Genomic DNA, 209,595 nt, shown 5'->3' on the forward strand with positions numbered 1-209,595 from the left:
ATATGGGAGAGTTGTACTGCAATTAATAAACTGGACCATAAAAAAAATATTGCCCGCGAAAACTTTAGGCTTGGCGTGGAGTCATCTCCTTATGCGCTAATACTATCTGATGCAAACGGAAAAATAATCCATGCCAATATACAAACAGAAAAGTTATACGGGTATACAAGGCAGGAACTTGCCGGCCAAAGCCTGCAAATAATAATTCCTAAAAAATTACACGACTCATATAATGAACGAAGACAATCTTTCTATGTTTCTAATAAGGTAGTAACCCTGGGTATTGAAGAAGATATTTTTGCGGTGCGAAAAGATGGCACAGAGTTTCCTATAGAGCTTATTCTTACCCCGGTTAAAACAGAGGAAGGATCGGTAGTAATGGCATCAGTTTCTGATATTTCGCTAAGAAAACAACAGGAAAAAATTATACGGGACCAGGTAATAGAACTACAGGTAAAAAACCAGGAGCTTGAACACGTTAATTACATAGCATCGCACGATTTACAGGAGCCCCTGCGCACGGTATCTAATTATATAACGTTGCTTGAAGAAGATTATCCTGACCAGATAAAGGGTGAAATTAAACAGCACCTTTATACCATGCAAGCTGCAACTAACAGAATGAGCCTGCTTATTCGTAGTTTTCTTGATTACGGCAAATTAGGACGGAACAGGAAACTTGGCCCAACTAATTGCAACGATATAGTAAATGATGTTGTTACCGATTTAAATAACCTTATTAAATGCAGTAAGGCAACTATTACCGTAGCAACAGAACTCCCTGTTTTATATGCTTATGAAACGGAATTAAGGCTATTGTTTCAAAACCTTATTAATAATGCCATCAAATTCAGAAAAAAAGACGCGACACCCCATATAACAATAGGTTGTAAAGAACTTAATGGTTTTTTTGAGTTTTATGTATCAGATAACGGCATTGGTATAAACTGCAAGGACAAAGATGTTATTTTCCATATATTTAAAAGGGTTAAAACCGAAGAAGAATATGAAGGCCATGGCATTGGACTGGCGAATTGTAAAAAAATTGCCGACATACATGGCGGAAAGATTTGGGTGGAACCCGGAGCCGAAAGTGGCAGTACTTTTAAATTTACCATACTAAACTTTAAAGCATGACTCCCATAAGTTGCATAATGCTTATTGACGACAATAAGATTGATAATTTTTTTCATGAACGCGTTATACGCAAAAACAATGCGGCTGAAATTATAATCACTAAAGAATCAGCCATAGAAGCCCTGGCCTACCTAAAGCAGGGCAATGAAGTTATACAACCCAACCTTATTATTTTAGATATAAATATGCCGGGCATGAATGGCTGGGAATTTTTAGCTGAATATAAAAAGATTGATCTTGATATAAAAAACATAATGGTCGTGGTAATGCTAAGTGTTTCCGAAGATCCTACTAACGAGGCCCTGGCATTAACTAAAGGCATATGGGCAACTTTTAAATCTAAGCCCGTAACAAAAGAAATGTTAGAAGGTCTTGATGTTCTGTATACAAATCATCTGGTACAGGATACTGAGGCTATTAATTCTCAAAATATTCAAAGGCATCAATAATATCAAGGTACACGCCATCAAAACCGGCGTTTATTATCTTATCTAAATACGAGTTGTTGTTTTTATAGATAATGCCTTGCCATTCGGTATTCCAGTACTGCACTTTGTAATTGCCCGGCCAGTCAGGGTTTAGGGCTTCCATCCACCCCGGTTTGGCATTGTTCCAAGAAGCATCCCAATAGTAGCGGTAATCCTCCGCCTCGCCAATAGACATATAGCAGATAACCACACGCTTGCCGCCATTGGCTTTGCTCTTAAGCTGGGCAATTTCAGCCGTTGTAAAGGCTTCATTTTCTAAAAACAGGTCTATTATCACTGCATCATAATTAGTGGCGCAAACGGCATTTATAAAGGCCTGTTTGGTAGCATAGCTATCGGGGTTAATAAGGTATAAAAAGTTTTTAGCCTGAGATAATGATGTTACTACTACATTATTTTCGTTGTGAGGGGGTGTGCCGGGTATAACGTTAAGTGCACGTTCTGTAGCTGCGTATGATACATATCCCGATGCTTCATTCTGTTGGTACGATGCAGCAATTTTAGCCGGTGTACTCACATAATCAGTCACTAAAATGGTATTCCCACTATTTTTAGAAACATTTAAAAACGATTTTAAGTAAGTTGTAGCATCTGCCGGGGTGGCCTGGTTGTCGTTATCATAACCAAATAACAGGTCTTCCTGCCCGTTGGCATCTATAGCGCTAAGATAAGCCGTGGCGGGTGTACCGTCTTCTTCGCCATTTGTAGTAACCAGCTCTATACCGTTTTGCGGAATGATAAAAAAGTCAGCATCGGCAGCTTTTGCCTTTTGGCTGATACCAATAACAAAATCGCGCATGTCCTGCTTAAAATCGCGGTCACCCACAGGGTCTGATGTGTTTGAGTCATTATCATCATTACTACTGCATGCCACTAAAAAAAGTAATGCAAAAGCTACTGCTGCGTTTTTCATAAAAGGGAGTTTGTATGATAACTTTAAATGTCACTCAATTATTACGTTGCTAATAAAAGCCTAATCATATTTTTAATTATTTTAGCTTATCTAACATGGCATTCTTTATGAGAACATTTATTATTGTTGCCCTTACAGCCTTATTACTTTATGGTTACAAAATTTTTAAATTCTTAAAGAACAATGTGAAAAAAATTGAGAAGGTTCCTTTTAAAGAGCAGCTGGAAATATTTAAGGCTATTGGTTTTAAAATAAATAAAGAAATACCTGAGGGCTATTTGCTTTCACTTCATGATACAACTGAATATGAAAACAATCCTTATAACTTATTGTACTTGGTTTTAGGGAGCTTTACTGAAGATGATAGTTATGCACCCATAACCAACAATTGCTGGCATTTTGATGCTGAGTGCATTAATGATCATGGAGATTATGCTACTATAATTGAAAACATAGGTAGGATTAGCAATGGCGAGCTCAACTTTAAAAATGTAAAAGATTATGTAGATATTGAGGAAATGCAGGCATGGGTATCTTTTGTACTTAACGATGATGCTTATAAGTGGAATTTTAAAGTTGACGACGATTGGGTAGATGGTGCCGTTTTTGAAAACCTGCAAAACCTGACTGAAAAATACCAAACCAAAGGCCGGTTCACAAATTATGGGCTGGGGCAGGATTGTATTATAGGTTATTTAACCAACAGCCAATTTGCCGAATTTAAACAACGCACCAATTTGGATATACAGTGGCTTGAGGGCTCTCAAATAAATTAACTTACTCTTTTATCATTGCCTTTTTTTACAGATGACGGACTGGCCATAATCAGCACCCCCTGTATAACCAGGTAGGTATAGTAGCCGTAACAAATAGTGGCATCGTTAGATTTTTGAATTGTGAAAATCAATAGCGCTAAAAAACTACTGAACAATAGTATTGCCGTGTATAAAACTGTCTTACGCTTTTTAAAAAGTCCGGCAATAAACTGTGTTAGTGCTACAAGCGTAAGTACAACAAGCAGGGCGAGAATAATAATTTCGTTGCCATCCACACTTTGGGAAAAGTAATATTCTATACCTTCCCAAACAATATTTACTGCGCTTAGTTTATCGTAACTAATGTGACTGTAACCATCCTCAACCATTTCATCTACAGATGCCTGTGAAATGATTTTCACAAAAGGCAGTGTTAGCGCTATGGCACCAAAAATTGTAATTATATACAGGTACTTTTTAAAAAAGGTTTTCATGTTACTTTACTAAAAACAATGCATTGCTAAACAACAGGTTACCACTTTCCCAAAATCCGCGGAACAGCGGGTTATCAACCATATAAATTACAGAACCCCTACCCTTTTGCTCAACTGCAAAAGTTACCGTATTGGGCAATTTCCTTTTTAGGCTACTGCCAATGAACCCAAAACTTTTAAACTTTGAAGGTACATAAGCCACATTTTGAGCACCTTTTAAAAGTTGGTAGCGCGACGATGATGTTTTCATACTAAAATAGCTATTGCCAAGCCCGTAGCTTAACGGATGGCTCCCATCAAGCACATTCTCTACAATAGCCCCGGAAACCGACATGGAGAGCTCGCGCCTTAACAAGCTTTCTGATGTGAAGTAACGGGCATCAAGGCTTTCTTTGTCATCCAGCTCTTTCTCTATGGCTTTACCTGCATCGCTGGCATAGCGGGTTAAGCTATAACTGGTGCGGTCTTCAAAAATATTTAAGGCACCACCCATAGCTATTACCTTACCACCGTTATTGATAAAAGTGTCCAGCTGCATTTTCTCGGTATCCGAAAACTCATAATACCCATCGGCCAGGATAATGGTGTTGAACTCGGTAAAATCTATCCTACTGAACTTATCGGCATCTATAATACTAACAGGGTAATCTATAATTTCGTCCATGTAAAACCAGGCCTGCCCAAAATCGGTAGCACTAACCGAACTACCCGATAGCAACAGCACTTTTGGGGCTTCAAGCAGCGGATAGGACTCGGCACCCAGATCGGCACCCGTTACGGCAAAACCACTCTCTATAACTTCGTAGTCGCGCTTGCCTTCCAGCATTACACTCATTGTCTGTTCAAATTGTGAAATATTAGGGTTATCACCCTTTAGTATTACCAAGTCGCCGGGGCTTACTTTAATACCCCTGTACAGCGATGGCTTGGTGGCCGACCGTACCCTTATCTTATTTTTATGCAGCAGCGAAAGTACCTTTACCGATGCCCTGCCATTCCACGGAACGTAGTAGGCATATACCCTTTCATACTCAAATTTGCCCTTATAGGTAATCTCTTTTTTTGTAGCTACCTGAATATCTCGTTTAACAGCGTAGCTCTCAACCCCAAAGGCATGCGGCAGTGCCCAAGCGGTAATATCATATGACAGGCTATCGCTTAAGCGCTGCACCGGCTCAAACAATACCTGTGTAAGTACTGCCTTAGGCTGGTTTACGCTAATTATAAGATCGTTAGTTTCCAGCGTAAAATCTTTATCCTTATCGGCCTGGTAGCTGTATCCAGAGAGTTTTTTAGACTCGTTAGCGTAAGCATACTGTATTTTATTGCGTGTAAGTAGTTTAGCAAGTTCTTCGGTTTTACCGCTGTTCTTAACTATATAGGTTTCATACTTACCCTTAGGATGTTCGCGGCTGTCTTTAAAATACGTCCTAAAGTTTTTAACCAGCTTGTCTTTTTGCCAGGCAGCTGTTTCAACAGCTGTTAGTACTGCGGAGGTGTGGTGCGTAATCCTGTCCTGTAGTGTTAGTATGCCCCCATTATCCATTTGCACGGCACGGCCAGCACCTATACCTCCCTGCTCATAGGTCATGCCCACCGCACCATTAAAGGTTGGGTAGGTATCGCCATAGCTTGGGTAAAACAAATCGAATACCTCTCGGGTGTAGTAACTCCACCCCTGTGCATCAAAATTTTTGGCAGTCATTTCGCCAATAGCGGTATGAAAATCCTTTTGCGATTGTGTAATATAATCGTGCATGGGCTCTGCCGGTGGTGGAAAAAAGTACGGCTCATTGTAGCCCATTTCGTGCACATCTACATGTACCATAGGCATCCACTCGTTATATACAAGCATTCGCTGTTGCGTTTCCTGCTGAATTTGCCATGCCCAGTCGCGGTTAAGGTCGTAACCGTAATGGTTTTGGCGGCCACCGGGCCAGGGCTCCATATGCTCCCTGTCAGATATTCCCGGGTGTGTCTCTTTACCGCTTACGGTTCGCAACCAGTTGCCATAACGTGAGTATCCGTCGGGGTTAAGGCAAGGGTCTATAATAACAATGGTATTCTGCAGCCACTCTTTAGTGGCGGCATTGTTAGGGTTAACAAGTTCAAAACCAACATTCATGGCACTTTCGGCAGCGGCGGGCTCGTTACCATGCACATTAAAACTAAGCCAAACTATGGCTTTATCGCTTGTTGCAGAAGGCTTAACATCCGACAATCCGGCCTGGTACAAATGGTTCTGGCGGATGTTTTCAATATCTTTTAAATTTTCGGGGGTAGAAATTATGTAGGTATTCAGGCCGCGGCCTTCGGTGGTTTGCCCGTACGGGCGATGCTGAATCCCTTGTGAGTTTTGGGTGAGATAGGCAAAATAGCTTTCAAGTTGATAGTAGTATGTTACCTGTTTACCGTAGGCGGGTAAAAATTCGACCGGGCTTTTAAGCTGTGCGTTTATTGTAAGGGTTAGCAACAGTACAAATGCCGAAAGTATTTTTTTCATGTTGTGCGGTTAAAAACCCAAATGTAAGGAAATTATGAATGTTACTGCACAGGTAAAGATGCGGGTTGTTGAATCTCAATGTCCAAAAGTGAAATATTAAGCCCAAAATTAATTAAAAACACTAAATTTTAATCGTACCTGAAGGTTATTTTAAGACGGTTTAAAACTTTATCTTTCCATCACAATTCTTATCTTTGCGTGCTTTAAAAAAATAGATACCAATGCGCATATCCTACAACTGGTTAAAACAATTCATTAAATTAGACTGGAAATCCGAAGAAACAGCCGCCCTGCTTACCGACCTTGGCCTTGAAGTTGAGGGAGTAGACAAATTTGAGTCGCTTAAAGGCGGGCTTGAGGGTGTTGTAGTGGGCCACGTGCTTACCTGCATTCAGCACCCTAATGCCGACAGGCTAAGGGTTACCACTGTAGACCTTGGAGACGGCACACCGGTACAAATTGTTTGCGGCGCGCCTAATGTAGCTGTGGGCCAAAAGGTTCCCGTAGCAACCATTGGCACAACATTATACGATAAAGAAGGAAATGCTTTCCAGATTAAAAAAGGCAAAATTCGCGGCGAAGAAAGCCACGGTATGATATGTGCTGAAGACGAATTGGGCATCGGCGAAAGCCATGACGGTATCATGATCTTAAAAGACGACCTTAAGCCGGGCACTCCTGCCTCTAAGGTATTTAATATTGTTAGCGATGAGGTGTTTGAAATTGGCCTTACCCCTAACCGCGCCGATGCTATGAGCCACCTTGGCGTAGCGCGCGACCTAAGGGCCGGGCTTACCCAAAAAAATGTACATACAGAGCTTATCACGCCCTCGGTTAGCAACTTTAGGGTAGATAAGCGTACCCTTAAAATAGATATTAAGGTTGAAGATAATAAGCTTGTTCCCCGCTATTGTGGTGTTACCATAAGTGGTGTTACGGTACAGCAATCGCCGGAATGGCTGCAAAACAGGCTGAAAGCTATTGGGCTTACCCCAAAAAATAATGTGGTTGACGTTACCAATTATGTACTGCATGAACTTGGGCAGCCACTGCACGCTTTTGATGCTGCTAAAATTAAAGGCCTTAAAGTATTGGTTAAAAATGCTACCGAAGGTACTAAATTTACCACCCTTGATGATATTGAGCGCACGCTAAGCAGTGAAGACATTGTTATTTGCGACGAAAATGGCCCTATGGCCATTGCCGGAGTTATGGGCGGTAAAAAATCAGGTGTTACAGAGGGTACATCGGCTATATTTTTAGAGAGTGCTTACTTTAATCCGGTAAGCATCCGTAAATCGGCTAAACGCCACGGGATAAGCAGTGATGCGTCATTTAGGTTTGAAAGGGGTATAGACCCAACCATTACGCAATATGCCCTTAAACGCGCTGCATTGCTTATACAGGAAACCGGTGGTGGCGAAATTACCTGCGACCTTGAGGATATTTACCCTAAAAAGATAGAAGACCATTCGGTTTTTCTAAATTTTGATAATGTTACCCGCGTTATAGGTCAGGAATTACCTAAGGAAACCATCAAAAAAATACTGGTATCGCTGGAGGTAAAAATCAGCACCATGTCAGAAAAAGGGCTTGGGCTTATTATACCATCCTACCGCGTAGATGTTGAGCGCGAAATTGATGTTATAGAAGAGATACTTCGTGTATACGGCTACAACAATATTAACTTTACACAAAAGCTTAACGCTTCAATCGCAAACGCATCGCGTACCGATGATCATAAGCTTCAAAACATTGTAGGCTCGCAGCTTACATCGCTTGGGTTTAACGAAATGATGGCCAACTCGCTTACAACTCCGGAATATATTAAGCTATCCGAAAACCTTAAGGAAGAATTTAATGTACTTATGCTTAACCCGTTAAGCAGCGACCTTTCTGCCATGAGGCAGTCGCTTTTGTTTAGTGCATTGGAGGCTGTTTCTTTCAACATTAACCGCCGCCGTGCCGACCTTAAGTTTTTTGAGTTTGGCAAGACATACCATAAAATGCCATCGGGTTACGAAGAGAAAAAACACCTAACCCTTACCGTTACCGGAAGCAGGACATCTGAAAGCTGGGCTCAGCAACAAAAAACAGCCGACTTTTTTATGTTTAAAGGCTATGTAACTAATATACTGGCAAGGCTCGGCTTTAGTAAAGTACAAACTCAGCCGCTTACCAATGATGTTTTTGCAGAGGGTATTGCCCTGGCAATTGGCAGCGATGTTATTGTTGAGTTTGGTACCATTAAGAAAACCATCCTTAAACATTTTGATATTAAACAGGAAGTTCTATTTGCCGATTTTAACTGGGGGGCTATTTCTAAACTGGTTACAGGTAAGATTAAGTATACTGATATCTCTAAATTCCCTGAAGTACGCCGCGACCTTGCCCTATTGGTAGACAATGGTGTTACGTTTGAAAGCATTTATGATATTGCACGTAACACCGAAAAGGTACTGCTTAAAGATATAAGCCTGTTTGACGTGTACGAAGGCAAAAACCTGCCGGAAGGTAAAAAATCATACGCTGTGAGCTTTATGTTGCAGGATAGCACCAAAACGCTTACCGATGAGCAAATAGACAAGATAATGACTAAAATAAGACAAAACCTGGAAACCCAAACGGGTGCCCAATTAAGGTAAAACCTGATTCTCTAAATATCAAATGCCCCGTACTTTTAGTATGGGGCATTTTATTTTGCCATAAATTACAAGAATTAAATCTAATTGAATTTATTCAATTCGCGTCCAATCTATTATAAACAAAAATGCCACCCATAAGGTGGCATTTTTGTATCATATAAAACTTAAAAATTACTATTTAAGTTTTGCTTTCATGGCTTTGTAATCGTCCATTCTTTCAAGCGCCTGGTACATACCCGCAAGTACCTGAATAACATACTGATCTTCCGGTTTTGCTTTATGTGCCTTTTCTAAGTAAGGAATAGCGTTGCTATATAAACCTTCCCTTTGTTTTTTAAGCACATCATAACGCTGATTGTCTTTTGCAGTGTTACCAAGCTTGTTCATTTCATCAACGATTTTTTTCTCGTTGCGAATGGCAAGTACACCCATATTAACAAGGGCATCAAAATAATCAGGCTTAAGTTCAATTGCTTTTTTGTAATATTTCTCAGCCTCTACAGGATCTGCTTCAGATGAAACTACACCAAGGTTAAAGAACAATACTGGGTCGTTAGGGCTTTTTTGGGCAGCCTCTTCAATAAGCCTTTTGTAGCTGGCCATATCCTTAGTTTTAAGGTAAAGCTCAGCTTCGGCAATAATAAGGCCGGTATCGTTAGGATTAGATTTCCTTGCGTTAGCCATAGCCTGTTTAGCTTTTTCAGTTTCACCTTTTTGGGCATAGATAAGCGCAATGTTTTTTACGATATCACCTTTTAACGAAGGCAACTTTTCAGCTTTAGGATTGATGTATTTTCCAGTTTTAACCGAAAGATCCATAGTTTGTTGGTTAGGGAACCCCTCAACCTCGTTGGTTTCTTTATTGGTTGCGGTATAGTTAGTACCTTCGCCTGTAAAACCTACCCTGTCAAGTTCAAGGTAATGTTTAAGGGCACTATCGTAATCCTGGCTGTTAAGCGCCATTGCCGCAGCATTGTAAAGGCTAACACCATCGGTTTTATCTACCTCGTAAGCAAGAGCATAGGCAGCTGATGCCTTTTTGTAATCTTTAGCCCTGTTAAAATCATTAGCTGCACTAACCACCATAGTTTTGATAGTAGGCAAAATTTGCGTTTGTATCTCCTCGGTGTGGTTCTTTTTACCAGCTTTTTCAAGCTCAATTACCTGATTATAATCTGCAATAGCAGCAGGTAACATTGACGGCGCTAACGACTGGTTCTTTTTAATTTCACCAACCGCGTATTGTGCTTTGTAAAAATAAAAATCAGCTTTTTGATCGTTAGAGGCAGCACCTATAAGCGGCTCTGCCTTATCCAGCAATGTTTTGTATTCTGCAGGATACGTTTGAGTTGCAGCACCTTTGTCGTTTAATTTTTTAAGTGCCTTTAGCTCATCTTTTTGTGCAAATGCGCTTATTGATACCAATAGCGACGCTGCAAGTGCATACTTAATGTTCATAAAATTATATTTATTCGTTTGTTTGTTCGTCTTCGTCAGTAAAATCAGCAGGGTCAATGTTAAGGTCATCAACATCAGTACCTTCCGGTACTATGATACCATTAACGCCATTTTCGGCATCAATATCACCTTCTGCAATAGCCTCTTCCACGGCTTCCTCTTCGCGCATAACCTTAGTTACGGCAGCAATAGAGTCGTTACCTTTAATATTAATAAGGCGTACACCCTGTGTAGCACGGCCCATAACCCTAAGGTCACTTACCGCCATACGAATAGTAAGGCCTGATTTATTAATGATCATAAGGTCATCAGCATCGGTAACACTGTTAATAGATACAAGGCTACCGGTTTTATCTGTAATATTTAGGGTTTTAACACCTTTACCACCACGGTTGGTGATCCTGTAGTCATCAAGGCTGCTTCGCTTGCCATATCCGTTTTCTGATACCACAAGAATTTCGCTGCTCATATCATTTACAGATACCATGCCAATAACTTCGTCTTTCTCGTCCTGAAGGGTAATACCACGAACACCCGATGCGCTACGGCCCATTGGGCGGGTCTTGCCTTCTTCAAAACGAACCAGCTTGCCCGATTTTACCGCTATAAGCACCTGGCTCTCGCCTGTGGTAAGTTTAGCTTCTAACAGCTCATCATCTTCACGGATGGTTATCGCGTTGATACCGTTAAGTCGCGGACGTGAGTATTGCTCCAGCAAGGTCTTTTTAACGATACCCTGTTTGGTAGCCATAATAACATAGTGGCTGTTTATGTACTCCTCATTCTTAAGATCCTGAGTACAGATAAACGCCTTAACCTTATCGTCATTCTCTATATTAATAAGGTTTTGAATAGCGCGGCCTTTGCTGGTTTTAGTACCTTCCGGAATTTCGTAAACCCTCATCCAGAAACATTTTCCTTTTTGGGTAAAGAACAGCATATAGTTATGATTTGTAGCCACGAACAGGTGCTCAAGGAAATCCTGGTCGCGTGTTGCCACGCCTTTTTGGCCTACACCACCCCTGTTTTGTGTTTTGTATTCAGAAAGCGGGGTACGCTTAATGTAACCTGCGTGTGATATGGTAATAACCACATTTTCATCGGCAATAAGGTCTTCTATACTAACATCGCCACCGGCATATTCTATTTGAGAACGACGGTCATCGCCATATTTATCGCGTATCTCTACAAGCTCTTCTTTAATAAGTGCCATCCTAAGTTCTTTGCTCTCTAATAAAGCTTTTAACTCAGCGATCAATTTCATTATCTCTTCATATTCTGCACGAAGCTTATCCTGCTCCAGGCCGGTAAGCTGCCTTAAACGCATCTCTACAATAGCACGCGCCTGAATTTCAGAAAGGTTAAACCTTTCAATCAATTTACCACGCGCTTCTTCGCCATCTTTCGATGCACGTATAAGCTGGATAACCTCATCAATATTATCAGATGCTATAATTAAACCCTCTAATATGTGCGCACGTTCTTCGGCTTTACGAAGTTCAAATTTAGTCCTCCTAACAACTACATCGTGCCTGTGCTCCACAAAGTAGTGAATCATGTCTTTCAGGTTAAGCATTTGCGGCCTGCCGTTTACAAGCGCAATATTGTTAACACTAAAAGAAGATTGTAACTGTGTATATTTATATAAGGTGTTAAGCACCACGTTAGGCACCGCATCGCGCTTAAGGATGTAAACGATACGCATACCGTTCCTGTCCGACTCATCGCGGATATTGGCAATACCCTCAATTTTTTTATCATTTACAAGGTCGGCAGTTTTCTTGATCATCTCTGCCTTATTAACCTGGTACGGAATTTCGGTAACGATAATGCATTCACGCCCGTCAACCTCTTCAAAGTTGATCTTAGCACGAACCACAATACGCCCACGGCCTGTTTTAAAAGCTTCGCGAACGCCTTCATAACCATATATTACACCACCCGTAGGAAAATCCGGTGCTTTAATATGGTGCATTAGCTCGTCTATCTCAATCTCATTATTATCTATGTAGGCAAGTGTACCATCAATAACCTCGGTAAGGTTGTGTGGCGGCATGTTAGTTGCCATACCTACTGCAATACCACTTGCACCGTTAATTAAAAGGTTAGGCACCCTGGTTGGCATAACCGTAGGTTCCTGTAGTGTATCATCAAAGTTTAACTGAAAGTCTACTGTTTCCTTATCAAGGTCGGCCATTATCTCTTCAGATATTTTACGCATCCTTGCCTCGGTATATCGCATTGCTGCCGGGCTGTCGCCGTCTATAGATCCAAAGTTACCCTGTCCGTCTACCAAAAGGTACCTAAGACTCCAGTCCTGGGCCATACGTACCATGGCATCATAAACAGATGTATCGCCATGCGGGTGGTACTTACCTAATACCTCCCCTACTATCCTTGCTGATTTTTTGTGGGCCCTGTTAGAAAGCACCCCCAGTTCGTACATACCAAAAAGTACCCTTCTATGCACGGGTTTCAAGCCATCCCTAACGTCCGGAAGCGCCCTGGAAACAATAACCGACATTGAATAGTCAATGTAAGCCGATTTCATTTGGTCTTCTATATTAATGGGAATTAACTTTTCTCCTTCTGCCATAAGTAGTTATATTAAAATTTATAGTTATTACAAAACGTGCCAATATACGCAATTTTATTACGATTTTAATCGTTTTAGCTTAGATTTTTAAACCATTTATCAACATTGCTACCTCCAATAAAAGTTCATAAACTAATATAAAAACGCTTTTATTATTCACTTATTTTTCGTCACTTAGCATGACAATACTTTTAAAGCGTATTGTCAGTACATTTAACTGGGTATGGTTTTTGTAAATTCTTAAACTAAATAGTTAAATTTACACTATTAAAGATAACATTATGGATGATAATTTTTCACCAAGGGTCAAGGATGTAATAACCTACAGCAAGGAAGAGGCTTTAAGGTTAGGGCATGACTTTATTGGTACAGAACACTTAATGTTGGGAATTTTAAGGGACGGTAATGGTAAGGCTATTTCTATCCTTAATAACATATCGGTAGATTTGGAGCATTTACGCAAAAAAGTTGAGATATTAAGCCCTGCAAACCCTAATGCTGAGCGTAACAATGAAAAGAAAAACCTTCATTTAACACGCCAGGCCGAAAGGGCACTTAGAACTACTTTCCTGGAAGCTAAAGTCTTTCAGAGCACCTCTATAAGCACGGCCCACCTATTGTTATGCATATTGCGCAATGAGAACGACCCTACCACAAAATTGCTCAACAAACTAAAAATTGATTACGAAACAGTTAAAGAACAATTTATCAGCATGACATCAAACGAAGAAGACTATATGGAAAATCTGCCAAAAGCAGAGTCCTATAACGACGATCCAGGACAGGATGACAGTTTGCGCGAAAGCACATTCAATAACCCTGCAGCAGGCAATAAGACCAATAAAAAATCTAAAACCCCGGTATTGGACAATTTTGGCCGCGACCTTACAGAACTTGCCGAAGAAGGCAAGCTTGACCCTGTAGTGGGCCGTGAAAAGGAAATTGAGCGTGTGTCTCAAATTCTTAGCCGCCGTAAAAAAAACAACCCCTTACTAATTGGTGAGCCGGGTGTGGGTAAATCGGCCATTGCCGAGGGCCTTGCACTGCGCATTATCCAAAAGAAAGTATCGCGTATACTTTTCAATAAACGTGTTGTAACCTTAGACCTTGCCAGCCTTGTTGCAGGCACTAAGTACCGCGGACAATTTGAAGAGCGTATGAAAGCAGTTATGAACGAACTTGAGAAAAATGATGATATTATCCTGTTTATAGATGAGATACATACTATTGTAGGTGCCGGTGGCGCTACGGGTTCTCTTGATGCGTCTAACATGTTTAAACCTGCTTTGGCAAGGGGCGAAATTCAATGCATCGGGGCTACTACATTAGATGAGTACCGCCAGTACATTGAGAAGGATGGCGCTCTTGAAAGGCGTTTCCAAAAAGTAATTGTAGAGCCTACCACGGTAGAAGAAACAATTACTATCCTAAACAACATCAAAAACAAATACGAAGATCACCACAATGTAATTTACACCCAGGAAGCTATTGAGGCCTGTGTAAAACTTACAAGCAGGTACATGAGCGAGCGCTTTTTACCGGACAAAGCTATTGATGCTTTAGATGAGGCAGGATCACGCGTTCACATTACAAACATTGATGTTCCTAAACAAATACTTGACCTCGAAAGGCAGCTTGAAGAGGTTCGTGAGCTTAAAAATACCGTTGTTAAAAAACAAAAGTATGAAGAGGCCGCTAAACTTAGAGACGACGAGAAACGTATAGAAAAAGACCTTGCTATTGCCCAGGAGCAGTGGGAGGAAGATTCTAAAAACAACCGTATTACTGTTACCGAAGATAATGTTGCCGATGTGGTAAGTATGATGACAGGCATTCCTGTTAATCGTATTGCACAGACAGAGAGCAACAAACTTGCTAAATTGCCGGAACTTATTCGTGGTAAAGTAATTGGCCAGGATGAGGCAGTTAACAAAATTGCCAAATCTATTCAGCGTAACCGTGCAGGGCTTAAAGACCCTAACAAACCAATTGGGTCGTTTGTATTCTTAGGCCAAACCGGTGTTGGTAAAACACAGTTGGCTAAAGTTATTGCAAAAGAGCTTTTTGACAGCGAAGATGCCCTTGTGCGTATAGACATGAGCGAGTACATGGAGAAATTCGCCATCTCTCGCCTTGTAGGTGCGCCTCCGGGATATGTAGGTTATGAAGAAGGTGGACAGCTTACCGAAAAAGTGAGAAGGAAACCATACTGTGTGGTGCTTCTTGATGAGATCGAGAAAGCTCACCCTGATGTTTTCAACATGCTTTTACAGGTACTTGATGACGGTTTCCTTACTGATAGCTTAGGCCGCAAGATCGACTTTAAGAACACTATCATAGTAATGACATCTAACGTTGGTGCAAGGCAGTTAAAAGACTTTGGCCAGGGTGTAGGTTTTGGTACATCTGCCAAAAAACTACAGGCAGATGAGCACAACAAAGGTGTTATTGAAGCCGCGCTTAAAAAAACCTTTGCACCAGAGTTCATTAACCGTATAGATGATATTATTGTGTTTAATGCCCTTGAAAAAGAGCACATAGACCTTATTATTGATATTGAGCTTGAAAAACTATATGCAAGGATAAAAGACCTTGGCTATAACATAGCACTTAGCGATAAAGCCAAAGATTTTATTGCCGAAAAAGGATTTGACAAACAGTATGGTGCAAGGCCACTTAAAAGGGCTATCCAGAAATATGTTGAAGATGTTTTGGCCGAAGAGATCATTACATCTAAAATATCAAGCGGTGATGAGATTTTCATGGATCTTGAAGAAAACGGTACAGAGCTTTCTGTTGCCATCAAGAAAGCAGAAAATCCTGCAAGCTAATTATAAAGTTTAATTCACCACAAAAATCCCCATTTCTAACGATCTGGGGATTTTTTTGTGGATTTATATTTGTTCTGATTTCGGGGTAACGCAAAGCGCGGTAACCAAATATAATTACTCTGTAATAAATAAGGGGTCACCTGGCTAATTATCATATTTATCCTCGCGCCCCCCCCTGCACTATACTGCCAATTAAGAATAAAAACATAGTTTGCTTCATTAGGCTTTATGCAACAACTTATGTGCGAAAATCAGCGCTCATAATCATATACCTATTCTACAATCTATTACCATCAAAATTAAACATAATCAAAAAACTATATCGATTTTTTGCGAATTAAAGCCCTACCTTTTACAACGAGTTTTCCTATATTTGCAGGCTTTGCTTTTATATTACAGGCTATTGCACTAATGTAAAATCAGGCAACCCAAACAAACACACATAACGTATTAATAATCAGCCTTTCGGGCTTTTTTTAGGACGAAAGGATATTTAAAAATTTAAAAAATGTCTGATACATCAAAAATCATTTACACGATAACTGATGAGGCCCCAATGCTGGCCACCCATTCACTTCTTCCCATTGTACAGGCTTTTGCCGCCCCTGCACGTATTGAAGTAGAAACAAGGGATATTTCGCTTGCCGGAAGGATCCTTGCTAATTTCCCTGAAAACCTTACTGCCGGCCAAAAAATTGGTGATGCCCTTACAGAGCTTGGCGAACTTGCCAACACTCCGGAGGCTAACATCATTAAATTGCCAAACATTTCGGCTTCTGTGCCTCAGCTTAAAGCTGCCATTAAAGAGCTACAGTCGCAGGGTTACAACATTCCTGATTTCCCGGAAGATGCAAAAACCGATGCCGAGAAAGATGCTAAAGCTAAATACAGCAAAGTGTTAGGTTCTGCCGTAAACCCGGTGCTTCGCGAAGGTAACTCAGACCGCCGTGCACCACGCGCTGTTAAAAACTACGCTAAGGCACACCCGCACTCTATGGGTAAATGGACAGCCGACTCTAAAACACACGTTGCCAGCATGAGCGAAGGTGATTTTTACGGAAGTGAAAAATCGGTTACGGTAAAAGATGCTACAGATGTTAAAATAGAGTTTACGGCTAAAGATGGTACTGTTACCGTTTTAAAAGCAAACACACCGCTTAAAGCAGGCGAAATAATTGACAGTTCTGCGCTTAACCTTAACAAACTAAAAGCGTTTGTTGCTAAAGAAATTGCAGACGCTAAAGATAAAGGTGTATTGTTCTCGGTTCACCTTAAGGCTACCATGATGAAGGTTTCTGACCCTATTATCTTTGGTGCTATTGTAGAGGTATTTTACAAAGATGTATTTGAAAAATACGCACAGCTTTTTGCCGATCTTGGTGTTGACACCCGTAACGGCCTTGGCGACGTTTACGCTAAAATTGCAGGCAAACCTGAGGAAGCTGAAGTAAAAGCGGCTATTGATGCAGTTTACACTACTGCTCCTGCCCTTGCTTATGTAAACTCTGATAACGGTATTACCAACCTGCATGTGCCAAGTGATGTTATTGTAGATGCTTCTATGCCGGCTATGATACGTACAAGCGGCCAAATGTGGAATGTTGATGGTAAAAGCCAGGATACTAAAGCTATTATACCGGACAGGAGTTACAGCGGAATTTATACTGCTACAATCGATTTTTGTAAAAAACACGGTGCCTTTAACCCTGCAACTATGGGTAGCGTACCAAACGTGGGCCTTATGGCTCAAAAAGCTGAGGAGTACGGTAGCCACGATAAAACATTCCAGGCTGCTGCCGATGGTGTTGTTAAAGTAATTGACAACAATAGCGGTACAGTATACATGGAGCAAACTGTAGAGAAAGGCGATATCTTCAGGATGTGCCAAACTAAAGATGCCCCTATACAGGACTGGGTTAAGCTTGCTGTTAACCGTGCCCGTTTATCGGATACTCCTGCTATTTTCTGGTTAGATGAAAAACGTGCCCACGATGTTCAGCTTATCGAAAAAGTAAAAACATACCTTAAAGACCACGATACTAACGGCCTTGATATACAAATTCTTGATCCTGTTGCTGCTACAAGCTATACTTTAGAGCGCATCATTAAAGGTGAAGATACCATATCGGTTACCGGAAATGTACTGCGTGACTATTTAACTGATTTATTCCCAATTCTTGAGCTTGGAACTTCAGCTAAAATGCTTTCTATCGTTCCGTTAATGAATGGTGGAGGATTGTTTGAAACCGGTGCTGGCGGATCAGCCCCTAAACACGTTCAGCAATTTGTAGAGGAAGGTTACCTTCGTTGGGATTCGCTTGGAGAGTTCCTTGCCCTTGGCGTTTCGTTAGAGCACCTTGGACAAACTTTAAACAACTCTAAGGCTTTGGTATTATCTGAAACTTTAGATGCTGCTAACGAGAAATTCCTTGAAAACGATAAATCTCCGGCACGTAAGGTAGGCGAGATTGATAACCGCGGTTCTCATTTTTACCTTGCACTATACTGGGCACAAGCTCTTGCTGCTCAGAATAAAGATGCAGAACTTAAAGCGAAATTTACTGAAATCGCTAAAGATCTTACCGAAAACGAAGCTAAAATTGATGCTGAGTTAATAGGTGCACAAGGCAAACCACAGGAAATTGGCGGTTACTACCACCCTGATTACGCACTTACAGATAAAGCCATGAGGCCAAGCGATACCTTTAACGCTATCCTTGCTAAACTGGTTTAATCAATTATAATTAGTTACAAATTCTTATAAAGCTATCCTGAAAAGGGTAGCTTTTTGTTTAATATTTAATTCGATAGGGCTTGACACAAATTTCACAAATTCGCACAAATCAAAAATAAGCTAACCCCTCCCCTTTTCACTAAGCAAAATCCTGTATTTGCGGCCAACGGGTACTATGCTTCCGTTAGAAAGCCTTACCTCCTGCCCCGCTGTATTTTGAGTATGCATAATATTAATAATGAATGATTTATGCACGCGTACAAAATTGGCATCAAGATCATTAGCTATGGCGCTAAGGGCACCGTAAACTACAACCGGCATTTGCCTGCCCATTAAATATACCTTAAGGTAATTGCCGTAACTTTCAATATAAATAACATCAGTAATAGGTACATTTATAGTGTCTTTAGCAGTCTTTAGTGACAGCATGGTTTTGTTAGGAGCTAAAACTTTGGCATCACAAAATATCTTAGCTTTCTCAACGGCTTTTGTAAAGGCGGGCAAGCCAATGGGCTTTACTAAATAATCAACAGCATCATACTTAAATGCATCTAATGCATAGTCAGAATAGGCCGTAGTAATAATGGTTGCAGGGCGAAAAGGCAGCTGCTCCATCAGCTCTATACCGGTGGTTATTGGCATATTAATATCCAGGAAAACGATATCAAACCGCCGCTGCTCTAAAAGCTGTATTGCCTCTTTACCATTAGAGGCACTGGCTATAAACTCCAGTCCCGGTGTGTTTTTTATATGCGACTGAATAACAAGGTACGCCGGAACCTCATCATCAACTATCAGGCATTTGTAGGTAGGTCCCATAGCTGTAATTTTAATTTATAATGCTCATTATCCTGTTCGCAGTCAATACTATATTTAATAGAAAGTACTTCCAGCCTTCGCATTAAGTTACTGATGCCTAAATTAGTGCCGTTTAGCTTAGAGCCTTCCGGCAGATAGCTGTTCTCTATCATAAAGCAAAACTTTTGAGGCGTAATTTCCCAGTCCATTTTTATGTAAGGTTCATCGGTTTCCGACGAGAATTTAACGGCATTCTCCACCAACGGCATCAATACCAAAGGCGGAATTACCCTGTCCTGATTGGGTGCTATAACAGCATGGTTAATAACGGTAAGCTTGCCACTTTTGTACTGGTAATATTCCATATACTTTTTTACAAAATCCATCTCGCTTATAAGCGAAACGCTCTCTTTCTTGGTAGCCTCTATCTGGTAGCGCAACAGTGTAGAAAGTTCTAATATACGTTCGGGTATACTTTCAGGCCGGGCGAGCGATTCGCCATACAAATTGTTCATGGCATTAAGCAAAAAGTGCGGGTTAAGCTGCTGCTTTAAAAAGTTGAGTTCATTTTCCGTCACGGCCAGTTTTCTGCTGGTGGTAATAATATTTTGTGTAATCCACAAATGAATAAAATAGAAACCGCTACCTACAATAGCAATAAAAAACTGCCTGAAAACCCTGGTAACACCTGCATGTTCTGGTTTATAAAAATTCGGGATATAGAAACCTAAAATGGTCATAACCATCCAGTACAAAAGGAAAAAAATAATAAAGTCGCCATATTTATTTTTATGCAATAAACCATTAACTAGCAGCAAATTACTACCTAATATAAGCAAATAATTAGGGTATACCGCATAAGAAATTTCCGCAACCCTATCTTCATTCGAAGGACCTTCAAAATGATCTATTAAAATAATAGTGCAAAAAATAAGTGTCAGGAAAAACAAATTCCTGAACCATATATTCTCATACCTAAAGTATCTTACCATACAAACAAAATTAGGGCATTATAGGTGTTGAAACCGTTATAACAACGCTTTTTATGCAAACGGCGTTTGTATAAAAAAGTATGCTTACCATAATTTAATACAATGGTTAAAGTTATAGTTAATACTTTTACTACAAATCATCAATTAACCCAATCAAAACAATGAACAGACGTTTTATTTTGTACTTTTTAATGGCACTCTTTTCGGCCGTGTCGGGTTTTGCCCAGCAAAAGTTTACACTTAGCGGCACCATTGCCGATGTAGGCAATAAAGAAACACTAATAGGTGCCAGCGTTTACATTAAAGAACTGGAAATGGCGGTATCTACCAATGCTTCAGGAGCGTATAGTATATCACTTCCCGCAGGCACTTACACCGTACAGGTTAGTTTTGTAAGCTATGGCACTACTGAAACCACCATTGTTCTTAATAAAAACACAAAAAAGAACTTTGAACTTAGCAACAGCTCGCAGGAATTGCAGGAGGTGGTTATCTCTCAAAACACAAGCAAGCGCGCCAATATTAAGAGTCCGGAAATGAGCGTTGCCAAGCTAACTGCAGAGGATATTAAGAAAATGCCTGCGGTATTAGGCGAGGTAGACGTAATAAAATCGCTCATGCAATTGCCTGGCGTTACCAATGCCGGCGAAGGTTCATCGGGCTTTAATGTGCGTGGTGGCGCGGCCGACCAAAACCTTATATTACTGGATGATGCCAACCTTTTTAGCTCATCGCACTTATTTGGGTTCTTTTCGGTTTTTAATTCAGACGCCATAAAAGACCTTAACCTCTATAAAGGCGGGGTACCGGCACGTTACGGCGGGAGGGTATCATCGGTACTGGATATTACCCAGCGCGAAGGCAGCCTTACCGATTTTCATGCCGTGGGTGGTATAGGGCTGATATCGAGCAGGCTGGTTGCCGAAGGGCCCATCAAAAAAGATAAAGGATCGTTTTTAGTGGGAGGAAGAAGTTCTTACGCCCACCTGTTCCTTAAACTGGCTGATAATGAGAACTCAGCTTATTTTTACGATCTTAATACAAGGGCCAATTACAAGCTTGGCGAAAATGACAAGGTATATTTTTCGGGTTACTTAGGGCGCGACGTTATTAAGATCGCCGAGAGCTTTAGCAATATCTACGGTAATACCGTAGCTAACATGGGCTGGAGCCATAAATTCAGTGACAATCTAAGTGGCAACATGGCAGCCATTTACAGCGATTACCTGTATGGTATGGAGCTCGATTTTATTGGCTTTAACTGGGAAAGTGGCATTAAAAGCTACACGTTTAAATATGATTTTAAACACAAGCTAACCGATAAGTTTAAGCTAACCTACGGTCTTAGTGGTATTTACTACAACTTTAATCCCGGTACTATAGAACCAAGCGACGCAGATTCCGGCATAAATGCCGATCAGCTTGACAGGAAATATGCCTTTGAAAGCGCCCTGTATTTAGATGCCGAACACGAACTTACCGATAAGTTTACCGTGAGCTACGGCCTGCGCTACAGCAGGTTTAACCGATTAGGATCGCAGGATGTTAACCTTTATGCTAATAATCAGGCAGTTGTTTTTAATGACGAACTTAAGATTTATGAAAAAGGTGTACCAATAAGTACCCAACATTACAGCGGTAGCGAAAGCATAGCAAAATTCGACAATTTAGAGCCCCGTGCGGCCGTTTCATACCAGTTAGGAGAAGACCAGTCGGTTAAGGCGAGTTACAACCGCATGGCGCAGTACCTGCACTTAATAAGCAACACGGCATCGGCAACGCCCCTTGATGTTTGGGCACCAAGTGACGACTTTATGAAGCCGCAGTTGCTGGACCAGTATGCAGCGGGGTACTTCCGCAACTTTAAAAATGACGCCTATACCCTTGAGACAGAGGTATTTTACAAGACCATGAAAAACAGGGTAGATTATATTGATGGCGCCGACCTGATAGCTAACGACGCTATAGAGCAGGTGGTACTTCCCGGCAAGGCAAGGGCTTACGGGCTTGAGGTACTGGTGCGTAAAAACAAGGGCAAACTAACCGGATGGATAGCTTATACCCTATCACGATCAGAGCAGCGAACCCCTGGCAGGAATGCAACCGAAACCGGTATTAACAACGGCGAATGGTACAAAACGGGTTATGATAAACTGCATAACCTCTCTGTAACAGGGTCTTATCAATATACTGATAAATGGTCGTTTAGCGGGATATTCTCGTTGCAGTCGGGTCGCCCGGTAACCAACCCTAACGGGCAATACCAGTATGGCGATATCATCGTACCAAGTTACAGCAACCGTAATGAGAACAGGCTGCCTGCCTACCACCATTTAGATGTTTCGGCAACGTATACTCCTAAGCCTGAGAAGAAAAAGGGCTGGCAGGGCGAGTGGGTCTTTAGCATTTACAACCTGTACAACAGGCAAAACGCTGCCTCTATTACCTTTGGGCAGAACGAAGATACCGGGGTTAACGAGGCTACAAGGCTGTCTATCTTTGGGGTGATCCCGAGTGTTACGTATAACTTTAAATTTTAGTACGCAATCATGAAAAACTTAAAATATATACTTCTGATTTTAAACATCTTACTACTAACTTCGTGTGAAGAAGTAGTTGATGTAGACCTTGATACTGCCCCGCCCCGCCTGGTTGTAGAGGCCTCTATAGACTGGGAAAAAGGCACATCGGGCACTAACCAAACTATTAAGTTAACTACTACTACAGGCTACTATGACACTGTAATACCGGTAGTTAACGGTGCAACAGTGTTTATAACCAATAGCGCCAATACGATATTTACCTTTACCGAAACGCCGGGCAGCGGGCAGTACGTTTGCGACAATTTTTACCCCGAACTGGGCGAAACTTATACCCTAACGGTAATCAGCGGCGGACAGACCTACACTGCTACCGAAACCATGATGCAATCGCCTGATATTACGTATACTACACAGGCTGAGGAAGGTGGTATTTTAGGCGATGAAATAGAAATTCGTTACTATTATAACGACATACCCGATGAAAGTAACTACTACCTTACACGTGCTACTGCCTCTGTAATACCCGTTCCTGAGTACGATCTTAACAGCGATGAGTTCTCTGAAAATAATGAAATGTTTGAGTTTTTTAGCGATGAAGACCTTAAGGCCGGCGACGTAGTAAACGTGAAACTATACGGAATATCAGAGCGTTACTACGAATTTATGAACATATTACTGGAAGCTGCAGGCGGTGGTGGCAACCCTTTTCAGGGGGTGCCTACCATGGCCCGTGGCAACCTTTTAAACCAGACTGACGAAAGCAATTATGCCTTGGGATATTTTAGGGTATGCCAGGTAACGAATTTGGATATTACGATTCAGTAAAAAATATTTAAAAATTGAACGATTGAAAAATTTAACAATTGCAATTCATGATTTTGAAATTTGGGGTTCAAATCTGAAATTTTAACACTGATATTTCACTTTTGGATTTTGAAATGGCCATTTCTGACCTCAAAAAAGGGGGATTTTATGTCAAAAAAGGCTAATATTTCACTTTTGGATATCGAGTTGTAAAATTAGATTTTTAGATCATCAGATTTTTAGAAATTTAATGATCGGGATTGCAAATTCGGAATTGATTTTTGAAATTTGGATTTTGAAATTTGGATTTTGGATTTTGGATTTTGTGATTTGGATTTTGGAATTTAAAAATTTGGATTTTGGAATTTTCACAAAAAGTACTGAAGCAACCACTTCAGTACTTTTTTGCTTTAAAGGGATTATCTTTGCAGCACCAAAATGTAACCAATGTCATCACACCACATCGTTAGAGACGACCAGGAACCTGCTTTAATAATTGCAAACGGCGCTGCGTGCAGTATGGAACTTATGGGTCAGCTGCTGGAATGGTCGCCACTGGTTATCGTGCTCGATAGTGCCATACAGCGCGTTATAGACCTCGGCATAAAGGTAGATGTGCTGTTGGGCGACTTTGACCGTGGTTTTGACCCTGAGTATTACCGCAGCCTGCAATACCCGCTGGAAATAGTGCACACGCCCGACCAGAATAAAACCGACCTGGAAAAGGCTTTTGACTATCTTATAGAACGTAAATTTCCCGCTGTAAACGTTATATGGGCCACCGGCCGCCGTGCCGATCATACCATTACCAACATTACCAACATAGTGCGCTTTAGTAAGCAGCTTAAAATTGTAATGTTAGATGATAACTCCAAGATATTTCAACTACCCAAAAAATACGAAAAGTGGTACCCTGCCGCCACCCCCATCTCGCTTATTCCTGTGGGCAAGGTTTCGGGTATAAACTCATCCAACCTAAAATACGAGCTTGATAACGATGAGCTTACCATAGGCTACCGCACCGGCAGCAGTAACGAGGTACTTACAGATGGCATGGTGGTTATAAAGCATAAAGAAGGCGACTTGTTGATGATGGAATGCTTTGATTAATTCTGTTTATTGGTTGATGGTTGCCGGACTGAATACCCCCAACGTATAATCTAAGAAATACCGGAATATCCCCGTCAACGTCTCCCCTCTCCTTCGGAGAGGGGTTGGGGGTGAGGACTATTCTGTTAGTAGTCCTACATCGTACTGGCAAAATATCAAATTCTCAATAGCAGGCTTCAAATTCTAAGCTAATACAGGCAAATCTATAAAAAATGGATTCCTAATTACAAATTCCCTATACTTTTACTGCATCAAATCATCTCTATAATGAAAAAGATACTTTACTCAATGCTATTGCTTGGCTGCAGCTATGTTCAGGCACAAACATTTAGCTGGGTTAAAACACCGCCCATAGATATAGAATTTAATACCGACTATATGGGCTATTGTAATGCCGTTGATGCGCAGGGAAATATATATTTTGCCGGGCTTAAAGACAACGCTGTACCGCTTAATGAGCTTTTGGGCAACGTATACTATCAAAAATACGACAGTAACGGCAATGAGTTGTTTAGCAAGGTAATAACAGGAGATGCATCGGCATATGCCATGACAATAGATGCTAATAATAACGTGATTGTGAGTTTTGGCTTTTATGATAGTATTACCATTGACGATCATACCGAGGTGGGCGACCCCCAGGAGGTTGCCGATATGCGTTTTTTGTTGGTTAAATTTGATGAAAACGGCACCATGTTATGGAGCCACAGGTTGCATACCGATGAAGAGTACCCGTACGTCTCAGACGCTCGCGGCCTTACCACCGATGCTAACGGCAGTATTTATGTGGCGTATGATAATTACAATAACAGCTATATATCAAAATACGCGCCCGATGGCGTTAAAGCCTCTACCATTGTGCAGCAAAATGTTGCAAGGGTAACATCGGTTAGTGTAGATACCGATGGTAACATATACGCAGCCGGCGCGTGTGCAAGTCCGCAGTCGGTTTTTGGCAACACGCCGGCCCAAATGATAAACGACTACAATATTTATGTGGTAAAATACTCCGCTGCCGGCCAAATGCAATGGTTAAAAAATAATTTAGATATTACCTGCCCGGATCCTAAAGTGGTGGCATACTCGCCAGATGAGGTGTATTTTTGCTCATACCTTTTTGGTACTTACCCGTTTGACGACATCGTTCCGGAAGGCCCGCTTACCTTTGGCGAAGACTTTTTTATTGCAAAGCTAAACGGGCAGGGCCAGTATCAATGGGTTCAGGAAGTACCCGGCGCTGGCGGTGCTGCAATGGGCAGGCGCAACACTTTAAGCCTTGACGCAAACGGCAACATTTACATGGCTGGCTATACAACAGGTACCGTGCAATGGACCAGCCAAATAACCACCACAGTAACCATTGCGGCGCGCGATGCGTTAGTGCTTAAATATAACCCACAAGGACAACTACTCGCAGCCATAACAGCCGGTGGCGAAGGCTACAACCGTGCCGATGCTGTTGCAATAAACGCCACAGGAGATGTTTACATGGCAGGTTTGGCAAACAGCACCGTAAATTTTGGCAACATTACTATTGAGGCCGGTACTTTTGATAACTACCCCTACTTGGCTAAAATTGCAGGAGAATCTTTAGGCGTTAGCAATCCTAAGGTTGTAGTGGCAGGGCTATACCCCAACCCTGCTAACGGCTATTTTTATATTAATGGATTAGAGGGCAGTACTAAAGGCAACATAACAAATACATTAGGCCAAAAAGTTGCCGACTTTAACGCTACTGCTAACGTACCTGTAAACATAGCCCACCTGCCACAGGGCACTTATTTTATACAAGCCGATGGCTTTGCTACAGCCAAGCTGATTAAAAATTAGACGTTCTTTACTTTTGTCCTGATAAAAAACCCCTTTAAGAAATTTCTTAAAGGGGTTTTTGTTAAGATTGCGTTGCAATATATTTATAGTACCTTAGAAGTGGAATTTAAGAATTTACAAAGTCGATAATGTCTTCGTTAAACCTGTTCTTATGGGTATAGAACAACCCGTGAGGCGCATCATCATACACATGGTATTTTGCATGCGGAACGCGTTTTACCGTTTCTTCAGATGAGGCATCAATAGGCACCGTTTCATCGGCCTTACCGTGAATTACAAGCAAGGGCACTTTAATGGCATCCACATCGTCCCTAAAATCGGTGGTAGACCACGCCTGCATGGCTTTTACTGTAGAATACCCTGCCGAACTTAATGCCAGCACGGCATCATGCTGCAACAGCTCTTCGCTTACCGGTTTGCTAAACAGGTGTACACCGTAGAATGTTTTTGCAAAACCGGCCAGGAATTTTGGCCTGTCGTCTTCAATTTGTTCTTTAATACCATCAAAAATTTCCTGTGGCAGCCCGGTTGGGTTGTCATCGGTTTTTAAAAGGAAAGGTGTAACGGCGCTTACAAGTACGGCTTTGGTAACGCGACCTGCGGTATTGTATTTAGAGAGGTAACGTGCAACCTCGCCCCCACCCATAGAAAAACCTACAAGGGTAACATTGGTAAGGTTAAGCTCTTCTAAAACAAGGCCTAAGTCCTGTGCAAAGGTATCATAGTCGTAACCCTCCCAAGGGCGTGATGAAAGGCCAAAGCCCCTTCTGTCGTAAGCTATTACGCGTATGTTATGTTTAGGGAACTCGTTTAGCTGGTATTCCCACATTTGATAGTTTAAAGGCCAGCCGTGTATAAGTACAACGGGTTTACCCCTGCCGATGTCCTGGTAAAATATATTTACTTCTTCTGAACTGCCGGAGAGGCTAACGGAGTTGGTGGTGATAAAAGGCATACTTGGTATTGTTTTGAATTAATAATTACATAAAATTACTAACCAAAAAAAAGAGCATACCAACGATTAAGAAATAATTGGCTGTTAATGAAAGGATAAAAGCAAAATTGAGGATTTACAGCGGGTTATGAATTGTGGGTTGTGGGTTATGAGTTTCGGGTTGGGAGTTGTGGGTTGGGAGTTGTGGGTTGGGAGTTCCAAGTCTCTGTTTGAAATTTGTTATTTGGAATTTGGAATTTGGAATTTGGAGCTTGTGATTTGAAATTCGTAATTCGTAATTTGAAATTCCCAATTCTAAACCACCCCCATTTTTTCCATAATAAAGGTGGCGCTTTTATTTTTACAGATGCCGTCGCGAAGTTTATAGTCAAAATACAATTCGTTGTCAATTATCTGAACTTCAAAACAGCGATTAACCAGTTTATCAGGGTATTGCAGGGCGGTTTCGCACACTTCAATATCGTGGGTGGCAATAGCACCCACAGCATTTAAGCCTACCATTTTTTTAATGACTTTAATGGTACCCATCTGCTTGTCGTCGCTGTTGGTTCCGCGCAGTATTTCATCAAGCAGCACAAAGGCAGTCCCGTTACCAAGCGCATCCATTATCTGGCGCAGGCGCTTAATTTCTGCAAAGAAATACGATTCAGAATCCGATAACGAATCTGACAATCGCATCGATACCAATACCGGCAAGGGGTGTACAACGGCTTCTGTAGCGCAAACAGGGGCACCTGCACCTGCAAGTACCATATTAATGCCCAAACTCCTTAAAAACGTACTTTTACCCGACATATTAGAGCCCGTAAGTATGGTAAACCCGGGGTTAAAAATAATATCATTACCCACCCTTACCTGCTTTTTAACAAGCGGGTGCGCCAGGTTTTTAAAGGCAATTGCTCCGTTACTATTAAGGGTTGGGAAGGTAAAATCAGGATTGTTGTAATAAAGGTTGCCCAGGCTGCCCAGCGCCTCGGCCTCGGCAATGGCATCCAGCCAAAGCGGTACGTTTTGGGCGTGTTGCTTCTTCCATTTTATAAGCGACCTATACACATGAAAATGAAACAAAAAGAACCCGTTTAACACCGCAGCCCCTAATATGTTGTTTACAATATCCATCTGGCCAAAAAGCTTTGCCAGCTTTTTTATGTGTAGGCTGGCTTTTTGGTCGTTGTAAAACAGGTTGGCTTTTAATGCTGCTAGTTTTTCACTTTCGAAACTTTCATTTTCAAGCTGCTCAATAATAAGGCTGTAACGGCGAATGATATCGTGAATCTCGGTGGTATCGCCTACTTCTTTTTTTATGATCTTTACATAGCCAAGTATAAAGATAAGGTTAAAGGCAATTAAGTAGCCTCCTACTGTTGTAAATGTATTGTCTCCGCTTATAAAATAGCCCAGCAAACATAGTACAATTACAACCGGCGATGCCACAGCGACAATTCCCGCTATTTTAGAAACATCCCCCGCTGCCCGTTGCAGCCAGTTAGTAAGCCTTTGGTATACGGCGGCACTGTCTTTATTATTGCGGCCCAGCGCCATAACCTCCTGCCTCCATTCGGGTTTGGCAGCCAGTTCTTTAATGGCATGCTGGTTTTTAAGTATTTCATCCTGGGGCGCTATATCATTTAGCATTGCTGCCAATTTTTGCTTGCCTTTGTAGGTTTCGGTACGGTTAAGGTTATGAAAGAGTGACCGCTGCCCAAAAACATCCAGATCGTGTGAATACGGGTGCTGAAAATTTACAAACTCCACGCCATCATCAAACGGAAGTGCTGTTCCGTTCAGGTAGGCTATTTCATTCTCATTTACTTTTACTAATGCTTCAGCACGCTCTTTTTGCTGCGATACTTTGGTATGCTTTTTCATAAGTACAGAAAATACAACAGCACAAATTGCCATACCCACAACAAATTGGCTGCTGTCATTGGCTGCAATGCTGTAATATCCTAAAATAAGGAAGATAACGGCCACAACCAGCCTTGCCATGCTTAACATATTGTATTTAGAGCGCTGCGCGGTAAGTTCCTGTAAGAAAATAGTTTTGCGGGTATTGTAAAATTCCATAGTTTTTGCTAAACGGCAAATATAGATAATAAAAAATCCCGCCGGGGCGGGATGGTGTTCTAATCTTCGTGAAAAACCAGCAAAGGCACTTTACTGTGGTACGCCATTTTTTTAGTAAGGCTACGGTGAAAAAGGCTCTCAAAAAAGCCTCTCTTGTGCGTGCGCATTACTAAAAGGTCGGCGTGCTGGTTCTCAATAAAATCCAGTATGGTTTGCTCTATATGGTCGCCATCAATATTAAAAAAGTCAATATCCTCGTCGCGGTAGTATATCTTCCACTCGTTAATACGCTCATCAATATCTTCTGGGTCATCGTCGTTTTTTATATACAGGCAGGAAAGCCTTGCTTTAAACTTAGTGGCAATATTTAACGCATTGCGAAGGGCATCATTATCTTTATCCCTGTACTGCGTGGTAAAGGCTATATTTTTTATGGGGCTGTACGTAGCTTCAGCAGGAATGCCCAATACAGGCACTTTTGCATTGGTAATAACCGATGCCGTGGTAGATCCTAAAAATGTTTCTTTAAGGCCGCTCGCTCCTTTAGTACCCATTACAACAAAATCTACCCCTTCCTCTTCACAAACCTTGTTAATGTTATACACCAGGTCGCCATACAACAGCACGTTACGCACCTTTATATGGCCCATGTTAAGCTCTTCGGCAATTTTATGCAGGCCGGGCAACTCTTCCCTAAAGCTTTCAAACTGGTGCATCTCTACAATATCAAAAATCTCAAGCGTGCTTTCCGGCAGGGGCTGCGACTCTACAATGGGCAGGTCGTATACGTGTAGTATAAGCAATTCAGAATCAAACTGATTGGCAAAGTTTAGCGCATATATAAAAGCATTGCGCGCGGTATCAGAAAAATCAGTTGGAAAAAGTATCTTTTTCATGTTGTGTACCATTGGTTGTTGTGTTAAAGATACTTAAAATCATGTATTTTTCCTACGTTTTATGTAATGCTTAACAGTATAATAATGAGTTTTCAGTCGCAGTCACAGTTAGCAGTTTGCTACCTGGCTATAAGTTTCAACAATTAATGCCTCTGAAAACTGCGACTGCGACTGAAAACTAAAACACTATCTTTGCAGCAACGAAAGGATTACAGAAAATGATTTCACAAGATACCATAGTAGCGCTTGCCACGGCTTCGGGTGCGGGTGCTATTGCCATATTACGAATTTCCGGCGCCGATGCCATTACCATTGCAGCAAGTGTGTTCCAGTCGGTTTCCGGTAAAGATATTACCCGTCAAAAATCGCACACCCTGCATTTAGGCCACATACAGGACGATACCAAAATATACGACCAGGTATTACTGTCGCTCTTTAAAGGGCCTAACTCATACACCGGCGAAAATACCGTAGAAATTTCCTGCCACGGATCGGTTTACATACAGCAGCAAATAATTCAGCTCCTGCTGAGAAAAGGCTGCCGTATGGCTAATGCGGGCGAATTTACCCTGCGTGCTTTCCTTAACGGAAAGTTAGATTTAAGCCAGGCGGAGGCTGTTGCCGATCTTATTGCCAGCGATAATGAGGCCAGTCACCAGATTGCTATGCAACAAATGCGTGGCGGCTTTAGTAACGAGATTGCCCGACTGCGTGAGGAATTACTAAACTTTGCATCGCTTATAGAGCTGGAACTTGATTTTGCCGAAGAAGATGTGGAGTTTGCCGACCGTACCCAGTTTTTTGAACTGCTGTCGCGTATTGAGTTTGTGCTTAAGCGCCTTATAGATTCTTTTGCGGTAGGTAACGTGATTAAAAACGGTATACCCGTGGCTATTGTGGGCGAACCCAATGTGGGTAAATCTACATTGCTAAATGCCCTTTTAAACGAAGAACGCGCCATTGTTAGTGATATTGCCGGTACTACCCGCGATACTATAGAAGATGAGCTGGTTATAAGCGGTATAGGCTTCAGGTTTATAGATACTGCCGGTATTCGCGAAACAGAAGATGTTGTTGAGAGCATTGGCATCCGCAAAACGTTTGAAAAAATAGAACAGGCACAGGTGGTGGTGTATTTGTTTGATGCCTCGCAGTTTGCTGTTGAAGGATCGGGCATTAGGGTTGAGATCGAGAAGATCAAAAACCAGTTTCCGCTTAAACCGCTGTTGATTATTGGCAACAAAGCCGATAAGCTTACCGATGCTCAAAAAGCTCAGGCGGTTAATGATATTCCGCAGCTGCTGTTAGTATCTGCCAAAGAAAATAGTGGTGTAGAAGACCTTAAGGAAAAACTGCTGTCTTTTGTAAACACCGGTGCCCTGCGCAATAACGAAACTATTGTTACCAATACCCGCCATTACGACTCGCTTATTAAAGCGTTGGAAGAAATACAAAAGGTACAGTTTGGCATGCGCTCCGGCATCTCAGCCGATTTGTTAGCTATTGATATCCGCCAGGCTTTGTACCATTTTGGGGAAATCACGGGCAGCGTTAGTAACGACGAATTGCTGGGTAATATCTTTGCTAACTTCTGTATCGGTAAATAGAGGGCACAAAACATCACAAGATAAAACAAAGAAACCCAATTAAAATGTTATAAAATAGCACTTTAACTGGGTTTCTCTTTTCTGTTTATTTAGCTTTATTTACAGTGACTAGTCCTAAAATAGGTTGACTATTTTAGGACTAGTCATTCATTAAATCCTATATTAGCTTACGCTAAAAGATCGTTTATGCCAAAGGCTGTTAAAACTTTTGCATACTCAGAGGCTACGGCGTTGTTAGCCGCCTCAACAATTTTTCCTGTGGCAGGGTCAACAACCGTCCTCAATGGCCTTTGCCCTTTAGGTAAATTAATCAGTTTTACTACCGCATCTGCAACATCCTGCGGGTCTGGTTTTACTGTTTCAAATATTTGGCCTATAGCCGCAAACATTTTATTTGGAACATCTTCTATAGCTTTATAACCGTCTATAACCGATGTGTCAGAACCCGTCTGGATTTTCTGCGACATTTCGGTAGGAAAGGCACCCGGCTGAACAATGGTTACATCAACCCCCAGCGGGCGCACTTCATAATGCAACCCCTCGCTTAAACCTTCCAGGGCAAACTTTGAAGCACCATACACTACCGAGAACGGGGCTGAGAACCTGCCCCACCCGCTCGATACATTAATAATTAAACCTTCCGACTGTTTACGCATAAACGGCAACACCAGTTTCATTAGTCGCCAGGGGGCAAAAACATTAATATCAAACATGCGCTGCACATCATCGGTAGTAGAACTTTCTGCCACCCCAAATACCGCTGCACCTGCGTTATTTACTAACACATCTATTGCTCCCTCTTTCGCTATGATCGTGTCAATAGCATTTTTTACACTCGTTTCATCAGTTAACGATACTTCTAAAACGGTTATGTTTTCTACCTGGGCCAGGGCTTTTGCTTTATCGGCATTTTTCCCCTCCGTATCTCTCATGGTAGCATAAACTTTGTGGCCCAAAGCCGCGATACTATTGGCTGTTAGCCATCCAAACCCACTATTTGTTCCTGTAATTAATACAACTTTTTTGCTCATATCATTGTTCTTTAAATAATAATACAAAGGTTAGCATCTAAAATAAGAAAATATTTACCAAATGGTAAAAAGTAAATTACCGGATGTTTTTTCTAATCCTGCTTAGCGATTGTTGCGTAATGCCCAGATACGAAGCGATGTGCGAAAGCGGGATGCGATTAACAAGGCCGGGAAAATGCTCAATAAACGATAAGTAACGCGTGGTGGCATCTTCTGAAACCAGCGGGCTCCTTCTTTCTATTGTTTTAAGCAGGCAATTTTTTAAAATCAGTCCGGTAATTGCATCCCAGCCAACAATGGTATTACCTATATCATCCCAATCTTTCTTAGAAAAAACAAGCAATTTACAGTCGGTAACTGCCTGTATGTATTCAGATGCCACTACCTGTGCCTCAAACTTTTGCTGGTCTGAAACAAAATTGTTCTCATCAATAAAATGATGGGTAATTTCCTGTCCTTTATTATTGTAATAGCAAAAACGAACAACACCTTCAAGAAGAAATCCTACCTGCCTGGGTATCTTTCCGGCTTCCGAAAAATATTCATCCTTATGGAGTTCGATAGTTTTTGCCTTGCTCATAATAAGGTCCGTCTGTTGGGTATTCAGATTCCCAAACTGCAATATGTAGTCAATAAACGCTTTCATACCTGAAAGATACTATTTATTGAAAGCATTTTATTTACCATTTGGTAAATAATAATTTTGGGCTTTCATTTATATTAGATCAAAATAAAAGCCCAAAACCAGTACTTAGTTTTGGGCTTTTATCCACTTAATACGGTAGCTTTATTTTTATTTAGGCACACCGGAAAAAGGTTTTTTCTGTTTATCCTCTTTAGGAATTTTATTAACCGTAGCTGCTATTAGAAAAAATACTGCAATAACCGAAATTGCAAGAATCACGAAGGTATTAACTAATGGATTCATAATGTAAGAGATTTATAATCAAATATATGAAATACAAATCAAATTCACTATATCGTTTTAGTTAATTATAGTCTTTGGCTACTTAATACGATGGTTGGGGAAATCCTGCACCCTTTCGCAGCACACCTGTTCCATAACCTGTTGCAGTTGTATTTTTAGCATAGAAATGGCGTGGCTGCCGCCTTCTTTGCCTAAGGCAGCTACACTATACATAAACGTCCTGCCCAGAAAGCTAAAGTCTGCACCACAAGCCAATGTCCGTGCCACATCTACCCCGGAGCGGATACCGCTATCCATCATGATCTTTATTTGGTCTTTATACTTTTCTACTATAGGATGCATAGAACTTATGGCGCTTTGCCCGGCATCAAGCTGCCTGCCCCCGTGGTTGGAAACAATTACACCATCAAAACCAAGCCTAATGGCCATTTCTACATCTTCGTTACTCGCAACACCTTTTAAAACCAGCTTGCCCTTCCATATATCGCGTATGGGCGCTATACGCTCCTCGTTTACCCTGCCAGAAAAGGTACGGTTCATAAACTGCCCCAATTGCGCCATGTTTAAATCTTTAGGCATGTAAGGCTTAAGAGTTTCAAAAGCGGGTTGCCCATGCATAAGTGTTTTAATTGCCCACTCCGGCCTGCCAAGTATTTGCATGATATTTCTCAACGTCATCCTTGGTGGCATGGCAAGCCCGTTACGAATATCGCGTGGCCTAAAGCCGAACGTAGGTACATCGCACAAAACCACCAATACAGGGTATTGTGCCGCCTCTGCACGCTTTATAATGCTATCCCTAACTTCAGTTTCGGCAGGATGGTACAACTGGTACCAGGCATGGCCTTGGGTAATTTCGCTTATGCGCTCAATACTGGCGGTAGTAACGGTGCTTAATATAAACGGAATATTATGCTCGAATGCCGCCTTTGCCAAAATTTCCGGGGCATTGGGCCACATAAGCCCCTGCAAGCCAACAGGCGATATGCCAAACGGAGCATCATAGGTATGCCCAAACAACTCAGTCTTCATTTCCGACTTGGTATGTTTAGACAGATAATACGGCTTTAATTCAATATCCCGAATTTCGGCTGTATTCTTAATAAGGTTTACATCTTCATTGCACCCACCATCTAAATATTCAAAAGCAAACCGCGGTATCTTGCGCTTTGCCTGTTTTATAAGGTCTTCTACCGATGGATAGTTGCTATTGTATTTTAACTGCATTGTAAATTATTTAAACGTCGAAAAATAACGGCACGAGCTTTTTCATGCGGTAGTTTTCTTTAAGGAATTTAGAGGTAACCTGCTTGTCTGATATTACCATGGCCGCACCAAGCGCAGAACCCAGTGGAGATTGTGTAGACAATACTTTAAAATTACTAAAATGATGCGACATTAATTTCATAAACACATCATTATCGGTAAAGCCTCCATCTATATAAATAGTCTTGATCTCGCTGTTGCCGATGGCGTTGCTAATAGTATCTATCTGTAACTCCATGAGCTCTATCATTAGCTGATGGTATGCTTCTTCAAAGGTATCAAAAGGCTCCAACTCTGTTTCTTTAGGCAGGCGCTGTAACGATATGCCTTCAAATTTAAAGTATACTTTAGGCTTTTCTATAAGGCGCAGGTAAATATCCTGGTTAAAGGCAACGTTGCGGTGGTAGCCATAATCTTTTTTATAATATTCGGTAAGTTTTTCTACCTGAAGGCGGTACTCATTACCCATAAAAAAACGTGATGCCTTTACCCTTTTGCCATCAATTCGCAGATAGTTAAGGCAGTTGTTTTCTATATCTTCGGTACTTAAACTTTCTGAATTGTACGGGTTAAGTGCAATGCTCCACGTACCCGTACTAAGCAACAGGAAAGGTTTTTTCTTGCTCAAAATATAAGGCAGCAATGCCGAGGAACTGTCGTGTATGCCCACACCTATTTTTATTTTCCTGTCTTTGTACGTTGTATTAATACTCGCCGATGTAGGTACAATAGGCGGTAATATCTTGTCTATGCCCTCGGCATGCACCCAACTGTGATAATCTTCGGCATCATAGTCCCATAAGTTGGTATGGCAGCCTATGCTGGTGTATTCACTAACAGGTATCCCTGTAAATAAATAACTAAGGTACTGCGGCAAATGCAGGCTGTATTTAATGCGTGAAAAAATTTCGGGCTTGGTATATTTTAACCAATACAATTGCATGCCTGAATTTAGCATACCCGATTGTGGCGATGCCGTTTGGGCTGCAATAGTAAGTGAGTCGCCGTATCGTTTATAAAATTCATCGGTAACAAAATCCGGTATGTCCTTAGTATAATTATACAGAGGTGTAAGTGCCTTGCCTTTATAATCTAAATGCACCAGGCTGGCACCGTAAGATGAAAAGTTAAGTGTTTTAACATCATACTCCTGATTATCAAGAACGCCGTCAAAAGTATTTTTCATCCACTCGCGCAATGCCTCCAGGTCTTCGGTTTCAAAGCCATCTTCATCCACAGTAAGCGGGAGGTTTACATATTCCCTATGTACCTCATTATAATCGTCATCAAAAAGAAAAAACTTTTTGTTGGTCTTACCTATATCAAATACGGCATTCACTTTAATCATAGCTTATAGTCCTGTAGCTTTAGATGTTGTACCACGCTCTTTTATAAGTTCTTCGCGCACCAAAAGTTTCCTGTAGGCCGCAAGCGGATCTATAACGCCACCTGCGCTTAGCCTCGCCGCTTTTAGTATGGCCCTCACATCGGTACGATACGCATCCTGAAGTATCTCCTGGCATTGCACCACATCGTTTTCCTGCTGTGCAATCCTCAACGCTTTCTGGTCTACCAGCAGCGCCTGTGTATAGGCAATCAGGATAGCCTCCAACGACTGTATAAGGTCTTCTAAAGGGTCTTTAGTGTTATGGCTTGCATCTATCATCCACGCAAGGTCCGGGTTGTTATGGTTGTTCTCCATACCGTAAACCAGCTCATTAAAGATAAGGAACAAAGCATACGGTTTTATAGCGCCCACAGTAACATCGTCATCGCCATATTTACTGTCGTTAAAGTGGAAGCCTCCCAGCTTGCCCTTCATCATCAGCGTAGCTACAATTTGCTCTATATTAGTGTTAGGCAGGTGATGCCCAAGGTCTACCAATGTATAAGCCCTCTCACCACAAGCATTTGCCAGCATGAACGATGTGCCCCAGTCCTGGATAACCGTGCTGTAAAAAGCAGGTTCGTAAGGCTTGTATTCTATAAACAGTTTCCAATCCTGTGGCATGCCGGCGTAGATAGATTTAAGGCTGTTCTCGGTATGGCGCAACGCGGTTTGAAAGTTACGCTGCCCGGGGAAGTTAGCCCCATCAGCCAGCCATACGGTAAGGCTTTTAGAGCCTAACTGCTCGCCTATTTTTATAACATCAAGGTTATGCTGAATGGCATATTCCCTTGACGCATCTACATGGCTGCTTAGTGAGCCAAATTTATAACTCTCTGTAGCGCCGGGCTGGTCCTGAAAGGTATTGGAGTTCATGGCATCAAAAATAATCCCGTGCCCCTGTGCTACTTCTTTAATCGTTTTATAATCCTGTGGGATATCCCACGGAATGTGCAACGATACCGCCCCAGCGGACTGCGTAAGGGCATGCAGCAGGCCTATATCGTCAAGCTTTTGCTCTAACGATGCCGGTTCGCCACCATAAGAAAATCGCCCGAAACGGGTTCCCCCTGCGCCTAATGCCCAGCTGGGTATGGCAACCTGAAAATCGGCCACTTTTTTAATAACCTCATCAAGGCTTATACTATTGCGGCTTAATTTAGTATCCAAAAGGTTTAACTCTTCCTGATATGAATTATCCTGTGTTTTATTTAAATCAGCAATATGCTGTGCGGTAATCTTCATAGTGTTTAATTTAAAGCTTGTTAACGTACAAAGGCATTGGCCATGCCGCCATCTACATTAATAGTGTTTCCGGTACTTTTGTTGAGTATTGCAACACAGGCAAAAACGCCGTTTGCAATATCATCCGGGTAAATAATTTCGTTAAGCAGGTTGCGCTTGGCATAATGCTTAGGCAACTCCTCTACCGTTATACCATAGGCTTTGGCGCGGCCTTCGGCCCACTCGCCTTCCCATATTTTACTGCCCACAATAACACCATCAGGGTTTACTGTGTTAACACGTATCTTATCGGTGGCAAGTTCTGCGGCAAGCAGTCGCGTCATGTGCTGTTGGGCTGCTTTTGCAGTACCATAGCCCACATTGTTAGGCCCTGCTACAAGACCGTTCTTACTGGCAATATTTACAATATCGCCGCCAAGGCCCTGTTTTCTCATAATAGCAACTCCCTGCTGCGCCATAAGGAACTGCCCTTTTACCAATACGTTTTGAAGGATGTCCCAGTCTTTTAACGTGGTATCTTCTAACGATTTAGAAATAGCAAGCCCGGCTGAATGTACAATAATATCTACACCGCCAAAAGCAAGCGAAGCTTTTTTATAAGCCTCTGCAATAGCATTGGCATCGGTAACATCGCACACTACGGTTTCGGCCTGGTCTTTTTTATAGGTTTTAAGTGCTGTATCCAAAGCTTCTGCACTCAGGTCGGTAAGTACTACAACGGCACCTTCGGCAACCAGTTTATCGGCAATAGCCTTACCAATACCGCCACCGGCACCGGTAACAATGGCTACCTTGCGCGAAAGTGGTTTTTCGGCCGGCATACGTTGCAATTTAGCCTCTTCAAGCAGCCAGTATTCTATATCAAAAGCTTCCTGCCTTGGTAACGATGTATACGATGTTATCGCCTCGGCACCGCGCATTACATTAATGGCGTTTATGTAAAACTCACTGGCAACGCGGGTGGTTTGCTTATCTTTTGCAAAACTGAACATACCCACACCCGGATAAATAATGATAACCGGATTAGGGTCTCTCATAGCTGGGCTGTTAGGGTGCTTACAGTTTTCATAATACTGCTTGTATTCTTCGCGGTACTGTGCAAAAGCCGGTTTCAGTTTTTCCAGAATTGCAGCAGTATCGTCTATATTTTCATCCACAGGTAAATTTAAAACCAGTGGCTGTATCTTGGTGCGTAAAAAGTGATCCGGGCACGAAGTCCCCATTGGGGCAAGTCGCTCCAGGTCGTTACTATTAATGTATTCCATTACCACATCGCTGTCGGTAAAATGGCCAATCATCCTGTTTTCGCTTGATGCAAGCCCACGTAACAAAGGCATTATGGCCGCAGCTTTTTCAAGGCGCTGTTCGTGCGGAAGCCCCTCAATCTTAGCCCCGCCAAAAACACTGCCTTTCTGGGCAATTTTTTTAGCAATATATTTAGAAGCCATCTCTATAACCTCTAAACTGTTGATGTAGCATTCGTATGATGTATCGCCCCAGGTAAACAAGCCGTGGCTACCTAATATAATACCCCTTATGCCGGGATTATCGGCAAGGCATTTTTCCAGCTGAAGGCCCAAATCAAACCCCGGACGCTGCCATGGCACCCAACCCATAGTATCGCCCCAAATTTCTTTAGTTACCTGTTCGCTGTCTTTAGCGGCAGCAACGGCAATAAGTGCATCGGGGTGCAGGTGGTCTATATGTTTAAAGGGTAGTAATCCGTGTAGTGGCGTATCTATAGAGGGTGCTTTACTGTTAAGGTCGTAAATACAATGGTCAAAAAGGCCTACCATGCGGTCTTCATCAGCAAGGCCGCCGTATACATTTTTAAGGTCGCGCAGCCTGCCGGTGTAGAGGCCTGCAATGCCGCTGCGGGTAAGGGTGCCAATATCGCCCCCAGATCCTTTTACCCACATTACCTCAACCTCTTCATTAGTAAGAGGGTCTTTTTCTATTGTTTTGCAGGATGTGTTGCCACCTCCATAATTTGTTATCCTAAGATCGGCACCTAAAATATTTGAACGGTACAGGAACAAGGCCACCTGGTCATCGCCAAGCTGTGCCGCTTTTTGCTCATCCCACAAATAATCTACATATTGAAAGGTCTTTTCCATTATATATTACAATGATTTGATTGAATTTATATTTATTACTCATCCAAAAGTACCTCTATTGCATTAGTAAGGTATCCTGTACTGTACAGCCTGAGACTAATATTTTTGATGCAATTTGGTAAACAATCTATTTTAATTGAGGCATGCCTTTAAGGCAGATAAAAGACCTCTTTAAGCGGCGTGCTTACCGGCGAATTATCTGCGTTGCTTTGCATGATGTCCTTCATATACGCCCACCATTTTTGCATGACCGGATGCGAGGGCAAGTCATCAAATTTTGACCGGTCGCTTATAAGCAGTGTGCCAAACAACGCATTTGTAGATTCATCTAAAAAAATAGAATAATCACTTACACCTGTTTGCTTCAGCAAGTTTTCAAGCTCCGGCCACAACTCATCATGGCGTTTTTTATATTCGGCTTCAAAGCCTTTATGCAATTGCATTTTAAATGCTAATCGTTTCATTTTTCTCTTGATTAATGTTTGAATTTTCAGAGTATATAATGTCTGACAACTGTCAACCGGCAACCAACAACTAATAACGGCAACCTATTTCAACGAGTTACCGTAACCTACCACTAATACCGATAGTAGAATTGCAAGTATACCCAATGAAATTGTTGCAACGGTTTTACTGTTTACACCTTTCCATTCTTTTAAGATAACACCCCAAAGATTGGCTATAAAAATTATAAAGGCCATGTGAAGTATCCACGAGCTTGGGCCGTTACCCATGCGGCTCTCTCCCATTCCGTAAAAAAAGAATTGTAAAAACCAGGTAGTACCTGCCAGAGCACAAAAAATTATATTGGATAGCACAGGCACGTTAGGCTTGGTATAATCGCTTAGTGTTTTATTTTTTATAGCGAGGAATAAGCAGCCTATTAAATTGCTTAGGAGTCCGCCCCAAAGCACCACCACATAGGTTACATTATTTTGAAACAGGAATTCTCCCTGACCTGGGTTAGCAGCCTTCCAAACTTCGTTAGCGATATCAGCCATTGGCTTGCCCGCTTCCAGCCCAAAGTTAAAACAGGCGCTCAGTACGCCGGAAATGATTGAAACAGTTAGCCCTAAGGCGAATTTATATTCGGTTTTAACCACAACCCCGTGCGGATCTGTACCTGCTGCACTTAACTGCCTTTCCTTCATTACTCCGGCCTTACCACATATAGCAATACCTATTACGCATATCAATAAGCCCAGTAATACCATTTGGCCCCATGCAGAAGATACAATGGCTCCTATACCGTCTTTACCCGCCTGCGGATAAAATTCGTAATAAACCGAGGGTAGCAACGAGCCAAAAACCATACATAGGCCGAGTATAACACTACTGCCAAGAGCAACACCGAGATAGCGTACCCCAAGGCCATAGGTAAAGCCACCTACGCCCCATAGCAGGCCGAATATAAATGCCAGCGTAATTACGGCCGAATCAGCCCCGGCTATGATGCTCCAGAAATCAGGAATAGTTAGCCATGCCGCTAACGGGGGAACGATAAGCCATGAAAAAATACCTCCTATAAGCCAGTAGGTTTCCCATGCCCAGCCTTTTACTTTTTTAAACGGAATATAAAAACTTCCGGAAGCAAAGCCCCCGATGAAGTGAAAAATAACACCAAAGATAGCGCCCATAAAAATATGTTCTTTACTAATTATACCTTGTACAGGTAACACTTGTTAAAAGTGTGAAAATAGCTATATTAAAAACAAGCACCGTCATGTAGTGTCATGTAAAATTATAGTATCAAAAAATTTAATTAATTATAATTTCACTTAGTGCAATTTTATAAAACTTATATCTAAATAATCTTATTTAAGCTTGTAAACCTCGCTACCCGCAAGCAACAGGCAACCCAGGCCATAATCTTCAAAATCGGGCTCTTTGGATACCGATAGCGGCATACCATCTTTAGGCTCTTTACCGGTACCCTGCACCCAACCTAAAAAGCCATTGGGCTGTACACAATCTTGAGTAATCCCGCTCCATGCTTTAAGCAGTACGGGCAGGTAGGTTTTACGGTCTATAATCCCGTTATTAATACCATAAGCCATACCGTAAACAAATAGTGCACTACCCGTCATTTCTTTGCCTCCAAAATGATCCGGGTCATGCAGGCTTGCATTCCACAAGCCATCGGTACGCTGGATAGCAGGTAAAGCCGAAAGCAAATCCTTATAATCCTGTAGGTATTCGGCATAATGCGGGTTGGATTTCGGGGTTATATCCAGCGTGCGAACCAGCGCGGCAACTACCCAGCCATCGCCACGGCTCCAATAGCAATCTTCTCCGTTAGGTTCTTTATAGGGAGGCACAAAATCTTTATCCCTCCACCAAAGTTTATCTGCAGCGTTGTACAACCCGTTGCCGCCATGTTTGTTTTTGGTAAATGCATACATTTCATAATTGCGTTCATAGTATTTAGGGTCGTTATACAGCCTGCCCAGTTTAGCATAAACCGGCATGCACATTTGCAACGCATCAATCCAGTCCCAGTCGTCTACCTTAGATGTTGCCATCATCCTGTCTATTGACTCTTTAATATCCTTAACTCTTTCCGGATGTTTTTTACCGTCTATTTCATACAGGTCGATGTAGGTTTGGCCAGCACAATGATTATCAGCATGCCTTGTTTCTACACCGCTGCGAAGCCCCCATTTATGCCTTTCGCCCCATAATACGGCATAATCGTAATATTCTTTTTTAGGCTCTACAGCATATAGCGCCATTAAGCCTTCATAGTACACGGCCCTTGTCCACAAATTGCTCGAACGCTCCTTGCCCCCACCAAAGGTTGGCGCACCCGGATCGGGCCATTTGTTTACAAAATAAGTATTGGCCCTGTGCATTACATCGAGCACGTCGGCTTTCGCCGGAATTTTTTGCCTGGTTTGTGCACAGCTTGTATTTACAAGCATGGTAACTATAATAAAGCTGAATAGTGATATGTACTTCATAATCAGTGGGAGTTTGTATTCTTATTTTTTAATATAATTTTTCAGTTTGCAGCTTGATGGCAATTGCTTTACACCTTGTACAACAATTTTCGCATTAAGTTTTGCACCTTCCCTGTTGGTGTGGGTATGATCTGTAGGAAAATAATTCTTTACTGCATTAGCGCCGGCTTTTTGATAATTTTTTATAACCAGGTCGTTTAGCGGAATAAAATAAGCGCCTGTTTCAGTAGCGATATCTTTAGCCCATGCAGCATATTTGTCTTTTTTAATGGTACCGTCGGTTTCAAAAGTATTTCTTGGTACAGGCGAGCAAATAATTGCAGTCGCTCCCTTAGCTTTGGTTTCATTTACATATTTGCGCATGTACCAACCATAGCTGTAAACAGTCTCTTTTACTTTTCGGATGGGATTAAAGATCTCAGTGCTGTCGTTACCCATACCGGGAATGGTTCCCCTTGCGCGTGAGGTATCATCAAGCGGGCCGCCATCGTTATGGCCAAACTGCATTATAACGTAATCGCCTTTTTTTAGGGTAGATAGTATTTTATCCCAGCGCCCGTCGGTTAGGAACGTACGGCTGCTGCGGCCGCCAATAGCATGGTTTTGCACATTGATTTTAAGGGTATCAAAATGGGTATTCATAAAACTGCCCCAGCCCCACAATGAGTCTGATCCCATGCCCGTACCGTTCTTAACTGTAGAATCGCCAATGATGTATAAGGTTGGCTTATCTGCCTGACGTGTAAAAGAAAAGCATAACACCGAAAACAATATCAATAATGAGATAGGAAAAAATTTAGTCTTCATGCGCTATTTTTTTTTAATAGTAATGTTAGGCTTTTGCTGTTGTGGCATGGTTTCATCCATATAAAAACTGGTATGGGGTGGCTGGTTATATGCTACGTTTTGCCATGCGATGCTTAACCTGTATTGCGGGTTATGCATTAGGGTATACAGCCTGTGATCGGTAGGGATATTAGTAGTAAAAATGCGGAGTTCTTTGTTATCGGTTGTCCTGTAGATGACCTCTTCGCGCCAGTCGCCAAAAATATCTGCCGATAGCACGGGGTTCATTTTGGTACCGTTATTACTAACGCAGTCAAAATCTTTAGTATCAAGCAGTACCGTTGTACTTTCGGTGGTATAATCCCATTTGTCTATAACCGTACCGTTAAGTAGTTCACTAAGCAGGTCGCCATCCCAATAGATCCCAAAATTACATGAAGGTGCTTTTTCTGATATCCTGTTACCTTTGGCATCATACATGCCCGACATCCCTGCATTTAGCGCCCAGCACTCAGAACCCGGATACCTTGGGTCGATATTAAGCGCAAGCCCACGGCCGGGACCCTGGCCTTTATCCACTTTAGTTAATGATGGTTTTTTCCAGAGTACTTCGCCCGTTGCGCCATCCCTAAAATGCATCCCGGCATCATCAAAGCGTTCCTGTATATCAAATATTTCAATGCCGGGGTGTGTAGGATCAAGGTCGCCTACATGCAGTGCATCGCCGTGGCCAAAACCAGTGCTGTTTAAGCCAGTACCATTATCATCAATGGTCATGGCTCCATAAACAATTTCGTCTTTGCCATCATTATCTACATCGGTAATAGAAAGGTTGTGATTGCCCTGACCCCTGTATTTCCTGTTTTCTTCAGAGCTATCCGAATCAAACAGCCAGCGCAGGCTCAGTTTTTTATTTTTGAAATCCCAGGCTGCAATAGCCGTTCGGGTGTAATAGCCCCTGCACATAATTAGGCTTGGCGTTTTACCATCAAGGTAGGCAGCAGCCGCAAGGTAACGGTCGCTGCGGTTGCCATTGCCATCGCCCCAAACTTCTTTAAGTTGTTCTTCAGTTGGGTCATCTGTCCCTGAATAACGTGGCACAGCATACTTTACTGTGTGTACCTCGGCACCTGTTAGGCCATCAAAAACAGTAAGGTACTCGGGTCCCGATAATATATGCCCCGTAGCATTTCGGTAATCTTTAGAGGCATCGCCTATAATTTTGCCTTTACCATCTTTTGTGCCGTCGGCGGTTTTCATGGCGACTTCGGCTTTACCATCGCCATCAAGATCGTATACAATAAACTGTGTGTAATGCGCCCCTTCGCGAATGTTTTTACCCAGATTAATCGTCCACATTAAAGTACCATCTAATTTATACGCCTGAAATATGGGTTCATCGGTAGGGCCGTCGTGGCTGTTATCGTGCGCCTTGCCGGTTTGGTGCAGCACGATTTCATATTCACCATCGCCATCAAGGTCGGCAACGGATGCATCATTTGGCGAATATCCCTCAGGGGTTTGTAACGGAACAGACAGGTAAGGAAGCTGGCCTTTTTTTAACGTAAATGAGCCATTGGCTGGCAACTCTTTTTTACCGGATAGCGCCTTTACCGAATACGTGTTTACCTGGTTTTTATCGGCAGTAGTATCTAAAAAATTAGTGCCTTTTGTAAGGGGCTTAGTGTTAAGTTTTACTTCTTTTCCATTTGTTTTTCGGTAAACATTAAAGGCAGTGTTACTGTCTTCGCTACCCAGCAGCCTCCAGCTTACAAATATACCCGAGCTGCTTGTGGTGGCGGCAACACCCCTGTTTAAATACTCCATTTGGGGTTGTGCCATAAGGCCATTACTTGCTGTAATGCAAAACAATATAAAACTCAGCAAATACCGAAAACGATTTAGTAAATTAGGTAAAGTTTGTGCCATTATGGTATAATTTTTAGTTAGATGTAATCAATAAAACTGTTGTTAGTACAAACGCGTTATAAAGAAACGCCCCGTTTCCACGGAATAAAATCGTCCTGATTGAGCAAAACTGCCTTAGGTGTTATTTCTCCGCTTGCGACTTTTATACAATATTCCAGTATCTCCTCTCCCATTAGCTCAATGCTTTTTTGCCCTTCAATTACAGGGCCGCAATCAATATCTATAATATCGCTCATGCGTTTTGTCAGGCTGCTGTTGGTAGATACCTTAATTACAGGGCAAACAGGGTTGCCTGTTGGCGTGCCCAGTCCGGTTGTGAACAATATTAATGTTGCGCCACTTGCAGCTTTACCGGTTGTGGCTTCTACATCATTACCCGGCGTACACACCAGGTTGAGGCCCGGTTTTGTAGCAGGCTCGGTATAATCCAATACAGCTACTACGGGCGATGTACCAGCCTTTTTTGCAGCACCGGCACTTTTTATAGCATCGGTTATTAAACCGTCTTTTATATTACCCGGTGAGGGATTCATAGAAAAACTCGACCCGGCATTGGTTACGATCCTGTCGTAACTTTTCATAAGGTGGATGAATTTCTCTGCCGTGGGTTGGTCTACCGATCGGTCTATAAGTTCCTGTTCCACTCCGCAAAGCTCAGGGAATTCGGCAAGCAATACTTGTCCGCCTAATGCTACCAACAAATCAGCGCAGTAGCCCACCGACGGATTTGCCGAAATACCGCTAAAACCATCACTGCCACCACATTTTACCCCAAGTGATAACTTGTTCAGCGGAGCCGGTTGGCGTTCCAGCTTATTGATCTCAACAAGTCCTCCAAATGTTTGGCGAATGGCATCGGCAATTAACTGTTCTTCACTTTGCGATTGCTGCTGCTCAAAAACAAATAGTGGTTTATTAAAGTTAGGGTTGTGTGCTTTAAGGTCGTCCATAAAGTCCTGCACCTGTAAGTTCTGGCAGCCAAGGCTCAGCACAGTTACCCCACCCACATTAGGATGGTCGGCATAAGCAGCCAGTAACTTACTCAGTACGGCCGCGTCCTGGCGGATACCACCACAGCCCCCCTGATGGTTAAGGAATTTTATACCATCAACATTTTTAAACGGCCTGTTTTGTATATTTAAAGATGGCGCAAGGCTTATGTTCTCTAAGGTTTCGCCATTGTTGTGCGCTTCCAGCAATTGGTGCGTGTATTGCTTGTATTTATCGGTAACAGCATAACCTAACTCATTATGCATTGCCTCGCGGATAACATCAAGGTTCCTGTTCTCGCAAAAAACCGTGGGGATAAACAGCCAGTAATTGGCCGTACCTACCCTGCCATCGGCACGATGATAACCGTTAAATGTCCTGCCATCAAATTTAGAAACATCAGGCGCATGCCATTCAAAATCAACCTCTCGGTAAGCGTAAGGCTCTGCAGCATGTTTAAGGTTTTCAGTGCTCATCCGGTTACCGGCTTTTACCGGTTGTTGTATTTTACCCACCAGTACGCCATACATAAATACTTCGTCTCCGGGCTGCATATCCTGCATGTAAAATTTATGCTTTGCGGGAATGTTTTCCTGCAAAACATAGGTATGCCCTTCAAACAAAATAGTATCGCCTTTGGCTAAATTAGCCAGTGCAACAATTACATTATCTTTACTGTGGATTTTTAATACGCTGTGTGCCATTATATTTATTTAACCAACTCCAGCGCTGCAACGGTTTGCAGTGCGCCATTGGCAATTATATTTTGTAATTGTGTTTTTACGAAATTTGCAAATCCGGGTAATTGCGTTAAATCAGTACTCCAAAGCGATTCATTTTTAAGTACTTGCTCTGCAACAGCACGGGCATCATTATTTTGCCATAGCTCATAAAAATAAGCCGCTGCATCGTCTTTTATTTCATACCGCTCGCCATTCCTGTCGCCAAAGTATTTATCACTGTCCTTAACCGATTTCATATACAGCAGGTAGGCTGCAAAACCGGTACCCATATACTGAGGGACCGAACTATTAAGCTCATAATGACGGAGCAGCAACGGCACGTTACGCATATTCATTTTAGAAGTATATTGCGTAGTAATGCTTTGCCATTGGTGATTAATAAACGGATTGCAAAAACGCTCGAACGTATTTTTAACGAAAGCTGCCTTTACATTTTCATCTATTTTATACGGAATGGCATCGCTTATCTGTTTCATAAGCTTGCGGGTAAATGTGCCGTAGTGTTCATCGCCCACAGCTTCTCTTGTAAGGTTAAAACCGCTTAAAAATGCCGTACCACAGTTAAAGGTATGCGTACCGTTTAGTATGCGTAGCTTTAGTTCTTTGTATAATGTAATGTCCGGCTCAATTTTTACAGCATCATCAATTTTGTAGAATGACAGCACCTCCTTAACCTTTTCATTGCCTTCTATTGCCCACAGGCGAAACGGCTCGCTCATGGTAAGCAGGGCATCAGTATAACCCAATGATGTTTCTAACTCTTCTAAGTCGGCACTGGATGGCTTACCGGGAACAATCCTGTCTACAAGCGAATTGCAAAAGGTATTGCTGCTTGTAAGCCAGTTGATAAACGCACTGTCCAGTTTATTGAAATTAGCAAGTTGTAGCATTATGCCTTTAAGTTTATCACCGTTATCGGTAATAAGTTCAGTAGGCACTATTACCATACCACTATCGGCAGCACCATTAAATGCATTGTAGCGCTCATATAAAAAAGCCAGTAATTTACCGGGAAAGGATGATGGCACACCCTCTAAAACATTCTCTTCAACCAGTTGGATGCCAACCTCGGTAGTGTTAGAGAGAACAATATTCATGTCGGCATTATGGGCACATTCTAAAATTGTAGGCCAGTCAGACTTTGCAGTCAACACACGGCTTACCGATGCATTGATGATATCCTCCTTAATTTCCTGGCCATCGGCAAGACCTCTCACAGAAACGGTGTATAAGCCATCCTGTTGGGCAAACTCATCATTACTGCCATCGGTAGATTTTACAATTACTACCCTGCCGTTAAAAATACCCTGTTTATTGGCTTTGTCAATAAAATAATCGGGCAACCCGCGGAGCAATACCCCGGTACCAAATTGCAATACCTTTTCAGGTAACGCCAGTAATTTTTCATCGGGAATTTCAAGTCCCGGTTTTGCTTCTATATTTTTTAAGGTATGTTTAGATAACTGCATTTTTATTTTGTTTGTTTTAATAGCCATTTTGCAAATTCTTCTGCCGCTGCAAGATTTTGATAATCAGCAGGCATTTTTTTTCCGCCAACATATTCGTTGTAAATCCACGGATCGCCCAGGGCAAATACGGTTCCCTTACCGTACTTTGCAACAGCCATAAGGTTGTTCTCCCCGCTTTTAAGCACCGTTTTTGCCGGACTCGTAACATTTAACGAACTGTATTCTTTTACATACAATTTTTTAGGCGAACCAAATATCTCATGCCCGGCGGGAGTCATTACAGCACCCTGCTCAAAAATATCGTTTTGTACACGGTTGTGGCTGTCTTCATTAAAATGGACGCCAAATTTGTCTGACAGTTTATTGAAGTTTTTAAGCTCTGCATTGCCGGCATCGTTAGTTAGCAATACCAGTACACCACCCTGTTTTACCCAGGCAGCAATGCTTACAGCAGCCTCTTCATCCATAAAATTAGGCTTGGCTGTTTCTTTTTCGGTATCCGGATCTACAATAATATATACCGATGCATTTTTTAGGTTGGCAGCTGTAGGCTTACTTTCAAGCGAAGCTATCTTTGCCCCCTGCTTTTTAAATATATCACCTAAAACTGAATACCCTCCAAAAGTGTTATCCTCCCAGGTATAGTGCCAGCGGTAGTCTTTACCTTCAACATCTTTTTTCCATTCGTTATTGTAATAATAGTCCAGCATTACTGTTTTTTCTTTGCCTGCAACCTCTGTATCTAAAAGGTTTACTACAGGTATACATTGTGGCAGTATAAACATTCCGCAAACGGATGCCAGTACCTTTATCTTTTTTTGATAGCTAAACATATTTATTGTTTTATAGTATTAATCAGTCCTTTAAAAAATTTACCGGTGTAATGGTTACAGTACCTCCCAGTCCTGAAGGCTGTACCTCCCAATTTGAAGCATCAAAACTTTCGTATTTAATGTTTACAAAGTTTATTTCGTGGTATTTTCTCCACTCCAGTTTATTTTGATCCATGTAGCGAATACGGTTAGCCATAAGGTTGCGCACTTCAATTTCTATGGTGTTTTCGCCTTTTTTTAAATAGTTGCCGATGCTCAGCTTATACGGAACACTCCACACAAGGCCGGCATCTTTACCGTTTACCGTAACCCTGGCGCTTTCATATAACTGATCCAGCTGTAATACATAGTCATCGGCATTTTTACGCTCTACTTTAAATATAGTAGTATACGTAGCTGACCCAGAGAATAATTGTGTTGCTACATCATCGGTAAAATCGGTCCAGGGTTGTAGCGTTTTCATGGTTTTATCTGAAGGCACAACCGGCCCACCGTTATTAAAATGCAGTTTCCAGGCATTATTTAACACGATTGGATTTGCATCTTTATCGTGATAATTCCATTTATCTTTAGCATTACCTAACTCATTTAACGCTTTTACAAATATAGCCTCACCCGGCTCTAATTGCAGCTTTACGCTTATGTTATTTTTTTGTGCGGTAAAACTGCCCACACCCGTTTTACCCGTTTGCGGATCTAACAGTACCACGCTTTTTGCCGATGTATTTAAAGCAACAAGTCCGTCAATTTTATTTGGTGTATGGTTTACAATATAATAGTATGTGCCATTATCAATTTTACGCTTTATGAATTTTAAACCCCTGTCGGTTAATGTCTCACGGTTTATGTTGGCATAAGCCAATCCCTGCGAAATGGTATCGGTAATGATTATTTTGCCATTGCCCAAAACAGCCTCTTTAATGCCATTGTTTTTTTGCTGTACTGTTATTGATGCTATTAAATCCTTTAGCTTGTTGCGGTTGCTTTCCAGGTTATTAAATCCGGGAACGTCTTCCGGAAACTGCTGCATTACAATAGTACAACCACTTTTTGCCAGGCGGATAATATGCTCTAACGTAGCAACCGGCATGTATTTGGTTTTAGAAATTACCAGTACTTTATAAGCCGCGCCCTTATCTGTAACTTTTATCTGCCCGTCAACAACTTTAGCCTCTGTCAGCATTTTATCCGACGAATAATCCAAAGAATACCCAATGCTATTAAGCGTCTCGGTATTAGTGTAAAAATCTGTCGGGCACAGCCAGTTATCAATCTGGTGGATGCCAAAAGCCATATCCAGCCCTTTTGGGTTGGCCCATGTGTCATAAATTGGCCAGTATGCCAATACTTCGTTATCAGGCTCGCCGCTTTGCAATATGCTCTGGCAACGGGTTATGTACTCGTTTAAACCTTTTAAATGAGGCCACAAACTGTTTTGAGGCACAAAATTGGTTGACGCGTAAAACAGCCATCCGGGGAAAGCCGCATTAGCAGGCGTATAAGTTGTACCGTGATAGAACACGTGGTTAATACCGCTTAAAAAAACCTGCTCAACCTCCGGCTTGCACTGCCCCCACGATGTTTTAAAATGCTCTGTAAGCCACGTAAATGTTTCGTTAGAGGTAAGTTTTTTTCCGGTAACGTGCGCTGCAGACGATGCAAACTTCAGCACGGCAATATCCGGCTCTACGCTTTGCACATCGGTACTGGCCCTGCGTAAACCGGGAATGTAAAAGGTTGTACTGCCAAAGGTTTCCGATTCCGGGATATCAACCAATGCGTACAGGTCTAATAAATTTCCGGGCGAACCGTGTGCCTGGTTGGTGTTCATCGATTTTTTACCGTGCGCCCAGGCCGTAAATTTTGAGGTAAAATTCTCCAGCATTAAGGCGCTCATAGTTTCCCTGTAATCGCTTTTAACGCGGGCAATTTGCTCATTACCCTCTTTTGTAACCAGATCTTTAATATACAGCCTGAGGTCGTACCCCTTTCTTTTTTGGAATTCGGTAAAAAAATCAGGCGTCCAGTTGGCACCGTATACTTCGTAACTATCATTAAAAAAAGAACGTACGCCGTGGTTAGAATTTCCAAAGGCGGTATCAAACGCCTTAAAATAGTTGCCAAGTGCAGTGTCCGAAAAATGGTCTAACGTATACCCTTCGCCCCCTGCGGCTGCCCGCTTTACCTTTTGCCCGGTCTTGCCAACAAAAAGTGCATACAGTTGCCAGTTGCCGCCTTTAGGCGACCATTGTAACGTACCATCCTGCAATACCTTATCGGTTATTACGGTTGCTTTTCCATTTTCATCATAGGCTGTTACAGCGCTTAAAAATACCCCGGGAATGCCTTTTTGCTTTTCATCGTTCATCACGATCTTTTCCTGCAATGTTTCGCCAGCCTTTAATGAATAGGTTTCAACGACCATTTTAGTGGCAGCGTCCTGTGTGCTTACCTGCGGGCCGCCAATGGGCCAGCCCGTACCTACAGAGATATCTACCCCCATATTTAAACCAGCCGATGTTGCCACCGTATAATCCAGCACATTCATCCACTGCGGGGTGAGGTAATTTATGTATTTATCTTCATAACCTATTGCCCCATAAATAGGCACTACCTGCGTACCGCCAAAGCCTGCATTGCTTAAGTCTTGTAGCTGGGCTTTAATGCCGCTTTCGTCTACAGCGCTGCCCATCCACCACCACCGTGTCCATGGCTTAGCTGTTTGTGTAACAGGAGGCCATTGTTCCTGAGCCTGGGCAACGGGAGTTAAGCCTAAGGCAAAAACAATGGGTAATAGTTTTTTAATGATCATTATGCTTTATTTCTGTTCAGATTTTTGTCTGAATTTAATTTCCGTCGGGTTTAACTGCGCTTACAAAACCGCTTTGCGGCCAGTAAAATGTTGCAACAGGATTTGGCCTGGCCGGATTGTATTCTTTTACGTTCTTTCGGATGTATTTTGCCAGCGGCAGCTTTTGCTCACGAATACTACTTACTACACAACTTGCCAGCTCGTAAGCACCATAAGGATTAAAGTGGGTATTATCCTCCAAGGTTTTGGTTTGGTTAGGATAGGTATTGGCAGGATAATGCACAAATGCCTTTACCGACTGTTCTTTACCAAGGGTTTCATACAATGTTTTGCTCATGGCGCTCAGGTCTATCAATGCTACATTTTCTTCTTTGGCAGCTTGCCTCATACCCTCAGGATAATCTAAGAGCGTATTTACAATATGCCCCTGTTCATCAAAATTCCTGCGCTGTGTAGAGGTTACCAGCACCGGTATCATATCCCTTTTCCGGGCTTCGGCAATCCAATTTTTTAATGTTTCCTTAAACGTGGTAAACGCATCCAGGTGGTTGGGCCCGGGTTTTTGATCGTTATGCGTAAATTCTATAAAAAGGTAGTCGCCGGGTTTAGCCATGCTCCATATTTTTTCGAACCTGTTTTCGTTTTCAAAAGCCTTAAGGGTTTCGCCACTCTCGGCATAATTGGCCACAGCCACTTTAGATGGAATAAGGAATGCCGGGAACATTTGGCCCCACGACGCATACGGGTCTTCCGGCTGGTCTACCACGGTCGAATCGCCTGCCAAAAAAATAGTGGCTGCCGATTTATTCGGCGTAATTTCTATAGCACATATTTTAGGGAGCGAATCGTTAAACTCAAGCGTTAATACATTATCCCAATGCAGGTAGTTTTTTTCGCGAGGTTTTACGTGAACTTTATCAATTACGTTACCTTTACCGTCCCTGATAAGGCTATCCCTCACATGAACGGTAAATGTTCTTTCAACCGTTTCGCCTTGTTTTGTAGTTACCTGAGGTAGCATAAGCCTCCTGCATTCGGCACGTACACTTGTTGCCGATGTACCTTTTGTATCGCCTAACACTACTTTTACATCATAATTACCCTCCGGCAGTTTTACCGAAAAATAAAACGGACCCTTACCTGTAATGTAGTCACCCTTTAATGCCGAACTGTCATTTTCAACCGATTTTATTTTTGAGTCGAAATCGAATCCATAGCCGGTTTGGGAAGTGTATTTAGTTTCAGGCATTACCTGCGTATATCCTTTCTCTACCTTACCCGACCCGAAGTCAAACTTAAAAGACGTTTGCTGGGCCTCCGTAAAGAGCGAAAAAAGTAATGTTAGTATGATAAAAAAGTAATGCTTCATGGTCATTCCCTCCTTAGTCTTTATAGTATTGTATAGCGCTGTCGTTAATTTTTATCTTGCTGGCATTTACCAGGCTAATGATCTCAGCACCGGCCATAAGTACCGGCCCATAACCGTGTGCAGCATAATTGTTAACCGGGCGGTAATAATAAAATGCAGGGTCAAAGCCCATGCCTGTGCCTACGCACGTGCCTTCTACCTCGCCTTTAGCATTTACTTTAGTGCTAACCGCATTCCACCCTAAAAGTGCCATAGGGCTGTACGCCTGGGCATCAAGCCAGCCTTGGTTAATTCCGCGGGCTATGCAATAGGTGTATATTGCTGTAGCCGAAGTTTCAAGGTACGAATCGTTCCTGTCCAGCAACTGGTGCCAAAACCCGGTACCTGACTGATAGGAAGCCAGCCCCTTTGCATGTGCCTGAAACTGGGCCAGTACAAAAGGCCTGTCAGGATGGTTGGCAGGCAGCACATCTAACAATTCTACAGCAGTTAAAAATGCCCAGCCGTTTGCCCTTGCCCAATGAAATTGTGGGTGAGGGTCCATACCCTCTATCCAGCCGTGCATGTAAATGCCTTTTTGTGCATTAAACATACGCGGAACAAACTGTTTAAATTGCTTAACGGCATCATCAAGGTAGCTTTTATTGCCTGTAAGCTGGCTTAATTGTGCAAGTGCCGGGATGCCCATATACATATCGTCGAGCCAAAGCGAGTTTTTTAGCGGACGCAGCCTTGCCAGTGTACCATCGCTAAGGCGGTGCTCTTTATTGGTTATAAAATCGGCGTACACATCTATTGTGGGTTTAAGGTTAGCCTCGCTGGCATTACCCGTTTTAATAGCTTTTATCATTGCGGCACAAATTGCCCCGCAATCATCAAGGGCATGCGGCTCTATTGAACCGCGGAACGGATAGCTCTTATCGGTGATTTTACCATCGGCTAAAGCCTTTTTTACTGCCGGTATCCAGGTACCCATAAAGCTAAATCGATTGCGGACATAGTCGGAATACCGCTTATCCCCAGTGCTTTTGGCAACGCTTAACATGGCGCCATACGTAACACCCCATTCGTAGCTGTTAAGGCGGTAACTGCCTTGTTTTAGCTCCACAGAGTTATCCAGTTTTTTTGTATCTGTAAAAGTCTTCCCGTCTTTTTTATTGATCATTTCATACGGTGTTTCAGCATCCAGATAGGTAAATACACGGTCTAATACAGCTTTAACCTGTTCAGCTTTAGGAGCTTCGTAGGGCATTGGGTAATCCGGTTTTAAAAGGTGCAGCGGCGAGGTAACATCGTTACCTTTTTTATCGGTGTATTGTGCCGATGCAGTAAAGCTCCCCACACAAAGCAACGGTAATATGTAGTATATTTTCTTCATGATATTATAAGATATGTGTTTGTTTTTAGTGGTTAATCGGTTAAAATATTTTCAGATGGCATGATAAATTGTACGTCTTTAGCATTGCTTTCGGGCGAACCAAAATAAAAATGCAGCGTCCGCTTTTTTGTACCATGCAGCTTATTAAGCTCTCCTAACGGGCCAAGGGAAGCGGTATCAGTGTTGATGCCAAAAGCCAGTTTACCCGCTATTGGCGGGATTGCCTCCAAAAATGAAATGTCACCTTTAGGCAATTCCGGCTGCGGTACAGGCCCCGATAAAGCATAAAAGTCGAACAGGCGCACAAACAAATTTTCCTGCTCGGTACCCATTAAAAATTTGCCTTCGGCAGTATCTATTTCCATCCAGGTAATATCGCTGTAATAGCCTTTAAATTCAGGATACGTCCACGCGTAACCCGTTTGCGTTGTGTTCATAATGTTGCCCCAAACGTTGTGGGTAACGCCATCCATACGGTTCTTCCAAACCCTGTACTGGCCATTGCCCAGCCATTTTGCCGAAAATACATAACTTACAGGATAATTAAAGCTTACGCCGGAGTAGGCAAAGTCGCCTTCAGCCTGGTATTCATAGGCCAGTTCCAGCCAGCCGTTCGGTTTAAGTTTCCACAGCACCTTCTTCATATCGCCGGAATAAGTGCATTCTACAACCTGGTTGCTGCCTTCTTTATAGGTTTTGATGTTTTGTAACGCAGCAGTACCCGAAACCAACACCGGGCCATTGGTAAACGATATTTTCTTGCCTTTTTCGGTCACAACCAAAGCAAGCAGGCCATCTTTTTTGCTGATGGTTATCACAATTTCTTTAGCCATTAGCTCTATCGCAGTATCGGTTTCCTGAACCGCTACAGCCGATTCCTTTTCAGGTGTTTTTACAAGGGTAGCCACGAAGTCTTTATTGGATTTTATCTTCCATGTCCAGGTATATAGTTCCTTACCAAAAGGATCTATGGCACGTAATAAAAGCGCATCAGTATCTTTCCAGTTTTTAGGCAGATTAATTTTGATGTTGCCTTTTAGGGTGGGCTTAACATCGGGTGCTTTTATATCGCCTTTTTGGGATATTGTGTAGCCCAAAACGCTTTCACCCGGTTTGGCAAAGTTTACAAGCTCCCATTGTAGGGTACACTGGTTTATGTTGGTATAGTGATAACGATTCTCCACCGGTATGGTGCCTGTAAAATTATCCGGCAAAACTGCCATATCTATCTTAACCGGACTGTATATTTTTTTAATAGCGTTGTAGCAGCCCTCCTTTTCACGATGTGGCCCAAGTATACCATCCGGCGCGTTAATGCCATTGGTATCAATACGGCCGTTGTAATCGGTTCGTACAAGGCCTTCATCCAGTAATGCCCAGATAAACCCACCGGCGCCTTTTTTAGAGTTCCAGTGCAGATCCCAAAAATCGGCTAATGAGGCTGCCCCACCGCCATCGTCCTGGGCATGTAAAAACTCCGTAACCATGTAGATATTCTCGTCTTCAAGGATTTTTTTACTGCTGTAGTAGTTTTCATAGTGGTTACAATCTATACCGCCAAAAGCATTGCCCGGCTTGTGGTGCGCATGTATAACCGGCCTGCCCGAAAGGTCGTATTGGGCATAATCATCATCAAGGTCAAAATTATGGCCGCCCTCGTTACCATTGCTCCAGATTATTATAGAAGGATGGTTGCAATCGCGTATTACCATTTCTTTAACCAGCGGTGCTCCGGCTTTTGTACTGTAGGCTTTTTGCCATCCCGCAAGCTCGTCTAAAACATATAAGCCCAATGAATCACAATACTGTAAAAATGCTTTATCCGGCGGGTAATGCGAGCAGCGCACTGCATTCATGTTCATGCCTTTTATGATCTCTACATCCATCAGGTCGATCTTCGCATTGATTGTCCTGCCCGTTTCCGGCCACCAAACGTGGCGGTTTACGCCTTTCATTTTTACTTTAGTGCCGTTTACGTAGATGCCATCGCCTTTGCGTACTTCAATGGTCCTGAAACCAAAGCGGTCGTTAGTCTTATGAATATCCTTACCACTTTGCTTTAGCGTATAATGCACATGGTAAAGATTTGGGGTTTCGGCTGTCCAGAGCGCAGGTTTCTTAACCGAAATGTTTGCTTTTACAAGCGTATCGCCTGCTTTTAAAGGTACAGTGGCAGAGCCTACGGTTTTATTTGCTTTGTCTTTTAATTCAACCAATACTTCGCCCGTTTTCTGGATACCTTCAACATAAATATTGCTTTTAAAGCTGCCATCGGCTTTGGCATCTATAGATGTCCATGTTATATGCGTTTGTGGTGTAGCTTCAAGGTAAACCGGCCTGAATATTCCCCCAAAGATCCAGTAATCAGCTAAGCGCTCTGCGTTGTTAACAGATTGGTCGGCAGACATTTTAGATACCGTTACTTCAAGCTTATTTTCTTTACCAAACTGAACCTTATCGGTAATATCATATTTAAATCGGTAAAACGATCCCTGGTGTATGGCACCGGCTGATTTACCGTTGATCTTTACTTCGGTATCGGTCATGGAGCCTTCAAAAACGATCGATATTTTTTGCCCTTTCCATGAATCCGGCACCATGAAGGTGTGTTTGTAGAGCCCTTTTTCATCGGCAAAACGAAAATTTTTACCATACGTGGTGTAGTCCCTGCCGTAATTGTATGCCCCAAAACCCTGCTGCTCCCAATGGCCCGGTACTTGTATAGTTGACCATTTGCCCGCATTGCGTCCGCCGGTAACCCAAAAATCCCAGGCTACGGTGTTTTCATTATCGGTCCCTGAAAGGTACTTAACCTGTTTGGTTTGTGCCGTAACAGGTGTACCCAGGGTAATAATAAAAGCAAGGAGTAATAAAAAGCGCATATAATTGGTGTGCATAATCATGGTAATAAAAAAGCTAATCTAACAAGTTAATGGTAAAGGAGTATCCCGAAGTGTCCTGTACGGAATCGTTATCGTGAATTTTTTAGGATATAGCTATCCTGGCCGCAGGAGTGCAGCCGGGTATATTTAATGAGAGAACCTTAGTTTTTAAATTTCCATACTACTACGCCTGCGGTGCTAAGGGTAGGTTTGCCAATAAGCACTTCGGCGTCTTTTGGCAACGTAACTTCGTACGGCTTATCAGAGTAATTCATGGCTATGCCAAAGCCATCGCGGTACTCCACCGTAACGCCCGGCGGGTAATTCTGCACCGGGATATTCAACTGTTTGTACAGTTTGGTAAGCACGGCCTGCTCTAAATCGCCGGTGGTGCTATCGGCACCCACATAGGTTACCGTGCCTTTGCCTAAATTAGTATGTGTAACAGCAGCCTTGCCAGCGTAAAAATCGCCCTGATAGGTAGCCCAGGTTTTTGTGGCGCCTGTGGGCTTAAGCACATCGCCCCAGCTTGCCCAGGCAAATTGTGCGTTATCCATCTTTACGGTATCAGGCGCATAGGGCTTTAGGAGGTCGTAAAACTCGATCTCCGCACCAATAAGCGGATATATAGGCGCGGCATGGCGGGCTTCCCAAAGATGGCCCTGCTCATCCTGATGACCGGTTCGGCTGGATAGTATAAGATTACCGCCATTGCGGGCATACTTTTCTAATTTAGCTATCAAAGTGCGGCTCATTTGCTGGTAGGCAGGCACTACAATAACCGGGTATTTAGAAAAATCAACGCTGTCGCGGATGATATCTACCGGTGCACCAAAACCTTTAAGCGTTTTGTAGTATTTAAGTACGTGGGCTTCGGTATCCCAAAGGGTTGTCTGTTTATTCTGGTTGATGGCAACAGTATTATCAGGGTCGTACAAAATGGCTGTTTTACGCTTCAGGTAATCAGCCGGCATTTTGCCTGTTGCCTGGTTTTTTCGCAAAACTTTAATATCTTTTATAAATTGCTCAAATTCCAGTCCGCCACTGGTCGGCGTTACACCATCGGTACCTAAAATACCTGCATGGTATTGCTCATAACCATAAATAGGTGCGCGAAAACGGTAGGTACAGGTAAATTTACTGCCCCCTGCAAACACGTGCCACAGCCACAGGTTAACCGCACCCGGTAAAGGCTGCGAGTTAATACTGCCCCAGTTAACCTGCCCCGGCTGAAGCTCCATAACGCCATAAAGCGGCGAAAGCGGCCTGAAAAAATCGTTAGACATGGCAATGCGGCTGTACTCGCCAACGCGGTAGCCTTTAGGCCCAATGCCATTACTCTCACCATACACCATATAGCGTGTATAAGTAATAAAATCCAATTCTGAACTGTTGCCTATGTAACGTGCCTCGTAGTTAGGGATATAGTTTGATGTGATCCACTGTTTTGGGGTGGTATACTTACGGATTACCTTTGCCTGCTCATCAAGGAAATTGGCAGTTTCGGCATCGCAAAAACGGCTGTGGTCTAATTGCTGGTATAAGTTCATGCCCCACTGTGCGTGTTGCGGCAGGTTTATCTGGTTGAAGTCCGTATACGTGCCGCTCCAAAAATTAGTACCCCAGGCCTTGTTAAGCGCATCTATGGTTTTATATTTATTTTTAAGCCAAACCCTAAAACGGTTTTGGGCATCGTTGCCATAATCAACGTTAGAAGCCGGTTCGTTATCCAGCTGCCAGCCCATTATACGGCTGTCTTTGCCGTAATGTTTTGCTAATTCGGCTATCATTTTCATGGAATAGGTACGGTAAATTTCGCTGGAAAATGAGGCGTGCTGCCTGGACCCATGATCCATATAGGTGCCATCTTCGCGCTTTTTTAAAATTTCAGGGTATTTTCGCGTTAGCCATACGGGCGGCGTAGCGGTGCTTGTACACATAATTACTTTTAGCTTGTACTTAGCTGCCAGTGCTACAGCCCTGTCCAGCCAGGCGAAGTCATATCGGCCTTCTTCCGGCTCCAGCTGTGCCCAGGCAAACTCGGCAAAATGGGTAAACTCAAATCCCATATCGGCCATTTTTTTCATATCCCGTTCCCATTGCGACTCGTCCCAATGTTCGGGGTAATAATATGCGCCTACGGTGGTAAGCTCTTTTTCAGGGAAATAGTCGGCAGCTTTTTTTTGTGCCATGGCACTGAAAAATAAACCTGTTATAAATGCAAGACTGAGTATTTTTTTCATGTATGATACTTTTTTGTGAGGTACAGTAATTTAGTTTTTTAGCGATGATTTAAGTGTAAGTAAAACACTTTACAATTTTAAGCTTTTTAACGTCTTAAATTTCTTATCCTTTAAATTATTTACACGATGGATGCTAAAATCGGTTACATTTTTCAATTCAAACACCGTTACATCAGGCATGGTTTGAACGGTAATATCATAAAAATCAGCGCCTTTAACATCCTCTAATATAAAAGCAGGCCGCCAATCGGGGTTGTCAAATTCCATTGTAATATGGTGCATACTAATATTGCGCGCATGGCGAATGTAAAAGCCATAGGCGGGTATTTTCCCAAACTCCTGAGGGTCGGGGTACGAGGTTTCATGCTCCGGCACTATAACTTTAGATTGTTCCTGAGACCCGCCGCCCGTTATTTTAATATGGATGTTAGAAAACACGATATCCTCTACATCATGGCCGGGTATGCCCATGAGCATCGACCCGTATTGCGGATTTGAAGCCGTAATAATTACATTATCAATCAATACACGTTTAAAGCTGCCTACTTTTGCATCAGACGGGCCACGCATCCTCCTGCCAAGCCTGAAAAAGAACGGCGCGTTACGTATATCATCCATAACAATGTTAGATACTGTGATGTTCTCCAGCACGGACCCATCAACGGTTTCAAGCGCTAAGCCGCGGCAATGCTGAAAAGTACAATTGCTTATGGTAATGTTTCTGAAATCACCGTTAGATTCGGTTCCCAGTTTTATACGGCCGGTAACCACGCCTTTATCCGGCGCGGCTTTTTGTGTGGTTTTAAACGAGCCATCAAGAAAAGTGCCCTCATCATACCCATACACCGCGCAGTTGGTAATGGTAATATTTTCGGTACGCGCGGCATAGCCCAATGCGTAGGAAGCCTTTAGCACCAGTGCATCATCATTAGGGGAGTTAAGCGAACAATCGGAAACGTGCACATACCGGCAACAATCTATATCTATGGCATCGCGATTGGTATCGATCTTTAAGTTATTGATGGTCATGTTATCTACACCCGTAGCCAGGATAGCAAAATGCCCGCCCTGCAATACGGAAAAATCACGCAGTGTAACGTTGCGGCATTTTTTAAGGGCGATAGATTTATTGCCAAGCCCGGGTGTAGTCTTCCCCCATTTTTGCAGGCCTCTGCCGTAAATCAACCCCGGGCCTATAATGGAGATATTATTTAAGTCTTCGCCCCAAATAAGGCTGTTATGGAAATGGCTGTGCCCAAAATCCTGGTACTGTAATGAGTCGCCCCACACGTTGGGTTCAGGATCGTCGTATTTACCCTTTTGGTCGTCCATATTGGCAGCAATAAGGGTAGACCCCGCACTGAGGTAAAGCGTAATATTACTTTTAAGGCGGATGGAAAAACTAAGGTAGTTGCCTGCCGGAAAATATACCGTACCGCCACCTGCCATTGCTGCTGCATTGATAGCATTGTTTATGGCATCGGTATCTAAATGGATGCCATTGCCCATTGCTCCAAAGCTTTGCACATTAAATACAGCATCGTTATCAGGCCTGGCATAACCAAGCCAAGTACTTAACAGCATCAAATAAAATAGCACGATCTTCATGTATTATTTTGTTTTGGATAATTTCACGGCAGCTTTGTTCACGTCCCTGGCAATTGACGTTTTTTCTTTACCGTAAACCGATTTGATGTTGATATTTTTCGACTTGCTGCCCGATACTTCATAAACTGTAGCCTGATCATCAGTAGTTGTAAAGCCATCTATAGCAACATCTTTTACATTTTTAAGGATAAGGGCCGGGCCGCCGTCCACCGTGACCTTTATATTTTTAAGCCTGATATTTTCTGACTCTGTCAGTTCTGCACCTTTTTTGGCGTGTACTGTAATATTCTCAATATTAATGTTTTCGATATTTTTTTCGGGCAAACCATTAAAGAACATTGCCCTTCCGGCATTGCTGCACACCACATTTTTTATATAGATGTTCCTGAAAACGGGGGTGGTTTCATCTACCACAGGCAAAACGTCTTGTTTAGGTGTTTCGATACCCTGCTCTAAGGTTTCAACCGCCGACTTTCCGCCATAATACAGGTCAAAAAGCAATGGCTCGGTAGCGATATCAAACATGCTGATGTTGGAAATGTAAATATTCTCGACCACGCCTCCCCTGCCCCTTTTGCTTTTAAAGCGCAGGCCAACATCGGTACCTAAAAACTGGCAGTTGGATACCCAGATATTCCTCACCCCGCCCGACATTTCACTGCCCACTACAAATCCACCATGCCCCCTGAACACGGTACAGTTGTTCACAATTACATTCTCACAAGGGAAATTGCGTTTCCTGCCGTCTTCATCCTTGCCTGATTTGATGCAAATGCCGTCATCGCCCGCATCAAACGTGCTGTTAACGATAATGGCGTTTTTGCAGGACTCCAAATCGAGCGCATCGCCGTTTTGCGCATACGGCGGATTGCGTGCCATGATACTGTCTATAATGATATTCTCGCACATTAACGGGTGCAGGTTCCACGCCGGTGAATTTTGAAAGATAACGCCCTGTAACAGTACGTTTTTACAGTTTTGAAGGCTCACCATTACCGGCCGCAAAAAATCGCGTATGGATGCCCAGTCAGCATCGGTATTTAAGTTGCGCGGTACATTCATATCGCTTATCGAATCGCCATGGCGAAACTGTTTAGATGGCATCCAGTAGTCGGCGCGCTTAAACGTACCGCCCTTTGAGGTAGCCTCTTTCCAGAATTTATCCGATACCTTATCTTTCTTTAACGCCCTCCAGTACTGCCCGTTACCGTCTATAGCGCCTTTGCCCGTTATAGCAACGTTAGTTAAATCCTTGCCCCAGATAGGCGACTGGCAGCGGCGGGTATCCAGCCCTTCAAAAGAAGTATCTACTATGGTATACAGGTCTTTATCGGGCGAGAACAAGATGATGGCGTTGTCCTGCAAGTGCAGGTTAATGTTACTTTTGAGCACGATAGGCCCGGTAAACCATACTCCTGCGGGAACAATGAGCCTGCCACCTCCTTTTGCTGATAGTACCGCTATAGCTTTGGCAAAGGCATTAGTGTTTAATGTAACGCCATCGCCCACCCCACCAAAATCTTTGATGGAAACATCGTAATCAGGAAAAACGGGTGCAGATAGCACCGGCATCTCAAAAGGGAGGTTGTTGTATAAATATTCGTAACCGGTTTTTGCAGTTTTGTCCTGAGCGTAAAAATTTAAGTTGCAAAAAAGCGTGAAAACGAAAACCAAAAGTGAAATATTAGCCATATTTTTTCTATTTTTTGAGTTCAAGGCACCCCATGATAAATGGCCCGGTTGCCTTGGCATCGTTATCGCGAATGCGTTCAGTTACATAGTACTCAAAACTGCCGTCACGGTATGGTGTACCCCCTAAACCTGCTACAGCACAGCACTTTGTGAGCTTTAATGTGCCATCGGCATTTTCAACTATCAGGTTGTCCATCAGCCCGTTATAGGCTTTTTCGGCCACTTTTTTGTATTTGGTATCTATATATCCCTTATTTACCGCCTTTGCATATGAATACATAAACATAGACGACACCGAAGCCTCCAGGTAATTACCTGATTGTGAACCTTTATCGACAACCTGGTACCATAAGCCGGTTTTATCCTGGTAACGGGTAAGTGTCTCTGCTAATTCTCTGACCATACGTAGCAATTCAGGGCGTTTCGGGTGATTTTCAGGTATATAGTCCAATGTATCTACCAGTGCCATGTACCACCAGCCTATACTTCTGCCCCAAAAATTAGGCGACTGCCCTGTGGTTGGGTTGGCCCATTTTTGGGTCTTGCTTTCATCCCAGGCATGGTAATACAGGCCGGTTTTTGCATCATAAGTATGCTTAGCGCATATAAGAAACTGGTTTACAACATCATCCGTGAGTTCCGGTTTATTAAAGGTTACTGCATACTGCGCAAGAAATGGCGACCCCATGTACAGGCCATCCAGCCATATTTGATGCTGATAGATAAGCTTATGCCAAAAGCCGCCCTCCAGCGTGCGCGGGTGGTTGCGCATCTGCTCTACCAGCCTGTCCATCGCCAGTTTATACTTGTTATTACCGGTTTGCTTATACACATCAAAAAGTACCTTACCGGCGTTAACGTAGTCAATGTTATAGGTTTCAGGCTTATACAAATGGATCTCACCCTTATCGTTAATAACGGTATCAGTCCATTTGGTTACGTAATCCAGATATTTTTTATCGTTGGTAGCGTTCCACACCTTTAGCAACGCCAGGCAGCCAAGCCCTTGGGAATAACCAAAATACAGCCGGCTACCATGGTCTAACTGCCACGCCTGTGGAAAACGTTTCATCTCAGAATCAGCAAATTGTATAGCCGTCTTTTGAGCTTTTAAACCCGGAGTTACAAACAGCAATACGGCGAATATTAAAAAATATTTCCTCATAATACTCTAATTATTAAGGCATTGGTTTGAGGCCTTCCCAAACTACGTTCCACATACCATCTTTAGGGAAACCGGGATTTGTAACTGTGTTGCCGTCCCATCCGGCGCACATCATGGCCACTGCGGCAAGCAGCCCCCCATTACCCGGAAGGTACACCCGTAGCCGCTCATCCTGGTAGTTGTGCCCGTTTATTAAATAGGTATTGGTGCGTTTATCCATAAGCAGTGCGCCAACAGCTTTGTCGGGCTCGCCCATTCGCGCGGCGCTCATGGCTACCATTGGGTAATCCCAGCCCCAGGTTTCATCCCAGTTCCAGTTATCCCAAATCCAGTTCAGGGTATTTTTCATGACCTCCGGCTTTGCTAATCTGCTTTGCGGCAGTATGCCTAATGCCCCTAAAACAGCGGGATGGTCTGACGTAAAGCGGATATCAGTATAGGTATTCAGGGCATCTTCCGAAGCCAGATACAAACCATCTTTAGCGGCAAGCGGTGATAGTTTTTTAATAAGGTCGTCCCATTGCGGGTTACGTTTTTGCCCCATACGCTCCCTCCACTGTTGCGCCACCTGCATGGCATAGTGCCAATAGGATAGCTCAAAAGGTGGATTGATAGTCTCTGAAGCTTTAAGGGTTTCCTGTGCCGCGATGATACCTTTTAAAACATAACGATCCTTAACCTTATCATAATCAGCGAATGAGGCCATAAATTCGGCGGTTTGCTGCACGAGGAAGTTATACTTCTCCAAGACCTCTTTATTGGGCTTATTCCTGTAAATAAGCTCTGACATGTATATAAAATGGGGCTGTTGCCAAATGAGGAACGACCCCACACCCGATGGCGCTTCCTGTGCGGTAGGATCGGTCATTTTCATCCAACGAATGCCTTTAAACCCCTGCCTTTCTGCAATTTGCTTTGCTATTGGGTAGGCTGTAGTGTACCAGTCCATACTGCGTTCCAGCAAATCGGTACGGTTCCATAAGGCAAAATGGGCAGCATGCCACCAGTGCATTTCGAGATGGAATTTTCCGAACCAACTGTTATATGTAAGCCCCGTTTCCTGCGGTGGGTATTTACCAGCCGACTGTATTGCCATTAGGTATTGCGACAGTATAACGCGGCGTTCCAGCTCCTTGGCTCTTGCATCGGTACATTTTGAAAAATCTACAGCGGCACCTTTTTGCCAGAACATATTCCAATACGTTGATGTTGCAGCATAGGTTTCATGAATTTTAGTTGTAGTTACAGCAGGTGCTTTTTCAGTAAACGTACAGGTAAACGAGAATTGGTCGCCTTGTAGCGAAAGAATAAAGTAATGCGCCTCTTTTTGTTGCAAAACTGCTTTACCATCATATTTTACTGATACATAGTACACTGTAGTATCTAATGTTCGTTTGAATACAAATGAATGTTCATCCTGAGAAATGATTTCAGTTTTATGTTTTGAAGCTGAAGTCCAGTCAGTTGCATCATCGGTATGTTTACCTGTGGGATACGGAAAGCGAAAATTCACCTTTAACTGCTTTTTGGCGATAAGCCCTGATTTAATAGTGACTGCTAATTGGTCGAGCACAGGGTGTACAGCCGTTTTGACTGAAACCGCCTCATCTTCAATTGTATAGTTGCTTTCTATCAACCCATTCCACAGGTCAAGCTGTTGGTCTATATTAATGATCTCCTGTATATCTGCCGGTTTACCATTGCCCTTAAGTAGCTCAAGGCCAACATACCCCAAATGCAGCCTGTGAAGGTTTGCCCTGAAATAATCAGCCGCTTCCTGCTGCCTGCCCGGCTCCTTAAACTGAACGGCATATGGCTCTTCCTTATCTCTGAAGTTGTAGTTTTTTAAAGCTTCTTCGCGCTTAAAGCCCTTAGTATCAGGAAAACTATGCCATCCACATTGCGATTGTGTACCTAAAGGCACACCACTGGCATAAAGCGCTGGGAATGTTTGCAGCCCGGTGGCATCTACAGTATAGGCAAAATTACCGTTACCTACTGATAATGAGGATAGTTTATCAAACTGCCTTATGTGCGGATTGTTTCTTTTTACCAATGCCTGCCTGTCAATCTTAGCTGTAGTTTGCGCACTAATTGATAGCGAACAAAAGGCCAGCAAACAGAAAAACATTTTCTTTATATTCTTATTCATAACAGCCTGTTTTTAAACTATTCAGCTTTTATTTTAACATTTTTTAAAACCACATTGTTAATGGTTTTTACCTTTTCTTCAGCACCATTTTTAGATCTAATTGCCACATTTTCAAAGGTAAAATCCTTTAATTCGTACTTGTCGGATTCGGCAATATCAAAGCCAACCTTACAGTCCAGCTTTATGTTTTTCATGGTTATATTTTGCGCATAAGACATTAAAGGTTCTGTACGGCCTTTTAAATCAAAGAATTGCGTCCACGGTTTGATGCTGATCAGGCTTCCTGCATCTCCGGTAATATCTTCAACCAAAATGTATTCATACAGCTGTGGCGTATCAGGCCGTATTTTAAGGTGCAGTGTTTTTTCGGCCTCATGAAGTTTGCATCGCCTGAAGATAACATTGTAATTATGAATGGATTCGCTACCGCAGGTTAACGCGCTGTGGCAAAATCCGTACTCGTTATCCTCTATGATAATGTTGCGGTTTTCGCCATTATTTCCGTCATTATCGGCATATGGGCCTTTGCCGCCTTTTAGGGCAACGGCATCATCATTAACAGACATATAGCAGTTTTTAATGAGGAAATTGGTGCATACATCAATGTCCACAGCATCGGTGCTTGGGGCTTTTACAGGGGCTTTAGGCGAGGTAATGCGAAGGTTTAAAAGCTTAACATTATGGCATTTATAAAAATGGGTGGTCCAGAATGGAGAGTTCTTTAAGCTAATACCTGATATCTGAACATCCTTACTGTTTGACACATACACCAGCCGCGGGCGCATTTCATCTTTATTAGTACACTTGGGATTAAATTCCCTGCGCAGCCAAAAGGCTTTCCAGTAGCGCAACCCATTACCATCTATAGTACCTTTACCACTCATACTGAATCCGTTAACCCCATCGGCATTTACAAGTGCGGGGAAATATTGGCATGTTTCCCCCTCCATACGGGTAGTAATCACTGGGAAGTTACTAATATCATCGCTGCCTTTAAGCACTCCATCTTTTTCGATGTAAAGGTGCGTGCCCTGCTTAAAAAAGAGCGCTCCGCTAAGGTAAGTGCCTTTAGGTATGATGATTACGCCACCACCAGCCTGCGCCGCCTTGTCTATCACTGCCTGTATTTTAACTGTCTGAACCAGGGTACTATCGGTGCTAACCCCATGATCTGTGAGCTTATACTGTTTACCTAAGGTGTTTATGTTGGTGGTCTCTGTTTTCCTGAACCACTCCGGTATTGTTGTGCCATCAGGAAACGTATCCTGAGCGTTAACTACACTGGTAAACAGTAATATGACAAACAAAAACTTGTGGATATATAGTGATTGAAAGCGTTTCATAATGGCAGCTATTTAGGAGTATAGAATGTAAATTTATTCTCATACCAGCTAAAAACTGTCCTGCCTTGTCCTGAAATTTTGAATTAGTAACAATTTTATTCAATTATTACTATGAAATTGATAATATAATCAGAAATACTTAAATTATTATTGCTTTGTTTCAGGTAATACTGTATATGGCAGCGCTACATCCTTAGTTTTCAGGTAGATAAAGTCAAGACACACGCCTTGGTCTATCATGTAAATGGTTAGGGTGTGATTATCCTTTTTAGTTAAATTGACTGCTAATGAGGCTGTTGCCAAATTACTCAAAACATTCTGTTTCCAGGTTTCGCTCCTGTCAAATGTCTGGAAATTAACTATTTGCACGGGGTTATCGTCCCATTGCACGCCTATCTTGACCTTGTGCTTATTAGTTAGCGGATGCGTGGGCAACACCGCCACAATCAGCTCGGCAGTGCTTGTAACCGTCTCTGTAATAAAAACATACGATAGTTTTGGGTGTGTTTTGACATTTAAGGTGTCTAAAGGCAAGGCGTTTAAAGGTGTTGCCTGCATGAGTTCTCCACTATAGCCTAAGTTATTTATTTTAAACCACTTAAAGCCATTACCACCCTGCTTTTGGATATAATTTTTAGCATAGGCCACTGCAAAGCCGTTCTTTTCGTAAACGGAATTTTCAGGTTGGTTTTCGGTAGGATAACGGGCGATATTTATTTTTACAGGATAGGCTTTTTTGCCCAATTTTAACACTGATATTTCACTTTCGGACTTCGAGTTAGCGTATTTTTTCCAATCAATTTTAAACTCGATGCGCTCCTGCAAAAAATTGGTGGCGGAATTTAACGTCCCCTCTTTTTTTGACACCAAAATCCATTTTGGTAAATCGTGTAACTTCCATTTTACGATACCCTCTTTTTTTAAAAATACATCTATAAAATAGGTATCGTTAAAACCTGCATAAAATGTGGGCAACGCTCGGGGGGTACCATTACATCCCTCAATTTTAAAGCCGGCAACCTCTTTTGCATCATAATTGGCAAGTGTAATTTCTGGTTTATTAAAAACCGGCAGGTCGCGGGGGGCCAAACTCATCATGTGGTTCCATTTGCCGTTAGCAAGAACGCGGTTGTATTCATCGGTCAGTTTACCAATGCTGTCATAGGCTGTTAATGACATGTTTTTGTACGCTGCCGCTACAAGGCGTTCATCTTCATTATATTTAAGCGCTAAATCCCTATACAAGTGCTTATAATTCATAAACATAGCACCCTTTACAGGATACTGCACCAACTGAAAGTAAGCATCTTTATATTCTTGGGGCACTATGCGGTACACGCTATCAGCAGAAGCGCCTAACTTGGTATAATCGTTAATACGCGTATGTACCTCATCGCCAAAGGCAAATGGATTGTAAGCCGTTGTAGTAACCTTTGTGGTAGGTTCGGTCTGGCTCCAACCCATATATTCCGGTTTTCGCTCATAGGCCAGCGTGTAATACCGCTTTTTAATGGCCGTAATACCTTCCCCAAGCTCATTCCCAAAAATGCTACTGTAAAAATCAGCCGTGTGCTGCTGCACATAGTCCTCTTTTAAAAAGGGCGTAATATCATACGCCATATCTAAAAACAACTGGGTATCATACTCTCCCGGCTTAATATCGCCCACATTAACGATCCATATTTTGTTGGCATTGGTATGGTACGCCTTCAGCATCTCCTCGGCTATCAGCTCCGGCGGCGTGGTACACAGCCACAAATAATCGTGTGGCCTGCCCCAGTAGGATATGTGGTAGTACACCCCTGCCCCGCCCGGCCGCAGCTGCTCCTTCGCATTGCTCAACTGGCGAATATAACCGTAATTATCATCGGTCCATACCAGGGTAATATCTTCGGGCAACTGAATACCGTGTTCGTATAGTTGTAATACCTCTTTATACACGGTAAACACCTGCGGCACTTTAGCGGCAGGCATGCCCAGGTTGCGCTGCAGCATATCACGTTGGTCTTTAATTACATTAGCCAGTACGGCAGATGCCTCCTCAATGCCCGATACCCCCTCCATACCGCTATCGTGCACGCCGCGCATACCTATTGTGTAACTGGCCTCTAACCCTTTGGCTTCTTTAACCCGTTGCTCCCAATAGTCGGCAACGCGTTTTTTATTGCTCTTATAGTCAAATTTGCCAAAGCCCTCCTTCCATTCGTCTACATTGTTGCGCAGCATGGGTTCTGCGTGCGATGTACCCACAACTATATTGTACAGCTTAGCCATTTCAACATTGCCCGGATAGTAAAAAAACGCCTTGGTAGAAGGGTGCATGGCCGGCCAGATGGCATTGGCTTTTAGCCGAAGCAGCAGCTCAAAGATCTTAGCATAGGTTTTAGGGCCTATATCGGACGGATCTTTTTCAAAGGTTTTTGCCGCCCAGGGCTGCAGCCCCCAGTCTTCATCATTTAAAAATATACCGCGGTACTCAACCGTAGGCTGGTTAGAAAAATAGGGCTTTGACGGGATGTTGAGTGCCGACTGCTTTTTTACAGGTACATCTGCCCACCAGTACCAAGGGTTTACGCCTATTTTCTCCGAGAAGTTAAAAACTCCAAAAGCTGTTCCGCGTGCATCGGTACCGGCAATAATAAAGTTTTTATGACCATCCTTAACCGAAACACCCTGGTAAAAACTCTCCTTTTGGTTCAGGAACCTTTGCGGCACAACATCGGTTACATACGATCTTATGAATGCTGAATTAATGTTACCTATCAAAATAGCATCGCTACCAACCTGTTTGCTAAACGGCTTCACCGATGGCTTTGTGCCGGTAACCCGCTCTATATCCTCTGCCAGCAGATGTGCGGCGAGAGAATCTAACGCTGTGCCTTTATCATCATAAATAATGGCTACTGCCTTGGTGCCGTCAAAAATTGAAAAGGAAGCGTTGTCTTGCCCTTTACTCATGCAAAACCAAAACAGGGCCACTATAAGTATATATTTTTTCAACACTATTTATTTAATTATTAATTGGTTGTGAGGCATCTTTACAAATATATAATTACACTAACTGTTAAGCATCCTGTACCTACTTGGTTGGCTGTCCGGGCATCCCGTCTCTGCCTTGCTCAACATCAAAAAGTAAAGGCAGGACTATACTACTACCACCTCTTTCAAAAAAAATCAGGGTAATTTTATTCTAAAGTAAAAAATAAATTACGAAAACGTTATATTAAAAAGCCTTAGTGTTTACTGAACTTTCCTAATATTTTCTTAATTAAAAATCAACTAAAACGTTGTAAGCATCCTGCAAAAAAATTTAAATGGCAGGATAGTACAGGATATGTGGCTATAGGCAAAGAGTAATTTTACTGTGAAATATGAAAATTAAACAGCAAAAAATTATGTATTTATGAAAAAAACTACGATGCAATTATTTTTAAGATTTTTGGTAGTGCTTGTAGTGCTCTTACCTGCTGCTGCATTTGCACAAAGCAAGACTGTACAGGGAACCGTGCTTGATGCCACCAACACCCCCATACCCGGTGTAAGCGTGGTTATAAAAGGTACTGCTAAAAGTGCGGCTACAGATATTGATGGTAAATTTGCCATAGAGGCTAACCAGGGAGATGTTTTAGAAATATCTTATATAGGGATGAAAACCCAGCAAATTACCGTGACAGATAAGGCAGATTATTCGGTTACTTTAGCCGATGATGTTGCAGAATTGGAAGAAGTGGTAGTTGTAGGATACGGTCAACGAAAAAAATCTGACGTAACGGGCTCCATCGTGAGTGTTAGCGCTAAAGAACTAAAATCAAGGCCGGTAAATAACGCACTTGAGGCCATGCAGGGTAAAGCGGCGGGTGTAGATATTACATCAAGCCAGCGCCCGGGTACACTTGGAGCCATTACCATTCGTGGTGCGCGCTCACTTAGTGCCTCTAATACGCCACTGTATGTGGTAGATGGTATTCCGCTAATTAGCGGTGGTATAGAGAATATTAATCCGCTGGATATTGAGGCAATAGACATCCTTAAAGATGCATCATCTACAGCCATTTATGGTTCAAGGGGTGCTAATGGTGTTGTTATTGTTACCACTAAAAAAGGTAAGGCAGGCAGGTTTACCGTTAGCCTTAACTATGCTACTACGATAGAAAGACTGGTAGACCTTGCACCAAGCATGAACGCGTCTGACTATATAACTTTTAGGCGTTGGGCCAAGTATTACCAGGACCCTAACGTTTTCCCAAGGGGAGACCAGCCTAATTTGGATAACGATTATGCTATATTTTTAGGCTCGCAGGATCCTAACTCATGGGCTAACATAGAAAAAGGGTGGGAAACCGGAACGTGGGACGGAAGCAAAGTAAAATCGACCGACTGGACCGATTATGTTACCCAAACCGGTATTACTAACCAATACTCACTAAACGTGGGTGGCGGTACAGAAAAAGCAAGGGCTTTTGGATCTTTTGGTTACCTTGATAACAAAGGTACCGTTATAGGCCAGCAGTTTAAGCGTTACACATCTAAGGTAACTGTAGATCTTAAACCTACCGACTGGTTCTCTTTTGGAGGTAGTATGAACGGAAGCTATGGTGTTGTAAACTTTGGCCAGTCTACCGAAGGGCGTAACGGCCTTGTTAATACCAACGGCCTGTATGAATCGGCTAAAGCAGTATATTCATATGCGGTACCGTATGATGAAAATGGCGAAAGGATACTGTTTCCCGGTGGTGATGATGCTGTAAAAACAATTATAGATGAAAGGAAATACTCTAACGATGAGCGTTTAAACACCCGTATTTTTGGTAGTTTTTACTCTCAGATAGATTTTGGCGGATTCTCAAAATTCTTTGATGGCCTTAAGTACAGGGTAAACTTTGGCCCGGACCTTTCTTTCCAACGCAACGGCCTTTACCTTGATGCTAATTCGGTTGTACGTAGCGGCTCAAGTTATGCGTCATTGTATAAAGATCAAAGAATGTCGTACACCTTAGAGCATTTGTTATTTTATACCAAACAACTTGGTGAAAAACATAACCTTGACCTTACCGTAGGGCAAACCGAAACAAAATACCGTATTGAAACCAGCAATATGGCTGCGAACAACATACCATATGCTCCCAATTTATGGAATGCCCTTACGTCATCTAACGTAGCGCTTTCATCATTTGGCTCTAACCTTATAGAAAACCAGATACTTTCTTACTTAGGCAGGGTAAATTACAATTATAACGATCGTTATAATCTAACCATGTCGGGCCGTTTTGATGGTGCCTCGCAGTTGGCAGATGGTAACAGATGGGCATTCTTCCCAAGTGCGGCTGCAAGCTGGGTTATCAACAAAGAAAGTTTCCTTGCCGATACCCAATGGATAAACCAGTTAAAACTTCGCTTTGGTGTTGGTACAACGGGTAACTCTGCTATAGATGCTTATGCCACACAAGGGCCTGTAAGCTCTATTTATTATCCAACAGGCAGTACACTAATACCGGGTACCACACCCAGCAGCATACTGGCAAACCAGGAACTTAGCTGGGAAAAAACAACGCAATACAACCTTGCTACAGAATTTTCGTTTTTCAATTCAAGGGTAAGCGGTGCGTTAGATTTTTATAGCTCTAAAACAAAAGACCTTTTATTACAGCAGCAAATTACATCGGTAAACGGCTATCCTTTAACCTATGCTAACGTTGGGGCTACTAAAAGCAGCGGTGTAGAGCTTACCCTGAACACGGTAAATATTGAAACCGAAAAATTCAGGTGGTCTACCTCTTTTAATGGTCAATACCAAAAAAATGAGATAACCGCCCTTGCTAATGGTGTAGAAAAAGACCTTGTTAATAACTGGTATGTTGGCGAGCAATTAGGTGTTATTTATGGCTATAAATCAGATGGTTTATGGAAACCGGAAGATGCAGAACAAATGGCATTATTTAATGCTAACGGTAATAGCTTTGAAGCAGGACAGACCAAACCTGTAGATCTTAACGGCGATAATAAAATTGATGCCAATAATGACCGTACTGTAATAGGAAGCACCCAGCCTAAATTTGTAGTGGGGCTTACCAACAGCTTTAAAATTGGTAATTTTGACCTTGATATTTTCCTTTACGGAAGGCTGGGCTACAAATATAACACCGGTGGTGAGCATCAGGGTGGCCGTTTTAATCAGAGGGAAATTAACTATTATACCGAGAACAACCAAAACGCCGAATGGCAAAGGCCGGAATTTACTGCCGGAACTGCCGACCCGTATTATGAGGCTTTAGGTTACAAAGACGGATCGTTCCTTAAAATAAGGACCATATCTTTAGGCTATACATTCCCTAAAACATTAACCGACAAGTTGAAAATAAGTGGCCTTAGGATATATGTACAGGCGCTTAACCCCGGTACCATATACTCTAAAGTAGACTGGGTAGACCTGGATGTTAACGCCAGGTACTTTAACAGGGGCTTTACAACAGGTATTAACTTTGATCTATAATATTAAAAATTAGCTACAATGAAAATATATAATAAACGATTAATGTTTGTAAACCTTGCTGCGCTTATGCTGGCAATGGGTACATTACAATCCTGCCATGACGAATTTCTGGATGAAGAGCTAACTACCGCCAGGGGTAATGATTATTATGAAACCGAAGACGGCATAATATCCCTGTCTATAGGGGCTTACCAGCGTGTACTTGCACAGCCTTTTGGTAACGAACTGCAATATGTTACTACTAACTACGGTACCGATGAATTTACCATAGGTGGAGACGACTCTAACGGTACATGGAACAGGTACAATGCTAACCTGCAGTCTATAGTGCCGCTAACCAACTCTAATACCGTTGGTGCCGACTGGCAGTGGGATTACCTGTACATTGGTGTTAATATTTGTAACCGCATTATTATAAATGCTACCGAGATACAATCTACCAACCCCGCTGTAAAAGAGGTTGCGTTGGGCGAAGGCTACTTTTTCCGTGCGTTTAGTTACCTGCGACTTGTAAGCCAGTATGGTGGCGTGCCTATTAAGCTTACGGTAAGTACCGCGCCGGAGGTTGAATTTACCCGTGCCACACCTGCCCAGGTATACGACCAGATAATAGCCGACTTTAACCAGTCGCTTGCGTTGCTGCCCGATGGCGGCGGCCCATCTAAAGTTACTAAAGATGCTGCAAGGCATTACCTTGCAAAAGCACTCCTGTCACGCGCCAGCGAAATTAACGATTCATGGAACAGCGCTACTAAAGTGGCCGACCTTAACCAGGTTAAAACATTGTGCGACCAGGTAATTTCCAGCCACCCTTTGGCAACAAATTTTGGCGACCTGTGGAAATTTACAGCACCTAACGGTGCCAGCGAAACGCTACCGGAAATTATCCTTTCGGCACAATTTACAAACGACCTTGCATCTTCATCTGTCAACATTCACCACATGATGTTTACATCTAAATATGATGATTTACCGATGATGAAAAGGGATCTTACAGGTATGCGCCCGTACACCCGCCTTGCCCCTACGTATTTTACCTATGAGGCTTTTGATGTTGTTAACGATTCACGCCTTTGGAAAAGTTTCCGTACCAAGCACCGCCTAAACAACGCATCGGGTGATTATTACACCAATGGCGACTTAGGTATTATGTACATTATTAACGATAAGGATGACACCTCTTTTGCACAAAGAAAATACAACAATGTAATTACCTATGCAGCCACAGGAAAAACCATTCCAAGTGTGTACGTTGCACATTCTACAAGTGGCGAGTTACTTTTAGCCGAACCGCGTTTCCCATCATTATCAAAACATTATGATGCATCACGTATAGGTGTAAACGAAACCCGTGGTTTTAGAGATGTAACTCTTGCACGTTCGGCAGAAACTTACCTTATGGCAGCTGAAGCAGAGATAAGGCTGGCCTCAGTAGGCTCAGGATCATACGCAACTGCATTGACTTATATTAACGCCGTGCGTGAGCGCGCTGCCTATAAAGATGGTGAAATTCGTAGTGAGTATACCGATGGTGGCGCAGCCTATACCGCATCTACAGCGCCATTTAACGTTAACGAACGCTCGTACATGCCCGAAAACTCCTACTACGAGTCTACACATATATCGCCAACAACAGCTGCTACCGTGCTTACAGTTTCAGATCCCGGCAACCTGCCTGATGAAGATCTTGACATTATTGCAACTTTAGGTATATCAGGAGAATATAACAGGATGCTTTGCTTCCTGCTTAACGAGCGCACAAGGGAACTTTGCGGCGAGTACCACCGTTGGGAAGACCTTTCAAGGACTAAGACCTTAGAGAGCCGCGCAAGGGCTTATAACGCCTCTGCTGCGCCAAACATACAGGAACATCATAACCTGAGGCCAATACCGCAAACATTCCTTGACCTTATTTTTAGTAACGGAAGCCCGCTTACCCCAGAACAAAAACAGGCAATGCAAAATCCGGGTTACTAATAAAAGGATTTAAGATTTAAGATTTCCGAACATCGGACATCCGACCCCGGACTTTCGGCCTTAGACTTTAAGACTATCGACTAATAATTACTGTAAATACACAAGTTATCTCTGTATAGCTTGTGTATTTATTACTTTATACACCTGCCATAATTTAAACATCCATCAATGAAAAAATGCCTCATACCCCTTCTAATATGTTTTTTATCGCTGTCATGTCACCGCACTCCGGGTAGCAGCATATTAAAAACTACGCAGGTAAAAGTAACCGCGCCCTTTAGCATGCCGGCCATCACCATACCTGATTTTAGCAACGCCCCCAAATTTTTAATTACCGATTATGGTGCTGTTCCAAACGATAAAGTAAAGACAGGGAAAGCCATTTCCGATGCCATAAACAAAGCCACGGTAAGCGGCGGTATCGTGGTTATACCAAAGGGCGAATGGCTAACCGGCAAGGTACATTTAAAAAGCAATGTAAACCTACATTTAGAGCAAGGTGCCGTGCTTTCGTTTTCAGAAGACCCAAACGATTACCTGCCCGCCGTACACACCACCTGGGAGGGCATGGAGTGCTACAACTATTCTCCGCTGGTATATGCTTACAATTGTACCAATGTGGCCATAACGGGTAAAGGAGAGCTTAAAGCCAATATGGAAACCTGGCAAAAATGGTTCGCCCGCCCCACAGCACATATGAACAGCCTTAAATACCTATACGACCTGGCTGCAAAGGACATTCCTGTTGAAGAAAGGCAAATGGTAAACGATTCGGCACATTTGCGCCCGCAATTCATACAATTTAACCGTTGCCAAAATGTTTTAATGGAAGATGTATCCATCAGGAACAGCCCTTTCTGGACCGTTCACCCCTACCTTTCTAAAAACGTGGTCATCCGCAAAATAAATATTTATGCACACGGGCACAACAACGACGGGGTTGACCCCGAAATGAGCGAGAACGTACTTATAGAAGACTGTATTTTTGATCAGGGCGATGATGCCATCTCTATTAAATCGGGCCGCGACCATGATGCCTGGAGGCTGCATACCCCGGCTAAAAACATTATAATCCGTAACTGTTTGGTAAAGAATGGGCACCAGCTTGTGGCACTGGGCAGTGAACTATCGGGCGGGATAGAAAATGTTTTGATAGATAACTGCCGCGTGGTGGATGGTGCTAAATTAAACCACCTGCTGTTTATTAAAACCAACGAACGCAGGGGCGGTTTTGTAAAGAATATTTATATGCAGAATGTAGAATCGGGTAAAATCGATCTGGGAATATTAGGCATCGAAACCGATGTACTGTACCAATGGAAAGACCTTATGCCCACCTACAAACGCGTGCTTACGCCAATACAGGACATTTACCTGACTAACGTACACGCCACCGATGTTACGTTTATTTCCCGCATTTTAGGCGAAAAAGAACTCCCTATAAATAACGTGCTCCTTAAAAAAGTTACTGCCGATAAAGTGAGCGATAAAGACAACATACACGATAATCTAAAGAACTTTAAGAAAGAGCTTTAAACTGCAACCAAGACATATATAACCAAAAACACCACCCTGCTAAGGTGGTGTTTCTTTTTAAACCCAAATTTTAAACAAACCAAATACATTAATTAATAACCCAAAACATTAATTAAATAAACCCAAATTTTACTTTTTATATAAACACCCCAAGCGGGGATATTAATTTCATTACAAATCGGTTATAGGTGCATATTTAGGCACCAGCGATTTCATAACCGCCCATGCAATTATATAAGCCAGGGCACAAAAGGCGAACATTATAGTGTAACCGGTTTCTATATGGCCCAAGGCTTTATAATAGTCAAACAGGGCGCCACCGGTCTTGGTAACTATTACCCCGCCTATACCGCCTGCCATACCACCTATGCCTATAACACTGCCTATGGCTTTTTTAGGGAACATATCGCTCACGGTAGTAAATATATTGGCACTCCAAGCCTGGTGGGCGCTTGCCCCCACGCCTATTAGTATAACTGGTATCCAGAAACTAAAATCGCCAAGCGGCTGCGCAAGCAACACAATTAACGGGAAGAGCGCAATGGTTAGCATGGCCCGCATACGCCCATCATAAGGCGAATAGCCTTTATTAATGTAATAGATAGGGAACCAGCCTCCGCATATGCTTCCAAACATGGTCATGGTGTACAATACCGCCAGTGGCAGCTGTATCTCGGCCGATTCCATTCCGTATTGTGCATTAAGGTATTTAGGCAGCCAGAATAAAAAGAACCACCATACCCCATCGGTCATAAATTTGCCAAATACAAATGCCCAGGTTTGCCTGTAGCTCAATAGTTTAAACCACGATACTTTTACGGTTGCTTCTTCGTGTTTTGGCAATGCGGCATCTACCGTATCCTCCTTGTCGCTGTTAATATAATCCAGTTCTGGAGCTGAGAGCCATTTTTGCTTTTGCGGTTTTTCATAAAACATAAACCAGAACAACAGCCACACAAAACCGGCAGCGCCCACTAAAATAAATGCCATGCCCCAGCCCCATTTGGCAGCAATAAGCGGCACGGTAATAGGTGCCAGTATAGCGCCCACATTTGCACCCGAATTAAAAATGCCCGTAGCAAAAGCACGTTCTTTTTTAGGGAAGTATTCGGCTGTAGCCTTAATGGCAGCAGGAAAGTTACCGGCCTCACCAAAACCCAGCACTGCACGGCTTATCATAAACCCAAGTACCGACGGCACCGCTATAATGCCAAACGCGCTTAAAATACCCGAGGCTGCTTCGCCCACAGCAACCGATTCGGCATGCAAAATGGCACCAAGGCTCCATATTATAATGGCAATGGCGTAGCCCCATTTTGTGCCCAGCTTGTCTATGATCCTGCCTGCAAAAAGCATTGACAAGGCATATACAAACTGAAATATCGCCGTAATATTTGCATAATCGGTCTCGCTCCAGCTAAATTCTTCCGACAGTTTTGGTGCCAATAAACTAAGCACCTGCCTGTCAAGATAATTTATCGTGGTTGCCACAAATAAAAGCGCGCAAATAGTCCAGCGGTATTTACCTATAGGGTTTGCAAGAGTAGCGGTTTGGCTCATATATAGTATTTTAAAGTATGGTAAGGGTAATTATTCCCGTACCCGTTGTATCGTTTGTAACAGTTTGTGGGTAGTTGCCTCAAGGCCTTTAAAATCATTGTTTTTCATAAGGTCTTTAGTAATTAGCTTGCTGCCCATGCCCACAGCACAAACACCTGCATTCATCCATGCGGCTATGCTTTCGGCAACAGGTTCTACCCCACCCGTTGGCATAAATAACAGCTTAGGGAACACATCGCGTATGCTGCCCATAAACTTCGGCCCAAGCACATTACCGGGAAACAGCTTTATAAACTGTACACCGCTGTTCTCGGCAGCAATAATTTCGCTGGGGGTCATGCATCCGGGAACATAAAGCATATTGTTTTTATTGGCTATAGCCGAAATTTCCGGCACAAAACCCGGGCTTATTAAAAAGTCGGCGCCCGCAGCAATGTACTTGTTGGCATCACCAGCGGTTTTAAGGGTACCGATACCTAAGTACAGGCCGGCCATTTCGCTGTCGCGGATAGCAAGCATCGCCTTAAAATTGGCAAAAGCCTCGTCGCCACGGTTGGTATATTCCACAGCCCTTATTCCCGCCGCATACAATGCGCGGAGTACTTCTACACTCGTGCTTTCATCGGGGTTAAAATACAGCGGAAGCATCCCCTGCCCTTTTATACTATTGATTATATCAACTATTTTGTCACTCATTTTATATTGTATTTTTAAAGCCAACCGATACTAAATCGATTGAAATTTTTAAACCGCATGCCATTATTTCACGCCTGTTTTAATCCTGTTTTATTTTGAGCCTTACGGCTGTCTTTTCTTAGTTATATTTCGAAATACTGCTTTGCATTGCGGTAGCAGATGTCCGACACCATATTACCCACCCAGGCAACGTCCTGAGGAAGTTCGCCGCTATCCATTTCCTGACCCAAAAGGTTGCACAGCACCCTCCTGAAATACTCATGGCGCGGGAATGATAAAAAGCTGCGGGAGTCAGTCAGCATGCCCACAAAAGTGCTTAATAGCCCCATGTTACTCAACGCATTTATCTGCCTTATGATACCATCCTTCTGATCTAAAAACCACCACCCCGACCCGTATTGTACTTTACCGCGAAGTGAGCCATCGTTAAAATTGCCTACCATAGTTGCAAAAAGCTCGTTATCGGCAGGGTTAAGATTATATAAGATGGTTTTAGCCAATTTATCTTTGGTATCAAGCGCATCTAAAAATTTACTGAGCGTGGCCGCCTGCGGGTAATCGCCTATGCTGTCCCAGCCCGTATCGGGGCCTAAAAGGCGGTGCATACGAACGTTATTATTACGCAGTGCCCCAAGATGAAACTGCTGCACCCATTTGCGATTAGCATACTCCTCGCACAAAAACAGTAGCAATGCCGTTTTAAACTGCTCTGCCTCATTAGGCGAAATCGATTTGCCGCTGCGTTTCTTCTCAAAAACAGCGTTCACTTCACTATCTGTAAAAGCAGCAAACGGTAATTGGTTAAGGCCGTGGTCGCTAATGCGGCAGCCGTTTTCGTGAAAGAAATCCATGCGCTGCAAAAGAGCATCTTTCAGATCTTTAAACGTATTAATGGCAGTACCCGAAGCCTTTTCCAGCTGGGCAATGTAATCGTTATATGTATCGCTGTCTATCAATATGGCCTTATCGGGCCTGAAAGCGGTGCTGACTTTAGTTGTAAAACTGCCGGTGGCCAGTTGCTTGTGATGTTCTAATGTATCGGTAGGGTCTTCGGTAGTGCAAAGCATTTGCACGTTCATACGGCTCAGCAATCCCTGTGTGCTATAGTCCGGCTGTTGCAGTTTTTGGTTGATGGCCGAGTAAACCTCATGCGAATTGCCCTCATTAAGGTAATCATCAATGCCAAAATAACGCTTCAGTTCCAGCTGCGTCCAGTGAAAAAGCGGGTTGCGCAACGTATGCGGAACCGTTTTTGCCCATGCGGCAAACTTCTCCTCATCGGGTGCGTTGCCGGTAATATATTTCTCGTTGATACCATAGGTACGCATGGCGCGCCATTTATAATGATCGCCCGCTATCCAAACCTGGCTGATGTTTTCAAACACCCTGTTTTGGGCAATCTCGGCAGGCGGCAGATGGTTATGGTAATCAATTATGGGCTGTTTTTCGGCATAATTAAAATACAGCTCCTCTGCAAACTTGTTTTGTAGTAAAAATGTATCGGTTATAAAAGGCGCAACTGCCATAATAGTAATCGTTTAAGGTTTTCTTATCGCAGCTCGTTGGTAGCTACGGCATCCATATCGCCATAATCAAGGTTTTCGCCTGCCATACCCCATATAAAAGAGTAATTGCTTGTACCACAACCTGAATGTATGCTCCACTCCGGGCTTAATACCGCCTGGTGGCTTTGCATAAAAATGTGGCGGGTTTCGTCTGGCTGGCCCATAAAGTGGCTCACAGTTTGGCCTTCGGCAAGGTTAAAATAAAAATAAGCCTCCATCCTGCGGGTATGCGTGTGCGATGGCATAGTATTCCAAACATTGCCTTCATGCAGCTCTGTAAGGCCCATTTGCAGCTGGCAGGTAGGTACAATACTGTTTACGATAAGTTTATTAAGTGTACGGCGGTTAGCGGTTTTCTGGTCGCCAAGCTCTATAACCTCAGCATCTTCTTTACCTACTTTTTTATTAGGATATGCGTGGTGCGCCGGTGCCGAATTGATATAAAAATAAGGCTGTTCGCCATTCAGTCGTTCAAAAAGAACCTCTTTATTGCCTTTGCCCACATACAGGGCTTCTTTAGTGTCAAGTTCATATACAGTGCCATCAACAGTAACTTTACCCTTACCGCCTACGTTTACAATACCCAGCTCGCGGCGCTCTAAAAAATATTCGGCTTTAAGCTCGTCAATCGTTTCTAAAACAAGAGGCTTGTTTACAGGGAAAACACCGCCTACAATATAGCGGTCGTACATGGTGTAAACAAGGTTTATGGTATCTTCTTCAAAAAGTGTCGGGATATGAAAATGCTCCCTTAACTCTGCTGTAGTATAATGTTTTACATCTTTCGGGTGGTGTGCGTACCTGAATTCTGATTTGGTCATGTGTAGTGTATTATGATAAATTGTATTATTATTTTATTGTAACCTGCAACGGGTTTGCAATAACCTCAGCCTGCTTTTTAAGCATGGCATTCCAGTCGGCACTATTAGCGCCCTGCCCGCTCTTTTCCCATACAAAACCGGCATAATACGTAACTTTAGCTTCCGGTTTTAAAACCACTATAAGGTTGCTTTGGTCTTTTGTTTTGCTCTTATTTACAAAAGCATCTTTAATGGTATTTGGAGCTATAACAAGGCCTTCGCCCAGGTACGTACCGTCGATAGTTTCATGGTAAGCAAATATACCATCTTTTGTAAGTATTTCCGGCTTGCCTTCGTTTTGGTGCAGGGTTATGCCTGTTGCATAATTAGGTACTGATTTTTTAGCGGTGTGGCTTACCTCAAATTTTGAGAAATTAGACCCCAGATCTAACGATATACGCTTGGTTTCCTTTACCTCATACGGGCTAAAAGGCGCATAGGTAAGCTCGAATACCGTACGCAGCGGGCCTGTAGCAATAGTCTTGTAGCTTATAAAGTTTTTAGAAACCAAAAGACTGTCTTTTTCCCAAATGCCGCTACCACCCGTACCACGGCTTGCGCCCACGTGATAAGGATCGTAACCTTCGCCACGGTCTTTATGGTAAAACATCGGGTCGGTTAGATACCCCTTATACCATTTATTGATAACCGATTCTGATGTACGTTTTAACCAGATATCGATACCGCTGCTCAGGGTGCCGTTCTCCCGTTTTTGCTCGGTGCGCTGTTGGGCATCAGGGCCGTAGGTTCTAAAGGCCACTTTATCGTTCTCCCAGGTATAATCATCGGTACGCTCGGGTACAAAGCGCGAATAAGTTGTAATTTTGCTTTCCAACGCAGGCGTGCTTCCCGAATTTACAAGCATATACTTTGCAGTGCCGTTAGCTTTTACATTGGCTACAAACAGTAATTCATCATTTTTTTTATCGCCATCATAATCAATCCATTGCAATGGATCTAAAGCATTTGTCTCAGTATTTTTTATACGGATGTCAGCCTCTTTTTTTCCTTTAAGAAAACCGGCAATATCTTTATTGGTCAGGGCCACCACTTCGTTTCGGTTAAACCCCAGCTTATTTTTAACTGTAATGGTAATGCTTTCCTGCGCATGGAGGTTTGCCGTTAGTACCGATGCAAACATAAACGCCGTTACCAAAACAGGTGTTTTTAGTGTACTCATAAATAATTCTTTTCGTGTAACGGGATAATCAGCTTACTTTAAATAACCTTATCAATAGGATAAGTGTATACGTTGGTAATTTATTAAAAAAAATTGTTGTGCCCTAAATTATCACATTATATTACCCTCAAATTTAATTGTATGATAAGGTGCATACATCCTGTAGTATCCTGCTAAAAAAGGCTTTCAAAAATAAATCCTGCATTATAATTTTACTATATTTACCATTCTCATAAATTTTTTAAGCCATGACGCAATCGTTTGAACTAAAAATTAACGAAAACTCCCGCATCCCTAAGTATAAACAGATCATCGATTCCATCCTTATGGATCTGGCGAGGGGTAATATTAAGGTGGGCGAAAAAATTCCGTCAATTAACGAACTTAGCGAGATGTGTTACCTGTCGCGCGACACTGTAGAGAAAGCCTATAAGCAGCTGCGTGACCGCCAGATTATCGTGTCTGTTAAAGGCAAGGGGTATTACATTACCCGCATGGATAAGATAAATAAACTGAGTATCTTTTTCCTTGTTAACAAGCCAAGCACTTACAAAATGATGATCTATGATAGTTTTGTAAATGCTATTGGTGCCTACGGACAAGTAGAAATGTATGTATATCATTGCGATGAAACCCTGTTTATTAATGCGTTGGAGCGTAATATGGGTGCGCACGATTACTATATTATAATGCCCCATTTTAGGGACAACAACTCTAACCACGTTAGTTATACCGATAATATTATTAAGGTTATTGAGCAGATACCCAAGGATAAACTGATAATGCTGGACAATACAAAACCCGGTATTACCGGCGAGTACGGCACTATTTACCAGGATTTTAAAAATGATATATATGATGCTCTTAAAGAAGGCCTTGAAAAATTACGTAAGTACGATAAGGTAATTTTGGTATATCCAAGCAAATCGGCTAACCCTTACCCGCGCCGTATTGTTCATGGGTTTCAGCGTTTTTGTTCGGAATTTGATATTGATTTTGAGATACTTGATGAAATTTACGACGATATGGAGTTTCAGGGGCGCGACGTATACATTACCATACAGGAACGCGACCTTGTAAATTTAATGCGCCAGATACAGCGAAACAAGCTGCAACTGGGTACTGATATTGGTGTGATATCCTATAACGAAACCCCGCTTAAGGAGCTGTTGGGAATAACCGTAATCAGTACTGATTTTGTTGCTTTGGGCGAATCTGCCGCTTACATGGTGCTGAAAAACAAAAAGGAGAAGGTTAAAAACGTATTTAAATACATAGAGCGCAACTCGCTTTAATGTACCAGAAGCTTTTCTATAGATACTACGTTTCCGGTGCTGCCGTAATCATTTTTACGCTTGTCTGACCACTTGCTGTGCTGCCCCATAACGGTAACTTCTATAGTATAGCTGCCTTTCTTTAATACCGGACTTAAAAACCTAAGTCCGCTTTGGGCATACTTGCAATACATATCTATAATGGTAGTTACCACTACGCTGCCTTTACTGTCTTTTATAGTAACACCGGCATAACCGCCAATAGGCAATGCTGTGCCGTATAATGCAACCTGGCTGCCTTTAAAAGTATATGAAAGCTTAGCATTGGTTGCATTACTATTGGTTTCAGTTTTACTAATGGAGTTTAATCCCTGCTTCCATTGGCCTGTATACCGAATGGATTTATCTGAAGCTGTAACCGTTTTCCCCTCCAGCTTACTTCCTGAAACCATACCGGTTGCCGTGTTTATCTTCCAGCTTTCATAGTAGTTGGGGATTGATATAGCATCATCTGTAAATGTAAGCGGCTGCCACACATAAGTAGCTGCCGATGCCTGTAACGGAAACGACCAGCGGTCGCCCATAAACATATACGTGGTTTCTTTACTACCCGTAATTTGTAATACAAATGTAGTTTGCGAGTTCCATGTAAGTGAACTTTCCGGGGCAAAGAATCCCTTTGGCACCCACGGCCCGTTTAAGGATGTCGCCGTATAATAAACATTGTCGTTTCGTTCCCAGCTTGTAAGGTCGGATACCAGCCAGTAATATATACCGTTCCTCTTAAAAATGGCGGGAGACTCGCTGCCTTTCCATTTATTATCAACAACCTCTTCGGTTATACTGGTATAATCGTCGCTAAGTTTGTACATTAACCCGCCGTGTATTAGCAAGTAGCCCGCGCCATCGCTATCCTGAAAAGTGCCCATATCCCACTTACGGATAGGCGTGCCGTTAAACAGTACAGGCCCTTTAAATGCATACGGGCCGGCAATGGTTTTGGCCGTAGCATAGCCTATACAAGGGTCTTTATAACCAAGGGAATCGGTATGCATAAGCATTATATATTCGCCTGTTTTTGGGCATTTCATAACCTTTGCCCTTTCGCCCACGCGGTTAGGCCCAAGCCTGCCTTTTGATTGCACCCCAAGCGCAATGCCTTCGTCCTTCCAGTTATACAGGTCGACCGACGAATAGCAGCTAAACCCCGCAAAAGCATTGGATGTATCAGAGTGTTTTTCGCCAAACAAATAAAATTTATTGCCGTCTTTTACAATGTTGGCACCGTGAGCACTCACAATTTTTCCATTTTGGTCAAACCACGGCACCCCGGAATGTATGGCATCCTGGGCAAATAATCCTGTGCAGTAAAACAGCGTAATAAATAATGTATGTAGTATATTTTTCAAAACCTTTTTTTTCGTTAGCCTAAAACAAATATGTTTTGGCACAACGAATATATCCCACACGGGTTTAAATCGCGTCATGGGCTATCCTGTAGTAAAATAAAAAGATTTTGATTAAAAGGTTATAACTGCTTTACCATAATAAAGTCTTCCATTAAATAGCCATTGCCTATATTAATGTCTTCTTCACCGGCCTTCACAAATCCCGACTTTAAATAAAAGTTTACGGCTTGGTTATAGCGGTTAACGTTTAAGGCCAGCTTATCATTTCCGTTGGCTTTCGCCGAATTTTCTACAACCGTTATAAGCGCTTTACCCACACCCCTGCCCTGTGCCTCCGGCAGGATATATATTTTATGTAGCTTAGTGGTTTCGTAAGCGCTGTTAAGCTCGTAAGATGCAAAGCCTAAATATTCGCCACCATCTACAGCAAGTAAAAAATGATGCCCTTTAATAAGTAGCTGCTCAGTAATAGATTCATTACTGTACATCATATCCAGCATATACTCTGATTGCTCTGCCGATAGTATGTTTTTATAGGTGTTTTCCCAGGCCGGGACTGCTATGCTATATATCAAATCGTAGTCTTTTATTGACCCCTTTACAATTTCCATAAAAATAATTTTCCTAAAACACCTTTGTTTACAAGGCTTTAAATAAAGTGTAAAGGTAATAAAAAATTATTGGCACAGATATTGAATATTACATATCAAACAACAAAAACAAGTTTACTTAGTGTACTAAAATTACTTTCACCATGAAAACTAAAATATTAAATACAGCCCTTTTTGCCCTACTTAGCTTAGGCGAATTACTTGCACAGGATGTTACAAGCGTAAGGGCAAATAGTTCAGACATTAGCGATAACCTGGACCTTCAGGCTGTAGCTTCTATCTTTGGAGACTCCCGCGACCTTGAAGATTTTGAGCGCAGGCTTAACGACCCGGATATTCAAATATCTAACCTTGACCTTAACGGCGACAGCCGTGTAGATTACCTTAGGGTTATAGAGGTTACCGAAAATAACACCCACCTTATAATACTACAATCGGTGCTTGCCGCAGATACTTTTCAGGATGTAGCAACTATTGAAGTTGAAAGGGACAGGAACAACAATGTAAGTGTACAGGTTGTGGGTGATGTGTATATGTACGGGCCCAACTATATTTATGAGCCTGTATATGTAACAAGGCCTGCTTTGTTTAATGTGTTTTGGGTAAGCAGCTACCGCCCGTACTATTCACCGTGGTACTGGGGTTATTACCCTACTTACTACAACTACTGGGCTCCTTATCCGGTTTACAGGTACCGTAACAATGTGCACAACCACATAAATGTACACAATACTTATGTATATGTAAACAACAGGAGAAGTACCCGTGCAACATCGTTATATGCCAGCCACAGGGCTAATGCTTACGAAAGGCAATATCCTAACCGCAGCTTTGCAAACAGGAATACAGGTTACACCAACAGGCGTGAAATGGAGCAAAGCCGTACTGCTAACGCAGCTACAAGAACCGGCGGAACACGTGGTAATGCATCTGTAAGGTCTGCAAATACTGGCGGCAGAAGTACAAACACTGTAAGAAGCAACAATGGAGCGGGCCGTGCAGTGAATAATAGTGCCACACGCAGCGAAAGCACAAACATAAATACACGGTCGGCAAGCAATAATGCTACAACACGAGATAATGGTGCAGTAAGGAGTAACTCCTTAACAAGAACCGAAAGCCAGCCTGCAAGGGTTAATAACAATACAAGCACACGTAGCAATACTAATGCTACACCATCAAGAAGCTACTCGGCTCCGGAGGTGAGAAGCAACACCCCGTCAAGGGTTAATAGTTCGCCATCAGTTCGTAGTAACACAAATAGTGCCCCTGCTGTAAGAAATACACCGGTTTCAACACCGCAAAGGCAGAATGCACCATCGGTGGCTCCGCAAAGGCAAAGTGCCCCTGCAATGAGAAGCACACCGGCTGCTGCGCCACAAAGGCAAAGCGCACCGGCAAGGTCATCTGGCGGTAATGGTGGTGGCGGAAGAAGAGGTTAATAATTTTATATATACTTTTTAGGTTAGTTAGCAAACCGGCCTGCTTTTTTAAAGAAGCAGGCCGGTTTTGTTTTATACTATTCTTCGGGTTTTAATGGCGTGTACCCATTCGTCATGCCCGCATACGGTGCATTTACCGGTGGTAGGCTCAAGTTTTTGAGTATTGGCACAAAAGGTACATGCATACACACCAGTTTTTGCTATAATATTGCTTTTAAGATTGTATAACTGCGGGCGAATGGGCAATCCGAATTTAATATCGGCATCTTCGTAAAAATAAACGCTGATAGATCCGTTGGTTTCCATATAAGCGTTACGCACCTGCCCTAAATGCTCAATCGATTTTAAACGCAATTCGGTAAAAAATTCATCCTGCGCCAGGTCTTCTTTTTCAAAAGATTGTATCGAAAATTGCCCATCCTCAATAATACAGGTTACCTTACCTTCAATAAAATTTTCAAAACGTTTGCTCTTGCCCAGTAGCCAGGTAACAGCCCTGTACATAAACAATATTATTAAAAATACCAGTATGGCTGGTACAATGCCCACATCTTCATAAAACATAGGGTCGCCGGCAGCAGACCCTAACGATATTATTATAACCACCTCAAATATCGATAGCTGCTTTACCCCCCTTTTACCGGCAAATTTTAGGGTAAGCAGCACTACGGTAAACATTATTATGGTCCTGAAGGCAACCTCTAACAGGAACTCAAAAGGCAGATCGTTAAACAACAGCCTGTTCCACTCAAATATCTCTTTCATGTGTTTTTAAAGATTTATCTTATAAAGTTATACAAGCTAACACATTCGTTAACAAACATTAGCACAACTTTAATACAGCCTTAATGATGGTTGTAAACGGTGTGGCGTAATTTTATATAAATGAAATTTACTAACTATAAAAAATACAATTATGAGCAAGAGAGTAGCCATACTGGCAACCCACGGATTTGAAGAAAGCGAACTAAAATCGCCAAAGGAATATATTGAGCAACAAGGATGGACAGCCGAGATTGTAAGCCTTGAAAGCGGAAGCATTAAATCCTGGGCGGGGAAAGACTGGGGCCCTGAATATAAGGTAGATAAAACACTTAGTGAAGTTACATCGGGCGATTACCATGCACTTGTGCTTCCGGGTGGTGTTATCAACCCTGATAAATTAAGGGTTAATGAAGATGCCATTGCGTTTGTAAAATCCTTTTTTGATGAAAAGAAACCGGTTGCCGCCATTTGCCATGGCCCGTGGACGTTAATTAACGCAGGTGTTGTAGACGGCAGGGAAGTTACATCGTACCCGTCGGTTAAACAAGATCTTATTAATGCCGGTGCCAACTGGGTAGATAAAGAAGTTGTTGTAGATAACGGGCTTGTAACCAGCCGTACTCCTGATGACCTTCCTGCCTTTAACAAAAAACTTGTTGAAGAGATTAAAGAGGGCAAACACGAACTACAGCACAGCTAAAAATAATGTTTGTTAAGGTTAATTCCTAATTCAACGGAGGAGCTCTTACGCCATTGGTGTAAGAGCTTTCTTTATTATCTTTACGTTTATTAAAACCATACATAATAATGAAAAAATCTATCGTTATACTGCTGGCATTAATGTCGGCGCAACTGCACGCTCAATTAAAAGAAGTTGCTTACACCGAGGGGATCCAAAAGCTGAAAGGCTTTGCCGCAATACCCTCTAAAGCCCTAAAACAAAAGCCGGGTATACTTGTATTGCCTGCCTGGTTTGGCATTAACCAGCATGTTAAAGATGTGGCAACAGAGTTATCGTCTTTAGGCTATCATGCTTTTGTAGCTGATATTTACGGCGAAGGCAACTACCCCACTACCCCACAACAGGCGGGTGAAAGAGCAGGCTACTACAAAGGCCACCCCGAAGAATACCAAAAACGTATTAAAGCCGCCCTTGATGCTTTAATTAAAAGTGGTGCCGATGCTAACAACATTGTAGTTATAGGCTACTGTTTTGGCGGTACCGGTGCTCTTGAGGCTGCCCGTGCAGGTATGAACGTTAAAGGCGTTGTTACTTTTCATGGTGGGTTAGGCAAAGATGCATCGCGTACTAATAGCGAAATAAAACCTAAGGTATTGGTGTTGAATGGTGCAGATGACCCGCACGTGCCTCAAAAAGATATCGCCGCTTTTGAAAAAGAAATGCGCGACGGCCATGCCGACTGGCAGTTTATTAATTACGCTAATGCTGTGCATGCTTTTACCGAGAAAGAAGCCGGCAATGACAACTCTAAAGGAGCAGCTTATAATGAAAAAGCCGATAAACGCTCGTGGAAACATTTCCTTTTATTTTTAGATGAAGTTTTTGAAAAGAAATAATAGTATATTTATAACTTCTCTTTTAACCAAATACGATTAGATGAAAAAACTATTTATCGTTCCGTTAGCGTTCCTGGTATTTTCGTGCAGTTCTACAAAGAACAAGCAAAAGGACTATGCGAAGGCTGATGTTGCCAAGTACATGAAAACGATTACCGATGCCGACCTGAAAAAGCACCTTTACATTGTAGCATCAGATGAAATGGAAGGCCGTAATACGGGCGAACCCGGACAAAAAAAAGCGGGTAAATATCTTATTAGCCAATATGAGGCTAACGGAATATCATTCCCTAAAGCAGCTACAGACTGGTACCAAAAAGTACCCTCAGCATTTATGGCGCGAAACTTTAGCCCTAAATTAAACGACTCAGAAAATATATGGGCTTTTATAGAAGGTTCAGAAAAGCCAGATGAGATTCTTGTAATATCGGCACATTACGACCACGTGGGGATGAAAAACGGCGAGGTATACAATGGTGCCGATGATGACGGATCGGGTACGGTGGCACTTTTAGAAATTGCACAGGCATTTATGCAGGCTAAAAAAGATGGTTACGGCCCTAAACGTTCTATACTTTTCTTACACGTGACAGGTGAAGAACATGGACTTCACGGTTCACGTTATTATTCTGAAAATCCGTTGTATCCTATAGCAAACACCATTGCCGACCTTAATATTGATATGATAGGCCGCCGCGATGATGCCCATAAAGATAATGGCAATTATGTGTATGTAATAGGTTCTGACAGGCTTAGTACCGATTTGCATAACATAAATGAAGCTGCCAATAAAAAATACACCAACCTGGCGCTTGACTATACTTTTAACGACAGAAAAGACCCTAACCAGTTTTACTTTAGGAGTGACCATTACAACTTTGCTAAAAAAGGCATCCCAATTATATTTTACTTTAACGGCGTGCACGATGATTACCACCAAGCAAGTGATGAACCAAATAAAATTGAGTACGACCTGCTCGCAAAAAGGGCACAGCTTGCTTTTGTAACCGCCTGGGAACTCGCAAACCGTGAAAACCGACCCGTAGTAGACAAAGACGGTAAATAAATACAAATTGATAGTAAACAAAAACTCCGGCTTATGTGACCGGAGTTTTTTATTTTATGATTCTTTTATCTTTTTAGAAAAGCCATTGTTTACAAAGAGTACTAACTTGTTTTTACGTTTTTGTGTAAAAAACTCCCAGTTAATAATTACCCCTACTACACATATTGTCATTAATATACCAAGCAGCGATACATAAATAACATCATTTAACCCGTTTACATACGGAATTTCAGTCACAAAAAAGTAGAGTGATATAAAAAACACGATAACGGATAATATGAGAGAAAATAATTTCATGTGTCCTTTGCTTTAAATAAAAAGTAGCATCTAAGTAGTGTTAACGCAAATAGCGGGACTATATTTAATTATCCATTGGTTAAAACTACATTCCTGCCGTGGCAGTTTCTCCTACATTCTTATAATCAGGACAAAAGTAAAAATTTTAAGCGAATTTTAACTTTTATTTATAATAAATTTTAAGGTTTAACATATCCTTACAAAGCCTGCATCACCTCCTGCATGTTTAAATATGTACCGTCCCTGCCGGTAATACGGTACTCAAAACAATATTTCATAGAGCCCTCTAAAAAATCTTTATAATGCTTGGTGTCGCCTATAAGTTTTTCCTGAGTATCCATATCAGGTGCCGGTAAGGCCATGTCTTTATTGCAAACACCTTCGGCTACAAACTCATATACATCCTTTTCGTAGGTTTTTATAGTACCGGTAATACTAAAGTCAGGATTATCAATATTATTATAAATATCCATATCCAGCTTTATTCCATGTTCTTTGTACTCGGCTGTAACACTGTGCTCATTTTCCTTAAACTTAAAATGGCCGTCGGCTTTAAAAAAATCTTTAAAACCGTCGAAAATGCTTTTAATCTCTTCGCGCTTAAGTTCCTTTCTTTTATACTCATATTTTTTACGGTATTCATCATGTTCCGCCTGTATGTCTATCTTTATTTTTAAAAATCCTAAATCCATAGCTCTGTGTGTTTAAATATTATAGTTCGGCCACCTTTGGTTCAAAAAAATTCACATAAAAAAAGTTATCAGGGTCTACCCCGGCATCAATAAACAAAAGTTTAATATGCTGTACTCTTTCAAAATCTTCCTGTGCATGCAATTCCAAAAACTCAAGAAATTCGGTGAGGTTGCTAAACTTAAAACTAAGGTTAGTATTTAGCGAATATTCGGTAATGCTGTATTCTGCGGTGACAACATCAATGCCCGCAGTTTTAAAAGCCTCCCGGATAGTTTCAAAATTTTCGTCCATGGCGGTAGTTTTAAGCCTTTTAATAATTAAAATTTAAGCAGTAACCATTACTGCTTTACCTTTTAGTGAGGTACTACAAATTATTAATTATCTTTTATACAGGGTCTTAAAATACCTATAAAGTTTTACTTTTTCATTAAAGTATCTATGGTAACTTTCATGGCGGCAATAGTTTGCTCCTGTGCCTCTATAGTTTTTAAGAGGGCTTCTTTTTCGGTAGAATATAATGGAGATTGCGGCTCAGATATTTTGTTAGAATCTGATATGGCGGTATAGCCTTGGTTCTTTAAATACAAATCATGATTTATAAAATCGTCAAGGGAAATGTTATACTCTTCGCAAATTTTTTGCATAACCTCTACTTTAGGATGTGATATGCCACGCACATACGTTCCTATCACGCTCTTCTTCAGGCCAAATTTGGCACCAAATTCATCCTGCGATAAAAAATTGTTTTCACACAAGTATTTAATATTCAGACCTATATAATCTTTCATGACCACAAAAACCGTTTATATGAAGAATATTATTTGTTTTTACAATTATTTTTCTTACATTTATCTTTATAAATATACAGAAAATTATTGCAAAAATAACGATTTATGACAGTAAGTGATTTTTTGAAGGAAAGAAACAAGAAAATTTTGAACCGATACAACGAATTAAAGCAGCAAAAAATACCTTCTAAAAAAATATTGCAAAGTATAAGTAGGGAATTTAACGACTTATCTGTTTATACCATCGAGCAGATCATCTACAATAAAAATTACTCTAACAGCCCCCATAAAAAAGAATAGTTCCCTTTTACGTTTGTCCCCAAGAACATAAAGCTATTTGCAGGGAAACAAAAAAGCTTCGAACATAAGTCGAAGCTTTTTCTATTTATAATCACTAATAAATTATAATGTTTCGTTTTTTACTATCTGTACTTTGCCAGCTGGTACATCTCCGGTAGTATCTTTTAGCAAAAGCACTCCCAGTACATTTACCGGGATATCAATAGGCTCGTCAGAGTTTTTCATCTCCTCGCCTATATGATCGTAATCAGCAGGGTTAAGCACGAGCGAATCGCCCTTATCTATTCTTTTGGCAAAAAGGTAATCCCTTATGGCTGCCACCGAGATACTGTGGCCTATACTTACAAATTGAGACATAATTGTTTTGTTTATACAGCTAAGATAGCACCGTTAAAAATAAACTTTGAAAACTTTTTGTTAAATTAAATCTTACAATATAAGTACAAAACGGTAATAAACGGGCTTAAAATAGGCATTACTAATATAATGCCTATCTTTGCACAAAATATATGCAATGGCCACATTTCTTGATCTCGACCTGCCTAAATCGCTGCAAAAAGCCCTCGATGAGCTGGGGTTTGTAAATCCTACGCCCATACAGGAGCGTGCAATGCCGGTAATATTATCAGGCCGCGACATGATGGGTATTGCACAAACCGGTACCGGTAAAACTTTTGCCTACCTGTTACCCATTTTAAAACAATGGAAATTTGCCAAAACACACATACCCCGCGTGGTAATTGTAGTACCTACCCGCGAGCTCGTAGTACAAGTGGTTGAAGAGGTAGAAAAACTTACCAAATACATGAGTGTGCGAACGCTGGGTGTATACGGTGGTGTAAACATAAATACCCAAAAAACAAGGGTTTATGAAGGTGTTGATATTCTTGTGGGTACGCCCGGACGAATGATGGACCTTGCCCTTGATAACGTGGTGCGTTTTGACGAGGTACAAAAATTGGTTATAGATGAGTTTGATGAGATGCTTAACCTGGGCTTTAGGGTACAAGTAACCTCTATCTTATCGATGATGAAGATGAAGCGCCAAAACATCCTGTTCTCGGCTACAATGACCGAAGAGGTAGATGATATGCTTAACGACTTTTTTGATTTCCCAGAAGAGGTTTCGTTAGCTGCCAGTGGTACTCCGCTTGAAAAAATTACGCAGTTGGGTTACAACGTGCCTAACTTTTTAACCAAGATAAACCTTCTTAAGCATTTGCTTAAAGACGAAAGCCTGAGCCGTGTACTTGTTTTTGTGAACAACAAAAAAATAGCCGACCTGGTTATTAACCATCTTGAAGAAGAATTTGGTGAGCAGTTTGGGGTAATACACTCTAACAAATCACAAAACTACCGTTTGCAAACCATGGCATCGTTTCAGGCAGGAGAAATTAGGGGTATTGTTACCACCGATGTTATGGCGCGTGGTTTGGATATATCCGACATTACACACGTTATAAACATGGAGCTCGCCGAAGCGCCGGAGCAGTACATTCACCGTATTGGGCGTACAGGCCGTGCCGATAAGACCGGTATTGCCATTAGCTTTATCGCGCCTTTTGAAGGTGACATTATGGTTGAAGCCGAAGTTTTGATGGAAAAAGAACTTGAGATGCTGCTAATACCCGAAGAAGTGGTTATTGCCGAAAGGCTGCTTGAGTTTGAAAAAGACAGGAAGCAGGTAAAATTCCTGATGAAAAAGGTTAAAAAAGGCGAAGGCGCTTTTCATGAAAAGAAAGAAAAGAACAAAAAGGTTAACCTTGGTGGCCCGGGTAAAACCAAGCCCCGCAAAACCGCACCGCGTAACCGTGGTGTAGAGGCCAAACGTGCTGCAAAAAGAAAAAAAGGTAAATAAGATTTACTCTTATCATAAATACAAAAACCACCCAATTGGGTGGTTTTTTGTTGTATGTATGTTTTGATTATTTATTAGGCGTAAACACGAGGCAAACCGGTTGGCATAACTCTATTTTTTTGCCGGTATCGGTAAGGAGCCCGGTGCTTTTGTCTCTTTTAAATATAATAATGTTGTTACTGTTTTGATTGGCTACCAGTACGTAATTATCGTTAGGGTCTATAGTAAAATTACGCGGCCCTACGCCCTGTGTGCTTATTTGCTGTATAAGGTTTATTTTTCCGTTGGTATGTACCCTGAACGCTGAAATAGTGTTACCATCTGCCCTATTGGTTGCATACAAATATTTGCCATCTTTAGAGAAATGAATATCGGCAGAGCCATTTTTACCGCCAAATATTGCCGGTGCAACACTGGCTTCGTCAACCTTAACCAAAGTTTCATTCTCATAGCTAAAGGTTGTAAGTGTACCATCTAACTCCTGTAACAGGTATACAAAAATACCGTTAGGGTTAAATACCAAATGCCTTGGGCCACTACCGGGCTTAACATCTACTGATCCTTTTAATACAAGCGTTTTGGCACCACCTGCGGGGTTATAGGTGTACATAAATACCTTATCTAAACCCAGGTCGTTCACAAAAACATACTTATTATCCGGCGAAAAATATACCATGTGTACGTGGGCACTTTCCTGGCGGCTTTTATTCGTGCCACTGCCTGTGTGCTGTACCACTTGCTTGGCATCGCTAAGGCTGCCGTCGGGCTTCCTTTCAAAAACTGCAACAGACCCACCTGAATAATTGGCAACAATTACGTTTTTATCGTCGTTTATTATATAACATGGGTCGGCGCCTTTAGAGTCGGTTTTATTTAAAAGATCCAGTTTACCTATTGCAGGGGCATATTTAAAAGCGCTAACCGTACTTTTTTTACCGTCTTCGTTTACGCTGTAAACAAATTTTTTATCGGCAGATACTGTAAGGTAACTTGGGTTTATAACACCATCGGTATTACTTTTAAGCTTATATTCCAAGGTATTAACATTAAAATCGTACACATAAATACCTTTGCTCTGGCAGGCGTTTGTGTAAGTACCAACAATAAGGTTAAAATTATCCTGTGCTGCGGCGTTCATAAATACAAGTAATAGTAGTGCTTTCGCTAATTTCATGGTATGCAATTTAGTACTTACAAATGTAAAGTATTTAAACATTATGTGAAATTTATACCCTGTTTTTGCTGTATCATTTAGAATAAAAATGTGTATTTTTGACAAACTTTCAAACGAATGCAGTTTAAACACCCGGAAATTCTTTACTTTCTCTTCCTGCTGGTAATTCCTATACTGGTACATTTGTTTCAATTACGTCGTTTTCAAAAGCAATATTTCACTAACGTACGTTTTCTTAAAGAGCTTAGCATGCAAACGCGCAAAAGCTCTAAAATTAAAAAATGGCTGTTGCTGTGTACCCGATTGTTGCTGTTAGCCTGCGTAATTATAGCTTTTGCCCAGCCGTTTTTTAAAGCGAAGGATAATGAGAATAAGGGTAACGAAATGGTGATCCTCCTGGACAACTCTTTCTCTATGCAAGCTAAGGGCAGCCGTGGCGAACTGCTTAAACGTGCCGTTCAGGATTTGCTGGAAAACACGCCCGAAAATCAGCAATTTTCGCTTATTACTACTACCAATGCTTATTGGAATACCGATATAAAATCAATCCAGAAAGAGTTACAAAACTTAACGTATAGTGATGTTCCTTACAAGCCCGATTTCTTATTAACCAAGGCACAGGCTAAAAACCCAAACACCGGTAAAGATGTAGTTTTAATTACCGATGCCGTTAATCTTGATAGTAAAGATGTTAGCAAGTTTAGTACCGGCAGCCCTGTGTATGCTATAGTACCCGAAGCAGAGAACATCCGCAATATTGCTATAGACAGCGTGTACATATCGCAAACTATGGATAACTTTTACGAGATAAAGGTTGATATGCAGGCGTATGGCGAGTTTGAAGATGATGTGCCTATTGCGCTTTACAACGGCAAAAACCTCACAGCAAAAACGCTTGTAAAGTTTGATGGAGAAAAAAAGAGCAGCACCTTTACTATTCCTAAAAAAGATTTTCATGGTTATGTAGCGGTGACCGATAACAGCCTTGCCTACGATAATACGTACTACTTCAGTATTTCGAAACCACAAAAATCGAATGTATTAACCATCGGCGAAAGCCAGAAGAATGCATTTTTGACGAAGATATATACGGCTGACGAATTTAATTTTATAGATACCCCACTTAGCGGCCTTGATTATAACAGCCTCGAAAAACAAGATGCCATTATCTTAAATGAGCTAAAGGATATTCCGCAGTCGTTAATAACCACCCTTAAAGATTTTTATGCAAAAGGCGGTAATGTGGTTATCATTCCCGCTGCTGATTGTAGCCTGCAAAGCCTTAATACATTACTAAGCACTTTTGGCAATATGAGCTATAAGCCGCTTACCCAAACTGAAAGGCTTATTACCAAAATTGCTTTTAACCACCCACTATACCAAACGGTATTTGAGAAAAAGACCGATAATTTTCAGTACCCAAAAGTAAACGCCGCATTTACGCTTAGCGGCAATGCCATGCCGGTTCTAACTTATGACGACCAGACACCGTTTCTTGCATCGCTAACCAACAGGCTGGGTAATGTGTATGTTTTCTCGGCACCTGTAAATAAAACCAACAGCAACTTCCAGAATTCGCCGCTTATTGTGCCTACGTATTATAACATGGCACTAAGCAGTGGCAAGACAGGAATTAGTGCAATAACTATCGGTCAAAATCAAAGTTTGCTATTGGACGCTGTACTTTCTAAAGACGAAGTGCTTACCGTTAAAAACCAGGATGCTGACTTTATACCCATGCAGCAGGTGCTTAACAATAAGGTTAAGCTGTCTTTTGGCAATTACCCAGAGGCCGCCGGTAACTACAGCATTTTTAAAGGCGATGAAAACATAAAGAACATCAGCTTTAACCATGCCCGTACAGAAAGCAACCTTAACCAGCAAAACAAAGGTATACTTAGCAGCTTTACCAAAGTCGACTCAGTTGCTACGGTATACAACGATATAAAATCTGAACGTACTGCAAGCGAACTGTGGAAATGGTTTATCATTGGCACACTCGTTTTCTTATTACTCGAACTCTTTATCCAAAAATTTGTAAAATGAACCTGATATTTAAAAACGCCACCATTATTGATAAAAACAGCCCGTTTAACAACAAAGCTGCCGACATTGTAATTGAGGGCGGTATTATAAAACAAATTGGAACCAATATTGCCGCTATTGATGGCTTTGACGTTATAGAACTTGATAACCTGCACATCTCTCAGGGGTGGTTTGACAGCTCGGTTAGTCTTGGCGAACCCGGCTATGAAGACAGGGAAACCCTTGCTAACGGCCTTGATGTGGCTGCCCGCAATGGCTTTACCGATGTTGCCCTGCAACCTACCGGCTACCCTATTGCCGAGAAACAGGCCGATATTGCTTTTGTAGTGAACAGGTCGGCGCACACTGCCACTGCCCTGCACCCTATTGGGGCGCTTACAAAAGGCAGCGAAGGTAAAGACATGGCCGAACTTTTTGATATGAAAAATGCCGGGGCGGTTGCCTTTGGCGATTATAACAAATCGTTAAGCGATGCCAATATCCTTAAAATTGCGCTGCAATATGTTCAGGATTTTGACGGGTTGGTTATTGCGTATTCTCAGGATGATAAAATTAAAGGTAAAGGCGTTGTGCACGAAGGTGAAGTTAGTACCCGCCTGGGACTTAAAGGCATCCCTACACTTGCTGAAGAATTGCAAATTGCCCGCAATCTGTACCTTTTAGAGTACACAGGCGGTAAGCTACACATACCTACGATATCTACAGCCAGATCGGTACAGTTAATTCGTGAAGCAAAGGCTAAAGGGCTTAACGTTACCTGTAGTGTTGCCGTACATCATTTAATTTTTACCGATGAAGTGTTAGCCGACTTTGACAGCCGTTATAAAGTTGCCCCACCCTTACGCCCGGATACCGAAAGAAAAGCGCTTATAGAGGGTGTTTTAGATGGTACGATAGATATTATAACGTCTGACCATAACCCATTAGATATTGAACACAAAAAACTGGAGTTTGACCTTGCAAAAGATGGCACTATAGGTTTCGAGAGTGCTTTTGGCGCCCTAAATACCATACTGCCTTTAGATGTTATAATAGAGAAATTTACAGCCGGCAAAGCAATTTTTGGCATCGAAAATAAGGCTATTGCCGAAGGTTCTCAGGCAAGCTTCACACTATTTAATCCCGAAGGCCACTGGACATTCGGCAAAAGCGATATACTTTCAAAATCTAAGAATTCAGCATTTTTAGGCGCTGCATTAAAGGGCAAAGCGTACGGAATTTATAACCGCGGCAAGCTGATACTTAATAAATAATTTGCATTAGTTTACACATAATGAACGATACCATTGAAAAAGGCAAAACCATTGCCATTACCAGTTATATACTGGTTGTAGGCGCGCTTATTGCCATGTCTATGAATTCTGAAAATAAAAACCCTTATGCGTCTTTCCACATCAGGCAGGCACTGGGATTATCAATACTTTTTGTGGCTATAGGCTACACCCTTAGTGGTTTTTGGAACCCCATGATTGTGTACCCATTCTGGATATTCATGTCGGTGTTATGGGGTTACGGATTGTTTACAGCCATTAGTGGCCAAATGCGGCCAATACCTTTAGTTGGCGGATTGTTTCAAAAAGTATTTAAAAACCTGTAGCAGTAACTATGGAGTTATCATTATACCACCTTGTAAGGCAGCCTAAAATACAGCAGGAAAAAAATCCGTTATTACTATTACTTCACGGCTACGGCAGCAACGAGGAAGACCTTTTCTCGTTTGCAGCACAATTGCCCGACGAATACCTTATCGTTTCAGTACGTGCACCATATACGCTTCCGGGCTACGGCTTTGCTTGGTATGCCATAGATTTTGATGCCGATATGAACAAGTTTACCGATGATGTTCAGGCAGTACAGTCGCGCGATCTTATTGCGAAATTTATAGATGAAGTTGTTGCTGCCTACCCTGTAGATAAGGATAACGTAACGCTAATTGGCTTTAGCCAGGGCGCTATTTTGAGTTATGCTGTAGCATTAACCTATCCTGAAAAAATAAGCCGTGTGGCTGCCCTGAGCGGTTACCCGCACAATACCATTATTAGTGATGTAAATAGCGAAAAGCTGAACAAACTTCGCTTTTTTGTATCGCATGGCACTATAGACCAGGTTATCCCGGTAGAATGGGCACGCAAAGCACCTGAGTTTATAAAAGCGTTGAATTTAGATGTGGAGTATCACGAATATAATGCAGGCCACGGAGTAGCGCCACAAAACTTTTACGACCTACTTAACTGGTTAAATAAGTAAAAACTATCGGTTAGGGTTTTGCTTAATGTATACTTCGGTAGCGCCAAGGCCATATTTTTGATAGTCGGCATCTCTAAAGGTAATGCCTTCATAGCGGCCCAGCATAAAATCAAGCTCTGCTTTAAGCACCCCCTCGCCCACACCGTGTATAAAAACTACTTTAGGCATCCTATTTTTAATGGCAAACTCAATCTGGCGTTTAGCCGTTTCAGATTGCAGGGTTAAGATATCGTAGTTAGACATTCCCCTTTTGTTAGGCACCAGCTTTTCTATATGCAGGTCTATTTCCAGTACAAAGCCATCGCCTTTTACCTTCTTTTCTTTTACAAAACTGCGTTTTTTAGGCTCTTCTTTTTCCCTTAAAACCGAACCCAGGCTTTGGTTAGAAAAAAAAGAGGACAACTCGCGCGAATTGGTAATTTTAACCAGTTCGCTTTCATCAAACAGCAATTCAAAACCATCGGTGGTTTCTATGAGTACCTTATCCTTTTTATAGCCCTTTACACGGCCATTAAAAGAATCATCCAGTACTGTAACCTCATCGCCTGCCTTAAACTTCATTGTTATCGTTATTAGGGTCGCCCTTACTGGGTACTTTGCTCATAAGCTTCATTAAGCCCATCATAAAAATTACTATGGCAATAACCATTATAACCACATTGGGTTTGGCTAAAGATTGCTCGTAAAGCGCTACGAAAGCAGCGGCAAACATTAATACAATGTAAATGGTTTTCATGGGGGTAAAGGTACTAAATTGCAATAAAAAATCCTCTCATTAAAAATGAGAGGATCTGTATATAATTTTCACTGTTACATACCGCTTGCAGCGCCAACCCCTGCAACAATTGCAAATACAAAAACCAGGATATAAATAGCTATCATTATAATAGCAAGGATACCTAAAAATTTATAGTGCGATTTAAGGTTTTCCATTGCTGTTGTAAGGCGCTCTGTATTGTTAGTATTTAGCGCCTGTTTAGTACTTGATGCAAACCTGAAAAGATACAAAACCGGGAAAAAATAAAATAAGGCTATAACAATGTATACCCCACCTATTGTTGCGCCACCCAATGCTCCAAACATTCCGGCACCTCCGCCAAGAGATCCCATTGCGCTGCCTGCTGCGAACATAATAAGGCCAAATATTACCATTAAGCCAATAAAAATAAAGCCTAAGATGGATAAGAATGAAGCCCATTTAGCTGTTTCCCTTAAAAATGCCTGGGCAGGTAATGTAAACTGAAGTTCGAAATTGTCAAAAGCCGATTTGCTTTCAAGATCTGAGGAATAGTTTTCCATAAAATAATAATTGATTGGTTTATAATAAATGAATTGGTTTACTTTTCGAAATCTTTTAAAGTTGTGGTAATAATAGTTACACATTCAAGTAATTGCTCCTGTGTCATTACTAATGGCGGTGCAAAACGTATAATGTTACCATGTGTAGGCTTTGCAAGCAGCCCATTTTCACTTAGCGCCATACAAATATCCCAGGCAGTAGAGCTATCTTCGGTATCGTTGATTATAATAGCATTAAGCAATCCTTTACCACGCACAAGGCTTACAATATTGCTGTTAGCAATATATTTACTTAATTCCTGCCTGAATAGCTTACCAAGCTTTTCGGCATTATCAGCAAGGTGCTCATCTTCCACCACCTCAAGGGCAGCTATGGCAACAGCAGCGGCAATAGGATTGCCGCCAAAGGTAGAACCGTGCTGTCCGGGCTTGATAACATTCATAATAGCATCATTGGCGAGTACTGCCGAAACAGGGTATGCCCCACCCGAAAGTGCTTTGCCTAATATCAAAATATCAGGTTGTACGTTTTCATGATGTACGGCAAGGAGTTTGCCGGTACGTGCAATACCTGTTTGTACCTCATCGGCGATAAAAAGCACGTTGTGTGCTTCACAAAGCTGTTTGGCTTTTGCCAGATAGCCCTCTCCCGGAACGTATACCCCAGCTTCACCCTGGATAGGCTCTACAAGAAAACCGGCAATGTTGGTTTCTGATTTTAAAACATTCTCTAACGCGGCAATATCATCATAAGCTATCTTGATAAAACCCGATGTATAGGGGCCAAAATTTTTACGGGCACCTTCATCATTAGAAAAAGAAATTATTGTAGTGGTACGGCCGTGAAAATTATTTTCGCAAACAATTATCTTAGCTTCATTTTCGGCGATACCTTTGCGCTCATAAGCCCATTTTCGGCAAAGCTTAATGGCAGTCTCTACAGCCTCAGCGCCGGTATTCATAGGCAATACTTTATCAAAGCCAAAGTACTTGGTAACAAACTCTTCATACTTACCCAGCTTATCGTTATAAAAAGCGCGGGACGTTAAAGTAAGCGTTTGTGCCTGGCTAACAAGTGCATTAACAATTTTAGGATGGCAGTGCCCCTGGTTTACTGCCGAATACGCCGAAAGAAAGTCGTAATAACGTTTACCATCGGTATCCCAAACATAAACACCTTCTCCCCTGCATAGTACTACCGGCAGCGGGTGGTAGTTGTGCGCCCCGTATTTGTCTTCTAAAGCAATAGCATTTGCAGCCCCTGATTTTTCTAAAATCGACATTGTAATCTTAATTTTATTTTATAAACAGCAATTCCTGCTTATGGAGAGAAATCATCCTGATTTAAAGCTGCAAAATACTAAAAATAAAATTATTCTACATTTATTCTGTATTAAATACAAAAACCTCATTCTATAAAGAATAAGGTTTAACTTAAAAGCAAATGATGCTTCTATTTATTTTTCATCGGCACTTGGGCCATAACTGCCGGGTATAGGTATATCAAGCAATCGTAAATAAACACCTAATTGTGCCCTATGGTGCACTATTTGCGAGTAGGCCATGCGTATAACCCCATACCTGTTATAGGTGTTTATAATGTGGATGCCATTGCGTAGTACCCAATCTTCGGTAAGTATGTTGGCATCAGCTTCAGCTAAAGATTGTTTGCCGCTTTTAAGCGATGCCTCAAAAAAATCAAGCAGTTCGCCTGTGTTCTTTACATCCTGTGGCGTGTACGGATTGCGTTCAAAATCAAGTTCATTAGTTGTAAGTGCCGTAGCAACCCACCCGGGAAGCTCGGCAATGTGGGCTGCAAGCTGCTTAAGCGTCATACTTTTAGGGTGCGGCTGCCAGTCGAATTTTTCAGGTGGAACGCGGCTTAGCATTTTGCGGGTTGTTATAGCCTCGTTGTGCATTTCTTCCTGTAAAAGCGGGATAAGTTCTAATGTAATGGTTTCCATAATCGTGGTTTAATTTGTTACAGTACAAAGTAAGCCACGGTTTATGACAACCCTATGTCAGCAGGTTTTTAGAAAGCGAATATTTTTGCGAATAGGTATCTATAAGCAGGCAAACACGGTCTTTTAATTCTTCCGGTTCTATAATTTCAACCTTATCGGCAAACATCATGATCCAGCGTTCCATACCGGGATCGGTAAATTGGGTAAGAAATGTCATCTCAACCTTGTCGCCCATATTTTTTTCTGAAACAAAACCATGATAATGACGGTGTTCTTCCAGATACATAGTGATGGATTTAGAAACCCTGAGCACCACTTTTTTTACGTTAAAACTTTTCTTTTCCTGTTCTTTAAGCTCCTGAAATTCTTTTAACGATGCGCGTTCTTCCTGAGGTATATCGGTAAGCTGTATGTTTACAACACGGTCTATCCTAAACTGGCGGTAGGCATTCCTTAAATGACAGTAAGCAATGGTATACCAGTTTTCGTATTCATGAAAAACGCCTATAGGCTCCAACAGCCTCTCGCTGCTATCATCATTACCAAAAGCTTTATAAACCATTTTAACCACCTTTTTATCGGCAATAGCCTTTAAAAGAATGTCTAAAATATTTTGGGGTATAACTTTATTATGCTTTTTACCTGTTACCACTATTTGCTGGTCCAGGTTTTCCAACAGGTCTTTTTCAGTTCCCCTAAGCACTGCCTTAACCTTAAACATAGCACTATTAAAATGGCTTTGAAGGGCAGTATCGCTAAATTTTTGCATCAATTTTTCGGCTGTAATAAATGCTACGGCTTCATCGGGTGTAAACATTACAGGCGGAAGGCGATAACCTTCAACTAAAGAGTATCCTATACCTGCCTCACCATACAGTGGTACACCGGCTTCTTCCAGCGAACGGATATCGCGGTACACGGTGCGCAGGCTAATGCCAAACCTATCAGCCAAATCTTGTGCTTTAACTACTTTTTTAGACTGTAGTTGTATAAGTATAGCGGTTATCCTGTCGAAACGGTTCATGGTAGTAAAATTTGCAAATCAAATATAAGATTTACCCTAAAATAAAAAAGCCCTTTATCGCTAAAAGGCTTTTTAAAATATAATAATTAACTAACTCCGTATCCTGTAAGTTATGATTAGATCACTTCTTAAATTGCCATAACTTTTTGAAGACATAAAGTTAATGTAAAATATCTGAACATCAAAGTTTTAACATAAATTTATAGTGCTTCATTACGAAGCTTCAGCATTTCCAGCACCTTTAGCGTAGTGTTCCAGTTACGGGTTGTAGATTTTAACCCAAGTTTATTCTCTATAAACACATTAGTAAGCTTAGAATCGGCCGCACTTTGCGCTAATTTTAAATACAATACATTGCCTACTACTTTAAAAACATCGTCGCTGCGGTTGTATTTAAACATTTGATCAAGCCCGGCAGTTGTAGGCACACCGTTTAAAAATGCCACAAAATACTTCTTAATACCCGATCCTTCCGGCTCAGGCCCGGTGTACGGGTTGTTGTCTACAGCCTGTTTTATTTCAGCTTCATCCAGTATAAAAATCAAAACATCATAGCCATATTCTTTATACATAAGGTTTTGTATATCTTTAGATAGCTTTTCTTTACTGATCTCAGGATGTTCAAAAACCACATTGCCACTTTGTATGTAAGTTTCTACATTAAGATAACCTTCGGCCTGCATGAGCTTTTTAAGATTATCCATCTTGATCATGTTGTGTCCGCTCACATTAATACCACGGAAAAGCGCTAAATATACCGGCATAGATTTTTGATAAAGGATTAATTGCAAATTTATTTAAATTTTGTGAGCAATAGTTTATTTTTGCCGAATGGGAAGAAAGACAACAGAAAAGATAGTTTTTAATAATGTTGCCGTGCTGGATGCCGGCGCTAAAGGTGTATCTGTAGCCAAGGCTCCGGATGGTAAGGTAATTTTTATACCTAATGTAGTACCCGGGGATGTGGTAGATGTACAAACTTTTAAAAAGCGCAAGGCCTATTACGAAGGTAAGGCCGTGCATTTTCATGAATATTCTGCCGACAGGGTTATACCTCCCTGTCAGCATTTTGGGGCTTGTGGTGGTTGCAAATGGCAAAATATGGACTATGAAAAGCAGTTATACTATAAAAACCGCGAGGTATTTAACCACCTTAAGCGCATAGGTAAAGTAGAGCTGCCCGAGTTTGAGCCTATTAAAGGCAGCGACAAGCACTTTTTTTACCGTAATAAAATGGAATTTTCTTTCTCTAACGCACGTTGGATGACCGATAAGGAAGTGCAAAGCGGCGAAGATTTTGAGGGCAATAACCGTAATGCCCTGGGCTTCCACATACCACGTATGTGGGATAAAATATTAGATATCACCAAGTGTCACCTGCAGGAAGACCCAAGCAACGCTATACGCAACGCCGTTAGGGATTTTGCTAACGAGCATGGCCTGGAGTTCTTTAACCCACGAGAACACAGCGGGCTGTTGCGCACGCTAATGCTGCGCACAGCTTCTACAGGCGAGATCATGGTGCTTATTCAGTTTTTTGATGATAACAAAGAGCAAAGAGAGCAGTTACTGGATTACCTTGCATATACTTTCCCAAGTATCACGTCATTACAATACTGTGTTAACCAAAAGGCTAACGATACACTTTACGATCAGGAAATTATACTTTATAAAGGCCGCGACTATATTCTTGAAGAAATGGAAGGCCTTACATTTAGCATTAACGCAAAATCTTTTTACCAAACTAACAGCGATCAGGCATACCAACTGTATAGTATTACCCGTGATTTTGCCGGCCTGACCGGTAATGAGCTGGTGTATGACCTGTATACCGGTACTGGTACTATTGCACAGTTTGTATCGCGCAAAGCCCGCAAAGTTGTAGGTGTAGAGGCGGTTCCTGAGGCTATTTTTGATGCCAAAGAAAACGCTAAACGCAATAATATTACCAACTGCGAGTTTTTTGTTGGAGACATGAAAAATGTATTTAACGATGCATTTATTGCCCAGCATGGTATGCCCGATGTTATTATTACCGACCCACCGCGCGATGGCATGCATAAAGATGTTGTTGAGCAAATATTACGCATAGCTCCGGAGAAAGTGGTTTACGTAAGCTGTAATTCAGCAACACAGGCACGCGACCTTGCCCTTATGGACGAGGTATATAAAGTTATGCGAGTGCGACCGGTAGATATGTTTCCGCAAACGCACCACGTAGAAAATGTTGTACTTTTGGAAAAAAGATAAAAACCATACAGGTTACATTGCTATGAAAAGACTAATTGCTTCGGTTACAATAATGTTCGTGTTTGCCTGCTATTTGGTTAGCTGTGAAAAAGATGACCTTTGTGCCGATACCACCCCTACTACCCCTAACTTAATTATTGAGTTTTATAACAGCGATTCGCCCGATGACCTTACAACTGTAAATGGGCTTCAACTGTTTGTAGAGGGTAGCCAGGATACTATTCAGGCAGGTACCGTTAGCACTATTAAATTGCCATTGCGTGTAGATGCCACATCTACCAAATGGGGGCTAATTTATTACAGGCCCAACACAGGTACTGTAATACCTAACACGGATTATCTTGAGTTTAAATATACCACACGTACAGAGTATGTATCCCGTGCATGCGGCTATAAAACATTATTTACATTAGATGCTCCTAATGGCACACCTCCTAATCCTGTTCTTACCAATGGCACCGATAGCCCAACCTTATGGATAGATAATGTTGAAGTTCTTAATACTAATATAGAAAACGAAGATGATGTACATATCAAGATCTATTTTTAGCCTGTTATTACTGGCATCGTTTTCGGGGTTTTCGCAGGAGGCTGACAAAGAACTTAAACCTGCTGCTGTAACCGATACTGTGGCTAACCCGATAGTTAAAGACAAATACGGTATACGTGTGGGGGTAGACCTGCACCGCCTAAGCCGTTCTTTTTATGAAGATGGCTTTACAGGTATTGAGGTTGTAGGCGATTACAGGCTGTCCCGTAAGCTGTATGCTGCTGCTGAATTGGGTAATGTTGATTATAAGCAGGACGATGTGCAATTAAATTATACCACAAAAGGCAGCTATATAAAGTTAGGTGTTGATATCAATGCCTACGAAAACTGGCTCGACATGGAAAACATGATATACATAGGGTTTAGGTATGGCTTTTCTACATTTAGCCAGACACTTAATTCCTACAAGGTGTACCAAAATTCGTCTAATACGCTAACCGATGAAACTACCGGCAATTACTTTGACGAGGTAACAGTTACACCTAATGAAAAATATGGCAGCCTTAGCGCCCACTGGGTTGAGGTTGTAGGTGGTATTAAAGCCGAAATATTCAATAATTTTTTCATTGGTTTTAGTTTTAGGCTAAATAACCTTTTAAGCGATAAAAAGCCTGCTACGTTTGATAATCTTTATATACCCGGCTTTAACCGCACATATGATGGCAGCTTTGGTGTTGGGTTTAACTACACAGTGTCGTATGCCATACCTTTATATAAAAAAGAAAGGGCTAAAAAAATTGAAGAAAAACCTGCTAAAAAGAAGTAATACGTAACTTTACAGCTTTAAAAAAAAAATGCCGCAGTTTTCACTGCGGCATTTTTACGAAATTAAAAACCTGAATTTATTTAATCATTAATTTTTTAGTGGATTGTTTTTCGTTAGCGGTTACTGATACAAAGTATACGCCTGTTTTTAAAGCCGATACATCTAAGGTAGATTGTGCGCCATTAAGTGCAGCTGTAAACATTGTTTTACCTAAAATATCGGTTACGGTTACATTTCCTGCTTCAGCATTTTGAAGTAGTAATGTTACTCTTCCCGATGCAGGGTTAGGATATAGTACAAAACCATTTGCAGCTAAATCTTTAACTCCGGCGGTAGCCTGTACAGTTGTTGTAGCCGTGTTGGTATCTACAACAGGGTTAAAATCAAAATAAATACCCGCTTGCCCTGTCATTATATCGCCAATACCAACGGTAGTTTTAGGTTTAATTTTGAACGATACAAAGCCATGGCTTCCCGCTTCATCTGCATCTTCAAAAGGCAGGTTTATATCATCAAAAAAGAACTCAAGGCTGTTGCCCGCACGGTTGGCAACATAGTTATGGCTACCCCCTATTGCCTGAAATGTATCAAGATCAAGATTTTCATTTAGGTTAGTTGCTATCCTTACAAAAGAAGCGTTAGCATCACCCATGTTCTGAAAACGTATGGTGTAGTGCAAATATTCATCTGCCTGGTCTTCGGTAATAAAATCGCCTTCCCTAACACTAATGTCATTCGGGTCAAAAGAACTTACTACATAAGCATTAGATGCAAATGTGTTGTTGTAAGGAGTATTATCATTTAAAGGCGTAATTGTTGAATCAAAAGCAAGAACATCGCCGCTAACAGCCGTAGTACTTACCGTAAAGTTCACATAGATGTATTGTGTTTGGTACGGCTGAAGGTTAGTATAGCTAAACGTTAACTGATTGCCGTTTACCAAAGCGGTTGAAGATGCTCCCTCATAATTAAGTAAGCTATCATCAAAAGATAATGCTACATCGCCGGACGCTACAGTTGTGCTGCCCGTATTTTGATAAGCAATTACATAAGTAGCAGGGAAGCCTGGTACAAAAGAGGTAAACGGAAAAGTATACACCGCAACATCTACAGTAGGCTGCTGTTCTGTAAGGCAAAAGTTAACATCTTCTTCGTTACCCGGAAACGTAAAACTGTAGTTTTGAGGAGCAACTGCCGCTGTAAAAGGATAAGCCGGATTAGGATATACGGTTACCTCACCATCTGGTATGTTTAAAAAGCTGTAATTACCATCTTCATCGGTAGTTGTGTAGTAATAGTTGTTATCATGTACATAGTATACTGTTATGCCTGCTGCAACAAGATCGGTTTCACTACAACCATTATCATCACTGTCATATCGTATGTTTCCGGCAATAGTATTATCTGTAATACAAGGCGCAACTATAAGTGTAATCGGTTCTATAGAAACACAATCCTGTGCTGTTAACCTAACATAGATAGTTTGCTGATTTGGAGTTGTGTTGGTGTACACGTAATCCCATATTTGGTTAACCTCATTTTGGGCATCGGCTTCGGTCTCATAAAGTTCTATATCAATATTCTGATATTCAGGATATAAACTCCATAAATAACTTAGCTGCATCTCAAGAAAAAAGGTGGCAAACCCGTCAAAATCCTGATCGCACATGGTAATAGGTTCAAAATCAGCATCAGGCAATGATCCCGCTACAGTAATATCAAAGTTCCACTCATTGCTGCATGCACCACTTTGTACCGCATACAATGTTTGCGAAGACGAAATTACAGTACCTCCGGGAACTATAGTACCTGTACCATTTGGGCCTGTGTAAAATGTAATTGCAGGCCATGAAATTGTAGGCAGCACGAAACTTGTACATACTGTAACATCATTCCACGGGATAAATACCTGCGACCAATAAATGATAAAACTTGTAATATCATAATCGCCGGTTGCGGCGTTATCTACCCTAATGAAAATTTCCTCATTTGACGATATTACGTAGAGTGCTGATGGGTTTAATATTGCACTGGTACCTGCCTGGGCATCAGCTTCGTCATGATAATAGGTAACTATAAAATCGTTAGGCGATTGATTGCCTAAAACAATAGGGGTTTGAACGGTAAGGTCAAAAAACGGATCGTCGCCGCAGGAAGAAAGATCAGGTACATCATAGGCTGTTGCCTGGGCAAAGCTGTTAATGCAAAACATTGCAAACATTGCAATTAATAGTAGTTTCTTTTTCATAGCTAAAATGATTGGTGAAATTTAGCTATTAAACAATCAGTATTTAAAAAACCCTACCTGCATTTCAACACCGAATTATAAAATTCTTATATTATTTAATAAAATACCGATAGTATTTTTATCATATAAAGCTTAAAATCAAAATACTGTATAAATTATTTTAATTTAAGAATTTAGCGCTCATACAAAAGGTAAAAGCCACATGTATGTGGCTTTTGATTTAATTAAAAACAGTTTTATCCTTCCTGTTTTTTATTTTTATTCTTTTCGCGCCATGCATGGGTAATGGCTTTGTAATCTATCTTAAAAGCAGGATCTTGCTTTACAAGGCGGTGCTCCTCAAAAGCCTTTATCAAAAAGCCTTCGATCATATAATCCTCAGCTATAGCCGACGGATTATAAGTAGTTTTAAGATTGATGTTAAACAATTTAGCTACCCGGTTAGACCAAAAGGCTTTCCACCCGCTTTTATGTTCTTTAATAAGGTCGAATGTAGAAATTCCCGTTTGCCTGTATATCAGTTTAACCAATATTTGCCCCTCTTTTCGGGATAGTTTTTTAAGCTGGCCTTCAAATTCTTCCTGAAGGTATTTCTCTACAATTTTAGAGTATTTCTTTTTCTCTTTATCGGTTTTAAGCTTTGCCATATTATTGCTAAGCATGGTAAGCCTGTCGGCCGCTATTTTGGCATACGGGTACACTTTTAGCGTACGCCTGCGCAGTGCCGTTAGCATTAGCTTCTCTTCGGGCGTCAGGCTGTCTTTAACGTTAGATATCACAATTTCCTGCAATTGCATATTAAAGGCAATACTGTCTAATGCAATACTGTCTTTTTCAGATATCTGGGCTTTGGCTCCAAGGCTCAGTAAAAGGAAAAACGCAATGTAAAGCGTTGCTTTCATCTTCAAAAATTTATGTCAAAATTATGCAATTATACATAACTCTGTAATGTTATTTATATTTTAGCCGAAAATTATAATTATATGTCATCAAAAACCATACTAAAGGATACTTCACTTACCTTTTTAGAGGAATATTTAAATAACGCCGCTCCTACCGGATACGAGTCTTCTGGACAAAAAATATGGATGGAATATCTTAAACCTTATGTAGATACTTTTATTACCGATACCTACGGTACCGCAGTAGGCGTTATAAACCCCGATGCACCTTATAAAGTAGTTATTGAAGGCCATAGCGACGAGATTTCATGGTATGTAAACTATATTACTGATAACGGACTTGTTTATGTTATACGTAACGGCGGCAGCGACCACATGATAGCCCCATCTAAGCGTGTAAACATACACACCAAAAATGGTATTGTAAAAGGTGTATTTGGATGGCCGGCAATACATACCCGTAATCGCGGTAAAGAAGAGCCTGCTAAAATTGAAACTATTTTTATCGATTTAGGCTGCAACACTAAAGAAGAGGTTGAAAAACTGGGTGTACACGTGGGTTGCGTTATTACTTACCCCGATGAATTTATGGTGCTTAACGAGAACAAATTTGTGTGCCGCGCTATAGATAACCGTATTGGAGGATTTATGATAGCCGAGGTTGCCCGTTTGCTTAAAGAGAACGGCAAGAAACTGCCTTTTGGTTTGTACATTACCAACTCGGTACAGGAAGAAGTTGGCCTTCGCGGTGCTGAGATGATCACCCAGACCATTAAACCCAATGTAGCCATTGTTACCGATGTATGCCATGACAGCACTACACCAATGATAGAAAAGCGCATTGAGGGTGATACACAAATAGGCAAAGGCCCGGTTATTACCTATGCTCCTGCCGTACAAAACAATCTGCGTGAATTGATATTAGACACTGCCCATAAAAACGAGATACCTTTTCAGCGCCTGGCATCAAGCCGCGTAACGGGTACCGATACCGATGCTTTTGCTTATAGCAATGGTGGTGTGGCTTCGGCACTTATATCGCTTCCGCTGCGTTATATGCACACTACAGTAGAAATGGTACACCGCGAAGATGTAGAAAATGTTATTAAACTTATTTACGAAACGCTTTTAAATATAGAGAATGAAGAGACATTTTCTTATTTTAAATAGAAGTTGCAAAGTAGTTTAGTTACAACGCTTAAACTCCTGTAAATATTTAGTTTACGGGAGTTTTTTTTATTGAACAATCCCAGTAATAAGTGAGATTGGGATAAATCTTACTTAAATTCTTAAGATTTGCTTAAGAATGTTAATTATTCATATATAAAGCCTGATGCAAACCGTTACCTTTGATATAGATTTTACACCATGAAAAAGCTGATCTTACTACTATTAATAACCTTTACCAGCAACGCTTTTGCGCAAAACTGGCAGCTTAATTTTGACGATGCCAAAACACTTGCTGGTAAAGAAAATAAGAACATTATACTGGTATTCTCGGGTTCCGATTGGTGTGCGCCGTGCATAAAACTGGATAAAGCTATTTGGCAAAGTGAAGAATTTAAGTCGGAAGCCGCTACTAAATGGATATTAGTACGCGCCGATTTCCCTAAAAAGAAACAAAACGCGTTACCGGAAGAGCAACAAAAACAAAATGATGGTTTGGCCGAAAAGTACAACCGTGACGGCAATTTTCCGCTTGTGGTAGTATTGGATGCTAACGGAAAAGTTTTGGGCAAAACAGGCTATAAAAATGTATTACCTGCCGAGTATATAACATTGCTACATACATTCGAAAACAAATAGATGAAGGCTTTTTACATCATTGCTGTCACGTTGCTTTGTACCCTTGCGTTTGGGCAGGTTACGCATAAACGTAAACTCTCGTTGCTTGGCAGCCCGTTTGAGATTACTGTGGTTGCAAAAGATACCGTAGAGGGAAATGCTTATATAGATATGGGCCTGGCGGAGGTTAAGCGCATTGAAAATTTAATATCCGACTGGATCCCGACAACGCCAATATCAATCATCAACAAAAATGCAGGCGTAGCCCCTGTGGAAGTTACCGATGAACTAATAGGCCTTGTAGAACGCTCTACAAGGATATCTAAGGTTACCGATGGTGCTTTTGATATATCGTATGCCAGTATGGATAAGTTGTGGAAGTTTGACGGCACCATGAAAGAAATGCCATCGACGGAAGCCATAAAAAAATCGGTTGAGAAAATTGGCTACCAGAAAATAATACTTGATAAGGGTAAGAAAACCATATTTTTAAAAGACAAGGGCATGAAATTGGGTCTTGGCGGCATAGGCCAGGGATATATTGCCGATAGGGTTAAGGAGCTGCTGTATGCCAAAGGCTGTAAGGCGGGGCTGATAAATGTTTCGGGCGATATTATTGCCTGGGGCAAGCAGCCGGATGGCACACCGTGGAAGATAGGCATTGTAAACCCGCTTAACAAGAACAAAGTTTTTGCCATGTTCCCTCTATTGGATAGTGCTGTAGAAACATCAGGCAGTTATGAGAAATATGTAACGTTTAACGGCAAGCGCTATTCGCACATTATAGACCCGCGTACCGGTTACCCTGCAACGGGTGTTGTAAGTGTGTCGGTCTTTGCTAAAACTACCGAAGTTGCCGATGCTTTGGCTACAGGCATCTTTGTAATGGGCATAGATGCAGGCCTTAACCTGGTTAACCAAATGAATGGCATAAGCTGCATAATTGTAGATGATAAAGGTATCATACATACCTCTAAAAATATAGATATAGAACAATACAAACCATGAAAAACCTCCTTATACTAAGCCTTATTTTACTGGCGCTGCAATCGTGCAGTTCTGTAAAAGAATATCAAAAACAGCGTATTAACGACCCGGATATGAAGCTTACGGCGCGACCGGGCGAACGCTTTGAAACGAATTACCAGGTGTATCGTGAAGCTTCGGCGGGAGCTAATGGAGGCAAAACAGGAGGAGGCTGTGGCTGCAACTAATATGAAAAAAATATTTTTAATAGCAGCAGGTTTCTTTGGCTCACTTACGGCTTATGCTCAGGAGGTTGAGCAGGACAGTACCGGTGTGGGCTATAAAAAAAGGGTGCTGGAAAGTACCGAAGTAGATTTTTTAATGAGCTACTACAAGCAGGATGGTATACACTCGGCTGTTAGTGGTGGTAAGGGTATGGAAGAACTTACCGATATTACACCAACTATTGTAATTGCTATGCCGCTTAACGATGATGATGTACTTACGGTTGATGCAGGACTATCGGCCTATTCATCTGCTTCTTCGGGTAATATTAACCCGTTTGACAGCAATACGCCAAGCCCGTGGCAGGCAAGTTCGGGTGCATCGGCATCAGATCAGCTAACTGCTCTTGTAGTAAGCTATAGCCACAGTAGTGACGACAGGAACACTATCTGGAATGCACATGCTTCCGGCTCTACAGAATACGATTACTCATCTATAGGCTTTGGCGGTGGCTATACCCGATTGTTTAATGAGAAAAATTCAGAACTTAGTGCTTCTGCTAATGTATACCTTGATACCTGGCAGCCCATTTACCCTAAAGAGTTACAGGATTATACCGATAACGGCAACGATTTAAACGGCGGCATCTTTAACTATTTTGATGTTGAGGGCGATGGCGGAATTTACAACCCAACTGCTTTTAAATTTCATGATAAAAAGAACCGTAACTCGTACGCTCTTTCACTAAGCTACTCGCAGGTTGTGAATCAAAATTTGCAGTTCTCATTATTTTTAGATGTGTTGCAACAGCAGGGCCTGCTCTCTACTCCTTACCAAAGGGTGTATTTTGCCGATAAAGCAAATTACTACATTAATGAGTTTCAATTGGCTGATGACGTAGAGCGCCTGCCCGATACGCGATTTAAAGTACCTATTGGGGCACGCCTTAATTATTACATAAACGAGTGGCTGGTGTTACGAACCTATTACCGTTATTATACTGATAACTGGGGAATAACTGCACATACAGCTAATATAGAGCTACCTATAAAACTGAGCGAGAAGTTTACGGTATTCCCTATGTACAGGTATTACATGCAAACGGCTGCCGATTATTTTGCACCGTATGATGCACATTTATCTACCGAAAAGTATTACACGTCTGATTACGACCTTTCTAAATTTGATGCCCACCAATACGGTGCCGGTATTATTTATACCGATATTTTCACCAAAGCACATATCTGGACAATGGGTATAAAAACAATAGAGCTTAGATACAACCATTACAACAGAAGTGACGGCCTGGATGCCAACATTATATCTTTTGCCATTAAATTTGTTAAGATATAACGCCGTAACTATCTTAAACAAAAATCCCGTAAGCTAAACACTTACGGGATTTTTTTATCTATTTCATCTGTCAACCGTTAACTGTCAACCGATAACTTCTTAATTATACATTTTCTTCCTAAGTTCCTGTACTTTTTCATCGTCAAGGTACTCATCAAACGTCATGTGGCGGTCTATAACGCCATTTGGCGTAAGTTCTAACACGCGGGTTGCAACAGTTTGTGCAAACTCATGATCGTGCGTTGTAAACAACACAGAGCCTTTAAAGTTTTTAAGCGAGTTGTTAAATGCCGTAATACTTTCAAGGTCTAAGTGGTTGGTAGGCTCATCAAGCATCAATACGTTAGCACGCATCATCATCATGCGGCTAAGCATACAACGTACTTTTTCGCCTCCTGATAGTACCCTGCCTGTTTTAAGGGCTTCTTCGCCACTAAAGATCATTTTACCTAAGAAACCACGAAGGTACACCTCGTCACGTTCTTCTTCGGTTTTAGCCCACTGGCGTAACCAGTCAACTAAGGTTAAATCATTCTCAAAAAACGAATGGTTATCTCCCGGAAGGTAGGATTGTATGGTGGTAATGCCCCAATCAAAAGTACCGCCATCCGGCTCTTGATTGCCGTTTAATATTTCGTAAAAAGCAGATGAAGCACGGCTGTCTTTAGAGAAAACAACCACTTTATCACCTTTATTCATGTTAAGGTCAACATTTTTAAACAACAGCTCACCATCTATGGATGCGCTAAGGTCTTTAACATTAAGTATCTGGTCACCTGCCTCACGTTCCTGGTCAAAAATAATGGCCGGGTAACGTCGGCTTGACGGTTTAATATCGTCAACTTTAAGCTTTTCAAGCATTTTCTTACGGCTGGTAGCCTGCTTGGATTTAGCAACGTTAGCGCTAAATCGCATAATAAATTCCTGAAGCTCTTTCTTTTTCTCGTCGGCTTTTTTGTTCTGCTGGGCACGTTGCCTTGCAGCCAATTGGCTCGACTCATACCAGAAAGTATAGTTACCGGAGTACTGATTTATTTTACTAAAGTCGATATCTGAAATGTGAGTACATACCGCATCTAAAAAGTGACGGTCGTGGCTCACTACAATTACTGTATTATCATAATTTGCAAGGAAATTTTCTAACCAGTTTATGGTTTCAAAATCCAGGTCGTTGGTAGGCTCATCCATAATAAGCACATCCGGGTTGCCAAATAAAGCTTGTGCCAATAGCACCCTTACTTTAAGCTTACCATCTACATCGCCCATTAACGTATAATGAAAATCTTCTGTAATACCAAGGCTTGATAGCATTGCAGCAGCGTCAGAGTCGGCATTCCAGCCGTTCATCTCTTCAAATATTACCTGTAGCGCACCTACCCTGTCGGCATCTTTATCAGAAAAATCAGGTTTAAGATAAATATCATCCATCTCCTTTTTAACGGCAAAAAGTGTTTTATTACCCATCATAACGGTTTCTAAAACAGTATTTTCGTCAAACATATTGTGGTTCTGGTTCAGAACGCTCATACGCTTACCAGGCTCTAAATGTACGTGGCCCGATGTAGGGTCTATATCGCCTGCTATTATTTTAAGAAAAGTAGATTTTCCGGCGCCGTTAGCACCAATGATCCCGTAGCAGTTGCCCTGGGTAAAAGTGGTGTTTACTTCGTCAAACAATATTCTTTTACCAAACTGTACCGATAAATTTGAAACTGATAACATTGAAAAATTTTTTGCAAAAGTATAAAATTTAAAGCACTTTTACTGCTTCTTATAATAATAGCGCCTCTCTTGTTATTTTAACTGTATTTTAACAACATTAACAGTATAATAAAAATATTTTTGCGGTGCACACACACTAAATCACCTGAATGCCTAAAACTATACAAGCCGGAATGCTGGTACCGTTGCTGCTATTGCTATTTTCATGCGGCAGCAAGGAAGAAAGTTACACTGCCTACTTTGGCGGGCAGGTACAAAACCCGCGTACCCCCTACGTTTTGTTTACTAAAAACAATAAGGTTATAGATACCCTGCGTCTTGATAAAGACAACCGTTTTTTTATAAAATTTGACTCCCTTACCCCCGGCCTTTACAGCTTTAAGCACGATCCTGATTACCAGTATATTTATTTTGACAAGAATGACAGCCTAATGGTTACCATTAATACGGCTGATTTTGACCAGTCTATAGTATTTAGTGGCCGTGGTGAGCGCAAAAATAATTTTATGATGGACCTGTTTATACAGCAGGAAAACGACCGCCATAAATCCTATGATGTTTACAATTATGAGTACCGCGATTTTAAAAAGACGATAGATTCTTCTTTTAGCGTGCGCGATAATTTTTACAAACAAAGCAAGGAAGAAGTTAAGTGGAGCGAAGGTTTTGATTTTTATGCTAAATCACGCCTTATGCTTAACTACTATACCAAAAAGGAATATTACCCTTACATTCATGCCAGGAGGACCGGAGAAGACATAAAATCACAGTTGCCAAAAGATTATTATGCCCACCGTAAAACAATTAAGTTTGAAGACAACAGACTTACTGATTTCTCTCCGTTTTTACGCTACTTAACCGGTATGCTTAATAACATGGCTATTACCCGCAGCTTTAAAAAAGGCGATGTTCAGGAAAACTCGCTTAGGGATAATATTGCCAAGCTAAATATTGCCGACTCTATATTTAAAAAGCCTGCTATTAAAAATGAGGTACTTAACAATATTGCTTTCAGCTACTTACTGGAAGATCAAAACATTGTAAACAATAAAACCTTTTTAGACCGTTATATGCAATTATCTACCGATAATAGCGGCGATAACGAGATAAAAAAGATTGGTGAGTCTATCAAGAATCTTAATGAGGGCAGTAAGCTTCCGCAGATTGGGTTAGTAGATACCAACAACAAACCTTTTAATGTTAGCAATGATATTGATAAGGAAACAGTGATTTTCTTTTGGACGAGCTGTGCCCGTGCCCATCTTGAAAATGTATACCACAGGGTTGAAGAGCTTAAAAAACAGCATCCAGATGTTGAATTTATTGCAGTAAATGTTGATAACGATGCTGAGTGGAAGAAAACAATGGCCAGTTATAATTTTGCCGATGCACGCCAGCTACGCACTACCGATTTTGATGCACTGCGCCACAAATGGGTATTCACCAAAATTAACCGTACTATTATACTAAATGCTGACGGTACCATTAAAAATGGCTTTACCAATTTACTCGACGCGAAGTTTACCGAGCTTTTACGATAGTATTTATAAGCTAAGTGGATCAATACACTTATAAAACCTTTTGGTGTATTGGCTACTGCCCAATTCGCTTACCGTTACTGCCATTTCTTTGCCTGATGATGCATGGATGAACTTAGATTTCATACCATTCGCCTCGCAAACAATACCCACATGCCCAACCGAGTTTTTATCGCGATAGCCGTAAAAAACGAGTACATCGCCCACTTTAAATTCGGATGGTTTTAACGCCCTGCCCAGGTTTTTAAACCCTGATGAGCTTCTGGGAACATTGATATTAAAGTGTTTATAAACATAATTTACAAAGCCGGAGCAGTCGAAACCTTTTTTAGGATTGGCCTGCGCATAAATGTATGGGATGCCCATATGCTGCTTTGCAAATTGGATGATATTAAAACGCTTTGTGGTATCTGGTAAAGTGGTTTTAACAATGCTCGTTTCGGCCAGAGCTTTAGTTTTAACCTCGTGTTTATACGATAAAAAACCAACAGCTATTAACAGTAAAAGGGTGTATTGCAGTATCTTCATAGGTGCTAAATATAACAAAAGCCATGCCCGTGGTATCTTAAAATTTTAAGTTTAACGTTTAATGAAAGGTTTTTCCTAAATAAAAAACCCTCCGGGAAAAACCTTTCCGGAGGGTTTGCATTAAAATAGAAACTACATTTATTTAATGAAAATTTTATACGTTTTATTTCCTACTTTTACCAGGTAAAGCCCTGTTGCATAACCATTAAGGTCTACCCTGTTTTTACCCGGCTTAACATCCTGCTGCTGCACTAAAGCCCCGTGAGAATTAAATATCTCTAAATGGTTGTCAGCTTCAAGCTCAATATTTATAAAACTGCTGGCCGGGTTAGGATAAATAACCACTTTTTGCTTTTCAAAATCCTGCACGGCAGAAGTTTCCGGCATTTTAAACTGTATCCAGTTAAGGTTAAACGGCACGGCTGCCGCCTGAACCCTTATGCTATGATTGCCTTCGGTTAGAGTTATATTTTTAGATATTGTTTGCCAAACCTGCCACCCGCCGGTATTAGGCACGGCAACATTGCCCAGCGAAACGCCATCGGCAAGTACCTGTATTACACCTGTTCCCTGCGCACTCGCCACCCGGAAATCTATGGTATATTCTGCTGTAGCAGGAACATAAATACCATAATCCATCCAGTCGCCGGCATCAATCCAGCCTACACTCTCTCCGCCCCCGGCATCGGTTGTGGCTTCCTGCTGAACGCCAAGCATGTTGTAATAATCCTCCGCTTGGATAAGGGCCGGTATCGTAATGTAATCTATCTCAATTTCAGGAATCTGGCCGCAAACACTAACCTCATAAATAGAATACCCATAAGGCGTATTTCTCAGCACTCCTTCCATCCTTATGTACTGGTATTCGGCATTAATACCGTCAATAACATCAGTACGTTCGCCCGTTGCCATATTAGTAAGAGTTTCAATATCAGTCCACTCCAATCCGTCAACCGATCCTTTTAAGATGTAATCTTTGGCATTGGCGGTTTCCCATGCAATAGTTACCACGTTAACTTCAGTAACCACGCCCAAGTCTATTGTTAGCCATTGAGCATCGTTAAATTCGCTTTCCCAACGCGATCCGGCAACGCCATCTATAGCAAGCGCTGCATTACCTGTAGATGCCGTAGCCCCAATTATAGCAAGGGCATCGCAATCCACCGGCACAGGGATTTCCTCACCGCACACCTGCAATTCATAAATAGAATAGCCGTACTGTGTGTTCCTCAATACCCCATCCATCTTAATATAACGGTACTGGGCAGCAATATTATCAATAATATCGGTACGTTCTCCTGTAGCCATATTGGTAAGCGTTTCAATATCAACCCATGTAGTACCGTCAGCCGACCCGCGAAGCATATAATCTTTAGCGTTAGCCGTTTCCCAATCAATAGTAACAGCGTTAATATTAAACAATTCACCTAAGTCAACTGTAAGGCTTTGTGCATCGGTAGCGTCGCTTTCCCAGCGGCTTCCTGCATCGCCATCAACCGCAAGGGCAGCATCACCTGATGTTGCTGTAGCCGAAGCAATTGCAACTGCCTCGCACTCAAACGGCGGGACAACAATTATCTCTTCACCACACACCTGTATTTCGTAAATTGAATAGCCGTAGGGCGTATTCCTCAATATACCATCTATTTTAATGTAGCGGTACTGTGCATCAATCTCATCAATAATATCGGTACGCTCGCCGGTAGGCATATTGGTAAAAGACTCAATATCAACCCATGTGGTACCATCTACAGATCCTCTTAAAATATACTCTTTAGCATTCGCAGTTTCCCATTCGATAGTAACTCCGTTAATATCGGCAAGCGCACCAAGGTCGACCGTAATACTTTGAGGATCGGATGGTTCGCTCTCCCAGCGGCTGCCATCGTTACCATCTATAGCCAGGGCAGCAACACCGCTTGTGGTTGTAGCCGAAGCAATGGTAAGCGCCTCACATTCATATGGTGGAACTACAATTGGCGGACCGCAAACTTCTACCTCGTAAATAGAATATCCGTAAGGTGTATTCCTCACTACACAATTTATCTTTAGGTAACGGTACTGTGCATCAACATCTTCTATAACATCGGTACGCGGGCCTGTAGGCATATCAGTAAACGACTCAATATCAACCCAGGTTGTACCGTCAACCGATCCCTGTACTGTATAATCTTTAGCATTGGCAGTTTCCCAGTCTATGGAAATTGTATTCATATCGGCCAGCACACCATAATCTATAGTAAGCCATTGCGGGTCAGACGCATCACTTTCCCAGCGGGTTGCACCATTACCATCTATGGCAAGCGCCCCGTTACCCGATGATGTTGTAGCAAGCACTGGCACTACGGTATTACATACAACAGGTGGCGACAACTCATTATCACAAACATTAAATTCATAGATTGAATAGCCATAAGCGGTATTCCTGATAACTCCATCCATTTTTAAATAGCGGTATTGAGCACCAATATTCTCAATAGCATCAGTACGTTCTCCTGCCGGCATGTTAGTAAGTGTTTGTATATCAATCCATGTGGTACCATCTACAGATCCTCGCAGTACATAATCTTTAGCATTAGCGGTCTCCCAGTCAATAGTAACCGTACTAACGTTAGAGAGTACGCCGAGGTCTACCGTAAGGGATTGTGCATCAGTAAACTCGCTTTCCCAGCGCGTGCCGGAGATACCGTCTACTGCAAGGGCAGCATTGCCCGATGTAGCTGTTGCCGAGGCAATTGGCAATATATTACAATTGGGTGGCGGTTGATTTGTTGTTATAGTAGGATATCCTTTAATTGGATCGAGCGCATGTACCTGCCAAAACGATACGGCAAGTAAGGCAAATAAGTAAACTTTTTTCATAGTAAGGTTTGTTTGGTTAATAAAATGAAGGTTGAGTTAACACATTTATAAATTCGTATTTAGAGATATAATAATTTGAACTATCAATTATTTTCTGACTGAATTTATACGAATGTATTAAAAAGTGAGGTGCAAAAATTGAGGTGTGTAGTCATGTATAGGTAAAAACCATACGTTTTTACAGCAACTATAACGGTGTAGTAAATTATGTTGAGGTAAAATTGTAGCGGTAGTAAGGCTGCTTTTAATTATTTAAGTTGTGTCATCTAACATAGTATTAACGCAATACTTCAATTATCCTGCTTATCTTTAAGGGATAATACTTAAAGTAAATAATATGAAAGGCGGACTTATAGTTGAAGCAACAATTACCATAGATGCCCCGGTCAGTAAGGTTTGGCAGGCACTTACCTCTCCTGAGCTGATTGCAAAATACCTTTATGGAGCCAAAGTTACAACCGACTGGAAGGTGGGCAGCTCTATTACGTATGAAGGCGAATATAACGGCAAAACCTATAAGGATAAGGGTGTTATAGAAACTTTTGAACCCAACCATGTGTATGCATCTACCTATTGGAGCTCTATGAGTGGCAAGGAGGATAAGCCCGAAAACTATAACCTTGTTACTTATACCTTACTTGAAGCAGGCGATAAAACTACGGTTAACCTTACCCAAAACAACGTAGCTGATGCCGTTGAGCAAGAGCATCTTACAGCCAATTGGTATGCAACCCTGGCCGATCTTAAAGATGTGGCTGAGTCGCTATAATTATGAATTGAAAATTACAAAAAGCCCGTAACCATTACAGTTACGGGCTTTCATGTTATTGATCCTGAGATATTAAGTTAACTTATTTGTGATGTAGACCTTTACCGGCTCCAACAGTAATGCTTCTGAATCTTTCACAAATTTTGCAATATGTGGGGTTTGCCCGTGTGCGTCCAGTTCGGCGGGGCTACGCCATATTTCATGGAAAATGAACACGTTAGGCTCATCTGCGGCCTGATGCAGGTCATATTTTAGGCAGGCTTCCTCTGTGGTTGAGCCTTTTACAAGCTCTAACAGTACTTCTTTAAGCGCATCCTCCTTACCGGGATGGCTTTTTATAATGGCAGTTAAATTTACATTCATAATATCAGATTAAATTCCAAAAAAACAAAACACAAATTACAAACAATCAGACTATTAACCAAATTAATTTGTGATTCGTAATTTGTGATTCGTAATTCGTAATTCGTAATTCGTTTAAACAAGTTCTTTAATAAAAACGTTCTCTAAATGCTCCCTGTAAAGGTGCATATCACGCTGTATATCAGCATTTTTCTCAATATCATGAAAATGCATGCCCGGCAGCGGCTCCATACCTGTAAAGGCATTCATCCGGTGGAAACCAAACAACGGCCCCTCATCTACACTGTGCTGGTTAAAGAACTCCCCCGGCAGCGTAAATGCCTCTTTAGGAGCATTCCACGAGGTGGTAACCATGTATTTACGGCCGTGCATAGTACCACCGGTACCGTAATTTATGGCTGGATTAGAGCGGGTACGGCCGTCTGAATTATAGATACCCTTAGCATGGCCTTCGGTAAAAACAACATCAATGTACTTCTTAAAATCGTGCGGCAGCTGAAACCACCATATGGGTGTATGATATATCACAACGTCTGCCCAAACGTAGTTATCTACTTCTTGTACAGGATTATAGCCTGAAGCTATATTGGTAATACGCACTTCAAACTCATCAGTTCTGTTACTAAAAAATGTAAAAGTTTCGGCAGCAACGGTATCGTTAAACTTACCGCCGGAATGGCCAAACTCCTGGCCTCCATTTATTATAAATATCTTATTCATACGTTGTTATATTTTGATGGTACAAATTTACTACGCATTTAACTATTATAAAAATAAGATAAGTTATACCTTTGTATCATAATTATAATAGCTATGGTAAATTTAGAATGGTACCGAACCTTTAAGGCGGTATACAAAACGGGTACCCTTACAGGGGCAGCACAGCAGCTGTTTATATCGCAACCCGGTGTAAGCCTGCACCTTAGCTCGTTAGAGAGCTATACAGGTTACAAACTGTTTGACCGCAAGGGTCGCCGCATGGCACCTACCGAGCGCGGCAAAGTATTGTATAACTTTTTGATAGACAGCCTTGTAAAGCTTGAGGAAGCAGAGAAAAACTTTCAGCGGAGTACCGAAAAGAGCACCCCAACTATTAGTATAGGCATGTGTTTTGAGACCTTCCAAATCACTTTAGAGCCCTACATTGCCACCCTGCCGTTTAACGTGATCATTCAGTTTGGAGATTATCCGCAAATGGTTGATAATCTGGAGAAAGGGATTTTAGACCTCATTATAACCCCGCAAATGGTACCTGCCCCTACTGTTGAATATGAGGCTTTTAGCAAAGAAACTATTGTTGTGGTTGCGGGTAACACTACCGATGAAGGAACTTTTAATAAACTACTGGAATACAACAACATGGCTGATGTTGAGTTTTGGATGAAGCAGCAAAAATGGTACGGTACCACCGGCGATATGGAGCATCTGCGCCGCTTTTGGCAGCTAAACTTTGGCAAATACCCCGATTTTAGGCCTAACTACATAGTACCCAACCTAAACTCTATTGTGCGATGCCTGGGCAGCGGCATAGGCCTGGCCGTGATACCCGACTTTTTATGCAGAAAAGAACTTGATAATCAACAAATTAAATTGCTTTGGGAAGGCAACCCCACACTAACCAATACCCTGTATTTTGCCTGCCGAAAGCAAACCCTTTACGCCGATGAAATTAGCGTGATTAAAAAGATATTTAAAGAGGTAATGACTTAGTGAGTCATAAGTCATCACGTCCTAAAGTCGAAAAGTGGCTAAAAAAAGGCTTAATATTTCACTTTTGGATTTTGAAATGCTCATTTTTACCTCGAAAAATGGTCTAAATTGACGCAAAAAACGCTAATATTTCACTTTTGGATTTCGAGTTTGCGCTAATGCCCTTTCAACTTTAAATTTTAAAGATTTACCCAATTTTGTAATTCGTAATTTTTACAACATACGTTTCAATTTTACCATTTTCAACTTTCACATTTTTGACATCCGACTTTTCGACTTTATGACTTTATGACTTTTCGACTTTAGGACATGATGACTTTATGACTTTATGACTTTTTCACATATCAATAGTCACCAACTGAAAATTATCAGCGGTATCAATAACAAGGTCATGGCAGGGTATACGTATCCAATCGGCAATTTTTTTAAAAATACCGTTTTCATCCATCCAATCCTGCTTGCCAAGCTGCATGTGTACCAGCACATAGGTTTTAAACTTAGTAATTTTGTTTACATGGCGCCGCAATTCTTCAGATATGCCGGTGTCCTGCCTCTTGCTAATAATTTTGGCCTTACCCTGAGAAATCATATCAGCAGTTAATTTCCAGAAGTTTTTAGGGCTGTATTTGCCCTCCTTAAATTTTAGTTCCTTGCCGCCTGGCAGCTCCAGAACCACAAAATAATGTTCCATAGTAATTTTGTTGGTACTTAAATATACAACCATAAACACAATCGTTATTGTCTAATTATCAAATAATTAACTATAAATTTACCGAGTTAGGAAACACCACTTTACTTAGTCGATATATTTAAACACTTTGTCGATTAATCTATTCTTTACCACTGAGTAACAGCAGCATCAACAGTTAATTACTATATTGCTAATATTCTCCACTCTTAAATTATCCCCGGCTAAAACTACTACTGTTTTAGTGCGGGGTATTTTTTATATCCATAATTAATTCTCCCGACTGGATAAGTTATATGAATTATCACAATTTAAAAGGCTGTACTATTGTTGATTTCGCCTATATCATTTATATCTAACAGTTTACTCAAGATTTTACTATATTTGGAAACAACTTGTAACAGCCTCACTATGAAAAAAATTTACTTCCTTTTGCTTCTTTTTACGATCAGCATGAGTGCCCAACAGCCATTTGTAACTAAATGGTACACCTACGAGGGCGATCTTAGTATCACAATGCCCGTAGTAAACAATGCCGGCAATAACTAAACGATCGATTTTGGCGACGGCACCATCCTTACAAATCAAACGGGCCCTGTGTCGCATACCTATACTACCGTAGGCACCTTTACAGTTTCTATGTCAGGTATCTTTGGCCGGCTTGATGCTACCCTACTCGACATTGAACAGGATGCACCGCAGCTTATTTCGGTAGACCAGTGGGGCACTAACCAATGGACGAGTATGGAAAATGCCTTTGCAAATTGCGCTAACTTAGAGATCAATGCTACCGATGCTCCTAACCTTAGCCAGGCCACAAGCCTGAAAAGAATGTTTTACGATATAAATGATATCAACACATCGTTAAACAATTGGGATGTTTCTACCATTACAGATATGTCTTCTATGTTCTATTTTACATCCTACAGCCAGTCACTGGGTAATTGGGATGTATCTAATGTTACAGATATGTCTAATATGTTTAGCAGCTGCGGCTTTGGCGGGGCAGTTTTAGACCTTAATAACTGGGATGTATCTAACGTTACAAACATGTACCACATGTTTAGCCAGGTGTCTATAATAGAGCCTTTAAACAACTGGGACGTATCTAATGTAACCGATATGTCGTACATGTTTTACCAGGCAACAACTTTTGATCAGCCTTTAAATAATTGGGACGTTTCTAATGTTACCAATATGGCATACATGTTTTGCCAAACAAATTACAATCAGCCTCTAAACGATTGGGATGTATCTAACGTAACCGATATGTCGAATATGTTTTTTAATGTATTTTCATTTAATCAGCCATTAGACAATTGGGATGTATCTAACGTTACCAACATGAGAAGCATGTTTTATAATGCGAATGCTTTTAACCAGCCTTTAGACTCCTGGGATGTTAGCAATGTAACCAATATGACCATGATGTTTTTTCAGGCAGACTCCTTTAACCAACCGTTAAATAACTGGAATGTTTCTGCCCTTACAGAGATGACCATGATGTTTAGAAATGCCGACTTATTTAATCAGCCCCTAAATAACTGGGATGTATCTAACGTTACACAAATGGGCAGTTTTGTAGAATATGCCACAAGTTTTAACCAGGACCTTTCTGACTGGAATTTTAATCCTGATGTAGATTATTTTAACATGGGATATACCGCGCTTGATACCCAAAATTATGATGCCCTGCTTTTACGATTTGCACAATTAGGCCTGCAAAATAAAAGTATGGGCGCTTATGGTATAAGCTATTGCGACTCCGGTGTACGTGAGTACCTTATTAATGAGTTAGAATGGAATATTGCAGACGATACCTTAGGCGAAGAATGCGGAGGGAACACCATTACCGGTAATGTGTTATTTGATTCAGATGCAAACGGCTGCGATTCAGCCGATATTACCGCAAACAACTTTTTAGTGACTGCTAATAATGGAGAATTTACCTATTCTACTATTACCTCAAACGGCGAATATGATCTACATATCATGGAAGATACGTATAACGTTGGTTTACTAAATGTACCTTCCTACTATGCGGTAACGCCGCCATCGTCTGAGGTAAGCTTTACAGGTTTTGGCAATGAGCAGGAACTAAACTTTTGCCTTACGGCAAATCAGTCGGTAAACGATTTAAACATTACCCTGCTGCCCCTTAATGAGGCACGCCCGGGTTTTGAATCTAATTACAGGCTTATAGTACAAAATATAGGCACCCTGCCCACTAACGGCACCATAGCAGGATTATCTTATAACGAAACCATACAAACATTTGTTACTTCAAGCCAGGCACCATCAACTGCCACAACAAACGGGCTAAACTTTGATTTAGGCACCCTACAGCCGTTTGAAAGTCAAATAATAGACATTACCATGCAAACGTTTACTCCTCCTACCGTAAATGGTGGAGAAATAATAAATTTTGTTGCTGCAGTTACACCAAACACTGCCGACCTTACCCCCGATGATAATACCTTTATTTATGACCAGGATGTGGTAAACTCCTACGACCCTAACGACAAAACCGTACTACAGGGCAGCGATATATATATGGAGCAAACCGGTGGATATCTTGATTATATTATCAGGTTCCAGAATACGGGCAGCGCAAGCGCCATTACAGTAAGGATAGAAGACCTGCTGCATGAAAACCTGGACTGGGCAACTTTTCAGCCTATTACCGCAAGCCATGCTTACACCGTAGAGGTTACAGATGGCAATAAGGTAAAGTTCATCTTTAATAACATTAACCTGCCCCACGAGGCCGCAAATGAGCCTGCCAGCCATGGTTTTATTGCTTATAAAATAAAACCTGTGGGCAATATACAGGTGGGCGATATGATTACCGGGCAAGCCGGGATATTTTTTGATTACAACCTGCCTATCATAACCAACTCAGCCGATACCCAAGTGGTAGAAACTTTAGGGATAAACAAACGTAACTTACAAACCATAGCCTTATACCCCAACCCTGCACATTTAAAAGTTAATTTAGATATGCCTGACGGTATACAAGCCGAAGGAATCAAAATATTTAACCTGCAAGGAGTAGAAATACTCTCTCAGGGTCTTGTACAAAATGCTATTGATGTAAGCAACCTGAGCTCCGGCATCTATATCGTGAAGATACAAACCAACAAAGGTTTCTTTACCAACCGACTGATTAAAAAATAATTGATAATAACAAGCCCCATAGAATTGTATGGGGCTTTATTTTAAAAGGAAATTTACAAACCAAATGTTCCTTGGATAAACTATCGTTGTTTAGTGCGGAGTATTTTATATCTATCATAAAATCCGTGAGAATCGGCTTTTAAATCTGTGTCAACAGTGTTCCATTCTTCCACATCCACCATTTTTTACTATTTTTACAGTATTAACCCGCTGTAAAAGCCCGTAAAACATGAGTAAACCCCATTTAAGGTCGGTTAACGTAACCCGCTATATAACACCGCTTCGCGAGGGTGGCTCACTGCCCGCCCTGGCCGAAGCCGATGATAATTTTAACTATGTGCTTAAGTTTAAAGGGGCCGGCCACGGCACCAAAGCCCTTATTGCCGAGCTTTTAGGCGGCGAAATTGCCCGTGCACTTAACCTGCCCGTACCCGAGCTGGTGTATGCCAACCTGGACGAGGCTTTTGGCCGTACCGAAGCCGACGAAGAAATTCAGGACCTGCTGCAGCACAGCCAGGGGCTTAACCTTGCGCTGCATTTTTTATCGGGAGCCATAAATTTCGATCCTGTGGTTACCACGGTTGAGCCCAAACTGGCTTCGCAAATTGTATGGCTGGATGCCTTTATAACCAATGTAGACCGTACCTTTAAAAACACCAACATGCTGCTGTGGCACAAAGAGCTATGGCTTATAGACCACGGTGCGGCGTTATATTTTCACCACGCGTTTACCGATCCCGAAGGCCATGCCAAAACGCCCTTTGCCTTTATAAAGGAGCATGTGCTCCTACCCCAGGCATCGCTGCTTGAGGAGGTTGATGCCGAATTTAAGGCCCTACTAACCGAAGAAAAGATACGCGACATTGTGGGGCTGTTGCCAGATGAATGGCTGGTTTTTGAAGGCTACGATGAGTCGCCCGATTCGCCACAGGCCATAAAAGAAATTTATGTACAGTTCTTTTTAATACGTTTACAACATTCAGCAATATTTATAAAACAAGCCCAGGATGCAAGACAAGCACTTATATGAATATGCTGTAATTCGCGTGGTTCCAAGGGTAGAACGCGAAGAGTTTATAAACGCAGGCGTAATACTGTTTTGCAAGCGCAAGCGCTACGTTAAAGTTCTTTATACCGTAAACGAAGCACGGCTGTTAAGCCTTTGCCCCGGTATGGATGTGCAGCAGCTGGCACTTAATTTAGAGTCGTTTGAGCGTATTGCACGCGGCGCTAAAGATGGCGGCCCCATTGCACAGTTTGAAGCCGCAGAGCGCTTTAGGTGGCTTACAGCCATACGCAGCTCGGTAATACAAACGTCGCGGCCACACCCCGGTTTTAGCGACGATCTTGATACTACCGCCCAAAGGCTTTTTGAAACTGTTGTGCTGTAATTGTCCTGAAATACCCCTATGGTTGTCGCAAATGCACATTTAGTCTTATACTTATAGGAGGTATTTTTGTATAACAACATTTAAAACAACCTGTTATGGCATTAGTTAACCAGATATTTGTAAACCTTCCTGTGGCAGACTTAAACAGGTCGGTTGAGTTTTTTACCAAGATAGGCTTTACGTTCAACCCGCAATTTACTAATGATGATGCCACCTGCATGGTACTTAACGATACCATTTATGCCATGCTATTGGTACCAAAATTTTTTAAAGGTTTTATCGACAAAGAAATTGCCGATGCTAAAACCACAACATCTACAATACTGGCATTATCGGTAAACAGCCGTGATGAAGTAAACGAATTTACCGATAAAGCCCTTGCCGCAGGCGGCAGGCAGTATAAAGATGCCCAGGAATACCCCTTTATGTTCAGCCGCAATTTTGAAGATTTAGACGGCCACATGTGGGAGTTTTTCTATATGGATATGAGCGCCATGCCGCAGGAATAGTCTAAACAACAGGCAATAGGCAATAGGCAAATGAACGACATAAAAAAATCCATTTACATATGTAAACGGATTTTTTCATTCTGAGCACAGGCGTAGTTACTATGGCCCAACAGGGTTTGTAACCGTATCGGTAGTTTCAGATATTGTATCTGGTGTTGCAGGTGCTACAGTATCGTTTGTAGGATCTACCATATCGGTGCTGGTCGTATCAATTGAACCATCGCCCGCAGCGGCATCTTTGTCTTTACAGGAAGCCAGGCTTAGGCCCGCAACCATTAAAAATGCAAATAGTGTGGTTTTTAATGTGGCTTTCATAATGTATGTATTTAATTAATTTTAGTTTGAATAAAAAAGGGTAACATATAGCACGTTACCCTTCTTATATTTTAATGTCCTGGCTGTGCTTATGGAGCAACAGTATCATTTACCGGTGCAGTTACAGTATCTGTAGTAGTGCTAATAGTGTCGTTAGTAGCAGGCTCTACAGTTCCTGAGCTGATAGTATCGGTTGCAGATGCATCACCTTCAGTTTTGTTGCTTCCGCAAGATGCAAGTGTTAAACCGGCAGCAAGTACGGTAAGCATAAGGCTCTTTTTGATTAAATTTTTCATGGTTATTTGTTTTTTATCAGTTATTGAATGTTCAAAGATACTGCTACAACACAAAAAATTATCTTATAGTTTTACTAAATAAACCATAAAAAACACACAAAAAAGGCTGAAACGCAACTATTTAAGCAACATCTAACTATATTTACTCACTACCCGGGCTTGCCGGAGTAGTTTTTAGCGAGTCTTCCTGCATTTTTATAGCCGGGTCGCTGGTATTAATGTTGGCAGGCGAAATGTTCATATCGCTCGATGTCCTTATGTCATTTGGCGATGTAGTAACCGGCTGCACAGTGCCTGCATCTCCCGCGGTTTGCCCGCTCATGCACGATGTCATTATTACTGCCGCAATAACCGGCGTAACAACTAAACTTATCTTAGTGTATATAGTTTTCATAGCTATTTCTTTTTTAGATTACTATAAATGTACCACACAAAAACAGGCGGGTGTATTAAGGAAAGTATAAACTTTCACGAAGTGAAAAGTCATAAAGTCATAAAGTAGAAAGAGCTCACGGTTACTATAACCTATAAACCACAAGCGACTTTATGACTTTACAAACCTCGACCTTAAGACTTTACAGCTTTCGACCTGAAGACTTTATGAACTTTCTACTTTACGACCTCAAGACTTTCGACTTAGATCACCCTTTAAACCCACCATCGGCGTTAAGGCTGGCACCGGTAATGTAACTCGCTTCAGGGCCTGCAAGGTACGATACAAAAGAAGCAAGTTCATCGGTAGTACCGTAACGGCCTATTGCCATCTGGGTGCGTAAAAAGTCGGCAAACGGGCCGTTGTCAGGGTTAAGGTCGGTATTTACCGGGCCGGGCTGAATGTTATTCACGGTAATGCCAAGCGGTCCAAAATCGCGCGATAGTGCAGTTGTAAGGCCTTGTATGGCAGCCTTACTGGCTGCGTATACGCTACCACCCTCAAAAGGTACGCGGGTTGCATTAATGCTGCCTATGTTAATAATACGGCCCCCGCTTGTCATGTGTTTTGCAGCAGCTTTAATAGCTACAAATACGGCACGTACATTAACATTAAAGGTCCTATCAAAATCTTCTAACGTAGCCTGGTCTATAGGTGCAAAAGTCCCTATCCCGGCATTGTTAACCAATATATCTAAGGTACCCAGTTTGGCAACAGTAGTCTCTACGGCTGCTGTAACCGCTTCGGCATTGGCAGCATCTGCCTGTATGGCAACTGCTTTGCGGCCTGTAGCCTCAATTTCTTTTACAAGGGCTTCTGCCCGTTCTTTACCGTTTACATAAGTAAACGCTACGTTAGCGCCATCTGCTGCTAACCTTCTTACAATTCCTGCACCTATGCCGCGGCTACCGCCTGTTACTAATGCTGTTTTATTTACTAAGTTTGACATGATTAAAAAATTTAATGATTATTGTTATCTAATTTTTGCTATCAAAAACGTTGGGTTGTTTTACTTCGTTTTGATGTTACAAAGTTGCAACGATACCCCTCCCCGATTCATTGATATGTATCAGAAAAAACTATTGATGTACATCAACGGTTTTGTTGCAGAAGGAAAAGCAAAAATGAAACCTAATTATTAAATCGTTAATTATCAAAAAACTAAAAACAAGTCAGCTTTAAAACCGACTGTATATCGTTTACAATAAACGATGTATCGTAATTGCTCTAAGCATTTACGACTCAAAAAAAATAAATAAGTACAGTTATTTTTTAACCGAATGATTACGCACACGGCTAAGGGTTTCGGGAGAAACACCCAGGTAAGAAGCTATCATGTGTTGTGGCACACGGCTGGGAATATCAGGGTATGCCTTTATAAAGTCGTTGTATTTTTCTTCGGCGGTATAGCTATTGCCCATATAAACACGGTTTTGTAAACGCACAAAACTGCGTTCCAGCAGCATGCGCACAAAAGTATTGTAGGCCGGTATGGCCTCCAGCAGGTTTTCGTAATCGCCTTTTGCTATTAATACGATCTCGCTGTCCTCAAGCGCCTCTATATTAAACTGGGCAGGTGTATCGTTAAGGTAACTGTAGCGGTCGCCCGCCCACCAGTCTTCCGGCGAGAACTGAAAAATGTGCTCCTGCCCTTTATCGTCTACCCTATAAGTGCGCACCAACCCTTTAGATACAAAGGCATTATAGCGCCATACATCGCCCTCCTGCAAAAGATATTGTTTTCTTCGCAATTTTTTAAGGCGGCACACGGCCTTTACCATTTCGATCTCTTCATCGGTAACGGTAATTTTAGATTGCAGGTAGTTTATAAAATTGTCGAACATGAGGTAAAGGTACTAATTCTGCTGATTTTAGTGAAATATCACGCAAAACAAAAATTTACGATATATCGTTAATAATTAGCCTGCACAAAAATAACCACAATTGATTTTCAAACACTTAACCACAAGGCATATAGATTGCCTAATACAAAACAGCTTATTTAAATACAAAAAATCATTAGTTGTCTTAGTTCAATGCTTTTGATTAGCCAATGTACCAATTTTGTACTGTAATAATCAACTAAAATTATAAGGCCATGTCTCAAAAAATAAACATCCTATATATTGGCAGGCACGCCGAAATAATGGAAACCGTAGTTAGGCTCATTAACAAGAACGAAAACTGGATGGGTACCGGTGTAACCGAAGATGCCGATGCCATGCAGTTCTTTAGCAACCAGCATTTTGATATCGTGCTGCTGGGATGCGGCTTAAGCGAAGAAGACGAACTAAAGCTAAGGGCATTTTTTACCCTTACCAACCCTGCCAGTAAAGTAATACAGCATTATGGCGGTGGCAGCGGATTGTTATACAACGAGATTATTACCACACTTAACGGAGGCACCACAACGAGTTTCTTGTCTTAGTTCAATGTTCAAAAAATAAACCAGTTATACCTTTACACTATTAATTTTTACAAAAACAACAACCATGGAAAATAAAATTTTAGGCATACACCACATTACTGCAATTGCAGGCGATGCCAAACGCAACTTTAACTTTTATGCTAACATATTAGGTTTACGATTCATTAAAAAAACGGTGAATTTTGATGACCCGGGTACGTACCACTTTTACTTTGGCGACGAAGTAGGCAGCGCCGGTACCATACTAACGTTCTTCCCGTGGGGAGACGGTATACCACAAGGCCGCAGGGGCAGCGGAATGGCTACCGAAATAGGCTATTCTGTACCAAAAGGCAGCCTGGAGCTTTGGGTGGAGCGTTTTGAAAAATACAATGTAATTTATAATAAACCTGCCGAGAAATTCGGGGAGCGTTACCTTACCTTCCTTGATCCTGACGGACTTAAATTTGAGTTGATCGAATCGGCCACGCCCGATACCCGCAAACCGTGGGAAACTGACGAGGTTAAGGCCAACATTGCTACAAGGGGCTTTCATAACATTACCATTACCCTTAACAGCATAACCGGCACTGCCGCTGTACTTACCGATATTTTCGGCTATAAACTTGTTGCACAGGAAGGTAACCGCTACCGCTATGCTACCGATACGGTAGACCAGGCGGCTATAGTAGACCTTGTAGAACTTAAAGACGAAAAACGCGGCCACGTGGCTAACGGTACCGTGCACCACGTTGCCTTTAGGGTTAAAAATGATGAGATATTAATGTATTTCCGCCAAAAAGTGGCCGATGCAGGCCTTAGCATTACCCCGCAAATAGACCGTAACTACTTTCATAGCCTGTATTTTAGGGAACCGGGAGGTGTGCTTTTTGAAATCGCTACCGATAACCCCGGCTTTACCGTAGATGAAGCGCTGGAAGATCTTGGTAAAGGCCTTAAGCTGCCTGCCCAGTATGAATCGCGCCGTGAGGATATAGAAGCGCACTTAGTACCTATAAATTAATTATACCGTTCCCGGCCTTGTGCCGGGAATATATTTAAAACCCTAAAATTATGAACTTTACACCACTTAAATATATTTATAAGTCATCGGGTAACCCCAATGCTTATACCCTGCTACTGCTTCACGGCACTGGCGGCGATGAAGCCGACCTTATACCCCTTGCTGAGAATTTTGGCAAAAGCTATAACATACTCAGCCTTCGCGGTAATGTAGACGAGAATGGTATGCCGCGCTTTTTTAAACGCCTGGGCATGGGTATTTTTGATGAAGATGATTTGCGTTTCCGTACCGATGAAATGGTAACTTTTATTAAAGAACTGGCCGTTAAGGAAGGCTTTAATCCTGATACTATTATAGCACTGGGCTACTCTAACGGTGCCAACATTGCCGGTGCAATGCTGGTACAATACCCTGATTTTTTAGCAGGGGCCATACTGTACCGCCCTATGCAACCGTATAAAGTACTGCCTGCACAAGGCACACAAAAACAGGTACCGGTATTTTTTAGCGCCGGTAAAATGGATGTTACCGTTAGCCACAGCGCTACCGATGCTTATGTTGCCAATCTTGAAAAATTAGGCTTTGAGGTAGACTATCAAAAAATGCCTACGGGCCATAACCTTATCCAACAGGATGTTATACTATCTGCCGAATGGCTTAAAAAATTAGTAGCGGTTTAAACACCACAAAATTTTATCGATTTCGTAATTTGAGCTTTGTTTTTTCACAAATTTATTTGTAAATTAACACTCACAAAGTAAATCGATAATGTCCAATATAAATCAAATTATAGAAGAGCGCCCCGCCAGTATAGGAAACTTTTTGGTAGGGCGCCTTTTGCCGTTTAAAGACAGGCGTACCGTAGGTCCGTTTGCTTTTATAGACCATATGGGGCCCGCAGCCCTTAACGACCATGAAAACCTGGATGTAGGCCCCCACCCCCACATTGGCCTTTCTACTTTAACTTACTTGTTTGAAGGCAATATAATGCATAAAGACAGCCTGGGTACCGAAATGGAAATTGTTCCCGGGCAGGTAAACTGGATGACTTCCGGCAAGGGCATCGTACATTCTGAACGCACCCCCGAACGCCTTCGCCATTCTGACAAATACCTGCACGGCCTGCAAATATGGGTAGCACTGCCCAAGCACCTGGAACAGATGGATCCGTCCTTTGCACATATTACCGAAGACGAACTTCCTGTATGGCAGGATGGTAATGTAACCGTTAAGCTTATTGCCGGTGAGGCGTTTGGCAAAAAGTCGCCCGTGCCGGTGTATAGTCCGCTATACTTTATCGAGCTTAAAAGCACCGCAGAACAAAAAATGCAGATAGGCAAAGACCTGTATGGCGAAAGTGGCCTTTATATCTTAGAAGGCAGTATAGAAAATGATGGCACAACGTTTTTGCCCAAGCAATTACTGGTGGCTAAAGACAGTTCTATTTGCGAATTTACCATGCATGCCAATACTACCGTTTATATATTTGGCGGAGAAGCTTTTCCTGAGCCACGCCATATTTACTGGAATTTTGTTGCCACATCACCCGAGATGATCGAAGAAGCCAAACAGCGGTGGACAGAGCAACGTTTTCCTAAAATTGAGGGAGAAACAGGCTTTGTGCCGTTGCCGGAACAAAATTCAAACTTCAGAATAAAAGACAACCGAAAGACCGATGGAGATACAACATTTTAACGATGCCAAAAAAGGGCATTTCAGAGCCGTAGAGGACGATACCGAAGCAGGCATTATGACCTATGTTTGGGCCGGAGATGATAAATTTATTATAGAGCATACCGTGGGTAACCCAGAGTTTAAGGGCGTAGGCCTTAAAATGCTGGACCGTGCCGTGGCTTATGCCCGTGCACACGGCAAAAAGATAATTCCGCTTTGCTCCTTTGCTAAAAAGATGTTTGATCGCAGGCCCGAAATCCGGGACGTGCTTTCGCATTAGCCCACCACAAAACAAACCACACCAAAGACAACCAAATTATACTAATGAAAATCGCTAACCCTAAAACCATAGTGTTTATAACAGGGGCCTTTGTGTCGCACCGTTGCTGGGACCCCTGGATAGCTTTTTACGAAAGTAAGGGCTATACCTGTATTGCCCCGCCGTGGCCTTTTAAAGATGCTCCCGCTGCCGATTTACGCAACAGGCAGCCTAACGATAATGACCTGGCACGACTGCGCTTTAGCGAATTGCTTGATTACTATGTAACAGTTGTAAAGGAAATGCCCGAAAAGCCTATTGCTATTGGGCACTCACTTGGAGGGCTTATCACACAGCTATTGGTTAACCGCGACCTGGTACTGGCCGGTGTTGCCATACATTCGGTTCCGCCGCAGGGTGTTAGTTCGTTTAGCTGGTCGATGCTACGTTCAATATGGAAGCCTTTAGGTTATTTTAGTTCTAAAAACAAGACCCATTTAATGAGCCTTAATGAATGGAAGTACGCCTTTACCAACGGCATGGGCAATGAGGAGCAAACCATTGCCTACCATGACAATGCAATACCCGAAAGTAAACGCGTATTGCGCGATACCCTTACTAAAGTGGCTGCGGTAGATTTTAATAAAACCCATCCCCCACTACTGTTTATAGCCGGTAGCGACGATAATATTATACCCGAAACGCTAAATTATGCCAATTACCTTAAATACGACAAAAACCACTCGGTAACCGATTATAAAAGCTTTAATGGCAAAAACCACTTTGTATTAGGATTACCTTTCTGGCACGACGAAGCCGATTACATACTCTCATGGTTTGAGATACTACAGCATTAAAAAAAGGCTGTCTCAAAAAGTGTTTTACTTTTGAGACAGCCCTTTTATTTGCATATTGTTTATTGCAAATTGGCTGTTATTTCATCGAAGCCATATCAATAACAAAGCGGTACTTAACATCGCTTTTTTCCATACGGTCGTAGGCTTCATTAATATACTGCATATCAATAACCTCAACATCAGATACTATATTGTGTTCTGCACAGTAATCCAGCATTTCCTGGGTTTCGGCAATACCGCCAATAAGGCTGCCCATGATGCTGCGGCGTTTCCATATAAGGGTCATAGCCGGAGCTACCGATGGTTTTTCGGGCACACCCAATACTACCATAGTACCATTTTTAGCCAAAAGGTTAAGATAAGTGTCGTACTCATGTTGAGCCGAAATAGTATTCACAATAAAATCGAAACTATTGGTAAGCGAAGCCATAACTTCAGGATCTGTAGTTAATGCAAAATTGTGTGCGCCAAGTTTCCTTGCATCAGCCTCTTTAGATGGCGATGTACTAAGCATGGTAACCTCTGCACCAAACGATGCGGCAAATTTTACCGCCATGTGCCCAAGGCCACCTAAGCCAAGAACCGCTACTTTATGGCCTTTGCCTACCTTAAGGTGTCGTAGTGGCGAATAGGTAGTGATACCTGCACATAATAATGGTGCAACACCGGCAAGGTCTAATTTATCTGATATATGCAGTGCATATTTTTCATCTACAGTAATGCTCGTAGAATATCCGCCATACGTTGGTATATCGGTACCACGCTCAAAACTGTTATACGTACCCGTCATGCCCTGTTCGCAATATTGCTCCTCGCCTTCTTTACAGCTCTGGCACTCACGGCAGGAGTCTACAAAACAGCCCACACCCGCAAGTTCGCCCACTTTAAAAGCTGATACCTCACTACCTACCTTAACGATCCTGCCCACAATTTCGTGGCCGGGAACAACAGGGTAGTTAGCAGGTCCCCACTCGCTGCGGGCTGTATGGATGTCGCTGTGGCAAACACCGCTAAACAAAATTTCAATCTGTATTTGGTGTGCGCCAACATCTTTGCGCTCAAAATCAAATGGTTTTAATGGCGTTTCGGCATCGTATGCCGCAAAAGCTTTAACTTCTATCATAGTCGTGTAATTTTTGTTATGTGATTTTTGTTATGGTCTTTTAATGGTACGCAGTTTATCGGCAAGTTCGCGCCTGTAAGTAATGCCTATAGGTATGGGGTTGCGCTTAATGATAACGTGGTCTTTATTTATCTCATCTACCTTATCTAAAGCAATAATATACGATTTATGTGCCCGCATGAACAACTGCGACGGCAGGCATTTTTCTAAATCGTTAGTAGTTATGGTAGCAAGGTAATTACGTTTCTGGGTAAATATCTTTACATAGTTGCCATAGCTTTGGGCATATAAAATAGTGCTCACATCTATAGTAACTGTCTCACTGTCTACCTTTACTTTTATAGCTGTTGATGTTTCAGGCACCTTAACTACGGGCTCGGAAGGCCCAGCCAGCTCAAAATACCGGTTAATGGATTTTAAGAACCTTGGGTAAAAAATTGGCTTAAGGAGGTAATCTATAACGCCGTAATCATAACTCTCAAGGGCAAACTCGCTGTAGGCCGTAGTGAGTATGGTACGCGGTGGCTTAGCCAGTTTTTTAAGCATATCAAGCCCTGTAATTTCGGGCATATCAATATCCAGGAACATCAAGTCAACTTTATGGCCTTCAAGGTATTTAAGGGCTTCCACCCCGTTGTAGCCCTCAAAAACAAGCTCCAGCTGCGAGTTTTGCTTAATGTAGTTCGCCAGCACGTAGTGCGCGGCAGGCTCATCATCTACAATAATGCATTTTATGGTAACTTCCTGCTTCATTTCCTTTTAAGCTGAAGTTGCAGGTTAACCGTAAAAATGCTGCTCTCGGTAATATCTAGTTTGTAATTGCTGCCGTACTGTAACTTAAGCCTTTCGGTTGTATTTTTAATGCCTATTTTTGTAGAAACCACATCATTCTTTTTCTCCGGAACCGAATTCTTAACCACAAGGTCCAGCTTGCCGTCTTTAACCGAAAGATTCACATCTACAAAGCATTTTTCTATAGAACAGGTGCCATGCTTAAAGGCATTTTCTATAAAGCTGATTAGCAGCATGGGCGGTATTTTATAGGCAAACTCATCATCAACATCGGTAATGAACGATATGTTGCAACGGTAGCCCACACGCTCTTTTTCAAGCTGTATATAACTGCTTATAAAGTTAATCTCGTCTTCTACAGGTACGCATTTTTGCTCATGGCTCTCTAATTGGTAGCGCATTAGCTGCGATACGTGCATTATAAGATCGGGTGTGCGCTCCGGGTATTGCAGGCTTATACCGTAAAGGGTATTAAAGGTGTTGAATAAAAAGTGCGGGTTTAGCTGCTCTTTAAGCGAGTTTATCTGTGCCTGGTTGTACAGCAGTTTTTCGCTATCCAGGTTTTTGCGGTCACGGTAAAACTTAAATATAAGTATAATAGATAATATGCAAATAAGCGTTGCCAGCAGCGTTGCCGCCTGAAATACATAGCTTTGCTGTTCAGACGATTTGTAGAGAAAACAATTTTTGTAGATCCATAAATTGGCAACCTGGTACATTATTATAGAAAACACAAACAACAGTGCGGCAGTTGCCAATAAATACAGAGTTACCTTATGTTTTTTTAGCAGTATGGGCAGCAGCAAAAAGCGGTTGAGCTGCGCATGGGTGTAAAGCATTAAAAAGTAGGCACAGCCGCTCCAAATACCTTTCCACGACTTAATTAAAATCCAGTCGTTTAGGGTAAACAGTATAAACGAAAAGGCAAGGATCAAAACTTCCTGCCACCATTTGTTATCAATAATATTTTTTATAAACCGGCTCATTTGCATTATCTCTACACTGCAAAGTAACCACTTTTGACAGGATAATGGCAAAATTGCATGACGAATTTAATTCGTCATTTTAAACAACTGTTTAAACCTTTTCCGTTTGTAAATTTGCATCTCACATTACCCTTACTAATAAAACTTACTTACATGCACTTTAAACACGTATTGCTGCTGTTACTACTGTACTCCCTTAACGGAGCTGCACAAAACCTTTCTTTAAAGGAAGCTGTAGATACAGGAGTTGCAAATTATGGCCTGGTTACCGCCAAGGGCAAATATGCACAGGCAGCACAGGAAACCGTAAAACAAACCAGGCGCGATTACCTGCCTAACCTAAATCTTTCGGCTCAGCAGGACTACGGTACCGTAAACGGGCAAAACGGCCCGCTTTACGGCTTAGGTGGCTTAGGGGTTGCCTCATCGGGGCTACCATTGCCACAACAAAACTGGAATGCCGCTTTTGGCGCACTGTACCTTGCCAATATCAACTGGGATTTTTTCACTTTCGGGCGCATGAAACAGCGCATAACCCTGGCTAAAGCCGATGCTGAGCGTCAGCAAAAAGATTTTGAGCAGGAACAGTTTCAGCATAAAATACGCATTAGCGCTGCTTACCTTAACTTATTAGCCAGCCAGAGACTGGTTCGCTCACAGCAAAAAAACCTGGAGCGTAGTGAGGTAGTACTTAAAAACGCTGCCGTTCGTGTTATCAATGGCTTGCTGCCGGGGGTAGATTCTACCCTTGCTTCTGCCGAGGTATCCCGCGCAAAAATTGCCCTTAACCAGATAAGGGAACAGGTTAAGCTTCAAAACAACGAGCTGGTACGCCTAATGGGTGTTGAGCCAACCGATTTTGTTACCGATACCACGCTTATTGCCCGTGTGCCTAAAGGCATTATAAGCAGCGAAACTGTAAACGATAGCCTAAACCCCATCAGGCAGTTTTATAGGAGCCGTATTAACTACAGCAACCAGCAGTTAAAGCTTTTCCGCCGCGAATACTGGCCTACGTTTAACCTGTTTGGCGTGTTCCAGACGAGGGGGTCGGGCTTTAATTCGGACTACGCTTCCAACCAAAATTCGTACACCCAAAATTACTTTGACGGCATAGACCCTTCCCGCCAAAACTACCTTGTAGGTGTAGGCGTGGTGTGGAACCTTACCTCCATTGCCCGATCGAGCAAAAAAGTAAGTGCCCAAAAATTAATATCAGGCGGCTTGCAGGATGAGTATAAGGCGATAGACCTTCAGCTTAAAGCGCAGGACGATGCCGCTAACGCCCGTATGGATTTTGCCATGCAAAACTACAAGGAGGCACCGCGCCAGGTTAATGCAGCACAGCAGGCTTATCTGCAACGCACCACCCTTTATAACAACGGGCTTACCAATCTTGTAGATGTTACACAGGCACTGTACATACTAAACCGCGCCGAGACCGACCGCGATGTTATTTACACCAATGTATGGCAGGCCCTGCTTATGAAGGCAGCAGCTACAGGAGACTTTAACCTTTTTATCAACGAATTTTAATAAGCACTAACCCATGAATTTAATACGTTTTGCACTCCGCAAACCTATATCTATACTGGTACTTGTAGCAGGGCTGTTCTTTTTCGGGATAAGTGCCGTTAGGGATATTAAGGTAGATATTTTGCCTAAAATGAACCTGCCGGTAATTTACCTGGCCCACCCGTTTGCGGGCTACACGCCAGACCAGATGGAATCGTACTTTGCCAAGAACTACATTAACATCATGCTTTTTGCCAATGGTGTTAAATCTATAGAAACTAAAAATATACAGGGCCTTACCTTAATGAAGGTAAGCTACTACGAAGGCACCAACATGGCACAGGCTGCTGCCGAATTAAGTGCCCTATCTAACAGGATACAGGCCGCCTTCCCTCCCGGGTCGCAGCCGCCGTTCATCATCCGTTTTGATGCCTCATCGCTACCCGTAGGGCAATTGGTATTAAGCAGTAAGACCCGTAGCAATAACGAGCTTCAGGATCTTGCTAACGTGTACGTTAGGGCATCGTTTACCAATATTCCGGGGTTGCTGTCGCCTCCACCTTTCGGCGGAAGCCCAAGGACCATAGAGGTAAACGTAGACCCCTCGCAACTTAGCGCACATAACCTAACGCCCGACCAAGTGGTTGAAGCCATAAGGCTTAATAACCAAACGGCACCATCGGGTAACGTGCGTGTAGGCAATAAAAACTACCTTACCCCTACAAATAATACTATTAGAGAGGTTGCCGATTTTCAGAACATCCCATTATTTAAAGGATCGGTACAAAACCTTTCGCTTGGCGATATTGCAATTATTAAGGATGGCGCCGATACCAATAACGGGTATGCGCTGGTAAATGGTAAACGATCGGTTTATGTGAGTATTGCCAAAGCGGGCGATGCATCAACCTGGGATGTGGTTAAGAACCTAAAAGCCAACCTTCCCAAGATACAAAGCACATTACCCGAAGATGTAAAGATATCGTATGAGTTTGACCAGTCGGTTTACGTTATCAACTCTGTAAAAAGCCTAATAACCGAAGGTGTTATTGGTGCGGTACTAACCGGGCTAATGGTAATACTATTTTTGGGCGATAAGCGTGCTGCGCTTATTGTAATCCTTACCATCCCAATCTCAATCATATCAGGTGTATTGTTCCTTAAATTATTCGACCAGACCATTAACCTGATGTCGTTAAGCGGACTGGCACTTGCTATTGGTATCCTTGTAGATGAGAGTACGGTAACCATAGAGAACATTCACCAGCACCTCGACATGGGCAAGCCTAAGGCACTCGCCATTTGGGATGCCTGTAAAGAAATTGCCCTCCCTAAACTGCTTATCTTATTATGTATACTTGCCGTATTTGCCCCGGCATTTACCATGGTGGGCATACCGGGGGCGCTGTTCCTTCCGTTGGCAATGGCAATTGGTTTTAGTATGATTATATCGTTCCTGCTTTCGCAGACGTTTGTACCCGTAATGGCCAACTGGCTGATGAAAGAGGCCGGTCACGGCAAAGAGCACAACGTTACCATGCCTGCCGAAGACGTATACATTCAGCAACAGGACTATGCCGAAAGAGAAGATTATAATAATGACGGCAAAGTGGGCGGGTTTGAAAAATTTCGCCGTGGGTTCATGAAGTTGCAGGACAGGCTTATGCCTGCCCGTAAGCTTATTTCATTAGGCTATTTACTTGCCATTACCGCAATTGCAATAATAATGCTTGGCGTTATTGGGCAGGATGTCTTCCCTAAGGTAAACTCAAGCCAGTTCCAGCTGCGCCTGCGCCTGCCGGAAGGCACCCGTATGGAGCGCACCGAAGACGAAGCACTCAAAGTGCTTAAAGAACTCGAAAAAATGGTGGGTAAAGAGCACATAGCTATATCATCGGCCTATGTGGGTACGCACCCGTCGCTGTTCTCGGTATCGCCTATCTACCTGTTTATGGCAGGACCTCACGAAGGTGTTTTCCAGATAGCCCTTAAAGATTACCACAGGGATATGGACGATTTTAAAGACGAGCTAAGGCAACGTATTAAAAAAATAGCACCAAGCGTTAAAGTATCTTTTGAACCTATAGAGCTTACCGATAAGGTACTAAGCCAGGGATCGCCTACTCCTATAGAGATAAGGATTGCCGGTAAGAACAAGAAACTTAACGAGGAGTATGCCAATAAGATAATTGCCAAACTTAATACAATAGATTATTTTAGAGATGTGCAAATAGCACAGTCGCTACACTACCCTACGTTAGATATTACTATAGACAGGGTTAGGGCAGCACAACTGGGGGTTGATATGAACGATATTTCGCGTTCGCTTATTGCTGCAACCTCATCATCCCGTTATACCGATAAAAATACTTGGGTAGACGAAAAAATCGGCCTGTCGTACAACGTACAGGTACAGGTTCCGTTAGATAAAATGATGACAGAGCAGGATATTGCCAACATACCGTTGCTAAGAAATTCAACAAGGCCGGTGTTAGGCGATGTGGCTACCATAACGCATTCATCTACACGCGGGGAGAATGATAACCTTGGTGCCATGCCGTATATTTCTGTAACTGCCAATACCGACCATGTAGACCTTGGCACTGCTGCTAAAGATGTTAACAAAGCTATTGCCGATCTGGGCGAATTGCCGCGTGGTTTATTTGTAGAGCCTATTGGCCTTAGTAAAGTTTTAAGCGAAACCATGAGCAGCCTGCAATCGGGGTTATTAGTAGCGGTTATCGTTATCTTTTTAATGCTGTCGGCAAACTTCCAGTCGTTCAGGGTGTCATTGGTTATATTAACTACAGTGCCTGCGGTGGTACTGGGCGCATTGCTATTGCTGCTTGCCACAGGATCTACGCTTAACCTGCAATCATATATGGGTATTATCATGTCCGTCGGGGTATCTATTGCCAATGCCGTACTGCTTGTTACCAATGCCGAGCATTTGCGCCGCGAAAATGGTGGCGATGCCTTAAAAGCAGCCCGCGAGGCAGCATCATTGCGCCTCCGCCCTATTATAATGACCAGTGTTGCCATGATTGCCGGTATGCTGCCTATGGCTATAGGCCACGGCGAAAGCGGCGAGCAGGTATCGCCATTAGGCCGTGCCGTAATTGGCGGACTGCTGTTCTCTACCTTTGCCGTACTTGTAATACTACCTATTATATTTGCATGGGCACAGGGCAAGGCCACAACCCAGTCGGTTTCATTAGACCCCGAAGACACAGAAAGTAAACATTATATACCAACAACATCACACCAATAATATGAAGACTTACTATATACCCACCGCAGCGGCATTATTGCTCTTAACGCTTGCCAGCTGTGGTAAAAAAGAAGAAGCCCCCGTTGTTGAGGCCGAACCTGCAATTGAAACCTTTACCCTGCACAAGGAAAAACTGTCGAGCCAGATACGCCTTCCGGCAGAATTACAGGGCTTTCGCCAGACCGACATTTATGCCAAAGTAAGCAGCTATGTAAAAGAGCTTAAAGTTGATATAGGCAGCGAGGTTAAAGCCGGGCAGTTGCTGATTGTTTTAGAAGCGCCGGAGATAAGCTCACAACTGGCAGCTGCTGAGTCGCGCCTGCGTTCTCAGGAAGCTGTGTACACTGCAAGTAACAGCACCTATAACCGCCTTTTAGAAACCAGTAAAGTAGAAGGTACCATCTCTAAAAACGACCTTGATATTGCCCTGTCGCGCAAAAGCTCTGATTATGCACAGTTTCAGGCAGCAAAAGCGGCGTATAAAGAAGTACAGGTTAACCTTGGCTACCTGCAAATACGCGCCCCGTTTGATGGCGTTGTAAGTGCCCGTAACGTAAATACAGGCGCTTATGTAGGCCCTGCCGGTAAAGGGTCAGAACTGCCATTATTTACCATCCAGGATCAAAAGAAACTGCGCCTTGCGGTATCGGTACCCGAAATGTATACGGGCTATCTTAAGCAGGGCGATGAGATTAGCTTTAGTGTAAGGTCGTTCCCTAACGAAATCTTTAAGGCTAAGATACAGCGTATGTCGGGTGCGCTTGACCTGCGACTGCGTTCTGAACGTGTAGAGATGGATGTTATCAACGATAATAAAAAATTATTACCGGGCATGGTTGCCGAGGTTGTACTGGCATTAAACAGCAAAGACAGCACTTTTGTAGTGCCTAAAACCGCTGTGGTAAGTTCTGCCGAAGGCGCCTTTGTACTTTCCGTTAAGGATAATGTTACGCACCGCACCGAGATAAAAAAAGGCCGTGAAACCGGCGATAATGTAGAAGTGTTTAGCGATAGCTTAACCGTAAATGAGGTACTTGTAAAAGCTGCATCCGAAGAAATGAGGAACGGTACCCCTGTTAAAAAGTAAATTATTTGTCGTCAACATAATAATTTTAATTTGTTTGGTAGAGAGCCCCACGTTTAATAGCGTGGGGTTCTTGTTTTTTTATGTAACTACCCTGCAAATATAGCAATCGTCGCATTCCCCTCCCTTGGAGGGGTGGCTAAAAGCCGGAGTGGTTTAACCCTATGTTCTTTTGTCTTGAAACAAAAGAACCAAAAATTCAAGGCTCCAACTTCTTTTGCTACAAAATATATGTCTCGGCTAAATCATTTGAACTCGCTGGCGCTCAAACAGCAAATGATTCTTAACGCCTCAACGTATATTTTGCTTAACGCAACGAAGTTTAATGCCTTAGCTTCACTCAAATCTTCTTACTCTGGTATGAAAATAAATCAAAAAAAGGATCGCTAAACAAAACGATCCTTTTACTAACTCAAAGTAATAATAAACAATGTATAATAAGGTACATCAGCCCGCTCCTTAGGCACCCACCACGAAACGGGACCAACTACCTGTACTTATATAAATTTATAGCCTATACCAAACGTCCATATCTGTTTGTCGTTGGTATCATAACCATAATACGGCGTAATAAACATAATATGTTTATACTCTATAATAGGCGAAACCGCCAGCCTTGGTACAGCTTTTTTATCCAGCACAATGAGCGATGGAAATGCCCCCACTCCTACTTTAAAATTTTTGCTAAACCGATACTTAAGGCTTGGCCCGCCTACGTTTATACCAAAGGTGTCGCTCCCATAAGATACGGCAAGCATACCATCAAACCCTGCTTCATACTTTTTTTCTGCGGCCTGCTGCGGCACATCGGCCGGTTTTTCCTGGGCATGCAACGTTGCGGCACCCTGTAGTAAACACAGCAATGCCATCGTTTTAAAAATATTCATGCTATTTTTTTACAAGTAGTAATGATGGTGTATTATTAAGCCACGGGCTGCGCGACTCTACCAGTTTCTTCCAGCTGTCTACACTTATTACCATAAGATCCTGGCTTTGAAGGAACTCTTTTTCAAGTTTCTTTTGGTTAAGCAGCTGGATGTGGTTGGGCACCGTATGTTCTATGCTACGGATACTCTCTTTAATCTGAGGATTGTTTTTAACCGATCCATCGGCATCCAGAACCGTTACCTGAGAGCCTGCATTAACAATAAGCCTTTGTGCCAGATCTATCAAAAAGGCATCGCTTTCATCAAAAATGGTAACAAAAACCCTGTCGGTACTTTTAAAGCCTTTATCTACCAATATCCCTACCGGCGACTCGGTTTTAGAAAGTATGTGCTGTGTTTTATCATCAAAAGGCGAATTTTCAAACAGTTTTTCCTTCCCTGTAAACGTGTTTAAGAGGCTTTCCGGGTTAATGATACGGGTTGTAAATCCAAGTATCTTACCCAGCAATGTACCTTCAAAAATGGATTGCCCAATGTCTATAAGCACCAGGTCAAACTCTCCTTTGTTGGCAACCGTAGCAATATCACTGTCCATATCGGTAGTCGCTTTAAAAAGCGTGGTAACCTTCTGCCCTATATTTTCGGCTTCAGCCAAAACAGGCTTAAAGCTATCCTGCTCATATTCCTGCAAGTTAAACGTATGTATTTCGCTACTTGGCATAATATGCATGGCAGTTACCATGGCATTGGCCTTCATTTCGCCTACAAATGCATTAGCAAGTCGAAGCAGGGTTTTACCGCCCTCGGGACTATCAAAAGAAATAAGTACCTTATATACACTCGCCTGGCGAATTTCCGACGGGATATAGTTTTTCTTACGGTTAAAGATATAGCCTATCAGGTCGAGCGCAGGGCCCGTCATAAAGGTGGTGGCAAGCGCCATGATAACCATCATAGAGAAGATCTCTGTGCTCAATACACCAAGGTCGTACCCTATGTTTAGCACGATAAGTTCCATTAATCCCCTTGTATTCATAAGGGCACCAATAGTAAGGCTGTCGCGCCAGTTTTGGCCTACAAATTTGGCCGTAATGGCACTACCTAAAAATTTACCAACCACGGCCACGAGGATTATAAGTCCGCATACCTGCCATAAATACGGGTCGTCCAGCAAGCCTATCTGCGTGCGCAAGCCTGTAAACACAAAGAATAGCGGCAGCAGCATTACCTGCGAAACGTCTTCTACCTTCTCTATAAATATATTCCTGAATTTCATGCTCTCCGGCATAATGGCACCCGCCATAAATGCTCCAAACAGCGCGTGGATGCCTATAACCTCTGTAGTATATGCCGAGATTAAAAGCGTAAGGAAAAATATGGCCACAACCGGTTTGGTAACGTTTTCTTTGTGGCTAAACAATTCGCCAATACGTTTAAGGAACGGCTTAACTACCCAAAGCATAAGGAAAACATAGGCTATTGCTAATGCTATAATGTACAGCGAGCTTACAAATGAACCTGCCTTTACAATAGCAATTACCGCAGCAAGAATACACCAGGCAGTAATATCATCGGCGGCGGCACAGGTTATCACCAGCGCGCCAATGCGGGTGCGGTGCAAGCCACGCTCCTGAACAATACGCGCCAGTACCGGAAACGCCGTAATACTCATTGCAATACCTAAAAACAACGCAAAAGACGAAAACGCTACACCTGCCGGTGCAAACTGCTCATAAATATAAAATGCAAGCCCAAGGCCTAAGGTAAAGGGTATTATAATACTGGCATGGCTGATAATAACAGCATCTTTAGCCTTATTTTTAAGCACGTTAAGATCGAGTTCCATTCCTACCACATACATGAACAGGATAAGGCCTATCTGGCTTAATATCTGAAGGTTGCCTAACGACTCTTTTGGAAATAAAAGCCCTGAATATTCCGGGAAAAACGTACCTACTAATGATGGGCCTAACACAATACCGGCTATCATTTCGCCAATAACGGTTGGCTGCCCCAGTTTTTTGCATATCCAGCCAAAAAAGCGGGCTACAAATAGTATGGTGATTATCTGCACCAGTAAAAGTGCCAATGGATGCGTAAGATTATGGAAAAGCGAATCTAAAAAATCCTGCCATTGCCCCTTTCCGGATACTTCAGCTGATATCTGGCGGCCTTCTTCAAGCCCTTTGCCATTGGTAAGCACTACATATATTAATACTGAGAAAACTGCAATTATTATTATATAAAAAAGGCTATTCCTAAATTGTTTCATCATGATTGTGGCTTTTAAAATACGGCACAATATTACTGAGAAAATGATAAGGAAAAACAGTGCTATACCTTTAAATAAGACACGATGTAACGAAAGGGGACAATTATGTAATGAAACTTAAAATAGTGTTAAAGAATAACAAAACAGTGCTATTTTGTTGGGATCATCGCCTTCGTAAATACCTAAATCTTTACTTTTTTAATAAAATCATTACGATAAATTTCGCTTAGTGCGAAGGTGTAGTGCGTTCCATCGGGCAGGAGCCTGTCAGCCGTAATAATGTCGTGTGCATAAAACTGCACATGCTTAATGGCAATAATGGCCTTCTTATTAACGCGGCAAAAATCCTTCTCCGGGAGCATGTCCAACAGCTTCTCAAAAGAACAGTTTTTAGCGGTTATCTTGCTGCCATCATTTAAAAACAATATTTTATCCCGGCTGTCTATCTTAGAGGTAAACATGCAAAAAATGGAGTCGACATTAATAAGCGCTTTGCCTTTATCGGTATTGAGCTGTATTTGCTTTGGCGCTGCGGGCTCCGGTTTTGCCATACGGCCCGCCACTTTTTGCACTGCCTGTTGCAGCCTTTCCTGCTTTACGGGCTTTACCACATAATCTACCGCATCCCTATCAAAGGCATCAACCGCAAAATTTTTATAGGCTGTGGTAAAAATTATCGCTTTGCCTTTAAGTGCATCGGCAACCTGAAGGCCGTTCATTCCGGGCATTTCTATATCGGTAATCAATAGGTCGTACTCAAGGCCTGCCTGCTCCTGTAGCAGCAGTTGCGGGCTGTTAAATGCCTTTACCACTTCCAGTTCCGGCATTTGTTCGCACAGCATTTTAAGCAGCATTAGGCCGGGCAGCTCGTCATCAAGCAATAAGCATCTGATTTTTGTGTTCAAGCAGGTTTATTTTTAATTGTGCAACATAAATATCTTCTTCCACATAACGGTCCAGCTTAAAGCAGGACTTGTACAGTATTTTAAGGCGCTGCTCTAAAGTAGCCGCCCCAATACCGCTGTGGTCTTTTAAGAAGGCTGATTTAGGCGATACCTTATTAGTTACCGTTATGGTGAACATACCGTCTTTAAACTCGATAATAATTGATATAAACGCATCAGTACTTTGCAAATCGGCATGCTTAAAGGCGTTTTCTATCAAATCTATCGATATTAGCGGAGCAAGTATCTTTTGCTCATAAAGCGCATCCAACTCATCTATCTTCTTTTTAACGCTGATAGAAAATAACGGGCTAAGCTTAATTTTATTAATCTCGATAAGGTTCAGGGCAAATTCAATTTCCTCTTTAGGGCTTACAAAGCGGTTTTGGCTTTCGTATAATATATAATCCAGCACGTTGCTAAGCTTATCCATAGCAAAATACGTTTGGTACGCGTGCGATTGTATGGAGTTGAGTATATTTTTAAACAGGTGCGGATTTAACCGCGCCTCCAATGTTTGCAATTGCAGGGTGTTGGTTTTATTCTCCATCTCTACAAAGCGCATTTCGAGGTCTTTTTTAGTTTTTTCAGATTTTACCGTACGCACTATAAGCCACACCAAAACTATGGCAAGCAAGCCTATAATACAGAATAATAAAAGTATGTTTAAAGGTATTTGCATGCTATTGCTTTACGGGTTTATTGGCCTCATTCCAGGCATCCATACCGCCATCAAGCTCTACAATGTGCTCAAACCCTTTCGATTTTAAATGCTCAACCGCTTCGGCACTGCGCCCACCGGCTTTGCAGTACACATAAACCGTTTTACTTTTATCAAGGCTGTCTACCTGCTTGGCAAAGTCGGCATCATAGACATGCATATTTATGGCATCGGCAATATGTCCGCTTTTGTATTCTTTGGGTGTGCGTACATCAATAATCTGGCCTTTATCGGCAGCCATTTCTTTCTCAAAAGTTGATGGTGGCACAAGCTCCACACCCTTTTTATGCTGGCCCTGGCAGGATGTAAACGTTAGCGCAATAAATAATATGTATAGCAAATTTTTCATAATAGTAATTTTATGCAAAGGTAAGCATTACGCTTTACCTGCAAATTACGCCTTTTTAATGGTAAACACCTGGCTTATTACAGCAAGCTGGGCGGCAGTAAGTTTAGATGTTTTTTTAAGCTTGGCTGTAAAAGCGGCAACCTCAGCTTCAGATCCCGGACAGCCTATGTTCTCGCCTTTGGCATCAAACGAGTCGGCCAGTACATTGCCTTTCGCATCCAGTATTATCCAAAAAGGCAAACCGGCATCGCTGCCTTTATATTTTGCCAGCAGTACATCTGCGCCCGGATTTTCGAGTGCTTTATTTTTGGGCGATTCCTGTACGGTTAGCTGCGTACTTACATAATTATCATCGAATAATTTTTTGGTGCCGTCTGCCTGCATATTTTTTTCCATTTTTTTGCACCAGCCACACCACGAGGCGTGAAACATTACAAAAACATTCTTGTTTTCTTTTTTAGCCTGGGCAAAAGCCCTGTCCATAATAACGGTAGCACTTTCCTGTGCTATAGCATTGCTTACAGGCATTGCAAGCAAAAGGGTAATGATGAGTAATTTCAGTTTCATAGTAATAGGTGGTTAATGTGAGTTACGAAGTTACTAAAAATCTTACGTAATTGTACATTGCAAAACCAATACCAGATTAGAAACTTTAATAATATATTATAACTATTTTGTAATATTTAATAACTGAATATTTTTGGAATAAATTTAATTTTGGCCTACTTTTATATAACCAATTAAACCGATCTGCCTATATGAAAATGCACAGGGATATCCTTATAATTGAGGATGATGAAGATGACAGGGACATTTTACAGGAAATATTCAGGGATTTAGGGTATAAGAACAAAATACTCTTTTTTTCTGATAGTAGTGAGGCGCTTACCTACATTAGGAAACCGGAAGTTGAGCCTTTTATTATAATATCCGACATAAACATGCCTAAACTGGGCGGTTTTGAGCTTAGGGATATTATACTGGAAGAAGAGCTTTTAAGCGATAAAGACATTCCGTACATTTTTATATCTAACGCCCAGGACGAATATTCTGTTAAACAGGCCAACAAACTTGCCATACAGGGGTATATCCATAAAGGGACCGACTATAATAAGTACAAAGAAAAAATACGCAACCTTATAGATTACTGGAAAGAGAACATCAACACTTTTTCTTCACCTAAAAGGACACAATAAAACAAAAGCCCCAATATTGGGGCTTTTTCATTGTAATACGGTTTCTAACACTTAGCTTTGAGGCTCTACCACCGGGCCCTGCCATTGCATAATGCCCCCGGAAAGGTTGTAGGCTTTTTCAAAACCAAGCTGGTTCATTACATTACAGGCATTACCGCTGCGGGCCCCGCTCCTGCAATACACATAATAGGTTTTGCTTTTATCAAGTTCTTCAAGGGCATCAATAAAGCCCTGGCCTTTGTAAATGTCAATATTAATGGCTCCGGGAATAATACCCTCGTTCCATTCGTCTTCGGTGCGAACGTCCAGTATAACAGCGTTGCTGTCATTCTGTGCGTCTTCCCACCATTGCTCCTGAGATATATTCATAGTATTGGTTATAATTTAGGCAAAGGTATTATGCTTTTATGGAACAGCCAATAGCCTTAGTTTCTTTTACCGTTACCTCTTTGCCTTTTACAAGGGCATCTACGGCATTTTCTACATATTTTTGTTTTACGGCGGCTGCATCTTCATAATTATCGTCAATAGCGCCTATGTATTTTACTATGTTGCCTTTTGCCGTTTTTTGAAGCACATACACATGCGGTGTTTTAGTAGCGCCGTACTGAGGGAATATCTTCTGGCCCTCATCTAACAGGTACGGGAACGCGAATTTCTTATCCTTAGCCCTCTCCTGCATTTTTACAAAGCTATCGTCTTTTTGCTTTTCAGGGTTGTTGGGGTTAATGGCAATTACCGGGTAGCCCTGGCTTTTATATTTTTTATCGAGTGCAATTATCCTGTCTTCATACGCCTGTGCATACGGGCAATGGTTACAGGTAAACACCACGATAAATCCTTTGGCCGACTTAAAATCTTTGAGCGATACCTTGTTACCATCTACATTTTTAAGGCTGAAGTCGGTTGCAATATCGCCAACTTTATACCCTACGGGAATATCACTTTTAAAGGCGGTAAGTGCGCCTATGGCAATAAACATTGCCAGGAACTTTATTGTTTTCATACAAATTACATTATTTAAAATTACTGATCTCTTTTTCTAACTCATCATAAGTAAACGACCGCTCGTAAAATTTTCGCATATCCTTATTATAAATGAGTGTGGCAGGTATGGCGCCACTCCATGTACTGTCTACCTTAGGTATCCAGCTGTCGGCATCGGGGTCGCGCAACAGCAGCACCTGGCTTTTAATCTGTTTTTGGTTGATAAATGGCAGCAGTTTAGTTTCAACCATCTTGGCCATATCCAGGCTTACCAGAATAACTTTTACTTTATTTTCTTTATACTTAGCGTTGATCTTTTCAAAATTAGGCAGCTCCTCTACACACGGCACGCACCAGGTAGCCCAAAAGTTCACTACATAAGTGGTGTCGTTTTTCTGCTTGAGGTAATATTCCAGTCCGGAATACTCATACGCATTTACCGATACAGTATCGTTACTATATACTTTTAAAGGTTTTGGAGGTTGTATTATGGTAGTATCTACTATTGGTATTGCAGGTTCCTGTGTGGTAATCTCGGTGTTATCTGCTCTTTCTTTACAGCTTATTGCAAAGCTGCACAGCAACATAACTCCTGCTATTACCGGTATTTTTGGTGTAAAACGCATTGTTGTAAAAATTATAAACATCTAAAATTACTCCAGTATCAAAAGCACTTAATTTCTTTAACAAAAAATTAACAATCTTATTTACGTTTGTAACAATTACATATACTACATTTGTACATACAAATATTGTAGATACAAGTTTATTAATAACGCTATAATAAATGTAATGATTATGAAGATTGAAGAGGTACTTAAAAGCGAAAATTTAACTCTTGCCAAACAGGCAATCATGAACGTTATGTATACTCACAACGTAGTTGCCGAGAATACGCTGGAGGTTATGAAGGCATACGACCTGTCTCCCGAGCAGTTTAATGTACTGCGCATACTAAGGGGCCAAAAAGGAAAGCCAACCAATATGAGCGTTATACAGGAACGGATGATTGCAAAAACAAGCAACACTACCCGCCTTGTAGATAAGCTTTTGCTGAAAGGCTTAGTAAAGCGCGAAGTATGCCCCGACAACCGACGTAAGATGGAAATAACCGTTACCCAAAGAGGCCTTGACCTGCTTACTGAAATAGACCCTAAGGTGGAAGAGAACGAAACCCGTTTTGCCAACAACCTTACTCTCGCTGAACAGGAACAGCTTGTTTACCTACTGGAAAAATACAGAACATTATAATACTAAATACCATGTTAAATTATATTGACAGTCTTAAATGGCGCTATGCCGTTAAAAAATATGATACTACTAAAAAAGTATCTGCTGAGGATCTTGAAACTCTTAAAGAAGCCGTTCGACACAGCGTATCAGGCTTTGGTCTACAGCCTTACAAAATACTAATTGTAGAAACACAATCAGTTAAAGAGCAACTTACAGAAGCCGCCGGTGGCAACAATAAAAATGTTTTTGCCGATGCCTCCCACCTGTTTATATTTGCTAACGAGCAAAATGCCGGTGCTACGCATGTAGATAATTACTTAAATAACATTACCACACAACGCAACGTAGCTAAAGAAGCAGTAAGTGGTTTTGGAGATTATATTAACGGTTTTCTTAATGGGCTTACCGAAGAGCAACGTAATAATTGGGCCGCTAAACAGGCATATATTGCGCTTTCTACACTTATTAACAGCGCTGCACTTTTAAAAATTGATGCCACTCCTATGGAAGGTTTTGATGCCGCTAAAGTAAACCAGATACTTAACCTGGAAGAAAAAGGCCTAAATGCCGCAGTAATGGCTGCTATTGGCTACCGCCACGAAGAAGATGCTATGCAGCATGCAAAAAAAGTGCGCAAACCTAACGAAGAATTATTTATTACACTATAATTTTATAAACTCAAATTTTAATTTAAACAACAATGAAAAATTTCAAATCAATTGCAATTGCATTAGTAGTAGCACTAACAACTCTTACAGCTACTGCTCAGGACAAAAAAATCAACACTACTGCAAGCTCTATCAACTGGGTTGGTAAAAAAGTAACAGGCCAGCACTCTGGTACAGTTAACTTTAAAGATGGCGTTCTTAGCTTTAAAGGCAATAAACTTACAGGCGGTAATGTTACTATAGACATGAACTCTATCGCAGTAACCGACCTTAAAGCAGGCGAAGGTAAAGAGAAACTTGAAGGCCACTTAAAAGCTGCTGACTTCTTTGGTACTGATAAATATGCTACTTCTAAACTTGTATTTAAAACTGTTAAAGAAAAAAGCAAAAACGTTTATACTGTAACTGCCGATCTTACTATTAAAAACGTTACTAAGCCTGTAACTTTTGACCTTACTGTTGGTAAAAATGCTGCTTCAACTGCATTTAACATAGACAGGACTAAATTTGGTATCGAGTACAAATCAGGAAGTGTATTTGATGGTTTAGGCGATACTGCCATCAGCGACGAATTTGAAGTTTCTATCAAATTAGTATACTAATTAACGATTATCAGATATTTAGAATTTTAGATATTTAGATTAAAAAACGGGCTGTGGTAATCACAGCCCGTTTTGTATTTATAAAGCTTTGTAACCCCAAAGCTAAACTCTGTCACTTTGCAACTTTGTATCTTTGCAACTCCCTAAAAAAGCCCCTCAATAGAAAGGTAACGCTCTCCGGTATCGTAGTTAAATGTCAACACTACCGCATCATCAGGTATTTCGGCAAGTTTTTTATTTACTGCTGCTAATGATCCGCCGGTAGATATACCCGCCAGCAAACCCTCTTTTTTGGCAACGTTACGGGCAAATTCAAATGCATCATCTTTTGCCACCTGAATTACACCATCTATAACATCGCTGTTATAAATAGACGGCACAAAACCCGCACCAATACCCTGTATAGGGTGCAGCCCGGGGTTGCCACCGCTCAATACAGGCGATAATTCGGGCTCAACAGCAAATACCTTAAGACTGGGCCATTTTTGCTTTAAAACTTCTGCTACGCCCGTTATATGGCCTCCCGTACCCACACCGGTAATAACATAGTCGATACCGTCAGGAAAGTCGGCTATAATTTCCTGAGCCGTAGTCTTACGGTGAATATCCACATTAGCCGGGTTATCAAACTGGCGCGGCGACCAGGCGTTAGGTGTAGATGCCGTTAGCTCAGCAGCCTTTTCAATAGCACCTTTCATGCCTTTTTCGCGTGGTGTAAGCTCAAACTCCGCCCCGTAAATAGACATCAGTTTCCTGCGCTCAATACTCATACTCTCCGGCATTACCAGGATAAGTTTATAACCTTTAACCGCCGCAACGAGCGCCAGGCCAATACCCGTATTGCCCGATGTAGGCTCAACAATAACACTATCTTTAGTCAGCAGGCCTTTTGCTTCAGCATCTTCTATCATCGCTAAGGCAATCCTGTCTTTAATGCTGTTTCCGGGGTTATTGCGTTCCAGTTTTATCCACACATTTTTGCCGGGAAAAAGCTGGTTCAGTTTTACATGGGGCGTGTTGCCTATGGTTTCTAAAATACTATTTGCTTTCATATATCGAATTTGATTTTATATTACAAAATTTAGGGGCTCAGGAAATGCATCCCTGCTTTTTACCGATGCCACGCTCTTGTGGTACACCAGCGAGTTGGGTGGGATAGAATTGGTTATCCAAACATTACCCCCAATAACCGACTCATCGCCTATAACCGTTTTACCACCTAAAATGGTAGCGTTTGCATAAATGGTAACGCCATTGCCTATGGTGGGGTGGCGTTTTACCTCGGCATCGGCCTTGCTTACGCTGAGGGCACCCAGAGTTACACCCTGGTACATTTTTACGTCATCGCCAATAATTGATGTTTCACCAATAACAATACCGGTACCGTGGTCTATAAAAAAGCGGTTGCCAATGGTGGCACCGGGGTGAATATCAATTCCCGTTTTACCATGAACATACTCGCTAAGCAGCCGCGGAAGCATGGGCACGTGCTGTTTCCACAACTCATGGGCGGTCCTGTAAACGGCTATTGCAAAAAATCCGGGATAGGCCACCAGCACTTCGCTACGCGATTTTGCGGCAGGATCGTATTCAAAAATTGCCTTTAGATCATCTTCAAGTTTTTGATGAAGTATAAGAGCCTTATCTTTTAATAATAAGAGTAATGACTGTATTTCTATATCATCTAAACCAACAAGATTCAACAGCCCAGAAAGCACGCCTTCAAGCTCTTTTTCCTTTGTTAGAAAATAATCATAGTCATGGTATTGCGGCCCGATACAGAACATCCATTGAAAGAATTCTTCTATCCAGTATTCGGTCTTTGCCTTGTTGGGCAACAGGCCACTTTTTAAATAATTAGCAGTGTAAATAGGATGTTTCATGTAACTTAAAAAAATAAAAGCTCCCCGAAACCGAGAAGCTTTGCTTTATATTTATAACTAACCTAAACGGCAGCAGCAAGAGCCACTCATAACAAGGAACAACAGGTACATACTGAAAACATAGAAGTTAGGATCATTATTTATGTTTGACTTCTTACAAATGTAAGCAAAAAATTTACTACCCTACAAATTTAGTAGATTAATATTTATATGCAACAGGGTTACATCTTAAATTTCAGGTAAAATAAGATACACTTATACTACTTAAACTTCAAAATGGTATCGAATCACTTATACATATGAGAGAGTAACTGTAACAGAAAAATCTTCCAATTAAATATACATACATTAACAAAAACTTTACATGAAACACTATAATATACTGGAAAACAATATTTAATTTTACTATGATAGATATTTACTATCATTATTTCCGAAACCGTTTTTTGTTAATATTTTGTTAAGAACAATTTAAACAAACGTTTAATTTAAACAAGTGTTTAACTTTGTGCCGTTATTTATATTCAGGTAACAATTTAGGTTATGACAGAATTTAATGATAAACAAATTGAGATTTTAAACGCCGCCGAAAAGCTGTTTGCAGAAGAAGGATTTGACGGAGCATCCATACGCACCATAGCAAAACTTGCCAACGTAAACATTGCCATGATATCGTATTACTTCGGGTCTAAAGAAAAGCTGCTTGAAGCATTGATCATTCACCGCACAAGCACTATGAAGGTACAACTGGAGAACATTTCGAGAGAAGACCTCTCCCCTGCCGATAAAGTTGAGCGCCTTATAGACCTTTATATCAGCCGTATAAATGCTAATAAATGCATGTACCAGATAATGCATTTTGAGCTTAGCACTAAAAAACGCATCCTTAATATGGAGAGCTTTATGACTATAAAGAAAGCCAATTCTGAAATATTTAAAAGGGTTATAGAGGATGGCCAGCAAAAAGGTGCTTTTAAAGCCGGGATTAATATAGATATGATTCCTGTAACCATTTTAGGCACTATTGTTCACTTTAGGACCAACGCCCTCTTTTTTGAGCAAACCCTTGGCCTCACTACTGAAGAAGCCTTTGAAAGCTACATTACAAACGAGTTAACACTACACATTAAACAAACCATTAAAGCGCTTTTAGCAAATGAAAATTAAGTATCTACTGCCCGGAAGCCTCTTGTTTTTATCCTTAAGCACACTGCAGGCACAGGATAAAAAACCACTATCGCTGGATGAGGCCATTTCTATTGCAGTTTCACAAAGTACTGAGTCTACCCTTGCCGATACAAGGGTAACTACATCTAAGTACGATGTAGACAATGTTAAGAACAACGCCTACCCTGATTTTAAGATATCGGGCCAGTATTTAAGGCTTACCAACCCTACGGTAAACTACAAGCTTGCATCAAACAACCAAGACACCGCCGAAGATGATGGCACAACCACGGCATCGCCTAAAGTAAACCAGGTCATGTTTGGCCAGGCTGCCCTAAGCATGCCTATTTTTGCAGGTGGAAGGCTAAAAAACAACATTGCAGCAAGCCAAAACATGTACCAGGCGCAAACCTTTGCTGCGGCTAACACCAAACAGCAGGTCGCCATGCAAACCATTGTTTTGTATGCAAACCTATATAAAGCGCAGCAATCAGTTGGGTTAATACAGGAAAACCTAAAGAGTGCCAACCAGCGTGTTACCGATTTTAGTGCTATGGAAGAGAACGGCTTACTTGCCCGTAACGACTTTTTAAAGGCACAGTTACAGGCCAGTAACATTCAGCTTTCGCTGGATGATGCTAAAAAGAACGTTGCTGTAATTAACTACCAGTTGGTTACCCTGCTAAAATTACCTGAGGGCACACAGATACAGGTTAGTGATGCTTACTTTAAAAATTCAGGTGGTGTAACGCCTTCTGTAACCGCAGATGAGGCATTGTCACAACGAAGCGACTTAGAAGCCCTTAGATGGCAGCAAAAAGCCTCTGAGGCTAATGTAAAGATCGCTAAGGCCGATTACTACCCGTCGTTATCATTCTCTGCCGGATATGTGGCGCTGGATATTCAAAATGCGCTTTCGGTGTATAACGCTGTTAATGTGGGCGTAGGCCTTTCGTATGATATATCAGGCATCTTTAAAACCGGTAAAAAGGTTAAAGCCGCCGAAAGCCGCGCCGAAGAAGCAAAGAAAGAGGTTGAAATTAAATCTGACCGCGTTAAAATAGAGGTTCAGGAAGCGTTTGAAAGCTACAACCTTTCGCTTAAGCAAAATAAAGTATATACCGAGGCTGTAGAGCAGGCTGGCGAAAATTACCGCATTGTTAAAGATAAATACGATAATGGCCTTGTAGATACCAACGACCTTTTAGAGGCCGACGTAGAGCAACTACAGGCTAAACTTAACGAAGCCTTTAGCAAAGCCGATATTACCCAGCGTTTTTATGAGTTGCTAAACGCATCAGGAAAACTAACCAATTCTTTTAATCTTACCCAAAACAAATAATAGAACAACAATGGAAACTACTGAAAAAAAGAAAACTAACAAAAAGTTTCTTGTTATACTTATCGCTCTGGTACTTGTGGGCGGAGGTTACGGTATTTATAAATACATTCACTCCCAGGCACATGAAACTACAGATGATGCCCAGATAGAAAAAAACATGAACCCAATAATACCAAGGGTTACAGGGTATATTACCAAAGTTTTTGTAAAAGATAACGACTTTGTAAAAAAAGGCGACACCTTGTTTATTATTGATGATAAAGACTACGTAGTGCGTGTAGAAGAGGCTAAAGCAGCCCTTGCAGCGGCCGAAGGCAGCTACGAAGCGGCTAAGGCCGATATAGGCGGAGCATCGGCTAATGTGGCGGTGTCTGAGGCTAACATACAGTCATCACGCGGTAATATAGAGGCTGCTAAAGTAAGGGTTTGGAGAGCAAACAACGACTTTACCCGTTACCAGAACCTTTATAACAACAAATCGATCACCAAACAGCAGTTTGAGCAGGCACAGGCCGCTAAACAGGAGGCTGATGCCGAGCTGAAAGTGCTTCAACAGGCCGAGACAGCCAGCAGGAGCCAAAGGGCTGCAAGCGTGAGCCGTAGCAGTGTATCGGGCAAACAGACCGATGTTGCAGCAGCGAACATTAAAAAGGCGCAGGCTACGCTTAACGCAGCACAGCTTAACCTTTCTTACACTTACGTTACCGCAGCTATTGATGGCCAGGTATCTACCATAGATATCCAGCCGGGACAGCTTGTGGCTCCGGGGCAGGCGTTGTTCTACATAATAAACAATACCGATGCCTGGGTTGTGGCTAACTTTAAAGAAACCCAGTTAACCAAAATGGTAGCAGGCCAAAAAGTGATCATTACTGCCGATGCTTACCCTGACGTTGAGTTTGAAGGCGAAATAACTTCGTTCTCTCCCGCTACCGGTGCACGTTTTTCTTTATTACCTCCTGATAATGCGACAGGTAACTTTGTTAAGACCGTGCAAAGACTTCCTGTAAAAATATCGCTTACTAAAAATAACGACCAGGAAAAAGTGAAGCTGCTTCGCCCGGGTATGAACGTAGATGTAGACGTACACTTAAAATAACACACTATGGCAGGAGCAAAAGTTCAGGCAGACGATAGTTTAGTGCTTTATGGTTTTGATCGCGTTATTATTACAATAACAGCAGTACTTTGTGCCCTGCTCGAAATTGTTGATACCACGATTGTAAACGTTGCGCTAAACGAAATGCGCGGTAGCCTTGGGGCAACTCTAACCGATGTTGCCTGGGTTATAACCGCTTACGCAATTGCTAACGTAATTGTAATACCCATGACAAGCTGGCTGTCGCAGCAGTTTGGCAGGAGAAATTATTTTGCGGCATCTATAGTAATATTTACCATAGCTTCTTTTGCCTGTGGTAACGCCGATAATATCTGGGAGCTTGTAGCCTTCAGGTTCATCCAGGGCATGGGTGGTGGTGCACTGCTTGTTACCGCACAAACCATTATTACAGAGAGTTACCCAGTAGAAAAACGTGGTATAGCACAGGCTATTTACGGTATGGGCGTAATTGTAGGCCCTACACTTGGCCCGCCTTTAGGGGGCTACCTTGTAGATAATTATTCATGGCCTTACATCTTCTATATCAATGTGCCACTGGGTATTATAGCTACAATGCTGAGCCTTATTTATGTTAAGAGCCCTAAATATGGCGAGAAGCTAAAGGCCAGCCAGGTAGACTGGTGGGGCATCCTGTTCCTTATCGCATTTATTGGTTCGCTACAGTTTGTACTTGAGCACGGCCAACAGGACGACTGGTTCGAATCGCATGAAATTGTGGCACTTAGCGTGGTAAGCGTATTTGGCTTACTGGCCTTTATATGGAGGGAATCCGTTTACAAACACCCTATTGTTAACCTTAGTGTATTGAATGACAGCAACCTGCGCATTGGTACCGTAATGTGTTTTATAATGGGCTTTGGCTTGTACGGGTCTACTTTCGTTATCCCTATTTACACCCAGTCGATATTAGGGTGGACAGCACTTGATGCAGGTATGCTTTTGATACCCAGCTCACTAATGACCGCCTTTATGATGCCGTTTATTGGTAAGATGATCCAGAATGGCCTTCCTCAAACCTATATGGTAGCAACGGGCTTTATGATATTCTTTGGCTTTACCTTTTGGATGTTTAGCATTATGACGCCCGATACCGGTGCCGAACACATGTTCTGGCCGCTTATTATGCGTGGCATGGGCTTGGGCTTACTCTTTGTACCCATCACCACAATGGCGCTTAGTACGCTTAAAGGCAAGAACATAGGCGAAGGTGCCGCCTTTACCGGGATGATGCGCCAGTTGGGTGGATCGTTTGGTATTGCACTGATATCTACCTTTATAACCCGTTTTTCACAAAAACACAGGGTAGATTTGGTATCGCACCTGCAATCAGATAATTATAACGTACAGCAGCGCGTATTGCAATTACAGCGCGGCTTCATGTCTAAAGGATTGAGTGCCAACGAATCGCTTAACAAAGCCTATGCGGCCATGGAAGGCTCTGTAATGAAACAGGCTACCGTGCTATCCTATATGGATGTTTTCTTATACCTCGGCATATTATTTCTTGTATGTATACCTTTTATTTTACTTGTAAAACAAGGCAAGAGCAAGGTAGATATGTCGTCAGTACATTAATATACAGGCATTTATAGAGTTGGTAATCTCGCAATGCAATAATTAATAATACTACCCAACTACACACAACTAAATGCCTTTAACCTGCCGGGAAGCCTACCGGCAGGTTTTTTTATACTTAAAATCTTAAATTATGAATCCAAAATACAACCACTACAAGATCATTTTAGAGCACACTTACAACCCTAAAAATGAAACACTTAACCTACCTGTAACAGTAGAATTTGATAACCACGACAACCTTTTTAATATCATAGGCAAGCTGCAGGACCGTAACCATTTTAATGACGTTAACCAATCTGCTGAGTTTGCCATAGGCCTTAAAATGTTTAGCGAGGTAATGCTGCGCAACAAGGAAAACCCTCTTTTTGAGGATATTATGCCTGCGTTTAAGCACTTTATGACAAAGCTAAAAGGCGGACAATAGCTATAAGTTTTATGAAGTTCTTAAGGATTTTCTTTCAATAAAAAACTTAGTTTTGCCTTTTAAAACACTACTAACATGAAAAAAATCCTATTACTTTTAGTGCTAACTGTAACTGCCTTAGGCTGTTCAGGAGATGATGATAACAACAATGGCGTTCGTAACCCCTACACTGGCAGCGTAGTAGGCACCTGGACCACCGTAGGCCTTAGTATAGATGGCAACCTGGTTAACCTGGATTGCGATGCGCCTGCGCCTGTAGAAGATAACTACACCTTTGTATTTTACGAAGATGGCTATTTTGACATTTACCACAACTGTGATCCTGAGGGTGTTATCTATGCCAGTGGAACTTATACCACCACCGGTAATGTGCTAAGGATCAACTTAGATAGTATGGAAGGACGCGCCCACATGATAGACTACCTTGACGAAGACCAGCTTCAGTTTGAATTTTCAATAGGATCCGAAGGGTTATTTTACGGATACGTTTTTACCGTGCAGCAACAATTTTAAAATCTATATATAAATATTTTCAAATGTGATAAAGCAGCAAATTAGGGCTTAATATTTCACTTTTGGATTTCGTTTTCAGCTAAAAAAAACCCTAAAATCGCTTTTAGGGGTTTTGCTATTCTAATACAAACTCAATTTCTGACACATCATCATTTTCAAGTTTTTTAAACCTCGGCCTAATTTCGGCATTTTTCATAAAAGGTGTGGCAAGCAGCGTTGGCCGGATGGCTTTAAAAAGCGCCTCGGCACTATCGCCATAAAGGTATAAAAAGCCATCTAACAGGTCTAAAGCCATTTGGTGGCCCTCCAGTTCGCCTGCCCCTTCGTTGTACAGCACAATGCGCAGTTTGCTCTCCAGCTCGTGCAGTTTCTCCAGGCTTTTTTCGCCATAATTAAAGTATATCACAACCGATTGCCTTGTATCTTCCGGCTCATTGCTGTCGTTTTTAAACAGGTCTGCTATATTCATCTATATCCTCTTACTTATAGTTTTATACCGGTCGGTATATTTTTTTGGCGCTAAACAACCCATTACAAATAATATACCAATCAGTATACTTTACATAAAGGGTAAATTTTTGAACCGTTAACTGTCACCCATCAACCAACAACTAAAATTACCTCGTAAACACAAGTGTATTTCCCTTGCTTAGTTTAACATCAAAACTATACCCATCATAATCAAAACCTTTAAGGCCTTTAAGGGTCTTAACGTTCTTATCTATAATGTAGCGCACCATCATACCCCTCGCCTTCTTGGCAAAAAAGCTAACCATGCGCAGGTTGCCGTCTTTGTAGTCTTTAAACTCGGGGGTTATAACCGGTACTTTAAGTGCTTTGGCATCTACAGCTTCAAAATACTCCTTGCTGGCAAGGTTAACAAACAGCTCGCCATCCTTAAGCTCGGCGTTAAGAGCTTGGGTAATGCCCTGTTTCCAAAACTCGTACAGGTTCTTGTCATCGCCTACAGGCAGGTGCGTGCCCATCTCTAAACGGTAGGGCTGCACGAGGTCCAGCGGCTTTAGCAAACCGTACAGTCCTGATAGTATCCTCAGGCTATCCTGCAACCTGCCCACCTTTGCAGGCGGAATGGTATAGGCATCCAGCCCTACGTATACATCGCCGTTAAAGGCATATATGGCGGGGCGGGCATTTTTAGTGGTAAAGGGTGTTGCCCATTCCTGGTTACGCTGCCAATTAAGTTCGGCCAGCTTGTCGCTAATATCCATCAGGCTTCGCAGCTCGGCAGGCGATTTATCCTTAACGGCGGTGTGCACTTTTTCGGCTTCAGCCAAAAAAGCAGGCATGGTATGTTTGCGAACCGGCAGTTTGGTCTCAAAATCAAGCGACTTTGCCGGCGATATAACAATTTTCATTCGGTTACAATTTATACATCAAATTTAAGGTGCAAAACCCACCTGTACAATAAATAGTACACCGTTTTGTTATTATATTAGCCAATACCAATCAAACCAACACGCATGACTGAAAACATTATTCAGACACAGGGGCTTACATTTCAATACTCAAAGAACAGGAAAGTGCTCGATAACGTATCCCTCAACATCCCCAAAGGTTCTATTTACGGTTTCCTGGGCCCTAACGGGGCAGGAAAATCTACCACTATGCGGCTGCTTACCGGCATCCTGCCCGAGCAAAACAACGCCATTAGCATTTTTGGGCAGCCATTACAAAGCCAGTTACCGCACGTGTTTGATAACATAGGCGCGCTGGTAGAAAGCCCCGCCCTGTACCTGCACCTTAGCGGCTACAACAACCTTAAGTACATTGCAAAGCTACGCAACATACCTGTAAGTAAGATTGATGAAGCCCTTGCCCTGGTAGACCTTGCTGCCGATGCCAAACGCAAAGTAAAAGGCTACTCGCTGGGCATGAAACAACGCCTTGCCATTGCCATGGCGCTGCTTAGCGAACCGCAACTGCTGCTGTTAGACGAGCCTGTAAACGGGCTTGACCCTAATGGTATGCGCGATATTAGACAACTGTTGGTAAAGCTAAACAAAGAAAAAGGCGTTACCATTTTTGTATCGAGCCACCTGCTGGCCGAAATTGAACGTATGTGTACCCATGTGGGAATTATAAGCAAAGGTAAATTACAGTTTGAAGGCACCATACAGGAACTCGCTAAAAAGTCGGGACTGTGCAGGGTACAGCTTACGCTGAAAGACGCCGCATTGTGGAAAGACAGGCTGCTGCCCGATTATCCTGATACCGAGTTAGAGAGCAGCGGCCGGCTGATGCTGGAACTGCACAATCGCGAGGCCATACCCGCCTTTACCAAAAACCTTATAAACCAGGGTGCCGAAGTATACGAAATTAAGATACTTAACGGCCTGGAAGAATGGTTTATGGAACTTGTAAATTAACTATCATCACTCCTTACTTATATTATGCAAAACTTTACTACTGCCCTTAAGGCAGAACATATAAAAAAAAGCGGAACCGGTATTTATGTGCTGTCTGTACTTATGGGCATTGCCATACCTATTATATATGCCATAGTGCTATTGGTACAAAGCGAACCGGCATCGCCGGCAGATATTGTGCCGTACAATTACTTTAACAGGGTTTTAGATGATGTGCTGGAGGCATTTGCCACCTTTTTCTTTCCGCTGTTAATTATCATAACCGTTAGCCGCATTACACAGCTGGACCATCGCAACGGCGGCTGGCAGCTTATGGAAACCCAGCCCGTAACTAAGGCATCCATCTACTTTTCTAAATTTACGGTACTGCTCATTAGCAACACCATCGCCATACTTTCGTTCATACTAATGGCTTATATATGTTCCGGGTTGCTGTTTAGTATTGTAGACCTGCCCAAGGCAGCCACCTTTAGCTTTGAGTTTGGCTTTGTAACTCAGCTATTTTTTCGCTTGTTTTTAGCTGCACTGGTAATTACAGCGTTGCAGTACCTCATCTCTGTACTTATACCAAGCTTTGTATGGTCTATACTTACAGGGTTTGTGTTACTAATTACCTACCTGTTTTTATACGGCTTTAATGTAGTGCCAGACTGGTATCCTATCCGCTTTTTGGGCTCGGTAGCCAAACATATTAAAGGCAGCGATTTAGGGTACTGGTTAACGTATTCAGAAATTGCCGCGCTGCTCATAACACTCATAATTGTATACATTGGTTTTAATTGGTACAGGCATAAAAGTGTTAAGCAGGCCTTTTTTACCAAAAAGCGCCTTGCCGCACTGGCGTGTGTTTTGCTTGTTATTGCACTGCCATTGGCCTGGTTACTAATGCCAAAAACTATGGATGCCTATAGCAAAACCATTGTTAGCGGAACCATAGATACTAAAGATAACGTAAGGAACATTTACATTCTGGGCTTTTTTATAGATGATACCATTGCGGCTATCCCCATCGTTAACAATGCTTTTCATTACGAGATAAAGCAGGATATCCCTGCCGATATTTACAGGCTTATTTTAGACGAAGCCAATGTGGGCAACGTGTTTTTTGGTAAGAACGACAGTATTAATATTGCTTTCAAAAAAAACAAAGCGGCTTTGGATGGTAAAATTACCGGTACAAGGCTGGCCGAAAGTCAGTACAAAGACGAGAATAAAAGAAGCTACAGCAGCGTGTCTTACTACCTGCAGGAAAATATTTATATAGATAACGTAGACTTTATTACCGAGCAGATAACAAACGAGTGGAAAGAAAAAATGGAAGAATCGAGCAAGTTTAAAACCGCCGACAACCACGTACCCCGCCCCGATTTTGTGCAGAGCAATAAAAAGGCGGTTACCATTACCTATTTAAACTACTGGCAGGACTTTTTAAAAAAGCGTAGGGCTATGTTTCCCGGTAAGGCTACTAAAGAAAGCGCCGATATTGCCTACATGAAAAGCACTGTGCCTTTGGACGACGATAGTATGCTGAGCAACGAAGACTACTTTAAATACGTTAAAGTCAGCTACATAGAAAACAACAAAGCCGATATAGATGAAAGCACCAAGGCATTAAAGGCTATTGCAGCCTTAAAGCCCGGCACGTTTAAAGATAAAATGCTGTACTGGCAATTAAAAACCAGCGTAAAGGATGCATCGGCCAAAAGCCAGCGCGATAATTTAATTGCCACTTACGCCCCGCAGTTTGGCAATGCAAAATATCAAAAACTAATTACGGGCATTGGCAAAACACTCTCTAATTTAGATAAAGGTATGGTGGCACCTGCCATTGCGGCTACTACCTTAAGCAGAGAGCCTTTTGCGTTAGAGAATTTTAAGGGCAAATACATTGCCATAGATGTGTGGGCAACCTGGTGCGCGCCTTGCCGCGAAGAGTCGCCTTACTTTGATAAACTTGCCATTAAGTACAAAAACCAGCCCGTGCAGTTTGTTGCCCTTAGCACCGACCGCAGGATAGACGACTGGTTTGTAGATGCCACCCAAAAAAGCAAATCGGTACTTCAGGTACATGCTGACAATGAAAAAGTTTTCAGCAACGATTATAACGTAGAGTTTATTCCGCGCTTTATATTAATAGATAAGGAGGGCAAAATTGTAAACAGCAAAATGCCGCGCCCAAGCGATGCCACTTTTGAACAGGTGTTACGCCAGCAACTCAATTTGGGAGACGAAAAATAATACTACTTTTGCTGTACTATGCTAACCTGGATACGCAAACATAAAAGGATTTTACTATACGGTTCCAGCCTGGCGTTACTGCTATTTTTGCTGCGCTGGCTGGAATTCCGTTTTTTAGTTTTAAGCCACGCCATAGATATTTACGTAGGCGCCATTGCCCTTATGTTTACCGCGCTGGGCATCTGGCTTACGCTAAAACTCACCAGGCCTAAAACCCATACCGTTATTGTTGAGAAGGAAGTATACCTGCCTGCTGAAACCTCATCAGAAATTAACCAGTCCGAAATTGAAAAGCTTGCCCTTAGCAGGCGTGAGCTGGAAGTACTTAATTTAATGGCGCAGGGCATGAGCAACAAAGAAATTGCCGACGGTTTATTTGTATCTTTAAATACGGTTAAAACGCATTCATCCAACATTTTTGAAAAGCTTGATGTTAAGCGCCGCACCCAGGCGGTAGAAAAATCGAAAAGGCTGGGCATTATTGTGTAAAGGCATCGCCCATAAGTAGTATTGGTTGATGCAAACCTAAAATTCATACTAAAGTATGAGTGTGTAAAACCCATAAATGCCCAATTTTGCAGCATCATAACACATAAAACATAAACCTTATGAAAAAAATTGTACTCAGGTACGGACTCCTTGCCGGCCCCATCAGCATGATAGGTTTCGCGCTTACTGCTACCCATATTGTAGATTCTAAGTATGGAATGCTGGTGGGCTACGCCTCCATGATCGTAGCGTTCTCCTTAATATATGTAGCCGTTGTAAATTACAGGGATAATTACAACGGTGGCACTATTACATTTGGCAAGGCTTTTTTAATTGGCTTATACATTACGCTTATTGCCTCTACCGTTTATGTGGTTATCTGGCTTATAAGCTACTACTTTTTTATGCCCGATTACCTGGACAAATACATGGCAAATTACCTGGCCGACCTAAAAGCCGGTGGTGCTTCCGCAGAAAAAATTAAAGCCGAAACCGCCGAAATGGCCGGATATATGGAGATGTACAAGAACCCTTTCCTTAATGCCCTTATTACCTATACCGAGATACTGCCCGTTGGGCTGATTGTATCGTTAATTAGTGCTGCCATTTTAAGGAGAAAGCCACAGTTTGCGTAAGTAAAAGTAATTGTCATACTGAGCATCTCGAAGTGCGGCATTGACTTTTACGACCATTTAAACCTACAAGGTTTTAAAAACCTTGCAGGTTAGCTACATCATTTTATACTCCTGCAAGGTCTCAAAGACCTTGTAGGTATAATTTCCATACGTATTAATAATAAGCGCCTCAAATGGCACTTTTTATTTTTACACAAAAGCCTTATATTTGTGTAAAACCTTACAGTTATGTACAGCCGCATAAACAAAAGCATAAGCCGCTACGTTGATTTTACCCAGGAAGAGCTTGATATCTTTAACTCCCTTTTAGAATACAGGAAAGTACCTAAAAAGACCATCATGCTACACGAGGGCGAAATGTGTAATTTTGAAGCCTTTGTAATTCAGGGCTGCGTGCGCAAATACTATATAGATGTCAATGGCTTTGAGGTAATACTTCAATTTGCCATAGAGGATGCCTGGGTGAGCGATATATCCTTTAGTATTTATGAAGACAAGCCCAGCAAGCTTTACATAGAAACGCTGGAAGACTGCGAGTTCTTTGTATTTACCCCCGAAACCAAAGAAGAACTGTTTAAACGTGCCCCAAAGTTTGAAAGGGCTTACCGTATATTGTTTCAGCGCAACCTTGCCGCACTGCAAAACAGGCTGTTTAACACCATTTCTAAAACCGCATTAGACAAATACCTCGAATTCCTGGAGCTGTACCCTACCCTGCCACAGCGTGTAGCACAGCACTATATAGCATCCTACCTGGGCATCTCAGCCGAATTTCTAAGCAAAACAAGGGCAAAGGCAGCGAAAATTTAGTTGCAGTTTGCAGTCGCAGTCGCAGTCGCAGTCGCAGTCGCAGTCGCAGTCGCAGTCGCAGTCGCAGTCGCAGTCGCAGTCGCAGTCGCAGTCGCAGTCGCAGTTTTTAATGCGAACTACAATCTTATATAATATTGTATAGAATTATTTTATTTTATTTTTTTTAAACTATTAAGTGTCAACTGAGACTGAAAACTGAGACTGCGACTAAAAACTTCTTTCTTGTCCCAGTTCAATGCGCACCTCCTTCCTATGTCGCAATTTTGTACTGTAATACTAAAGCAACAAAATCATGGACAGGAAAAATTTTATAAAAAAAGGATTAATGGGCACCGGTATGTTTATAACATCGGCTGCCGTGGGCGATGCACTAATTAATGATATCGACGAGATAAAACCGTTAGAGCCTATTGGGTACAACCACCTGCCTAATACCACATCTAAAATAATGGAGAACACCGTGCTGCACAAAGCAGGTACAAGAGGCCATGCAAACCACGGCTGGTTAGACAGCCACCACACCTTTAGCTTTGCCAATTACAATAATCCTGACAGGATGCACTTTGGTGTACTGCGTGTTCTTAATGACGACCGCGTAGATGCAGGCATGGGCTTTGGCACTCACCCGCACGATAATATGGAAATAATTTCCATACCTTTAGAGGGCGACCTGGAGCATAAAGACAGCATGGGCAACACTGCCGTTATTAAAAAAGGCGATATACAGGCAATGAGCGCCGGTACGGGTATTTACCACAGCGAGTACAACAAAAATAAAGACAAGCTTACCAAGTTCCTTCAAATATGGGTGTACCCTAACAAACGCAACGTCACCCCGCGTTACGACCAGATAACCCTTAACGAAGCCGAAAGGCACAACACGCTACAGCAAATATTATCGCCTAATGCTGATGATGCCGGTGTTTGGATCAACCAGGATGCGTGGTTCCATATGGGTAAGTTTGATGCAGGCTTTACAACCGAATACACCGTTAAAAAACCGGGCAACGGTATTTATGCCTTTGTTCTTAAAGGCGATATTACCATTGGCAACATAGCCCTTAATGAGCGCGACGGCCTTGGTATTTGGGATACTGCTGCGATAGACATTACTGCGGCCTCGCAGGATGCCGAACTTCTTTTAATGGAAGTACCAATGACACTATAATAATATATAGCTGCATTTCTTGTCCCAGTTCAATGCCGGGGCGCAAAATAAGGCAGAACTTTGTACTGTCTAAAATAGATAACAAAAAAATAAAAACAATTAATAAACCATAAAATTTAAAGATCATGGCAACAACAAAATGGGTATTAGACCCAACACACTCAGAAGTAGGTTTTAAAGTTAAACACCTTATGTTTACTAACGTATCGGGCCAATTTACAAAATTTGAGGCTACTGCAACTTCTGACGATGAAAACTTTGATAACGCTACTTTCGACTTCACTGCCGATGTAGATTCAGTAAATACAAACAATGCCGATCGTGACGGCCACCTTAAAAGCGGCGATTTCTTTGATGCCGAAAAATTCCCTAAGCTTACATTTAAGTCTACCACAGTTGCTAAAGCAGAAGAAGGCGAATATGTAGTAACAGGCGACCTTACCCTGCACGGCGAAACCAAACCGGTTACCCTTGCTGTAGAGTTTGGCGGTATACAAAAAGACCCTTGGGGCAACATTAAAGCAGGTTTCTCTGTAACAGGAAAAATAAACCGTAAAGATTTTGGCCTTAGCTGGAACGCAGCCCTTGAAACAGGCGGTGTTATGCTTGGCGAAGAAGTAAAACTGGCTTTAGAGCTTCAGTTTGTAAAACAATAATTAGTACAAGCTACTAAACACACAACTCAAGTTTTTTAATTCCTGCAACGCCGTGGTACTTTTAGTATCGCGGCTTTACGTTTTTTAGTACGTAATTTAGAATTTGAAGAACATTACAATCTATTTTCTCTGGATGATTATTTGCAATACATCATCGGATAATCTATCAATAACAAAACTTTCAACCTCATTTACATAATCTTCTTCTCGTACATAGGTATGAGACATCATCATAATTGGTGGAATTTCTTCGATATTAAAACCGTTTACAATTAAAAATTGAGAGATTTCCTTTGCATAAGCCTTAGATTCTGGACTGTCCGCGACAGCAATAAGAACTTTATAATTTTTAGGAATTAGAAGCAATTTAGATTTTTGTTCATCAGTTAAGTGCCTAACAAGTTTATAGTTGTTATTTGTTATGTTAGTAACTGGTGCATTGTATACAGGTCCATTATAAACATCCCCATTATGTATAGGTGCAGTATGTATTTGATTATTATTACCCTTTATAGAATTACTTTTATCGATTTTATTATCATTACCAATAACATTCTCATTGCCTTTAATTTCATTTTCTTCGAATTTATCGCTTGGTGCAGCAGAATTTTCAATTGGCTTTGTATTGATTTTCTCTACCTGTAATCGGTCAATTTTATAATTAGCTAATAGTCCCAATAAACCACCAATTATAGGAGCAAGCCATAAGATAAATTTCCACGTAAGTATTTTGTTGTCAATGCTCATCTTTTTAATTTAATACTTTAATAATGACAAATCTACTCGCAATAACGACACATTGCAAGACAATGAGAAAAAAAGTAATAGTTAAATTTAATTATATTCTCTTGCTCAATAAAAATACCTTTACTACTTTTACCTTATGATTTTACAATCGCACAACATATCTGTAAATTTTTGGTGGTGGCAGTCAACTCTTTTAGTGACTGTTGCCTAAACACGTATATATACCATTATGTTTAAACGGCTTGTCACAATGTGGCAAGCCGTTTTTCTTTTACCCAAAAATTTTAAATCACCATGAAACTACATACACAAGCCTATTCTTTTAACGCCGACATGTATACTGCCGTTGGGCTCTACATGGGGCTGCGCAACCACTACCGCAAACCGTGCCTGCTGGAGGGTAACGATTACCACTCCCGTGCCGACAGTACCTCCTACATCGGGCTCGACCCGCTTATAGAAATTACAGTGTTTGATGCTGTTATTACAATAGATGTTGCCGGGCAAAAAACCGAGCACCCCATTACAGATAAACGCAAAGTTACCCAACAGGTTCAGCAGATTATTGCAGGGTTCGACTTTGCCAATCCGTTTACCAATAACGGCTTCCTGACCTACTTTGGTTTCGAATATTCGCATTTTGAAGAAACGGTTGCCGAAGAAAAGCCGTCTGACCTGAACATACCCAAGGCCTACTTTATATTGTATAAGTATTTAATAGTACTGGACCATTTTCATGATACCGGCGAAATTCTATACAACTCTATAGACGGTACAACAAAACCCGACACCGATTTTGAAGCCCTGTTGCGCAGGCAGAGTTTTACGCTATTGCCTTTTGAAACCAAAGGCGACGAGAAAACCCTGATAGCGAATAATGAGTTTATAGATTTGGTAAACAAAGCCAAAGAACATATTTACAGGGGCAATGTTTTTCAGCTTGTGGTATCGCGCCCATTCTCGCAGCCCTTTTTTGGCGACGATTTCGAGGTGTATCGACAGTTGCGCAGGCTTAACCCCTCGCCCTACCTGTTTTATGTAGATATGGAGTCGTACCGCTTAATGGGGTCCTCGCCCGAAACACAGATACGCCTTAAAGATGGCATGGCATCCATACACCCCATTGCGGGCACGGTTAAAAAAACCGGCAATGCCGCTACCGACGTACATAACACCAACGAACTGCTGCACGACGAAAAAGAAAACGCTGAGCACACCATGCTGGTAGACCTTGCACGTAACGACCTGAGTAAATATTGCAACGATGTGCATATAGCATCATACAAAGAGGTACAGCATTTTTCGCACGTAATACATTTGGTATCTAAAGTAACAGGCCAGGCCGAAGCTACCGATGCATTGACGCTTTTTGCCGGAACGTTTCCCGCCGGAACGCTATCGGGCACACCCAAACCCGAGGCGTTAAAACTGATCCAGAAGTACGAGGTGAGTCCGCGTGAGTATTACGGCGGTGCCATAGGTTTTTTAGGTACCGATGGCAACATGAACCTTGCCATTGTAATACGCAGCATTTTTAGCAAAAATAACGAGCTGCACTACCGCGCCGGTGCCGGTGTAGTGTTAGACTCCATTCCTGAAAACGAACTACAGGAAGTAAACAACAAACTGGGTGCCGTTCGCCGCGCCATAACCGCTGCGAACTCTCAGCCTTTACCACTTTAAAAACTTTCGACTCTAAGACTTTTGACAAATACGATTATGAAAATAGGTATAATAGATAATTTCGACTCCTTTGTATACAACCTTGTGCGCTATGTGCGCGAAACTGATAATGCAGAAGTAATTGTGCAGCGCAACAACGAGGTAGATTATGATGAACTCGACACTTGCGATGCCCTATTGCTATCGCCCGGCCCAGGCATCCCATCCGAAGCCGGAGAACTGCTCGATGTTATAAAGCGCTATTCGGGCAAAAAGAAATTGCTGGGCGTTTGCCTGGGCCATCAGGCTATTGCCGAAGTTTTTGGCGGACATTTAGAGCAATGCCCCGAGCCTGTTCACGGCAAGGCTACTGACATGGAAATACTTACGCCTGACCCGCTTTTTGAGGGACTGCCGCAAACCATGCCCGTGGGCCGCTACCACAGCTGGAAAATTACCGCACAGGATAATCCGCTACTACAAATAACTGCCCAAACCGCCGATGGTACCGTTATGGCACTGCGCCATGCCACACACCCCACCAGCGGCGTACAGTTTCACCCGGAATCAGTACTAACCCCGCAGGGCAGGCAAATTATAGAGAATTGGATAAGGGAATAATTACGAATTTTGAATTGGACCTCACCCCCAACCCCTCTCCGAAGGAGAGGGGAGCCGAGAACGGGTACAGTTCGCAATTATATACAATATATCTTTGCTCAAAACAGCCGAGTGTAGCTGCTCCCTCTCCTTTGGAGAGGGCTGGGGTGAGGACAAAACAAAAGCTTCACGCGATTCAATAAATAACAATTAACGCTACTCTAATACCCCCTGTGTAGTTGCCCCTCTCCTTCGGAGAGGGGTTGGGGTGAGGTCTCCAAAAAAAAATGAAACACATACTCGATAAAATAATAACCCGCGCCCACCTCGATAAAACCGAGGCCTATAATTGCATGCTTGCCATTGGCAACGGCACGCTAAACGATGCGCAAACCGTGGCCCTTATTACCGGCATACAAATGCGTGGCCTGCAGCTCGACGAGCTTAACGGCTTTCGCGAAGCGTTGCTGGAACTTGCCCTGCCCATGCATTTTGATGTAGGCGACAGCATAGATGTTTGCGGTACCGGCGGCGATGGCAAGAATACGTTTAATATCTCTACCGCCACGGCGTTTGTATTGGCGGGTATGGGCTATAAAGTGGTAAAGCACGGCAATTATGGGGTGAGTTCGCTTTGCGGGTCGAGTAACGTGTTGGAGAATTTAGGCTACACTTTTACCAACGATCGCGATATACTGCAAAAGCAGCTTAATAGCGCCAAGATTTGCTTTATGCATGCGCCGCTGTTCCATCCCGCACTAAAGGCAGTAGCGCCGTTGCGAAAAGCATTAGGCATTGCCACATTTTTTAACAGCATGGGGCCGCTGGTAAATCCGGCCAACCCAACGCACCAATTGTCAGGAACCTACTCGTTAGAGCTGGCACGGCAATACCAGCATGTGCTGCGTACAGAACGTAAAGAGTTTACCGTATTGCACGGCATGGATGGTTTTGATGAGCTTACCTTCATTGGTGTAACCCGTGTACTGGGTCAGCAGCGTGACGAACTTATCGAAGGCTCGCCGTTAAAATCAACAATAAACTTATCTCAAATTTCAGGTGGCGACACCGTAGATGCAGCCGCAGAATTGTTGGCTAACCTATTACAAGGCAAAGGCACTGAACAGCAAAACACCGTATTGGCGGGCAATGTAGCACTGGCGTTGCAGACCTTCCACCCACAAAAAAGCTTTGAAGTGGCTTTCGCCGAAGCGTATGAGGCTGTGCTATCCGGCAACGCCATCAATCCCCTAAAAAAGATAACATCATGAATGTATTAGAACAGATAGTTGCCAACAAACGCCGGGAGGTTGAAGCCGTTAAACAGTCGTTTTCGATAGATTGTTTCCGCGAAAGCGAGCATTTTAACCGTGAAACTCTTTCGTTAAGTGACGCTATAACCAAAGCAGTTTTTGGCATTATTGCCGAGATAAAACGCAAATCGCCCAGTGGCGGCGACATAAAATTGGGATTAGACGTAGCCGAACAAGCCGCTTTTTACGAGCACAACGGTGCAAGCGGCATTTCGATTTTGACTGATAAAGACTACTTCGGCGGAAGCCTTAACGATATTGCAACCGCTCGCCGTGTTGCACATTTGCCGCTGCTGCGCAAAGAGTTTATAATTGATGAAATTCAGCTGTACGAGGCCAAAGCCGCCGGTGCCGATGCCGTTTTGCTGATAGGCGCCATACTACAATCGCAGGAAGCTACCTACCTTACCAATGTGGCCCGCAACCTGGGCCTGGAAGTTTTGTATGAAGTACATACGGCCGAGGAAGTCGGCTTTATCCCTGCGGAAGTCGATTTGGTGGCGGTTAATAACCGCGACCTTAAAGCGCAGCAAACTACCTTACAGCATTCGTTCGATTTGATTAAGATTTTGCCGAAGCATATCCCGGCCATATCGGCATCAGGCATCAGGACGACTGAAGATATTGATGCACTAAAGGCCGCCGGTTTTAAAGGGGCGCTTATTGGCGAGAGCATCCTTCGCGAAGGCCACCTGGCCGAACTGGTTAAACACTTAAGGTCATGATAAAAGTATGCGGACTGACTGATAACGCAAGCAGCCGGCTGGTAGCCGAAATCAGTGGTATAACCCATTTAGGCTTCATATTTTATGAAGGTTCCAAGCGTTTTACTACCACAAGCTTTGACACCACTAAGAAAAAAGTGGGCGTATTTGTAAATGCTTCCGTAGCTTATATTAAAGAGCGGGTTGCCCTGCACAAATTAGATGTATTGCAACTGCACGGCAGTGAAAGCCCCGACTTTATCAGGCAATTACCCGAAGGTTTTAAAATTATAAAGGCATTTGGTATTGCCACGGAAGCCGACCTCGAAGCCACTAAAGCCTACGAAAACCTGGTTGATTACTTTTTATTCGACACCAAAAGCGAGAGGCATGGCGGCACGGGTATCGTGTTTAACTGGCATATTTTAGACAATTATAACGGCAACACGCCTTTTATACTAAGTGGTGGCATCGGGCCGGATTCGGCACAGGCACTACAGGAGTTTAGCCACCCAAAATTAGCAGGTTATGACCTTAACAGCCGTTTTGAGGTTGCACCAAAAGAAAAAGACCCAACGGCTATTGCCAACTTTTTAAAAGTACTGAAAATGAAAACACCCTCTTATTTAGATACCGATGCACTTGGTTTTTATGGCGAATTTGGCGGTGCCTATGTGCCGGAACTGCTTCGCCCCAATGTAGAAGAACTGGATGCCGCTTTTAACGCTTATTGCTTTACCGAGTCCTTTGAAACCGATTATAAACAGCTGCTTAAAGATTTTGTAGGCCGCCCTACCCCGCTGTATTTTGCAGGCAGGCTGAGCGAAAAATATGGCGCTACCATCTACTTAAAGCGCGAAGATTTGTGCCATACCGGTGCACATAAAGTCAACAATACGGTCGGGCAAATATTGCTTGCCAAACACATGGGCAAGACCAATATTATTGCCGAAACCGGTGCGGGCCAACATGGTGTGGCAACAGCAACCGTCTGCGCGCTTATGGGGCTTAACTGTATTGTGTATATGGGCGAAAAAGATATTGAACGCCAGGCCCCTAACGTGCAGCGCATGAAAATGCTTGGCGCCGAAGTTAAGCCGGCAACATCGGGCAGTAAAACGCTCAAAGATGCTACTAACGAGGCCATTCGCCACTGGATTAACCACCCTGACTCGTATTATTTGATAGGTAGTGTGGTGGGTCCGCACCCCTACCCAAAAATTGTAGCGTACTTTCAGTCGGTTATCTCTAAAGAAATGGAGCAGCAGTTGCTGGAAAAAACCGGGAAGACCTACCCTAACAAAGTAATTGCCTGTGTGGGTGGCGGCAGTAACGCAGCCGGTGCATTTTACCAATATTACGATAATCCTGAAGTTGAACTTGTAGCGGTTGAGGCGGCAGGCTTGGGTATCAATTCGGGTAAATCGGCAGCTACCAGCGTGTTGGGTACGCCGGGGGTTTTGCATGGCAGCCTGACCCTATTAATGCAGGACGAAGACGGCCAGGTAACCGAACCGCACTCCATCTCGGCAGGGTTAGACTATCCGGGAATCGGGCCGCTGCATGCGCATACCATCGCTACCGGACGCGCCACAAGCATTGCCATTACCGATGACGAGGCACTGGCTTCGGCATTAGAATTATCGCTGCTTGAAGGTATTATCCCGGCATTAGAAAGCGCGCATGCCCTTTCGGCGCTAAGCAAAATGGAACTAAAAAAAGAGGATATCATTGTGGTGAACCTTTCGGGGCGCGGCGACAAGGATATGAATACGTACATGGAAAAATTTTCAAACCTATGAACCCCTTTAAAAAAGACAGCAAGCAGGTAAGCATTTTTGTAACGGCAGGATATCCCAATTTCCACAGCCTAAAAGGTCAGCTACTACAATTGCAACAACTGGGCGTAGATTTTGCCGAGGTTGGCATCCCGTTCTCCGACCCAATGGCCGATGGCCCTGTAATTCAGGAAACCAGCAGCATTGCCCTTGCCAACGGTATGAAGTTAGGTATATTGTTACAACAGTTGGAGGATATGCAAAGTGAGATTTACATTCCGTTGGTGCTAATGGGATATCTAAACCCTGTATTGCAATTCGGGCTTGATGCCTTTCTGCAAAGATGCCGGTCGCTTAACATCGCCTCACTTATTTTACCCGACCTGTCGGTTGAATTATACGAAACGAAGTATAAGTCGGCGTTCGAAAAATACGGCATTCCCGTTACGTTTTTAGTCACACCCCTAACACCCGATGCCCGTGTACAGCGCATTGCACAGGTGTGCCAAAACAGCTTTGTGTACCTGGTAGGACAAACCGGAATTACCGGTCAGGGTTACGATATCAGCAACACCCTATCCAGCCGCTACGCCGAACTTAAAACCCTGTGCGGCAGCACTCCCCTTTTTCTTGGTTTTGGTATCGACTCCAAACAAAAGAAAGAACAGGCCTTTAAAAGTGTAGATGGCGTTATTGTAGGTACGGCCTATTTAAAAGCTGTTAAGGTAGGGAATGAGGAGGAGTTTTTGAAGGGGTTGGTTTAGTGTATCTCCCTATTGAATAATGAGATTGCCGCGGTCGTACCTCCCTCGCAAAGACAGCAACGGGTACAGCTCGTTTAGCCAGGAGCCTGTCATTACGAACGAAGCTTGCGGAGTGAAGCAATCTCACGCGATATTGAGAACACGTCCTTTTTCGCTGTGCGAGCGTCTCGCTCGTACCGGCTCCGTTATACGGGCACGAGCGGAACGCTCGCGCCAGCAATACCAAAACTTACTCAAACCAAAACAGCCGCACTAATTAAGTACGGCTGTTTTTGTATGACGTATGAAACGTATTCAATGCGTCTCTACCCACCATCGGCAGCTGTAAACTGCGACTGCGACTGAAAACTAAACTACGCTTCTTCTTCCTCCGGGGTATGCGATTTAGAATAGTTACGCCATTTCTCTATCACATCCTGCATGTCCTGTGGCAGCTCGGTATCAAACCGAATGAATTCTTTAGTAACAGGGTGCTCAAAACCAAGAGTTTTGGCGTGCAGTGCCTGGCGTGGCAGTGTTTTAAAGCAGTTTTCTATAAACTGTTTGTATTTGGTAAACGTAGTACCTTTAAGTATACGCCCGCCGCCGTAACGGGCATCGTTAAAAAGAGTGTGCCCAATGTGTTTCATGTGTACACGAATCTGGTGGGTACGGCCGGTTTCTAACTTACAGGAAATTAGCGTAACGTAGCCAAAACGCTCTAACACCTTATAGTGTGTAACGGCGTGCTTGCCCTGGTCTTCATCGGCAAAAACAGCCATTTGCATACGGTCTTTAACATGGCGGCCTATGTTGTCCTCAATAGTACCTTCATCATCATTAACATTACCCCAAACAAGGGCAATATATTCACGTTCAGATGTTTTATCGGCAAACTGTTTGGTTAGGTAAGCCATTGCCTGATCGGTCTTAGCAACCACCAAAAGTCCCGATGTATCTTTATCAATTCGGTGTACCAACCCCGGCCTGTCGCTGCTGTTCATGGGCAGGTTCTCAAAATGGTAAGCAAGGGCATTAACCAGCGTACCGCTATAATTGCCATGCCCCGGGTGCACCACCATACCCGGCTCTTTGTTAACCACCAAAAGCTGGTCGTCTTCAAAAACTATATTAAGCGGAATGTTTTCCGGCTCAAGCAAATACTCATACGGTGGGTGTTCTAAAAGCACACGCACCACATCATTAGATTTTACCTTGTGGTTGCTTTTAACAGCAATATCATTCACATAAATGTTACCCGCAGCGGCTGCCTGCTGTATTTTATTACGCGTGGCATTTTCTACAAGGTTCATTAAAAATTTATCTACACGCAGGGGCTGCTGGCCCTTACCGGCTTCAAAGCGGTAGTGCTCATACAACTCATCATCCGGGTCCTGCTCTACAATTGGCTTACTCGTCATTATCTTCTGCTGGTTCCAGCGTTCTTACATCATTAATACTGTCATTTTCCTGGTAGCCTGTTTTGCCATCGCCAAGAACAAGGTCTATTTTACTGGCCTTCATTACTTTATCGCCAGCTTTAAGCTTTTTGCCTTTTTGTTTCATTTCTAACACCACATCTTTTGCCAGATACGGCACATAGGTTTTAGTACCTTCCTGCAGGCCAAGGCTTTGCAGTGTAGGCACAGCCTGCCTGTAGGTTTTTTGTATCAGGTCGGGCATGGCAACAGTGCTGTAACCGCCGCTGTTTACCTTAACATATATTTTACGGTCTTCCTTTACGTTAACCTTAGGCAGCGGATCCTGCTCTGTAATAGTATAGGGCGGAAAATCAGGGTTAAAATCAACCGTATCAAGCACAACAGCTTCCAGGTCTATATTCTCAAGCGTTTCGGTAGCCTTTGCCACAGTTAGTTTATGCAGGTCCGGCACGGGTATAACATTGCCATGATCGGTAGCAATGCTAAGCCATTGCAGTAATAAAAATACTACAACAACTATAATCCCTAAGGCTATGGCAACCTGCTTAAAAAAAACTTTACTCTTTAAAAATTCTTTAACGCTCATGTGTAATCAGTTTCCGCAAAGATATAAATAATACTAAACTTTATAAGTTTACGCAAATAATGATATTTTTGTGTGGGCTTAAGCGCATGCCGGGCCCTGCCAATATAACCTTATTTAAATGAACATAGCTGTTGTAATGGGCGGATACTCAGATGAGTCTGTCATTTCTATACGAAGCGGGCAATTGATTTTAAACAATTTAGACCGCGCAAAATATAACCCGTTCGAAGTGCATATACTGCCCGAAGGCTGGCATGTACTTGTTAACGGCAACAAAATACCGGTGAATAAAGGCGATTTTTCGTTTGATAACGATGGCGCTAAAGTAACTTTTGATGCTGTTGTAAATACCGTTCACGGCACCCCCGGCGAAGACGGCCACCTGCAATCGTACTGGGAACTTTTAGACATCCCGTACACCGGCTGCGGCTTTTACCAAAGCGCCCTTACTTTTAATAAGAGGGATACGCTGAGTGTGCTTTCTAAATTCAGCATTCCGCGTGCTAAGTCCATTTATTTATCTAAAGGAGATGTCATTACAGCCGAAGATATTGTGAACACGCTTGGCCTGCCTTTTATGGTTAAGCCCAACCAGAGCGGCAGCAGCCTGGGTGTGAGCAAGGTAAACGATGTGGCCGACCTGCAAAAGGCGCTCGACTTTGCTTTTGCCGAAGATAACGACATACTAATTGAATCGTACCTTAAAGGTATCGAGGTTTCTGTTGGGGTGCTGAACTATAACGGGAAAACCACGGTGCTGGGACTGACCGAAATTGTATCGCACAACGACTTTTTTGATTATGAGGCCAAATACCTGGGTAAGTCGGAAGAAATTACCCCGGCAAGGCTTGATGCCGCAACCGAACAAAAAGTGCGCGAAACAGCCGCTAAAGCCTACGAGGCATTGGGCATGAGCGGGTTTAGCCGTACCGATTTTATTGTAATGGATGGCGAACCGCATTTTATAGAGATCAATACCAACCCCGGGCTATCGCCGCAGAGTATATTCCCTCAGCAGGCACAGCACGCCGGTATTGCTATGAGCGATTTGCTGGACAGCGAAATTAAACTGGCCCTGAACAGGAAAGTGCTTTGGAAGAAGTAGTTTTTTAGTTGACAGTTATTAGTTGTCGGTTCACAGTTTTCAGATCAACGTGTCATTCTGAGTGAAGTGCAACGGAGTCGAAGAATCTCAATAATAAAATTCCCCAAACTATAAACCTTATGAAAGTAGCAGTATTTCCCGGATCTTTTGACCCTATTACCCTGGGGCATTACGATATTATAAAACGCGGTGTGAGCCTTTTTGACAAGGTTATTGTGGCTATTGGCGTTAACGCCGAAAAGAAATACATGTTTACGCTTGACGAACGCCTGCATTTTATTGAAGAGTCGTTTAAAGATGAGCCTAAGGTAGAGGTTATTACCTATCAGGGGCTTACTATAGACCTTTGCAAAAAAGTGGGTGCTAAATTTATCTTACGCGGCCTGCGCAACCCGGCCGACTTTGAATTTGAAAAAGCCATTGCACATACCAACCGCAGGCTTTCTAAAATTGAGACGGTTTTTCTTCTTACGGCTGCCAATACATCTTACATAAGCTCCAGCATTGTGCGCGATGTGTTACGAAACGGCGGCGATTACACCATACTGGTACCGGACGCGGTAAGGGTTAAATAATACTTTTTTGATGAAGAAATTACTACTGCTGATTTTACTGCTTTCGCAATCGATATATGCCCAAAAGAAACCCGCTTATCTTACCCCTTACGAAAAAGGAAACGGCAACCAGACCGCTACCTATCAGGAGGCTATAGATTATTTTAAGCTGCTGGATAAGGATTTTGAAAGCATACAAATGTTGCCCATGGGCCTTACCGATAGCGGGGAGCCGTTGCACATAGTAATATTTAATCCGGATAAGAATTTCAATTTTAGCGATATACATAAAAACAAGGCAGTACTGCTAATAAACAACGGTATACACCCCGGCGAGCCCGATGGTATAGATGCCACCATTATGCTGTACCGCGACCTGGCTACGGGTAAAATGCAGGCACCTAAAAATGTGGTGCTGGTTAACATACCAGTATATAATATTGGTGGTGCGCTTAATAGAAATTCACACAGCCGTGCCAACCAAAACGGCCCCGAAAGCTACGGTTTTAGGGGTAACGCCCGTAACTACGACCTTAACCGTGATTTTATTAAGAACGATACCCGCAATGCCCGCAGCTTTACAGAAATATTTCACAAAGTAAAGCCCGATGTTTTTATAGACAATCACGTTAGCAATGGCGCTGACTATCAATACACCTTTACGTATGTTGCCACGCAGCATCAAAAACTGGGCGGTAACCTGGGCAATTATTTTAAGAACGAAATGATGCCCGAAATACTGTCAGGATTAAAAGCCAAAGGTATTGAGTCGGTTCCTTATGTAAACATACATGGCGATAAGCCGGAGGCAGGTTTTGCCCAATTTATGGATTACCCACGGTATTCTACCGGGTATGCATCGCTGTTTGATGTACCGGGGTCGATGCCCGAAACCCACATGCTTAAAGATTATACAAGCCGTGTAAAGGCAAACTATGCTTATATGGTGCAAACTATTGATTTTATAGAGAAGAATCACAACACCATTAAAGAACTGCGCATAGCCAACCGTGATAATTATACGCCGGGAAACAAATATACTTTACAGTGGACTGTTGACAGTACACAGGTCACTCTCCTGCCCTTTTTAGGCTACGACGGCGCATATAAACCCAGCGAGGTATCAGGGCAGCAACGGCTGTATTACGACCGCAAGAAGCCTTTTAATAAAGTGGTAAGGTATTATCAAAACTATAGTCCGGTTTTAGATGTTGTGATACCTAAGGCGTACATTATTCCAAAGCAGTGGTGGCCTGTAACAGACCTGCTTAAAGCCAACAACATACAAATGTTTGCTTTAGAAAAAGATACCGAAATTGAGGTGGAAAGCTACCGCATATCAGGTTACGATACGGGTAAGAATGCTTACGAGGGACACTATGCACACTACAATACAAAGGTTGTAGCAGCTACACGAAAAATAAAGTTCAGCAAAGGCGATTTGGTAATAGATACCCAACAGCCCGGCGTAAAATACCTATTGGAGACCCTGGAACCCCAGGCAACCGATTCCTATTTTAATTGGAACTTTTTTGATGCCATATTGCAGCAAAAGGAATATTTTTCGGCATACGTGTTTGAAGATACCGCAGCTAAATTACTAAAAGACAATCCTAAGCTAAAAGCCGATTTTGAAGCTAAAAAAACAACGGATAAAGACTTTGGCAATGATGCCGAAGCACAATTAGACTGGATCTATCAGCACTCCCCCTACTACGAAAAATCACATATGGAATATCCTGTTTGCAGGCAGATCAAATAATTTTTTTGTTATTGTGTTCTATAATTGCTTATTATTGAATAAAAAAGAACCTCGCGTTGAAAAATTTCTCTAAATATTTTCGAGTAAATCCCCGCCTTTTCGTTGCCCTTGTATTTGGTTTTTTGTTCGCTACGATAATAGGCACACAAACCCACGAGTATGGGCATTACTTAGTGGGTAAATATTATGGATACAACCCGAAACTTCATTATGCATCGGTTTCTTATGGTGACTACAACGACAAACAACTTGCTAAATTCGATTCACTATATAAGGCCGATGAAATTAAAATATTAGCAAAAGAGAATTCGCCACAAAAGGAGTATTTTTTAAAATACAGGGCACAATTAAGTGGAGAAATGAAAGGGCATGATTTTGAAAATATATTAGCAGGCCCCTTACAAACAATGCTTTCAGGAAGTATTGGCTTGCTTATTTTATGGCTAAACCGAAAAAAAATAAGGGCAAAAACGGCACTCTCGTTTAAAAACTGGGTAGCCGTATTTGTGGCATTTTTATGGTCAAGGCAATTAGCAATACTGCTTCAAAAAATAGTTTATACTATCGCCAATATTCAAACTAAAAATAAAGGCGATGAAGTAAATCTTGCAAAGCACCTAAACCTTAACCCGTGGAGTATATTAACGGTATTAGGTGTTATATCTGCAATTATTTTAATCTGGATAGTATTTTATATCATACCTAAACAACAACGATTTACCTTTATAATTGCAGGATTTGCAGGCAGTGCCTTAGGAGTACTTATTTGGTTTGGCTGGATAGGGCCGGTACTGCTGCCATAATCACTGTGGATTTGGTAATTCGGGTTTTAGCTATATTATGGCTTTCTAACAAATAACCGAATTAGCAAATCATCAAATCCACAAGTTTTTCAATCATCAAATCAACTTCAAAAAACTATACTTCCTGCTTTACAGCACTATCTTCAAAAAGTAATTTTATATTTTCATACGAATTTTTAAGTGCCTCCTTAATATCGTCAGGTTTTAACCATGCAACCTTCTCAATCCCTTCATCCAACTGGCCGGTTAGCACACCATCATAAGCAGTTTTCATCTCAAACCAGTGGGTAACTTTAAGTTTATATCGTTCACCACGTTTAAAAACGTGGTAGGTTTTTTGCAGTTTATGGGTAATTTTAAGTCCGCTCACACCGGTTTCCTCCTCTACTTCGCGCAGGGCAGTATCTTCTATTTCTTCGCCTTTTTCTATGCCGCCTTTGGGCAGGTCCCACTTACCGTTACGTAAAATAAAGAGCACCTCGCCCCTTTTATTGTAAACGAGGCCACCCCCGGCTTTGGCCACAGGTACCTTGTCCTTAAGCATCTTAAGGGCAAGTTTTTCATCAGGGTGATATAAAAAAGCTTTCTCAATACGGTTGGTAAACATCCTCCTTAAAAGCTGCTCTATATCTACGCTTTCCATTAAAAACATCTGGAAATCGGTTTCCTTTTCCACCTTATTTGTCAAAAAAAGTGGTTTGTCGTTCACAAAAACTTTATACATTTGCAATATGATTTTTAATACAGACACCGCCAAAAAAACAGCCGAATTGCTTTTACAAATAAACGCAATTAAATTAAATCCTAAAAATCCTTTTACATGGGCTTCCGGATGGAAATCGCCTATTTATTGCGATAATAGGATAACTCTTTCATTTCCACCAATCCGTAATTACATCAGGGAAGAATTTTCTAAGCATATAGAAAAAGTATATGGTAAGCCCGATGTTATTGCAGGAGTAGCCACCGGTGCCATAGGCATAGGTATACTGGTAGCCGAATATATGGGCTTACCCTTTGTGTATGTGCGCCCTGAGGCTAAAAAACACGGCCGCCAAAACCAGGTAGAGGGCTTTTTACAAAAGGGACAGAACGTTGTAGTGGTTGAGGACCTTATTAGCACCGGTAACAGCAGCTTAATGGCTGTAGAGGCCTTAAAAGCTGCCGGAGCTAACGTAAAAGGTATGGTAGCCATATTTACCTACGGGTTTGATGTATCTGTAGAGAACTTTAAAAAGGCTAACGTTACCCTTAACACCCTTGGTAACTACGACACGCTTTTAGAAGAAGCCGTTGCAAAACGCTACATTACTGAAGCCGAACAGGAAACCCTTAAAGAATGGAGAAATAATCCATCAACATGGGGGCAGGAAAATTAAATCGGCAAATTAAAATTCAAAACACGTGCAGATAAATAATTTTATTTTCAATTATTTATTGCACGTTTTATTTTTTACCATTAAGTTTGGAACATCATAAAAACAATTAACAAATCACAAATTACGCCCTATGAAAAAATTTATCTTACTATTTACAGTTATGTTAACAACTGTATCTTTTGCTCAAATTAAAAAAGTTGACACAACTACTTCCTCAGGTGAGGTAATTGGTAAAATAGAGCCCTTTGGCCAATCTTTAGAAATGGAATGCACAAAGAATGGTAATGTTTATAATTTTAGATATCTTGACCATCAGTATTCTACATTAAAGGAATATGCTAATTTTTCCTTTGAAGATGTTGACAATTCCTTTGAAGATTTTTACAAAATGACCATTGAATTATTTGAGACTAAACCTAAAGAATCAGTAATGCTTGAGGTAAAAGATTACTATATATGGGTAGCTTATAAAAAGACAATGGGAATAGCTTCGGTAAGTTTTAAATCGTCTTTAAAGACTGTAGGAGCACCTATAAGTTATACCAAAGAATTCAACAAAAAGCAAATAGAAAAACTTTTTGGAAAAAATAAGTAATACAAATAATTACTATAAAATTGTACTATGAATTTAGACAGCCCTAAAGTAACAGTAAACAAACCGGCTCAATATTTATTTGATGCATTAAGCGATGTTCAAAATTTTGAGAAGCTGATGCCCGATAACATTGCCAAGTTTGAGGTTACCGGCCCCGAGGCTTTTATTTTTGCGCTTAAAGGCATGCCCGAAATTAAGCTTAAGATAAAAGACCGCCAGGCACCAAACAAGCTAATTTTAGGTGCTGCAAGCGATAAGCTGCCTTTTACCCTTACTGGCGATCTTAATGCAGTAAGTGATGACAGTACAGAAATACAGCTGCATTTTGAAGGCGAATTTAACGCCATGATGGCCATGATGATTAAAGGGCCAATAACTAAATTTATTGAGACCCTTGCAAATAATATGCATAAGCTGTAACAACACCTTATTTAATAATTTAAAAGCCTTTTAGTGTAGTACTAAAAGGCTTTTTTATGTAACTTTATACTGTTACCACTACACCTGCCTTGCTATGCATAAAGTTATTGCCTTTATAACCGATACCCATTTGGGCGACACCCATACCCGTTGCGAAGGCTATAATCCTGCTAAACAGTTAGACGATGTATTAAACAACAGCGCTCTACAAAATGCTACCCACCTTGTTTTTGCAGGTGATATTACAGAGCCGCAAATGTATCCCTACTTTTTTAACCGGCTACATAGTGCCTACCCTAACTATAAAGCCATACTGGGCAATCATGATAAGCATGCCGAAGCCGTAAAGCATTGCCACTATAAATCGGCAAGCGGTACAGAGCTGTATTATTCCGAAGAAGATGAGTTTTACAAATACATTTATTTAGATTCGTCATCCTCATACATAAGTGAATCACAGCTCCAATGGCTGGAGCAGGAACTCGACACTTCTAAAAAAATAGTTATTTTCATTCACCACCCTATCCTGGCAGTTGCTACAGGTATGGATAGTATTTATCCGCTAAAAAACCGCGATGCATTAAGAACGTTATTGCACCAACTCTCTAACGATGTCACCATTTTTTGCGGCCACTACCACATGCCCGATAAGCAACAGGTTGGCAATATTGTTCAGTATATCACACCTGCTACGTCGTTTCAGGTAAAGAAAGCGTCGGATACCATAGAGGTTAATACCGATTCTTTCGGCTACCGCATTATAACGTTAAAACCACAATCTGTAACTACACAACTGTTGATAAACCGCAACGGTACTTTTGAGGAAATACCTGAATAATCCTGCACGGGGTTAAAGATTTTATAAAGTAGCGGTACTACACCAACGTTTTGAGTAATTTTAACAGGATAAAAACCAAAACAATTATGAAAGATCTTAACGACTTTGAAATAACCTACGACCTGGAAGGCGAAATGAGCGGACAGGAGCTTGTAGAAATTCACATTGGCGACGTAAACCTGCCAACGGGACGAATTGTTGTGGCAGACCCTTTTTTTACCGAAGGCCAGCAGCCTTTTTCGCGTACGGTAGAGCCCGATAAATACCCGGTATACATATACATGTCAGAAATTGATAAGCTGCACCACCGCATTGCTTATGCAAAAATAAAATTCAGGCCGGAGGATGCCAAAAAATGGATACTTGCCTTAACGGAAGACTTAACATCTGAAGAAATGAACGAACTGGGCGAGGATGAATTTTATGGTTTCCCGGTAGAGAGTGGCCTTGCCTGCTTTTTAGATGAAGAAACTAACGTACAGTTTATTACCAAAATGGACGAGGTGCAGGACAAAAATCCTGAATCTAATTATTATGATGATGTCCTTGCTAAAGAATTTATGGAATATTCGGGTAAAAATGCACTTTCGCGTGAGCTCGGCGACTGGAACGACCACCACCCTAACGAAGACACTGATAATAATGTAGTAATGTTTGCTTCCGGCTGGGGCGATGGCTACTACCCTGCTTATTGGGGACTTAACGAAGAGGGAGATACTGTAGAACTGGTTATCGACTTTCTTATCAATGAGTTTGAAGCAGAGGAAGAAGAAAGTAGCGACGAAGACGATTTTGAAGACGAAGCGTAAGAGTTTGCAGTCTCAGTCCCAGTTTTTCAGTAGAAATAAAGGAAATAAAAGTAAGGCACAGCCTGATTTTTATTTCCTTTTATATTGATAGGAATATAAGTTTTTGACTTTACACCTTCCGACTTTAAGACTAATAAAGAAGCTGCACCTCTTTAATATTGTATTCGGCTATACTGTCATCTGCCAGTAACACCTGTAGGCTGCCGTTGTAGTTAACCCCTTGTATAATACCCATAAATGTTTTTCCGTTTTGTTCAAAAGGCATCGGCAGGCCTTTTTTATACAATTTTTGGTGGTAGTTATCCCATAATGTTTTAGCATCCTTGTGCAAAAGCACCATGAGGTTTCGGTTAAGTTGTTCGGCAATAGCCAACATAACAGCCTCTTTATCAAAGTTACGTCTGGCAGCAACAGCTATTGAAGACGCTTTGGGCAGGCCATCAAAATTTTGTTGGTTAACATTAAGCCCAATGCCAATAATAGAAAATATCTCGCCATTATTCTTAATACTGTTCTCTATAAGTATGCCGCCAACTTTTTTATTGCCTGCCAAAATGTCGTTAGGCCATTTAATGCTTAGTAGGGGTATATTAAAAGTTTCCAGTGCCTGTGCAATACTTATTGCAACAGCTACATTAAGGGTAAATATTTCGCTGATTTGCAGTAGCAAATCTTTAACCAATATACTAAAGGTAAGGTTCTTACCGGGTTCTGCATTCCAGGCAGATCCCATCTGGCCCCTGCCCTGCGTTTGGTTTTCTGCCACTACAATGGTAAAATGCTCAACATGCCTCGTAGCGGTTAATTGCTTAAGGTAGTCGTTAGTAGAGTTTATGGCATTGAGTTTGATGATATTCATTTATAAAATAATCAGCTCTTTGTCTTTTTAATCGTAAATTAGGTTCAAAAGTAAATACAAAAAATGATAACTTTGCGTAAAATATAAATTTTTAGATGGCGAACAAAAATGTAAGTAATGATGATCTGTTAGCAAATATCATCAAGGGAATAGAGGAAGTAAAAGGTAATGATATAGATATTCTTGACCTAAGGGCCATTGATAACACCGTATGCGACTATTTTGTTATATGCAACGGTACTTCTAACACACAGGTGAACGCTATAGTTCACTCAATCCAAAAAATAGTTTCTAAAGAGTTAAAGGATAAGCCATGGCATGTTGAAGGTACAGAAAATGGCGAATGGGTACTTATGGATTACGTAAACATTGTTGTACACGTTTTCCAAAAGCACGTTCGCGAGTACTACAACATAGAGAGCCTGTGGGGTGATGCCAGGATAACTTCTATAGGAAACAATTACTAAAACAAGAACAAATTCATGTCAAAAGATAATAAACCTAATAAGCTAAAAGTAAGCCCATGGTTAATTTATGGGGGTATTTTACTAATATTCCTTGCCATTAACTGGGTAGCCGGCGGCTCTACATGGAATGATCCTAAGCCTACATCGCTTTCTAACTTTTACAAGTTTTTAGATGAAGGACAAGTAGACAGGGTAATTTACAATAAAACTACAGCTTCTGTATTCTTAAAAAAAGAAGCCCTTGGTTTAAAGGAAAACGAGAAGGTAAAGAACGATATGTTTGGTAACCCAAACAAAGGCCCGCACTATACTGTTGTTACTGGCGATAAGAACGAACTTTTTGTAAAAAAGCTTGACGACGCTGCAAAAGCCGGTAAAATAACCGATTATTCTGCTGAGCCGGAAAGCGTATGGGGCGATATCATTATTACCCTGCTACCTATCATTATACTTGTTGCATTATGGATCTATATGATGCGCAGGATGGCAGGCGGTGGCGCTGCGGGCGGTGGTGGCCAGATATTTAACATTGGCAAAAGCAAGGCAAAACTGTTCGATGAAAAGAACGACATTAAAGTAACATTTAAAGATGTTGCAGGCCTTGAAGGCGCTAAAGAAGAAATTCAGGAAATTGTCGAGTTCTTAAGGACTCCCGAAAAATATACCAGTATAGGTGGTAAAATACCTAAAGGTGCGTTATTAGTTGGCCCTCCGGGAACAGGTAAGACCCTTTTAGCTAAAGCCGTTGCCGGCGAGGCAAAAGTGCCTTTCTTTTCACTTTCAGGTTCCGACTTTGTAGAAATGTTCGTAGGTGTAGGTGCAAGCCGTGTACGAGATCTGTTTAAACAGGCTAAAGAAAAATCACCTGCCATTATATTTATCGATGAGATTGATGCCGTAGGCCGTGCCCGTGGTAAAAATAACTTTAGCGGATCTAACGATGAGCGCGAGAATACCCTTAACCAGCTTCTTACAGAGATGGATGGTTTTGGCACCAATACTAACGTTATTGTTCTTGCCGCTACTAACCGTGCCGATGTACTGGATAAAGCGCTCATGCGTGCCGGCCGTTTTGACAGGCAGATATATGTAGACCTTCCGGATATCAGGGAGCGCCGCGAAATATTTGAAGTGCATCTTAAGCCGATAAAAAAATCGGAAGACCTGGACACAGAATTCCTTGCAAAACAAACTCCGGGCTTCTCGGGTGCTGATATTGCCAACGTATGTAACGAGGCTGCGCTTATTGCTGCCCGTAATAACAAAACAGCGGTTGATAAACAGGATTTCCTTGATGCGGTAGACCGTATTGTGGGTGGCCTTGAAAAGAAAAACAAGATCATTTCTCCTGAAGAAAAACGTGCCATTGCCATACACGAAGCAGGCCATGCCACTACAAGCTGGATGCTTGAGCATGCCGCACCTCTTGTAAAAGTTACCATTGTGCCACGTGGGCAAAGCCTTGGTGCTGCATGGTACCTGCCGGAGGAAAGGCTTATTGTAAGGCCGGACCAAATGCTGGACGAAATGTGTGCTACCATGGGTGGCCGCGCTGCAGAGAAAGTAATATTTGATAAAATATCTACCGGTGCATTAAGCGACCTTGAAAAGGTAACCAAACAGGCCCGTGCCATGGTTACTGTTTATGGCCTTAACGATAAACTTGGTAATGTTACGTATTACGATTCAAGCGGACAGAGTGAGTATAACTTTGGCAAACCATACTCTGAAGATACTGCACAGATAATCGATAAAGAAATTTCGTTGCTTATAGAGCAGCAATACCAACGCGCTATCCAGATACTTGAAGAAAATAAAGACAAGCTTTTAAAACTTGCCGATATTTTAATAGAGCGCGAGGTTATTTTTAAAGACGACCTTGAAGATATTTTTGGCAAAAGGCCCTACGAAAAAACAGGCCCTGAGGTAATTACTGAGGCTTAAGCAATTTTTCACAAATAAATCTAAAAATCTTAATTCAATTCGTTAATTGAATTAAGATTTTTTTATCTTTGATTACTAAGGAACACTATAGGGAATATACAGGTATGAGCCTTTTTAAAAAAATTTTTGGTGCCGGTGACGTTTCGGGCGACGATAAAAATCAGGAAACAAGTGAGTTTCTTCCTGATCAGCAATTGCCTGCTGACGAACTTTTTATGATGAATTTCAGGAAAAACGGCGGCAAATTTATTTATTGCGATAACATAGGCGAAGTGCATGAGCAGTTTCTTAACGTGCTTGAAGAAAACGACTGGTTTGAGTGTGAAGCCTTGTGCTTTGAGCCTAAACTTCGTCCTCTATTAGACGAAAACAGGCTTATTTACGATAAACCTGCAAACCCAATGTTTTTACTTGCTACCTGTGAATTTCTTGTTGCGGAGGAAGGTTCAATTTTGTTTTCATCTAACCAGATAAAACAAAACAAGCCTAACGAACTGCCGGACAATATGGTTATCTATGCCACTACAAGCCAGATAATGGGCAACAAGAGCGACTGTCTTAGGAACATCAAGAAAAAATACGACAAAGATTACCCTACTAATATAACCGCAATAAAATATTTTGAAAAAGCAAAAGATGAAGACTTTCTTCATTACGGCAGCGTTGCAAAAAACCTGTACCTGTTGCTTTTAGAAGACCTGTAGCATGAACGAAAGCATTACAAGAGCGCTCTCGGGCATAGTTTACATTTTATTGCTTTTAGCAGCTACACTTTACTCCCCTATTAGTTTTATAGCGCTTTTTGGTATTTTCCTGTTTATTGCAGTAAACGAATTTTCTCGTCTTGCGAACCTTGATAAAACTACACCCCTCATTATAGCCGCAGCAGGATTCATTCTTTTTGGCCCGTTTTTTAACAACCAGGCTTACGTAAACTTACTTTTAGATGCCGCTGCACTGTTTATCTCGGTTAGCCTGTTAATAGAGCTTTTTAAAAAAGGCCCTGCCATACCCCGCGATAAAACTGGCAGGCTGGTAAGGCTTATTGGCTATGTGGTCATCCCCTTCATGCTTATTATAAAACTGCCGTTTATAAGTCCGCGCAATAATTTCGACGAAAGTAAATACGTCATAATTGGTATGTTCATAATCATTTGGGCCAACGATACTTTTGCATACATTGTGGGTAAAAGTATTGGTAAACGCAAACTTTTTGAGCGTATCTCCCCAAAAAAAACCGTAGAAGGCTTTATAGGCGGCATGTTGTTTAGCCTTGCGGGCGCTTATATAATAGGATTATATTACCCCATACTTACCCCTTTACAGTGGATGGTTTTTGCCGCTATACTGGTTATTTTTGGTACATTGGGCGACCTTGTAGAATCTAAACTTAAACGTACCGCAGGCGTAAAAGACAGCGGTACCATTATGCCGGGCCATGGCGGAATACTTGACCGCCTTGATAGCATATTATTTGCAATACCTTTCTTATTTTTGTATTACCAAATCTTAAACTATGTTTCATAAAGAAGGAGCTAAAATTATCCTTATTGCCCTGGTGGTAACCGTAGGAGTTGTACTATTGTCTGAGCAGTTTATACACAGCTTTTGGCTATTAAAGTTTGTGCAGGTATTTGCACTTATTTTCCTGATACTTATTTTACAGTTCTTCAGGAACCCAAAACGCCCTGTTACAGCGGCCGATCATATAGTTATTGCACCGGTAGATGGTAAAGTGGTAGTTATAGAAGAGGTATACGAGCCGGAATATTTTAAAGACAAGCGCTTACAGGTATCTATCTTTATGTCGCCCATAAATGTGCACGTTACGCGTTACGCTGTAAACGGGTTGATAAAATTCAGCAAATACCATGCAGGCAAGTACCTGGTAGCATGGCACCCAAAAGCCAGCGAAGAAAACGAACGCACCACCGTAGTTATAGAAAATAATTACTTTGGCGAAATTTTATACAGGCAAATTGCAGGTGCATTAGCCAGAAGGATAGTTAATTACGCCGAAGAAGGCATGCAGGTGGTACAGGGAACTGATGCCGGGTTTATTAAATTTGGTTCGAGAGTAGATTTATTCTTACCTTTAGGTACAGAGGTTAATGTAAAGCTCAACCAAAAAGCCATAGGTGGCAAAACAATAATTGCAACTAAAGCTTAATGGACGAAAAAAGCTTAGATACCCTTTTTAATGAAGCCTTTGAGAGAGCTTCAAACATGACCGATGCTTTACCGCAGGACGTTATGCTGCGTATTTACGCCTATTATAAACAGGCAACATCGGGCACGGCAGATGAAAGCACATTTCCCGGGTTTAACCTTAGGGAGGCTTTTAAATTAAATGCATGGATGCAGGTAAGGCATCTATCTGCCGATGAAGCCAAGGCGTTGTACATAGAAACAATCAATTCGCTTATTAAATAATATATTTATGAAAAAAGTAAAAATTTTCTTTTCGGCACTGGCAGTATTTGCTGCTTTACAGTCTTGCAAAGACAAAGATAACTTAGAAGAAGTAGTGGCAACACCAGAGCCACAAAAAGAAGCAGCTGCACCTGCATTGGGCAACCCTGATGAAGTTAAGGCAGAAGCAGGCCCTTTTCAGCTTATAAAATTACCGTATGCTTACGATGCTCTTGCGCCAAACATAGATGCAAAAACTATGGAGCTGCACTACTCTAAGCACTATAAAAAATATACCGATGAGCTTAACAAAGCCATAAAAGGTACCGATCTTGAAAAGAAAACCATAGAAGAAATTCTTGCTACCCTTGCCCCTGATAATAAAGCGGTTCGCAACAATGGTGGCGGTTATTATAACCACGGTTTATTTTGGGAAATTATGGGCCCTAACGCCGGCGGTACTCCTAAAGGTGCTTTAGCCGATGCTATTACAAAGGACTTTGGAAGCTTTGATGCTTTTAAAACGCAATTTACAGAGGCTGCCACAAAACAATTCGGTTCAGGTTGGGCATGGCTTGTGGTAGATAAAACAGGTAAACTTGTAGTTGCCAGTACTGCAAACCAGGATAACCCTTTAATGCCAGGCCAAGCAGTATCGGGCAAACCGGTACTTGCACTTGATGTTTGGGAGCATGCTTATTACTTAAACTATCAAAACAAAAGGCCTGATTATATTACTGCTTTTTACAACGTAATTAACTGGGATGCTGTTTCTAAAAAATATGAGGTTGCTATAGCTAAGTAATTTTTAAATTTATAAATACATCAAATCCGCTCCGTTAGGGCGGATTTTGTTTTGTATAGTACCCTGCACCATCTAAAAGTTAAGATTTTAAAAATCCAGCCATCTAATAATCCTCATAACTGTTGCCTGTTTCAAAAAAAAGAGTGATTTTTGAAATCCATAACAACAAAACAAATGAAATATTTTTGCGCATTGCCCCTTATGCTTTTACTACTAACATCTTGTGGAGATGAAAAGAAAGAAGAAACACTGGACAGGGATAAGACCGACTGGGCATTTTATAAATTAAAGGGCGATGTTAAAACCGTTACCCAAAAGTCGTACACGTACATAGATGGCGTTAAGGGCGAAAGCACCCGAGACGATCAGGGCCAGCCGGATAATGATTTGGAATTTGATGATAAAGGCCTGCTTATTAAACAAAAGCTATACAGGATTGCTAACATACCTATGGAAGAAACCTCTTTTAGCGGAAGGGATAAGATTATACAAAAAACACAGTATATAAGCGATAAGCCTGGATTAATTTCTCAGTATCAGTATGATGAGAGCGGTAAAATAAACACCTCTATAACACGTAGAAATCCTGACAATACACAGTTTGACAGGATAGAAACGAAGCTTAAAGATGGCAAGGTTTCAGAAAAGACCACCTTCAACGCCCAAAACAATCCTATAGACATTATTACTTATGATTATGATAAGGACGGCAATCTTGCTGGCGAAAATATGTTTTTGGGTATACAGTCGGTACAGGTTCAGAGCAAGTACAAATACGATGATAAAAAACGTAAGATCGCTGAAACACGTTCAACCCACGACCAGCTAAACTCTACAACATTATACGAGTATGACGATAACGATCATCTTATAAGCAGCATAACCACGGATGATAAAGGCGAAGTAGAGTATACTGAGAAATGTGGTTATGATGATAAGGGCAACCTTCGTTCTCAGGTAACCTACAGGAGGGCAGATAATGCAGAAAGTGTTGAATTATATACTTACGATAAAAACAATAACATGACTGAGGCCACCGTGACCGAGAAAGGTGCGGTGGTTATGAAAGCTATGTTTGCATACGATAAGTTTAACAACCTTACATCAACAAAATCTACCGATGCTAAAGGCAAAACGGTAAACAGCAGAACCTACCAATACAGTTATGATTCTGCCAACAACTGGAATAAAAAGATAATCTCTATCAATGGTAAACAAAAACTAATCGTAGAGCGAACTTTTACGTATCATAAATAAGATGTCACCTATAAATAGAAAATGCTGCCGGTTGGCAGCATTTTCTATTTATAGCCACTGGCCTGCAGGTTAAACAATTCGGCATAGCGGCCATGCATGGCAAGGAGTTCTTCATGCGTGCCTATTTCTAAAAGTTGCCCTTTCTCCAAAACCAATATCCTGTCGGCAAGGCGCGCGGTAGAGAACCGGTGCGATATAAGCACAGCAGATTTCCCCTCGGTCATCTGCGCAAAGCGCTGAAACACCTCATACTCGGCACGGGCATCTAAAGCAGCGGTAGGTTCATCTAAAATAAGCACTTGCGCATCTTTCATATAAATGCGTGCCAGCGCCACTTTTTGCCATTCCCCACCGGACAGCTCCACCCCGTTATTAAAGCGCTTGCCCAACGCCTGGCCGTATTGCCCTGCAAGCTTTTCGGCAAGGATATCGGCCATACTGCCCTGCGCAGCCTTTTTGATCAGTTCTTCGTTTTCAAGTTCAGAAATATTACCCACCGCAATATTGTTAGAAAGCGTCATCTGGTACCGTAAATAATCCTGAAAGATAACACCAAGGTTTAGCCTTAAATCATCGAGATCATATTCTTTAAGGTCAATCCCATCCAGTAAAATACGCCCTTCGGTAGGTTCATACAGGCGTGCCAGTAGTTTAACCAATGTGGTTTTACCTGCACCATTCTCCCCTACTAATGCCAGTGTTTCGCCTGGGTTAAGGGTAAAGTTTAAATGGCGGTTGGCCCAGCTTTCGGCATGTCGGTATTTAAAGCCTACATCCTCAAAAGTAAAGCCCTGTTTTATAGGATTTGGAAAAGGCACGGGATTTTTAGGAACCACAATAGCAGGCTTTATCTCGAAAAACTCAAGGAAATCGATAAGGTAAATCGCTCCCTGCGATATGGTAGTAAAGCGCAATAGTATACCTTCTGTTAATGTGCGCAACTGCCTGAACGAGCCTGCCAGAAAGGTAAGATCTCCCACACTTAGCTTACCGTTAACTGTTTGCAGGATTATAAAAACATAAGCACCGTAGTAGCCCGTACTGCCCAGCATAGAAAAGAACGTACCCCAAAGCGACCGCCTCGTGGCAAGCTTGCTGTTGTCTTTATAAAACTGGTCAGACAGGCGCCTGAACCTACCAATAATAAAATCGGCGAGGTTAAATATCTTAACCTCTTTAGCAGTTTCATCACTGGCACCCAGGTAGCGCAGGTAATCGAGTTCGCGACGCTCAGGGGTTTGGCTGCGGGTTAGTGAATAGTTTTGGTTATTAAAATACGATTCACCTAAAAATGATGGTAGTATAGTTATAACCAACAACGCAATAAGCCACGGATTAAAGGTAAACAGCCCGGTAATAAGGAAGGCCATAGAGATTAGGTCCTGTATTTGCCCCATTATCTGCGAAAGCAACATGGTACGCCCCAGGGTTTGCTGGCGCGCGCGCTCCAGCTTATCATAAAACTCAGAGTCCTCAGACTGTTCCAAGTCGAGCTTTGCCGCGTGCTGCATGATCTTAACCGAAGTAAAGTTAGAGAAGGAGTCGCCCAAAAGGCCATCCAGCAGGCTCACTATCCGGTTAAGGGCATCGGTAGCAATGGCAAGGCCAAACTCTAACGCTACAAGCTGCCAAAGGTAAGTATGGTCTGTAGGAGTTGTACTGCTGCTAAGGAGCACAACTTCATCTACAATAAGTTTACCTACATATAACAACGCCACTGGCATTGCCGACCGTAATATCCTGAAAAAGAAACTAAAAAATGTTTTCTTAGGGCTGCTTTGCCATACAAGTTTAAAAAATTCCGGCAGGTTAGATAAGGCACTGAGCCGTTCTTTAAAACCGGCTTTTTTAACTATTGGGATACTTCGTTCCTTCTTCATAAATTGTTTACGCAAATTGTATGCAAAGGTACCTATATAAACAAGAGCCACGTACCAAACAAATACTAAAATTAGTAACAGCTAACCTTAGTATTGCAATTACGTAACACTGGCTTTATATAATTTTTACCACTTTTGCACTAAAATATAATAATGCGTACTGCCTACAGTTTTCTTATTCTCTTTGCTTTATTTTCGACCGCTTTAAAGGCACAAAAAAGCCGCTCAGAGGTGCAGGTTGCCTTTTTGGCCGACGTGCATTTACAGGACCTTTATGGCACTCCTGAGGATAATGATTACAAAGGTGTTCTAAACCCAAAGAACAATAAGCCCACCTTGCTGCGCACTATGGATGCCCAGCTGCACTCCACCCGCATATTTAATGAAAACTACTTTGCATTCCTTGCTGCGCTTGATGACATTGCCAAACGCGGTGTCCGTTATGTTGCCCTTCCCGGAGATTATACCGATGATGGCCAACCGCTACATCTTAAAGGCCTGGCACGCATTTTAAAAGAATATAGCACTAAATACAGTATTGAGTTTTTTATTACCACCGGTAACCACGACCCCGTAGGTCCGTTTGCGCAGGATGCCGGTAAAGATGATTTTTTAGGTACAGGTGGCAAACGCCAGCCCATTTTCAGTAAAGAAGGCTTGCACAAACAAGATCCCGCTACCGAATTGCCAACGATTATCACCAAAGACATTGCAAAAATGGGGTATTTAGGCGTGACCGACTATTTAGGTGAATTTGGTTTTTTGCCAAAGCAGGTTTATAAATTTTGGGGAACGCCTTTTAGCACGTACACTTCAGATGATTATAGTCTTGATAAAGCCAAAGAGGCTGCAAAATTATCAAACCGAATGTATGATGTGGCTCCAGGGTTTACTGTACCCGATGTTAGCTATGTTGTTGAACCGGTAGAGGGACTCTGGCTGCTTGCGATCGATGGCAATGTGTACATTCCTAAAAACGCTAACGGTGATGCATCCGACCCTAAAAATTATAAAGGTGCCGACTTAGGTTATAATAATGTACTGACCAACAAAAAGCACATTATAGAATGGGTTACAAAAATTGCTGCAGAAGCCAAACAAAAGAGAAAAACCCTGATCGCTTTCAGCCATTACCCTATTGTTGAATTTAATGATGATGCCTCGCCCGAAATTGAAGCACTTATGGGTAAAGGCAAATGGCAGCTGGATCGTGTACCGCAGGAGGAAGTAGCACAAGCTTTTGCCGATGCCGGTATTAAACTACACTTTGGCGGGCACATGCATATTAATGATACCGGCATACGCACCAGCCAAAAAGGAAACACGCTTATTAATGTGCAAACACCATCGCTTGCAGCTTATATACCTGCTTACAAACTACTTACTCTGAAAAGTAACAATATTGCCGAAGTAGAAACCATTGCCATAGATAACGTTCCGCGCTTTGATGAACTTTTTGAATTGTACAAAATGGAGCATCAGTTTCTAAAAAGCCAAAATGCCAAAGACATTTGGGACAATGCCATTTTAAAAACCAAAAGTTACCACGAGTTTACCGATTATCACCTTAAAGAACTGGTTCGCCTGCGCTTTATTCCGGATGACTGGCCCACCGGGTTTAAAGAGTTCTTAACCAGAGTTAGTGGTTATGATTTGATATTGATAGCCAATTCAGAGGGCATTGCACTTGAAAATTTCATGAATCACAAAAATGATAACGTACTATGGAAGAATGCGGAAGCCAAAGCGAAAAGCTTCACAAAGTACAATAAAATAACCCTGAACGATTACAAAAAATGGACAGGCCTTGACCTTATAACTGATTTTTACCGCATCCGCAGCGCCGACCAGCTGGTTGTAGCCGATGTAGGCAGTGAGCGTATAAAACAATACCAAGCATTAATAGTTGCATTTGAACAGCGCAAACCCAACCCTGATGATACACTGCAAAACAACTTGGGGCTATTCCTAACCATACTGGATAAATTTTTGAATGGCGCCCCGGCAGACCATTTTACCATAGACCTTCAATCAGGTAAAGTTATAGACCTTAGAAAATAGAAATCAGAACTTTATATAAATAACAAAACCGCTGATCACTCAGCGGCTTTGTTTATTTGTGTTTGCAATTATATTATCGTAACACTGCAAGGCTCTGTTCAAGAGTTGCAATTTTGGCAAGTGCATCGGCTTCTTTTTGCCTTTCCATCGCTACAACTTTCTCAGGGGCGCTGCCTACAAATTTCTCATTACTAAGCTTTGCCTGTACTGATTTTAAGAAGCCCTGGTTGTATTTAAGTTCTTCTTCCAGTTTTGCAATTTCCTCTTCAACATTAACGGCACCGGTTATTGGTACAAAATATTCGTTGGCTTTAGCCCTAAAGGTAAGTCCACCACCCACTTTATCGTTAACATACTCAATACCTGTAAGATTACCCATTTTAACGATAGTACTGTCAAAATAGTCTGATGTATTATCGTTATTAAGCGCCTTAAGTTCAATAGCATCCTTAAACGGAATGTTCTTGTCTTTCCTAATTGTACGGATACCCGATATTACCTCGGCAGCAAAATCAAAGTTAGCAAGCAGTTGCTCATCAAAAGATTTAATTTCCGGCCATTCTGCAATAATAAGCGCCTCTTTTGGAGTCCTTTCAGCAATTAGCTGCCAAATTTCTTCGGTAAGGAATGGCATAAACGGATGCAGTAATTTAAGGTTTGCTTCCAGCATCTCGATCGCCTTATCAAAGGTAACCCTGTCAATAGGCTGCTGGTAGCCCGGCTTTATCATCTCCAGGAACCAAGAACAAAAATCGTCCCATACCAGCTTATAGATAGCCATAAGGGCATCACTAATCCTGTATTTTTCAAAGTGATCTTCAATCTCTGCAAGTGTCCTGTTAAGGCGTGCCTCATACCATGCAATTGCTTTAGCGGCATAATCAGGCTGGGCAATATCGCTAACCTCCCACCCTTTTATAAGTTTAAAAGCATTCCATATTTTATTGCTAAACGCTTTGCCCTGGTTGCAAAGCTCTTCGTCAAACATGATATCGTTACCGGCACTTGCGCTAAGCAATAGGCCTACACGAACCCCATCGGCACCAAATTTTTCAATAAGGTCTAACGGATCGGGCGAGTTACCTAACGATTTACTCATTTTTCGGCGTTGGTTATCCCGAACCAAACCGGTAAGGTAAACATTGCTAAACGGCTTTTTACCCGAGTATTCGTAACCCGCAACGATCATCCTCGCTACCCAAAAGAAAAGGATATCCGGACCGGTAACCAAATCGTTAGTTGGATAATAATATTTAAAATCTTTATTTTCAGGTTCTAAAATCCCGCCAAAAACTGCCATAGGCCATAACCATGAAGAGAACCATGTATCAAGCGCATCAGGATCCTGTTTCAGGTCGGCTACCGTTAAATTCTGGTTGCCTGTTTTATTTTTAGCAAGGGTTAATGCAGCATCCGGTGTTTCGGCAACTACAAAATCTTCTTTGCCATCGCCGTAAAAATAAGCCGGTATCTGCTGGCCCCACCATAGCTGGCGTGAAATATTCCAGTCGCGGATGTTTTCCATCCAATGCCTGTAGGTGTTATTAAAGCGGTTAGGATAAAGCTTTACCTCTTCGGTTTCCAACACTGCCTTGATAGCTGGCTTTGCAAGGCCTTCCATTTTAAGAAACCATTGGTCAGAAAGCCTTGGCTCAATAACTGCCTTAGTCCTTTCAGATGTACCTACCTTATTAACGTGGTTTTCTATCTTTTCCAAATTGCCTAAAGCATCAAGGTCTTTCGCAATTTCCTCGCGCACCACAAAACGGTCTTTACCTTCATACTGCAGCCCGAAACTGTTAAGCGTGGCATCTTCATTAAAAATATCAATAATTTCAAGGTTATGCCTTTCGCCAAGCTCCTTATCATTAACATCGTGTGCAGGGGTAACCTTAAGGCAGCCCGTACCAAATTCCATATCTACATACTCATCAAAAATAATAGGTATAACGCGGTTGGCTATAGGCACAATAGCGTTTTTACCACGCAGGTGGGTATAGCGCTCATCATTAGGATTAATACAAATAGCAGTATCGCCCAAAATAGTTTCAGGGCGTGTGGTGGCAACAATAACAAAATCGTTCGTGCCTTCTATTTTATATTTAAGATGGTACAGTTTGCCCTGCCTATCTTCATAGTTAACTTCTTCGTCAGATAGCGTAGTCTTAGCTTCCGGGTCCCAGTTAACCATACGGTAACCCCTGTAAATAAGGCCTTTGTTATAAAGATCTACAAACGATTTTATAACCGATGCGCTCATATCGGGGTCCATGGTAAACTTAGTACGTTCCCAATCACATGATGCTCCCAGTTTTTTAAGCTGGTCTAAAATAACACCTCCGTATTTATCGGTCCATTCCCACGCATGTTTAAGAAACTCCTCACGGGTAAGGTCGGCCTTATTAATGCCTTCTTTTTTTAGCTTGTCAACCACCTTAGCCTCAGTAGCAATACTGGCGTGGTCAGTTCCCGGAACCCAACAGGCGTTAAAGCCTTTAAGGCGGGCACGGCGAATAAGTACATCCTGAATAGTATTGTTAAGCATGTGCCCCATGTGCAGCACGCCGGTAACATTGGGTGGAGGTATTACTATGGTATAGGGTGTACGGTGGTCTGGCTCCGAATGAAAATAGTTGTGTTTCATCCAGTACTCATACCATTTATTCTCTACTGCCTTGGCATCAAATTGCGATGGAATTGTCATAACGTTAATTGCTGTAAATAAATTTGCAAAAAAATTGGTGTGATTTTTGTAAAATAGTATGCAAAAGTAACCATATAAGTACAATTTAAAAAAAAGAGACACCAATATTTGTACTTAAATTTAAACTGCCTATTTTTACTATCCAACAAATAATTTTACAATGAAAAGAATTTTATCTTTAATTGCATTCCTGGTTATCGCAACAACATCTTACGCACAAAGTGGGGCAAAGATCGAGTTTAAAAGCGACACCATAGATTACGGCACAACAAGCAAGGACAAAGACAACGGCGTGAGGGTTTTTGAGTTTACCAATACCGGTAATGCCCCACTAATAATTACCGATGTAAAATCTACCTGCGGCTGTACTGTGCCCACTAAGCCTAAAGAGCCTATTGCACCCGGCAAAACGGGAAAAATTGAGGTTAAATATAACATGAACCCCGGCCCTATTCGTAAAACCATAACGGTTGAAAGTAATGCGGTTAACGTTCCCGGCGGTACAATAGCCTTAAAAATTAAAGGAGAGGTAGTTAAAAAGGAAGAAGTGAACATCCTGCAAAAGAAAACATCGGTACCAAATCAATAACATGAATTTATATTAAAAACGCCCTGCAATTGCAGGGCGTTTTGTTTAATAATACCCCTTAAAATTTGACCGCTTTAAAATTATAAATTCTCTAAAAAAAGTCGCAAATTTGCGCAACATAATTTTAAAAGCAACCACAATGCCGCAAGTATCGCAAAAAGGCACACAAATGCCCGAATCTCCTATAAGGAAACTTGTTCCGTTTGCCGAAATAGCAAAAAAGAAAGGCCATAAAGTATACCACCTTAATATTGGCCAGCCCGATATTAAAACTCCCGAAGTAGCACTTGAAGCTATAAAAAACAATACCGTAAAAATATTAGAGTATAGCCACTCAGCAGGTTTTGAAAGCTACCGTACTAAACTTGCCGCTTCGTACCAGGCAAATGGCGTTAATGTTGATACTGCCGATATTATTATTACTACAGGTGGATCTGAAGCACTTATGTTCGCTTTAGGAAGCACAATGGATGCGGGCGATGAAATAATAATCCCTGAGCCGTTCTATGCCAATTATAATGGTTTCTCAGTAGCGTCGGGCGTTACAGTGGTTCCTGTAATTTCTACATTAGAGGAAGGTTTTGCTCTACCTCCCATTGCCGATTTTGAAAAGCTTATTACACCTAAAACTAAGGCCGTACTTATATGCAACCCGGGTAACCCCACAGGTTACCTGTATACGCAGGAAGAAATTCAGCAATTAGCGGATTTGGTTAAAAAACACGACCTTTTCCTTATTGCCGATGAAGTATACCGCGAATTTACTTATGATGGCGACAAGCATTATTCGGTTATGAATATACCGGGTATTGAGCAGAACGCTATTATGATCGATTCGGTTTCTAAACGCTACAGCATGTGTGGTGCAAGAATTGGCTGTATTGTTTCTAAAAATAAGGAAGTAATGGCAACTGCCATGAAGTTTGCACAGGCACGCCTTAGCCCGCCAACTTTTGCCCAGATTGCCAGCGAAGCTGCGCTTGAAACTCCGCAAAGCTACTTTGACGAGGTTATTACCGAGTACCGTGGCCGTAGAGATATCTTGGTTAGCGAGCTTACTAAAATTGAAGGTGTAAAAGTGGCTACCCCTAAAGGTGCGTTTTACTGCATTGCAAAATTACCAATTGATAATGCCGATAAATTTGCGCAATGGCTTTTAGAAAGCTTCGATTATAACGGAGAAACTGTAATGGTTGCTCCTGCTGCCGGTTTTTACTCTACTCCTAATGTAGGCCTTACCGAAATTCGTATTGCTTACGTTCTTAAACAGGAAGATCTTATACGTTCTGTAGCCATCCTTAAAAAAGCTATTGAGCAATACAACAATAAATAATATATTTTACCCAAGACAAAAATTAGCCTCACTGTAAAGTGGGGCTTTTTCATTTAGCAGCAATACGCTTGCGCATTTTAATAAGCCCTATTCCTGCTGTCCGCTGTATCTGCCACCCTGCGGTTGGCAGGATGCCGCTGCCATCAGGGCTAAATGTAAACAACTTTTGGTATTGCAATCGCGTTCCACATCCCGTCCGGTTCATCCATTTCTCCGTAGAGACGCAATGCTTTGCGTCTCCCACACCGTATTAAATATGTTATGTAAGACGCAAAGCATTGCGTCTCTACCCATAAACAAACAACCCCACGCGTTTGCGTGGGGTTGTCCTTGTATTAATTATATCCTGTGTTGGATTGTTACCTTTTCAGGGTAAAGTGTGCTTTAAATTCTTTGGTCACTGCTCCTTCAGGGTAGGTTATGGTAAACCAGTAGTCGTCTGACGGTACAGGGTTGCCGTTAAAGGTGCCGTCCCAGCCGCTTGGTGCGGATGACGGGCTGATCTGTTTCAGCAGCTTGCCGTAGCGGTCAAAGATGTAGATCCTTGCCTGTGGCAGGTTCTGCATACCGATGATGTTCCACTCGTCATGGTAGCCATCGCCGTTCGGGGTAAAGTAGTGCGGGTAGTCGATCACGCTTACACCTTCTATCTCT

At 41.9% G+C, this 209,595-nt stretch carries 188 protein-coding genes (1 of these 188 cut by a window edge); 93 read left to right on the top strand and 95 right to left on the bottom strand.

Translation table 11 applies throughout. The features are described from left to right. Together FMM05_RS11755 and FMM05_RS11760 are read left to right on the top strand one after the other, a co-directional pair. Positions 1-1,137 carry the 3' portion of a sensor histidine kinase gene (locus tag FMM05_RS11755; RefSeq protein ID WP_185965576.1) on the top strand. The gene continues 258 nt to the left of window position 1, outside the view, so only the last 1,137 of its 1,395 coding nucleotides appear in the window; its start codon lies off the left edge, out of view; it ends in the stop codon at positions 1,135-1,137. Continuing rightward, a complete protein-coding gene (locus tag FMM05_RS11760) occupies positions 1,134-1,586 on the top strand; it encodes a response regulator (RefSeq protein ID WP_143373579.1) in 453 nt (150 codons plus the stop codon). Before FMM05_RS11755 ends, FMM05_RS11760 begins: the two co-directional genes overlap by 4 nt. Here the strand turns inward: FMM05_RS11760 and FMM05_RS11765 are convergent. Next, entirely contained in the window at positions 1,555-2,538 is a 984-nt protein-coding gene (locus FMM05_RS11765; protein WP_143373580.1) for an endo alpha-1,4 polygalactosaminidase, read from the bottom strand. The two genes, FMM05_RS11760 and FMM05_RS11765, sit on opposite strands and share 32 nt — an antisense overlap. Before the next feature lie 107 nt (positions 2,539-2,645). On the opposite strand from FMM05_RS11765, the gene FMM05_RS11770 reads away from it, so the two are divergent. Next, entirely contained in the window at positions 2,646-3,314 is a 669-nt protein-coding gene (locus FMM05_RS11770; RefSeq protein ID WP_143373581.1) for a hypothetical protein, read from the top strand. Here FMM05_RS11770 and FMM05_RS11775 read toward each other — a convergent pair. Then, positions 3,311-3,787 carry a hypothetical protein gene (locus FMM05_RS11775; protein ID WP_143373582.1) on the bottom strand — a complete coding sequence of 159 codons (477 nt, stop codon included), beginning with the start codon at positions 3,785-3,787 and terminating at the stop codon, positions 3,311-3,313. The genes FMM05_RS11770 and FMM05_RS11775 overlap by 4 nt on opposite strands. Position 3,788: 1 nt before the next feature. Next, positions 3,789-6,290, bottom strand: coding sequence for a M14 family zinc carboxypeptidase (locus FMM05_RS11780; protein ID WP_143373583.1), 2,502 nt, complete (start codon positions 6,288-6,290; stop codon positions 3,789-3,791). 221 nt (positions 6,291-6,511) lie between these two features. On the opposite strand from FMM05_RS11780, the gene pheT reads away from it, so the two are divergent. Beyond that, a complete protein-coding gene (gene pheT, locus FMM05_RS11785; RefSeq protein WP_143373584.1) occupies positions 6,512-8,935 on the top strand; it encodes a phenylalanine--tRNA ligase subunit beta in 2,424 nt (807 codons plus the stop codon). 174 nt (positions 8,936-9,109) lie between these two features. Here the strand turns inward: pheT and FMM05_RS11790 are convergent, their stop codons facing one another. Continuing rightward, positions 9,110-10,393: a tetratricopeptide repeat protein gene (locus tag FMM05_RS11790; RefSeq protein ID WP_143373585.1), complete on the bottom strand. Its 1,284-nt coding sequence runs from the start codon at positions 10,391-10,393 to the stop codon at positions 9,110-9,112. 10 nt (positions 10,394-10,403) lie between these two features. Continuing rightward, positions 10,404-12,989 (bottom strand): DNA gyrase subunit A, encoded by a 2,586-nt coding sequence (gene gyrA, locus FMM05_RS11795; protein WP_143373586.1) that lies wholly within the window; start codon positions 12,987-12,989, stop codon positions 10,404-10,406. Positions 12,990-13,270: 281 nt separating this feature from the next. On the opposite strand from gyrA, the gene FMM05_RS11800 reads away from it, so the two are divergent. Together FMM05_RS11800 and FMM05_RS11805 are read left to right on the top strand one after the other, a co-directional pair. Continuing rightward, positions 13,271-15,820, top strand: coding sequence for an ATP-dependent Clp protease ATP-binding subunit (locus FMM05_RS11800; protein WP_143373587.1), 2,550 nt, complete (start codon positions 13,271-13,273; stop codon positions 15,818-15,820). A gap of 508 nt (positions 15,821-16,328) precedes the next feature. Then, entirely contained in the window at positions 16,329-18,554 is a 2,226-nt protein-coding gene (locus FMM05_RS11805; protein ID WP_143373588.1) for an NADP-dependent isocitrate dehydrogenase, read from the top strand. Positions 18,555-18,674: 120 nt separating this feature from the next. Here the strand turns inward: FMM05_RS11805 and FMM05_RS11810 are convergent, their stop codons facing one another. Together FMM05_RS11810 and FMM05_RS11815 are read right to left on the bottom strand one after the other, a co-directional pair. Next, entirely contained in the window at positions 18,675-19,373 is a 699-nt protein-coding gene (locus tag FMM05_RS11810; RefSeq protein ID WP_143373589.1) for a LytR/AlgR family response regulator transcription factor, read from the bottom strand. Continuing rightward, positions 19,349-20,344 carry a sensor histidine kinase gene (locus FMM05_RS11815; RefSeq protein WP_143373590.1) on the bottom strand — a complete coding sequence of 332 codons (996 nt, stop codon included), beginning with the start codon at positions 20,342-20,344 and terminating at the stop codon, positions 19,349-19,351. The genes FMM05_RS11810 and FMM05_RS11815 overlap by 25 nt, the downstream gene beginning before the upstream one ends. A gap of 161 nt (positions 20,345-20,505) precedes the next feature. Between FMM05_RS11815 and FMM05_RS11820 the strand changes: the two genes are divergently transcribed. The 4 genes from FMM05_RS11820 (at position 20,506) to FMM05_RS11840 (ending at position 26,631) form a co-directional block, all read left to right on the top strand. Next, positions 20,506-22,884: a TonB-dependent receptor gene (locus tag FMM05_RS11820; RefSeq protein WP_143373591.1), complete on the top strand. Its 2,379-nt coding sequence runs from the start codon at positions 20,506-20,508 to the stop codon at positions 22,882-22,884. Positions 22,885-22,893: 9 nt separating this feature from the next. Next, positions 22,894-23,712 carry a DUF4249 domain-containing protein gene (locus tag FMM05_RS11825; RefSeq protein WP_143373592.1) on the top strand — a complete coding sequence of 273 codons (819 nt, stop codon included), beginning with the start codon at positions 22,894-22,896 and terminating at the stop codon, positions 23,710-23,712. A 426-nt stretch (positions 23,713-24,138) separates the two neighbouring features. Then, positions 24,139-24,801: a thiamine diphosphokinase gene (locus FMM05_RS11835; protein WP_143373594.1), complete on the top strand. Its 663-nt coding sequence runs from the start codon at positions 24,139-24,141 to the stop codon at positions 24,799-24,801. 267 nt (positions 24,802-25,068) lie between these two features. After that, on the top strand, positions 25,069-26,631 hold the full coding sequence (locus FMM05_RS11840) for a T9SS type A sorting domain-containing protein (protein ID WP_143373595.1): 1,563 nt from the start codon (positions 25,069-25,071) through the stop codon (positions 26,629-26,631). A gap of 106 nt (positions 26,632-26,737) precedes the next feature. Here FMM05_RS11840 and FMM05_RS11845 read toward each other — a convergent pair whose 3' ends face one another. The 3 genes from FMM05_RS11845 to FMM05_RS11855 all read right to left on the bottom strand — a co-directional run bounded on the left by FMM05_RS11845 (position 26,738) and on the right by FMM05_RS11855 (position 30,549). Beyond that, the gene (locus FMM05_RS11845; protein ID WP_143373596.1) at positions 26,738-27,586 is read right to left on the bottom strand and encodes an alpha/beta fold hydrolase; all 849 of its coding nucleotides are present in this window, start codon (positions 27,584-27,586) and stop codon (positions 26,738-26,740) included. Positions 27,587-27,880: 294 nt separating this feature from the next. Then, positions 27,881-29,653, bottom strand: a complete 1,773-nt coding sequence (locus tag FMM05_RS11850) for a MutS-related protein (protein ID WP_143373597.1) — start codon at positions 29,651-29,653, stop codon at positions 27,881-27,883. 59 nt (positions 29,654-29,712) lie between these two features. Continuing rightward, complete coding sequence (locus FMM05_RS11855; protein WP_185965577.1) at positions 29,713-30,549, bottom strand: universal stress protein; 837 nt, start codon at positions 30,547-30,549, stop codon at positions 29,713-29,715. A gap of 218 nt (positions 30,550-30,767) precedes the next feature. Here FMM05_RS11855 and mnmE point away from each other — a divergent pair, with 218 nt between their 5' ends. Then, positions 30,768-32,156, top strand: a complete 1,389-nt coding sequence (gene mnmE / locus FMM05_RS11860) for a tRNA uridine-5-carboxymethylaminomethyl(34) synthesis GTPase MnmE (protein WP_143373599.1) — start codon at positions 30,768-30,770, stop codon at positions 32,154-32,156. A gap of 167 nt (positions 32,157-32,323) precedes the next feature. Here mnmE and FMM05_RS11865 read toward each other — a convergent pair whose 3' ends face one another. The 26 genes from FMM05_RS11865 to FMM05_RS11985 form a co-directional block, all read right to left on the bottom strand. Then, positions 32,324-33,187 (bottom strand): SDR family oxidoreductase, encoded by an 864-nt coding sequence (locus FMM05_RS11865; RefSeq protein ID WP_143373600.1) that lies wholly within the window; start codon positions 33,185-33,187, stop codon positions 32,324-32,326. Between the two features lie 76 nt (positions 33,188-33,263). After that, entirely contained in the window at positions 33,264-33,833 is a 570-nt protein-coding gene (locus tag FMM05_RS11870) for a Crp/Fnr family transcriptional regulator (RefSeq protein ID WP_143373601.1), read from the bottom strand. Between the two features lie 147 nt (positions 33,834-33,980). Then, entirely contained in the window at positions 33,981-34,115 is a 135-nt protein-coding gene (locus FMM05_RS21225; RefSeq protein ID WP_262711233.1) for a hypothetical protein, read from the bottom strand. 78 nt (positions 34,116-34,193) lie between these two features. Beyond that, positions 34,194-35,342 (bottom strand): alpha-hydroxy acid oxidase, encoded by a 1,149-nt coding sequence (locus FMM05_RS11875; protein WP_143373602.1) that lies wholly within the window; start codon positions 35,340-35,342, stop codon positions 34,194-34,196. Positions 35,343-35,352: 10 nt separating this feature from the next. Beyond that, on the bottom strand, positions 35,353-36,729 hold the full coding sequence (locus FMM05_RS11880) for an FGGY-family carbohydrate kinase (RefSeq protein WP_143373603.1): 1,377 nt from the start codon (positions 36,727-36,729) through the stop codon (positions 35,353-35,355). Positions 36,730-36,732: 3 nt separating this feature from the next. Next, positions 36,733-38,013 (bottom strand): sugar isomerase, encoded by a 1,281-nt coding sequence (locus tag FMM05_RS11885; protein WP_143373604.1) that lies wholly within the window; start codon positions 38,011-38,013, stop codon positions 36,733-36,735. A 20-nt stretch (positions 38,014-38,033) separates the two neighbouring features. Continuing rightward, positions 38,034-40,130 carry a bifunctional aldolase/short-chain dehydrogenase gene (locus FMM05_RS11890; RefSeq protein WP_143373605.1) on the bottom strand — a complete coding sequence of 699 codons (2,097 nt, stop codon included), beginning with the start codon at positions 40,128-40,130 and terminating at the stop codon, positions 38,034-38,036. Between the two features lie 149 nt (positions 40,131-40,279). Further along, positions 40,280-40,594 carry an L-rhamnose mutarotase gene (rhaM, locus tag FMM05_RS11895; protein ID WP_143373606.1) on the bottom strand — a complete coding sequence of 105 codons (315 nt, stop codon included), beginning with the start codon at positions 40,592-40,594 and terminating at the stop codon, positions 40,280-40,282. 84 nt (positions 40,595-40,678) lie between these two features. Beyond that, positions 40,679-41,767, bottom strand: coding sequence for an L-rhamnose/proton symporter RhaT (gene rhaT, locus FMM05_RS11900; protein ID WP_143373607.1), 1,089 nt, complete (start codon positions 41,765-41,767; stop codon positions 40,679-40,681). A gap of 177 nt (positions 41,768-41,944) precedes the next feature. Next, positions 41,945-43,090: a glycoside hydrolase family 88/105 protein gene (locus tag FMM05_RS11905; protein WP_143373608.1), complete on the bottom strand. Its 1,146-nt coding sequence runs from the start codon at positions 43,088-43,090 to the stop codon at positions 41,945-41,947. Between the two features lie 21 nt (positions 43,091-43,111). Continuing rightward, complete coding sequence (locus tag FMM05_RS11910; protein ID WP_143373609.1) at positions 43,112-43,897, bottom strand: rhamnogalacturonan acetylesterase; 786 nt, start codon at positions 43,895-43,897, stop codon at positions 43,112-43,114. A 3-nt stretch (positions 43,898-43,900) separates the two neighbouring features. Next, complete coding sequence (locus FMM05_RS11915; protein WP_235894403.1) at positions 43,901-45,718, bottom strand: rhamnogalacturonan lyase; 1,818 nt, start codon at positions 45,716-45,718, stop codon at positions 43,901-43,903. A gap of 143 nt (positions 45,719-45,861) precedes the next feature. Beyond that, entirely contained in the window at positions 45,862-47,499 is a 1,638-nt protein-coding gene (locus tag FMM05_RS11920; protein WP_143373610.1) for a UxaA family hydrolase, read from the bottom strand. 5 nt (positions 47,500-47,504) lie between these two features. Continuing rightward, positions 47,505-49,007: a tagaturonate reductase gene (locus tag FMM05_RS11925; RefSeq protein ID WP_143373611.1), complete on the bottom strand. Its 1,503-nt coding sequence runs from the start codon at positions 49,005-49,007 to the stop codon at positions 47,505-47,507. 2 nt (positions 49,008-49,009) lie between these two features. After that, positions 49,010-49,840, bottom strand: a complete 831-nt coding sequence (locus FMM05_RS11930) for a DUF4350 domain-containing protein (RefSeq protein ID WP_143373612.1) — start codon at positions 49,838-49,840, stop codon at positions 49,010-49,012. A 22-nt stretch (positions 49,841-49,862) separates the two neighbouring features. Then, positions 49,863-52,652 carry a glycosyl hydrolase gene (locus FMM05_RS11935; RefSeq protein ID WP_143373613.1) on the bottom strand — a complete coding sequence of 930 codons (2,790 nt, stop codon included), beginning with the start codon at positions 52,650-52,652 and terminating at the stop codon, positions 49,863-49,865. A 34-nt stretch (positions 52,653-52,686) separates the two neighbouring features. Then, positions 52,687-54,021: a rhamnogalacturonan acetylesterase gene (locus tag FMM05_RS11940; RefSeq protein ID WP_143373614.1), complete on the bottom strand. Its 1,335-nt coding sequence runs from the start codon at positions 54,019-54,021 to the stop codon at positions 52,687-52,689. 13 nt (positions 54,022-54,034) lie between these two features. Next, on the bottom strand, positions 54,035-55,399 hold the full coding sequence (locus FMM05_RS11945) for a glycoside hydrolase family 88/105 protein (protein ID WP_143373615.1): 1,365 nt from the start codon (positions 55,397-55,399) through the stop codon (positions 54,035-54,037). Between the two features lie 32 nt (positions 55,400-55,431). Continuing rightward, the gene (locus FMM05_RS11950; RefSeq protein ID WP_235894404.1) at positions 55,432-58,296 is read right to left on the bottom strand and encodes a glycoside hydrolase family 2 protein; all 2,865 of its coding nucleotides are present in this window, start codon (positions 58,294-58,296) and stop codon (positions 55,432-55,434) included. Positions 58,297-58,442: 146 nt separating this feature from the next. Beyond that, entirely contained in the window at positions 58,443-60,524 is a 2,082-nt protein-coding gene (locus FMM05_RS11955; protein ID WP_143373616.1) for a beta-galactosidase, read from the bottom strand. Between the two features lie 69 nt (positions 60,525-60,593). After that, positions 60,594-62,132, bottom strand: coding sequence for a rhamnogalacturonidase (locus FMM05_RS11960; protein ID WP_143373617.1), 1,539 nt, complete (start codon positions 62,130-62,132; stop codon positions 60,594-60,596). A gap of 3 nt (positions 62,133-62,135) precedes the next feature. Next, entirely contained in the window at positions 62,136-63,824 is a 1,689-nt protein-coding gene (locus FMM05_RS11965; RefSeq protein WP_143373618.1) for a glycoside hydrolase family 28 protein, read from the bottom strand. A gap of 7 nt (positions 63,825-63,831) precedes the next feature. Further along, positions 63,832-64,989: a glycoside hydrolase family 88/105 protein gene (locus FMM05_RS11970; protein WP_143373619.1), complete on the bottom strand. Its 1,158-nt coding sequence runs from the start codon at positions 64,987-64,989 to the stop codon at positions 63,832-63,834. 13 nt (positions 64,990-65,002) lie between these two features. Next, positions 65,003-67,141, bottom strand: a complete 2,139-nt coding sequence (locus tag FMM05_RS11975) for a hypothetical protein (RefSeq protein ID WP_185965578.1) — start codon at positions 67,139-67,141, stop codon at positions 65,003-65,005. A 17-nt stretch (positions 67,142-67,158) separates the two neighbouring features. Continuing rightward, positions 67,159-68,484, bottom strand: coding sequence for a rhamnogalacturonidase (locus tag FMM05_RS11980; RefSeq protein ID WP_143373620.1), 1,326 nt, complete (start codon positions 68,482-68,484; stop codon positions 67,159-67,161). Between the two features lie 147 nt (positions 68,485-68,631). After that, entirely contained in the window at positions 68,632-71,484 is a 2,853-nt protein-coding gene (locus FMM05_RS11985; RefSeq protein ID WP_143373621.1) for a glycosyl hydrolase 115 family protein, read from the bottom strand. Positions 71,485-71,887: 403 nt separating this feature from the next. On the opposite strand from FMM05_RS11985, the gene FMM05_RS11990 reads away from it, so the two are divergent. The 3 genes from FMM05_RS11990 to FMM05_RS12000 all read left to right on the top strand — a co-directional run bounded on the left by FMM05_RS11990 (position 71,888) and on the right by FMM05_RS12000 (position 78,487). Beyond that, positions 71,888-74,974, top strand: a complete 3,087-nt coding sequence (locus FMM05_RS11990) for a SusC/RagA family TonB-linked outer membrane protein (RefSeq protein WP_143373622.1) — start codon at positions 71,888-71,890, stop codon at positions 74,972-74,974. Between the two features lie 18 nt (positions 74,975-74,992). Next, the gene (locus tag FMM05_RS11995) at positions 74,993-76,951 is read left to right on the top strand and encodes a RagB/SusD family nutrient uptake outer membrane protein (RefSeq protein ID WP_143373623.1); all 1,959 of its coding nucleotides are present in this window, start codon (positions 74,993-74,995) and stop codon (positions 76,949-76,951) included. A 168-nt stretch (positions 76,952-77,119) separates the two neighbouring features. Continuing rightward, entirely contained in the window at positions 77,120-78,487 is a 1,368-nt protein-coding gene (locus FMM05_RS12000) for a glycoside hydrolase family 28 protein (protein ID WP_143373624.1), read from the top strand. 171 nt (positions 78,488-78,658) lie between these two features. Here the strand turns inward: FMM05_RS12000 and FMM05_RS12005 are convergent, their stop codons facing one another. The 5 genes from FMM05_RS12005 to FMM05_RS12025 all read right to left on the bottom strand — a co-directional run bounded on the left by FMM05_RS12005 (position 78,659) and on the right by FMM05_RS12025 (position 84,348). Further along, positions 78,659-80,047 carry an MFS transporter gene (locus FMM05_RS12005; RefSeq protein WP_143373625.1) on the bottom strand — a complete coding sequence of 463 codons (1,389 nt, stop codon included), beginning with the start codon at positions 80,045-80,047 and terminating at the stop codon, positions 78,659-78,661. 30 nt (positions 80,048-80,077) lie between these two features. Continuing rightward, on the bottom strand, positions 80,078-80,743 hold the full coding sequence (locus FMM05_RS12010) for a beta/alpha barrel domain-containing protein (protein WP_143373626.1): 666 nt from the start codon (positions 80,741-80,743) through the stop codon (positions 80,078-80,080). 122 nt (positions 80,744-80,865) lie between these two features. Continuing rightward, positions 80,866-82,269, bottom strand: a complete 1,404-nt coding sequence (gene uxaC, locus FMM05_RS12015) for a glucuronate isomerase (RefSeq protein ID WP_143373627.1) — start codon at positions 82,267-82,269, stop codon at positions 80,866-80,868. A gap of 23 nt (positions 82,270-82,292) precedes the next feature. After that, positions 82,293-83,129, bottom strand: coding sequence for a 5-dehydro-4-deoxy-D-glucuronate isomerase (kduI, locus tag FMM05_RS12020; RefSeq protein WP_143373628.1), 837 nt, complete (start codon positions 83,127-83,129; stop codon positions 82,293-82,295). Between the two features lie 28 nt (positions 83,130-83,157). After that, complete coding sequence (locus FMM05_RS12025; protein WP_143373629.1) at positions 83,158-84,348, bottom strand: DUF4861 family protein; 1,191 nt, start codon at positions 84,346-84,348, stop codon at positions 83,158-83,160. A 248-nt stretch (positions 84,349-84,596) separates the two neighbouring features. Here FMM05_RS12025 and FMM05_RS12030 point away from each other — a divergent pair, with 248 nt between their 5' ends. Continuing rightward, positions 84,597-85,643: a GntR family transcriptional regulator gene (locus tag FMM05_RS12030; protein ID WP_143373630.1), complete on the top strand. Its 1,047-nt coding sequence runs from the start codon at positions 84,597-84,599 to the stop codon at positions 85,641-85,643. On the opposite strand, the gene FMM05_RS12035 is transcribed toward FMM05_RS12030, so the two are convergent. Together FMM05_RS12035 and FMM05_RS12040 are read right to left on the bottom strand one after the other, a co-directional pair. Further along, positions 85,640-87,031: a family 43 glycosylhydrolase gene (locus FMM05_RS12035; protein ID WP_221932269.1), complete on the bottom strand. Its 1,392-nt coding sequence runs from the start codon at positions 87,029-87,031 to the stop codon at positions 85,640-85,642. The genes FMM05_RS12030 and FMM05_RS12035 overlap by 4 nt on opposite strands. 119 nt (positions 87,032-87,150) lie before the next feature. Beyond that, entirely contained in the window at positions 87,151-87,642 is a 492-nt protein-coding gene (locus FMM05_RS12040) for a GNAT family N-acetyltransferase (protein WP_143373631.1), read from the bottom strand. Positions 87,643-87,785: 143 nt separating this feature from the next. Here FMM05_RS12040 and FMM05_RS12045 point away from each other — a divergent pair, with 143 nt between their 5' ends. Continuing rightward, on the top strand, positions 87,786-89,084 hold the full coding sequence (locus FMM05_RS12045; protein WP_143373632.1) for a RodZ family helix-turn-helix domain-containing protein: 1,299 nt from the start codon (positions 87,786-87,788) through the stop codon (positions 89,082-89,084). A 72-nt stretch (positions 89,085-89,156) separates the two neighbouring features. On the opposite strand, the gene FMM05_RS12050 is transcribed toward FMM05_RS12045, so the two are convergent. Next, entirely contained in the window at positions 89,157-89,849 is a 693-nt protein-coding gene (locus FMM05_RS12050; protein WP_143373633.1) for a DUF421 domain-containing protein, read from the bottom strand. A gap of 151 nt (positions 89,850-90,000) precedes the next feature. On the opposite strand from FMM05_RS12050, the gene FMM05_RS12055 reads away from it, so the two are divergent. The 3 genes from FMM05_RS12055 (at position 90,001) to FMM05_RS12065 (ending at position 92,493) form a co-directional block, all read left to right on the top strand. Then, the gene (locus FMM05_RS12055) at positions 90,001-90,549 is read left to right on the top strand and encodes a type 1 glutamine amidotransferase domain-containing protein (protein WP_143373634.1); all 549 of its coding nucleotides are present in this window, start codon (positions 90,001-90,003) and stop codon (positions 90,547-90,549) included. Positions 90,550-90,656: 107 nt separating this feature from the next. Further along, complete coding sequence (locus FMM05_RS12060) at positions 90,657-91,427, top strand: dienelactone hydrolase family protein (RefSeq protein WP_143373635.1); 771 nt, start codon at positions 90,657-90,659, stop codon at positions 91,425-91,427. Between the two features lie 40 nt (positions 91,428-91,467). Continuing rightward, positions 91,468-92,493, top strand: coding sequence for a M28 family metallopeptidase (locus FMM05_RS12065; RefSeq protein ID WP_143373636.1), 1,026 nt, complete (start codon positions 91,468-91,470; stop codon positions 92,491-92,493). A gap of 54 nt (positions 92,494-92,547) precedes the next feature. Here the strand turns inward: FMM05_RS12065 and FMM05_RS12070 are convergent, their stop codons facing one another. From FMM05_RS12070 to FMM05_RS12090, 5 genes are all read right to left on the bottom strand, one after another. Further along, positions 92,548-92,790 carry a hypothetical protein gene (locus tag FMM05_RS12070; RefSeq protein WP_143373637.1) on the bottom strand — a complete coding sequence of 81 codons (243 nt, stop codon included), beginning with the start codon at positions 92,788-92,790 and terminating at the stop codon, positions 92,548-92,550. A gap of 197 nt (positions 92,791-92,987) precedes the next feature. Beyond that, positions 92,988-93,482 (bottom strand): hypothetical protein, encoded by a 495-nt coding sequence (locus FMM05_RS12075; protein ID WP_143373638.1) that lies wholly within the window; start codon positions 93,480-93,482, stop codon positions 92,988-92,990. Positions 93,483-93,501: 19 nt separating this feature from the next. Next, positions 93,502-93,774 carry a hypothetical protein gene (locus tag FMM05_RS12080; protein ID WP_143373639.1) on the bottom strand — a complete coding sequence of 91 codons (273 nt, stop codon included), beginning with the start codon at positions 93,772-93,774 and terminating at the stop codon, positions 93,502-93,504. Positions 93,775-93,899: 125 nt separating this feature from the next. After that, positions 93,900-94,271: a helix-turn-helix domain-containing protein gene (locus FMM05_RS12085; RefSeq protein ID WP_143373640.1), complete on the bottom strand. Its 372-nt coding sequence runs from the start codon at positions 94,269-94,271 to the stop codon at positions 93,900-93,902. A gap of 402 nt (positions 94,272-94,673) precedes the next feature. Continuing rightward, positions 94,674-94,928: a hypothetical protein gene (locus tag FMM05_RS12090; protein ID WP_143373641.1), complete on the bottom strand. Its 255-nt coding sequence runs from the start codon at positions 94,926-94,928 to the stop codon at positions 94,674-94,676. A gap of 157 nt (positions 94,929-95,085) precedes the next feature. Between FMM05_RS12090 and FMM05_RS12095 the strand changes: the two genes are divergently transcribed. Beyond that, positions 95,086-96,429, top strand: coding sequence for a DEAD/DEAH box helicase (locus FMM05_RS12095; RefSeq protein WP_143373642.1), 1,344 nt, complete (start codon positions 95,086-95,088; stop codon positions 96,427-96,429). A 67-nt stretch (positions 96,430-96,496) separates the two neighbouring features. Here FMM05_RS12095 and FMM05_RS12100 read toward each other — a convergent pair whose 3' ends face one another. Beyond that, positions 96,497-97,603, bottom strand: a complete 1,107-nt coding sequence (locus tag FMM05_RS12100; protein ID WP_235894405.1) for a lactonase family protein — start codon at positions 97,601-97,603, stop codon at positions 96,497-96,499. 117 nt (positions 97,604-97,720) lie between these two features. Here FMM05_RS12100 and FMM05_RS12105 point away from each other — a divergent pair, with 117 nt between their 5' ends. Genes FMM05_RS12105 through FMM05_RS12120 form a run of 4 tightly spaced genes read left to right on the top strand, consistent with a single transcriptional unit; the run spans position 97,721 to position 101,896 of the window. Continuing rightward, positions 97,721-99,649, top strand: coding sequence for a vWA domain-containing protein (locus tag FMM05_RS12105; protein WP_143373643.1), 1,929 nt, complete (start codon positions 97,721-97,723; stop codon positions 99,647-99,649). Then, positions 99,646-100,902 (top strand): dihydroorotase, encoded by a 1,257-nt coding sequence (locus FMM05_RS12110; RefSeq protein WP_143373644.1) that lies wholly within the window; start codon positions 99,646-99,648, stop codon positions 100,900-100,902. Before FMM05_RS12105 ends, FMM05_RS12110 begins: the two co-directional genes overlap by 4 nt. Before the next feature lie 20 nt (positions 100,903-100,922). Continuing rightward, positions 100,923-101,246, top strand: a complete 324-nt coding sequence (locus FMM05_RS12115; protein WP_143373645.1) for a hypothetical protein — start codon at positions 100,923-100,925, stop codon at positions 101,244-101,246. A gap of 8 nt (positions 101,247-101,254) precedes the next feature. Then, positions 101,255-101,896, top strand: a complete 642-nt coding sequence (locus FMM05_RS12120; protein WP_143373646.1) for an alpha/beta hydrolase — start codon at positions 101,255-101,257, stop codon at positions 101,894-101,896. A 3-nt stretch (positions 101,897-101,899) separates the two neighbouring features. Here the strand turns inward: FMM05_RS12120 and FMM05_RS12125 are convergent, their stop codons facing one another. The 7 genes from FMM05_RS12125 to FMM05_RS12155 all read right to left on the bottom strand — a co-directional run bounded on the left by FMM05_RS12125 (position 101,900) and on the right by FMM05_RS12155 (position 106,947). Further along, positions 101,900-102,457, bottom strand: coding sequence for a Smr/MutS family protein (locus FMM05_RS12125; protein WP_143373647.1), 558 nt, complete (start codon positions 102,455-102,457; stop codon positions 101,900-101,902). Next, positions 102,447-102,632: a hypothetical protein gene (locus FMM05_RS12130; RefSeq protein ID WP_143373648.1), complete on the bottom strand. Its 186-nt coding sequence runs from the start codon at positions 102,630-102,632 to the stop codon at positions 102,447-102,449. Before FMM05_RS12130 ends, FMM05_RS12125 begins: the two co-directional genes overlap by 11 nt. A gap of 74 nt (positions 102,633-102,706) precedes the next feature. Next, positions 102,707-103,195, bottom strand: a complete 489-nt coding sequence (locus FMM05_RS12135; RefSeq protein WP_143373649.1) for a DUF5362 family protein — start codon at positions 103,193-103,195, stop codon at positions 102,707-102,709. A 38-nt stretch (positions 103,196-103,233) separates the two neighbouring features. After that, entirely contained in the window at positions 103,234-104,478 is a 1,245-nt protein-coding gene (gene rocD, locus FMM05_RS12140; RefSeq protein WP_143373650.1) for an ornithine--oxo-acid transaminase, read from the bottom strand. Between the two features lie 174 nt (positions 104,479-104,652). Next, positions 104,653-105,159 carry a DinB family protein gene (locus tag FMM05_RS12145; protein WP_221932270.1) on the bottom strand — a complete coding sequence of 169 codons (507 nt, stop codon included), beginning with the start codon at positions 105,157-105,159 and terminating at the stop codon, positions 104,653-104,655. Between the two features lie 52 nt (positions 105,160-105,211). Next, on the bottom strand, positions 105,212-106,183 hold the full coding sequence (locus FMM05_RS12150) for a helix-turn-helix transcriptional regulator (protein ID WP_143373651.1): 972 nt from the start codon (positions 106,181-106,183) through the stop codon (positions 105,212-105,214). A gap of 200 nt (positions 106,184-106,383) precedes the next feature. Beyond that, positions 106,384-106,947 carry a DUF1697 domain-containing protein gene (locus tag FMM05_RS12155; protein ID WP_143373652.1) on the bottom strand — a complete coding sequence of 188 codons (564 nt, stop codon included), beginning with the start codon at positions 106,945-106,947 and terminating at the stop codon, positions 106,384-106,386. Between the two features lie 67 nt (positions 106,948-107,014). On the opposite strand from FMM05_RS12155, the gene rlmD reads away from it, so the two are divergent. From rlmD to FMM05_RS12170, 3 genes are read left to right on the top strand one after another with little or no spacing between them, the layout of a single operon-like run. After that, positions 107,015-108,433: a 23S rRNA (uracil(1939)-C(5))-methyltransferase RlmD gene (rlmD, locus tag FMM05_RS12160; RefSeq protein WP_143373653.1), complete on the top strand. Its 1,419-nt coding sequence runs from the start codon at positions 107,015-107,017 to the stop codon at positions 108,431-108,433. Between the two features lie 22 nt (positions 108,434-108,455). Further along, on the top strand, positions 108,456-108,983 hold the full coding sequence (locus FMM05_RS12165) for a DUF6452 family protein (protein WP_143373654.1): 528 nt from the start codon (positions 108,456-108,458) through the stop codon (positions 108,981-108,983). Beyond that, positions 108,955-109,749, top strand: coding sequence for a DUF6048 family protein (locus tag FMM05_RS12170; protein WP_185965579.1), 795 nt, complete (start codon positions 108,955-108,957; stop codon positions 109,747-109,749). Before FMM05_RS12165 ends, FMM05_RS12170 begins: the two co-directional genes overlap by 29 nt. A gap of 76 nt (positions 109,750-109,825) precedes the next feature. Here the strand turns inward: FMM05_RS12170 and FMM05_RS12175 are convergent, their stop codons facing one another. Continuing rightward, on the bottom strand, positions 109,826-111,997 hold the full coding sequence (locus FMM05_RS12175; protein ID WP_143373655.1) for a T9SS type A sorting domain-containing protein: 2,172 nt from the start codon (positions 111,995-111,997) through the stop codon (positions 109,826-109,828). 236 nt (positions 111,998-112,233) lie between these two features. Continuing rightward, positions 112,234-112,899 (bottom strand): DUF4294 domain-containing protein, encoded by a 666-nt coding sequence (locus FMM05_RS12180; protein WP_143373656.1) that lies wholly within the window; start codon positions 112,897-112,899, stop codon positions 112,234-112,236. Positions 112,900-112,980: 81 nt separating this feature from the next. Here FMM05_RS12180 and FMM05_RS12185 point away from each other — a divergent pair, with 81 nt between their 5' ends. The 5 genes from FMM05_RS12185 to FMM05_RS12205 all read left to right on the top strand — a co-directional run bounded on the left by FMM05_RS12185 (position 112,981) and on the right by FMM05_RS12205 (position 117,228). Continuing rightward, the gene (locus FMM05_RS12185; RefSeq protein ID WP_143373657.1) at positions 112,981-114,069 is read left to right on the top strand and encodes a M42 family metallopeptidase; all 1,089 of its coding nucleotides are present in this window, start codon (positions 112,981-112,983) and stop codon (positions 114,067-114,069) included. Between the two features lie 198 nt (positions 114,070-114,267). Next, positions 114,268-114,705, top strand: a complete 438-nt coding sequence (locus FMM05_RS12190) for a thioredoxin family protein (RefSeq protein ID WP_143373658.1) — start codon at positions 114,268-114,270, stop codon at positions 114,703-114,705. Next, complete coding sequence (locus FMM05_RS12195) at positions 114,706-115,692, top strand: FAD:protein FMN transferase (RefSeq protein WP_143373659.1); 987 nt, start codon at positions 114,706-114,708, stop codon at positions 115,690-115,692. Further along, complete coding sequence (locus FMM05_RS12200) at positions 115,689-115,898, top strand: DUF4266 domain-containing protein (protein ID WP_143373660.1); 210 nt, start codon at positions 115,689-115,691, stop codon at positions 115,896-115,898. The genes FMM05_RS12195 and FMM05_RS12200 overlap by 4 nt, the downstream gene beginning before the upstream one ends. 1 nt (position 115,899) lies before the next feature. Continuing rightward, complete coding sequence (locus FMM05_RS12205) at positions 115,900-117,228, top strand: DUF3570 domain-containing protein (RefSeq protein WP_143373661.1); 1,329 nt, start codon at positions 115,900-115,902, stop codon at positions 117,226-117,228. 99 nt (positions 117,229-117,327) lie between these two features. Here FMM05_RS12205 and FMM05_RS12210 read toward each other — a convergent pair whose 3' ends face one another. Continuing rightward, a complete protein-coding gene (locus FMM05_RS12210) occupies positions 117,328-118,950 on the bottom strand; it encodes an ABC-F family ATP-binding cassette domain-containing protein (RefSeq protein ID WP_143373662.1) in 1,623 nt (540 codons plus the stop codon). 149 nt (positions 118,951-119,099) lie between these two features. On the opposite strand from FMM05_RS12210, the gene FMM05_RS12215 reads away from it, so the two are divergent. Next, positions 119,100-120,491, top strand: coding sequence for a TlpA family protein disulfide reductase (locus tag FMM05_RS12215; RefSeq protein WP_143373663.1), 1,392 nt, complete (start codon positions 119,100-119,102; stop codon positions 120,489-120,491). 3 nt (positions 120,492-120,494) lie between these two features. Here the strand turns inward: FMM05_RS12215 and FMM05_RS12220 are convergent, their stop codons facing one another. Both FMM05_RS12220 and FMM05_RS12225 read right to left on the bottom strand, forming a co-directional pair. After that, positions 120,495-121,016, bottom strand: coding sequence for a C40 family peptidase (locus tag FMM05_RS12220; RefSeq protein ID WP_143373664.1), 522 nt, complete (start codon positions 121,014-121,016; stop codon positions 120,495-120,497). 138 nt (positions 121,017-121,154) lie between these two features. After that, positions 121,155-123,878, bottom strand: coding sequence for a discoidin domain-containing protein (locus FMM05_RS12225; protein ID WP_143373665.1), 2,724 nt, complete (start codon positions 123,876-123,878; stop codon positions 121,155-121,157). Between the two features lie 337 nt (positions 123,879-124,215). On the opposite strand from FMM05_RS12225, the gene FMM05_RS12230 reads away from it, so the two are divergent. After that, on the top strand, positions 124,216-124,647 hold the full coding sequence (locus tag FMM05_RS12230; RefSeq protein WP_143373666.1) for an SRPBCC family protein: 432 nt from the start codon (positions 124,216-124,218) through the stop codon (positions 124,645-124,647). Between the two features lie 72 nt (positions 124,648-124,719). Here the strand turns inward: FMM05_RS12230 and FMM05_RS12235 are convergent, their stop codons facing one another. After that, the gene (locus FMM05_RS12235; RefSeq protein WP_143373667.1) at positions 124,720-125,010 is read right to left on the bottom strand and encodes a putative quinol monooxygenase; all 291 of its coding nucleotides are present in this window, start codon (positions 125,008-125,010) and stop codon (positions 124,720-124,722) included. Positions 125,011-125,124: 114 nt separating this feature from the next. Further along, positions 125,125-125,730, bottom strand: coding sequence for an NAD(P)H-dependent oxidoreductase (locus FMM05_RS12240; protein ID WP_143373668.1), 606 nt, complete (start codon positions 125,728-125,730; stop codon positions 125,125-125,127). A gap of 93 nt (positions 125,731-125,823) precedes the next feature. Between FMM05_RS12240 and FMM05_RS12245 the strand changes: the two genes are divergently transcribed. Then, a complete protein-coding gene (locus FMM05_RS12245) occupies positions 125,824-126,720 on the top strand; it encodes a LysR family transcriptional regulator (protein WP_143373669.1) in 897 nt (298 codons plus the stop codon). Positions 126,721-127,057: 337 nt separating this feature from the next. Here the strand turns inward: FMM05_RS12245 and FMM05_RS12250 are convergent, their stop codons facing one another. After that, positions 127,058-127,411, bottom strand: coding sequence for a hypothetical protein (locus tag FMM05_RS12250; RefSeq protein ID WP_143373670.1), 354 nt, complete (start codon positions 127,409-127,411; stop codon positions 127,058-127,060). A 408-nt stretch (positions 127,412-127,819) separates the two neighbouring features. Between FMM05_RS12250 and FMM05_RS21000 the strand changes: the two genes are divergently transcribed. The 5 genes from FMM05_RS21000 to FMM05_RS12270 all read left to right on the top strand — a co-directional run bounded on the left by FMM05_RS21000 (position 127,820) and on the right by FMM05_RS12270 (position 132,485). Continuing rightward, positions 127,820-127,957 (top strand): hypothetical protein, encoded by a 138-nt coding sequence (locus FMM05_RS21000; protein ID WP_185965580.1) that lies wholly within the window; start codon positions 127,820-127,822, stop codon positions 127,955-127,957. 48 nt (positions 127,958-128,005) lie between these two features. Further along, positions 128,006-130,585: a BspA family leucine-rich repeat surface protein gene (locus FMM05_RS12255; protein WP_143373671.1), complete on the top strand. Its 2,580-nt coding sequence runs from the start codon at positions 128,006-128,008 to the stop codon at positions 130,583-130,585. A 229-nt stretch (positions 130,586-130,814) separates the two neighbouring features. Continuing rightward, positions 130,815-131,615, top strand: a complete 801-nt coding sequence (locus FMM05_RS12260; protein WP_143373672.1) for a HipA family kinase — start codon at positions 130,815-130,817, stop codon at positions 131,613-131,615. After that, positions 131,593-131,976 carry a DUF3037 domain-containing protein gene (locus FMM05_RS12265; RefSeq protein WP_143373673.1) on the top strand — a complete coding sequence of 128 codons (384 nt, stop codon included), beginning with the start codon at positions 131,593-131,595 and terminating at the stop codon, positions 131,974-131,976. The genes FMM05_RS12260 and FMM05_RS12265 overlap by 23 nt, the downstream gene beginning before the upstream one ends. A gap of 95 nt (positions 131,977-132,071) precedes the next feature. Beyond that, positions 132,072-132,485 carry a VOC family protein gene (locus FMM05_RS12270; RefSeq protein WP_143373674.1) on the top strand — a complete coding sequence of 138 codons (414 nt, stop codon included), beginning with the start codon at positions 132,072-132,074 and terminating at the stop codon, positions 132,483-132,485. A gap of 99 nt (positions 132,486-132,584) precedes the next feature. Here FMM05_RS12270 and FMM05_RS12275 read toward each other — a convergent pair whose 3' ends face one another. The 5 genes from FMM05_RS12275 to FMM05_RS12295 form a co-directional block, all read right to left on the bottom strand. Then, positions 132,585-132,800 carry a hypothetical protein gene (locus FMM05_RS12275; protein ID WP_143373675.1) on the bottom strand — a complete coding sequence of 72 codons (216 nt, stop codon included), beginning with the start codon at positions 132,798-132,800 and terminating at the stop codon, positions 132,585-132,587. An 89-nt stretch (positions 132,801-132,889) separates the two neighbouring features. Next, positions 132,890-133,096: a hypothetical protein gene (locus FMM05_RS12280; RefSeq protein ID WP_143373676.1), complete on the bottom strand. Its 207-nt coding sequence runs from the start codon at positions 133,094-133,096 to the stop codon at positions 132,890-132,892. A 142-nt stretch (positions 133,097-133,238) separates the two neighbouring features. Further along, positions 133,239-133,490 carry a hypothetical protein gene (locus FMM05_RS12285; RefSeq protein WP_143373677.1) on the bottom strand — a complete coding sequence of 84 codons (252 nt, stop codon included), beginning with the start codon at positions 133,488-133,490 and terminating at the stop codon, positions 133,239-133,241. 247 nt (positions 133,491-133,737) lie between these two features. Next, positions 133,738-134,478 (bottom strand): 3-oxoacyl-ACP reductase family protein, encoded by a 741-nt coding sequence (locus tag FMM05_RS12290; protein WP_143373678.1) that lies wholly within the window; start codon positions 134,476-134,478, stop codon positions 133,738-133,740. Positions 134,479-134,794: 316 nt separating this feature from the next. Continuing rightward, positions 134,795-135,373 carry a Crp/Fnr family transcriptional regulator gene (locus tag FMM05_RS12295; RefSeq protein ID WP_143373679.1) on the bottom strand — a complete coding sequence of 193 codons (579 nt, stop codon included), beginning with the start codon at positions 135,371-135,373 and terminating at the stop codon, positions 134,795-134,797. Between the two features lie 254 nt (positions 135,374-135,627). Here FMM05_RS12295 and FMM05_RS12300 point away from each other — a divergent pair, with 254 nt between their 5' ends. The 6 genes from FMM05_RS12300 to FMM05_RS12325 all read left to right on the top strand — a co-directional run bounded on the left by FMM05_RS12300 (position 135,628) and on the right by FMM05_RS12325 (position 139,750). After that, a complete protein-coding gene (locus FMM05_RS12300; RefSeq protein ID WP_143373680.1) occupies positions 135,628-135,957 on the top strand; it encodes a hypothetical protein in 330 nt (109 codons plus the stop codon). 64 nt (positions 135,958-136,021) lie between these two features. Continuing rightward, on the top strand, positions 136,022-136,960 hold the full coding sequence (locus FMM05_RS12305) for a ring-cleaving dioxygenase (RefSeq protein WP_143373681.1): 939 nt from the start codon (positions 136,022-136,024) through the stop codon (positions 136,958-136,960). A gap of 50 nt (positions 136,961-137,010) precedes the next feature. Beyond that, entirely contained in the window at positions 137,011-137,640 is a 630-nt protein-coding gene (locus tag FMM05_RS12310; protein ID WP_143373682.1) for an alpha/beta hydrolase, read from the top strand. Positions 137,641-137,728: 88 nt separating this feature from the next. Then, on the top strand, positions 137,729-138,655 hold the full coding sequence (locus FMM05_RS12315) for a pirin family protein (protein ID WP_143373683.1): 927 nt from the start codon (positions 137,729-137,731) through the stop codon (positions 138,653-138,655). Further along, positions 138,636-138,914: a GNAT family N-acetyltransferase gene (locus tag FMM05_RS12320; protein ID WP_143373684.1), complete on the top strand. Its 279-nt coding sequence runs from the start codon at positions 138,636-138,638 to the stop codon at positions 138,912-138,914. Before FMM05_RS12315 ends, FMM05_RS12320 begins: the two co-directional genes overlap by 20 nt. 44 nt (positions 138,915-138,958) lie before the next feature. Next, positions 138,959-139,750: an alpha/beta hydrolase gene (locus FMM05_RS12325; protein WP_143373685.1), complete on the top strand. Its 792-nt coding sequence runs from the start codon at positions 138,959-138,961 to the stop codon at positions 139,748-139,750. A 76-nt stretch (positions 139,751-139,826) separates the two neighbouring features. On the opposite strand, the gene FMM05_RS12330 is transcribed toward FMM05_RS12325, so the two are convergent. Genes FMM05_RS12330 through FMM05_RS12340 form a run of 3 tightly spaced genes read right to left on the bottom strand, consistent with a single transcriptional unit; the run spans position 139,827 to position 142,651 of the window. Next, the gene (locus FMM05_RS12330) at positions 139,827-140,873 is read right to left on the bottom strand and encodes an NAD(P)-dependent alcohol dehydrogenase (protein WP_143373686.1); all 1,047 of its coding nucleotides are present in this window, start codon (positions 140,871-140,873) and stop codon (positions 139,827-139,829) included. Between the two features lie 30 nt (positions 140,874-140,903). After that, positions 140,904-141,626: a LytR/AlgR family response regulator transcription factor gene (locus FMM05_RS12335; RefSeq protein ID WP_143373687.1), complete on the bottom strand. Its 723-nt coding sequence runs from the start codon at positions 141,624-141,626 to the stop codon at positions 140,904-140,906. After that, the gene (locus FMM05_RS12340) at positions 141,623-142,651 is read right to left on the bottom strand and encodes a sensor histidine kinase (protein ID WP_143373688.1); all 1,029 of its coding nucleotides are present in this window, start codon (positions 142,649-142,651) and stop codon (positions 141,623-141,625) included. The genes FMM05_RS12335 and FMM05_RS12340 overlap by 4 nt, the downstream gene beginning before the upstream one ends. Before the next feature lie 153 nt (positions 142,652-142,804). Here FMM05_RS12340 and FMM05_RS12345 point away from each other — a divergent pair, with 153 nt between their 5' ends. Genes FMM05_RS12345 through FMM05_RS12355 form a run of 3 tightly spaced genes read left to right on the top strand, consistent with a single transcriptional unit; the run spans position 142,805 to position 148,524 of the window. Then, on the top strand, positions 142,805-144,187 hold the full coding sequence (locus FMM05_RS12345) for a TolC family protein (protein ID WP_143373689.1): 1,383 nt from the start codon (positions 142,805-142,807) through the stop codon (positions 144,185-144,187). A 13-nt stretch (positions 144,188-144,200) separates the two neighbouring features. Next, complete coding sequence (locus FMM05_RS12350) at positions 144,201-147,437, top strand: efflux RND transporter permease subunit (protein WP_143373690.1); 3,237 nt, start codon at positions 144,201-144,203, stop codon at positions 147,435-147,437. A 1-nt stretch (position 147,438) separates the two neighbouring features. After that, the gene (locus FMM05_RS12355) at positions 147,439-148,524 is read left to right on the top strand and encodes an efflux RND transporter periplasmic adaptor subunit (protein ID WP_143373691.1); all 1,086 of its coding nucleotides are present in this window, start codon (positions 147,439-147,441) and stop codon (positions 148,522-148,524) included. Between the two features lie 494 nt (positions 148,525-149,018). Here the strand turns inward: FMM05_RS12355 and FMM05_RS12360 are convergent, their stop codons facing one another. From FMM05_RS12360 to FMM05_RS12385, 6 genes are all read right to left on the bottom strand, one after another. Beyond that, positions 149,019-149,408, bottom strand: coding sequence for a hypothetical protein (locus tag FMM05_RS12360; protein WP_143373692.1), 390 nt, complete (start codon positions 149,406-149,408; stop codon positions 149,019-149,021). A 1-nt stretch (position 149,409) separates the two neighbouring features. Next, positions 149,410-151,680 carry a cation:proton antiporter gene (locus FMM05_RS12365; protein ID WP_143373764.1) on the bottom strand — a complete coding sequence of 757 codons (2,271 nt, stop codon included), beginning with the start codon at positions 151,678-151,680 and terminating at the stop codon, positions 149,410-149,412. A 182-nt stretch (positions 151,681-151,862) separates the two neighbouring features. Further along, complete coding sequence (locus FMM05_RS12370) at positions 151,863-152,585, bottom strand: LytR/AlgR family response regulator transcription factor (protein WP_143373693.1); 723 nt, start codon at positions 152,583-152,585, stop codon at positions 151,863-151,865. After that, entirely contained in the window at positions 152,554-153,306 is a 753-nt protein-coding gene (locus tag FMM05_RS12375) for a sensor histidine kinase (RefSeq protein ID WP_143373694.1), read from the bottom strand. The genes FMM05_RS12370 and FMM05_RS12375 overlap by 32 nt, the downstream gene beginning before the upstream one ends. Before the next feature lies 1 nt (position 153,307). After that, positions 153,308-153,694 (bottom strand): rhodanese-like domain-containing protein, encoded by a 387-nt coding sequence (locus tag FMM05_RS12380; protein WP_143373695.1) that lies wholly within the window; start codon positions 153,692-153,694, stop codon positions 153,308-153,310. A gap of 45 nt (positions 153,695-153,739) precedes the next feature. Continuing rightward, positions 153,740-154,261, bottom strand: coding sequence for a thioredoxin family protein (locus FMM05_RS12385; protein WP_143373696.1), 522 nt, complete (start codon positions 154,259-154,261; stop codon positions 153,740-153,742). Between the two features lie 191 nt (positions 154,262-154,452). Between FMM05_RS12385 and FMM05_RS12390 the strand changes: the two genes are divergently transcribed. Then, entirely contained in the window at positions 154,453-154,890 is a 438-nt protein-coding gene (locus tag FMM05_RS12390) for a response regulator (protein WP_143373697.1), read from the top strand. A 51-nt stretch (positions 154,891-154,941) separates the two neighbouring features. On the opposite strand, the gene FMM05_RS12395 is transcribed toward FMM05_RS12390, so the two are convergent. Genes FMM05_RS12395 through FMM05_RS12405 form a run of 3 tightly spaced genes read right to left on the bottom strand, consistent with a single transcriptional unit; the run spans position 154,942 to position 156,503 of the window. Then, positions 154,942-155,259, bottom strand: a complete 318-nt coding sequence (locus FMM05_RS12395) for a rhodanese-like domain-containing protein (protein WP_143373698.1) — start codon at positions 155,257-155,259, stop codon at positions 154,942-154,944. A gap of 28 nt (positions 155,260-155,287) precedes the next feature. Continuing rightward, positions 155,288-155,896: a thioredoxin family protein gene (locus tag FMM05_RS12400; protein WP_143373699.1), complete on the bottom strand. Its 609-nt coding sequence runs from the start codon at positions 155,894-155,896 to the stop codon at positions 155,288-155,290. A gap of 10 nt (positions 155,897-155,906) precedes the next feature. Further along, entirely contained in the window at positions 155,907-156,503 is a 597-nt protein-coding gene (locus tag FMM05_RS12405) for a TlpA disulfide reductase family protein (RefSeq protein WP_235894406.1), read from the bottom strand. Positions 156,504-156,675: 172 nt separating this feature from the next. Between FMM05_RS12405 and FMM05_RS12410 the strand changes: the two genes are divergently transcribed. From FMM05_RS12410 to FMM05_RS12420, 3 genes are read left to right on the top strand one after another with little or no spacing between them, the layout of a single operon-like run. Beyond that, positions 156,676-157,128 carry a MarR family winged helix-turn-helix transcriptional regulator gene (locus FMM05_RS12410; RefSeq protein ID WP_143373700.1) on the top strand — a complete coding sequence of 151 codons (453 nt, stop codon included), beginning with the start codon at positions 156,676-156,678 and terminating at the stop codon, positions 157,126-157,128. An 11-nt stretch (positions 157,129-157,139) separates the two neighbouring features. Beyond that, positions 157,140-157,778: an NAD(P)H-dependent oxidoreductase gene (locus tag FMM05_RS12415; protein ID WP_143373701.1), complete on the top strand. Its 639-nt coding sequence runs from the start codon at positions 157,140-157,142 to the stop codon at positions 157,776-157,778. Positions 157,779-157,810: 32 nt separating this feature from the next. Beyond that, a complete protein-coding gene (locus FMM05_RS12420; protein ID WP_143373702.1) occupies positions 157,811-158,380 on the top strand; it encodes a YceI family protein in 570 nt (189 codons plus the stop codon). A gap of 143 nt (positions 158,381-158,523) precedes the next feature. Here the strand turns inward: FMM05_RS12420 and cysK are convergent, their stop codons facing one another. Continuing rightward, positions 158,524-159,432, bottom strand: a complete 909-nt coding sequence (cysK, locus tag FMM05_RS12425) for a cysteine synthase A (protein ID WP_143373703.1) — start codon at positions 159,430-159,432, stop codon at positions 158,524-158,526. A 15-nt stretch (positions 159,433-159,447) separates the two neighbouring features. Beyond that, positions 159,448-160,263: a serine O-acetyltransferase EpsC gene (epsC, locus tag FMM05_RS12430; RefSeq protein WP_143373704.1), complete on the bottom strand. Its 816-nt coding sequence runs from the start codon at positions 160,261-160,263 to the stop codon at positions 159,448-159,450. Between the two features lie 543 nt (positions 160,264-160,806). Here epsC and FMM05_RS12435 point away from each other — a divergent pair. The 6 genes from FMM05_RS12435 (at position 160,807) to FMM05_RS12460 (ending at position 166,407) form a co-directional block, all read left to right on the top strand. After that, positions 160,807-161,430, top strand: coding sequence for a TetR family transcriptional regulator (locus FMM05_RS12435; protein ID WP_143373705.1), 624 nt, complete (start codon positions 160,807-160,809; stop codon positions 161,428-161,430). Next, positions 161,420-162,772, top strand: coding sequence for a TolC family protein (locus FMM05_RS12440; RefSeq protein ID WP_143373706.1), 1,353 nt, complete (start codon positions 161,420-161,422; stop codon positions 162,770-162,772). The genes FMM05_RS12435 and FMM05_RS12440 overlap by 11 nt, the downstream gene beginning before the upstream one ends. Positions 162,773-162,782: 10 nt before the next feature. Then, on the top strand, positions 162,783-163,871 hold the full coding sequence (locus FMM05_RS12445; protein WP_143373707.1) for an HlyD family secretion protein: 1,089 nt from the start codon (positions 162,783-162,785) through the stop codon (positions 163,869-163,871). Between the two features lie 6 nt (positions 163,872-163,877). Continuing rightward, entirely contained in the window at positions 163,878-165,467 is a 1,590-nt protein-coding gene (locus FMM05_RS12450) for an MDR family MFS transporter (RefSeq protein ID WP_143373708.1), read from the top strand. A gap of 133 nt (positions 165,468-165,600) precedes the next feature. Continuing rightward, positions 165,601-165,894 (top strand): DUF3861 domain-containing protein, encoded by a 294-nt coding sequence (locus tag FMM05_RS12455; RefSeq protein WP_143373709.1) that lies wholly within the window; start codon positions 165,601-165,603, stop codon positions 165,892-165,894. A 75-nt stretch (positions 165,895-165,969) separates the two neighbouring features. After that, positions 165,970-166,407, top strand: coding sequence for a lipocalin family protein (locus FMM05_RS12460; RefSeq protein WP_143373710.1), 438 nt, complete (start codon positions 165,970-165,972; stop codon positions 166,405-166,407). Between the two features lie 115 nt (positions 166,408-166,522). Here the strand turns inward: FMM05_RS12460 and FMM05_RS12465 are convergent, their stop codons facing one another. Continuing rightward, entirely contained in the window at positions 166,523-166,876 is a 354-nt protein-coding gene (locus FMM05_RS12465; protein WP_143373711.1) for a hypothetical protein, read from the bottom strand. 148 nt (positions 166,877-167,024) lie between these two features. Beyond that, positions 167,025-167,783, bottom strand: a complete 759-nt coding sequence (gene yaaA, locus FMM05_RS12470; protein WP_143373712.1) for a peroxide stress protein YaaA — start codon at positions 167,781-167,783, stop codon at positions 167,025-167,027. 105 nt (positions 167,784-167,888) lie between these two features. Between yaaA and FMM05_RS12475 the strand changes: the two genes are divergently transcribed. The 8 genes from FMM05_RS12475 to FMM05_RS12505 all read left to right on the top strand — a co-directional run bounded on the left by FMM05_RS12475 (position 167,889) and on the right by FMM05_RS12505 (position 174,790). Then, the gene (locus FMM05_RS12475; RefSeq protein WP_143373713.1) at positions 167,889-168,794 is read left to right on the top strand and encodes an ABC transporter ATP-binding protein; all 906 of its coding nucleotides are present in this window, start codon (positions 167,889-167,891) and stop codon (positions 168,792-168,794) included. 24 nt (positions 168,795-168,818) lie between these two features. Then, entirely contained in the window at positions 168,819-171,032 is a 2,214-nt protein-coding gene (locus FMM05_RS12480; protein ID WP_143373714.1) for a redoxin family protein, read from the top strand. An 18-nt stretch (positions 171,033-171,050) separates the two neighbouring features. After that, a complete protein-coding gene (locus FMM05_RS21265) occupies positions 171,051-171,521 on the top strand; it encodes a response regulator transcription factor (protein WP_143373715.1) in 471 nt (156 codons plus the stop codon). A gap of 119 nt (positions 171,522-171,640) precedes the next feature. Then, the gene (locus tag FMM05_RS12490; RefSeq protein ID WP_143373716.1) at positions 171,641-172,156 is read left to right on the top strand and encodes a DUF4199 domain-containing protein; all 516 of its coding nucleotides are present in this window, start codon (positions 171,641-171,643) and stop codon (positions 172,154-172,156) included. 228 nt (positions 172,157-172,384) lie between these two features. Continuing rightward, positions 172,385-172,966: a Crp/Fnr family transcriptional regulator gene (locus FMM05_RS12495; protein ID WP_143373717.1), complete on the top strand. Its 582-nt coding sequence runs from the start codon at positions 172,385-172,387 to the stop codon at positions 172,964-172,966. A 7-nt stretch (positions 172,967-172,973) separates the two neighbouring features. Beyond that, a complete protein-coding gene (locus FMM05_RS21235) occupies positions 172,974-173,108 on the top strand; it encodes a hypothetical protein (RefSeq protein WP_262711234.1) in 135 nt (44 codons plus the stop codon). A gap of 306 nt (positions 173,109-173,414) precedes the next feature. Continuing rightward, positions 173,415-174,134, top strand: a complete 720-nt coding sequence (locus tag FMM05_RS12500) for a pirin family protein (RefSeq protein WP_235894407.1) — start codon at positions 173,415-173,417, stop codon at positions 174,132-174,134. 125 nt (positions 174,135-174,259) lie between these two features. Beyond that, on the top strand, positions 174,260-174,790 hold the full coding sequence (locus tag FMM05_RS12505; protein ID WP_143373719.1) for a YceI family protein: 531 nt from the start codon (positions 174,260-174,262) through the stop codon (positions 174,788-174,790). Between the two features lie 120 nt (positions 174,791-174,910). On the opposite strand, the gene FMM05_RS12510 is transcribed toward FMM05_RS12505, so the two are convergent. Then, on the bottom strand, positions 174,911-175,537 hold the full coding sequence (locus FMM05_RS12510) for a hypothetical protein (protein WP_143373720.1): 627 nt from the start codon (positions 175,535-175,537) through the stop codon (positions 174,911-174,913). 294 nt (positions 175,538-175,831) lie between these two features. Between FMM05_RS12510 and FMM05_RS12515 the strand changes: the two genes are divergently transcribed. From FMM05_RS12515 to trpA, 6 genes are all read left to right on the top strand, one after another. Continuing rightward, on the top strand, positions 175,832-177,220 hold the full coding sequence (locus FMM05_RS12515; RefSeq protein WP_143373721.1) for an anthranilate synthase component I family protein: 1,389 nt from the start codon (positions 175,832-175,834) through the stop codon (positions 177,218-177,220). A gap of 36 nt (positions 177,221-177,256) precedes the next feature. Beyond that, positions 177,257-177,820, top strand: a complete 564-nt coding sequence (locus FMM05_RS12520; protein ID WP_143373722.1) for an anthranilate synthase component II — start codon at positions 177,257-177,259, stop codon at positions 177,818-177,820. 266 nt (positions 177,821-178,086) lie between these two features. Next, positions 178,087-179,070, top strand: coding sequence for an anthranilate phosphoribosyltransferase (trpD, locus tag FMM05_RS12525; RefSeq protein ID WP_143373723.1), 984 nt, complete (start codon positions 178,087-178,089; stop codon positions 179,068-179,070). Further along, complete coding sequence (locus tag FMM05_RS12530; RefSeq protein ID WP_143373724.1) at positions 179,067-179,837, top strand: indole-3-glycerol phosphate synthase TrpC; 771 nt, start codon at positions 179,067-179,069, stop codon at positions 179,835-179,837. The genes trpD and FMM05_RS12530 overlap by 4 nt, the downstream gene beginning before the upstream one ends. Then, positions 179,834-181,618, top strand: coding sequence for a tryptophan synthase subunit beta (gene trpB / locus FMM05_RS12535; protein ID WP_143373725.1), 1,785 nt, complete (start codon positions 179,834-179,836; stop codon positions 181,616-181,618). The genes FMM05_RS12530 and trpB overlap by 4 nt, the downstream gene beginning before the upstream one ends. Further along, positions 181,615-182,358 (top strand): tryptophan synthase subunit alpha, encoded by a 744-nt coding sequence (trpA, locus tag FMM05_RS12540; RefSeq protein WP_143373726.1) that lies wholly within the window; start codon positions 181,615-181,617, stop codon positions 182,356-182,358. The genes trpB and trpA overlap by 4 nt, the downstream gene beginning before the upstream one ends. A gap of 353 nt (positions 182,359-182,711) precedes the next feature. Here the strand turns inward: trpA and FMM05_RS12545 are convergent, their stop codons facing one another. Both FMM05_RS12545 and FMM05_RS12550 read right to left on the bottom strand, forming a co-directional pair. Continuing rightward, a complete protein-coding gene (locus tag FMM05_RS12545; protein ID WP_143373727.1) occupies positions 182,712-183,758 on the bottom strand; it encodes an RluA family pseudouridine synthase in 1,047 nt (348 codons plus the stop codon). Continuing rightward, the gene (locus tag FMM05_RS12550; protein WP_143373728.1) at positions 183,748-184,365 is read right to left on the bottom strand and encodes a PASTA domain-containing protein; all 618 of its coding nucleotides are present in this window, start codon (positions 184,363-184,365) and stop codon (positions 183,748-183,750) included. Before FMM05_RS12550 ends, FMM05_RS12545 begins: the two co-directional genes overlap by 11 nt. Positions 184,366-184,483: 118 nt before the next feature. Here FMM05_RS12550 and FMM05_RS12555 point away from each other — a divergent pair, with 118 nt between their 5' ends. The 4 genes from FMM05_RS12555 (at position 184,484) to FMM05_RS12570 (ending at position 188,589) form a co-directional block, all read left to right on the top strand. Next, on the top strand, positions 184,484-185,470 hold the full coding sequence (locus tag FMM05_RS12555; RefSeq protein ID WP_143373729.1) for a D-alanine--D-alanine ligase: 987 nt from the start codon (positions 184,484-184,486) through the stop codon (positions 185,468-185,470). A 119-nt stretch (positions 185,471-185,589) separates the two neighbouring features. Beyond that, on the top strand, positions 185,590-186,045 hold the full coding sequence (gene coaD, locus FMM05_RS12560) for a pantetheine-phosphate adenylyltransferase (RefSeq protein WP_143373730.1): 456 nt from the start codon (positions 185,590-185,592) through the stop codon (positions 186,043-186,045). Between the two features lie 10 nt (positions 186,046-186,055). Continuing rightward, positions 186,056-187,786, top strand: coding sequence for a M14 family metallopeptidase (locus FMM05_RS12565; protein ID WP_143373731.1), 1,731 nt, complete (start codon positions 186,056-186,058; stop codon positions 187,784-187,786). Positions 187,787-187,908: 122 nt separating this feature from the next. Then, positions 187,909-188,589 (top strand): hypothetical protein, encoded by a 681-nt coding sequence (locus tag FMM05_RS12570; RefSeq protein WP_143373732.1) that lies wholly within the window; start codon positions 187,909-187,911, stop codon positions 188,587-188,589. A gap of 115 nt (positions 188,590-188,704) precedes the next feature. Here FMM05_RS12570 and FMM05_RS12575 read toward each other — a convergent pair whose 3' ends face one another. After that, a complete protein-coding gene (locus tag FMM05_RS12575; protein WP_143373733.1) occupies positions 188,705-189,313 on the bottom strand; it encodes an NUDIX hydrolase in 609 nt (202 codons plus the stop codon). Positions 189,314-189,320: 7 nt separating this feature from the next. Here FMM05_RS12575 and pyrE point away from each other — a divergent pair, with 7 nt between their 5' ends. From pyrE to FMM05_RS12600, 5 genes are all read left to right on the top strand, one after another. Then, complete coding sequence (pyrE, locus tag FMM05_RS12580) at positions 189,321-189,968, top strand: orotate phosphoribosyltransferase (RefSeq protein WP_143373734.1); 648 nt, start codon at positions 189,321-189,323, stop codon at positions 189,966-189,968. A 130-nt stretch (positions 189,969-190,098) separates the two neighbouring features. Beyond that, a complete protein-coding gene (locus FMM05_RS12585) occupies positions 190,099-190,563 on the top strand; it encodes a hypothetical protein (RefSeq protein WP_143373735.1) in 465 nt (154 codons plus the stop codon). Positions 190,564-190,590: 27 nt separating this feature from the next. Next, positions 190,591-190,983, top strand: a complete 393-nt coding sequence (locus tag FMM05_RS12590; RefSeq protein ID WP_143373736.1) for an SRPBCC family protein — start codon at positions 190,591-190,593, stop codon at positions 190,981-190,983. Between the two features lie 94 nt (positions 190,984-191,077). Next, the gene (locus FMM05_RS12595) at positions 191,078-191,821 is read left to right on the top strand and encodes a metallophosphoesterase family protein (RefSeq protein ID WP_143373737.1); all 744 of its coding nucleotides are present in this window, start codon (positions 191,078-191,080) and stop codon (positions 191,819-191,821) included. Between the two features lie 86 nt (positions 191,822-191,907). Further along, positions 191,908-192,630 carry a DUF4241 domain-containing protein gene (locus FMM05_RS12600; protein ID WP_143373738.1) on the top strand — a complete coding sequence of 241 codons (723 nt, stop codon included), beginning with the start codon at positions 191,908-191,910 and terminating at the stop codon, positions 192,628-192,630. Positions 192,631-192,760: 130 nt separating this feature from the next. On the opposite strand, the gene FMM05_RS12605 is transcribed toward FMM05_RS12600, so the two are convergent. Continuing rightward, positions 192,761-193,489 carry a biotin--[acetyl-CoA-carboxylase] ligase gene (locus FMM05_RS12605; protein WP_143373739.1) on the bottom strand — a complete coding sequence of 243 codons (729 nt, stop codon included), beginning with the start codon at positions 193,487-193,489 and terminating at the stop codon, positions 192,761-192,763. Between the two features lie 95 nt (positions 193,490-193,584). On the opposite strand from FMM05_RS12605, the gene rsfS reads away from it, so the two are divergent. The 8 genes from rsfS to FMM05_RS12645 all read left to right on the top strand — a co-directional run bounded on the left by rsfS (position 193,585) and on the right by FMM05_RS12645 (position 200,374). Next, entirely contained in the window at positions 193,585-193,956 is a 372-nt protein-coding gene (gene rsfS / locus FMM05_RS12610) for a ribosome silencing factor (protein ID WP_143373740.1), read from the top strand. Positions 193,957-193,971: 15 nt separating this feature from the next. Continuing rightward, positions 193,972-195,900, top strand: a complete 1,929-nt coding sequence (gene ftsH / locus FMM05_RS12615) for an ATP-dependent zinc metalloprotease FtsH (protein WP_143373741.1) — start codon at positions 193,972-193,974, stop codon at positions 195,898-195,900. 104 nt (positions 195,901-196,004) lie between these two features. Next, positions 196,005-196,604 carry a lactate utilization protein B/C gene (locus FMM05_RS12620; protein WP_143373766.1) on the top strand — a complete coding sequence of 200 codons (600 nt, stop codon included), beginning with the start codon at positions 196,005-196,007 and terminating at the stop codon, positions 196,602-196,604. 1 nt (position 196,605) lies between these two features. Continuing rightward, positions 196,606-197,427, top strand: coding sequence for a phosphatidate cytidylyltransferase (locus FMM05_RS12625; RefSeq protein ID WP_143373742.1), 822 nt, complete (start codon positions 196,606-196,608; stop codon positions 197,425-197,427). Beyond that, positions 197,417-198,070: a phosphatidylserine decarboxylase family protein gene (locus tag FMM05_RS12630; RefSeq protein WP_143373743.1), complete on the top strand. Its 654-nt coding sequence runs from the start codon at positions 197,417-197,419 to the stop codon at positions 198,068-198,070. Before FMM05_RS12625 ends, FMM05_RS12630 begins: the two co-directional genes overlap by 11 nt. After that, positions 198,070-198,333 (top strand): acyl-CoA-binding protein, encoded by a 264-nt coding sequence (locus FMM05_RS12635; protein WP_143373744.1) that lies wholly within the window; start codon positions 198,070-198,072, stop codon positions 198,331-198,333. Before FMM05_RS12630 ends, FMM05_RS12635 begins: the two co-directional genes overlap by 1 nt. 7 nt (positions 198,334-198,340) lie before the next feature. After that, the gene (locus FMM05_RS12640) at positions 198,341-199,117 is read left to right on the top strand and encodes a superoxide dismutase (RefSeq protein ID WP_143373745.1); all 777 of its coding nucleotides are present in this window, start codon (positions 198,341-198,343) and stop codon (positions 199,115-199,117) included. 174 nt (positions 199,118-199,291) lie between these two features. After that, positions 199,292-200,374 (top strand): hypothetical protein, encoded by a 1,083-nt coding sequence (locus FMM05_RS12645; RefSeq protein WP_143373746.1) that lies wholly within the window; start codon positions 199,292-199,294, stop codon positions 200,372-200,374. 44 nt (positions 200,375-200,418) lie between these two features. Here the strand turns inward: FMM05_RS12645 and FMM05_RS12650 are convergent, their stop codons facing one another. Continuing rightward, complete coding sequence (locus FMM05_RS12650) at positions 200,419-202,254, bottom strand: ABC transporter ATP-binding protein (protein WP_143373747.1); 1,836 nt, start codon at positions 202,252-202,254, stop codon at positions 200,419-200,421. 153 nt (positions 202,255-202,407) lie between these two features. On the opposite strand from FMM05_RS12650, the gene FMM05_RS12655 reads away from it, so the two are divergent. Beyond that, the gene (locus FMM05_RS12655) at positions 202,408-204,315 is read left to right on the top strand and encodes a metallophosphoesterase family protein (RefSeq protein WP_143373748.1); all 1,908 of its coding nucleotides are present in this window, start codon (positions 202,408-202,410) and stop codon (positions 204,313-204,315) included. A 73-nt stretch (positions 204,316-204,388) separates the two neighbouring features. Here FMM05_RS12655 and FMM05_RS12660 read toward each other — a convergent pair whose 3' ends face one another. Beyond that, on the bottom strand, positions 204,389-207,019 hold the full coding sequence (locus tag FMM05_RS12660) for a valine--tRNA ligase (RefSeq protein ID WP_143373749.1): 2,631 nt from the start codon (positions 207,017-207,019) through the stop codon (positions 204,389-204,391). A 160-nt stretch (positions 207,020-207,179) separates the two neighbouring features. Here FMM05_RS12660 and FMM05_RS12665 point away from each other — a divergent pair, with 160 nt between their 5' ends. Both FMM05_RS12665 and FMM05_RS12670 read left to right on the top strand, forming a co-directional pair. Beyond that, positions 207,180-207,608: a DUF1573 domain-containing protein gene (locus FMM05_RS12665; RefSeq protein ID WP_143373750.1), complete on the top strand. Its 429-nt coding sequence runs from the start codon at positions 207,180-207,182 to the stop codon at positions 207,606-207,608. A 139-nt stretch (positions 207,609-207,747) separates the two neighbouring features. Further along, the gene (locus FMM05_RS12670) at positions 207,748-208,941 is read left to right on the top strand and encodes a pyridoxal phosphate-dependent aminotransferase (protein ID WP_143373751.1); all 1,194 of its coding nucleotides are present in this window, start codon (positions 207,748-207,750) and stop codon (positions 208,939-208,941) included. A 49-nt stretch (positions 208,942-208,990) separates the two neighbouring features. Here FMM05_RS12670 and FMM05_RS12675 read toward each other — a convergent pair whose 3' ends face one another. Together FMM05_RS12675 and FMM05_RS12680 are read right to left on the bottom strand one after the other, a co-directional pair. After that, positions 208,991-209,185: a hypothetical protein gene (locus tag FMM05_RS12675; protein WP_143373752.1), complete on the bottom strand. Its 195-nt coding sequence runs from the start codon at positions 209,183-209,185 to the stop codon at positions 208,991-208,993. Positions 209,186-209,300: 115 nt separating this feature from the next. After that, a partial coding sequence (locus FMM05_RS12680) for a T9SS type B sorting domain-containing protein (protein ID WP_143373753.1) occupies positions 209,301-209,595 on the bottom strand: 295 nt, incomplete at its 5' end.

Source organism: Flavobacterium zepuense (assembly GCF_007097145.1).
Classification (GTDB): domain Bacteria; phylum Bacteroidota; class Bacteroidia; order Flavobacteriales; family Flavobacteriaceae; genus Flavobacterium; species Flavobacterium zepuense.

Coding starts and splice junctions, on each gene's coding strand:
- FMM05_RS11770 (WP_143373581.1), top strand. CDS start 2,646: ATGAGAACATTTATTATTGTTGCCCTTACAGCCTTATTACTTTATGGT.
- FMM05_RS12480 (WP_143373714.1), top strand. CDS start 168,819: ATGCAAAACTTTACTACTGCCCTTAAGGCAGAACATATAAAAAAAAGC.
- FMM05_RS11950 (WP_235894404.1), bottom strand. CDS start 58,296: ATGCACACCAATTATATGCGCTTTTTATTACTCCTTGCTTTTATTATT.
- FMM05_RS11875 (WP_143373602.1), bottom strand. CDS start 35,342: ATGCAGTTAAAATACAATAGCAACTATCCATCGGTAGAAGACCTTATA.
- FMM05_RS12490 (WP_143373716.1), top strand. CDS start 171,641: ATGAAAAAAATTGTACTCAGGTACGGACTCCTTGCCGGCCCCATCAGC.
- FMM05_RS12590 (WP_143373736.1), top strand. CDS start 190,591: ATGAATTTAGACAGCCCTAAAGTAACAGTAAACAAACCGGCTCAATAT.
- FMM05_RS12080 (WP_143373639.1), bottom strand. CDS start 93,774: ATGGACGAAAATTTTGAAACTATCCGGGAGGCTTTTAAAACTGCGGGC.
- FMM05_RS12325 (WP_143373685.1), top strand. CDS start 138,959: ATGAAAATCGCTAACCCTAAAACCATAGTGTTTATAACAGGGGCCTTT.
- FMM05_RS12340 (WP_143373688.1), bottom strand. CDS start 142,651: ATGAGCCGGTTTATAAAAAATATTATTGATAACAAATGGTGGCAGGAA.
- cysK (WP_143373703.1), bottom strand. CDS start 159,432: ATGAAAGCAAATAGTATTTTAGAAACCATAGGCAACACGCCCCATGTA.
- FMM05_RS12145 (WP_221932270.1), bottom strand. CDS start 105,159: ATGGAAACCATTACATTAGAACTTATCCCGCTTTTACAGGAAGAAATG.
- FMM05_RS12190 (WP_143373658.1), top strand. CDS start 114,268: ATGAAAAAGCTGATCTTACTACTATTAATAACCTTTACCAGCAACGCT.
- FMM05_RS12405 (WP_235894406.1), bottom strand. CDS start 156,503: ATGCGTTTTACACCAAAAATACCGGTAATAGCAGGAGTTATGTTGCTG.
- FMM05_RS12600 (WP_143373738.1), top strand. CDS start 191,908: ATGAAAGATCTTAACGACTTTGAAATAACCTACGACCTGGAAGGCGAA.
- rhaM (WP_143373606.1), bottom strand. CDS start 40,594: ATGAAACGATTAGCATTTAAAATGCAATTGCATAAAGGCTTTGAAGCC.
- FMM05_RS12585 (WP_143373735.1), top strand. CDS start 190,099: ATGAAAAAATTTATCTTACTATTTACAGTTATGTTAACAACTGTATCT.
- FMM05_RS12000 (WP_143373624.1), top strand. CDS start 77,120: ATGAAAAAATGCCTCATACCCCTTCTAATATGTTTTTTATCGCTGTCA.
- FMM05_RS12510 (WP_143373720.1), bottom strand. CDS start 175,537: ATGAGCATTGACAACAAAATACTTACGTGGAAATTTATCTTATGGCTT.
- FMM05_RS12245 (WP_143373669.1), top strand. CDS start 125,824: ATGGTAAATTTAGAATGGTACCGAACCTTTAAGGCGGTATACAAAACG.
- FMM05_RS12230 (WP_143373666.1), top strand. CDS start 124,216: ATGAAAGGCGGACTTATAGTTGAAGCAACAATTACCATAGATGCCCCG.
- FMM05_RS12310 (WP_143373682.1), top strand. CDS start 137,011: ATGAACTTTACACCACTTAAATATATTTATAAGTCATCGGGTAACCCC.
- FMM05_RS11910 (WP_143373609.1), bottom strand. CDS start 43,897: ATGAAGACTAAATTTTTTCCTATCTCATTATTGATATTGTTTTCGGTG.
- FMM05_RS12005 (WP_143373625.1), bottom strand. CDS start 80,047: ATGAGCCAAACCGCTACTCTTGCAAACCCTATAGGTAAATACCGCTGG.
- FMM05_RS12515 (WP_143373721.1), top strand. CDS start 175,832: ATGAAACTACATACACAAGCCTATTCTTTTAACGCCGACATGTATACT.
- FMM05_RS12170 (WP_185965579.1), top strand. CDS start 108,955: ATGATGTACATATCAAGATCTATTTTTAGCCTGTTATTACTGGCATCG.
- FMM05_RS12350 (WP_143373690.1), top strand. CDS start 144,201: ATGAATTTAATACGTTTTGCACTCCGCAAACCTATATCTATACTGGTA.
- FMM05_RS12210 (WP_143373662.1), bottom strand. CDS start 118,950: ATGTTATCAGTTTCAAATTTATCGGTACAGTTTGGTAAAAGAATATTG.
- FMM05_RS12250 (WP_143373670.1), bottom strand. CDS start 127,411: ATGGAACATTATTTTGTGGTTCTGGAGCTGCCAGGCGGCAAGGAACTA.
- FMM05_RS11975 (WP_185965578.1), bottom strand. CDS start 67,141: ATGAATAAGAATATAAAGAAAATGTTTTTCTGTTTGCTGGCCTTTTGT.
- FMM05_RS12270 (WP_143373674.1), top strand. CDS start 132,072: ATGGCATTAGTTAACCAGATATTTGTAAACCTTCCTGTGGCAGACTTA.
- FMM05_RS11995 (WP_143373623.1), top strand. CDS start 74,993: ATGAAAATATATAATAAACGATTAATGTTTGTAAACCTTGCTGCGCTT.
- trpB (WP_143373725.1), top strand. CDS start 179,834: ATGATAAAAGTATGCGGACTGACTGATAACGCAAGCAGCCGGCTGGTA.
- FMM05_RS12115 (WP_143373645.1), top strand. CDS start 100,923: ATGAACGATACCATTGAAAAAGGCAAAACCATTGCCATTACCAGTTAT.
- FMM05_RS12315 (WP_143373683.1), top strand. CDS start 137,729: ATGTCCAATATAAATCAAATTATAGAAGAGCGCCCCGCCAGTATAGGA.
- trpD (WP_143373723.1), top strand. CDS start 178,087: ATGAAACACATACTCGATAAAATAATAACCCGCGCCCACCTCGATAAA.
- FMM05_RS11945 (WP_143373615.1), bottom strand. CDS start 55,399: ATGAAGAAAATATACTACATATTACCGTTGCTTTGTGTGGGGAGCTTT.
- FMM05_RS12070 (WP_143373637.1), bottom strand. CDS start 92,790: ATGAAATTATTTTCTCTCATATTATCCGTTATCGTGTTTTTTATATCA.
- FMM05_RS12550 (WP_143373728.1), bottom strand. CDS start 184,365: ATGAGCGTTAAAGAATTTTTAAAGAGTAAAGTTTTTTTTAAGCAGGTT.
- FMM05_RS12275 (WP_143373675.1), bottom strand. CDS start 132,800: ATGAAAGCCACATTAAAAACCACACTATTTGCATTTTTAATGGTTGCG.
- FMM05_RS12105 (WP_143373643.1), top strand. CDS start 97,721: ATGCAGTTTAAACACCCGGAAATTCTTTACTTTCTCTTCCTGCTGGTA.
- FMM05_RS12300 (WP_143373680.1), top strand. CDS start 135,628: ATGTCTCAAAAAATAAACATCCTATATATTGGCAGGCACGCCGAAATA.
- FMM05_RS12565 (WP_143373731.1), top strand. CDS start 186,056: ATGAAGAAATTACTACTGCTGATTTTACTGCTTTCGCAATCGATATAT.
- FMM05_RS11880 (WP_143373603.1), bottom strand. CDS start 36,729: ATGATTAAAGTGAATGCCGTATTTGATATAGGTAAGACCAACAAAAAG.
- FMM05_RS12415 (WP_143373701.1), top strand. CDS start 157,140: ATGTTAAATTATATTGACAGTCTTAAATGGCGCTATGCCGTTAAAAAA.
- FMM05_RS12455 (WP_143373709.1), top strand. CDS start 165,601: ATGAATCCAAAATACAACCACTACAAGATCATTTTAGAGCACACTTAC.
- FMM05_RS21225 (WP_262711233.1), bottom strand. CDS start 34,115: ATGAATCCATTAGTTAATACCTTCGTGATTCTTGCAATTTCGGTTATT.
- FMM05_RS11855 (WP_185965577.1), bottom strand. CDS start 30,549: ATGAAAAAGATACTTTTTCCAACTGATTTTTCTGATACCGCGCGCAAT.
- FMM05_RS12100 (WP_235894405.1), bottom strand. CDS start 97,603: ATGAAATTAGCGAAAGCACTACTATTACTTGTATTTATGAACGCCGCA.
- FMM05_RS11765 (WP_143373580.1), bottom strand. CDS start 2,538: ATGAAAAACGCAGCAGTAGCTTTTGCATTACTTTTTTTAGTGGCATGC.
- FMM05_RS12420 (WP_143373702.1), top strand. CDS start 157,811: ATGAAAAATTTCAAATCAATTGCAATTGCATTAGTAGTAGCACTAACA.
- FMM05_RS12130 (WP_143373648.1), bottom strand. CDS start 102,632: ATGAAAACCATTTACATTGTATTAATGTTTGCCGCTGCTTTCGTAGCG.
- FMM05_RS12205 (WP_143373661.1), top strand. CDS start 115,900: ATGAAAAAAATATTTTTAATAGCAGCAGGTTTCTTTGGCTCACTTACG.
- FMM05_RS12520 (WP_143373722.1), top strand. CDS start 177,257: ATGAAAATAGGTATAATAGATAATTTCGACTCCTTTGTATACAACCTT.
- FMM05_RS12010 (WP_143373626.1), bottom strand. CDS start 80,743: ATGAGTGACAAAATAGTTGATATAATCAATAGTATAAAAGGGCAGGGG.
- mnmE (WP_143373599.1), top strand. CDS start 30,768: ATGATTTCACAAGATACCATAGTAGCGCTTGCCACGGCTTCGGGTGCG.
- FMM05_RS12380 (WP_143373695.1), bottom strand. CDS start 153,694: ATGAAAAATTTGCTATACATATTATTTATTGCGCTAACGTTTACATCC.
- FMM05_RS11835 (WP_143373594.1), top strand. CDS start 24,139: ATGTCATCACACCACATCGTTAGAGACGACCAGGAACCTGCTTTAATA.
- FMM05_RS12640 (WP_143373745.1), top strand. CDS start 198,341: ATGAAAAAAGTAAAAATTTTCTTTTCGGCACTGGCAGTATTTGCTGCT.
- FMM05_RS12335 (WP_143373687.1), bottom strand. CDS start 141,626: ATGAAGCAGGAAGTTACCATAAAATGCATTATTGTAGATGATGAGCCT.
- kduI (WP_143373628.1), bottom strand. CDS start 83,129: ATGACCAAATCAGAATTCAGGTACGCACACCACCCGAAAGATGTAAAA.
- FMM05_RS12260 (WP_143373672.1), top strand. CDS start 130,815: ATGAGTAAACCCCATTTAAGGTCGGTTAACGTAACCCGCTATATAACA.
- FMM05_RS12225 (WP_143373665.1), bottom strand. CDS start 123,878: ATGAAAAAAGTTTACTTATTTGCCTTACTTGCCGTATCGTTTTGGCAG.
- FMM05_RS12650 (WP_143373747.1), bottom strand. CDS start 202,254: ATGAAGAAGGAACGAAGTATCCCAATAGTTAAAAAAGCCGGTTTTAAA.
- FMM05_RS12090 (WP_143373641.1), bottom strand. CDS start 94,928: ATGTCTCAATTTGTAAGTATAGGCCACAGTATCTCGGTGGCAGCCATA.
- pheT (WP_143373584.1), top strand. CDS start 6,512: ATGCGCATATCCTACAACTGGTTAAAACAATTCATTAAATTAGACTGG.
- FMM05_RS12630 (WP_143373743.1), top strand. CDS start 197,417: ATGTTTCATAAAGAAGGAGCTAAAATTATCCTTATTGCCCTGGTGGTA.
- FMM05_RS12395 (WP_143373698.1), bottom strand. CDS start 155,259: ATGAATATATCTCAGGAGCAATGGTGGGAAGACGCACAGAATGACAGC.
- rsfS (WP_143373740.1), top strand. CDS start 193,585: ATGGCGAACAAAAATGTAAGTAATGATGATCTGTTAGCAAATATCATC.
- FMM05_RS11845 (WP_143373596.1), bottom strand. CDS start 27,586: ATGCCTTTTATCACCACCAACTCCGTTAGCCTCTCCGGCAGTTCAGAA.
- FMM05_RS12240 (WP_143373668.1), bottom strand. CDS start 125,730: ATGAATAAGATATTTATAATAAATGGAGGCCAGGAGTTTGGCCATTCC.
- FMM05_RS12180 (WP_143373656.1), bottom strand. CDS start 112,899: ATGAAAGCAACGCTTTACATTGCGTTTTTCCTTTTACTGAGCCTTGGA.
- FMM05_RS11775 (WP_143373582.1), bottom strand. CDS start 3,787: ATGAAAACCTTTTTTAAAAAGTACCTGTATATAATTACAATTTTTGGT.
- FMM05_RS12295 (WP_143373679.1), bottom strand. CDS start 135,373: ATGTTCGACAATTTTATAAACTACCTGCAATCTAAAATTACCGTTACC.
- FMM05_RS12280 (WP_143373676.1), bottom strand. CDS start 133,096: ATGAAAAATTTAATCAAAAAGAGCCTTATGCTTACCGTACTTGCTGCC.
- FMM05_RS12375 (WP_143373694.1), bottom strand. CDS start 153,306: ATGCAAATACCTTTAAACATACTTTTATTATTCTGTATTATAGGCTTG.
- FMM05_RS12065 (WP_143373636.1), top strand. CDS start 91,468: ATGAAAAAACTATTTATCGTTCCGTTAGCGTTCCTGGTATTTTCGTGC.
- FMM05_RS11870 (WP_143373601.1), bottom strand. CDS start 33,833: ATGAAAGCGTTTATTGACTACATATTGCAGTTTGGGAATCTGAATACC.
- epsC (WP_143373704.1), bottom strand. CDS start 160,263: ATGAAACATCCTATTTACACTGCTAATTATTTAAAAAGTGGCCTGTTG.
- FMM05_RS11935 (WP_143373613.1), bottom strand. CDS start 52,652: ATGATCATTAAAAAACTATTACCCATTGTTTTTGCCTTAGGCTTAACT.
- FMM05_RS11915 (WP_235894403.1), bottom strand. CDS start 45,718: ATGGCACAACCCCAAATGGAGTATTTAAACAGGGGTGTTGCCGCCACC.
- FMM05_RS12365 (WP_143373764.1), bottom strand. CDS start 151,680: ATGAAACAATTTAGGAATAGCCTTTTTTATATAATAATAATTGCAGTT.
- FMM05_RS12030 (WP_143373630.1), top strand. CDS start 84,597: ATGACGCAATCGTTTGAACTAAAAATTAACGAAAACTCCCGCATCCCT.
- FMM05_RS11865 (WP_143373600.1), bottom strand. CDS start 33,187: ATGAGCAAAAAAGTTGTATTAATTACAGGAACAAATAGTGGGTTTGGA.
- FMM05_RS11890 (WP_143373605.1), bottom strand. CDS start 40,130: ATGGAAAAGACCTTTCAATATGTAGATTATTTGTGGGATGAGCAAAAA.
- FMM05_RS12290 (WP_143373678.1), bottom strand. CDS start 134,478: ATGTCAAACTTAGTAAATAAAACAGCATTAGTAACAGGCGGTAGCCGC.
- FMM05_RS12095 (WP_143373642.1), top strand. CDS start 95,086: ATGGCCACATTTCTTGATCTCGACCTGCCTAAATCGCTGCAAAAAGCC.
- FMM05_RS12060 (WP_143373635.1), top strand. CDS start 90,657: ATGAAAAAATCTATCGTTATACTGCTGGCATTAATGTCGGCGCAACTG.
- FMM05_RS12135 (WP_143373649.1), bottom strand. CDS start 103,195: ATGGAAAACTATTCCTCAGATCTTGAAAGCAAATCGGCTTTTGACAAT.
- FMM05_RS12320 (WP_143373684.1), top strand. CDS start 138,636: ATGGAGATACAACATTTTAACGATGCCAAAAAAGGGCATTTCAGAGCC.
- coaD (WP_143373730.1), top strand. CDS start 185,590: ATGAAAGTAGCAGTATTTCCCGGATCTTTTGACCCTATTACCCTGGGG.
- FMM05_RS11885 (WP_143373604.1), bottom strand. CDS start 38,013: ATGAAGATTACCGCACAGCATATTGCTGATTTAAATAAAACACAGGAT.
- FMM05_RS12305 (WP_143373681.1), top strand. CDS start 136,022: ATGGAAAATAAAATTTTAGGCATACACCACATTACTGCAATTGCAGGC.
- FMM05_RS11940 (WP_143373614.1), bottom strand. CDS start 54,021: ATGAAGCATTACTTTTTTATCATACTAACATTACTTTTTTCGCTCTTT.
- FMM05_RS12265 (WP_143373673.1), top strand. CDS start 131,593: ATGCAAGACAAGCACTTATATGAATATGCTGTAATTCGCGTGGTTCCA.
- FMM05_RS12075 (WP_143373638.1), bottom strand. CDS start 93,482: ATGGATTTAGGATTTTTAAAAATAAAGATAGACATACAGGCGGAACAT.
- FMM05_RS12385 (WP_143373696.1), bottom strand. CDS start 154,261: ATGAAACTGAAATTACTCATCATTACCCTTTTGCTTGCAATGCCTGTA.
- FMM05_RS12645 (WP_143373746.1), top strand. CDS start 199,292: ATGAAATATTTTTGCGCATTGCCCCTTATGCTTTTACTACTAACATCT.
- rocD (WP_143373650.1), bottom strand. CDS start 104,478: ATGTCGATTTTAGAAAAATCAGGGGCTGCAAATGCTATTGCTTTAGAA.
- FMM05_RS12055 (WP_143373634.1), top strand. CDS start 90,001: ATGAGCAAGAGAGTAGCCATACTGGCAACCCACGGATTTGAAGAAAGC.
- FMM05_RS12355 (WP_143373691.1), top strand. CDS start 147,439: ATGAAGACTTACTATATACCCACCGCAGCGGCATTATTGCTCTTAACG.
- FMM05_RS12045 (WP_143373632.1), top strand. CDS start 87,786: ATGAAAACTAAAATATTAAATACAGCCCTTTTTGCCCTACTTAGCTTA.
- FMM05_RS21265 (WP_143373715.1), top strand. CDS start 171,051: ATGCTAACCTGGATACGCAAACATAAAAGGATTTTACTATACGGTTCC.
- FMM05_RS12555 (WP_143373729.1), top strand. CDS start 184,484: ATGAACATAGCTGTTGTAATGGGCGGATACTCAGATGAGTCTGTCATT.
- FMM05_RS12445 (WP_143373707.1), top strand. CDS start 162,783: ATGGAAACTACTGAAAAAAAGAAAACTAACAAAAAGTTTCTTGTTATA.
- FMM05_RS12545 (WP_143373727.1), bottom strand. CDS start 183,758: ATGACGAGTAAGCCAATTGTAGAGCAGGACCCGGATGATGAGTTGTAT.
- FMM05_RS12150 (WP_143373651.1), bottom strand. CDS start 106,183: ATGAACCGTTTCGACAGGATAACCGCTATACTTATACAACTACAGTCT.
- rhaT (WP_143373607.1), bottom strand. CDS start 41,767: ATGGGCGCTATCTTTGGTGTTATTTTTCACTTCATCGGGGGCTTTGCT.
- FMM05_RS21000 (WP_185965580.1), top strand. CDS start 127,820: ATGAAAAAAATTTACTTCCTTTTGCTTCTTTTTACGATCAGCATGAGT.
- ftsH (WP_143373741.1), top strand. CDS start 193,972: ATGTCAAAAGATAATAAACCTAATAAGCTAAAAGTAAGCCCATGGTTA.
- FMM05_RS11800 (WP_143373587.1), top strand. CDS start 13,271: ATGGATGATAATTTTTCACCAAGGGTCAAGGATGTAATAACCTACAGC.
- FMM05_RS11930 (WP_143373612.1), bottom strand. CDS start 49,840: ATGTTTAGCTATCAAAAAAAGATAAAGGTACTGGCATCCGTTTGCGGA.
- FMM05_RS12435 (WP_143373705.1), top strand. CDS start 160,807: ATGACAGAATTTAATGATAAACAAATTGAGATTTTAAACGCCGCCGAA.
- FMM05_RS12635 (WP_143373744.1), top strand. CDS start 198,070: ATGGACGAAAAAAGCTTAGATACCCTTTTTAATGAAGCCTTTGAGAGA.
- FMM05_RS11820 (WP_143373591.1), top strand. CDS start 20,506: ATGAACAGACGTTTTATTTTGTACTTTTTAATGGCACTCTTTTCGGCC.
- FMM05_RS12665 (WP_143373750.1), top strand. CDS start 207,180: ATGAAAAGAATTTTATCTTTAATTGCATTCCTGGTTATCGCAACAACA.
- FMM05_RS12390 (WP_143373697.1), top strand. CDS start 154,453: ATGAAAATGCACAGGGATATCCTTATAATTGAGGATGATGAAGATGAC.
- rlmD (WP_143373653.1), top strand. CDS start 107,015: ATGGGAAGAAAGACAACAGAAAAGATAGTTTTTAATAATGTTGCCGTG.
- FMM05_RS12085 (WP_143373640.1), bottom strand. CDS start 94,271: ATGAAAGATTATATAGGTCTGAATATTAAATACTTGTGTGAAAACAAT.
- FMM05_RS12575 (WP_143373733.1), bottom strand. CDS start 189,313: ATGTATAAAGTTTTTGTGAACGACAAACCACTTTTTTTGACAAATAAG.
- FMM05_RS12165 (WP_143373654.1), top strand. CDS start 108,456: ATGAAAAGACTAATTGCTTCGGTTACAATAATGTTCGTGTTTGCCTGC.
- FMM05_RS12195 (WP_143373659.1), top strand. CDS start 114,706: ATGAAGGCTTTTTACATCATTGCTGTCACGTTGCTTTGTACCCTTGCG.
- FMM05_RS12125 (WP_143373647.1), bottom strand. CDS start 102,457: ATGAAGTTTAAGGCAGGCGATGAGGTTACAGTACTGGATGATTCTTTT.
- FMM05_RS11925 (WP_143373611.1), bottom strand. CDS start 49,007: ATGCAGTTATCTAAACATACCTTAAAAAATATAGAAGCAAAACCGGGA.
- FMM05_RS11815 (WP_143373590.1), bottom strand. CDS start 20,344: ATGGTAAGATACTTTAGGTATGAGAATATATGGTTCAGGAATTTGTTT.
- FMM05_RS11960 (WP_143373617.1), bottom strand. CDS start 62,132: ATGAAGATCGTGCTATTTTATTTGATGCTGTTAAGTACTTGGCTTGGT.
- FMM05_RS12625 (WP_143373742.1), top strand. CDS start 196,606: ATGAACGAAAGCATTACAAGAGCGCTCTCGGGCATAGTTTACATTTTA.
- FMM05_RS12500 (WP_235894407.1), top strand. CDS start 173,415: ATGGAGAACACCGTGCTGCACAAAGCAGGTACAAGAGGCCATGCAAAC.
- FMM05_RS12460 (WP_143373710.1), top strand. CDS start 165,970: ATGAAAAAAATCCTATTACTTTTAGTGCTAACTGTAACTGCCTTAGGC.
- FMM05_RS11970 (WP_143373619.1), bottom strand. CDS start 64,989: ATGAGGAAATATTTTTTAATATTCGCCGTATTGCTGTTTGTAACTCCG.
- FMM05_RS11905 (WP_143373608.1), bottom strand. CDS start 43,090: ATGAAGTACATATCACTATTCAGCTTTATTATAGTTACCATGCTTGTA.
- FMM05_RS12410 (WP_143373700.1), top strand. CDS start 156,676: ATGAAGATTGAAGAGGTACTTAAAAGCGAAAATTTAACTCTTGCCAAA.
- FMM05_RS12465 (WP_143373711.1), bottom strand. CDS start 166,876: ATGAATATAGCAGACCTGTTTAAAAACGACAGCAATGAGCCGGAAGAT.
- trpA (WP_143373726.1), top strand. CDS start 181,615: ATGAACCCCTTTAAAAAAGACAGCAAGCAGGTAAGCATTTTTGTAACG.
- FMM05_RS12440 (WP_143373706.1), top strand. CDS start 161,420: ATGAAAATTAAGTATCTACTGCCCGGAAGCCTCTTGTTTTTATCCTTA.
- FMM05_RS11965 (WP_143373618.1), bottom strand. CDS start 63,824: ATGGCTAATATTTCACTTTTGGTTTTCGTTTTCACGCTTTTTTGCAAC.
- FMM05_RS12285 (WP_143373677.1), bottom strand. CDS start 133,490: ATGAAAACTATATACACTAAGATAAGTTTAGTTGTTACGCCGGTTATT.
- FMM05_RS11790 (WP_143373585.1), bottom strand. CDS start 10,393: ATGAACATTAAGTATGCACTTGCAGCGTCGCTATTGGTATCAATAAGC.
- FMM05_RS12185 (WP_143373657.1), top strand. CDS start 112,981: ATGTCATCAAAAACCATACTAAAGGATACTTCACTTACCTTTTTAGAG.
- FMM05_RS12595 (WP_143373737.1), top strand. CDS start 191,078: ATGCATAAAGTTATTGCCTTTATAACCGATACCCATTTGGGCGACACC.
- FMM05_RS11840 (WP_143373595.1), top strand. CDS start 25,069: ATGAAAAAGATACTTTACTCAATGCTATTGCTTGGCTGCAGCTATGTT.
- FMM05_RS12040 (WP_143373631.1), bottom strand. CDS start 87,642: ATGGAAATTGTAAAGGGGTCAATAAAAGACTACGATTTGATATATAGC.
- FMM05_RS12655 (WP_143373748.1), top strand. CDS start 202,408: ATGCGTACTGCCTACAGTTTTCTTATTCTCTTTGCTTTATTTTCGACC.
- FMM05_RS12400 (WP_143373699.1), bottom strand. CDS start 155,896: ATGAAAACAATAAAGTTCCTGGCAATGTTTATTGCCATAGGCGCACTT.
- FMM05_RS11760 (WP_143373579.1), top strand. CDS start 1,134: ATGACTCCCATAAGTTGCATAATGCTTATTGACGACAATAAGATTGAT.
- FMM05_RS11990 (WP_143373622.1), top strand. CDS start 71,888: ATGAAAAAAACTACGATGCAATTATTTTTAAGATTTTTGGTAGTGCTT.
- uxaC (WP_143373627.1), bottom strand. CDS start 82,269: ATGGCAGTTGCGCCTTTTATAACCGATACATTTTTACTACAAAACAAG.
- FMM05_RS11810 (WP_143373589.1), bottom strand. CDS start 19,373: ATGGGACCTACCTACAAATGCCTGATAGTTGATGATGAGGTTCCGGCG.
- FMM05_RS12220 (WP_143373664.1), bottom strand. CDS start 121,016: ATGAAGATACTGCAATACACCCTTTTACTGTTAATAGCTGTTGGTTTT.
- FMM05_RS12360 (WP_143373692.1), bottom strand. CDS start 149,408: ATGAATATTTTTAAAACGATGGCATTGCTGTGTTTACTACAGGGTGCC.
- FMM05_RS11955 (WP_143373616.1), bottom strand. CDS start 60,524: ATGAAAAAAATACTCAGTCTTGCATTTATAACAGGTTTATTTTTCAGT.
- FMM05_RS12175 (WP_143373655.1), bottom strand. CDS start 111,997: ATGAAAAAGAAACTACTATTAATTGCAATGTTTGCAATGTTTTGCATT.
- FMM05_RS11825 (WP_143373592.1), top strand. CDS start 22,894: ATGAAAAACTTAAAATATATACTTCTGATTTTAAACATCTTACTACTA.
- FMM05_RS12200 (WP_143373660.1), top strand. CDS start 115,689: ATGAAAAACCTCCTTATACTAAGCCTTATTTTACTGGCGCTGCAATCG.
- FMM05_RS11805 (WP_143373588.1), top strand. CDS start 16,329: ATGTCTGATACATCAAAAATCATTTACACGATAACTGATGAGGCCCCA.
- FMM05_RS12120 (WP_143373646.1), top strand. CDS start 101,255: ATGGAGTTATCATTATACCACCTTGTAAGGCAGCCTAAAATACAGCAG.
- FMM05_RS11780 (WP_143373583.1), bottom strand. CDS start 6,290: ATGAAAAAAATACTTTCGGCATTTGTACTGTTGCTAACCCTTACAATA.
- FMM05_RS12660 (WP_143373749.1), bottom strand. CDS start 207,019: ATGACAATTCCATCGCAATTTGATGCCAAGGCAGTAGAGAATAAATGG.
- FMM05_RS12155 (WP_143373652.1), bottom strand. CDS start 106,947: ATGCCGGTATATTTAGCGCTTTTCCGTGGTATTAATGTGAGCGGACAC.
- FMM05_RS12620 (WP_143373766.1), top strand. CDS start 196,005: ATGAGCCTTTTTAAAAAAATTTTTGGTGCCGGTGACGTTTCGGGCGAC.
- FMM05_RS12450 (WP_143373708.1), top strand. CDS start 163,878: ATGGCAGGAGCAAAAGTTCAGGCAGACGATAGTTTAGTGCTTTATGGT.
- FMM05_RS11920 (WP_143373610.1), bottom strand. CDS start 47,499: ATGGCACACAGCGTATTAAAAATCCACAGTAAAGATAATGTAATTGTT.
- FMM05_RS12050 (WP_143373633.1), bottom strand. CDS start 89,849: ATGAAAGAGATATTTGAGTGGAACAGGCTGTTGTTTAACGATCTGCCT.
- FMM05_RS11850 (WP_143373597.1), bottom strand. CDS start 29,653: ATGGAATTTTACAATACCCGCAAAACTATTTTCTTACAGGAACTTACC.
- FMM05_RS12345 (WP_143373689.1), top strand. CDS start 142,805: ATGCACTTTAAACACGTATTGCTGCTGTTACTACTGTACTCCCTTAAC.
- pyrE (WP_143373734.1), top strand. CDS start 189,321: ATGATTTTTAATACAGACACCGCCAAAAAAACAGCCGAATTGCTTTTA.
- FMM05_RS12330 (WP_143373686.1), bottom strand. CDS start 140,873: ATGATAGAAGTTAAAGCTTTTGCGGCATACGATGCCGAAACGCCATTA.
- FMM05_RS12110 (WP_143373644.1), top strand. CDS start 99,646: ATGAACCTGATATTTAAAAACGCCACCATTATTGATAAAAACAGCCCG.
- FMM05_RS12215 (WP_143373663.1), top strand. CDS start 119,100: ATGCCTAAAACTATACAAGCCGGAATGCTGGTACCGTTGCTGCTATTG.
- FMM05_RS12505 (WP_143373719.1), top strand. CDS start 174,260: ATGGCAACAACAAAATGGGTATTAGACCCAACACACTCAGAAGTAGGT.
- FMM05_RS12530 (WP_143373724.1), top strand. CDS start 179,067: ATGAATGTATTAGAACAGATAGTTGCCAACAAACGCCGGGAGGTTGAA.
- gyrA (WP_143373586.1), bottom strand. CDS start 12,989: ATGGCAGAAGGAGAAAAGTTAATTCCCATTAATATAGAAGACCAAATG.
- FMM05_RS12495 (WP_143373717.1), top strand. CDS start 172,385: ATGTACAGCCGCATAAACAAAAGCATAAGCCGCTACGTTGATTTTACC.
- FMM05_RS12025 (WP_143373629.1), bottom strand. CDS start 84,348: ATGAGTACACTAAAAACACCTGTTTTGGTAACGGCGTTTATGTTTGCA.
- FMM05_RS12235 (WP_143373667.1), bottom strand. CDS start 125,010: ATGAATGTAAATTTAACTGCCATTATAAAAAGCCATCCCGGTAAGGAG.
- FMM05_RS12605 (WP_143373739.1), bottom strand. CDS start 193,489: ATGAATATCATCAAACTCAATGCCATAAACTCTACTAACGACTACCTT.
- FMM05_RS12670 (WP_143373751.1), top strand. CDS start 207,748: ATGCCGCAAGTATCGCAAAAAGGCACACAAATGCCCGAATCTCCTATA.
- FMM05_RS12475 (WP_143373713.1), top strand. CDS start 167,889: ATGACTGAAAACATTATTCAGACACAGGGGCTTACATTTCAATACTCA.
- yaaA (WP_143373712.1), bottom strand. CDS start 167,783: ATGAAAATTGTTATATCGCCGGCAAAGTCGCTTGATTTTGAGACCAAA.
- FMM05_RS11980 (WP_143373620.1), bottom strand. CDS start 68,484: ATGAAACGCTTTCAATCACTATATATCCACAAGTTTTTGTTTGTCATA.